The 228,831-nt window shown below is 63.4% G+C and carries 202 protein-coding genes and 4 pseudogenes (2 of these 206 running past the window's edge); 94 read left to right on the plus strand and 112 right to left on the minus strand.

Annotated elements, in window-relative coordinates:
- Positions 1–1,147 carry the 3' portion of an ATP-binding protein gene (locus KI243_RS14290; protein WP_212811037.1) on the plus strand. It extends 173 nt beyond the left edge of the window, so the window shows 1,147 of its 1,320 coding nt (coding positions 174–1,320); its start codon lies off the left edge, out of view; it ends in the stop codon at positions 1,145–1,147.
- A 15-nt stretch (positions 1,148–1,162) separates the two neighbouring features.
- Here KI243_RS14290 and KI243_RS14295 read toward each other — a convergent pair whose 3' ends face one another.
- The 16 genes from KI243_RS14295 to KI243_RS14370 form a co-directional block, all read right to left on the minus strand.
- Positions 1,163–3,910, minus strand: coding sequence for a conjugative transfer ATPase (locus tag KI243_RS14295; protein WP_212811038.1), 2,748 nt, complete (start codon positions 3,908–3,910; stop codon positions 1,163–1,165).
- The gene (locus KI243_RS14300; RefSeq protein ID WP_017127506.1) at positions 3,910–4,329 is read right to left on the minus strand and encodes a TIGR03751 family conjugal transfer lipoprotein; all 420 of its coding nucleotides are present in this window, start codon (positions 4,327–4,329) and stop codon (positions 3,910–3,912) included. The genes KI243_RS14295 and KI243_RS14300 overlap by 1 nt, the downstream gene beginning before the upstream one ends.
- Positions 4,310–5,767 (minus strand): TIGR03752 family integrating conjugative element protein, encoded by a 1,458-nt coding sequence (locus KI243_RS14305; RefSeq protein ID WP_212811039.1) that lies wholly within the window; start codon positions 5,765–5,767, stop codon positions 4,310–4,312. Before KI243_RS14305 ends, KI243_RS14300 begins: the two co-directional genes overlap by 20 nt.
- Entirely contained in the window at positions 5,757–6,644 is an 888-nt protein-coding gene (locus KI243_RS14310; RefSeq protein WP_212811202.1) for a TIGR03749 family integrating conjugative element protein, read from the minus strand. The genes KI243_RS14305 and KI243_RS14310 overlap by 11 nt, the downstream gene beginning before the upstream one ends.
- Positions 6,645–6,661: 17 nt before the next feature.
- The gene (locus KI243_RS14315; protein ID WP_212811040.1) at positions 6,662–7,336 is read right to left on the minus strand and encodes a PFL_4703 family integrating conjugative element protein; all 675 of its coding nucleotides are present in this window, start codon (positions 7,334–7,336) and stop codon (positions 6,662–6,664) included.
- On the minus strand, positions 7,333–7,737 hold the full coding sequence (locus KI243_RS14320; protein ID WP_177130934.1) for a TIGR03750 family conjugal transfer protein: 405 nt from the start codon (positions 7,735–7,737) through the stop codon (positions 7,333–7,335). The genes KI243_RS14315 and KI243_RS14320 overlap by 4 nt, the downstream gene beginning before the upstream one ends.
- Before the next feature lie 13 nt (positions 7,738–7,750).
- The gene (locus KI243_RS14325) at positions 7,751–8,113 is read right to left on the minus strand and encodes a TIGR03745 family integrating conjugative element membrane protein (RefSeq protein ID WP_212811041.1); all 363 of its coding nucleotides are present in this window, start codon (positions 8,111–8,113) and stop codon (positions 7,751–7,753) included.
- 38 nt (positions 8,114–8,151) lie between these two features.
- Complete coding sequence (locus tag KI243_RS14330) at positions 8,152–8,391, minus strand: TIGR03758 family integrating conjugative element protein (RefSeq protein ID WP_212811042.1); 240 nt, start codon at positions 8,389–8,391, stop codon at positions 8,152–8,154.
- On the minus strand, positions 8,388–8,681 hold the full coding sequence (locus KI243_RS14335; RefSeq protein ID WP_244861861.1) for an RAQPRD family integrative conjugative element protein: 294 nt from the start codon (positions 8,679–8,681) through the stop codon (positions 8,388–8,390). The genes KI243_RS14330 and KI243_RS14335 overlap by 4 nt, the downstream gene beginning before the upstream one ends.
- A gap of 139 nt (positions 8,682–8,820) precedes the next feature.
- Positions 8,821–9,570, minus strand: coding sequence for a TIGR03747 family integrating conjugative element membrane protein (locus KI243_RS14340; RefSeq protein ID WP_177082140.1), 750 nt, complete (start codon positions 9,568–9,570; stop codon positions 8,821–8,823).
- Between the two features lie 13 nt (positions 9,571–9,583).
- Positions 9,584–11,731 (minus strand): type IV conjugative transfer system coupling protein TraD, encoded by a 2,148-nt coding sequence (gene traD, locus KI243_RS14345; RefSeq protein ID WP_212811044.1) that lies wholly within the window; start codon positions 11,729–11,731, stop codon positions 9,584–9,586.
- 2 nt (positions 11,732–11,733) lie between these two features.
- Positions 11,734–12,303 (minus strand): integrating conjugative element protein, encoded by a 570-nt coding sequence (locus KI243_RS14350; protein WP_244861862.1) that lies wholly within the window; start codon positions 12,301–12,303, stop codon positions 11,734–11,736.
- Positions 12,245–12,808, minus strand: a complete 564-nt coding sequence (locus KI243_RS14355; RefSeq protein WP_244861863.1) for a lytic transglycosylase domain-containing protein — start codon at positions 12,806–12,808, stop codon at positions 12,245–12,247. Before KI243_RS14355 ends, KI243_RS14350 begins: the two co-directional genes overlap by 59 nt.
- Positions 12,805–13,533 carry a TIGR03759 family integrating conjugative element protein gene (locus tag KI243_RS14360; protein WP_212811045.1) on the minus strand — a complete coding sequence of 243 codons (729 nt, stop codon included), beginning with the start codon at positions 13,531–13,533 and terminating at the stop codon, positions 12,805–12,807. Before KI243_RS14360 ends, KI243_RS14355 begins: the two co-directional genes overlap by 4 nt.
- A 10-nt stretch (positions 13,534–13,543) precedes the next feature.
- On the minus strand, positions 13,544–14,236 hold the full coding sequence (locus KI243_RS14365; protein ID WP_212811046.1) for a hypothetical protein: 693 nt from the start codon (positions 14,234–14,236) through the stop codon (positions 13,544–13,546).
- On the minus strand, positions 14,236–14,787 hold the full coding sequence (locus KI243_RS14370) for a PilL N-terminal domain-containing protein (protein WP_212811047.1): 552 nt from the start codon (positions 14,785–14,787) through the stop codon (positions 14,236–14,238). The genes KI243_RS14365 and KI243_RS14370 overlap by 1 nt, the downstream gene beginning before the upstream one ends.
- 201 nt (positions 14,788–14,988) lie before the next feature.
- Here KI243_RS14370 and KI243_RS14375 point away from each other — a divergent pair, with 201 nt between their 5' ends.
- Positions 14,989–16,944 carry a PAS domain-containing sensor histidine kinase gene (locus KI243_RS14375; protein ID WP_212811048.1) on the plus strand — a complete coding sequence of 652 codons (1,956 nt, stop codon included), beginning with the start codon at positions 14,989–14,991 and terminating at the stop codon, positions 16,942–16,944.
- A 135-nt stretch (positions 16,945–17,079) separates the two neighbouring features.
- Complete coding sequence (gene mobH, locus KI243_RS14380; protein WP_212811049.1) at positions 17,080–18,360, plus strand: MobH family relaxase; 1,281 nt, start codon at positions 17,080–17,082, stop codon at positions 18,358–18,360.
- Positions 18,361–18,387: 27 nt separating this feature from the next.
- Here mobH and KI243_RS14385 read toward each other — a convergent pair.
- The 6 genes and pseudogenes from KI243_RS14385 to KI243_RS14410 all read right to left on the minus strand — a co-directional run bounded on the left by KI243_RS14385 (position 18,388) and on the right by KI243_RS14410 (position 24,520).
- Positions 18,388–19,454 (minus strand): annotated as a pseudogene (locus tag KI243_RS14385) (alpha/beta hydrolase).
- Positions 19,455–19,684: 230 nt separating this feature from the next.
- On the minus strand, positions 19,685–20,230 hold the full coding sequence (locus KI243_RS14390; protein ID WP_212811050.1) for an NADAR family protein: 546 nt from the start codon (positions 20,228–20,230) through the stop codon (positions 19,685–19,687).
- A 151-nt stretch (positions 20,231–20,381) separates the two neighbouring features.
- Positions 20,382–20,861: a VOC family protein gene (locus KI243_RS14395; protein WP_212811051.1), complete on the minus strand. Its 480-nt coding sequence runs from the start codon at positions 20,859–20,861 to the stop codon at positions 20,382–20,384.
- A gap of 104 nt (positions 20,862–20,965) precedes the next feature.
- Complete coding sequence (locus KI243_RS14400; protein WP_177107630.1) at positions 20,966–22,144, minus strand: cystathionine gamma-synthase; 1,179 nt, start codon at positions 22,142–22,144, stop codon at positions 20,966–20,968.
- On the minus strand, positions 22,141–23,517 hold the full coding sequence (locus KI243_RS14405) for a pyridoxal-phosphate dependent enzyme (protein WP_017127485.1): 1,377 nt from the start codon (positions 23,515–23,517) through the stop codon (positions 22,141–22,143). The genes KI243_RS14400 and KI243_RS14405 overlap by 4 nt, the downstream gene beginning before the upstream one ends.
- A 166-nt stretch (positions 23,518–23,683) precedes the next feature.
- Complete coding sequence (locus KI243_RS14410) at positions 23,684–24,520, minus strand: helix-turn-helix transcriptional regulator (protein ID WP_212811052.1); 837 nt, start codon at positions 24,518–24,520, stop codon at positions 23,684–23,686.
- A 98-nt stretch (positions 24,521–24,618) separates the two neighbouring features.
- On the opposite strand from KI243_RS14410, the gene KI243_RS14415 reads away from it, so the two are divergent.
- Positions 24,619–25,506 carry an SDR family oxidoreductase gene (locus tag KI243_RS14415; protein ID WP_212811053.1) on the plus strand — a complete coding sequence of 296 codons (888 nt, stop codon included), beginning with the start codon at positions 24,619–24,621 and terminating at the stop codon, positions 25,504–25,506.
- A 51-nt stretch (positions 25,507–25,557) separates the two neighbouring features.
- On the opposite strand, the gene KI243_RS14420 is transcribed toward KI243_RS14415, so the two are convergent.
- Together KI243_RS14420 and KI243_RS14425 are read right to left on the minus strand one after the other, a co-directional pair.
- Complete coding sequence (locus KI243_RS14420) at positions 25,558–26,736, minus strand: GGDEF domain-containing protein (protein WP_212811054.1); 1,179 nt, start codon at positions 26,734–26,736, stop codon at positions 25,558–25,560.
- Between the two features lie 78 nt (positions 26,737–26,814).
- Positions 26,815–27,780 carry a helix-turn-helix domain-containing GNAT family N-acetyltransferase gene (locus tag KI243_RS14425; protein WP_177082153.1) on the minus strand — a complete coding sequence of 322 codons (966 nt, stop codon included), beginning with the start codon at positions 27,778–27,780 and terminating at the stop codon, positions 26,815–26,817.
- 160 nt (positions 27,781–27,940) lie between these two features.
- On the opposite strand from KI243_RS14425, the gene KI243_RS14430 reads away from it, so the two are divergent.
- Complete coding sequence (locus tag KI243_RS14430) at positions 27,941–28,675, plus strand: CPBP family intramembrane glutamic endopeptidase (RefSeq protein ID WP_212811055.1); 735 nt, start codon at positions 27,941–27,943, stop codon at positions 28,673–28,675.
- Positions 28,676–28,869: 194 nt separating this feature from the next.
- Here KI243_RS14430 and KI243_RS14435 read toward each other — a convergent pair whose 3' ends face one another.
- Complete coding sequence (locus tag KI243_RS14435) at positions 28,870–29,712, minus strand: fumarylacetoacetate hydrolase family protein (RefSeq protein WP_017127478.1); 843 nt, start codon at positions 29,710–29,712, stop codon at positions 28,870–28,872.
- Positions 29,713–29,833: 121 nt separating this feature from the next.
- On the opposite strand from KI243_RS14435, the gene KI243_RS14440 reads away from it, so the two are divergent.
- From KI243_RS14440 to KI243_RS14450, 3 genes are all read left to right on the plus strand, one after another.
- Positions 29,834–30,532, plus strand: a complete 699-nt coding sequence (locus tag KI243_RS14440) for an FCD domain-containing protein (RefSeq protein WP_212811056.1) — start codon at positions 29,834–29,836, stop codon at positions 30,530–30,532.
- Entirely contained in the window at positions 30,532–31,395 is an 864-nt protein-coding gene (locus KI243_RS14445; RefSeq protein ID WP_177130975.1) for an NAD(P)-dependent oxidoreductase, read from the plus strand. Before KI243_RS14440 ends, KI243_RS14445 begins: the two co-directional genes overlap by 1 nt.
- A 135-nt stretch (positions 31,396–31,530) precedes the next feature.
- Positions 31,531–32,304, plus strand: coding sequence for an SDR family NAD(P)-dependent oxidoreductase (locus KI243_RS14450; RefSeq protein ID WP_177118942.1), 774 nt, complete (start codon positions 31,531–31,533; stop codon positions 32,302–32,304).
- Between the two features lie 140 nt (positions 32,305–32,444).
- On the opposite strand, the gene KI243_RS14455 is transcribed toward KI243_RS14450, so the two are convergent.
- A complete protein-coding gene (locus KI243_RS14455; protein ID WP_177118943.1) occupies positions 32,445–33,392 on the minus strand; it encodes a LysR family transcriptional regulator in 948 nt (315 codons plus the stop codon).
- A gap of 174 nt (positions 33,393–33,566) precedes the next feature.
- On the opposite strand from KI243_RS14455, the gene KI243_RS14460 reads away from it, so the two are divergent.
- The 8 genes from KI243_RS14460 to KI243_RS14495 all read left to right on the plus strand — a co-directional run bounded on the left by KI243_RS14460 (position 33,567) and on the right by KI243_RS14495 (position 44,455).
- Positions 33,567–35,240: a DUF1302 domain-containing protein gene (locus KI243_RS14460; protein WP_244861864.1), complete on the plus strand. Its 1,674-nt coding sequence runs from the start codon at positions 33,567–33,569 to the stop codon at positions 35,238–35,240.
- Between the two features lie 39 nt (positions 35,241–35,279).
- On the plus strand, positions 35,280–36,638 hold the full coding sequence (locus tag KI243_RS14465) for a DUF1329 domain-containing protein (protein ID WP_177118944.1): 1,359 nt from the start codon (positions 35,280–35,282) through the stop codon (positions 36,636–36,638).
- On the plus strand, positions 36,638–37,705 hold the full coding sequence (locus KI243_RS14470) for a YCF48-related protein (protein WP_212811057.1): 1,068 nt from the start codon (positions 36,638–36,640) through the stop codon (positions 37,703–37,705). Before KI243_RS14465 ends, KI243_RS14470 begins: the two co-directional genes overlap by 1 nt.
- Positions 37,702–40,122, plus strand: coding sequence for an MMPL family transporter (locus KI243_RS14475; protein WP_212811058.1), 2,421 nt, complete (start codon positions 37,702–37,704; stop codon positions 40,120–40,122). The genes KI243_RS14470 and KI243_RS14475 overlap by 4 nt, the downstream gene beginning before the upstream one ends.
- On the plus strand, positions 40,119–41,354 hold the full coding sequence (locus tag KI243_RS14480) for an MFS transporter (protein WP_212811059.1): 1,236 nt from the start codon (positions 40,119–40,121) through the stop codon (positions 41,352–41,354). The genes KI243_RS14475 and KI243_RS14480 overlap by 4 nt, the downstream gene beginning before the upstream one ends.
- Before the next feature lie 76 nt (positions 41,355–41,430).
- The gene (locus tag KI243_RS14485) at positions 41,431–42,429 is read left to right on the plus strand and encodes a fumarylacetoacetate hydrolase family protein (protein ID WP_212811060.1); all 999 of its coding nucleotides are present in this window, start codon (positions 41,431–41,433) and stop codon (positions 42,427–42,429) included.
- Positions 42,426–43,211 (plus strand): cyclase family protein, encoded by a 786-nt coding sequence (locus KI243_RS14490; protein WP_177107732.1) that lies wholly within the window; start codon positions 42,426–42,428, stop codon positions 43,209–43,211. The genes KI243_RS14485 and KI243_RS14490 overlap by 4 nt, the downstream gene beginning before the upstream one ends.
- Positions 43,212–43,387: 176 nt before the next feature.
- The gene (locus tag KI243_RS14495; protein WP_017127465.1) at positions 43,388–44,455 is read left to right on the plus strand and encodes an NAD(P)-dependent alcohol dehydrogenase; all 1,068 of its coding nucleotides are present in this window, start codon (positions 43,388–43,390) and stop codon (positions 44,453–44,455) included.
- A 58-nt stretch (positions 44,456–44,513) separates the two neighbouring features.
- Here the strand turns inward: KI243_RS14495 and KI243_RS14500 are convergent, their stop codons facing one another.
- The 3 genes from KI243_RS14500 to KI243_RS14510 all read right to left on the minus strand — a co-directional run bounded on the left by KI243_RS14500 (position 44,514) and on the right by KI243_RS14510 (position 46,953).
- Entirely contained in the window at positions 44,514–45,512 is a 999-nt protein-coding gene (locus tag KI243_RS14500) for a bile acid:sodium symporter family protein (protein WP_017127464.1), read from the minus strand.
- A 283-nt stretch (positions 45,513–45,795) separates the two neighbouring features.
- Positions 45,796–46,137, minus strand: coding sequence for a carboxymuconolactone decarboxylase family protein (locus tag KI243_RS14505; protein WP_017127463.1), 342 nt, complete (start codon positions 46,135–46,137; stop codon positions 45,796–45,798).
- 42 nt (positions 46,138–46,179) lie between these two features.
- Positions 46,180–46,953, minus strand: a complete 774-nt coding sequence (locus tag KI243_RS14510; protein ID WP_103032551.1) for an SDR family NAD(P)-dependent oxidoreductase — start codon at positions 46,951–46,953, stop codon at positions 46,180–46,182.
- A 155-nt stretch (positions 46,954–47,108) separates the two neighbouring features.
- Here KI243_RS14510 and gcvA point away from each other — a divergent pair, with 155 nt between their 5' ends.
- The gene (gene gcvA, locus KI243_RS14515; RefSeq protein ID WP_017127461.1) at positions 47,109–48,032 is read left to right on the plus strand and encodes a transcriptional regulator GcvA; all 924 of its coding nucleotides are present in this window, start codon (positions 47,109–47,111) and stop codon (positions 48,030–48,032) included.
- A 19-nt stretch (positions 48,033–48,051) separates the two neighbouring features.
- Here gcvA and KI243_RS14520 read toward each other — a convergent pair whose 3' ends face one another.
- Complete coding sequence (locus KI243_RS14520; RefSeq protein WP_017127460.1) at positions 48,052–48,795, minus strand: SDR family oxidoreductase; 744 nt, start codon at positions 48,793–48,795, stop codon at positions 48,052–48,054.
- 245 nt (positions 48,796–49,040) lie between these two features.
- Between KI243_RS14520 and KI243_RS14525 the strand changes: the two genes are divergently transcribed.
- The gene (locus KI243_RS14525) at positions 49,041–49,949 is read left to right on the plus strand and encodes a hypothetical protein (RefSeq protein ID WP_146049122.1); all 909 of its coding nucleotides are present in this window, start codon (positions 49,041–49,043) and stop codon (positions 49,947–49,949) included.
- Positions 49,950–49,985: 36 nt separating this feature from the next.
- Here KI243_RS14525 and KI243_RS14530 read toward each other — a convergent pair whose 3' ends face one another.
- From KI243_RS14530 to KI243_RS14545, 4 genes are all read right to left on the minus strand, one after another.
- Entirely contained in the window at positions 49,986–51,014 is a 1,029-nt protein-coding gene (locus KI243_RS14530; protein WP_103032553.1) for an amino acid ABC transporter substrate-binding protein, read from the minus strand.
- A 97-nt stretch (positions 51,015–51,111) separates the two neighbouring features.
- Positions 51,112–52,287, minus strand: coding sequence for a cystathionine beta-lyase (locus tag KI243_RS14535; protein WP_177131002.1), 1,176 nt, complete (start codon positions 52,285–52,287; stop codon positions 51,112–51,114).
- 135 nt (positions 52,288–52,422) lie between these two features.
- Entirely contained in the window at positions 52,423–53,244 is an 822-nt protein-coding gene (locus KI243_RS14540) for an AraC family transcriptional regulator (protein WP_017127457.1), read from the minus strand.
- Positions 53,245–53,301: 57 nt separating this feature from the next.
- The gene (locus KI243_RS14545) at positions 53,302–54,204 is read right to left on the minus strand and encodes an arginase family protein (protein ID WP_017127456.1); all 903 of its coding nucleotides are present in this window, start codon (positions 54,202–54,204) and stop codon (positions 53,302–53,304) included.
- 619 nt (positions 54,205–54,823) lie between these two features.
- On the opposite strand from KI243_RS14545, the pseudogene KI243_RS14550 reads away from it, so the two are divergent.
- From KI243_RS14550 to KI243_RS14565, 4 genes and pseudogenes are all read left to right on the plus strand, one after another.
- Positions 54,824–56,232, plus strand: a pseudogene (locus KI243_RS14550) (NAD(P)/FAD-dependent oxidoreductase).
- Entirely contained in the window at positions 56,222–57,460 is a 1,239-nt protein-coding gene (locus tag KI243_RS14555) for an FAD-dependent oxidoreductase (RefSeq protein ID WP_212811061.1), read from the plus strand. The pseudogene KI243_RS14550 and the gene KI243_RS14555 overlap by 11 nt, the downstream one beginning before the upstream one ends.
- Positions 57,461–57,485: 25 nt before the next feature.
- Positions 57,486–58,901: a glycerol kinase gene (locus KI243_RS14560; RefSeq protein WP_212811205.1), complete on the plus strand. Its 1,416-nt coding sequence runs from the start codon at positions 57,486–57,488 to the stop codon at positions 58,899–58,901.
- Positions 58,902–59,151: 250 nt separating this feature from the next.
- The gene (locus KI243_RS14565) at positions 59,152–60,627 is read left to right on the plus strand and encodes an amino acid permease (protein ID WP_042935913.1); all 1,476 of its coding nucleotides are present in this window, start codon (positions 59,152–59,154) and stop codon (positions 60,625–60,627) included.
- Positions 60,628–60,806: 179 nt separating this feature from the next.
- On the opposite strand, the gene KI243_RS14570 is transcribed toward KI243_RS14565, so the two are convergent.
- The gene (locus KI243_RS14570; RefSeq protein WP_017127451.1) at positions 60,807–61,589 is read right to left on the minus strand and encodes a DeoR/GlpR family DNA-binding transcription regulator; all 783 of its coding nucleotides are present in this window, start codon (positions 61,587–61,589) and stop codon (positions 60,807–60,809) included.
- Between the two features lie 327 nt (positions 61,590–61,916).
- On the opposite strand from KI243_RS14570, the gene KI243_RS14575 reads away from it, so the two are divergent.
- Entirely contained in the window at positions 61,917–62,273 is a 357-nt protein-coding gene (locus KI243_RS14575; protein WP_017127450.1) for a DUF1937 family protein, read from the plus strand.
- A gap of 38 nt (positions 62,274–62,311) precedes the next feature.
- Here the strand turns inward: KI243_RS14575 and KI243_RS14580 are convergent, their stop codons facing one another.
- Entirely contained in the window at positions 62,312–63,019 is a 708-nt protein-coding gene (locus KI243_RS14580) for a CerR family C-terminal domain-containing protein (protein ID WP_017127449.1), read from the minus strand.
- Positions 63,020–63,118: 99 nt separating this feature from the next.
- Here KI243_RS14580 and KI243_RS14585 point away from each other — a divergent pair, with 99 nt between their 5' ends.
- From KI243_RS14585 to KI243_RS14595, 3 genes are read left to right on the plus strand one after another with little or no spacing between them, the layout of a single operon-like run.
- The gene (locus tag KI243_RS14585; protein WP_103032554.1) at positions 63,119–64,225 is read left to right on the plus strand and encodes an HlyD family secretion protein; all 1,107 of its coding nucleotides are present in this window, start codon (positions 63,119–63,121) and stop codon (positions 64,223–64,225) included.
- Positions 64,218–65,804 (plus strand): MDR family MFS transporter, encoded by a 1,587-nt coding sequence (locus KI243_RS14590; protein ID WP_177107744.1) that lies wholly within the window; start codon positions 64,218–64,220, stop codon positions 65,802–65,804. The genes KI243_RS14585 and KI243_RS14590 overlap by 8 nt, the downstream gene beginning before the upstream one ends.
- Entirely contained in the window at positions 65,801–67,225 is a 1,425-nt protein-coding gene (locus KI243_RS14595; RefSeq protein ID WP_212811062.1) for an efflux transporter outer membrane subunit, read from the plus strand. The genes KI243_RS14590 and KI243_RS14595 overlap by 4 nt, the downstream gene beginning before the upstream one ends.
- A 110-nt stretch (positions 67,226–67,335) precedes the next feature.
- Here KI243_RS14595 and KI243_RS14600 read toward each other — a convergent pair whose 3' ends face one another.
- Entirely contained in the window at positions 67,336–67,770 is a 435-nt protein-coding gene (locus tag KI243_RS14600) for a GFA family protein (RefSeq protein ID WP_212811063.1), read from the minus strand.
- 141 nt (positions 67,771–67,911) lie between these two features.
- Between KI243_RS14600 and KI243_RS14605 the strand changes: the two genes are divergently transcribed.
- Entirely contained in the window at positions 67,912–68,859 is a 948-nt protein-coding gene (locus KI243_RS14605) for a LysR family transcriptional regulator (protein WP_017127445.1), read from the plus strand.
- 24 nt (positions 68,860–68,883) lie between these two features.
- The gene (locus KI243_RS14610) at positions 68,884–69,105 is read left to right on the plus strand and encodes a hypothetical protein (RefSeq protein ID WP_017127444.1); all 222 of its coding nucleotides are present in this window, start codon (positions 68,884–68,886) and stop codon (positions 69,103–69,105) included.
- Positions 69,106–69,138: 33 nt separating this feature from the next.
- Here KI243_RS14610 and KI243_RS14615 read toward each other — a convergent pair whose 3' ends face one another.
- The 3 genes from KI243_RS14615 to KI243_RS14625 all read right to left on the minus strand — a co-directional run bounded on the left by KI243_RS14615 (position 69,139) and on the right by KI243_RS14625 (position 71,443).
- The gene (locus KI243_RS14615; protein WP_017127443.1) at positions 69,139–69,825 is read right to left on the minus strand and encodes an amino acid ABC transporter permease; all 687 of its coding nucleotides are present in this window, start codon (positions 69,823–69,825) and stop codon (positions 69,139–69,141) included.
- 3 nt (positions 69,826–69,828) lie between these two features.
- Positions 69,829–70,557 carry an amino acid ABC transporter permease gene (locus KI243_RS14620; protein ID WP_017127442.1) on the minus strand — a complete coding sequence of 243 codons (729 nt, stop codon included), beginning with the start codon at positions 70,555–70,557 and terminating at the stop codon, positions 69,829–69,831.
- A 79-nt stretch (positions 70,558–70,636) separates the two neighbouring features.
- Positions 70,637–71,443 (minus strand): ABC transporter substrate-binding protein, encoded by an 807-nt coding sequence (locus KI243_RS14625; protein ID WP_017127441.1) that lies wholly within the window; start codon positions 71,441–71,443, stop codon positions 70,637–70,639.
- 357 nt (positions 71,444–71,800) lie between these two features.
- Between KI243_RS14625 and KI243_RS14630 the strand changes: the two genes are divergently transcribed.
- The 5 genes from KI243_RS14630 to KI243_RS14650 all read left to right on the plus strand — a co-directional run bounded on the left by KI243_RS14630 (position 71,801) and on the right by KI243_RS14650 (position 75,933).
- On the plus strand, positions 71,801–72,853 hold the full coding sequence (locus KI243_RS14630; RefSeq protein ID WP_212811064.1) for an isopenicillin N synthase family oxygenase: 1,053 nt from the start codon (positions 71,801–71,803) through the stop codon (positions 72,851–72,853).
- A 28-nt stretch (positions 72,854–72,881) separates the two neighbouring features.
- Positions 72,882–73,697, plus strand: a complete 816-nt coding sequence (locus tag KI243_RS14635; RefSeq protein ID WP_017127439.1) for a MetQ/NlpA family ABC transporter substrate-binding protein — start codon at positions 72,882–72,884, stop codon at positions 73,695–73,697.
- Positions 73,694–74,473 (plus strand): ATP-binding cassette domain-containing protein, encoded by a 780-nt coding sequence (locus KI243_RS14640; protein ID WP_017127438.1) that lies wholly within the window; start codon positions 73,694–73,696, stop codon positions 74,471–74,473. Before KI243_RS14635 ends, KI243_RS14640 begins: the two co-directional genes overlap by 4 nt.
- Entirely contained in the window at positions 74,470–75,141 is a 672-nt protein-coding gene (locus tag KI243_RS14645; protein ID WP_212811065.1) for a methionine ABC transporter permease, read from the plus strand. The genes KI243_RS14640 and KI243_RS14645 overlap by 4 nt, the downstream gene beginning before the upstream one ends.
- A 285-nt stretch (positions 75,142–75,426) precedes the next feature.
- A complete protein-coding gene (locus KI243_RS14650; RefSeq protein ID WP_083875397.1) occupies positions 75,427–75,933 on the plus strand; it encodes a hypothetical protein in 507 nt (168 codons plus the stop codon).
- 69 nt (positions 75,934–76,002) lie between these two features.
- On the opposite strand, the gene KI243_RS14655 is transcribed toward KI243_RS14650, so the two are convergent.
- From KI243_RS14655 to KI243_RS14665, 3 genes are all read right to left on the minus strand, one after another.
- A complete protein-coding gene (locus KI243_RS14655) occupies positions 76,003–76,593 on the minus strand; it encodes an XRE family transcriptional regulator (RefSeq protein ID WP_167331648.1) in 591 nt (196 codons plus the stop codon).
- Between the two features lie 53 nt (positions 76,594–76,646).
- Entirely contained in the window at positions 76,647–76,808 is a 162-nt protein-coding gene (locus tag KI243_RS14660; RefSeq protein WP_177082183.1) for a hypothetical protein, read from the minus strand.
- 157 nt (positions 76,809–76,965) lie between these two features.
- Complete coding sequence (locus KI243_RS14665) at positions 76,966–77,709, minus strand: GntR family transcriptional regulator (protein WP_017127435.1); 744 nt, start codon at positions 77,707–77,709, stop codon at positions 76,966–76,968.
- 135 nt (positions 77,710–77,844) lie between these two features.
- Here KI243_RS14665 and KI243_RS14670 point away from each other — a divergent pair, with 135 nt between their 5' ends.
- From KI243_RS14670 to KI243_RS14685, 4 genes are read left to right on the plus strand one after another with little or no spacing between them, the layout of a single operon-like run.
- On the plus strand, positions 77,845–78,696 hold the full coding sequence (locus tag KI243_RS14670; RefSeq protein ID WP_017127434.1) for an ABC transporter ATP-binding protein: 852 nt from the start codon (positions 77,845–77,847) through the stop codon (positions 78,694–78,696).
- Positions 78,693–79,694: an ABC transporter substrate-binding protein gene (locus tag KI243_RS14675; protein ID WP_017127433.1), complete on the plus strand. Its 1,002-nt coding sequence runs from the start codon at positions 78,693–78,695 to the stop codon at positions 79,692–79,694. Before KI243_RS14670 ends, KI243_RS14675 begins: the two co-directional genes overlap by 4 nt.
- Positions 79,695–79,701: 7 nt before the next feature.
- Entirely contained in the window at positions 79,702–80,451 is a 750-nt protein-coding gene (locus KI243_RS14680) for an ABC transporter permease (protein ID WP_212811066.1), read from the plus strand.
- Positions 80,452–80,502: 51 nt separating this feature from the next.
- Positions 80,503–82,872, plus strand: a complete 2,370-nt coding sequence (locus tag KI243_RS14685; RefSeq protein ID WP_212811067.1) for a hypothetical protein — start codon at positions 80,503–80,505, stop codon at positions 82,870–82,872.
- A 6-nt stretch (positions 82,873–82,878) separates the two neighbouring features.
- Here the strand turns inward: KI243_RS14685 and KI243_RS14690 are convergent, their stop codons facing one another.
- Positions 82,879–83,847: a LysR family transcriptional regulator gene (locus tag KI243_RS14690; RefSeq protein ID WP_177118959.1), complete on the minus strand. Its 969-nt coding sequence runs from the start codon at positions 83,845–83,847 to the stop codon at positions 82,879–82,881.
- Positions 83,848–83,945: 98 nt separating this feature from the next.
- On the opposite strand from KI243_RS14690, the gene KI243_RS14695 reads away from it, so the two are divergent.
- Entirely contained in the window at positions 83,946–85,295 is a 1,350-nt protein-coding gene (locus KI243_RS14695) for a cation:dicarboxylase symporter family transporter (RefSeq protein ID WP_244861866.1), read from the plus strand.
- Here the strand turns inward: KI243_RS14695 and KI243_RS14700 are convergent.
- The 5 genes from KI243_RS14700 to KI243_RS14720 all read right to left on the minus strand — a co-directional run bounded on the left by KI243_RS14700 (position 85,255) and on the right by KI243_RS14720 (position 96,942).
- Positions 85,255–87,102 (minus strand): peptide transporter, encoded by a 1,848-nt coding sequence (locus KI243_RS14700; RefSeq protein WP_177082188.1) that lies wholly within the window; start codon positions 87,100–87,102, stop codon positions 85,255–85,257. The two genes, KI243_RS14695 and KI243_RS14700, sit on opposite strands and share 41 nt — an antisense overlap.
- 258 nt (positions 87,103–87,360) lie before the next feature.
- Positions 87,361–88,884 carry an argininosuccinate lyase gene (locus tag KI243_RS14705; RefSeq protein ID WP_017127429.1) on the minus strand — a complete coding sequence of 508 codons (1,524 nt, stop codon included), beginning with the start codon at positions 88,882–88,884 and terminating at the stop codon, positions 87,361–87,363.
- On the minus strand, positions 88,871–92,764 hold the full coding sequence (locus KI243_RS14710; protein ID WP_244861867.1) for a filamentous hemagglutinin N-terminal domain-containing protein: 3,894 nt from the start codon (positions 92,762–92,764) through the stop codon (positions 88,871–88,873). The genes KI243_RS14705 and KI243_RS14710 overlap by 14 nt, the downstream gene beginning before the upstream one ends.
- A 10-nt stretch (positions 92,765–92,774) precedes the next feature.
- On the minus strand, positions 92,775–95,807 hold the full coding sequence (locus KI243_RS14715) for a ShlB/FhaC/HecB family hemolysin secretion/activation protein (RefSeq protein WP_212811068.1): 3,033 nt from the start codon (positions 95,805–95,807) through the stop codon (positions 92,775–92,777).
- Between the two features lie 85 nt (positions 95,808–95,892).
- Positions 95,893–96,942, minus strand: a complete 1,050-nt coding sequence (locus tag KI243_RS14720; protein WP_177118963.1) for a hypothetical protein — start codon at positions 96,940–96,942, stop codon at positions 95,893–95,895.
- Positions 96,943–97,177: 235 nt separating this feature from the next.
- On the opposite strand from KI243_RS14720, the gene KI243_RS14725 reads away from it, so the two are divergent.
- On the plus strand, positions 97,178–97,858 hold the full coding sequence (locus KI243_RS14725; RefSeq protein ID WP_017127425.1) for a GNAT family N-acetyltransferase: 681 nt from the start codon (positions 97,178–97,180) through the stop codon (positions 97,856–97,858).
- Between the two features lie 9 nt (positions 97,859–97,867).
- On the opposite strand, the gene KI243_RS14730 is transcribed toward KI243_RS14725, so the two are convergent.
- Complete coding sequence (locus KI243_RS14730; protein WP_177118964.1) at positions 97,868–98,743, minus strand: CAP domain-containing protein; 876 nt, start codon at positions 98,741–98,743, stop codon at positions 97,868–97,870.
- A 193-nt stretch (positions 98,744–98,936) separates the two neighbouring features.
- Between KI243_RS14730 and KI243_RS14735 the strand changes: the two genes are divergently transcribed.
- Positions 98,937–99,557, plus strand: coding sequence for a cell wall hydrolase (locus tag KI243_RS14735; protein ID WP_177118965.1), 621 nt, complete (start codon positions 98,937–98,939; stop codon positions 99,555–99,557).
- 131 nt (positions 99,558–99,688) lie between these two features.
- Positions 99,689–101,302 carry a methyl-accepting chemotaxis protein gene (locus tag KI243_RS14740; protein ID WP_177118966.1) on the plus strand — a complete coding sequence of 538 codons (1,614 nt, stop codon included), beginning with the start codon at positions 99,689–99,691 and terminating at the stop codon, positions 101,300–101,302.
- A gap of 31 nt (positions 101,303–101,333) precedes the next feature.
- Here the strand turns inward: KI243_RS14740 and yghX are convergent, their stop codons facing one another.
- A complete protein-coding gene (yghX, locus tag KI243_RS14745; protein ID WP_177082196.1) occupies positions 101,334–102,221 on the minus strand; it encodes a YghX family hydrolase in 888 nt (295 codons plus the stop codon).
- 229 nt (positions 102,222–102,450) lie between these two features.
- Between yghX and KI243_RS14750 the strand changes: the two genes are divergently transcribed.
- Positions 102,451–102,819, plus strand: coding sequence for a hypothetical protein (locus KI243_RS14750; protein WP_177118967.1), 369 nt, complete (start codon positions 102,451–102,453; stop codon positions 102,817–102,819).
- Between the two features lie 127 nt (positions 102,820–102,946).
- On the opposite strand, the gene pstB is transcribed toward KI243_RS14750, so the two are convergent.
- The 4 genes from pstB to pstS all read right to left on the minus strand — a co-directional run bounded on the left by pstB (position 102,947) and on the right by pstS (position 106,680).
- The gene (pstB, locus tag KI243_RS14755) at positions 102,947–103,726 is read right to left on the minus strand and encodes a phosphate ABC transporter ATP-binding protein PstB (RefSeq protein ID WP_017127421.1); all 780 of its coding nucleotides are present in this window, start codon (positions 103,724–103,726) and stop codon (positions 102,947–102,949) included.
- Positions 103,726–104,598, minus strand: a complete 873-nt coding sequence (pstA, locus tag KI243_RS14760; protein WP_017127420.1) for a phosphate ABC transporter permease PstA — start codon at positions 104,596–104,598, stop codon at positions 103,726–103,728. The genes pstB and pstA overlap by 1 nt, the downstream gene beginning before the upstream one ends.
- A complete protein-coding gene (pstC, locus tag KI243_RS14765) occupies positions 104,595–105,590 on the minus strand; it encodes a phosphate ABC transporter permease subunit PstC (protein WP_177082198.1) in 996 nt (331 codons plus the stop codon). The genes pstA and pstC overlap by 4 nt, the downstream gene beginning before the upstream one ends.
- 70 nt (positions 105,591–105,660) lie before the next feature.
- Positions 105,661–106,680 carry a phosphate ABC transporter substrate-binding protein PstS gene (pstS, locus tag KI243_RS14770; RefSeq protein ID WP_103032562.1) on the minus strand — a complete coding sequence of 340 codons (1,020 nt, stop codon included), beginning with the start codon at positions 106,678–106,680 and terminating at the stop codon, positions 105,661–105,663.
- 247 nt (positions 106,681–106,927) lie between these two features.
- Here pstS and KI243_RS33075 point away from each other — a divergent pair, with 247 nt between their 5' ends.
- A complete protein-coding gene (locus KI243_RS33075; protein WP_256351544.1) occupies positions 106,928–107,059 on the plus strand; it encodes a hypothetical protein in 132 nt (43 codons plus the stop codon).
- A gap of 3 nt (positions 107,060–107,062) precedes the next feature.
- Positions 107,063–107,245, plus strand: coding sequence for a DUF1289 domain-containing protein (locus tag KI243_RS14775; protein ID WP_017127416.1), 183 nt, complete (start codon positions 107,063–107,065; stop codon positions 107,243–107,245).
- Between the two features lie 54 nt (positions 107,246–107,299).
- On the opposite strand, the gene KI243_RS14780 is transcribed toward KI243_RS14775, so the two are convergent.
- Positions 107,300–107,854 carry a UPF0149 family protein gene (locus KI243_RS14780; RefSeq protein ID WP_017127415.1) on the minus strand — a complete coding sequence of 185 codons (555 nt, stop codon included), beginning with the start codon at positions 107,852–107,854 and terminating at the stop codon, positions 107,300–107,302.
- A gap of 131 nt (positions 107,855–107,985) precedes the next feature.
- Positions 107,986–109,014: a D-cysteine desulfhydrase family protein gene (locus tag KI243_RS14785; protein WP_212811069.1), complete on the minus strand. Its 1,029-nt coding sequence runs from the start codon at positions 109,012–109,014 to the stop codon at positions 107,986–107,988.
- Positions 109,015–109,226: 212 nt separating this feature from the next.
- On the opposite strand from KI243_RS14785, the gene KI243_RS14790 reads away from it, so the two are divergent.
- The 4 genes and pseudogenes from KI243_RS14790 (at position 109,227) to KI243_RS14805 (ending at position 112,916) form a co-directional block, all read left to right on the plus strand.
- Positions 109,227–109,637, plus strand: a complete 411-nt coding sequence (locus KI243_RS14790) for a DUF485 domain-containing protein (protein ID WP_218643284.1) — start codon at positions 109,227–109,229, stop codon at positions 109,635–109,637.
- Positions 109,638–109,663: 26 nt separating this feature from the next.
- Positions 109,664–111,304, plus strand: coding sequence for a cation/acetate symporter ActP (gene actP, locus KI243_RS14795; protein WP_244861895.1), 1,641 nt, complete (start codon positions 109,664–109,666; stop codon positions 111,302–111,304).
- 77 nt (positions 111,305–111,381) lie between these two features.
- Positions 111,382–111,936 (plus strand): cytochrome b/b6 domain-containing protein, encoded by a 555-nt coding sequence (locus KI243_RS14800; RefSeq protein WP_177082201.1) that lies wholly within the window; start codon positions 111,382–111,384, stop codon positions 111,934–111,936.
- An 84-nt stretch (positions 111,937–112,020) separates the two neighbouring features.
- Positions 112,021–112,916 (plus strand): annotated as a pseudogene (locus KI243_RS14805) (nitronate monooxygenase).
- Here KI243_RS14805 and KI243_RS14810 read toward each other — a convergent pair.
- On the minus strand, positions 112,894–113,781 hold the full coding sequence (locus tag KI243_RS14810; RefSeq protein ID WP_042935891.1) for a LysR family transcriptional regulator: 888 nt from the start codon (positions 113,779–113,781) through the stop codon (positions 112,894–112,896). The pseudogene KI243_RS14805 and the gene KI243_RS14810 sit on opposite strands and share 23 nt — an antisense overlap.
- Positions 113,782–113,895: 114 nt before the next feature.
- Here KI243_RS14810 and KI243_RS14815 point away from each other — a divergent pair, with 114 nt between their 5' ends.
- Positions 113,896–114,570 carry an MOSC domain-containing protein gene (locus tag KI243_RS14815; RefSeq protein WP_212811071.1) on the plus strand — a complete coding sequence of 225 codons (675 nt, stop codon included), beginning with the start codon at positions 113,896–113,898 and terminating at the stop codon, positions 114,568–114,570.
- Positions 114,571–114,729: 159 nt separating this feature from the next.
- A complete protein-coding gene (locus KI243_RS14820) occupies positions 114,730–116,247 on the plus strand; it encodes a CoA-acylating methylmalonate-semialdehyde dehydrogenase (protein ID WP_212811072.1) in 1,518 nt (505 codons plus the stop codon).
- 18 nt (positions 116,248–116,265) lie between these two features.
- Here KI243_RS14820 and KI243_RS14825 read toward each other — a convergent pair whose 3' ends face one another.
- Both KI243_RS14825 and KI243_RS14830 read right to left on the minus strand, forming a co-directional pair.
- On the minus strand, positions 116,266–117,279 hold the full coding sequence (locus KI243_RS14825) for an aldo/keto reductase (RefSeq protein WP_212811073.1): 1,014 nt from the start codon (positions 117,277–117,279) through the stop codon (positions 116,266–116,268).
- Between the two features lie 152 nt (positions 117,280–117,431).
- The gene (locus tag KI243_RS14830) at positions 117,432–118,745 is read right to left on the minus strand and encodes an MFS transporter (RefSeq protein ID WP_177118974.1); all 1,314 of its coding nucleotides are present in this window, start codon (positions 118,743–118,745) and stop codon (positions 117,432–117,434) included.
- 158 nt (positions 118,746–118,903) lie between these two features.
- Here KI243_RS14830 and KI243_RS14835 point away from each other — a divergent pair, with 158 nt between their 5' ends.
- The 3 genes from KI243_RS14835 (at position 118,904) to KI243_RS14845 (ending at position 123,101) form a co-directional block, all read left to right on the plus strand.
- The gene (locus KI243_RS14835; RefSeq protein ID WP_017127405.1) at positions 118,904–120,013 is read left to right on the plus strand and encodes a sugar diacid recognition domain-containing protein; all 1,110 of its coding nucleotides are present in this window, start codon (positions 118,904–118,906) and stop codon (positions 120,011–120,013) included.
- Between the two features lie 99 nt (positions 120,014–120,112).
- Positions 120,113–121,252 carry a glycerate kinase gene (locus tag KI243_RS14840; protein ID WP_177131059.1) on the plus strand — a complete coding sequence of 380 codons (1,140 nt, stop codon included), beginning with the start codon at positions 120,113–120,115 and terminating at the stop codon, positions 121,250–121,252.
- Positions 121,253–121,391: 139 nt separating this feature from the next.
- Positions 121,392–123,101, plus strand: a complete 1,710-nt coding sequence (locus KI243_RS14845; RefSeq protein ID WP_212811074.1) for a SulP family inorganic anion transporter — start codon at positions 121,392–121,394, stop codon at positions 123,099–123,101.
- On the opposite strand, the gene pncA is transcribed toward KI243_RS14845, so the two are convergent.
- The 8 genes from pncA to KI243_RS14885 form a co-directional block, all read right to left on the minus strand.
- Positions 123,058–123,726: a bifunctional nicotinamidase/pyrazinamidase gene (gene pncA, locus KI243_RS14850; protein WP_017127401.1), complete on the minus strand. Its 669-nt coding sequence runs from the start codon at positions 123,724–123,726 to the stop codon at positions 123,058–123,060. The two genes, KI243_RS14845 and pncA, sit on opposite strands and share 44 nt — an antisense overlap.
- 189 nt (positions 123,727–123,915) lie before the next feature.
- Positions 123,916–124,701, minus strand: coding sequence for a transcriptional regulator (locus KI243_RS14855; protein WP_212811075.1), 786 nt, complete (start codon positions 124,699–124,701; stop codon positions 123,916–123,918).
- The gene (locus tag KI243_RS14860; protein WP_017127399.1) at positions 124,698–125,195 is read right to left on the minus strand and encodes an RNA polymerase sigma factor; all 498 of its coding nucleotides are present in this window, start codon (positions 125,193–125,195) and stop codon (positions 124,698–124,700) included. Before KI243_RS14860 ends, KI243_RS14855 begins: the two co-directional genes overlap by 4 nt.
- Positions 125,196–125,249: 54 nt before the next feature.
- Positions 125,250–125,792 carry a tetratricopeptide repeat protein gene (locus KI243_RS14865; RefSeq protein ID WP_177117923.1) on the minus strand — a complete coding sequence of 181 codons (543 nt, stop codon included), beginning with the start codon at positions 125,790–125,792 and terminating at the stop codon, positions 125,250–125,252.
- Positions 125,793–125,861: 69 nt separating this feature from the next.
- A complete protein-coding gene (locus tag KI243_RS14870) occupies positions 125,862–126,434 on the minus strand; it encodes a cytochrome b (RefSeq protein ID WP_177131066.1) in 573 nt (190 codons plus the stop codon).
- A 195-nt stretch (positions 126,435–126,629) separates the two neighbouring features.
- The gene (locus tag KI243_RS14875) at positions 126,630–127,109 is read right to left on the minus strand and encodes a nuclear transport factor 2 family protein (RefSeq protein ID WP_042935887.1); all 480 of its coding nucleotides are present in this window, start codon (positions 127,107–127,109) and stop codon (positions 126,630–126,632) included.
- Positions 127,110–127,227: 118 nt separating this feature from the next.
- Positions 127,228–127,791, minus strand: coding sequence for a TetR family transcriptional regulator (locus KI243_RS14880; RefSeq protein WP_017127395.1), 564 nt, complete (start codon positions 127,789–127,791; stop codon positions 127,228–127,230).
- Between the two features lie 103 nt (positions 127,792–127,894).
- Positions 127,895–129,532 carry a methyl-accepting chemotaxis protein gene (locus KI243_RS14885; RefSeq protein ID WP_212811076.1) on the minus strand — a complete coding sequence of 546 codons (1,638 nt, stop codon included), beginning with the start codon at positions 129,530–129,532 and terminating at the stop codon, positions 127,895–127,897.
- A gap of 221 nt (positions 129,533–129,753) precedes the next feature.
- Between KI243_RS14885 and pssA the strand changes: the two genes are divergently transcribed.
- Positions 129,754–131,097: a CDP-diacylglycerol--serine O-phosphatidyltransferase gene (gene pssA, locus KI243_RS14890; RefSeq protein ID WP_017127393.1), complete on the plus strand. Its 1,344-nt coding sequence runs from the start codon at positions 129,754–129,756 to the stop codon at positions 131,095–131,097.
- Between the two features lie 124 nt (positions 131,098–131,221).
- Here the strand turns inward: pssA and efeO (KI243_RS14895) are convergent, their stop codons facing one another.
- The 5 genes from efeO (KI243_RS14895) to KI243_RS14915 all read right to left on the minus strand — a co-directional run bounded on the left by efeO (KI243_RS14895) (position 131,222) and on the right by KI243_RS14915 (position 136,489).
- On the minus strand, positions 131,222–132,046 hold the full coding sequence (gene efeO / locus KI243_RS14895; RefSeq protein ID WP_017127392.1) for an iron uptake system protein EfeO: 825 nt from the start codon (positions 132,044–132,046) through the stop codon (positions 131,222–131,224).
- A gap of 23 nt (positions 132,047–132,069) precedes the next feature.
- Positions 132,070–133,410 (minus strand): iron uptake transporter deferrochelatase/peroxidase subunit, encoded by a 1,341-nt coding sequence (gene efeB / locus KI243_RS14900; RefSeq protein WP_212811077.1) that lies wholly within the window; start codon positions 133,408–133,410, stop codon positions 132,070–132,072.
- A gap of 18 nt (positions 133,411–133,428) precedes the next feature.
- Positions 133,429–134,622 carry an iron uptake system protein EfeO gene (efeO, locus tag KI243_RS14905; RefSeq protein ID WP_177131072.1) on the minus strand — a complete coding sequence of 398 codons (1,194 nt, stop codon included), beginning with the start codon at positions 134,620–134,622 and terminating at the stop codon, positions 133,429–133,431.
- An 8-nt stretch (positions 134,623–134,630) separates the two neighbouring features.
- Positions 134,631–135,473, minus strand: a complete 843-nt coding sequence (gene efeU, locus KI243_RS14910; protein ID WP_212811078.1) for an iron uptake transporter permease EfeU — start codon at positions 135,471–135,473, stop codon at positions 134,631–134,633.
- A gap of 323 nt (positions 135,474–135,796) precedes the next feature.
- A complete protein-coding gene (locus tag KI243_RS14915; RefSeq protein WP_212811079.1) occupies positions 135,797–136,489 on the minus strand; it encodes an aspartate/glutamate racemase family protein in 693 nt (230 codons plus the stop codon).
- A gap of 90 nt (positions 136,490–136,579) precedes the next feature.
- On the opposite strand from KI243_RS14915, the gene KI243_RS14920 reads away from it, so the two are divergent.
- Together KI243_RS14920 and KI243_RS14925 are read left to right on the plus strand one after the other, a co-directional pair.
- Complete coding sequence (locus KI243_RS14920) at positions 136,580–137,380, plus strand: AraC family transcriptional regulator (RefSeq protein ID WP_212811080.1); 801 nt, start codon at positions 136,580–136,582, stop codon at positions 137,378–137,380.
- A 73-nt stretch (positions 137,381–137,453) separates the two neighbouring features.
- Complete coding sequence (locus tag KI243_RS14925) at positions 137,454–137,948, plus strand: hypothetical protein (RefSeq protein ID WP_177082216.1); 495 nt, start codon at positions 137,454–137,456, stop codon at positions 137,946–137,948.
- A gap of 50 nt (positions 137,949–137,998) precedes the next feature.
- On the opposite strand, the gene ccoN is transcribed toward KI243_RS14925, so the two are convergent.
- Both ccoN and KI243_RS14935 read right to left on the minus strand, forming a co-directional pair.
- Positions 137,999–139,426: a cytochrome-c oxidase, cbb3-type subunit I gene (ccoN, locus tag KI243_RS14930; RefSeq protein WP_212811081.1), complete on the minus strand. Its 1,428-nt coding sequence runs from the start codon at positions 139,424–139,426 to the stop codon at positions 137,999–138,001.
- 102 nt (positions 139,427–139,528) lie between these two features.
- Positions 139,529–139,804 carry a hypothetical protein gene (locus KI243_RS14935; protein WP_212811082.1) on the minus strand — a complete coding sequence of 92 codons (276 nt, stop codon included), beginning with the start codon at positions 139,802–139,804 and terminating at the stop codon, positions 139,529–139,531.
- Between KI243_RS14935 and tpx (KI243_RS14940) the strand changes: the two genes are divergently transcribed.
- The 6 genes from tpx (KI243_RS14940) (at position 139,796) to KI243_RS14965 (ending at position 150,159) form a co-directional block, all read left to right on the plus strand.
- Complete coding sequence (gene tpx, locus KI243_RS14940) at positions 139,796–140,296, plus strand: thiol peroxidase (RefSeq protein WP_177082219.1); 501 nt, start codon at positions 139,796–139,798, stop codon at positions 140,294–140,296. The genes KI243_RS14935 and tpx (KI243_RS14940) overlap by 9 nt on opposite strands.
- A 189-nt stretch (positions 140,297–140,485) precedes the next feature.
- Positions 140,486–140,986: a thiol peroxidase gene (gene tpx, locus KI243_RS14945; protein ID WP_212811083.1), complete on the plus strand. Its 501-nt coding sequence runs from the start codon at positions 140,486–140,488 to the stop codon at positions 140,984–140,986.
- A 176-nt stretch (positions 140,987–141,162) separates the two neighbouring features.
- Positions 141,163–142,467, plus strand: coding sequence for an MdtA/MuxA family multidrug efflux RND transporter periplasmic adaptor subunit (locus KI243_RS14950; RefSeq protein ID WP_212811084.1), 1,305 nt, complete (start codon positions 141,163–141,165; stop codon positions 142,465–142,467).
- The gene (locus KI243_RS14955; protein WP_177082222.1) at positions 142,464–145,565 is read left to right on the plus strand and encodes an MdtB/MuxB family multidrug efflux RND transporter permease subunit; all 3,102 of its coding nucleotides are present in this window, start codon (positions 142,464–142,466) and stop codon (positions 145,563–145,565) included. The genes KI243_RS14950 and KI243_RS14955 overlap by 4 nt, the downstream gene beginning before the upstream one ends.
- On the plus strand, positions 145,562–148,669 hold the full coding sequence (locus KI243_RS14960) for an efflux RND transporter permease subunit (protein ID WP_212811085.1): 3,108 nt from the start codon (positions 145,562–145,564) through the stop codon (positions 148,667–148,669). The genes KI243_RS14955 and KI243_RS14960 overlap by 4 nt, the downstream gene beginning before the upstream one ends.
- Positions 148,666–150,159, plus strand: coding sequence for an efflux transporter outer membrane subunit (locus KI243_RS14965; RefSeq protein WP_177108076.1), 1,494 nt, complete (start codon positions 148,666–148,668; stop codon positions 150,157–150,159). The genes KI243_RS14960 and KI243_RS14965 overlap by 4 nt, the downstream gene beginning before the upstream one ends.
- Before the next feature lie 65 nt (positions 150,160–150,224).
- Here the strand turns inward: KI243_RS14965 and KI243_RS14970 are convergent, their stop codons facing one another.
- Positions 150,225–150,488, minus strand: a complete 264-nt coding sequence (locus tag KI243_RS14970; protein WP_017127380.1) for a hypothetical protein — start codon at positions 150,486–150,488, stop codon at positions 150,225–150,227.
- 335 nt (positions 150,489–150,823) lie between these two features.
- Here KI243_RS14970 and KI243_RS14975 point away from each other — a divergent pair, with 335 nt between their 5' ends.
- Positions 150,824–152,149 (plus strand): sigma-54 dependent transcriptional regulator, encoded by a 1,326-nt coding sequence (locus tag KI243_RS14975; protein ID WP_017127379.1) that lies wholly within the window; start codon positions 150,824–150,826, stop codon positions 152,147–152,149.
- A gap of 81 nt (positions 152,150–152,230) precedes the next feature.
- Here KI243_RS14975 and KI243_RS14980 read toward each other — a convergent pair whose 3' ends face one another.
- The 9 genes from KI243_RS14980 to KI243_RS15020 all read right to left on the minus strand — a co-directional run bounded on the left by KI243_RS14980 (position 152,231) and on the right by KI243_RS15020 (position 160,404).
- The gene (locus tag KI243_RS14980) at positions 152,231–153,529 is read right to left on the minus strand and encodes an autotransporter domain-containing protein (RefSeq protein WP_212811086.1); all 1,299 of its coding nucleotides are present in this window, start codon (positions 153,527–153,529) and stop codon (positions 152,231–152,233) included.
- Between the two features lie 49 nt (positions 153,530–153,578).
- Complete coding sequence (locus tag KI243_RS14985) at positions 153,579–154,328, minus strand: hypothetical protein (RefSeq protein WP_212811087.1); 750 nt, start codon at positions 154,326–154,328, stop codon at positions 153,579–153,581.
- Between the two features lie 42 nt (positions 154,329–154,370).
- Positions 154,371–155,051, minus strand: a complete 681-nt coding sequence (locus tag KI243_RS14990; protein ID WP_042935873.1) for a C39 family peptidase — start codon at positions 155,049–155,051, stop codon at positions 154,371–154,373.
- A gap of 64 nt (positions 155,052–155,115) precedes the next feature.
- Positions 155,116–156,108 carry a heme utilization protein gene (locus tag KI243_RS14995; RefSeq protein WP_177117915.1) on the minus strand — a complete coding sequence of 331 codons (993 nt, stop codon included), beginning with the start codon at positions 156,106–156,108 and terminating at the stop codon, positions 155,116–155,118.
- 61 nt (positions 156,109–156,169) lie between these two features.
- Positions 156,170–156,745 carry an adhesin gene (locus tag KI243_RS15000; protein WP_212811088.1) on the minus strand — a complete coding sequence of 192 codons (576 nt, stop codon included), beginning with the start codon at positions 156,743–156,745 and terminating at the stop codon, positions 156,170–156,172.
- A 1-nt stretch (position 156,746) separates the two neighbouring features.
- Entirely contained in the window at positions 156,747–157,193 is a 447-nt protein-coding gene (locus tag KI243_RS15005; RefSeq protein ID WP_177117913.1) for a hypothetical protein, read from the minus strand.
- Between the two features lie 327 nt (positions 157,194–157,520).
- The gene (locus KI243_RS15010) at positions 157,521–158,069 is read right to left on the minus strand and encodes an AAA family ATPase (RefSeq protein ID WP_177083177.1); all 549 of its coding nucleotides are present in this window, start codon (positions 158,067–158,069) and stop codon (positions 157,521–157,523) included.
- Positions 158,066–158,629: a nicotinamide riboside transporter PnuC gene (pnuC, locus tag KI243_RS15015; protein ID WP_177146553.1), complete on the minus strand. Its 564-nt coding sequence runs from the start codon at positions 158,627–158,629 to the stop codon at positions 158,066–158,068. Before pnuC ends, KI243_RS15010 begins: the two co-directional genes overlap by 4 nt.
- Positions 158,630–158,769: 140 nt before the next feature.
- A complete protein-coding gene (locus KI243_RS15020) occupies positions 158,770–160,404 on the minus strand; it encodes a methyl-accepting chemotaxis protein (RefSeq protein ID WP_017127370.1) in 1,635 nt (544 codons plus the stop codon).
- A 292-nt stretch (positions 160,405–160,696) separates the two neighbouring features.
- Between KI243_RS15020 and KI243_RS15025 the strand changes: the two genes are divergently transcribed.
- Both KI243_RS15025 and KI243_RS15030 read left to right on the plus strand, forming a co-directional pair.
- Positions 160,697–161,524 (plus strand): undecaprenyl-diphosphate phosphatase, encoded by an 828-nt coding sequence (locus KI243_RS15025; protein WP_042935980.1) that lies wholly within the window; start codon positions 160,697–160,699, stop codon positions 161,522–161,524.
- Positions 161,521–161,955 carry a DUF1294 domain-containing protein gene (locus tag KI243_RS15030; RefSeq protein ID WP_177107196.1) on the plus strand — a complete coding sequence of 145 codons (435 nt, stop codon included), beginning with the start codon at positions 161,521–161,523 and terminating at the stop codon, positions 161,953–161,955. Before KI243_RS15025 ends, KI243_RS15030 begins: the two co-directional genes overlap by 4 nt.
- Positions 161,956–161,963: 8 nt before the next feature.
- Here the strand turns inward: KI243_RS15030 and KI243_RS15035 are convergent, their stop codons facing one another.
- Together KI243_RS15035 and KI243_RS15040 are read right to left on the minus strand one after the other, a co-directional pair.
- Positions 161,964–162,308: an MmcQ/YjbR family DNA-binding protein gene (locus tag KI243_RS15035; RefSeq protein WP_177131087.1), complete on the minus strand. Its 345-nt coding sequence runs from the start codon at positions 162,306–162,308 to the stop codon at positions 161,964–161,966.
- 11 nt (positions 162,309–162,319) lie between these two features.
- Positions 162,320–163,228, minus strand: coding sequence for a LysR substrate-binding domain-containing protein (locus KI243_RS15040; protein WP_017127366.1), 909 nt, complete (start codon positions 163,226–163,228; stop codon positions 162,320–162,322).
- A 129-nt stretch (positions 163,229–163,357) separates the two neighbouring features.
- On the opposite strand from KI243_RS15040, the gene KI243_RS15045 reads away from it, so the two are divergent.
- Together KI243_RS15045 and KI243_RS15050 are read left to right on the plus strand one after the other, a co-directional pair.
- The gene (locus tag KI243_RS15045) at positions 163,358–163,969 is read left to right on the plus strand and encodes an FMN-dependent NADH-azoreductase (RefSeq protein WP_017127365.1); all 612 of its coding nucleotides are present in this window, start codon (positions 163,358–163,360) and stop codon (positions 163,967–163,969) included.
- Between the two features lie 256 nt (positions 163,970–164,225).
- The gene (locus tag KI243_RS15050) at positions 164,226–165,257 is read left to right on the plus strand and encodes a dienelactone hydrolase (RefSeq protein WP_103032569.1); all 1,032 of its coding nucleotides are present in this window, start codon (positions 164,226–164,228) and stop codon (positions 165,255–165,257) included.
- 1 nt (position 165,258) lies between these two features.
- Here the strand turns inward: KI243_RS15050 and KI243_RS15055 are convergent, their stop codons facing one another.
- A complete protein-coding gene (locus KI243_RS15055) occupies positions 165,259–166,452 on the minus strand; it encodes an MFS transporter (protein WP_212811089.1) in 1,194 nt (397 codons plus the stop codon).
- Positions 166,453–166,665: 213 nt separating this feature from the next.
- On the minus strand, positions 166,666–168,255 hold the full coding sequence (locus KI243_RS15060) for an ABC-F family ATPase (RefSeq protein WP_083875394.1): 1,590 nt from the start codon (positions 168,253–168,255) through the stop codon (positions 166,666–166,668).
- A 401-nt stretch (positions 168,256–168,656) separates the two neighbouring features.
- Between KI243_RS15060 and KI243_RS15065 the strand changes: the two genes are divergently transcribed.
- Entirely contained in the window at positions 168,657–168,842 is a 186-nt protein-coding gene (locus tag KI243_RS15065) for a hypothetical protein (RefSeq protein WP_017127361.1), read from the plus strand.
- 84 nt (positions 168,843–168,926) lie between these two features.
- Here the strand turns inward: KI243_RS15065 and KI243_RS15070 are convergent, their stop codons facing one another.
- Positions 168,927–171,347, minus strand: a complete 2,421-nt coding sequence (locus KI243_RS15070) for an autotransporter outer membrane beta-barrel domain-containing protein (protein WP_177117909.1) — start codon at positions 171,345–171,347, stop codon at positions 168,927–168,929.
- 354 nt (positions 171,348–171,701) lie between these two features.
- Between KI243_RS15070 and KI243_RS15075 the strand changes: the two genes are divergently transcribed.
- A complete protein-coding gene (locus KI243_RS15075) occupies positions 171,702–172,058 on the plus strand; it encodes a hypothetical protein (RefSeq protein ID WP_017127359.1) in 357 nt (118 codons plus the stop codon).
- A 47-nt stretch (positions 172,059–172,105) separates the two neighbouring features.
- The gene (locus tag KI243_RS15080) at positions 172,106–173,257 is read left to right on the plus strand and encodes a PQQ-dependent sugar dehydrogenase (RefSeq protein WP_212811090.1); all 1,152 of its coding nucleotides are present in this window, start codon (positions 172,106–172,108) and stop codon (positions 173,255–173,257) included.
- Here KI243_RS15080 and KI243_RS15085 read toward each other — a convergent pair.
- Positions 173,236–174,342, minus strand: a complete 1,107-nt coding sequence (locus tag KI243_RS15085; RefSeq protein ID WP_212811091.1) for a GNAT family N-acetyltransferase/peptidase C39 family protein — start codon at positions 174,340–174,342, stop codon at positions 173,236–173,238. The two genes, KI243_RS15080 and KI243_RS15085, sit on opposite strands and share 22 nt — an antisense overlap.
- Before the next feature lie 89 nt (positions 174,343–174,431).
- On the opposite strand from KI243_RS15085, the gene KI243_RS15090 reads away from it, so the two are divergent.
- Both KI243_RS15090 and KI243_RS15095 read left to right on the plus strand, forming a co-directional pair.
- Positions 174,432–176,018 (plus strand): RimK family protein, encoded by a 1,587-nt coding sequence (locus KI243_RS15090; protein WP_244861868.1) that lies wholly within the window; start codon positions 174,432–174,434, stop codon positions 176,016–176,018.
- A gap of 10 nt (positions 176,019–176,028) precedes the next feature.
- On the plus strand, positions 176,029–176,970 hold the full coding sequence (locus tag KI243_RS15095; protein WP_017127356.1) for a magnesium transporter CorA family protein: 942 nt from the start codon (positions 176,029–176,031) through the stop codon (positions 176,968–176,970).
- Positions 176,971–177,077: 107 nt separating this feature from the next.
- On the opposite strand, the gene map is transcribed toward KI243_RS15095, so the two are convergent.
- Together map and KI243_RS15105 are read right to left on the minus strand one after the other, a co-directional pair.
- A complete protein-coding gene (map, locus tag KI243_RS15100) occupies positions 177,078–177,857 on the minus strand; it encodes a type I methionyl aminopeptidase (protein WP_212811092.1) in 780 nt (259 codons plus the stop codon).
- Positions 177,857–178,057 carry a ParD-like family protein gene (locus KI243_RS15105; protein ID WP_017127354.1) on the minus strand — a complete coding sequence of 67 codons (201 nt, stop codon included), beginning with the start codon at positions 178,055–178,057 and terminating at the stop codon, positions 177,857–177,859. The genes map and KI243_RS15105 overlap by 1 nt, the downstream gene beginning before the upstream one ends.
- 260 nt (positions 178,058–178,317) lie before the next feature.
- Here KI243_RS15105 and ilvA point away from each other — a divergent pair, with 260 nt between their 5' ends.
- Entirely contained in the window at positions 178,318–179,373 is a 1,056-nt protein-coding gene (gene ilvA / locus KI243_RS15110) for a threonine ammonia-lyase, biosynthetic (protein ID WP_083875392.1), read from the plus strand.
- Between the two features lie 10 nt (positions 179,374–179,383).
- On the opposite strand, the gene KI243_RS15115 is transcribed toward ilvA, so the two are convergent.
- Both KI243_RS15115 and eco read right to left on the minus strand, forming a co-directional pair.
- Positions 179,384–179,689: an NIPSNAP family protein gene (locus KI243_RS15115; protein ID WP_177131093.1), complete on the minus strand. Its 306-nt coding sequence runs from the start codon at positions 179,687–179,689 to the stop codon at positions 179,384–179,386.
- A gap of 18 nt (positions 179,690–179,707) precedes the next feature.
- Positions 179,708–180,190: a serine protease inhibitor ecotin gene (gene eco / locus KI243_RS15120; RefSeq protein ID WP_017127351.1), complete on the minus strand. Its 483-nt coding sequence runs from the start codon at positions 180,188–180,190 to the stop codon at positions 179,708–179,710.
- A 432-nt stretch (positions 180,191–180,622) separates the two neighbouring features.
- On the opposite strand from eco, the gene KI243_RS15125 reads away from it, so the two are divergent.
- Together KI243_RS15125 and pgm are read left to right on the plus strand one after the other, a co-directional pair.
- On the plus strand, positions 180,623–180,892 hold the full coding sequence (locus KI243_RS15125) for a DUF1652 domain-containing protein (protein ID WP_017127350.1): 270 nt from the start codon (positions 180,623–180,625) through the stop codon (positions 180,890–180,892).
- Between the two features lie 168 nt (positions 180,893–181,060).
- Positions 181,061–182,707 (plus strand): phosphoglucomutase (alpha-D-glucose-1,6-bisphosphate-dependent), encoded by a 1,647-nt coding sequence (gene pgm, locus KI243_RS15130; RefSeq protein ID WP_103032694.1) that lies wholly within the window; start codon positions 181,061–181,063, stop codon positions 182,705–182,707.
- Between the two features lie 174 nt (positions 182,708–182,881).
- Here pgm and KI243_RS15135 read toward each other — a convergent pair whose 3' ends face one another.
- The gene (locus KI243_RS15135; RefSeq protein WP_177057055.1) at positions 182,882–183,580 is read right to left on the minus strand and encodes a pirin family protein; all 699 of its coding nucleotides are present in this window, start codon (positions 183,578–183,580) and stop codon (positions 182,882–182,884) included.
- A 280-nt stretch (positions 183,581–183,860) separates the two neighbouring features.
- On the opposite strand from KI243_RS15135, the gene KI243_RS15140 reads away from it, so the two are divergent.
- Positions 183,861–186,326: a UvrD-helicase domain-containing protein gene (locus KI243_RS15140; RefSeq protein WP_212811093.1), complete on the plus strand. Its 2,466-nt coding sequence runs from the start codon at positions 183,861–183,863 to the stop codon at positions 186,324–186,326.
- 62 nt (positions 186,327–186,388) lie between these two features.
- Here the strand turns inward: KI243_RS15140 and KI243_RS15145 are convergent, their stop codons facing one another.
- Positions 186,389–186,661 carry a DUF1652 domain-containing protein gene (locus KI243_RS15145; protein WP_177082267.1) on the minus strand — a complete coding sequence of 91 codons (273 nt, stop codon included), beginning with the start codon at positions 186,659–186,661 and terminating at the stop codon, positions 186,389–186,391.
- Between the two features lie 190 nt (positions 186,662–186,851).
- Between KI243_RS15145 and KI243_RS15150 the strand changes: the two genes are divergently transcribed.
- The 5 genes from KI243_RS15150 to KI243_RS15170 all read left to right on the plus strand — a co-directional run bounded on the left by KI243_RS15150 (position 186,852) and on the right by KI243_RS15170 (position 192,640).
- Positions 186,852–187,667 (plus strand): helix-turn-helix domain-containing protein, encoded by an 816-nt coding sequence (locus tag KI243_RS15150; RefSeq protein ID WP_017127344.1) that lies wholly within the window; start codon positions 186,852–186,854, stop codon positions 187,665–187,667.
- 49 nt (positions 187,668–187,716) lie between these two features.
- Positions 187,717–189,123, plus strand: a complete 1,407-nt coding sequence (locus KI243_RS15155; protein ID WP_177117906.1) for an FAD-binding oxidoreductase — start codon at positions 187,717–187,719, stop codon at positions 189,121–189,123.
- 43 nt (positions 189,124–189,166) lie between these two features.
- Positions 189,167–189,508, plus strand: coding sequence for a cupin domain-containing protein (locus KI243_RS15160; RefSeq protein ID WP_017127342.1), 342 nt, complete (start codon positions 189,167–189,169; stop codon positions 189,506–189,508).
- A gap of 52 nt (positions 189,509–189,560) precedes the next feature.
- Complete coding sequence (locus KI243_RS15165; RefSeq protein WP_017127341.1) at positions 189,561–190,640, plus strand: polyamine ABC transporter substrate-binding protein; 1,080 nt, start codon at positions 189,561–189,563, stop codon at positions 190,638–190,640.
- Between the two features lie 374 nt (positions 190,641–191,014).
- Positions 191,015–192,640, plus strand: a complete 1,626-nt coding sequence (locus tag KI243_RS15170) for a methyl-accepting chemotaxis protein (RefSeq protein ID WP_177117905.1) — start codon at positions 191,015–191,017, stop codon at positions 192,638–192,640.
- Between the two features lie 108 nt (positions 192,641–192,748).
- On the opposite strand, the gene KI243_RS15175 is transcribed toward KI243_RS15170, so the two are convergent.
- From KI243_RS15175 to KI243_RS15190, 4 genes are all read right to left on the minus strand, one after another.
- Positions 192,749–193,678, minus strand: coding sequence for an alpha/beta hydrolase (locus KI243_RS15175; protein ID WP_017127339.1), 930 nt, complete (start codon positions 193,676–193,678; stop codon positions 192,749–192,751).
- A 641-nt stretch (positions 193,679–194,319) separates the two neighbouring features.
- Positions 194,320–195,261 (minus strand): choline ABC transporter substrate-binding protein, encoded by a 942-nt coding sequence (locus KI243_RS15180; protein WP_017127338.1) that lies wholly within the window; start codon positions 195,259–195,261, stop codon positions 194,320–194,322.
- 148 nt (positions 195,262–195,409) lie between these two features.
- Positions 195,410–196,021 (minus strand): LysE family translocator, encoded by a 612-nt coding sequence (locus KI243_RS15185; RefSeq protein WP_017127337.1) that lies wholly within the window; start codon positions 196,019–196,021, stop codon positions 195,410–195,412.
- Positions 196,022–196,072: 51 nt separating this feature from the next.
- Positions 196,073–196,921: an AraC family transcriptional regulator gene (locus KI243_RS15190; RefSeq protein WP_177082279.1), complete on the minus strand. Its 849-nt coding sequence runs from the start codon at positions 196,919–196,921 to the stop codon at positions 196,073–196,075.
- A 308-nt stretch (positions 196,922–197,229) separates the two neighbouring features.
- On the opposite strand from KI243_RS15190, the pseudogene KI243_RS15195 reads away from it, so the two are divergent.
- From KI243_RS15195 to KI243_RS15235, 9 genes and pseudogenes are all read left to right on the plus strand, one after another.
- Positions 197,230–198,591 (plus strand): annotated as a pseudogene (locus KI243_RS15195) (serralysin family metalloprotease); the annotation flags it as partial.
- 96 nt (positions 198,592–198,687) lie between these two features.
- Positions 198,688–199,782: a P1 family peptidase gene (locus tag KI243_RS15200; protein WP_017127335.1), complete on the plus strand. Its 1,095-nt coding sequence runs from the start codon at positions 198,688–198,690 to the stop codon at positions 199,780–199,782.
- 319 nt (positions 199,783–200,101) lie between these two features.
- Complete coding sequence (locus KI243_RS15205; protein WP_017127334.1) at positions 200,102–201,550, plus strand: serralysin family metalloprotease; 1,449 nt, start codon at positions 200,102–200,104, stop codon at positions 201,548–201,550.
- Positions 201,551–201,684: 134 nt separating this feature from the next.
- Positions 201,685–201,996, plus strand: coding sequence for a protease inhibitor Inh/omp19 family protein (locus tag KI243_RS15210; RefSeq protein ID WP_103032697.1), 312 nt, complete (start codon positions 201,685–201,687; stop codon positions 201,994–201,996).
- A 359-nt stretch (positions 201,997–202,355) separates the two neighbouring features.
- Positions 202,356–204,164, plus strand: coding sequence for a type I secretion system permease/ATPase (locus KI243_RS15215; RefSeq protein ID WP_017127332.1), 1,809 nt, complete (start codon positions 202,356–202,358; stop codon positions 204,162–204,164).
- Complete coding sequence (locus KI243_RS15220) at positions 204,161–205,489, plus strand: HlyD family type I secretion periplasmic adaptor subunit (RefSeq protein WP_212811095.1); 1,329 nt, start codon at positions 204,161–204,163, stop codon at positions 205,487–205,489. The genes KI243_RS15215 and KI243_RS15220 overlap by 4 nt, the downstream gene beginning before the upstream one ends.
- 13 nt (positions 205,490–205,502) lie before the next feature.
- Entirely contained in the window at positions 205,503–206,846 is a 1,344-nt protein-coding gene (locus KI243_RS15225; RefSeq protein ID WP_244861869.1) for a TolC family outer membrane protein, read from the plus strand.
- Between the two features lie 188 nt (positions 206,847–207,034).
- Positions 207,035–208,495 (plus strand): M10 family metallopeptidase C-terminal domain-containing protein, encoded by a 1,461-nt coding sequence (locus tag KI243_RS15230; RefSeq protein ID WP_244861896.1) that lies wholly within the window; start codon positions 207,035–207,037, stop codon positions 208,493–208,495.
- A gap of 101 nt (positions 208,496–208,596) precedes the next feature.
- Complete coding sequence (locus KI243_RS15235; RefSeq protein WP_017127328.1) at positions 208,597–210,435, plus strand: polyurethanase A; 1,839 nt, start codon at positions 208,597–208,599, stop codon at positions 210,433–210,435.
- 190 nt (positions 210,436–210,625) lie between these two features.
- Here the strand turns inward: KI243_RS15235 and KI243_RS15240 are convergent, their stop codons facing one another.
- The 8 genes from KI243_RS15240 to arnC all read right to left on the minus strand — a co-directional run bounded on the left by KI243_RS15240 (position 210,626) and on the right by arnC (position 220,056).
- Positions 210,626–212,227: a glycosyltransferase family 39 protein gene (locus tag KI243_RS15240; protein WP_212811096.1), complete on the minus strand. Its 1,602-nt coding sequence runs from the start codon at positions 212,225–212,227 to the stop codon at positions 210,626–210,628.
- Positions 212,228–212,421: 194 nt separating this feature from the next.
- Entirely contained in the window at positions 212,422–213,783 is a 1,362-nt protein-coding gene (locus KI243_RS15245; protein WP_103032698.1) for a UDP-glucose/GDP-mannose dehydrogenase family protein, read from the minus strand.
- Positions 213,780–214,187: a 4-amino-4-deoxy-L-arabinose-phosphoundecaprenol flippase subunit ArnF gene (gene arnF / locus KI243_RS15250; RefSeq protein ID WP_017127326.1), complete on the minus strand. Its 408-nt coding sequence runs from the start codon at positions 214,185–214,187 to the stop codon at positions 213,780–213,782. The genes KI243_RS15245 and arnF overlap by 4 nt, the downstream gene beginning before the upstream one ends.
- A complete protein-coding gene (gene arnE, locus KI243_RS15255; RefSeq protein ID WP_177082294.1) occupies positions 214,184–214,528 on the minus strand; it encodes a 4-amino-4-deoxy-L-arabinose-phosphoundecaprenol flippase subunit ArnE in 345 nt (114 codons plus the stop codon). The genes arnF and arnE overlap by 4 nt, the downstream gene beginning before the upstream one ends.
- A complete protein-coding gene (arnT, locus tag KI243_RS15260; protein ID WP_212811097.1) occupies positions 214,525–216,174 on the minus strand; it encodes a lipid IV(A) 4-amino-4-deoxy-L-arabinosyltransferase in 1,650 nt (549 codons plus the stop codon). The genes arnE and arnT overlap by 4 nt, the downstream gene beginning before the upstream one ends.
- Positions 216,171–217,055: a 4-deoxy-4-formamido-L-arabinose-phosphoundecaprenol deformylase gene (gene arnD, locus KI243_RS15265; RefSeq protein WP_017127322.1), complete on the minus strand. Its 885-nt coding sequence runs from the start codon at positions 217,053–217,055 to the stop codon at positions 216,171–216,173. The genes arnT and arnD overlap by 4 nt, the downstream gene beginning before the upstream one ends.
- On the minus strand, positions 217,055–219,046 hold the full coding sequence (gene arnA, locus KI243_RS15270; protein WP_017127321.1) for a bifunctional UDP-4-amino-4-deoxy-L-arabinose formyltransferase/UDP-glucuronic acid oxidase ArnA: 1,992 nt from the start codon (positions 219,044–219,046) through the stop codon (positions 217,055–217,057). Before arnA ends, arnD begins: the two co-directional genes overlap by 1 nt.
- Positions 219,043–220,056: an undecaprenyl-phosphate 4-deoxy-4-formamido-L-arabinose transferase gene (gene arnC / locus KI243_RS15275; RefSeq protein ID WP_103032700.1), complete on the minus strand. Its 1,014-nt coding sequence runs from the start codon at positions 220,054–220,056 to the stop codon at positions 219,043–219,045. Before arnC ends, arnA begins: the two co-directional genes overlap by 4 nt.
- Positions 220,057–220,400: 344 nt before the next feature.
- Here arnC and KI243_RS15280 point away from each other — a divergent pair, with 344 nt between their 5' ends.
- Both KI243_RS15280 and KI243_RS15285 read left to right on the plus strand, forming a co-directional pair.
- On the plus strand, positions 220,401–222,065 hold the full coding sequence (locus tag KI243_RS15280) for an MFS transporter (RefSeq protein WP_042935970.1): 1,665 nt from the start codon (positions 220,401–220,403) through the stop codon (positions 222,063–222,065).
- Entirely contained in the window at positions 222,062–223,213 is a 1,152-nt protein-coding gene (locus KI243_RS15285; protein ID WP_177107285.1) for an HlyD family secretion protein, read from the plus strand. The genes KI243_RS15280 and KI243_RS15285 overlap by 4 nt, the downstream gene beginning before the upstream one ends.
- 22 nt (positions 223,214–223,235) lie before the next feature.
- Here the strand turns inward: KI243_RS15285 and KI243_RS15290 are convergent, their stop codons facing one another.
- The 3 genes from KI243_RS15290 to KI243_RS15300 are packed head-to-tail and all read right to left on the minus strand — an operon-like array spanning position 223,236 to position 226,480.
- Positions 223,236–224,066, minus strand: coding sequence for a metal-dependent hydrolase (locus KI243_RS15290; RefSeq protein ID WP_017127319.1), 831 nt, complete (start codon positions 224,064–224,066; stop codon positions 223,236–223,238).
- Positions 224,067–224,099: 33 nt separating this feature from the next.
- On the minus strand, positions 224,100–225,002 hold the full coding sequence (locus tag KI243_RS15295; protein ID WP_177107284.1) for an SDR family oxidoreductase: 903 nt from the start codon (positions 225,000–225,002) through the stop codon (positions 224,100–224,102).
- Positions 224,999–226,480 carry an NAD(P)/FAD-dependent oxidoreductase gene (locus KI243_RS15300; RefSeq protein WP_244861897.1) on the minus strand — a complete coding sequence of 494 codons (1,482 nt, stop codon included), beginning with the start codon at positions 226,478–226,480 and terminating at the stop codon, positions 224,999–225,001. Before KI243_RS15300 ends, KI243_RS15295 begins: the two co-directional genes overlap by 4 nt.
- Before the next feature lie 338 nt (positions 226,481–226,818).
- Between KI243_RS15300 and KI243_RS15305 the strand changes: the two genes are divergently transcribed.
- Complete coding sequence (locus KI243_RS15305) at positions 226,819–227,811, plus strand: alpha/beta hydrolase (RefSeq protein WP_212811099.1); 993 nt, start codon at positions 226,819–226,821, stop codon at positions 227,809–227,811.
- Positions 227,812–228,100: 289 nt separating this feature from the next.
- Positions 228,101–228,831, plus strand: the 5' portion of a protein-coding gene (locus KI243_RS15310; protein ID WP_017127314.1) for an alkane 1-monooxygenase. The gene runs 547 nt beyond the window's last position; the window shows 731 of its 1,278 coding nt (coding positions 1–731); the start codon lies at positions 228,101–228,103; the stop codon falls past the right edge of the window.

A 228,831-nucleotide genomic window follows, 5' to 3' on the forward strand; every position in this document is an offset into this window, starting at 1 on the left:
GGTGACCGAGGCGACCGCCGCGGACCAGCGGCTGCGCCTGACCCAGGCGGTGGACGATGCCGACTTCAAGGTCGTCTGGTTGCCTGATCGCAAGACGATTGATGTGCCGGTGCTCGCCGATGCCGGCTTCAGTTCCGAGAAGATTTTCAAACGTACGCTCAAGGGGCCGCCACGGCACATGGAGGCCTACGAGCCCTCCGACTGGTCGGGCCCTGGTGGGCACTATGCGCTGTTGGTGGAACTGGTCGATCACTCCTGGCTGCTGTTCACCGCACCGTCGCGCAGCTGGGGCATGGCGGAGGGGCCGCGCAGCCTGGTCATCCTGCTCCTGGTGCTGGTGTCCACCGCCCTGGTCACCCTGATCGCCACGCGGCGCCTGGCCCGGCCCCTGGAAGATTTTGCCCAGGGTGTCCGGCGTTTTGGCGCGGATTTCCGGGCCCCGGCCATCGAGCCGGTCGGCCCCCATGAAATCCGCCAGGCGATCCTGGCCTTCAATGGCATGCAGGCGCAACTGCGACACTTCATCCAGGATCGCACCCAGATGCTCGCGGCGATTTCCCATGACCTGCGCGCACCCTTGACCCGCCTGCGCCTGCGGGGGGAATTCATCGAGGATGTCGAGCAGCAGCAGCGTCTGTTCCGCGATGTCGACGAGATGCAGGCGATGATCAACACGGCCCTGGCGTTCTTCCGCGATGATGCGCGCCTGGAGCAGGGAACCCAGCTGGACCTGGCGGAACTGCTGCAGACGCTGGTGGATGACTACCGCGACCAGTCCATCGACATCCACTTCAACGGCCCGCCGCGACTGGTGTACTTCGGTCGTCCGCTGGGGCTCAAGCGGGTGATGACCAACCTGATGGACAACGCCATTCACTACGGCCACGAGCCGCTGATCGAGTTGCAGCAACACCCGCACGACGTGATCATCCGCGTGCTCGACCGCGGCCCGGGGATTCCCGTCGACTTGCATGAGCAGGTGTTCCTGCCGTTCTTCCGCCTGGAAGGCTCGCGCAACAAAAGCACCGGAGGGGTTGGCCTGGGACTCTCGACCGCGCGGGCGATCGTGCTGGAGCATGGCGGCACGCTGACGCTGACCAATCGCCAGGGCGGTGGGTTGGCGGCCGTGGTGGTGTTGCCGGTCTAGCACGGATCGCGGTCGTCATTCGCGGGTACTGTCGAGCGTGGCGGTGGAAATCCCGCGTTTGCCATCGATCCGCCGCGCCACCTCCATCGCCGCCTCCAGTTCACTGATGCCCCGGGCCTTCATCAATTCGAACCGCTCGGCCTTTTCCTCCGGCTCGGTCATGGCCATGGTCAGGTAGAGACTGGGCGGTACCGCGCGAAACAGCACCTCCATGGACTTGGACAGAATCACCCCCTCGGTGAATTTCCCGGACTCCTTCCGGGCGGACAGCATCAGCGTCTTCTGGGCATCGGTGAGCGCGCGGAACCGCGCGATCTTGTTGACTTCGTCCGGCGGCATGTTCAGGCAGATCCACCATTCGATCATGTTCAGCATCGGCTCCGCGGCCCTGGGCAGGTCGTCGACGTTCTGGGTGGCGAGCCAGAACCAGGCACCGAGCTTGCGCCACATCTTGGTGATCTTCACCACGTAGGGCGACAGCAACGGATTCTTGGTGATGATGTGCCCCTCGTCGGTGACGTTGATGATCGGCCGACCGAGCATCTGGTCCCGCTCGGCGATGTTGTTCACGGTATTGATCAGCGAGATGTAGGCGATGGAGAGCTGTGCGTTGTAGCCCTCGCGGGCGTAGGTCGCCAGGTCCACCAGGGTGATATCGGCCTCCGGCCAGGGCGTGCCGTCGCTGTTGAACAGGTCGCCGTCGGCGCCCTGGCAGAACATGTCCATGGCGTCGGCCATTTCCAGCAGGCGCAGGCGTCGTTGCTCCGGCAGGTCGGTGTCATGGCCCATGGCACGAAGGGCGTCGCGAACGTCCTGGGTGAGGACGGTCCTGTCCCGGTTCACGCAGTCGTGCGCGGCGTTGATGATGCTTTGGCGGATCAGGCTGCGGTCGGCGCGGGTCAGGCGCTGTTCTTCCTTTTCCTCGCCACCGGTGATCATCAGGCGCGCGGTGATCTCCAGCTCTCCCAGTACATCGCGTTCGTCCTCTTGCGGGCTGTCGTTGTCATCGAGGTCGTCTGCATCCAGGGTCAGGACCTGCGCGGGGCTGTTCACCAGTCGACAGGCATCGGCGAAGGGCGCCAGGCTGACACCGGAGCCGGGCGCGAGCTTGACCCGGTTGACTGTCAGGCCCAGGCGCCGGGCAAAGTCGGCAAACAGGCCGAAGCTGTTGCCGGCCTCGGCGATGAACAGCCGGGGGCGATACATCGCCACGACCTGGTTGAGCAGGTTGTTGAGGGTGGCCGACTTGCCGGCACCGGTCGGCCCGAAGAGAAACAGGTGGGCGTTCATCTGGCGGTCCAGGCGGTTGAGGGGATCGAAGGTCAACGGGCCGCCACCGCGATTGAAGAAGGTAAAGCCGGGATGCCCGGTGCCTTCGCTGCGCCCCCAGATCGGCGCCAGGTTGGCCACGTGCTGGGCGAACATCAGCTGGGTGTACCACTCGCTCTGGCGCATGCCCGGGTTGAACACGCAGGGCAGCCAGCGCAGGTAGCTGTTGAGCGGGGCGACTTCATGCTCGTCGCGCACCGGCTGCAATCCGGCATTGAGCATCACGTTGTTGAGCTGCAAGGTACGGCTGTCGAGCTCCCTGATGTCGCGACCGCGCAGGTAGAAGGCCACCGCGCCCCGGTACAGCTTGTGCGCGCTGCCAAGATGCGCGCGGGCCTGCTGCACATCGTCGCGGGTCTGCTCGGACGCCAGGGTGTCGCCGACGGATTTTTTCGCCAGGTGGTTGAGGTGCGCCTCCAGGGTGTCCTGCGGGGTGATCACCAGGGTGATGCAGAGCACCGTGTCTTCGGGCATCTGGTCGAAGAGGGCATTGATGGCATCGCCGCCCTTGGTGGTTTCGCCGGTCAGGTGACCGGTCATGGGCGGGGAGCGCAGGCGATCGAGCACCACCACGCGATGGGGCATGTCGTCGAGGTACCAGAGTCCCTGTTGCACATCCGAGCGCGGCTGCTCGAAGAACAGGCGCTGGGCGAAGTCGCTGCCGCTGGCCAGTGGCAGTTCCTCGTCGGCGGCGTCCGGCGGATAGTCCGCCAGCCGGTAGAAGTCCTGGCGCTGCTGCGGGCTATTGCCCAGCAGTTTCGGGGCGGGGTTGAACCAGCGCAGCAGCCAGCGGTGGATCTGCGCACCGTCCAGGCGCCGTGTCTTCACGCCGGCGTTGCCCAACCCACCGCTCAGGCGCTCACAGAGGCTGTTGAGGGCCTCTTCGCTGGTCTGGCCACGCTGGGGCGGCGTGCCTTTGCCGCGGCGGTACACCACCAGCCGCACCTTGCGGCTTTGCCCGCGCCAGGGCAGCTGGGTCACCACGGTGTCTTCAAAGAGCCCGCCGGGTTGCGACAGGGCCTCGAGGTGCTGTTGAAACATCCGCAGGTAGCACTCGGTGAACGCCGAACCCCGGGCGCGGGGTTGCACATAGTCGCCGAGGCTGTGCAGATAGCCGCCCCAGTCGGTCTCGTCCTGGGCATAGAGCTGCAGCACCCAGGGTTGTTCCTCCAGCTCGTCGAAACTGTCCTGCAAGGCATTTTCCAGGGCGTCGCGGACCGTGCGCAGCCAGCTCGCTTCGCGACCCTCGGTGCCGATGGGCGTCAGCTCGAAGAACGCCGCCACCGACTCGCCGTCCTCCAGCAACAGGCATTGCGAGTCGGGCAGGAACTCCACCCATGGCAGCAAATCGACGAAGCTGGGTGTCGCTGCATAGAGCGCCTGTTCATCGGCCACGGTGGCGGGACGCTTGCGTGGGTTCTCGTGGGGTTTCATCAGTAATCCTCCGTCCGCTCGCCGGGCAGGGCGTACTGCACCCGCTGGTAGAACGGAAAGACCGTGCTGTAGCCGGGCACCGGTACCGGATCGGAGCCTGCCAGGTGGGGAAAGACGTACATCACCAGGTCCGGGTTGGGCAGGCGCCTGAACTGACTGTGTATCTCGTTGCGGGCGGTGCGGGTGTAGGCCGGTTGCTCGGAGGCGCCGTCGGCGAGAGGCCGGCGCAGGGCCAGACGCACCTCTTGCAGCGGATTATTGCCGGGGCCGCGGGCGCCCTGGGCGGATTGCCGGTTCCAGATATCCGCCATGGTCTGCGGGCCATGGGGCAGCAGGTGGTCCTTGTCGGTACTGCAGCCGGCGATCAGCAGGGCGCCCGACAGCAGGCAGGGCAGTGGGTCAATCGAGGGTAGACGCATGGGTTCCTCCAGCGACATGCCGCACCTGGCGGCCGAGGGTTTCGTAATCGATCTCCAGTTGCCGGTCCAGATGCACGGCCACCTGGGCGCCGGGTTGCACGTAGACGGCGGCAAAGGCCTGTCCATAGAGCTTGTTGACCCAGTCACCGATATCTTTCACGCCTCCCGAGAGGATGCTGTTGAGCGCCGAGGGCCCGGCGCCCACGGTCGCTCCGCCGGGCGTGAGCACGGTACTGGCGTCGGCCTTGTCGGCCTCGAGCAGCTTGGCCACGCCGGCCCCCGCGGCGGTGATCAGGCTTTTGGTGCCCAGGTATTGCTGGGTGTTCGAGCGCCGCTCGCCGGCGATGCAGGGCACGCCGTACGGGTCGCTGAGCCAGCCGATGCCGCCCTGGATCCTGCCGGTCGAGGTGCTGGCTGTCTGACTGTTGCCCTGGCGACCGGTGAGTTTCTTCGGCGCGGGCAGTGTACGGATGCGTCCGTCGTTGAAGACAAAGGTCAGGCTGACGATCTGCCCGCGCACACAGGAGAGGGTCCAGTCTCCGGCGGCAGTGCCGCTGATCACCGCTCCCGCGACATCCGGCAGGTCGATGCCATTGGCGGTGAGGTTGTCCGGGCCGATCAGCACCTTGAACGGGTAGGGATCGTTGACCACGCCGTCCACCGGCACCCGACCGATCAGCGCGGTCATGGCGATGGAACCGGTCAGGGTGCTGTTCTCCGGCAGGGTATAGACGGGCCTGGCGGGGGCCTTGTCTTCAGTCTTCGGTCGACTGTCCACCGCGCTGGCGTCGAGCTTGCGCTGGGCTGCCCCTTCACTGAAATCCGTAGGGAAGCTCAGGCCCTGTGCCGGTTTGCCGGAACCGGCGGGCAGGGGTTTGCCCCGGGCATCGACGGCGGTCGCGTCCTGGGGTTCGGTCCAGACCAGCTCATCGTCGCCGCCGGCGAACTGCCCCTCGTCGCCGGGCTCGAGTCCCAGGCCAATGGGCAGGTCCGCCCCGCGGCTGGCGGTGAATTGCATCGACAGTTTCTGCTGGAGATCGTCCAGCAGGCTTTGCGTCTCCTGGGCGCTCAGCCCGGTTGGGGCCTTGTGCTGCGCCTTCTCCAGTTCGGCGCCGATAATTTGCTGGATACGCTGGTCGATCTCGCTGTCACGACGTCGCAGGCGGGTGTTTTCCTGCTGTTGATCCTTGTTTTCAGAGAGCAGGGCTTTCAATTCCTCGCGCATGGCCTTGGTCTGGGCCACCAGCGTGGCAACCGTGTCATGGGGGGTATCACCGTCGATGCCCAGTTGCTTCATTTCCTCCGCGGTCAGGCGATGGCCGCCGTGCTCGGGGTTCGCGCCGGAGGCGTCCTTGCTGGAGCAGGCCTTGATCACTGCGAAGAACACCAACAGCACCAACGGCAGGATCAGCCATTTGAGCAGGCCGCTACTGTGCATGGTCACCCCCATCCGCGAGGGAAAGAGGACGACCGGCATCCACCGGGCTCAGGTTGGGCAACAGTGACTGCGCCAGGCCGCGACCGCGGGTGACCAGGTAAGCCACGGTGGTATCGCTGGCCTGGTGTGCCGGGCCCAGGTAAGGGTGCTGGAAGGCGGCGCTGGTGAAGTCGCCCTGCAACTCGCGTGGGTCGAGGTTGAGTATCCGCTGCGAGAGGTTCTGCAAGCTGACCGCACTGACGATGTAGTCGTCCAGTTGCCAGGCACCCAGCAGACGGGCCGTCAGCGGCTGGCCGGGCATCAGGTCCGAGAGATCCAGGTCACGCGTTGCCTTCAGCGCGATCACGTCGGGCAAAGGCTCGATGGTGCGCAGCGGGGCATAAAGGCTTTGTGCGGCGTAGCGGGTCAGGACCACCGGTATCGGTGTTTCCCTTGAGCCGCCTGGCTGTGCGACTGGGGCGCCCGGCGCTGTCGGCACATTGTTGTTCGATGAAGTCGTTGCCACAGTGTCGGCGTAGCGTCTGGGCCTGCCGGGACCCTTGACGATCCGGATGGGTTCGAGGGCGGTAGCGGCCTGGGCAGCCCGTGCCGCGACGTCGATCAGTATGATTTCACCGGTCTGCACGTCCTGCAGTTGCAGGCGGGTGGGTTCGATCGGCGCATTGGCGCGCAGGTAGAGGGTACCGCCGGTACTCTGGATACGCAGCTTGTCGCCCAGTGAGCGCGGGACACCGACCCTGACATTCTGGTCGATGAACAGGATCCGTTCCTGGCCGACCTGCAGCGGGACAGCCAGTGGCAGGCGTTCCCAGGTCATCAATTCGACGGCCTGGACCGCGCCGCAGCCCAGCCAGAAGGCCGGCATGAGGGCGAGCATGGTTTTCAACCGGGGCATCAGTCATCTCCTTGCGCGGGAGAAGCGGGGTCGCCGGCGGGCCGCGAGGAGGTGGCAATGCGTTGCGGCACACCGTCGTAGCAGTCCAGGGCCATGCCGAAGGGGTTCTTCTCCGGGTCGACGTCCCGGCGCACCACCTTGAGGGGATAACGCACGAAGGCCTGCTTGACCCGCTCCGATCCGTAGAACTCCTCAGTGGCGAGGTCGAGGTTCAGCAGCCATTGGTCCCGGCCCTGGACCTTGACCCGCAGCTCTGGCGCCTGGGTGTAGTCCCTTTCGGGGATCTCGAAGACGCCCCGGGTGCGACTGCGCAGTTCGCCGGCGATCTGGCGTTGCTGGAAGTCGCTTTCCAGTTGGGACTTGCAGGCGGGTGTCAGGTACGCGGAGAGTTTGTGGATGGCCCGGGGGTAGTCCTTTTCGCCATCGACGGGCCAGCGGTTGAGCTGTTGAAAGATGTAGAAACCGAAGGTATAGACCGACTCCGGCGGGACCTCCCACCACTTGCGGGTGCTGCCCGAGCGCAGGTCGGGCGGAATATTGATGGTCAGGTTCCGTGGCGCCTCCCACCATCCCAGCCCCATGAGCAGCGCGGTGCCGAACAGCAGCCCGCAGCCGGCGCGCAGCGTCTTGACATGGGACTCCAGCCGGGCGATTTCATTCTTGAAGCGGCTCATGGGCGCGGGCTCCGGCGTGTGCTCCAGAGACCGTCGCGCGTCACCAGGCCGGCCGCGCCGATCCAGGAGCCCAGCAGCGGCCAGTGGGTCGCCAGTTGCCATTGCAGGTGCCGATACAACCAGGTCTGGGGCTTGCCGCGCTTGTGACGACGCAGCAGGTTGCCGCCAACGAACAGGCCCAGGCCGATGCAGAGTACGATCCCCGAGGGGACCAGGGCAATGCTCTGCGACAGCGCCGCTGCCGCGCTGCCCAGGCAGGTGCCCGCCAGCGCCGCCACGGTGACGGTGAGCCACATTTCATCGGCGGTGAGGCCCAGCACGATGACCGGCTGGTGATTGAGACGCGACGGCAGGAAGCGGATGGTGCCGTCGGCCAGGAAGTGATCCGGGTCGTGATTCATCGCTGGATCATCCTCACAGTACTTCCGTGCCCTTGGTCAACAACCAGATGATGATCACCAGCAACAGGGCACCCACGCCGCAGGTCAGGCCGAACTGCCCCCAGGTCTTCTTGCCGTTCTGCACCTCGGAGTAACAGCAGTAGGCGTGATAGGCGACGCCGCAGAACGCGGCGGCGGCGATGGCCAGGGCGATCAGGGCGACGATGTCGTAGCCGTGATTCTGCAGGGTCTGGATGATGCCGTTGCCTTCGCCGCGGCTGGGCGCCTCCATCTCGGGCAGGGCGGCGGACACCGGCGTTGCCGACCATGCGCCGGCGGCGGGCGCCACTCGCGAAAGCGGGCGGACGAGCTGTTTGAAGAGGGAAAGGATGTTCATCGGGTGCCTCCAATGGCGGTGTGTGAAACGGGAAATAATCAGTGCAGCAAGAGCAGGGTGAGCAGGATGTAGATCAGCGCCACCTTGGTCGCCAGGCTGGCGAACTTGCCCTGGGACAGTTGTCCGCCGGCCCAGCCGCGGTAGCCGCTGACCAGGGCCCAGGCGGCGAAGATCAGCGCGATGGCCAGCACCAGGCCAGTCAGCAATCCGGTGCTCTGCTGGGGGGTAAAGCCGCCCATGGCCTGAAAAGCCGAGAGCTGCGATGCACTCATGCTCATGGCGCAACCCCGCTGGAACGGGTGTAGTGACCGGTCAGCTCGGGCAGGGCGCGGGGCTGGGCCCGGGACGGGCTGAGATAGCCTTCGATGCCTTGGCGTACCAGTTCCAGGTCGGCAGAGAGACGGCGGTAGTCGAAGCTGAAGCGCGCCTGTTCATCCCTCGGCAGAGCAGCGCTGGCGTTCGCCTGCCGGCTGGCGGCGTCGAGCTGGCGCAGCAGTCCGGCCAGGTGCGTGCGTTCATGGGCCGTTGGCTCGGCCAGTGCCAGGGGAATGCCGAGGCTCGCTGCCAACGCGGTATATCGAAGGGGTCTCAAGGCAATAGGCATAAAGGCGATCCGCTCGAAGAAAGTTCAACGAGCGTGCCGCAGGAAGAGGGCGATGGCAGCCGGAAAACAGGATTGGACGCGGTGGGTTTTACGCTCAGGCCCATCACAGGTATTTCTTGAAGCTGCCGACCGAAATGCTCACTACCAGGCCCAGGGCGGCCGCAGCGGGCAACAGGATCAATAACGGGTTTACGCTCATGGGCAGCGCCGGATAGAGGATCCAGGGCGCGACCGCCAGGGGGGTGATCAACATCTTCGCCCGGTGGTAGATGAACCCCGATTCCCGGCCGGCACCGAACCGGCGCAGATCCCTGCGCACCAGGCCATCCACCACGCCAGTGAAGATCGCCATCAGCATCAGCGGAAGGGTCAGCAGCAGGATCAGTATCCGCGCGAGAAAGGTCAGCACGGCATAGACCGCCGCCAATCCATAGTCCTGCGTGCGTACCCGGGCCTGTCCCAGGTAGTACTGCAATCCCGTACCGCGGTGTTCGTTCATCCGCGGGGACTCTGCCGGCAGGTTGATGCCGTTGATCAGTCCGGTCTTCTCGAAGCCCCACTCGTAAGCCAGGGCGATGATCCGGCGGGCGTTCTGTTCCGGCTGATCGAGCAGCCAGCTCTGGTTGAAGCCGGTCGAGATCCAGGCCAGCTCACTGTTCAACATGTCCCGCGAGTGGTGCCAGCCCTCGTCCGGCCAGAAAAAGAACAGGCCGAGCCACTCGCTCGCCACGCTGAAAAACAGCGCCGCCAGCAGGATGCCGAGCAGGCTGAAGGGGAGCCCGAGGAGTGTGCCGAACAGGCCTTTTTCTCGATAGACCTGCTGGTTTCTTGCGGTTTCGCCGGTGGTCGCCATGTTGTCGTTCCCTTCAATGGGCAGTGAGGAAATCGTCCGGCAGATCCACCGGCAATGGCGCTCCCACGTCCTGTGTGCCGGTGGTGGCCCACCATTCGCCACCGCCATCGACATAACGCTGGCGCATGTTCGCAGCGAGGGCTTGCAGATCTCCGGGCATGTGTTCATCGGGGTCCGGGGCCGGCAGGGGCATGCGAATCTTCCACAGGTTGCCACCTTCGATCAGGGCGAAGGCTTGTCCCTTGGGCAGGCTGACAATGTGGGCGGGCTCGATCAGCGGGACACTGGTGGAACTGACCCGGTCCTGGGTATTGCTGGTGAAGTCGGTGCCGCCCGCCGGGTCGGAGCTGTCAGTGGCGCCGCTGACCAGCGTGGTCGAGTACACGTCGACCTTGGGCAACTGGCGGGTCAGCAACTCGGCGGTGGCGGTTTCCCGCACCCGCAACATGAAGAGGTTGTTGAAGTTGCCCACCACCTGGCCGGCCTTGGCCCGGTTGCCGATCCTGGCCTCGATGTCGCTGATGGTCTGGGTGTAGGCGGTGACCTGGATGCCCGCGCCACCGCCCTTGTTGATCATCGGGATGAACTCGTCGCCCATCAGTTCGTTGAATTCGTCGGCATGCAGGTTGATCGGGGTTTTCTGTTCCCGGGCGCTGTCCGGCAGGCCATCGTCGAGGCCGAACTTGTAGAGATGGCCGGCCACGGACACCAGGTCGGAAAACATCGAATTGCCCACTGCCGCCGCCACTTCCGGGTCGGACAGGGCATCGAGCCCGACATAGACGATCGCCCGCTTCCGAATGACCTGCATCCAGTCGAAAATCGGCCTGGGATCGTCAAGGTCGCTGTAGTCGGGCGAGATCAGTTCCGCCATGCGCCCGGTGGTGAGTTTTTCCAGCAGGGGCAGGAGCGAGGCGACGATCTTGTCGAAGTAGGTCTTGTCGTAGCGCACGGCCGAACGCAGCCCGTCCAGCACCGGATCGGCCACCCGTATGCGGGAAAGGTACTGGTCAATCGCCGTCACCCGTTTCTGTCGGCCGCGCATGTTGTGGGGCGTGTTCTTGTCGTTGAGGCTGGCTTCGAGGGTCGCGATGATGTCCCAGGCCCCGGGATCACGCTGGGCAAAGTAGTGCCCGCTGTACTCGATGAACAGGGCGTCGATATTGATCACGTGTCGCTGGATCTTCAGGTAGTCCGGGCGCACCCCCAGGGCCACCAGCGCCCGCGCGATGATGTTGACGAAGCGCCAGGCGAACTCGCGAAAGGCGGCGCTGCTGCCTTCACCCGAGAGCTGCCCGGAGATCCGGCTGGCGACTTCGGAGATACGCCCGAAACGCCCAACGGCGTTGTAGCGTGCGGAAAAGTCCGGCCACCCCAGGTGGAACACATAAAACTCGTCGCCACGCCCGGCCCGCTGGGCTTCGACATACATGCGCTTGAGCAGGTCGGCGTCGCCCTTGGGGTCGAAGACGATCACCGGTTCGAAGTGACAGCGATCGCCGGCGTCCCTCCTACGACGGATATCCTGGGTGATGAACAGCTCCGCCAGCCGGGTTTTGCCGACCCGGGTCGTGCCGAGCACAAGGCTGTGACCGACGCGCTCGCCGAGCGGCAGCGAGACCTCGACTTCATTGGGCTCGACCCCATGCAGCCGGGGCGAACCGCCTACCGGCGGCAATGGGCGGAACGGGTTGAGCGGGCTGTCCCAGGCGCTGACGGCGGGGATCAGGCTCAGCGGGAAGGGGGCTTTTTCCAGGCGTTCTTCCAGCCTGCGGACCTGCTGGAACAAGGCAGGCGGTTCCACGTAGCGACGGAACTCCGGCCGGTAGGTCTGCAGCAGACGCTGGGTGTGCCGCTGTTCCCACTTGAAACCGCTGCCGATAAACAGTCGCCGATTGCTGACGGGCACCTTCCTGCTGGTCATCACATAGCGTGGCAGCCGGCGGATATTGCGGCGATAGCGCAACACCAGCAATGCCTGGCGCAGGCGAATCCAGCCGAACAGGAGAAAGAACAGGGAGGCCACCGCCCCGAACAGGGGTGTCAACGCCAGCGACCAGGGCGCGAGCAGGCCCAGGCCGGCGCCGGCCACGCAGACTGCCACGGTGTACAGCTCCACGGCCGGACGCAGCAACGCTTCGATGGTATGGGAGTGGGTCATGGCTATTGCTCGATACCGGTGGCGGTCACCAGCACGGGGTAGTGTTCGAGCCCCAGCCGGCGTGCCAGGTCATCCGCCGCGGCCGGCACCATCGTCAGGCCCGCGCCCAACTGGCGCAGCTCGGCGAGTGCCTGTAGCCGCTGCACGCTGACGACCAGGCCGACGGCGCCGAGATCACGCAGTACCGCTGCCCGCTGCTGCAACCAGCGTCGTGACAGCTCGTCATCGCCCACCAGGAAAACCGGCTGCAATCCGGGTACGTGGTGCACGCGAGGATCGATGTGCCCGGGGACCAGGGATTCGGACTGCACCGGCAGCATGTCCGCCTCGCCATAGGCCGCCAGGCGAACGGGCGGTAGCGCCATCGCCTTTGCCGACAGAGCGGACGGCGACGGATTGAGCGAGCGGTAATAGGGCAGGGCAGAGTCTGCGCCCAGGTCTTCGACAACCTTCAGCCCGGCCTGTGTGCCATGGGCCAGCAGCAGCGCCATGGCGCTCACCAGATGGGGGATTTCATGGTGTATATCTTCCTTGAACGGCGCCGAGGGTGACTCGGGCCAGATGACGGGCAAAGGTTTTGCGATAGCGTTCGGCGGGTGCGCCGCCAGCAGGACGGTGATAACGGCCGGCCGCCGTTACCCAGTCGATCTCCGCGGTCTTGTGCTCAAGCAGCAGTGCGGTGGCGACGCTCAGGTTGCGGTAGGGGTCCAGTGCCTCGCAGGGATGAGCGAAATGCTCGCCATTCCAGCCCAGGTTGATCTGCCCCAGGCCGGCATCGACCCGCTTCGCCCCGACCTGGTCGATGGCCCGGAGCAGGGCGTGGCAGGCCGATTGCCGGTCGGCATAGCGATAGGGCAGGCCGGCCACATTCAGGGTCCAGGGCCAGGGTCGCAAGCGACCCCGCAGCGAGGCGCCGCTTTCCTGCAGGGCCAATGCGTACAGCACTTGCGGTGGTACCGGCGTGCCCTGGGTGGCCCACCGGTAGGCCAGGGGGGGCAACGACGCGGCGGTCACCGGCAACGCCAGCAGGCAGCCGCCCGCCAGGGCGCCGAGCAAGACCAGGCGACCAGGGTTCATCGCCGCTGCCATCGGCCATTGACGGCCTGCATGACGGCCGGAAATGTCCCGTTGTCGCCCTGGCGCTGCCAGTGTCCGGCATCGTGGTTGAGGGTGATCTCCCGCAGGCGCACCTTGTGTGGTTCAATCCCGGCCGTTCTCGCCCATTCGCGGATGAGCGCGTCATTGCCTCGACTGTCGACCAGGTACAGATCGAAAGCCTGCCGGTCGTGCTGAAGCTGGCGGACGCGCTCGACACAGCCCCAACAGTCCGTGGTGACGAACACCGCCAGTCGTCCCGCCGGCACGACGGGCGACATCAGTGGCGGCGGGTTGGCAGCGATCAGGTTGACCGGCAACTGGTCGGGGTAAAGACGCTTGTAGGCCTGATCGTAGGCGTTCTGGTAGGCCATCAGCTTTTGCAGTCGCGTCACCTCGGCCTGTACCTGCAACTCGGCATAGCGCTGCTGTTCGGTGCTGTCCCGCGCTTCGATGCCCAGCGCGGTCAGCGGGTCGAGGTTGGGCGAGTAGATGCCCAGGGGGCCCTCCATCACGCGGCGGAAACGCTGCCATTCCTCCTGCTTGAGTCCCCAGTCGGCAGCCCGTTCCAGTTCCAGCTGGCGTACCTCGCTTGCCTGGTGACGGTCGCTTTCGACGGCCTGCCGTTCCCGTGTCTCGGCCTGTGCCACGGGCAGTAGCAATAGATAGGCTGCGCTCAATACAACCACGAAAGTGTTCACGTTCATGCTGTGGCCCTCATTGGATCGAGACGCTCAGGGAACTGCCGTCAGGCCGGCGCCATTGGGCTTTGCCCGACTCCAGAGCATTCAGGCGCCAGCCCGAAAACGCCATGCCCGGCCGCAGCAGCTCGATGGCGGCAAGCTGCGGCTGCCCGCTGGGCGCCACCGCCAGGAAGGATTCGCCCCCACGCGACTCGAGGCCCACGATGGTGAAGGGTGGTTGTACGGCAGCGGTGGTTTTCCTTGCGCGTGGCCTGGCCTTCGAGCGGGCTACGGGTTCGCCACCGTCCGATGTCACTGACGCTGTGGCGAGGGCGGGAGCGGAAGCCACCGGGCGGCTTTCCAGGCGGGCCTTGAGCGTCAGCAGGGTGCCTTCGCTGTTTTCCATCCGGGCGCCCAGCGCGGCCAGGCCCGAGGCCAGGGTATCGACGGAGCGGTTGCCCGTCTCCAGTGCGCCGAGGCGCTTGAGGAGGGCCTGTTCAGCGCGTCGGGACTCTGCCTGGAGCGCACCGCTCGATTGCCGCAAGGCCTCCAGTTCGGCGTCGACCGTTTGCAACTGCTGCTGCAGGCTTTCCAGATGATCGGCCGAGGGGCGCGAATGCACCTCTGTCGACAGTGTCGAGAGCTTGCCGCCCAGATACAGCGCGATGCCCGCCAGCAGGGCCAGGGTCGCGCCTTGAACAAGTGCGTTTCGGCAAGGGCGCGCCATTATCGATCTCCCGCCGGTAACGCCGCGGACAAGGGCATCGCGCTTGTCGGCAAGCGTGTCAGGCGTACAAAGCAGATCCGGCGGGCGTACTCGTCCACCTCCAGTCGCCAGGCCGGGCCCGCCAATGTCAGCAGGGCATTGCGCACCGTGACCGGCCCCAGCCGGTAATGCGCGGCGGGCAGCGGATGGGCATACAACACCCGGATATCGCCGGCGCCCCCCGCGGGTGCCGGGCACAACCCATATCCCGACTGGCGCAGCACATGGCCCATGGCTTCCTGGACCGTCGGCTTCGCCCCCTCGGGGATGCGGATATCGATGACCTGGCTCAGCAGATCCAGCTGATCGCTGCGTGGCCTCGTGTCGGCCAGGGTATAGCGGTCGATACGCAACAAGCCCGCACTCTCGGCGCGCAACACCCGCTCCTCGGACACCTCCGGTGCGGGCCGGGCATCCGGGATCTCGGGCGATGCGCAGCCCGACAGCACGGCGGTCAACGGAAAAGCGAGTGTTACAGCGACGACCAATGGCCGGGTAGGAAAGCAAAACATCCAGGTGTCCTCACGCAGTGATAAGGACACGGTGGCAAATCGGGGCGGTGGGTGCCGCAAGGAAACTGGATCGCAGAGGGCGGCATTTTCAGGAGCAGGCCGGCGCGGTGGCATCTTGTCCGGCTGTGAGGCCGATGCGGTTTTTTAGGCCAGGTCGGCGGGGCCGGTGTAATGTATCGGAAAATAACGGCGGAGCCCCCCATGTCCGATCAACCTGCGTTTCGAAACGAGTTCGATGATAATCGTTTCCGTCTGCTGGTCGATGCGGTGATCGACTATGCGATCTACATGATCGATCCCCAGGGCATTATCGTCAGTTGGAACAGTGGGGCCAGGCGCTTCAAGGGGTATCAGGAGACGGAAATCCTCGGTGCGCATTTCTCCTGCTTCTACACCCCTGAAGACCGCCGCGACGGACTTCCCGCGCGGGCCCTGGACACTGCCCTGCGTGAGGGTCGATTCGAAGGCGAGGGCTGGCGGGTCCGCAAGGACGGCACACGCTTCTGGTGCCATGTGGTGATCGATCCGATTCGCGATCCACGGGGCGGCCTGCTGGGCTTCGCGAAAATCACCCGCGACCTGACCGACCACAAGCTCGCCGAGCAAAGCCTGAAACAGAGCGAGCAGCAATTTCGCCTGCTGGTGCAAAGCGTTACCGACTACGCCATCTACATGCTTGACCGCGAAGGGCGGGTCAGCAGTTGGAATCTCGGCGCGCAGCGCATCAAGGGGTATACGCCGCAGGAAGTCATCGGCCAGAATTTCTCGCTGTTCTACACCGAGCAGGATCGCGCCAACGGCGAGCCCCGGCGGGCCCTGGATATCGCCGCGAGCGAAGGGCGGTTCGAGAAGCAGGGCTGGCGGGTCCGCAAGGACGGTTCGCGGTTCCTGGCCCATGTGATACTCGACCCGATCCGCGCCGATACCGGCGAGATCATCGGCTTTGCCAAAATCACCCGCGATATCAGTGAGTCGGTCGAGGCGCAGAAAAAGCTGGAACTGGCGCGCGAGGCGCTGTTCCAGTCGCAAAAGCTCCAGGCCATCGGCCAACTCAGCGGCGGTATCGCCCATGACTTCAACAACTTGCTGACCGTCATCCAGGGCAACCTCGAACTGTTGCACAAGCGTGTCGATGGCGATCCGAAACTCTCGCGGCTGGTGGACAACGCGTTGCTCGGCACTGCCCGTGGCGTCTCGTTGACCCAGCGCATGCTGGCCTTCGCCCGGCGTCAGGAACTCAAGACCGAGGCCGTGCACCTGCCGCAACTGGTGGCCAATCTCCTCGAACTGTTATGCAGTTCGGTGGGGCCGCAGGTGGTGGTTCAGGCCCGACTGCCCGAGCAACTGCCGGCGGTGGATGTCGATGTCAACCAGCTGGAGCTGGCATTGCTCAACCTGGTGAGCAATTCCCGCGATGCGATGCCGGCGGGCGGCACTATCCGGATCAACGCCGAGGTACGCGGCAGGACCGGTACGCTGCCCCACGATGACTACGTGTGCCTGTCGGTGATCGATGATGGCGAAGGCATGGATGAGCAGACCCTGGCCTACGCGGCCGATCCGTTCTTCACCACCAAGGGGGTGGGCAAGGGGACCGGCCTGGGACTGTCGATGGTCCACGGCCTGGCGGAGCAACTGGGCGGGCGGCTGGTGCTCAAGAGCAGCAAGGGCCAGGGCACCACTGCCGAACTCTGGTTGCCGATGGCGACCGATGGCATCACGCGGCTGCCATTGCTGCCCGAGAAACCGCACGGCCCTGTGTTCAAGTCCCTGACGGTCCTGGTGGTCGACGATGACAGTCTGGTCCTCAACAGCACCATGCTGCTACTGGAGGATCTGGGGCACCGGGTGATCTGTGCAGTTTCCGGTGTCCAGGCGCTGCAGTGCTTCGGGCAACACCCGGATATCGACCTGATGATCACCGACGTGGCCATGCCGCAGATGGATGGGGCGCAGTTGGCCGAGGCGGTGCGCCAGTTGTATCCCGCGCTGCCGATCATCCTGGTCACCGGATATGCCCAGCACCTGGAGGGCATGGCGCTGCAACTGCCACGGATCCTCAAGCCCTATAACCAGTTGCAATTGCGCGAGGCCCTGGCGCAGGTCATGCCCAAGGACACGCCGCCAGTTGCCGATCTATCGACCCCGGAGGCTTGAGGCAGACCCTGGCGTGGTGCCGTTCGCTTGCCCAGCGCTGATAAACCACGCCGGCGGAGATCTGTTTTACCCTGGAATCCGGCCCTGCTTAGGGGCAAAAGACGGGTTGGTTCTCCAACAGGGATAACGCGCCGAATGTTCTGGCGATCGAAGTCGAAAAAGGCGGCCACTTCCGGGGCCATCTCCACGCCTGGCCATCTTGTGCCGAAGCCGGCCGCCGATTTGTTGTCAACGCCTCGCCGACGCCAGTTGCTGGAGCACATCTGGCAGCGCACCTCGTTGTCGCGCAATCAGTTTGCCGATCTCTACCTGCGCCCCATCGAGCGCTATGCCGAGCTGGTCCAGCAATTACCGGCCTCGCAAAGCCGCCACCATGCCTACCTGGGCGGGATGCTCGATCACGGCCTGGAAACCATGGCCTATGCCCTGAAGATCCGCCAGTCGCATCTGTTGCCGGTGGGGGCCGATCCGCAAACCCAGGCGCTGCAAGCCGAAGCCTGGAGCGCCAGCATCGCGTATGTGGCGCTGCTGCACGACATCGGCAGGATCGTCGTCGACATGGAAGTGCATCTGGCGGATGGGGCGGTGTGGCATCCCTGGAATGGTCCCATCCGGCGTGAGTATCGTTTCAGGTATTCGAAGGCGCACTCACAGATGCTCCACGGTGCGGCGACGGCGCTGCTGTATGCGCAGGTGCTGCCCGTCACGATCCTCGACTGGTTGAGCGCCTACCCCGAACCCCTGGCCGCGCTGATCCATGCCCTGAGCGGGCATTGCGAAGAGGCGGGCGTTCTCTCGGAGATACTCGTCCAGGCCGACCAGGCCTCGCGCGCCCTGGAGCAGACCGTGACGCCTGCCCGGGAGCCGGCGGTGCCGAGGCCGCCGGCGCCTCCCGAGCGTTTGCCTCGCCTGGAATCGACCGATGAGGGAGTGAGCGACGAGGACCTGGGGCAGGTCTTCATGACGTGGCTTCGCCAAGGCGTGCAGAGCGGGGCGATTGCCGTCAACGAGGCCAACGCCAAGGTCCACGGCGTGGCCGGCACGGCCTTGCTGGTGACACCGAAGATCTTTCAGCGCTATGCCCGGGAGCATCCGGACGTCGGGCGAATAGCCAAGGAGCAGGGCGTGGGGGACTGGCAGTGGATCCAGCGTTGTTTCGAAAGGCTGGAGCTGCACCGCAAGCGAGCGGATGGCCTGAATATCTGGGCTTGCGAGATGCAGGAGCCGCGCAGGACCAGGCGTCTCAACGGCTATCTGCTGATCGATCCCTCATGGCTGTTCAGCGAGTTGCCGCAGGACAATCCCTGTCTGCGGCTCAAAGAGGTCCGGCCATCCACCTGTGACCCGGCAACCCCGCAAGCTGCAACGAAACCGGACGGCGGGTGTGCCGTCCGGTCTGGCGGTGCCGCAAGCTGAGGGATCACGGAGCGGATCACATGGGCGTCAGAGATGATCCGCGTCGATCACGGCCTTGGCAAACGCCTGCGGTGCTTCCTGCGGCAGGTTGTGGCCGATGCCGCCGCTGATCAGGCGGAACTCGTATTTGCCGGTGAAACGCTTGGCGTAGTCCTCGGGGGCGGGTGCGGTGCGCCGTTGGCATCGCCTTCGAGGGTGATGGTTGGCACGCCGATGGACGGTGCCGTCGCCAGTTTCTGCTCCAGGACATCGTAGCGGCTCTCGCCCTGGACCAGGCCCAGGCGCCAGCGGTAGTTGAAGACCGTGATATCGACGTGGTCGGGGTTGTCCAGGGCCTTGGCGCTGCGGTCGTAGGTCGCGTCATCGAACGCCCATTTCGGCGAAGCCAGTTGCCAGATCAGCTTGGCGAAGTCGTGGGTGTTCTTTTCGTACCCGGCACGGCCGCGGTCGGTGGCGAAGTAGAACTGATACCACCATTGCAACTCGGCCTTGGGCGGCAGCGGGTTCTTGCCGGCCGCCTGGTTGCCGATCAGGTAGCCGCTGACCGAGACCAGCGCCTTGACCCGTTCAGGCCACAGTGCCGAGACGATGTCGGCCGAGCGTGCGCCCCAGTCATAACCACCGAGCACGGCCTGCTTGATTTTCAAGGCGTCCATGAAATCGATGACGTCACTGGCCAGCGCGGCCGGCTGGCCGTTGCGCAGGGTCTTGTCGGAGAGGAAGTGGGTATCGCCATAACCACGGGCATACGGCATCAGCACCCGATAACCCTTTGCCGCCAGCAGGGGCGCGACTTCGTCATAGCTGTGGATGTCATAGGGCCAGCCGTGCAGGAGGATCACCACCGGGCCGTTGGCCGGACCCGTCTCGGCGTAGGCCACGTCCAGCAGCCCGGCGTTGACGTGTTTCAGCGGGCCGAATGGAGAGGGGGCGGCATGGGTGGTGCCAGCACGGGGGGCGGTTGGCTGGACGGCGTCGCTCGTTTGTGCGTGGGCCACGCCGAACGTGCCGAGCAGGGCGAGGGCAAGGATCGACGAACCGGCCAGACGGCGGCGGGATTTATCGGTCGGGTGGTTGTGCAGTGCCATCTTCATGGTGACGTCTCCGTTGCAAGTCTCGGCCAGGGGTTCGGATCGACCCCTTCAAACCTTGCCTGCATTTGAACGCCGTGAAGTATCTGGCCTGTGTCCAATCCGGGGCCGGATGAAAGCCCCGGTATCGCAAGGTGGTTCAGACACACTGTGATACAGAGCCGGTGACTCGTCTGGTGCCGATGCTCGGGGTATGGCCGGGCTTTGTCGTCTCCGACTGCCCATGGACAGCGTCAGCGTGCGTCGCGCACCTGCATCAACGCGAACCCCAGCAGATTCAGGCCTTGCCACAGATTGGGGTTGTTCACGTTTTCGTCGTCCTGGGCGAGCCCGATCCCCCAGATGCGATCGACCGGACTGGCCTCGACAATGATCGCGGAGCCGGTCTGCTCGAGAAACGCCCCCAGCTCCGGGTTCTGGGTGAACTTGGCCTGGTTGGCGCGGACGACGATTGCATAGCGCTGTTGCAGCCAGACTTCCTCGTTGAAGCCGCGAACGTTGCGGCCCAGCGCCTTGGCGGCATTGGGGGTGGGCGCCAGGAGGACCTGGGCACGGATCTCCTCATCGCCGAACAGGGCCGCCTTTTCGGCCATCATGAAATGTTCGGCCGTCAGGTAGCGTTGCCCGTCGACGATGAACTCGGCTGGATACCACTGGCTGAAGCAGGAAGCGGTGATGCCACTCTTGCTTTGTTGGTGTCCCCAGAAAAAGACATAGTCGAGTTTCTCTGCGCAATTGAAGCGGGCGCGCAGAGTTTCCAGATAGCTTGAGTCGTGCAATTGAGCTTCCTTGGCGGCGGGCTTTTGAGGTAAGGGGACCTGGTCCCGGCATAGTATGGGTACGGATCGGGTTGTTGTCATATGCAGGTGAGAACCCGGCGTCCGGATGCTGCCGTTATTGCCCAGGCGCCCCGGCCCCAGACCACGACGGTCACCCCTTGAGCGCCGCTTCGATCTTCGCGATATCGATCTTGCCCATGCCCATCATGGCGTCGAAGGCACGCTTGGCGGTCGCCGGGTCGGGGTGGGTGACCGCCGCCGTCAGCACGCGAGGGGTGATCTGCCATGACAGACCCCACTTGTCCTTGCACCAGCCACAGGCGCTTTCCTGGCCACCGTTGCCGACAATGGCGTTCCACAAGCGGTCCGTTTCGGCCTGGTCGTCGGTGGCCACCTGGAACGAGAACGCTTCGCTGTGCTTGAACGCCGGCCCGCCGTTCAGGCCGAGGCACGGGATACCCAGCACCGTGAACTCGACGGTCAGGACATCGCCCTGTTTGCCGGCGGGGTAGTCGCCGGGGGCTCGGTGGACGGCTTTCACCGCGCTGTCCGGGAAGGTCCCGGCGTAGAAAGTCGCGGCCTCCAGGGCAGCGCCGTCGTACCAGAGACAAATCGTGTTTTTGCTGATCATCCGGGTTCTCCACGAGAGGGGGGGACACGTGGAGTCTAGCCGACGACGCCTGGCCGTCCCGTTTTTGCGACGGCCGCCCTGCCGGCAGGGCGGCCTGGCGGGGCTCAGATCCGGGCCAGCGCCTGTGCCAGGTCGGCCCGCAGGTCCTCGACATCCTCGACACCCACCGACAGGCGCACCAGGGCATCGCCGATACCGAGTTGCGCGCGGGTCTGCGCCGGAATGGTGGCGTGGGTCATGATCGCCGGGTGTTCGATCAGGCTTTCCACGCCGCCCAGGCTCTCGGCCAGGGCGAAGATCTGCACGCTTTCGAGGAAGCGCCTGGCGCCGGCCAGATCGCTCTTCAGGTCGACGGAAATCATCCCGCCGAAGCCACGCATCTGCCGGCGTGCCAGTTCATGCTGCGGGTGCGACGCCAGGCCGGGGTAATAGACCCGCGCCACCTGTGGCTGGCGCTCCAGCCAGGTCGCCAGCTCCAGGGCGTTGCTGCAATGGCGTTCCATGCGCAACGACAGGGTCTTCACGCCGCGCAGGGTAAGGAAGGCATCGAATGGCCCGGCAATGGCGCCTACCGAGTTCTGCAGGAACCCCAGGCGCTCGGCGAGTTCGGCATTGTGCCCGACTACCGCGATGCCGCCGATCACGTCCGAGTGGCCGTTCAGGTACTTGGTCGTCGAATGCACCACGATATCGAAACCCAACTCCAGCGGGCGCTGGATCCAGGGGCTGGCAAAGGTATTGTCGGCGACACAGATGATGCCGCGGTCGCGACAGAGGCGGGCGATGGCGGCCAGGTCGGTGAGGCTCAGCAGGGGGTTGCTCGGCGTTTCGACCCAGACCATCCGCGTATCGTCCCGCAGCGCCGCCTCGAAGGCAGCCAGGTCGGTCAGGTCGACGAAGCTGAAACGATGCCCGGCGCTACGCTGGCGCACCTTGTCGAACAGGCGGAAGGTGCCGCCGTAGAGGTCGTTGCCGGAGACCACATGGGCACCCGCGTCGAGCAGTTCGAGCACCGTGGAAATCGCTGCGAGGCCGGAGGCGAAGGCGAAGGCCTGGCTGCCGCCTTCGAGGTCGGCCACGCAGCGCTCCAGGGCGAAGCGCGTCGGGTTGTGGGAGCGCCCGTAGTCGAAGCCCTTGTGCACGCCAGGGCTGTCTTGCAGATAGGTGGAGTTGGCATAGATCGGCGGCATCAGCGCCCCGGTGGTCGGGTCCGGCGACTGCCCGGCGTGGATGACCCGGGTAGCGAAGGCGCGGGGTGCGGCGGACTTGTCGTGCTGACTCATGCAAGGGATCTCCGTAAGTGATTGAGCAGGTCGACGCGGGTGATCAGGCCATGGAAGCCCGACGCGTCGGCAATGATCGCCACCAGCCCGCGGGCCAGCTCGGCCTGCAGTTCGGCGAGGCTGGCGGCGGGGGCCAGGGTTTGCAGTTTGTTGGTCATGACGCTGGACACGCTCAGACGAAAGTGTGTCGCATCGTCATGCATGCCCAGCAGGATATCCGATTCGTCGATCACGCCCACCAGTTGTTGGCCGTCCACCAGTACCGGCAATTGCGAGACATCCGCCAGGCGCATGCGCTGGAAGGCGGTGAGCAGGGTATCGTCCGGTCCCACGCTGATCACCCGGCCGTCCTCGAAGCGTCGGGCGATCAGGTCGCGCAGGTCGCCGTAGCGTTTGTACTGCAGCAGTCCCTGATCGTTCATCCACTGGTCGTTGTAGACCTTGGACAGATAACGGGTGCCGGTGTCGCAGACAAAGGTCACGACGCGCTTGGGCTCGGTCTGCTCGCGACAGTAGCGCAGTGCCGCGGCCAGCAGGGTGCCGGTGGACGAGCCGCCGAGGATGCCTTCGGCGCGCAGCAACTGGCGGGCATGGTCGAAGCTTTCTTCATCGCTGATCGAGTAGGCCTGGCGCACGCTGGACAGGTCGGCGATCGATGGAATGAAGTCCTCGCCGATGCCTTCCACGGCCCAGGAACCCGCGCTACCGATGACGCCGCTGCGGCTGTATTCGGCCATCACCGAACCGAGCGGATCGGCCAGGACCATGGCCAGGTCGGGCTGTACGCGCTTGAAGAAGCGGGTCAACCCGGTCAGGGTGCCGGCCGAGCCGACCCCGACGACGATGGCGTCGACATCGTGCTGGGTCTGTGCCCAGATTTCGGGGCCTGTACTGGTTTCGTGGGCCAGGGGATTGGCCGGGTTGTTGAACTGGTCGGCGAAGAACGCATCGGGAATCTCCCTGGCCAGGCGGGCGGCGACATCCTGGTAGTACTCGGGATGGCCCTTGCCGACATCGGAGCGGGTGATATGCACCTCGGCGCCCATGGCCTTGAGGTGCAGGACTTTCTCGGTGGACATCTTGTCCGGGACCACCAGCACCACCCGGTAGCCCTTGGCCCGGCCGACCAGCGCCAGGCCCAGGCCGGTGTTGCCGGCGGTGGCTTCGACAATGGTCGCGCCGGGGCGCAGGCGGCCATCGCGTTCGGCGGCGTCGATCATCGCCAGGCCGATACGATCCTTGATCGAGCCGCCGGGATTCTGGGATTCGAGCTTGAGGAACAACGTGCACGGACCGGTATCGAAACGGCTGACGCGTACCAGCGGCGTATTGCCGATCAGTTCGAGGACGGCGGGGCGGGAGTTGTTCGGCATGGGGTCACCTCATTACGGGAAGTTCGTAGTGGATGGACAGCGGATGAGGGGAGCAGGTTGCAGAAAACCTGTCGCTTGGAACATAGGTCGGTATCGCCCCGGCCGCAACCGGATGCGGGCAATGAGTGCCTGCAACACTCAAGGTCACGGTCGTGACGATGCTGTTTCAGTTTGTCCGGGCCCGGTCGATCAGCCCCATGATCTTTTCGGCCGTCGTGCGATCGACTGGGGTGTAGACGATCATTCCCAGGTCCGGCCGGCCATCGATGGAAAACGCCGAGTACTCCAGCTCGATCGGTCCCAACTCAGGGTGCAGCAGGCGCTTGACGGTTTCTGCGTCGCCGTGACCATGCACCTCGTGGTGATGCCACAGGTCGGCGAACTCCGCACTGATACTGCAAAGCTCGTCCACCAGTTCACCGGCCTCGGAGGCCAGCCCGGCTCGCGCCACATCCGCCCTGAACGCACCCACTACGAAACGGGCGACGCTCGCCCAGTCATGCTGTTTGGCGCGCACTGCCGGATTGCAAAACAGGAACCGCAGGATATTGCGCTGGCCGACGGGTAGCGTGCCGTAGTCGGTCAGCACGACGGCGGCGGCACGGTTCCAGGCGATCACATCCCAGGTGGCGCTCTTTATGATCGCCGGGCTGGCGGGAAATGCATCGAGCAGGCGCTGAAGCCTGGGATTGATACCCTCGACGGGTGTATAGCGAACTTCGGGCAGTCGTCCCAGCGCCAGCATGAACAGGTGCTCGCGTTCCGAATCCGTCAGCATCAGGGCCCCGGATATCCGGTTCAGCACGGCGGCGGATGGTGCGCCACCACGGCCTTGCTCCAGCCAGGTGTACCAGGTCGGGCTGATGTTGGCGCGCTGGGCAACTTCTTCCCTTCGCAGTCCGGGAGTGCGCCTGCGTCCGGAGTATCCCAGGCTTGCCGGATCGAGGCGGGTTCGCCGGTTTCTCAGGAATTCGCCGAGAGAACTGCTTGCACTGACGGGCATCGGGGAACCTGTTAGTCATTTTAATAGGATAACGTCACTACTTTAACGGGATAAAGAATGCTCCGATAGTGAATGGGAAACCACCCAGGAGAGCTGTCATGCGAATATTTCTCACCGGTGCGACCGGCTTTATCGGTTCGGCCCTTGTCCCCGAATTGATCCGGGCCGGGCACGAGGTCACGGGCATGGCCCGTTCGGAGGCCGGGGCACAAGCGCTTATCGAGGCGGGGGCCCAGGTGCACCGTGGTGATCTGGAGGACCCCGAGAGCCTACGTGCCGGTGCCGCTGAAGCCGATGGCGTGATTCATGCGGCGTTCGATCACGATTTTTCGAGGTTTGCCGCCAATTGCGCCAAGGACCGGCGAGCGATCGAGGCCCTGGGCTCGGCCCTGTCCGGTTCCGACCGTCCCCTGATCATCACCTCCGTGGCATCGCTGGGCAGTGCTGCGCCCGGTCAACTGGCGACCGAGGACGTCTGCAATACCCGCCACGCCAATCCGCGCACCGGGTCCGAACTGACTGTAAATGTGCTGTTGGACGCCGGTCTCAATATCTCGGTGGTGCGCTTGCCGCAGGTCCACAATCCATTCCGGCAGGGGTTGATCACCCCCCTTGTTGCCGTCGCTCGCGAAAAGGGCGTCTCGGCCTATGTGGAAGCGGGGCGCAACCGCTGGGCGGCCTGTCATCTCCTGGATGTGGCGCGCCTTTACCGGCTGGCCCTGGAGAAAGGCGAGCCGGGCGCGCGTTATCACGCTGTCGGCGAAGAAGGGGTCAGCAGCCGCGAAATAGCCGAGTCGATTGGCCGGGGTCTGAAGGTGCCGGTGGTGTCGATCACGGCCCTGGAGGCGGTGACGCATTTTGGCTGGCTGGAGATGTTCGTCGGCCTGGATATGCCAGCGTCCAGCGTCCTGACACAAAGCCGCCTGGACTGGCATCCGACGGGCCCGGGGCTGATCGCGGACCTTGACCAGGCGCGTTTTGCCTGACGCGCATTCGCAGGACGCAGAGCCGGCGCAGCCCTTCCCGCTGGCAGCGAGTCAGAGCGTGCGCAGCAATCCGCTGCTCGCCAGCGTCTGGTCGACCAGGCGAATGCGGTCACGGCCGCCACGCTTGGATTCATAGAGCGCAGCGTCGCTTTGCTCGATCAGGGCCGTCAGGCTGGCGGGCGGCTGGTCGAACAGGTTGGCGCCGATGCTCAGGGTGACCGCCGCGGGCGTGGCGAAGGTCTGTGAGGCTGTCTGGTGGAACTGCTCCCGCAGCCTGCTGCCCAGTTCGACGATGCGTTCATTCGAGGCGTTGCCCAGCAGGATGACGAATTCGTCACCGCCCAGGCGCGCCGCCAGCGCACCGTCGGGCAACGCCGAAAGAATCATCTCGCTCAGCGTGACCAGCAGTCGGTCGCCCGCGGTATGGCCATACAGGTCGTTGACCAGCTTGAAGTTGTCGATATCGATCAGCAGCAAGGCGCCCGGCCGAGCCCCGGATACCTCATTCAGCAGGCGCGGTGCGCGCACTTCGAGGGCGCGGCGGTTGTACAGCGCGGTCAACGGGTCACGGGCCGCCAGTCGCGCGATGCGCTTCTCCCGCCGGTAACGCTCGGTGCCGGTCATCGACAGCGCAATCAGCATGATCGCCATCGCCCCCTCGACCAGCGAAATCTGGATGATCTCGCCCCGGAAGGCGGCCAGATCGATCAGGGTGCCCGGAATGACCGCCGAGATCGCCTTGGCGAGATAGAACAGCCCATGAACCAGCAGGACATAACGCAGTTGGACCGCCCCCACGCTCAGGGATCGGCCATGGGGGCGCAGCAGGAAGCTGGCCCTGAGCGTCAACAGCGCGACCAGCAGCGAGTTGACCAGCAACATGACTTTCGACCAGGACGGCTCTTCCGGCAACAACAGCAGGGCCAGCCAGACAGCGAAGACCAGGTACCAGGCACGGGACAGGCGTGCTTGCGTAAAGCGTGCGACCCCCATCAGGAAGAGCCCGTGGGCGATCACCAGCAGGCCGTTGGCGAACCAGATGCCGATCAGCAGGAGGCCGCTGCCGCGCAGCAGGGCGAGGGTCGATCCCACGGTGATCGTTGCAAACCCGGCACTCCAGAACAACAGCGAGGGTTCACGAATGCTGCGCCATTCGATGGCCAGGTACAGCGCGGCGGCGGCGGCCAGGGCGATCGAGAGGGTCAACAACGTGGGAGGGTCGAGCGCCATATACGGACTAGCCTGTCTGGTGTGCGGTGAAGTCCCTCGATTGTAAGCCCTGGAGCGGAATTTTCGCAGGGCCGGGCGCTATCGGGATGCTACTGGGATCGGGTAGCGGGTGAACTGCTGTTCGGTGACCGTGCTTCCCCACTGGCTGCCCGGTTCTTCCTGGGTCAGTTGGAAGCCATGGGCTTCGTAGAGCCGTCGTGCGGCATCGAGGCCCTTGAACGTCCAGAGGCGGGTGGCGGCGAAACCGAAGCGGTCGCAGAAGGCCAGGGCTTCACCGAGCAACTGCCGGCCGATCCCGCTGCCCCGGCAGCCGTCGTCCAGGATAAACCAGCGCAGGTGGGCTTCGTTGTTGCCGAGGTCCTGCCCGTCAATGGCGATCGAGCCGACGATACGTTCGTTGTGCAGGGCCACCCACACTTCGTTGCAGGGCTGCTCCAGGCGCCCGGCAAACTCGGCAACGCCCTGGGCGACCTGGCTTTCGAAGAACTGCCCGAAGCCGGAATGTCGGGAGTAGAAGGCCGCATGCATTTCAGCCACGCGTCCCAGCAGGCCCGGCCTGTAGCCCGAGCTGAGGGTGATTGGACGGGGCGCGGCCCCGCCGTTGTCCAGGCGGAATGCGCCGAGCGCCCGGGCGTAGGCCGCCAGGCCCTGGGCGACGGCTTGCTGCTCTGACGGGTTCAGGTGCTCCAGTGCCGACATGACCTGCTGGCGACCATGGCGGTGGATATGGGCGACGGTCTGCCGGCCTTGCCCGGTCAGCAACAGTTGCTTGGCGCGGGCATCTTCGTCACTGACGGCTTCCCGCAGTTCGCCGGCGTCGATGAGCTTGCCCATCATCCGACTGACACTGGATTTCTCCAGGCCCAGCACCTGGACCAGCCGGGCCGCGGTCATCGCGCCGGCAGCCTCGATCTCCAGCAGCGCATGGACCGCCGATGCCGAATAGTCGGTGCCGGCCAAGGTGGCCCGCATGAAGCCCAACTCGCGGACCATGGTCCGCGAGGCGGAGCGAATCGCTTCGACCAGGGATGGATCGCTGCTCATCTGACGGCCTCCTCTTAAATGGTTGTGCAATACAACCATTTCGGAGAAAAGCTGTCCAGCGTTACCGGGGCAGGCGGGGGGAGTGGCGGCAGCGTCGCGCATCGAGGCAATCGTTTACACTGGCGGGCTCTCGCCCAACACCGACGCCAGGGATAGCCGAATGTTCTACGAGGGTCTTGCCGTACTGCTCGACTATGGGATCTACCTGATTCCGGGCCTGGTTCTCTGTGGCCTCTGGTTCGGCCTGATACCCGGGAGCCTGCCGGGCCTGCGTATCGTGGTCCTGCTGCTGGCCTTCGTGTTGATGCGCGATGCGATGACGCCGCTGGGCCTGTGGTCGCTCAGCGCCGGCTTGCAGATCGGATTTATCGCCAATCCGTGGGTACTGGTGGTGCTGGGGGCCTTGTCGCTGGGGCTGGTTGGCCTGCTCGCGCGTCTGGCGCCCGAGCTGTGGCGACTGCTGGTGGTCTTCAAGGGCAATCGAGCCGCAGGCCTGGCTGTGGGGATCGCGGCCGGCTGCCTGATCGGCTTGCCGCTGCGCTTCTACCAGGAGATCGAAGCCGTGGCGATCCCGGGTTACTGGCACTGGCTGATCGGCATGGCGGTGCTGGCCTATGGGGCCAACGCCCTGGAAGAAGTGCTGTTTCGCGGTTTTCTGCAGGGCTATCTCGAACAGCATGTGACGGCGTTGCGAGCGGCGCTGATCAGTGCCGTGGCGTTCTCGGCCTGCCATTCGTTCCTCGCCCTGACCGTCACCCGGCTCGGCTGGCCGGTACTGCTCTTTACCCTGCTCGAAGGGCTGGCCTGCGCGCTGGTGCGCATGCGTTACGGGGTCGTGGCCTCGACGGCGACCCACGGCAGCGCGATCCTGCTCATTGCGGTGCCGATGGTGTAGGTGCCGGTGTCACGGACTGGAAATATCGCGTGGCCACTTCCTGGAGCAGGTAGCGCATCCAGCGGTGGGCCGGATCGTTGTGACCAGGGATGGATCGCTGCTCATCTGACGGTCTCCTCTGAAATGGTTGTGCAATACAGCCATTTCAGAGGAAAACTGTCCAGCGTTTGCGGGGCCGGCGGGCGACTGCCGGATCAGGCGCGAACCACGCGCTGACGTTGCTCGCCCAGCCCTTCGATCCAGAGGTGCAGTTCATCACCGGGTTGCAGCCAGCGGGGCTCGGGTTTCATGCCCATGGCCACGCCGGGCGGTGTGCCGGTGCAGATCACGTCGCCGGGCTGCAAGGTCATGTAGCGGCTGCAGTAGGAGACGATCTGCGCGACGCTGAAGATCATGGTTTTCGAATGACCGGTCTGGCGCCGCTCGCCGTTGAGCTCAAGCCCCATGCGCAGATCCTGGGGATCGGCAATTTCATCGCGGGTCACCAGCCAGGGACCGACCGGACCGAAGGTATCGCAACCCTTGCCCTTGTCCCACTGCGTGGATTGCAGCTGGAAGGCCCGCTCGGAAACGTCATTGACCACGCAGTAGCCGGCCACATGGTCCAGCGCCTCGGTCTCGGATACATAGCGGGCTTCGCTGCCGATGACCACGCCCAATTCGAGTTCCCAGTCCAGTTGGGTGGAGTGGGGCGGCTGGACGATGTCGTCATTCGGCCCGCTGAGGCAACTGATGGCCTTGTGAAAGATGATCGGTTCGGCGGGGATCGCCATGCCCGCTTCCTCGGCGTGATCGCGGTAGTTCAGCCCGATGGCGATGAATTTGCGCACCTGGGCCACGGGGGTTGCATAACGGACACCCGGCTCCACCAGTGGCAATGCGCTGATATCCAGCCTGGCGAGGGCCTCCAGTGATTGCGGGGAAAGTACCGCGGGGTCGATATCGACGACATGCGCCGAGAGATCGCGGATGCGTCCCTCGGCGTCTATCAGGCCGGGACGCTCCTGGCCGGGCAGGCCAAAACGGCAAAGCTTCATGAATTACCTCGACTGTCAGTTGCAGGGTGGGGTGACGGGTGCTTGCTAAAATCCAGTTTATGGATAAAAATATATTTTATGCAATAAAGAAGATTGCCCACTCGTCGAGAGCCCAGGTTCCATGTCTGTAGAAAGCCCAGCGAAAAGCCTGACCCAGGCGACTTACGAACAGCTGCGCAAGGACGTCTTGTCCTGCGTGCTGCAGCCGGGCAACCGGGTGAACGTCAAGGAACTGGCCGAGCACTACCAGGCCAGCGGTGGCGCGGTGCGCGAGGCGCTGTCGCGGTTGACCGCCGAGGAACTGGTGATCGCGGAGCCACAAAAGGGCTTTCGCATTGCGCCGGTCTCCCTTGACGATCTGGCCGACCTGACACAGGCGCGCATCGAGATGGAGGGCAGCTGCCTGCGCCACTCCATCGAAAACGGCGATGTCGCCTGGGAGACACGGTTGGTGTCGGCTTACCACGGACTCTCCAGGGCGGCCGGTCCCGACTCCGGCAGTCACTACGACGCCAGGGCCTGGCACGACGTCCACAAGACGTTTCATGAGGCCCTGGTCAGCGCCTGTCCCAACATCTGGCTGCTGCGCATGCGCACCATGCTGTTCGAGCAATATTCGCGTTATCGGGCGTTGTCGGTGGCCATGACGGCCGCCTCCAGGAACCTCGACGGTGAACACCAGGCGCTGCGCGATGCCGCGTTGGCCAAGGATGCGAACGCCGCCGTCGAGTTGATCACCCACCATATCCGGGAAACTTCAACCGTACTGATGCAGAGGCTCCAGGGAACTGGCGTCCAGCAAACATCGGAGATCAGGTAATGACCACTATCGCTGTATTGGGCCTTGGGGCCATGGGCTCGCGCATGGCGTTGAACCTCCTGCGGGCCGGGCACACCGTCACCGTCTGGAACCGCACCGAGAAGGCGGCCGAAGAACTGGTCGCGGCCGGCGCATCTTTTGCCGCGACGCCGAAAGAGGCCGCGACGGGCGCCGCCATCGTCCTGAGCATGGTGCGCGATGACGCGGCATCGGGTGATGTCTGGCTGCACCCGCAACACGGGGCGTTTGCCGGGATGAACGCTTCGAGCATCGCCATTGAAAGCTCCACGGTTTCCCACGAGTGGGTGCTGGACCTGGGGCAGGCGGCACGGGCCAGGGGATTGTCGCTGATCGATGCGCCGGTCTCCGGTTCGCGTCCCCAGGCCGAGGCCGGGCAATTGGTGTTTCTGGTCGGTGGCGAAGCCGCCGCGGTTGAGGCTGCCCGGGAAGTCCTGCAGGCCATGGGTTCTTCGATTCATCATGTCGGTGCACTGGGTGCCGGCGCGCTGGTCAAGCTGGCGACCAATGCGCTGCTCGGCGTGCAAGTGACCACCCTGGCCGAGCTCTTCGGCATCCTTGGCGCCCATGGCGTGGACCTGGGCAAGGCGTTCGAGGCGGTCGGCGCCACGTCTGTCTCCAGCATCGCGTCCCAACGCAGCGCGGCGTCGATGACGGCCGGCAATTTCGCGCCGCAGTTCCCGGTGGCCCTGATCGAAAAGGACTTTGGCTACGCGGTGAGCGCGGCGGGCGGCGCGGCGGCTGCGCCGACCATCGAGGCGGCGCGCCAGGTGTTCAGCTCGGCCAGTCAACAAGGCCTGGGTGAGCTCAACATGACCAGCGTGGTCAAGCTGTTTGCCCGGTAATCATTGGTGACTCGCCAGCATCAGTAATATGTCTTTCATGCTATCGCAAGTCCATGACCGGAACTCCAGAATTGCTCCTGTACCGCTGCCCCGCACCGGAACACTGCTGAATTCGTACACAGAGGAGTAATGAACATGGCACGCATCCTGATCACCGGTTCTTCCGACGGACTCGGCCAGATGGCCGCACGATTGCTTGTGGAGCAGGGCCACAGGGTCGTGCTGCACGCTCGCAACGAGGCGCGTGGGACACATGCCCTGGCACAGGTGCCGGGTGCCGAAACGGTACTCTGCGCCGACCTGTCGAGCATCGCCGAAACCAAGGCATTGGCCGGGCGTATCAATGCACTCGGAGACTTCGACGCCATCATCCATAACGCCGCGGTCGGCTACCAGGAGCCCAGGCGCCTTGCCACCGTCGACGGTCTGCCGCATGTCTTCGCGATCAACGCACTGGCCCCCTACATCCTGACGGCACTGGTGAATCGCCCGGAGCGACTGGTCTATGTCAGTTCGCGGCTGCATTGCTGTGGCGACCCGTCGCTGAAGGACCTGACCTGGAAGAAGCGCCCGTGGAACGGCACCCAGGCGTATTCCGACTCCAAGCTGCACAACGTGTTGCTGGCCCTCGCGGTGGCCCGCCGCTGGCCCGATGTGCTGTCCAACAGCCTCGAGCCTGGCTGGGTCCCGACGAAGATGGGCGGGCCCGATGCCCCGGATGACCTCGACCTGGCGCCGCGCACGCAAGCCTGGCTGGCCGCCGGCATTGAACCCGAGACCCAGGTGACCGGTGGCTATTTCTACCACCAGCGACCCGCCACGGCGATGAAAGCGGCCCAGGATTTCAAGGTGCAGGAGCGCTTTCTCTCGGCCTGCGCTGAATTGTCAGGTGTCGCGCTGCCGCAGTAGCAGGTCCACCTCGGCACCACGGCGCCACGGTGCTGATCGTGACCGGCAACTTCCTTTCGCGAGCCGTTTGCCGCAGGGTTGCCTTCTCGTGCGTCAGGTGAGTCTGCGCTGAGTCATCGCCCGGGATATCGAGGCAATCTTTACACTGGCCGGCTCTCGCCTAGCCCCGGCGTCACGGACTGGAAATATTGCGCGGCCACTTCCTGGAGCAGGTAGCGCATCCAGCGGTGGGCCGGATCGTTGTCGAGGATCTTGTTCCACAAGGTGAATTCGCGCAGGGACGGGAATTCGAAGGGCAGCGGCAGTATTTTCAGGGGCAGGAAACCGGCGTACAGGGTCGCCAGGCTCCGGTGCATCACCGCAATGCGGTGGGTCCCCACCAACAGGTGCGGCACGGTATTGAAACTGCTGGTGGTCAGTTCCACCCGGCGGGCCTTGCCGTAGCGCAGCAGGGTCCGTTCTCCCAGGCTCGGCTCGCGGTTGTTGCCGAAGTTGACGGCGACATGGCCCAGCTGCAGGTACTGCTCCAGGCTCAATGTCTCGCCCACCAGCGGGTTGTCGCGCCAGACCACGCACTGGTAGTCATCTTCGAACAGCAGTTCCTTGGCGTGCAGGTCCGACAGATAGAGGTCCGGCATGATCACGAAGTCGACTTCGCCCTGGGTCAGCATCTGGTTGTAGTTGTCGGCGGCCGGCTGGATGTCGATGGAGATGTGCGGCGCGCGCTGTTGCAGACGCTGCGCCAGCGGGCTGAGGATCACCGTGGTGACAAAGTCGGTGGCGATGAGCTTGAAATGCCGCTTGCAGGTCAACGGATCGAATTCGGGTTTGTTGACGATGCTCGACTGGATATCCAGCAGCACCCGCCGCACCGGTTCGGCCAGTCCCTGGGCCAGGGGCGTCGGCAGCATCTTGCGTCCCACCTGGACCAGCAACTCATCGTCGAAATACTCCCGCAGCCGTGCCAGCAGGCCGCTGGCGGCCGACTGGCTGACATTCAGGCGCGAGGCCGCGCGGGTGATGTTCTGTTCGGTGAGCAGGGTATCGAGAACCACCAGCAGGTTCAGGTCCAGGTGATGAAAGCGCATCGGTATTCCTCCGCTTGAACACGCCGCTTTGTATCACTTTTTTTAGATGGATGGCATCCCGATAATCGATTGTTCGGATTCCTCCGCGCTCCCTATCATCGCCTCGAGAACTGCAGGGAATGCAGGTTCGCAAAGACCTTTCACGACAAAAATAACAAGTCAGAGGTTGGCATGATGAACCGCAAGAGTTTGACGGGCGCTCGGCCGCCCCGGCAGCTGGCTGCCATGGCTGCGGCGTTCGCCGCCATCAGTGTCGCGCCCCATGCGACGGCGTTTGAGATCGATACCGGTGATTCCGACCTGCATCTGCGCTGGGACAACACCCTCAAGTACAACGCCGCCTGGCGCCTGAAGGAGCGTGACAGCAAGCTGGTCGGGTCGGTCAACCAGGACGACAGCGACCGCAACTTCAACAAGGGCCTGATTTCCAATCGCCTTAACGTGCTGTCCGAATTCGATGCGCGCTACAACAATTTCGGTGCGCGCATCAGCGGTGCCGGTTGGTATGACAGCGTCTACGAAGGGCGCAACGACAACGATTCGCCGGCCACCGCCAACCAGCGCTCGGTCGCCTACGACCGTTTTACCGATGACACCCGCACCTTGCATGGCAGCGACGCCGAGATTCTCGATGCCTTTGTCTTCGGCAAGGGCAACCTGGGCGAACTGCCCGGCAGCTTCCGGCTCGGACGGCACACGGTGCTGTGGGGCGAGAGCCTGTTCTTCGGCGCCAATGGCATCGCCGGCGGGCAGGCACCGGTGGACATCATCAAGGCCACCTCGGTGCCCAATACCCCCTTCAAGGAACTGATCCGCCCGGTCAACCAGTTCTCCGGGCAGATCCAGTTGCGGCCCAATGTTTCCGTGGCGGCCTACTACCAGTTCGAATGGGAAGAGAACCGTATCCCCGCCGTGGGCAGTTACTTCTCGACCTCGGACGTGGTCGGCGAAGGTGGCGAGCGGCTGATCGTCGGCGGGCCCATCGGTCCCAACCGGCAGCCCCTGGCGTTCTTCCACGGCAAGGACATCAAGGCCAGCGATCGCGGCCAGTACGGGCTGTCACTGCGTTTTTCGCCCGAAGACTGGAACACCGATTTTGGCCTGTACGCGATCCGCTATCACGCCAAGGACCCGATGCTCTATACCCGCGCCAACAGTGGCGGACCGAACGTGCTGACCGGCCAATTGGGTGAGTACCAGCTGGTATACGCCGAAGGGATCAGTGCCTTTGGCGCCAGCTTCAGCACCTCGGTCGGCGATGCCAACGTCGCCGGCGAAGTCTCGGTGCGTCGCAATACACCGCTGGTCAGCCTGTCGCAGGCCAACCCGGGCGGCCTTGGCGACAACGACAGCCACGCCCTGTATGCCGTGGGCAACTCGCTGCATGCGCAACTCTCGAGCCTCTACTCGTTCAACAGCAACGGCTTCTGGGACTCGGCCAGCCTGGCCGGCGAAGTGGCCTGGCATCGGCGCACCAGCATCACCAGGAATGCCGCCGCGCTGGACCCCAACAGCGAGCGCGATGCCTGGGGCCTGCGCATGAGCTTCACGCCGAACTTCTTCCAGGTCTATCCCGGTGTCGACCTGAGTGTGCCGCTGGGGCTGGGCTACAACCCCAAGGGGCGTTCGTCGGTGATCAGCAAGTTCAACAATGGCGTGGGCGACAAGGGCGGCGACCTGAGCATCGGTCTGCAACTGGAATACCTGCAGACCTGGAAGGCCGGCCTCAACTACACGCACTACATCGGCGGCAGCGACAACTTTCTCGACGCGAACAACGCCAACACCTATGGACAGCCGCTCAAGGACCGGGACTTTCTCGCGTTCACCGTCCAGCGTTCGTTTTGAACGACTGCTCCAGAACAACAATAACCAGAGGTGCGTTTCATGAAACTCGATTCCTTGCATCCGTGGCTGCTGTCGGGCCTGCTGCTGGCCGTCGCGCCCGCGTCCTGGGCGGCCAGCGATACTGAGGCCCAGTTGCTCAGGTCCAGCCTGACGCCCCTGGGCGGTGAGCGTGCCGGCAATGCCGATGGCAGCATTCCGGCCTGGGACCACGGCTTCAACCAGGTCCCGGCCGGTATCAGCCCGGGGCCGCGGATCCCGGACTATTTCGCCAGCGACAAGCGCATGTATTCGGTGACCGCGCAGAACCTGGCACAGTACGCCGACAAGCTCAGCGATGGGCAGAAAGCCCTGTTCGCCAAGTACCCCAACTACCGGATCGACGTCTATCCTTCCCGGCGCACGGCGGCGGCGCCGCAGTGGGTCTACGACAATACCCTGAAGAATGCCACCAGCGCCCATCTGACCCATGAAGGCAATACCCTGGAAGGTGCCAGCGGCGGGATCCCGTTCCCGATTCCCAAGTCCGGCGCCGAGGTGATCTGGAACCATCACCTGAGCTGGCGCGGAGTCGCCTGGAAGAACGACTACAACGTCTACGTCATCACCGCCAGCGGCCAGCGCATCCTGTCCAGCACCGTCCAGGCGCAACGGGAAATGCCGTATTACTTCGAGAACGGCAAATCCGAATACAAGGGCGTCTACTGGATGACCCGGCTGGTCAACCTCGGGCCACCGCAGCGGGCGGGCGAGGCGTTGCTGGGGCGCGAACCGCTGGATTATGCCAGTGGCGGACCGCAATCCTGGGTCTACCTGGCGGGCCAGCGGCGGGTGCGTAAACTGCCGGTGTCGTCCTATGACACGCCGACCCCGACCAGTTCCGGCGTGGCCAACTTCGACGAGGTCTCGGTGTTCACCGGACCGCTGGATCGCTACGACTGGAAGATCGTCGGCAAGCAGGAAATGCTGATTCCCTACAACAGCAACATGATCCTGCAACCGACGCGGGACGAGGCGATTCTCGGCGAGCGTTTTCTCAATCCCGACTACATGCGCTGGGAGCTGCACCGCGTCTGGGTGGTGGAGGGCAACCTGGTGGCCGGCAAGCGTCACAGCATGCCCAAGCGGCGTTTCTATGTGGACGAAGACACCTGGATGGCAGTGCTGGGCGACAGCTGGGATGCCAACCAGAAGCTCTGGCGCACCTACTTTCAACTGCCTTACCTGATGCCGGAATTGCCGGGGCTGGTGCGCGGTCTCTACGGTCAGTACGACCTGCAGACCGGAGCCTGGATGGCGCACAACGTGGTCACGGAAAAGCGCGTGCATGACGAAGTGGTCAAGCCGTTTCCCGACAGCGACTTCAGCCCGGACGGCCTGGCGGCCGACGGTGTGCGCTGATGACCGGGCCTTTCCATTGGCTGGCGCTGGGGATGTTGGGCATCAGCCTGGCCGCCCGGGCCGGCGAAGCACCGGTCAGCGATGTGCTGTTGCGCCCGGCCCTGTCGGTGAGTGCACCGACCCGGGCGGTGCTGATCGATATCGCCCGGGCCGGACAGCGCCTGGTGGCCGTGGGCGAGCACGGTCTGATCCTGCTCTCCGATGACAGCGGCCAGCACTGGCGCCAGGCGGCCGTCCCGACGAGCGTCAGCCTGACCGCGGTGAGTTTTCCGACGGCAGAGCAGGGCTGGGCGGTGGGGCATGCGGGGATGGTGCTGCATAGCGCCGATGGCGGCGAAAGCTGGAGCGTGCAACTGGACGGCAATGCGGCTGCGCAACGGGTGCTCGATGCCGTGGCGGACCCGTCGGGCGACACCCCGCAGTACCAGCGGCAACTCAAGGTGGCCCGGGGTCTTGTCGCCGAGGGTGCCGACAAACCGTTGCTGGCGGTGCATTTCAGTGATGAACGGCAGGGCACTGTGGTCGGTGCCTTCGGGTTGATCCTGCATACCGTGGATGGCGGCGTCACGTGGCAGTCCTGGGTCGATCGCCTGGATAACCCGGCGGGCAATCATCTGTATGCGATTGCCGGCCAGGGCCGGCGTATCTATCTCGCCGGTGAGCAAGGCCTGGTGCTGATGTCGGAAGACGCCGGGGCGCATTTCGTGCGCTTGCCCAGCCCCTATGAGGGCAGCTTTTTCACCTTGAACCTGGCCGCCGACGGCGATGTGCTGGCGGCCGGCCTGCGCGGCAACGCCTGGCGCAGCAGCGACCAGGGACAGCACTGGACGCCGTTGGATAACCCTTTCGGCAGCAGCCTGGTGGCGGCGCGGTCGCTGGAGAGCGGCGGCGTGGTGCTGGCCGATCAGTCCGGACGCCTGCTGTCCGCTACAGGAGGCGGGCCGCTGCATGAGCAGTCGCCGTCGGCGGGCATGGCTGTCGCGTCCTTGACCCGTGCGCCGGACGGCCGTTGGGTCGTGGTCGGGGCCCGGGGTATCAAACGACTGGAACAGGTGAAATTGCAATGACGTGTCTTTCCAAACCCGTCGCAGGCCTCAGCGCCGCCGAGCATGATCTGGCGACCTTCGACAGCCGCTCCGGCTCGCTGATCGAGCGTGCGCTGTTCAATCACCGTGGCCTGGTGCTGTGGCTGTGCCTGCTGCTGACCCTGGGGCTGGGGGCCGCCAGCAGCCGCCTCGGGCTCAACGCCAGTTTCGACAAGATGATTCCCACGGGTCACCCCTATATTGCCAATTACCTCGCCAATCAGCAGGAGCTCACCGGACTGGGCAACGCCGTGCGCATCGCCGTCGAAGCCCCGGGCGATTCCATCTACGACGCGCATTACCTGGATCTGCTGGCACGCCTCAACGACAAGGTGTTCCTGTTGCCCGGCGTCGACCGGCCCTTCATGAAGTCCTTGTGGACCCCCAATATGCGCTGGATGGCCGTGACCGAGGAGGGCGTGGAAGGCGGACGAGTGATTCCCGACGACTACGACGGTTCGGCGGCCAGCCTGGAAAACGTACGCCGCAATGCCGCGCGCTCCGGGGAGATCGGCCAGACCATCGCCCTGGATGCACGCTCCAGCCTGATCTTCGTGCCGCTGATGGAGAGCGATCCGAACACCGGCAAGGCCCTGGACTATGCCGCGCTCTCCCGGCAGCTGGAGCAATTGCGCGGCGAGTTCCAGGCCCAGGGCCTGCAGATCCATATCACCGGTTTCGTCAAGGTGGTGGGCGACCTTATGGAGGGGTTGCAACAGGTCCTGTTGTACTTCGCCATTGCTATCCTGATCGCCACGGCGATGCTCTACGGGTTTACCCGCTGCCTGCGCAGCACGTTGCTGGTGATGAGCTGTTCGCTGGTGGCGGTGGCCTGGCAACTGGGATTGGTGGCCTTGCTGGGATTCGAGCTTGATCCCTACTCGGTGCTGGTGCCGTTCCTGGTCCTGGCCATCGGCATGAGCCACGGCGCGCAGAAGATGAACGGCATCATGCAGGATATCGGACGCGGCATGCATCGGCAGGTGGCGGCGCGGTTCACCTTTCGCCGGCTGTTCCTGGCCGGACTCACGGCGCTGCTGTGCGATGCCGTGGGCTTCGCGGTGTTGATGCTGATCGATATCAAGGTCATCCAGGACCTGGCGCTGATCGCCAGCATCGGTGTCGCGGTGCTGGTGTTCACCAACCTGATCCTGTTGCCGATCCTGCTCAGCTACTGCGGTGTCAGTCCCCGCGCCGCGGCCCGCAGCCTGCGCAGTGAAGCGCTGGCGGAGCAGGGGCGCAAGCAGCCGCTGTGGGCGTTCCTCGATCGCTTTACCCGGCGTCGCTGGGCGACGGCGACACTGCTGGTCAGCGGGCTGCTGGCCGTTGGCGGCTACTGGGTCAGCCTGCAACTGCAGGTCGGCGACCTCGATGCCGGGGCCCCCGAACTGCGAGCGGATTCGCGCTATAACCGCGACAACGGCTTCATGGTCGCCCATTACGGCGCCAGCAGCGATGTGTTCGCGGTGATCGTGCGCACGCCCGACGGCACCTGTTCCGACTACGCGGCCCTGATGCGCCTCGACGCCCTGGAGTGGCGTCTGCGCCAGTTGCCTGGCGTGGAGTCGACGGCTTCGCTGGCCAGTCTCAATCGCAGCCTGCTGGTGGGCATGAGCGAGGGCAATCCGAAATGGTATGACCTGACCCGCAACCAGGCGCTGCTCAACTCCATCACCGGGCGGGCGCCGCGGGAACTGTTCAACCAGAGCTGCAATACCCTCACGCTGTACACCTACCTGAGCGATCACAAGGCCGTGACGCTGACCCGGCTGGTGAACGAGGTAGAGGCCTTCGCCCAGGCCAACAACGACGCGCAGGTCCGCTTCCTGCTGGCCGCCGGCAACGCCGGTATCGAGGCGGCCACCAATATCGTCGTCAGGCAGGCCAACCACGACATGCTGTTGTGGGTCTATGGCGCGGTGATCCTGCTCTGCCTGCTGACCTTCCGTTCGCTGCGGGCGGTGGTCTGCGTGATCCTGCCACTGGCCCTCACGTCGATTCTCTGCGAGGCCCTGATGGTCTGGCTGGGCATCGGTGTCAAGGTCGCCACCTTGCCGGTGATCGCCCTCGGCGTGGGCATCGGCGTGGATTACGCGTTGTATGTCATGAGCATCCTGCTGGCGCGCCAGCGGGCCGGCGAGAGCCTGTCCCTGGCCTACTACCACGCGCTGCTGTTCACCGGCAAAGTGGTGATGCTGACGGGCGTGACCCTGGCGGTCGGCGTGGCGACCTGGGCCTTTTCCCCGATCAAGTTCCAGGCGGACATGGGCATTCTGCTGGCCTTCATGTTCCTGCTGAACATGATTGGCGCGCTGGTGCTGCTGCCGGCGCTGGCGCACTTTCTGTTACCACGGCCTTTGTCCGATTCATCGATAACAACAACAGGAAAAAACCTATGAGTCTGCTCTCGTCGCAAGCCGTTCCACGCCGGACCGGATCGGGCGTGTTGCTGCTGCTCGGCAGTTGCCTGCCGGTGCTGGGTGGCGTGCTGATCGCGCCGGTGCTGCCGCGTATCGCCGGGCATTTTGCCGGTAACGTCAATGTCGGCGTGCTGGTGCCGATCGTGCTGACCTTGCCGGCCCTGATGATCGCGCTGTTTTCACCGTTCGCCGGGTGGGTTTCCGACCGCCTCGGACGCAAGCGCCTGCTGGTACTGGCGATGCTGCTGTATGGCATCTGCGGTCCGTTGCCCATGCTGCTCGACGACCTTGATGCGATCCTGCTCAGCCGGGCGGGACTGGGACTGGCGGAGGCAGCGATCATGACCTGCTGCACGGCGCTGATCGGCGACTACTACGACGGCCGTGAGCGGGTGCAACTGCTCTCCTGGCAGACCATTGTCACGTCCTTGTCGGCCACCGCCTTTTTCATGCTCGGCGGCCTTATCGGCGAGCACGGCTGGCGCGTACCCTTTGCGGTGTACATCGTCGGCCTGTTGCTGGCGCCCCTGATGCACCTGGCGTTGAGGGCGCCTCTGCAGGCTCGGACCGAGGCCGCACAGGTCCGGCCCGGGCCACAAGGCGAGGGTTTCCCGTGGCGTTCGCTGTCGGTGATCTGCCTGATGACCCTGCTGGCCTCGCTGGGCTTCTTCATCGTACCGGTCCAGACCGGGTTTCTCCTGGAGCATATCGGGATCGACTCGCCGCAACGCATCGGCATGGCGATCGGCCTTGGCCATTCGGCGGTGTTTGTCGGTGCCCTGTGCTTTCGCCGTCTGAGCCGTTTCGGACCGGGCATGCTGTTGGCCCTGGCCTTCCTGATTTCCGCGGTCGGCCTGTTGCTGCTGGTCAATGCCGTGGACTACCGCACCGTGGTGATTGCCGTACTGATCAACGGCCTGGGCGGTGGCCTGGCGCTGCCCACGGTACTCAGCTGGGCGCTGTCGACCTTGAGTTTCGAACACCGGGGCAAGGGCACCGGCCTGTTCAATGCGGGGTTTTTCGGCGGGCAGTTTGTCAGTCCCTTGCTGGTCATGTCCCTGACCGGCCTGGCCGATGGGCGGGTGGGTGCGGTGGCGATGATCGGCTGGGGGCTGTTGCTGGCGGCGGCCTTTGCCTTGATCGCGCCCTTCCTGGCCGGCCTGCGGCTGCTGGACCCGATCCAGGTGCCGGACGACATGGCCCTGCACTGAGTTTTTGTCGCCCGCGTCCGGCGGACCGGAGGCGGGCTGTTGCATCCAGCCTTTTCACTCCATCGAGGATTGCTCCATGAAACTCGCTACCTTGAACAATGGTAGTCGGGACGGCCAGTTGCTGGTCGTCTCCAGGGATCTGCGCCAGGCGGTGCTTGCCCAAGGCTTCGGCACCTTGCAGCAGGCGCTGGAAAACTGGGACGAGGCAGCGCCGGTCCTGGGCCGGCAATATCAGGCGCTGAACCGGGGCGAGGCGCCCGAGTGCCTTGCGTTCGACCCCAGGCAGGTCAGCGCGCCCTTGCCTCGTGCCTATCAGTGGTGTGATGGCTCGGCGTTTCTCAATCATGCCCATCTGCTGCAGAAGGCTTTCAACCTGCCACCGTTGGCCGACGAACGCATTCCCCTGATGTACCAGGGCGCCAGTGACGATTTTCTCGGCCCTTGCGACGATGTCCCGCTGCCGGACATGGCCCACGGCATCGATTTCGAGGGAGAGTTCGCGGTCATTGTCGACGAGGTCCCCATGGGCTGCCCGGTCGATGAGGCCTTGCAACATGTACGACTGATTATGCTGGTCAACGATGTCAGTCTGCGCGGCTTTCTCCAGCACGAAGTCAGCACCGGTTTCGGCTTTTTCCAGGCCAAGCCTTCCTCGAGTTTTTCGCCGGTGGCCGTGACCCCGCAGGAACTGGGCAGTGCCTGGCGCGACGGGCGGGTGTGCCTGCCGCTGACGGTGACCTGGAACCAGAAATGGTTCGGCCAGCCGGACGGTGCCGAGATGAGTTTCAGCTTCGCCGATCTGATCGCCCATGCGGCGCGGACCCGGCGTCTGCGAGCCGGCACCATCATCGGTTCCGGTACGGTATCCAACGTCGACCGGGCGGTCGGTTCGGCCTGTATCTCGGAGCGCCGCGCCATCGAGATGATCGAACAGGGGCAGGCGCAGACAGGTTTCATGCGCTTTGGCGAGCGTATCCGCATCGAGGCTTACGACCGTGCCGGCGACTCGGTGTTCGGTGCCATCGACCAGCGTATCGTCGACGCCACCTTGCCGGCCGGGGAGGTGCGGCCATGACACCGCGTAAACGACGTCTGGTCGACCTCTCGGTGACCCTGGAAAACAATCCCTATACGGATCCGCCGCCGTTGTTGCCGAAGATCGAATACACCGATCACCAGGCCGGCGCCCCGGAACTGCTGGCGATGTTTCCCGGCCTGCGTCTCGAAGAGCTACCGGGACAGGAAGCCTGGGCCGCCGAGCGCCTGACCATCACCACCCACAGTGGCACGCATATGGACGCGCCCTGGCACTACGCCTCGACCACCGATGGCGGCAAACCCGCGTACGGTATCGATGAGCTGCCACTGGAATGGTGCCTGCGTCCCGGGGTGAAACTGGACTTCCGGCACCTGCCGGACGGCGATGTGGTCAGCGCCGCGCAGATAGAGGCGGAACTGGCGCGTATCGATTACGTCCTGCAGCCGCTGGATATCGTCCTGGTGAATACCCGGGCCGGGGCGTTGTTCGGCCAGCCCGGTTACCTGGAGGCGGGCGTCGGCATCGGGCGCGAGGGGACCTTGTACCTGCTCGAACGCGGTGTCCGCGTGGTGGGCACCGATGCCTGGAGCTGGGATGCACCTTTCAGCCATACCCGTGCACGCTTTGCCGCCAGCGGCGACAGTTCGATCATCTGGGAAGGGCACAAGGCCGGGCGCGAGATCGGCTACGGGCAGATGGAGAAACTGGCCAACCTGGAGTCCCTGCCGGCCCATGGCTTCGAAGTGTCCTGCTTCCCGTACAAGATCAGGCATGCCTCGGCCGGCTTCGTGCGGGCGGTGGCGATCTTCGAGGAATAGGCCGGTATGTCCCGGGAGAGCTGCTGGAAAGCGGCCATCGCGGGCTTACCTGCCGCGCGCCAGGGCGACCGACGGTCCGATTGGTCGTGGCCTTGGCGCGCGGCAAATTCACCTGAACGGTCCAGCGTCTATGCTGGTCAACTCCTGTTCAACGTCTGAATCAAGAGGTGATCGCGATGGTCAAGACTTACAGCTACGCCGCTCAGGACCCGAAGGATTCGCTCAAGCCATTCACCTTCGAACGTCGCGCGCCGGGCGCGGATGACGTACAGATCGATATCCTCTATTGCGGCGTTTGCCATTCCGACCTGCACACGGTGCGCAACGAGTGGAACAACACCCTGTACCCCTCGGTGCCGGGGCATGAAATCGTCGGCCGCGTAACGGCCGTGGGCGCCAACGTGCGCGGGTTCAAGGTCGGCGACCTGGCGGGTGTCGGCTGCATGGTCGACAGTTGCCAGCACTGTGCGTCCTGCGCGGAAGGCGAGGAGCAATATTGCGAGAACGGCTTTACCGGCACCTACAACGGCCCGGTGTTCGGTGGGGAAAACACCTTTGGTGGTTACTCGGACAACATCGTGGTGAAGGAGAAGTTCGTCCTGCGCATCTCCCATGGCGATGCCAGTCTGGCCGCTGTCGCACCGCTGCTGTGTGCCGGTATCACCACCTATTCGCCGCTGCACCACTGGAAAGTCGGCCCCGGCAAGAGGGTTGGGGTGGTAGGGCTGGGCGGCCTGGGACATATGGCGGTGAAGATCGCCCACGCCATGGGCGCCTACGTGGTGCTGTTCACCACATCGCCGAACAAGCGCGAAGACGGCCTGCGCCTGGGCGCCGATGAAGTGGTGGTATCGAAGAACCCGGACGAGATGGCCAAGGTCGCCAATTCCCTGGACTTCATCCTTAATACCGTGGCCGCGCCGCACAACCTGGACGCCTTTCTCGCGCTGCTCAAGCGTGACGGCACCATGACCCTGGTCGGCGCCCCGGACAGCCCGCATCCGTCACCGACGGTCTTCAACCTGATCTTCAAGCGCCGCAGCCTGGCCGGCTCGCTGATCGGCGGGGTCCGTGAAACCCAGGACATGCTGGACTTCTGTGCCCGCCACGGGATTGTCTCGGATATCGAGATGATCGCTATCCAGGACATCAACCAGGCCTACGAGCGCATGCTCAAGGGCGATGTGAAATACCGCTTCGTGATCGACATGAACAGCCTCAGGCAAGAGGCCGGGGCGGCCTGATCGCGCCGTTCCACCCGGGCCCGGCCATTCGGTCGGGCTTTATGGCGGTTGCCAGGCGTCAGGGATCGACCTGGCCCATCAGTTCGCTGACCGACTCCGGACGCTTGGCATAGCGCTGCGCCAGCACCGCACAGACCATCAGTTGGATCTGGTGGAACAGCATCAGTGGCAGGATCAGCACGCCGATGGTGCTGCCGGCGAACAGCACCTGGGCCATCGGCACGCCGGTGGCCAGGCTTTTCTTCGAACCGCAGAAGAGGATGGTGATACGGTCTTCCTGGTCGAAGCCGAAGGCCTTGCCCAGCACGGTGGACGCCAGCAGCACCAGGGCCAGTATCACACCGCAGACCACCACCAGACCGCCCAGGTCCCAGAGCGGGATCTGATGCCAGATGCCTTCGTTCACCGCCTCGCTGAAGGCGCTGTAGACCACCAGCAGGATCGAACCCTGGTCAACGAATTTCAGCCAGCTCTTGTTGCGTCCCACCCAGGCGCCGATCCAGCGCCGGGCGATCTGTCCGGCAATGAACGGCAGCAGCAGTTGCACGCTGATCTTCAGGATCGCATCGAGGGTCGAGCCGCCGTCGCCATGGACATTCAGCAGCAGGGTCACCAGCAACGGCGTGAGGAAGATGCCGAACAGGCTCGACGCCGCCGCGCTGCAGATCGCCGCCGGTACGTTGCCCCGGGCCAGGGAGGTAAAGGCGATTGCCGACTGCACCGTGGCCGGCAGGGCGCAGAGGTAGAGCATGCCCATGTACAGCTTGTCGCCGATCAGCGGCGACAGCAGCGGCTTGAGCGCCAGGCCCAGCAGCGGGAACAGGACAAAGGTCAGGCCGAACACCAGCAGGTGCAGGCGCCAGTGGCCGGCACCGGCGATGATCGATTCGCGCGACAGCTTGGCACCGTGCAGGAAGAACAGCAGGGCGATGGCGATATTGGTCAGCCAGCCGAAACCGACGGCGACCTGGCCGCTGGCGGGCAGGAGGCTGGCGAGAATCACCACGCTGACCAGGGTCAGGGTGAAGTTGTCGGGGAGGAAACGAGGGCGGGTCATCGGCTGGGTTGTCCGGGAGCAAGAAACATGACACGGACTTTAACCTGTCTGACGATTGCCGACTAACGCCAATAAGTCCATGAGTATCGCCTAAAGGACATGGCGCAATGCCGAGTCGTCCCCTTCATTCGCGCTAATCGATAAGCCGTATACAGGCCGCCCAGGCCACCGCCGATAATCGCCACCTTGCCGCTGTTCATTGCGCTGCTCCGGGTCAAGAACCAGAAAGCCCGCATGGCCCCATGATGCCGGGGCGATACGGGCGGGTGTCGGCAGGCTGCCGTCAGCTGTTTTCCAGGGCCGCGTAGGCGTCGAGCACCCGGGCGGAGTAGGTCACCGCCGCACCGGCATTGAGCGCGATGGCTACGCCCAGGGCCTCGGCGATCTCCTCGCGGGAAGCGCCATGCTTGACCGCCGCCCTGGTATGCACGGCGATGCAGCCGTCGCAGCGGGTGGTCACGGCCACGGCCAGGGCGATCAGTTCGTGGGTCTTGGCGTCCAGGTGACCGGTCTTCGCGCCGGCGCCATCCAGCACCTGCAGGCCGCGCACAGTATCGGGGGACAGTTTCGCCAGGTCGCCCACGCGGCCCAGCAGGGTTTCGCGGTATTCATTCCAGTCGAGCATGGTGTTCTCCCGTTGTTCTGGTCGTTGGTTCAGGTGCCTGGCTCAGATACGGCCGGCAGTGACGCCGCCATCGACTGGCAGCACGGTGCCGGTAATCCACGACGCCTGCTCGGAGGCCATGAACAGGATCGCCTCGGCGACATCCCCTGGCTGGCCGTTGCGGCCCAGCGGGTGGAAGGCGTTGAAGGTCGGGAGCACGGCCTTGACCTGCTCGTTGTCCATGAAGGTGTTGTACACCGGCGTCTCTACCACGGCAGGGGCCACGGTGTTGATACGGATGTTCGACGACGCCAGCTCGATGGCCAGGTTGCGGGTCAGGGCATGGACACCGGCATTGGCTGCCGAATAGGCGGCCGAGGGGGTTGCGCCGATGGCTTGCAGGGCCCACAGCGAACCGGTCTGCACGATGGCGCCACCGCCACGCTGCTGCATCGCCTTGGCCGCGGCCTGGGCCATGAAGAATTTGCCCTTGAGGATGATGTCGACGAAACCGTCGTATTCCTGCTCGTCCAGTTCCAGGAAGGGCTTGGGATTGAACACGCCGGCGTTGTTGATCAGGATATCGACGCCGCCGAACTCGGCGCTCGCCAGCTCGACCAGGTCCCTGGCGGTGGCGGGCCTGGCGATATCGCCGGCGAGGTAGCGTACTTGTTTGCCGGTAGGATCGATCTGTGCCGCGGCCTGTTCCAGTTTCGCCGCGTCACGGCCGCCGATCACCACGCTGGCGCCTTCGGCCACCAGGCGTCGGGCGACTTCTTTCCCGATGCCTGAACCGCCACCGGTGATAATGGCTACTTTGGAAGAAAATCTTTTCATGTTGTTGCCCCGTGCTGGGTTGGTGGAATAGCCTTGACCGTTCTACTCTTGCACCTGGTTGCCGAGATGCCTTGGCCTGGTGGCTATTCTTCGCTTTGCCGACAGCACTCACAAACCAGAAGTTTTTTTCAGCCATTAAAGAAAATCTTTATCCTATGAGCGCTCCTGCCTACCTCAACGCACTCCGGGCCTTTGAAGCGGCGGCCCGGCACCAGAGCTTTTCGGCGGCCGCCGCCGAACTGCATGTCACCTCCGCCGCGGTGGGACAGCAGGTACGAACCCTGGAGTCCTGGCTGGGCGTGGCGCTGTTCAATCGCGCCTCGAGCGGTTCGGCACGCCTGGTGCTGACCGATGTCGCGCGCAAGGCGTTGCCGGATATTCGCGAGGGCTTCGAGCGCCTGGGCGTCGGCCTGGCGCGTTTGAAAGAGGGCTCCCTCAGCGCCTGCCTTACGGTGACGGTGAGCCCGGCGTTTGCCGCCAAGTGGCTGTTGCCGCGTATCGAGGGTTTCCAGCTGGCCTACCCGCAGACCGATGTGCTGCTGGACACCAACCTGCGCCCCGTGGACTTCATCGCCGAAGGCATGGATATCGGCGTTCGTTATGGCACCGGGCGCTGGCCCGGGCTGACCGCGATCAAACTGATGGACGAAGAGATGTACCCGGTGTGCGCGCCCGGCTATCCGTTGCTGGAAGCCGGACTGTTACCGCCGCGACGCCTGGCCGAGGCGACGCTGATCCACGACCTGTCGATGGCCGGCGACCCGGCCTATCCGACATGGCGCACCTGGCTCGATGCGTCGGGATACGGCGATATCAATGCCGAGCACGGGCTGCGCATCAACAATTCGGCGGCGGTCCTGCAGGCCGCCATCGACGGACAGGGACTGGCCCTGGGGCGCAGCGTGATGTTGCGCGAGGACCTGGCGGCGGGGCGGCTGATCCGTCCCTTTGGCGAGGCCAGCCATCCGCTGGCGTTCGCCTATTACATCGTCTATCGCCCGGAAGTGGAGGGGTTGGCGAAGATCCAGGCGTTTCGCGACTGGCTACTCGGGCAGGTATCCCCAGGTATCGACGCTTGAGCCTGGCTTGCCCCATGGACTACAACTCCGCCCGGCCGCCGTCGACGACGATCTCTGCGCCGAGCATATAGCGCGAACGGTCGCTGGCGAGGAAACAGACCGCCTCGGCGATTTCCTCCGGCAGTCCCATGCGGCCGACGGGCACCTGGCCGCCGACCTTTGTCGCATAGGCCTCGAACTCCTGTTCCGTCTGCCCGGCCTGGCGATGCAGCGGGGTCGCTATGGAACCGGGGCTGACGGCATTGACGCGGATCTGCCGGTCCAGCAGTTCGGCGGACAGGGTGCGGGCAAAAGAGCGGACCGCGGCCTTGGAAGCTGACAGCAGCGAGCGTCCGGGGGCGCCGATCTGGTTGAGCCAGGAGGTGTTGAGAATGATCGAGCTGCCCTTGGGCATCAGCGGTACCAGGGACTGCACGGTGAAATAGACCCCCTTCACATTGACCGCCAGCAACTGGTCGATCATTGCCTCGTCGGTGCTCGCCAGCGGTGTGCCATAGGCAACGCCGGCATTGGCGAACAGGATGTCGAGGCTGCCGAACGCCTGCTCGATCTGTGTACCCACCGACTGCATGTCGGCCTTGCGCCGAACATCGGCGCGGATCGCCAGGGCGTCTGGGCCCAGCGACCCGAGCGCTGCCTGCAAGTGTTCGGGGTCCTGGCCGGTGATGGCGACGCGGGCGCCATGGGCGAGCATCAGGCGTGCGGTCGCCAGGCCGATGCCTGACGAGCCGCCGGTGATCAATGCGGTTTTACCGTTGAGCATGCCGATAACCTCTGGAGTAAGTGGGCTTGCGGCACAAAGGGTGACGCCGACGCGGGCGGCTGGCGAGGCAGATATTCCTTTCTTTCCCCAAAGAAAATATTGCCCGTGACGGGCTGGACCACGTTCACGAAAAGTCACTTGCCTGTGCGGGAAACGGGCCAGGCCATTGGCGCTTTCTGCAAGAGGGATATCGGACTTTGTATTTTCATGGCGCCGATACAACCTCTTTCAATTGTGAGTACTGCATGTTCAGCGATATCAAGAAAATAATCGGCTATGCAACTTCTCTGCAAAACGCTGCGGAAAAACAAAAGGAAAACCATGGTCCGCGGAAGGGTTTCGCCAATGTATCAAGAGTGAAAAATGATCCACACCCTTGCAAGCTGCACAGGACAGGCCTTGCTCTGCGCAAGAAAGCCGATTCACACCCTGTCGGCGCTACAGGTATTCCGGTTTCGCCGATCCCCCTCAGCGAGCGCAAGACCGGCCAGAAGCAGATGCTCCAGCACGGCCAGCGGCATGTGCTGGAGCGACAGGCGCCAGGAACAACTTCTTTGGATAGGCACGACAACAACAAGCCTCAACTGATAGGGCAGGGATCAAGAGGGCGGGTGTACCGTAGCGGCGACATGATCATCAAGGAAGTGACACCGTTCAATCCGGGGGCGGCGCGGCATGAAGTCGATATGTGCAACAGCTACTGGCAGACAGCAGGTGAGTCCGCGGTAGCCACGCGTGCTGGCAACTGTATACGAATGCCATTTGTGCAAGGAAAGTCTCCCAACTCATCGGAAACGCGCCAAGTGGTGAAAGGCCTGTACGACAAAGGCTTCATGATGGGCGATGCCCACCCTTCGAACTTTATCAAGACCGAGAAGGGGGACATCGTTCCTGTGGACTTCGGACTTGTTTTTCCGAAGGACGGTGTCGAGCAACTACACAAAGACGTCGGCAAAGAAATACTTCGCGACTATGCCAAAGGTGGCTTCCATTACGTCCCCGATGAAATCAAGCCGGCCTATACTGCTCGCCTCCAGGCGTTGGATCGTTTGCTCGGTAAAGAAAGCCCGACGTACAGCATGACAACGGAGCAGCTTTCCAAGCTCGGTATCGTGCTCGACTTCCCATCAGAAGCAGAGCTCCAGGCCGATTAACGGCAAGAAGTATAGGCTCGCCAGGCGCTGATTCGATCAGCGCACTGGCGGGGCGTATTGGATGCCGCCGTTGTTCCACAGGGCGTTCAAGCCGCGGTCGATGGCCAGCGGCGTAGCCTTGCCGAAATTGCGTTCGAAGACCTCGCCGTAGTTGCCCACCTGCTTGACGATCTGTACCACCCAGTCCTTGCGTAGCTTGAGGTCCTTGCCGTACTCGCCATCGGCACCGAGCAGGCGGGCCACATCCGGATTTTTAGTGGACCTGGCTTCCTGTTCGACATTCTTCGAGGTGACACCGGCTTCCTCGGCATTGAGCATGGCGAACAGGGTCCAGCGCACGATGCTGAACCAGTCTTCATCGCCCTTGCGCACCGAGGGGCCGAGGGGCTCCTTGGAGATGGTTTCCGGCAGGATCACGTAGTCGGCCGGCGTGGTCAGTTGGCTGCGCTGGGCGTTGAGCTGGGATTTGTCGGCGGTGATCACATCGCAGCGCCCGGCCTCCAGGGCCTTGGCGGTTTCGTCGGAGGTGTCGAAGGTGATCGGGGTGTATTTCAGGCCATGGCTGCGAAAGAAGTCCGAGGCGTTCAGCTCGGTGGTGGTCCCGGCCTGGATGCACAGGGCCGCACCGTCGAGCTGGCTGGCGCTGGTGACGCCGAGCTTCTTGTTCACCATGAAGCCCGCGCCGTCGTAATAGGACACGCCGGTAAACACCAGGCCCATGGCGCTGTCACGGGAACTGGTCCAGGTGGTGCTGCGCGACAGCACGTCGATCTCGCCCGATTGCAGGGCGGCCAGGCGTTCCTTGCCGTTGAGCTGGGTGAACTTCACTTTCGCCGCGTCGCCGAACACGGCGGCGGCGAGAGCATGGCAGAAGTCGACATCGAGGCCGGTCTGCTTGCCGTTCTTGTCGGGCACCGAGAATCCGGGAATGCCGTCGGAGACGCCGCATTGCAGGAAACCTTTCTTCTGGATCGCATCGAGGGTCGCCCCCGCCTGGGCCAGTCCGCAGGTGCCGAGTATCGAGGCGGCGACCAGGGCGCCGAGGGTGGATTTCAACGTGTTCATTCAAACCTCCTGAGGTGTTTTTCTTGTACGGGCGCCGTGGGTCCGGCCAGCGAATGCGGGCCGGAAAGCGCCTTGGGGTCGGGTCAAATGGCAGCTATCAGAGGTGCAGCGTCGCGAATGCCTGTTCCAGGTCTGCGATCAGGTCGTCAATGGCTTCCAGGCCGATGTTGAAACGGACGAGTCGTTCGCCGTAGGTGCGGTGTTCGCGTCGCAGGTTGAAGTGCGGTGCCACCAGGCTGGTCACGCCACCCCAGCTGTAGCCGATGTGGAACAGGCGCAATTGATCGATGAAATCCAGCAGACGTTCGCCGCTGAAGGCTTCGTTGAATACCACCGAGAACACGCTGCTGGAGCCGCTGAAGTCGCGTTTCCAGAGTTCATGTCCGGGGCAGTCGGGAAGGGCCGGGTGCAGGACCCGCTCGACTTCCGGGCGGGTGCCCAGCCAACGGGCGACGGCGAGGGTGGCCTGCTCCAGATGGCTCAGGCGCACGGCCAGGGTTTGCAGGCCACGCAGGGCCAGGCTGCAGTCGTCGGGGGAGGCGGCGAGGCCGAGCAGCGAACGGGCATTGCCGAGGGCCTGGTAGTGCTCGGGGCTGCAAGTGCTGACGGAGCCCAGCAACAGGTCGCTGTGACCGCCGATGTATTTGGTCAGGGCCTGGGTGGAGACATCCACGCCGTGCCCGAATGCGTCGAACAGCACCCCGGCCGAGTAGGTGTTGTCCAGCGCGACCACGGCCCCCACTTGCCGGGCCGCGGCGACGATGGCCGGGATGTCCTGGACTTCCATGGTTGCCGAGCCCGGGCTTTCGCACCACACCAGCGCGGTATTGGCGCGCAGCAGGCCGGCGATATCGGCGCCGATCAGCGGATCGTAGGGCTGTACTTCGATGCCGAGGCGGGCGAGCAGGTCGCGGGCCAGGTCGTTGTTCGGGCCATAGGCGCTTTCCGGCACCAGGACATGATCGCCGCTCTTGCAGAAGGCGAAGTAGATCAGGGCCAGCGCGGCCTGGCCGCCAGGCGTGATGAAGCAGTGGTTGGCACCTTCGAGTGCGGCAATGCGTCTGGCCAGTTCCAGTGTGGTCGGGGTGCCGTGCAAGCCGTAGGCATAGGGCACGCGTTCGGGGCACCAGTCGTCGCGGACATCGCGGGCGCGGTCAAAGAGCGTGGTCGAGCCGCGGTACGTCGGTGTGCTCAGGGACTTGAAGCCGCTCGGGGCCTGGGGGGCCGGGTCCAGCAAGGTGGTTTGCCAATGGGCTGTTCGGGGGCTGTTCACGCCGCGTTCTCCAAGCTTTCGTGTGAGGGATCGAGGTCATGCACGAAGGCTGTGCGTGATGGCCTGTCTTGACGAAATGCTAGGGAGCGGGCGAGCCGTGGGATTGAACGTTCTTGCGATTATGAAAAAAATACTTCAGCGCCAGCGCCCGGGCGGCACACCAAAGGCTTTCTTGAAATGCCGGGTGAAATGGCTCAGGTCGGCAAAGCCGCTGTCGGTCGCCACGTCGGTGGCGGCGATGCCCTTGCGCAAGCCTTCCAGCGCCCGGTTGAGGCGGATCTGATTGCGCCAGGCATGGGGTGCCAGGCCGGTTGCCCGGGTGAACAGGCGGGCGGCATGAAAGGTCGACAAGCCGACTTCCCGGGCCAGCTCGCTCAAGGACACCGGTTCGGTCAGGTCTTGCAGCAGACGCTGCTGCATGGCGGCCACACGCTGCCCGTCGCGCGGCAGGTGCGGTAGCACCGGGCGTTGTCCGGCATGCCGCAGCAGCAGGGTGGAGATCGCCTGGAGCAACTGGTGCTCGGCCTGCAGCGGATCGACGTTGGCCTGCAGGGCGCGGTGTGCCGCGCCCATCAGCAGGGTGAGGTCGGGATCGCGAATGATGTCTTCGCGAAACCAGGGGAGAGGCGTCGTACGCCCGGCCACGGCGTCCATGACCGATTGCACGAAGGGGACGGGCAGGTAGAACACCCGATAACGCCAGCCGGATTCGGTGGCGGCGGAACCGGTGTGCACCTCGCCAGGATTGAGTACCGGCACGGCGCCGGCCTCGGCCACGCATCGACAGCCGCGATAGTCATAGCGCTGGGCGCCGTCTTCGATCACCGACAGGGTATAGGCATCGTGCCAATGGCGGGCGAAGCGCTGGTCATGGTACTGGGCCGTGAGCATGTCGGCGCCCGGCAGGATCGGCGAGCGCCAGTAGTGCACGGTATTGCTGCGGTCGGCGGTGGTCATGGTGTTGTCCTGTGATCTGCGACCCGGCCCATGCCACCGCCTCTGCCGTACAGGGCGTCAGCGGTTGGCGAACTGGCCGAGGGCCTTGCCAATGGTCGCGGCCAGCCCGCGACCGCTCAAGCCACCCGGGTCCATCTCGGGGTTGTAGATGGTGAACTGGATGCCGATGGCCCTGGGTGAACTCATGGCCGTGCGCAGGGTGGTGCCCAGGTCCTCCCAGGAGAAACCGTCCGGTTGCGGATGGTCCACGGCCCACATGATGCCCTGGTCCAGCACATCGACGTCGACGTGAATCCAGAAGCCTTCCGGTCCGTCTTCGCGGGTCAGGTGGGCCACGGCTTCCTCGGCGGCGTTCTCGGTGCCGAGAATGCGTACTTCCTGGCGGTTCAGCGCCATCAGGTCCCTGGGCAACTGCTGGCCGCGATTGCGCGCCTGGATCGCTCCGTCACGATAACCGAACAGTACGACATCCTCGTCGCGCAGCAAAGGCCGCTGGCCTTCGATATCGGCAACCACCGCCGGGCCGCGACCGGTGGCATAACCCAGGTCGCTGGCCGAGGCCGCCCCGGCGATCGGGTTGTTGTCCGCTTCATAGAAGTCGGCATGGCCGTCCAGGTACAGCACGCCATAACGACCGCGACGCTTGAGTGCGAGCATGGTGCCGAGCAGGATCGAACAGTCGCCACCGATCACCACCGGGAACTCGCCATTGTCCATCACCTTGCCAACCGCATCGGCCAGGGTGATCGAATACTCGTTGATGGCATGGGGGTTCATGATCTGGGTTTGCGGATCACGCTCGATCCGCCACGGCGGCGACTCGACCCGGCCGGCGAGGCGGGCATTCAGGCGCTTGGCCAGACCGGCATTGAGCAGTGCCTCGGGCATATGGGCGACGCCCAGGTGGGTCGAGATATGCCCCAGGACCGAGGGGGCTTCGATGATTGCAAAGTTGCGCATGGTGGTTCCTCCTGTTTGTTGTTCGCGGAGGGGGAAATCGCAGGGACTGTGCCAGTGTTTTTTTACGGCGTTGAATTGCCGCTATCTTTTGCCTGATTCGGTCATTGATTGGCTGTGATATGACCGATCAACCGAACAGGCCATGCTCGAAGGTGTGTGGATGCCGCCGTCCTGAAACCGCAGCTTGGATACCGACAAACCTTTGCCGTTCGAGGGTATGCAGACGAAATCGCACTGGATGGGTGCGCTCGTAACAACGCTGTGCATTTTTGGGTAACAACGTAGCAGGTGACTGATAAGTGACTGGGTTGTTGAAATGATTGACCATAAAAAGAACTGCCCGAATAGCTTTCATCGAGCGAAACAGCCACAGAAAGGGCGTTCGATGAGTTCAGGTCATCCTGCCTATAAAGGAAGAAACAGCCGAAACAAGTGGTTTTGACCGATTGTTATCGCCCCCGATTTTTTCAATGCATGAAGAACTGATCTCTCCAGCGGCACAGGGATGCCCGAATAAAACCGCCTGCTTTCCACAAAACCACAAGAAAACGGAGGGTGGCATAGTCACTGCACCTGTTTTGCTCATTGAAGATGCCGCATTACGAGACAGGTCAAGACAATGATTGATGCATTCCCGAGCAAGGCAGATACCTACGACGTCGCGGTGATCGGTGGCGGCGTGGTGGGGTGTGCCATGGCTCGCCGATTCGCCCTGGAGGGGCCCGGGTACTGTTGCTGGAAAAGGCCAGCGATATTCTGTCGGGGGCCAGCAAAGGTAACAGCGCGATCCTGCACACCGGGTTCGACGCGCCCCGCGACAGCCTCGAACTGGCCTGCATGCAGGCCGGTTACCGCGAGTACCTCGATATCCACCAGCAGATGAACCTGCCTGTGCTCAGGACCGGCGCCATGGTCGTGGCCTGGACCGCGGATGACCTGGGCAAGCTCGACGGCATTGCCCGGCAGGCGCGGGACAATGGCGTCGATGATGTGGAGTTGCTGGAGCCGGCACGGATCCGCCAACTGGAGCCCGAGCTGTCGCACAAGGCGCTCGGTGCCGTGCAGGTGCCGGGGGAGTTCCTCATCGATCCCTGGTCGGCCCCCCTGGGTTACCTGCAACAGGCCCTGTTGCACGGCGCCAAGGTGGTTCTGGGGACCGAGGTCCAAGGTGGCGACTTCGACGGCCTGGCCTGGCAACTGCAGACCAGTCGCGGGCCTGTGCGGGCAACGTCTGTCATCAATTGCGCGGGCCTGTTCGGCGACTGCCTGGAAGAGCGCCTGCTGGGGGAGAGTCATTTCAGCATCCATCCGCGCAAGGGCCAGTTCGTGGTCTTCGACAAGGCCGCCGCGCGATTGCTGCAGACCATCGTCCTGCCGGTCCCCAACGAACGGACCAAGGGCATCGTGCTGACCCGCACGGTCTTCGGCAACCTGCTGGTGGGGCCGACCGCCGAGGAGCAGGACGACCGTATCCATGCCGGCCTCGACGGGCTGATGCTGGCGGAACTGGTCGCGGCGGCGGTCGAGCGGATTCCGGCGCTGGCCGGCATGCCGGTGACCGCCACTTATGCCGGCCTGCGCCCGGCCAGCGACAAGAAGGAATACCGCATTCGCCAGGTGGCCGAACGCAACTGGATTACCGTCGGCGGGATCCGTTCCACCGGCCTGACCGCCGCGCTGGGTATAGCCCGGCATGTCTTCGAACTGTATGGCAGCACACATTCCCATCGCCCACCCGCGACCATGCTCTGGCCGCGGCTGCCGAACCTGGCGGAACACCTGCCGCGGGACTACCAGAGCCCCGGCTATGGCGAGATGGTCTGTCATTGCGAACTGGTCACCGCCCGGGAAATCACCACGGCCCTGAACAGCCTCCTGCCGCCTGGCGACCTGGGCGGGTTGAAGCGCCGCACACGAGCCTGCATGGGGCGTTGCCAGGGATTCTATTGTTCGGCACGGGTGGCGCAATTGAGCGAGGGTCGACTCGCCGTGCCACTGTCCACGGGGAGTTGCATTCATGTTCAGTGAGACTGAAACGGTCGATGTCGCGATCATCGGCAGCGGGCCGTCGGGGCTTGCGGCGGCGGTGGCCTTGAAGCGCCGTGGCGTCCAGCGCGTGGTGATCATCGAGCGCGAAGCCGAGGCCGGGGGCATTCCGCGACACTGCGGGCATCCGCCCTTCGGTCTGCGGGAGTACGGCCGGATCCTGTCCGGACCGGATTACGCCCGGCGCAATATCCGCGAGGCACTGGCGGCCGGTGTCGAGATCCGTCTCAAGCACACGGTGACGCGGTTGGGACACGGTGGTTTGCTGGAGATCGTCAGCCCGCAGGGTTCCCTGCGCCTCCAGGCCCGCCGCGTGCTGCTGGCCACCGGCGCCCGGGAGACGCCGCGCTCGGCCCGTCTGCTTGGTGGTGACCGGCCGTTGGGGGTGATCAACACCGGCGCCCTGCAGTCCTACCTCTACCTGGAGCAGCTCAAGCCGTTCGAACGTCCGCTGATCATCGGTACCGAACTGGTCAGCCTGTCGGCGGTGCTCAGTTGTCGCCGTGCCGGGATCCGGCCAGTGGCGATGATCGAGGCCAATAGCCGGGCAACGGCACGCTGGCCGCTGTCGTTGTTCCCTCTGCTGTGCGCTGTACCGATGCATTTCGGCGCGCGGCTGCTGGATATCCAGGGCACCGGACGCGTGGAGTCGGCGCGGGTGGAACTGGCCGACGGCAGCGTTCGGACCTTTGCCTGTGACGGTGTCCTGCTGACCGGTGCCTTTGTGCCGGAAGCGAGCCTGGTGCGCCTGAGTCATCTCAAGCTCGATCGCAGCAGCGGCGGGCCGGTGATCGACCAGTTTGCCCGCTGTTCCGACCCGGCCTATTTCGCCGCCGGCAACCTGCTGCGTCCGATTGAAACCGCCGGTTGGTCATACCGGGAAGGCCGACGGGTTGCCGAACTGCTGGCCAGGGATTTGCGGGGCGAGCTACCGGTTCCCGGAGGTTCGGTGGCGATTGTCGTGCACGGCCCGCTCAAGCTCTGCGTGCCGCAACGCCTGGCGACCGGCACCACCCGCGGGCTCAAGTATTTGCAGTTGCGGGTCAGCCAGGCGGCGCAGGGGCGCTTGCGGGTGCTGGCCGATGGCAAGGAAATCTGGGCCCGTTCATTGACCAGTTTGCCCGAGCGTCGGGTACTGATTCCGATTGCTCACTTGAAGTGGCCGACGGGCGTCCAGCACCTGGACGTCGATGTCGTCGATCATGATTGAACGCATTACCGAGGAAAGCATGACAATGCGAATTGCCGCCCTGGACCAGGGAACCACCAGCACCCGCGTGCTGGTGGTCAACCAGAATGGTGCCGCCGACATCCTCCTGTCGCTGCGCCACCAGCAACATCATCCGCAACCGGGCTGGGTCGAACATGACCCGCTGGAGTTGCTGGCCAATATCGAACGCTGCCTGGAGGCCACCGGTCCGGTGGACGCCATCGGCCTGGCGAACCAGGGCGAAAGCTGCCTGGCCTGGGATGCCCTCAGTGGACAGCCGCTGTCACCGGTGATCGTCTGGCAGGACAACCGCACCTCGGCGCAGATCGAACGGTTGCGCCGCGAGGGGGGCGAGGCGTTGACCCTGGAGCGTGCCGGGTTGCCGCTGGATCCGTATTTTTCCGCGAGCAAGCTGGGCTGGATCCTCACGCACCTGCCGGCCGCCCAGCAGGCGCTGGCGGCCGGGCGTTTGCGCCTGGGCACCACGGACGCCTATTTTCTCGACCGTCTGACCGGGGTCTTCGCCACGGATGTCACCACCGCGTCGCGCACCTCGTTGATGAACCTGGCGAGCGGGCAATGGGACCCGCAGCTCTGTGCCTTGTTCGGCGTGCCGATGGAAACCCTGCCGCCGATCCGCGACACGGTCGGCTCGTTCGGCGAGATCGGCAACACGCCGGTGACTGCTTCGGTGGTGGACCAGCAGGCCTCGTTGTACGGGCACGGCTGCCGGCAATCGGGCGACGCGAAAATCACCTTCGGCACCGGGGCGTTCGCCCTGACCGTGACCGGTGAACAGATCATTCGCGCGCCGGAAAAAGGCCTGCTGGCGACCATTGCCTGGCAGATCGACGGCAAGCCGGTGTATGCCATGGACGGTGGCGTCTATGACGCCAGCGCGGCGGTCGAGTGGGCAGGGCGCCTGGGTCTGTTCGAGGACTTTTCCGAGCTGGCGGGCTTTGACCGGCCGCCGGCGATTTCCCGGCAACTGGCGTTTGTTCCGGCATTGTCCGGCCTGGCCTGCCCGCATTGGGATCGCAGTGCCGCGGCGCAATGGATCGGCATGAACGCCGGGACGTCACGCCAGGATATGTGCCAGGCGCTGCTGGAAGGCGTGGCCTTGCGCAGTGTCGAGGTGATCAGTGCGATGGACGGCTTCCTCAATGTCACCGATCGCCTGTCCATCGACGGCGGCCTGGCCCGCAGCCCCTATTTTGCCCAGTTCCTCGCCGATGCCCTGCAGCGGTGCATCGTCACCCAGCGCTTCGATGAGCTGACCGCGTTCGGCTGCGCGGCATTGGCGGCCCGTGGCCTCGGCCGCGAACTGGTTGCGCCGCGCAACACCTGTACCGAGTTTCACCCCAGGGTTGGCGTCGACACCGCGCTGGCCTGGCGCGAGACCTTTGCCGACGCGGTCAGTCGCTGTCGTAACTGGCGCTGAGTGAACCACAAGCCCCCTGGCGACCTGCGCAGGCAGGTTGCCCAGGAAAGTGCTGCCCGTACTCATGGAGATCTCCCACAAGTAAGTGACCACATCGTTGTTTTGAAAGAGGCAAAACCACAACAAAAAAGATAATGGCATGCGAAGTGCGTCGTCTGTTTCAGCTCCTGTCGAGCAACTGCCGCGTTATACGAACGGCCTGTCGAACAGGGCGGAGTACATCAATAAGACACTTTGAGGAGACACTCCAATGTCTGACTTTATATCAAGGTCACAGGAAGCTGTGGCCGCTGGGGCGACCCATTCACTGGAATCAGGCGCCGGCTATCAGGCGCAGTTCGAACGTTCGCTGGGCAAGTTTGAATCCTTTGCCGTGGCGTTCTCGTTTATCTCGATCACCACCGGGTTGTTTTCAACCTATGGCTCGGTCCTGGTTTCCAGCGGGCCCATCGGCATCTGGACCTGGCCCATCGTGACCCTGGGCACCTTGCTGGTGGCGCTGGTATTCGGCCTGCTGGCGAGCAAGATCCCGTTGTCGGGGTTCAGTTACCAGTGGGCCAGTCGCCTGGTCAATCCGGTGGTGGGCTGGTGGTTCGGTTGGGCCAGTTTTGCGTTCACCATGATGGTGGCCGTGGCGGTGGACTATGGGCTGGCGCAGGTGGCGCTGTTCCCCTTGCTGGGGCTCGATTACACGCCACAGGCCGGAGCCTTGACGGCGGCGGTGGTGTTCCTGATCCAGGGCGCGCTGATCATCTGGTCGACACCGCTGCTGACCAGGATCAACAACATGGCGGTGGCCGCCGAGGTGATCGCGGTGATCGGCCTGATCGTCGGCATCGGCGTGGCGGTGAGCTTTTTCGGCAAGGGCAACCTGTCGAATCTGTTCTCCACCGGTATCGTCCATAGCGACCACTATTACGGCTGGCTGGGTCCGTTCATGCTTTCCGGGCTGCTCGGTGCCTTTACCCTGGTGGGTTGGGAAGCGGCGGCGAACATGGCCGAGGAGACCCACAATCCCAAGCAGGTGGTGCCGCGGGCCATGGCCAACGCGGTGCTGATCAGTGGCGTGATGGGCACCTTCTTCCTGATCGTGATCAGCATGGGCCTGGGTGACCAGGTCGCCGAGCTGACCAAGAGCTCGGCACCGGTGGCGGACGTGATCCGTGTCACCCTTGGCGAGACCATGAGCAAGCTGATCCTGGTGGTGGTCTGCGTGGCCATCTTCGCCTGCGGCCTGGTGATCATGACCAGCAACAGCCGTCTGGTGCACTCCATGGCCCGCGATGGCCGCCTGCCGTTTTCCGAGCAGTTGAGCCGGGTGCCGCGCGCCACGGGCGGGCCGTCGTGGGCGACGGTGTTTGTCACGCTGGTCAGCGTGCTGGTGGTCCTGAGCTTCTACAACAGCCCCGATGCCCTGACCGAGATGCTGGGCGCCGCCACCCTGTTCCCGGCCTTGCTCTACAGCGGGACAGTGATCCTGTATATCGCCACACGGCACAAGCATGTCCATCACGCCGATGATTTCACCCTGGGCAAGTGGGAATGGCCGGTGGTGATCGGGGCCTGCGTCTGGCTCGCTGTGGAGTTGTGCGTGTTCATCATTCCGAGCGACTTCCGCGTGGCACAGATGTATGTGCTGGCGTCGATGGCGGTGGGCGCGGTGATCTTTGCGATTGTATGGATGACCCGTCGCAGACAGTTGGAGCGGATGCCGCCCCTGCATTGAACGAGACCAGTCGGACTTGCTGTTTCTCGCCCCAGGTTAGTTGAAACCGTCAATACGTGAAGTTGTCATTCCGGGACTGGCATTGTCAGACCCACGGATTCGGCTGACCGCGATAAAGCTGCCCGATCCCTCTTGTGCCCATATACAGGACAGGGGACAAGAGGGATCGATGCAGACTTTCAGATCCATTCCGTGCGCTGCAACAGCGGTGCTTCGTGAACTTCCACCTGGGCCCTGGCCAGGGCTTCGCCCAATTCGCCGACCGGCTTGCGGTCAATGATCAACCGGTCGATGCGCTCCAGCGGGAACACCTGGAACAGGGCGCGACGGCCCAGTTTCGACGAGTCGGCAATCACCGTGAGGTAGCGCGCCCGGGCAATCATGGCGCGGGCGATCTCGGCTTCCTCGATGGAAAAGTCAAAGGCACCGTCGGCACTCAGGGCGCCGATGGTCACTACCGCATGTTCGGCGTTGAAGCGGGCGATCTGTTCCAGCGCCAGGGAGCCGCTGTTCTGGTTGGATTCGGGACGGAATTCGCCGCCGATCATGAATACCCGATTGCCACTGACGCCCATGGCCTCGGCGATCAGCAACGAGTTGGTGATCACGGTGATGCGGTTCAGGCGGGCCAGCTCCCTGGCGAAGAACAGCGTGGTGGTGCCGGTATCGATCAGGATGCTGTCGCCCGGGGCATAGAGCCCGGCGGCGTAGCGGGCTACCGCGCGCTTCTCCTGGGAGAACTCGTTCATGCGGGTCTGGAAGGCGTTTTCGTGTTCACCGCTGGGGGGCAGGGAAGCGCCGCCATGGAACTTGGTGACCTGGCCATTTTCCGCCAGTTCGGTGAGGTCACGGCGAATGGTTTCCTGGGAGGTGTGCAGCGTCCTGGCCAGCTCATCCACGGAAATCCGTTCGCGCTGGCGCAGCAGTTCGAGGATGTGTTGTCGTCTTTCGTTGGGGCGCATGGCGGGCTCCGGTTGCTACCTGAATGGGCGCGGGTTGTTACCGCTGCACACGTTGCCGGCCAGCCTCCGGAAAGGCCTGTGGCAAGGGGCGCCGAGCGGCGGCACGGGAACGGGGAAATGCACAATCGTCTCCACGCTACGCTGGCTCCGGCCTGCGGGTTCGCGTCGACAGGTGTGTCGATGAAAGTGACCAATTTAAGTGGGAGTGTCTTTCAAATCAACATGAAAACCAAGAAATGGCATGGGATGTGATGGCTATCCGGTCGCTGAAGCCTGTTCTACCGACACCTTGCTTCAGCCATTCATCCATCAGACGAGAGATTTTTCATGCGCAAGATTTTCCTGGCCTGTCCGTACAGCCATGCCGAGGCCACCGTGGTTCATGAGCGTTTTATCCAGTGCAACCGGGTCGCCGCCCAGATCATCGAAGCCGGGCACGCGGTATTCAGCCAGGTGTCCATGTCCCATCCGATCAACCTGGCGTTTGTCGGCAAGGACAGCCAGGCGATCGGCAAGCTGTGGGCTCCGGTGGATGCGCTGTTCATGGAGATGATGGGGGAGTTGATCGTCCTCGACCTGCCAGGCTGGGAACTCAGTTCGGGGATTCAGCGCGAGATCGAGTTCTTCAGGCAGCGTGGGCGCCTGGTCAGCCTCTGGTCGGAGGTGTCTGTCGAGTTCGCTTGAACACCACCAGCAATGGGCCACGGTGGGTGAAGTGAAGATCACTCCAGCGCGTCGCGCTCGTGGACCAGTGCCAGCAGCGTCAGGCGATTCTGTGAAAGCATCACCTCGCGCACGGTTTCCATGCGTTGCTGGTCGATGGTGTCCCAACCCAGGGCCCGCAGAATGGGCGCCCGCTTCACGCGAAAGACGATGCTCTGGCTGTTGAAGGCCATCGTCCGGATTATCGTGATTTCGTCATCGACGGGTCGCCCGGTCAGGCGGGCGACGATGGAGCGGGTAACGTGCGAGAGGCGCTGGTTGAGGCCTTGCTCCATCAGCGTGGCGGCCGACGGCGGGCCCATGCCGGCCTGCTCGCAGGCCATGAAGCGACGCCAGTCGGCGGATTCCGGGGTCTCGAGAATGAACGACAGGAAGACGCCGAGAACATCCAGGTAACGCTCGATCAAGGTACGGTCGTCGGCGTGGGGATCTTCCAGCGCTTCCTCGGCGGCCGAAACCTCGTCCGTCAGTTGTGCCCAGAGCTGCGCGAGGATGTGCTCGACGCACGCCAGGTAAACCCCTTCCTTGTTGTCGAAATAGTATTGCAACGCCGGCGCATTGACCCCCGCGGCCGCTGCGATCTGGCGCGTCGATGCGCTTTCGAAGCCGTGGGTGGCGAACTGGTCCACGGCGGCCTCGATAATCCGCAGGCGGGTGTCTTCCCCGCGCTGGTAGCCGCCTTCCTTTGCTGGTCGATGTCGTGCCATGGGTACGCCTGAAAAAAGAGTGCCCGGACAAATTATATCACTTGACATAAATTCGCCATCGCCGCATTTTTTACCAACTGGAATATTTTGGAGCGCGGCATGTCCGTCGATCAACCTATCGGTCAGCTTGACCGCCTCGAACCCGTGTCTGAAAACAATCCTCCCGGGCGCCGGGCCAAGCCACCACGGGCCTTGATCGGACTCGCTGTGCTCGCGGTGGCGGCGCTGCTCGGCTGGGGCGCGCACTGGTGGTTCAGCGGGCGTTTTGTCGAAACCACCGATGACGCTTACCTGCAGGCCGACAGCATGACCGTGGCGCCCAAGGTCGGCGGTTATGTCGCCCAGGTACTGGTCAGCGACAACGAAACCGTCAGCGTCGGCCAGCCGCTGGTACGCCTGGACAACCGCAAGTATCAGGCGGCGCTGGACGAGGCCCAGGCCACCGTGGCCTCGCGTCAGGCCGATGTGGCCAGGGCCGAGGCCGAACTGGTGGAGCAGGCGGCGAGCATTGCCCAGGTCCGTGCCCAGCTCGAGGGTGCCAACGCCGACCTGCGACACGCCCAGACCCAGGTCAAGCGCTATGCGCCATTGGCCCGCTCCGGGGCCGAGACCGAAGAGCACCTGGCCGATCTCAACAATCAACTGGCCCAGGCCAGCACCGGCCTGGTCGCGCACCAGGCCTCGTTGCAGGCGGCCGAAACCCGCATCGGAACACTCAAGGCGCAGTTGCAGCAGACCCGCGCCCAACTGGCGGTGGCCCAGGCCAGTGCCCGGCAATCGCAGCTGGACCTGGATGACACCACCGTCGTCAGCACCCTGTCCGGCCGGGTGGCCGATCGCAGTGTACGGGTCGGTCAGTTCACCCAGCCCGGTACGCGCCTGCTGACCGTGGTGCCGGTGCAGGCGCTGTACCTGACGGCCAATTTCAAGGAAACCCAGATTCACCATATGCAACCCGGCCAGGCGGTCACGGTTCACGTTGACGCCCTGGGTGGCGAAGACCTGAGCGGTCATATCGACAGTCTTTCGCCCGGCACCGGTTCGCAGTTCGCGCTGTTGCCGGCACAGAACGCCACGGGCAACTTCACCAAGATCGTGCAGCGGGTCCCGGTGCGGATCCAGATGGATGTCCCGGATTCGGCGCGTGCCGTGCTGATGCCGGGCCTGTCGGTGACCGTCGACGTGGACACCCGCCACCATGGCTGACAGCGCGACGGTCGCGGCCACGCCCGAGCCGGCCCTGGAGGCCAATGCCTCGGTGACCGACTGGATCGCGGTCGCAGCCGGTGCCCTGGGCGCCTTGCTGGCCACGCTGGATATTTCCATCACCAACTCGGCCCTGCCGCAGATCCAGGGCCAGATCGGTGCCTCGGGCACGGAGGGCACCTGGATCTCCACCGGCTACCTGATGTCGGAGATCGTCATGATCCCGCTGGCGGCCTGGTTGACCCGGGTCTTTGGCCTGCGCCGGTTCCTCATGGGCACGGCGATGACCTTCACGCTGTTTTCATTTTTCTGCGGCATGTCCACCAGCCTCACGGGCATGATTCTCGCGCGCGTCGGCCAGGGCTTTGCCGGGGGCGCGATGATTCCCACGGCGCAGACCATCATCGGTACGCGCCTGCCCAGGCACCAGATGGCGATCGGCATGTCCATGTTCGGCCTGATCGTACTGCTGGGACCGTTGCTGGGGCCGGTGCTCGGTGGCTGGCTGACCGAGAACGCCAGCTGGCGCTGGTGCTTTTTTCTCAACCTGCCCATCAGCCTGGCCCTGGTCACCTTGCTGTGGACCGGCATCCGCCCGGAAAAAGCCGACTTCCAGCAGTTCATCAAGGCCGACTGGCTGGGTATTCTCGGCCTGGCCCTGGGCTTGAGCGCGCTGACGGTGATCCTCGAGGAGGGCCAGCGTGAACACTGGTTCGAGTCCTCGTTGATCGTCGGCCTGAGCCTGCTGATGCTGCTGGGCTTTGTCCTGGTCGCCTTCGGCCAGTTCAGTGCGGCCAAGCCGATCGTCAAGCTCGAACTGATGCGCAACCCGCGTTATGCCAGCGTGATCCTGATCGTGTCGACGGTGGGGGCGGCGGTCTATGGCGTTTCCTACCTGTTGCCGCAGTTTCTCGGCAGCATCTCCGGCTACAACGCCCAGCAGTCCGGCTCGATCATGCTGCTGTCCGGCATACCGGCCTTTCTGCTGATGCCGTTCCTGCCCCGGCTGATGCAGCGGTATGACAGTCGCTGGCTGGTCGGCACCGGCCTGGTGCTGTTCGTGATCAGTTGCATGATGAGCCTGAACCTGACGGCCGACAGCGTCGGTCATGATTTCGATGCGTCGCAACTGGTACGCGGTTTCGCCCAGATACTGGCGATGATGCCGCTCAACCAGCTCAGCATGGCGGCGGTGCAGGTCCACGAAAAGGGCGAGGCGGCCGGGCTCTACAACATGTCGCGCAATATCGGTGGCTCCATCGGCCTGGCCCTGACCGGTGTGCTGATCGATCGGCGCAACAGCTATCACGACGCGATGATCCGCGAATCGCTGACGGCCAACAGCACCCTGGGCCAGGACCATATGGCGGCACAGGCCGCGGCGTTCATGGGCCAGACCGGTGACCAGGCCCTGGCGCAAGTGCAGACGGTCGGCCAGTTGAGTCGCGATATTGCCCTGCAAGCCTCGGTGATCACCTTCAGCGACTGTTTCTACCTGCTGGGTATCGCCTTGGCGCTGTGTATTCCCCTGGCCCTTTTCCTCAAGAAACCACCTCTTCCGGTGAGCCCCGCACGATGATCGACAAAACCCTGATTTCGGCCCTGGTCATGGGCCTGCTTGCCGGTTGCACCGTCGGCCCCGATTACCACGGTGCGCCCGCGGTGGCGGAAAAGACCCAGGCGGCCGGGCGTTTCGCCCATGCGGATCCAGGTGCCGCCACGGCTCCGGCTGTCGCCCACTGGTGGCGTACCCTCGGGGATGCGCAGTTGGACAGCCTGGTGGAAACCGCGCTCAACGACAGTTCGGATATCCACGTCGCCCAGGCACGTCTGCGCCAGGCTCGGGCCGGGTTGCACGGCCAGCAGGCGGCCGGGCAACCGAAGCTGAGTGCCAATGCCACCGCGGTCCGCTTGCGTTCCCCCGATCTGTCCGGCCTGACGGGGCAGGAGAGTGGGGGCGGGCGTGGGCCGCTGTCGTTGTACCTGACGGACTTCGATGCCAGCTGGGAAGTGGACATGTTCGGCGGTACGCGTCGCGCCATCGAGGCGGCCTCGGCCAGCGCCGACGCGTCGGCCGAGTCCCTGGCCGATGCCCAGGTGCAACTGGCTGCGGAAGTCGTGCAGGCCTATGTCGGCCTGCGCGACCAGCAAACCCGCCTGGCCCTGGTCGACGCCTCGGCCAGCCTGGAGGCGCAAGTGGTCGACTTGACCCAGCAGCGCCGCAGCCGTGGCGTGGCTTCGCAGTTGCAACTGGAACAGGTCACCACCCAGTGGCAGACCACCCGTGCCCAGCGCCTGCCGTTGCAGGCGCAGATCATCGAGTCGCTGGATCAACTGGCGGTGCTCTGTGACCTCGAGCCGGGCGAGCTGGACAGCCGCCTCGGCCAGCCGCGCGGGCTTCCCAGTATCCCCGCGAGCGTGCCGGTGGCCGATCCGGCGGCGCTGATCAAGTCCCGCCCGGACATCCGCGTCGCCGAGCGGCAACTGGCGTCCAGCAGCGCCCAGGTCGGCGAGAAAAAGGCCGACTGGTTTCCCAAGCTGTCGCTGACCGGCGATCTGAGCTTCAGCGCCGCCGAGCCTTCGCACCTGATGCGCAAGGACAGCGCCACCTGGCTGCTGGTCCCGCGATTGACCTGGAATGCCCTGGACTTCGGTCGCGTGGCGGCCAATGTGGACAGTGCCGAAGGTGGCCTCGACGAAGCCCGCGCGCATTACCGTGGCGTGGTCCTCGGTGCGCTGCGGGACGCCGATGTGGCTTTGGCCCGTTACGGTCATCAGCGTGAAAACGTGGTGCTGCTCCGGGACATCGAAGCATCCTCCGCCCGTGCGGCCAGCCTGACCCGCGAACGCTACGACGCCGGCACCGCCAGTACCCTGGACTGGCTGAATGCCGAGCGCACGCGCTTCGATGCCGAGCAGAACCGCGTCAGTGGCGACAGCGAACTGCTCAAGGACTTTGCCTCGTTGCACAAGGCGCTGGGATTGGGCTGGCAGGGCTGAAAGGGCGGCGTGCTGCCTGGACAAGGAAATACGCGGCCCAGCCCATTTATTCCCGCTCGATCACCCTTTCCCGTTGCGGATCGTTCAACCACACAAGGCGGGCATGCCCGTTACTGGCTCAGCGCTGCTGCAAATGCCTCTGGCGTGGGGCTGTCGGGCCAACTCGGAATGCCCTCGGGCAGCGTCAGCCAGGCTTGCTTGTGCTGCACCCAGATATGCGCCACGGGCTGCAGGGCGGGGCTGTTGTCCAGTGTGCCGGCGCGCAATACGTGCAGGCCCGGTGCAGCGCTGGTGGTGTTGTAGAGGCGGGTATGGCACACGCCGCAGAGGTAGTGGCGCGAGTGCACGTCGTTGCTGTCATAGGCATATTCGTCGAGCGGGCCGCTGAAGTGCAGGGCATCTCCCGGCAGCAGCGCGTGCAGGGCAAAGGCACTGCCGCTCCAGGTCTGGCAATCACGGCAATGACAGGCGTAGACCGCCAGTGGAGTATCGGCAGCCAGGGTATAGCTCACGGCGCGACAGCGGCAATGGCCAGCGAGGGACATGGGGAAACTCCTTCAGTATTCAGGTTGCAGACGAGGCATCAGCGCCGGGGTATAAGCCCCGTGGGATATGCTTGACCAGCATGAGGCCGCGCCTCACGAAAGAAAATCAGCCAAAATTGCCCAGCGGCTCACAGGAAATGTATGAACACGCCTCAACTACAGTGGGAAACCCAGCGGGCCTTTCTGGCGGTATTGCGAACCGGCAGTCTGTCAGGAGCGGCTCGTTTGCTGGGGATCGCGCAGGCCACCGCCCGGCGGCGGATCGAGGCGCTGGAGCAGAGCGTCGGTGTCAGCCTGTTTATCCGCTCGCCGGCCGGGCTGTTGCCGACGGACATGGCCAAGGACCTGATCGGCCATGTCGAGGCGATGGCCATGGCGGCCAACGCCTTCAACCGCGCGGCGTCGGCGGATGCCGACGTGACGGGTGGCACGGTGCGCCTGACCAGCAGCAAGCTGCTGGGCGTCGAGGTCCTGCCGCCGATGTTGCGCACGCTGCGGCAGGCCCATCCGCAACTGGCCGTTGAGCTCAGCGTGTCGAACCGCTTGCAGGCCCTGTCCCGGCAGGAGGCCGATGTGGCGGTGCGTATCCGCCGTCCGACCGAGGCCGCCGTGGTCACGCGCAAGGTCGGCGACCTGCGGGTCGGCCTGTATGCCACCGCCGAACTGCTGGCCGAGCAGGGCACTCCGCAGAGCATCGCGCAGCTGGATCACTACCCGCTGATCGGACCGGATCGCAATCTGGTGGAGCTGCAGTTTCTGCGTGAACGTGGTTTCGACTGCATGCCGGCGCGCACGCTGATTCGCACCGACGACCACCTTGCGCAACTGGCGGCATTGCGTGCGGGACTGGGGATCGGCGTCTGTTCCAGCCAGCTGGCGCGGCGTCATGGCCTGGTGCGTGTACTGCCCGCACAGGTGGATTTTTTGGTGGATGTGTGGATCGCCATGCACCAGGACATGCGGCGGGTCCAGCGCATCGCACGGGTGTTCGACGAGCTGGGAGCGTCGCTGACGCAGTTCCTGAATACCCAGGACGCGCCCGATATCGGACAAAAAACTAATGAACCCTCGCCAGCGCCTCCTACCTAACGCAGGACATACGGGAGGAAAACCATGCAAATCGAATATGTCTGGATCGCCCTGGCGGTGGTGTTGCTGCTGGTCGAGTTGTGGGCCATCAGGAGTGTCTGGAGAAGTGGGCAGGGGGCAGGCACCAAGGGACTCTGGATCGTCGTGATCATCTATGTGCCGCTGCTGGGCCTGTTGCTCTGGTGCTTGATCGGTCCCAAGGAGCCGGCCCGGGAGTCGCCGGCTACACAACAGGGCAAGGGGTGATCGTTCCCGGGCTGCGCTCCGGGAACACTCGAGTCAGCTGCGTTTCACCTGCTGTTTGCGGGTGGCGAAACCGGCCAGCAGATCGAGACTGGAGCAGATCAGGAAGTAGACCAGCGCCACGAACAGGAAAATCTCCGTGGGATGGACCATCACCCGGTTGCTGACCTGGGTGGCCACGAAGGACAGTTCCCCCACGCCGATCACATAAGCCAGCGAGGTGTCCTTGATCAGTGAGATCCACTGGTTGAGGAACGATGGCAGCATGATCGGCAGGGCCTGGGGCAGGATGATCAGCCGCATGACCTGGACGGGACGCATGCCCAGGGCACGGGCTGCCGCCCACTGGCCGACCGGCAGGCTCTGGATACCGGCGTGGACCGAGTACGCCAGGTACGCACCGCCGATCAGCGACAGGGCGCAGACCACGGTGAACAGCGCCGGTATGTCCACATGGAAGACGATCGGCAGCAGGAAGTAACTCCAGAAGATCAGCATCAGTACCGGGATCGCCCGCAGGAAACCCAGCACGGTGATCAGTATCCCCCGCGGCCAGCCCTTGAGGGTGCTCAGGGCGATGCCCAGCACCAGGCCGAAGATCGCGGCGGCGGTGCCGGACAGCACGCTCAGCAGCAGGGTCAGCGCCGCGCCGCCGAGGGGGCCTTCCGGGTAGGCGCCGATCAGGAAGTAGTCGAGGTTGTCGCTGATAACGGAAAAGTCCATGGCTCATGCCGCTCCCTGACGATAGCGCCTGGTCTGGCGGATCCATTGTCCGGCCGTTTCGATCAGCGCGATGCCGAGGATGTACAACAGGGTGGCGAAACCAAAGGCCTGGAAGGTCTTGAAGGTCTCGGTCTCCACCTGGCGCGAGGCATAGGACAGCTCGGCGAGGCCGATGGCCATGGTCAGCGAGGAGTTCTTCAGTGCGTTCATGTACTGCCCCAGCAAGGGACCGAGCGCCGTGCGCAAGGCTTGCGGCAGTACCACATAACGCCACACCTGGGCCGGCCGCAGGCCCAGGGCAATACCCGCTTCGCGCTGCTGCGGGCGTACCGAAGCGACGCCGGCCCGAAACTCTTCGGCGATGAATGCCGAGGTATACAGGGTCAGTCCCCAGAAACCGGCGATGAATTCAAACGACGGCCAGCTGATGTCCACGCCGGCCACGGTCGCTTCGTGGGGCAGGTTCAGCCAGCTCATCAGGTCTTCGGGCAACAGGGCGCTGACGCCGAAATACCAGAAGAACAATTGCACCAGCAGCGGCGTATTGCGAAACAACGCCAGGTAGGCGCGCGCCGGCCAGGCGATCAGCCGCGAGCGGCCGAGACGCGCCAGACAGACCAGGAAACCCAGCCCGGTGGCGACCAGGCAGACCACGGCCGACAACGCCACGGTCAGGACAAATCCATCGAACAGCCATTTCAGGTATTGCGGGCCGAGCAATTCACCAAACATCGATCACGGTGTCCATCCAGAATACAAAGAGCCCGCGCGGAGAACCGCGCGGGCTGTGGGTGTACGGCGGGGAGGGCGATCAGCTCTTGTCGCCGATCTTGTACAGGCGGGCCAGCGGGGTCTTGGTATCCGGGCCGAACCAGGCGTCGTAGATCTTCTGGGCCTGGCCCTTGCTTTCCAGCTCCACCAGCGTCTGGTTGACCAGCTCGGTCAAGGCGGTCTCGCCCTTGGGCAGGCCGACGCCGATCAGGTCATTGGAGATGGTGAAGGGTGGAACTTCGTACTTGTCCTTGTCCGGTACGTTGGCCAGCAGGCCGATCAGCTTCGGACCGTCCTGGGTGATCGCCTGGACGTTACCGTTGCGCAGGGCGGTGAAAGCGAAAGGGGTGTCGTCATAAGCGACCACCTTGGCTCCCGGGAATTTCTCGCGCAGCACGCCTTCGTTGACGGTGCCCTTGTCCACGCCCACGCGCCATTTGTTCAGCTCGTCCTGGGACTTGAGGGTGCCTTTCTTGATGAGGAACTGCTGGCCGGAGCTGAAGTAGGGAATGCTGAAGTTGACCTGCTGGGCGCGCTCCGGAGTGATGGTGAAGTTGGCCAGGACCAGGTCGACCTTGTTGGCCACCAGCAGTGGCACCCGGTTGGCCGGGTTGGTCGGTTGCAACTGGAGCTTGACCCCGAGCTTGTCGGCAATGGCCTTGGCGTAGTCGACATCCAGGCCTTCGATCTGTTTGCTCTTGGCATCGATGAAGCCGAAAGGCGGGTTGCTGTCGAACGAGGCGACGCGCAGGACGCCGGATTTCTTGATGTCTTCCAGGCGGTCGGCATGGGCCAGGCCCGAGAGAACGGCGAGAGTGAGGGCAGTGAGGGCAGTCAATTTTTTCATGGTGATCTCAACACTTGATGGATGATTCTGGCGCCGAGTCTTGCAGCACGATGAATAAACGACAAAAGAATATAAAAGAATGATTTTATTCTTTTTGTGAATAAGTGGTTTTTTCGGGCGCTCTCTACAACCGGCATTCCAGAGCCTTTGGACGCGGTGGGGGCGGTAGCGGCAGGCCGTTTCCGTGCCGGCAACGGGCAAGTCGGGTGAACCTAAGCTAATGCGAAAAAGATATTTATTGCGGTTTTTTAAGATCGGATAGTTTTGTCGGCAACGGGATTTCAACGCCTTGCCCAAGTCTTCGCGGCGGGGTGTCGGATATCAGGACGAATGTTTGCAGACCACAGGGAGTGAACCATGCCGCAGCCGCTGGATATCACCGCGTTGCCGCTCCTGGACCTTTCAGCGCTCGATGGCAGCGCCGGGCAGCGCCAGGACTTTCTCGACGCACTGCGTCACGCCGCACGCGATGTCGGATTTTTCTACCTGACCGGACACGGCATCGACAGCGATCTGCTCAAGCAGGTCCAGGAGCATGCCCGGCAGTTCTTTGCCTTGCCCGACGCGGACAAACAGGCCGTCGGCATGATCCATTCACCGCACTTTCGCGGCTACAACCGCGCGGCCTCGGAGATCACCCGCGGTCAACCGGATCTGCGCGAACAGTTCGATATCGGCGCCGAACGCGAAGCCCTGGCATTGGATGAACACACGCCGACCTGGGCCCGCCTGCAAGGGCCGAACCTGTGGCCGGCGGCGCTGCCCCAGCTCAAGCCGCTGTTGCTCGACTGGCAGCAGGCCATGACCCGGATGTCGCTGCGCCTGTTGCGGGCCTTTGCCCAGGCGCTGTCATTGTCGGAAGGGGCGTTCGATCCGCTTTACGGCGACAAGCCCAATGAACATATCAAGCTGATCCGCTACCCCGGTCGTACCGCGCACGAAAGCAACCAGGGCGTCGGTGCCCACAAGGATTCCGGGTTCCTCAGTTTCCTCCTGCAGGACCGGCAGGCTGGCCTGCAAGTGGAGATCGAGGAGGGCCGCTGGATCGATGCGCTGCCCCGGGAAAACACGCTGGTGGTGAATATCGGCGAATTGCTCGAACTGGCCACCAACGGTTATCTGCGGGCCACGGTGCATCGCGTGCAGTCACCGCCGGCCGGAAGCGAGCGCCTGTCGATTGCCTTCTTCCTCGGTGCGCAACTGGATGCGGTGGTGCCGCTGTATCCCTTGCCGACCGCGCTGCTGCGCGAGGCACGGGGCCCGGCCAGCGATCCCGACAACCCGTTGTTGCGTGATGTCGGCTGGAACTACCTCAAGGGTCGCCTGCGTTCGCACCCCGATGTCGCCCGGCGTTTCTACGCCGATGCCCCCACGCCCAAGGTGTTGGCCCCCAGGGCCGTCAGCGCCTGACCCTGTCATCAGCTCAAGGATTACCAGCATGTCGAAAAAAACCGGATTGACCCTGGCGGTCGTGGCGGGCCTGTTCGCTTCCTTCGGCGCCCTGGCCACGGAACCGTTGCGAGTGGCGGCGGACCCGGTCCCCCACGCGCAGATCCTCGCTTATGTACAGAAAATCGATCCGCAACTGAACCTCAAGGTCATCGAGATTCCCAACGGCGTGAACTCCAACGAACTGCTGGCCCATGGCGACGTCGACGCCAACTACTTCCAGCACCTGCCGTACCTCAATTCCCAGGAACAGGCCCTCGGCCAGAAGTTCGCGGTGGCGGCGACCGTGCATATCGAGCCGCTGGGAATCTACTCGCACCGACATAAAAGCTTCGACCAGGTGCCGCAAAAGGGCACCGTCGCGCTGCCGAACAATGTCACCAATCTCAGTCGTGCCCTGTACCTGCTGCAGGATAACGGCCTGATCAAGCTCAAGCCCGGCTTCAACAACCCGGCCACCGACCAGGCAACGCCCAGGGACATTGCCGAGAACCCGAAACAGCTGAAGATTCTCGAGATTGAATCGCCGCAATTGCCCCGCGCCCTGGACGATGTCGACCTGGCGGTGATCAACGGCAACTACGCGCTGGAGGCAGGCCTGTCGCCAGCCAGGGACGCCCTTGGCCTGGAAAAGGCCGTCGACAATCCCTACGCGAATATCCTGGTGACGACGCCGAAGTTGCAGGATGACCCACGGATCAGGCAACTGGCCAAGGACCTCAACTCACCCCAGGTGGCGAAATTCATCACCGATACCTATTCGGGCTCGGTGATTCCGGTGACCGTCGCGGACCGCAAGCCATGATCCGCGTCGAGCAGTTGAGCAAGCGCTATGGCGAAGGGGCGCCGGTACTGGACCGGGTGTCCCTGGACATCCCCGACGGGGCGATCTACGGCATCGTCGGTCGCAGCGGTGCCGGCAAGTCGACCTTGCTGCGTTGCCTCAATCTGCTCGAACGCCCCAGCGCCGGGCGCGTGGTGGTCGACGGCCAGGACCTGACGACCCTGTCCGATCGGGACCTGCGCAGCCAGCGCCAACGTATCGGCATGATTTTCCAGGGCTTCAACCTGCTGCACTCGCGCAATGTCTTCGACAATATCGCCGTGCCGCTGGAAATCGCCGGCACCGGCAAGGCTGAACGGCAGGCTCGGGTTTGCGAGCTGCTGGAACTGGTGGGCCTGGCGGACAAGGCCGAGGCCTTTCCCTCGCAACTGTCCGGCGGGCAGAAACAGCGGGTCGGCATTGCCCGGGCCCTGGCGGCACGCCCGGCCTATCTGCTTTCGGATGAGGCCACCAGTGCCCTCGATCCGGAAACCACGGCGTCGATTCTCGAATTGCTGCGCGATATCAATCGCCGGTTGGGGCTGACCATCGTGCTGATCACCCATGAGCTGGATGTCATCCGATCGATCTGCGACCACGCCGCTTCCCTGGCCCAGGGACGGCTGCTGGAGTCCGGTACGCTGGCGCGTTTGCTGGCCGATCCGGACTCGGCCCTGGGGCGCTCGCTGCTACCGGCCCCGCAGCCGCGCTTCGACGATGAGGTGCGCATCCCACGCTTGAGGTTGGCCCAGTTATGACCCGGACCATCGATTGGAACGAGATTTTCCAGCTGTTGCTCAACGCCACCGGCGAGACCCTGTACATGGTGCTGCTGGCGGGGCTCTTCACCTTGTTGATCGGCCTGCCCCTCGGGGTCCTGCTGTTCATCAGCCGTCGCCATGGCCTGTACCCGCTGCCGCGCCTGCATGGCGGCCTGAGCGCGCTGGTCAACCTCGGGCGGTCGTTGCCATTCGTGGTGATGCTGATCGCCCTGATCCCGCTGACCCGACTGATTGTCGGCACCACCCTGGGTAGCACCGCCGCCGTGGTGCCGATCACCATCGGCGCCTTTCCATTCTTCGCCCGTATCGTGGAAAACGCCCTGGATGAGGTCGACAAGGGGCGGATCGAGGCCATCCTGTCCATGGGCGGCGATATCCGCCATGTGATTTTCAAGGTCCTGTTGCCCGAGTCGCTGCCGGCCTTGCTGGCGGGCGTTACCCTGACCCTGGTGATGCTGATCGGCTTCTCCTCCATGGCCGGAGTGATCGGCGGGGGCGGCCTGGGGGACCTGGCCATCCGCTATGGCTATCAGCGTTTCAACAACGAGGTGATGGTCGCCACGGTGATCGTCCTGGTGATTCTGGTGCAGGGTGTGCAAAGCCTCGGGGATCGACTGGTGCGTTCCCTGGCCGATCGGCGCTGAGGAAACCGGAAAAGTTCGAGCTGTTTAGATTGATTATTTCCTTCGGCTATTTGAATAGCTCGTACGGGCATATCCAAAGCGGGTAATCCGCCGTTGAAACTGCCTGTCTGTCTGCTTTGAAAGCGATATGACCGCCAGGACGGATATCGGCCCGCAAAGGGCAGCATAAAACTCGCTCCGACATCCGTTCCGGCTGCTGGATCGCCGTCTTGCCGTGCGCCTGGCATTCCCTAGAATCCGCCCCATCAGCTTCGTCCAACTATCGAACTATCAGGGAGTTTCACCATGATGAATGCCATGCAGATGCAAATGCCGATGAACACCATGCCGATGATGCCGGCCATGGGGATGCCGATGATGATGGCGACCATGAGCTGCGAAATGATGGGCGACGGCATGCTGTGCAAGATGATGCCGGCGGCGGGCATGGACATGGCCATGTTCAAGAACAGCGCGCAAATGATGCAGATGATGATGGACTGCGGCATGCCGATGATGATGCATTGCGCCAACATGAGCATGATGTGCATGTCCCAGGCGGCCATGGCCATGCCGATGATGGGCAGCATGATGCCGATGCCGATGATGGGCATGCCGATGCCGTCGATGAAATGCGTGATGGAATGCTCGATGCTGGCCGACGGCATGCAGTGCAAGATCATGCCGATGGCCGGCATGAACATGGACATGATGAAAAGCTGCTGCGCCCTGATGATGAAGCTGATGAACGACTGCAGCATGCCGATGATGATGAGCTGCAACGGCATGCCGATGATGTGCTGCACCTGCTGATCGATCGCGGCAGTAAAAAAAGCCCGGCTGGAGTGATCCTCGCCGGGCTTTTTCGTGGCTGCCGGTGGGTCAGTCGAGGCGTTCGGGGTAGGTCACCACCAGGTACGCCACGGCTTCGCTGTCGGCGGGGTTGCGATAGCGGTGCGGCTGGTCGGCGTAGAACAGAATCGAGTCGCCGGTGGACAGCAGGTAGCGTTGGTCATTGACACTGATCTCCAGTACACCCTGGGCCACCACCAGGTTTTCCTGGACTCCGGGGCCATGTCCCTCGGACTCGTCCTCGCCCAGCGGGCTCAGGCGCAGTTCGTAGAATTCCGATTGGCGGGCGACATCGAACGGGAACAGGGCGCGGCTGACAAAGGCGCCGTTGGCACTGACCAGGCGCTTGCTCTTGTTCGCCGACAGGACCGCCACGCCCTCGAAGGCACGATGTTCGAGAAAGGCCGCGACGGATACCTTCAGGCCCTTGGCAATCTTGCACAGTACCTTGATCGACGGCACGCTGCGGCCGGACTCGATCTGCGCCAGCATCGCCCGGCTGACCCCGCATTGACGGGCGAGGGCATCGAGGGACAGATGATGCTTGCCGCGCAGGCGTTGCAGGTTCTGGGCGACCCGTGCGCAGATCGGATCTTCTTCAAGCGCCTGCAGGTTGTTCAGGTCCAGCGGCGGTTCGTCGGCGCTCGCCAGAAACCGCGAGGGCTCCTGCGCATTCACGCGTGACGGGGCTCGGTGGCACGGGCGCTCTGCACCCACTGGAACGCCTGGTAGCCGGCATTGCGTGCATACATTTCCCACAGGGTCCGGGCCAGTTGCTGCGCCTGCTTGCGTTTGCGATAGCGGGCGAGGTCGATAACGGTATCGGTCGGATGCATGGGGACTCTCCAGTGTCGGTATGAGGGGAGAGTACGTGGTTGTTTTAATAACGATAAATACTGATTTTTTATTTATTAATTCTTTTTGGGTCTTAGTGCGCGGCTCCGTCGAAAGCCTGTCGCCAGGCCCGGGAGCGGACCTGGCGGGTTGTCGTGATCAGGCGCCCGGGCTGGACTTGAACACGCCGCTGAGGACAAACGCGTAGCGCTCCGGGCGAATGAAAAAGGTCGTGCGGTCACAGCAGCGACCATCGGCGAAATACGAGGTGCGCTCCATCACCAGCAGTGCCGCGCCGCGTTTGACGTGCAGCGCATTGGCCAGGTGCCTGTCGGCCTCCTGGGCGCGGATCGCCATGTCGGCACGGCTCACCGGCGAGCCGGTGATCGACTCGAGGATCGAGTAGATCGGCCGGTGCTCGACCTCGCTCCAGACCACGCTTGCCAGTTCGGCGGGCAGGTGGCTGCGACCCAGGGCAATGGGTTCGTCGTCGACAAAGTGCAGGCGTTCCAGCAGCAGGCAATCCTGTGCCGCGCCGAACAGCCCGCGCAACGCCTCGGGAACCGCCTGCAGGTGATGGTCGAGAACCCGCATGCTCGGCTTCAGTCCTTGCAGCAGCAGGGCTTCATGAAAGCTGCGCAGGGCATCGAGGCCATGTCGCACCTGCTTGGCCGCGACGAAAGTGCCCTTGCCCTGTTTGCGTTCCACCACGCCATCGTCGCTGAGTTTGCCCACGGCCAGGCGGATGGTCACGCGACTCACCGCGAAGCGCTGGCCCAGTTCGGCCTCCGAGGGCAGCTTGCCGCTGGGTTCGTAGTCGCCGCGCTGGATCTCCCCGAGTAGCTGGTGGGCGATCTGTTCGTAGAGCGAGGTCGTGCTGTCGCGAAGAATGGACGTAGACACTGAGTGATTCCATGGCCGGAGAAGCGAGGACCGAGACTTCGCTTCTAAGGTTATAAAAACAGGTTATTGGGATGACTTGTATTAATACGTATTATGTCAGGCATTCCCATTGTAAACGACCTGACGACACTTGCCATGCCAGAACTCTTTCCTTGTGCCCCGCGGTCGGCCGCGGCGCTGATGGTCGATGACATCAGTTTCAGCTATCCCAACGGTCATCGGGTGTTTTCCTCCTTCAGCCTGAGTGCCGCCCCTGGCGAGTTCGTCGCGATCCTCGGGCCTTCCGGCTGCGGCAAGACCACCTTGCTCAACCTGTTGTCGGGTTTTGTCCGGCCGCAGGCGGGGCAGATCAGCCTGAACCAGACCACGGTGCACCCGGAGCGTTCGGAACTCGGCTATGTGTTCCAGGCGCCGCAACTGTTTCCCTGGCTGACCGCCCTGGAGAATGTCCGCTTCGGCTTGCGCATGGCCGGTGATACCAGCGAGGCGCGGCAGCGCGAACAGGCCATGCAGTACCTGCGCCTGGTCGGCCTGGAGCAGGCCGCCCAGCGCTTGCCCCATCAGTTGTCCGGCGGCATGCAGCAGCGCGTTTCGCTGGCCCGCACCCTGGCGCTGGAGCCGGAGGTCCTGCTGATGGACGAACCCTTCGCCGCGCTGGATGCGATCAGTCGCAACAGCATGAACGAGGAAACCCTGCGGATCTGGGCCGAACTGGGCCAGACGGTGTTGTTCATTACCCATGATATCGACGAGGCGGTGTTCCTCGCGGACCGGGTGATTGTCCTGAATATCGCCCCCGGCGGCATCCACAGCGAACTGCGGATCGACCTGCCGCGCCCGCGCTCCAATCGCAACACTCGTCGGCTGCCGGCTTTCCTCGATTACCGCAATGAGCTGATGGAGCGTATTTCCCAGGTCATGGCGCTGTCCGAGGCCCGTGTTTGCCCCGCTGTTTCCCTCTCCCCTGAAATCGAGTCGATCCAATGATCAAACGTACCCTGCTTGCCCTTTCATTGTCCGTGGTCGCCGTGGCCGGCAGTCTGTCGGCCGTTGCCGATGAGAGCCGGCCGTTGCGGGTGGGCTATGTGTTTGCCATGGCCAATGCGCCGGCGCTGATCGCGGACAGGCAGGGTTACTACCGCGAGGAAGGCCTGACGGTGGACCTCAGGGCCCTCGGTGACGGGCCGGTGATCCAGCAGGCCCTGGCGGCCGGTGAGCTGGATGTCGCCTACGTCGGCACGCCCCCGGTGTACCAGTGGTTCTCCCGCGGCTTGCAGAGCCGCATCCTGGCCAAGGTCAACTACGGCCAGGCGGCGGTGATCGTCGACAGCAAGAGCCCGATCACCTCCCTGGCCGGACTCAAGGGCAAGAAGCTCGCCGGGGTCAAGAAGGGCAGCGGCATGGACGTGCTGCTCAGGGGCTATGTGCTCAAGGAAAAGGCCGGCCTGAATCCCGATGCCGACCTGAACATCATCGACATGCCGCCGGGCAACATGAATGCCGCCCTTGAGCGTGGCATCGTCGACGCGGCCTTTTCCTGGGAGCCCTTCGTCAGCCAGTCGCTGCTGCGCGGTTCGAGCCGGGTGCTGTTCGATGTCAACCAGGCCTTGCCCGAATACCCCTGGTACGTGGTGATCGCCTTGCCGAAAACCCTGCAGGAACGCCCTGACGATGTGGTCAGGCTGCTACGGGCCCATCGCAAGGCAATTGCCTTTCTCAACGAGCATCCGGCCGAGTCGAACCGGATCATCGCCGAGGCGTTCAAGCTCGAAGCGGTGCAGGGCCCGGACGGCAGCACCATCGCCCCGGAAACCATCGTTGCCCAGGCCCGCAGCCGGCTCGGCTGGTCGGCGGATCTGCAGGACGCCGATATCCGCTTTATCCAGCGCCTGATGAACTACTCCCTTGACCTGGGCTTTATCGATGCACCGCTCAAGACCGAGCAGATCGTCGACACCACCTACCTGGAAAAAGCCTCGCGCTGAGTCTGTCATGTCCTTGCCAAAACCGAATTGGGGCTGGGCTTCGCTGCCCGTCCTGCTGTTGATCTGGGTGGCCCTGGCCAGCCGTTTTCCCACCTACATCCTGCCGCAGCCCTGGGACGTGGCCCGCGAAACGTTGCGCTGGCTGGGCGACGGTTCGTTGTGGCAGCACCTGCGGGCCAGTGTGCTCGAAGAGTTGGGCGGGTTCTGTGCCGCGGTGCTGGTCGCGGTCCTGCTGGGTACGGCGGGCGGTCTGTCTTCGCGTTTTCGCGACTTCATATCGCCGCTCAACAGCCTGTTCATGGCGATCCCGCCCATCGCCTGGGCACCGCTGATCATGATCATTTTCGGCCTGGGCTATGTGTCCATCGTCCTGGTGATCTTTATCGCCGCGGTGTTTCCCATGGCCGTGACCATCCAGGAGGGCGTGCAGAGCATTCGCGGCGGCGAAGTCCGCGCGGCACGCACCCTGGGGGCCAATCCCTGGCAACTGCTCGCCCATGTCTACCTGCCGGCGTCGCTGCCGTTTGTCACGGCCGCCCTGCGTATCGGTTTCAGCCAGGGCTGGCGGGCGCTGGTGGCGGCGGAAATGATCGGCACCTCCCAGGGGATCGGCTGGATGGTTGCCACCGGCGGGCAGATCGGCAACAGCAGCCAGGTGCTGCTGGGCATCGTGCTGATCGGCCTGATCGCCTGGCTGATGGAGAGTTTCGTGTTCCGGCGCATCGAGCGTCACTACCAGAAATGGCGCGTGCAATAGAGCGTGCCAGTCCCTATTGAAGATTCCGCGAAGACCCGTACGAGGTGTCATGTGAACAACGTTTTCGATCCCCGCGAAGCCGGGCATTACATTGCCCCGCAAGGCCTGTATGAACGCAATAAGCAGCGCCCGTTCCTGGGTCATGTCAGCTGTGACCGCAACACCCTGATGGCCGGCCAGTGGGACGAGATCACCCTGGTCTACGAGGTCGGCGGCAGCGGCCTGGCCGACGGCGCCTGGCTGAAGCTGGCCTTCAAGTTCTACTCCGACTGGGCCTTGTTCCAGACCTCGAATCCGGCCGGCCCCAACTACGTCAGCGCCGAGTACCAGGCCGGCGAGCTGGTGCCGGGCCAGAGCCGGGCCACGGTGCAGCACCTGAAGGTGCGCTTCGACCAGAAGGGCCACGAGCGGCCGTTCCAGAAGGCGATCATCATCGATATCGTCGACGGCTACCTGAACCCCGGCGACCGGGTCATCATCCGCCTCGGCGATCGCCGCCAGGGCGGGGCCGGCACGCGGGTGCAGAGCTTCGTCGAGAAGGACTTCCGTTTTCGCCTGTTCATCGACCCGCTGGGCAGTTCGAAGTTTGCCGAGGTGCCGGGCGACCCGTTGCTGGATATCGTCCCGGGGCCGGCCCATGGCGTACAACTGATCGTGCCGCGGCTGGTCGGCGCCGGTGAGGCGTTCGACGTGTTGCTGCGGGTCGACGATGCCTGGGGCAATACCTGCCGTGGCTTGCCGCTCGATGGCCTGCTGACCCTGAGCGGTCCGGACGGCGAGCAGCGCCAGCAAGCGTTCCGCCTGGCGAGCGAAGGCTGGGCGATTGCCCGGTTGCAGGGCGTGGCGTTCGAGGCGGTGGGTGAGTGGCGATTGTCGGCCGCGGTGCATGCCCCTTTTGTTCGTGGGGCCCAGGCCTTTGTCACGGTCGATCCGGCCGGCAGCGCATTGCGTCCGCTGTATGCCGACCTGCATGTGCATTCCGATGACACCGTGGGCACCAATGACACGCTCTACAACCTCAGCTACGGCCGCGATGTCGCCGGGCTCGACGTGCTCGGCTACACCGCCAATGACTTCAATATCACCGAGCAGCGCTGGGACCAGGCAGTGAGGCTGATTCACGAACTCAACGAAACGGGTCGCTTTGTCTGCTATCCGGGGACCGAATGGTGCGGCAACTCCTGCGCCGGAGGCGACCGCAACGTGGTGTTCCTGCACGACCGCAAGCCTGAATTCCCCTTCGACAACCAGGGGCGGCTGGTGCGCTCCTTCGAATGGAACGAGTTCACCGCCGGCACCATCAAGCCGGGCGCCTGGCCGGTGGACGAACTCTACGCCGCCTATGCCAAGGACCCCGAAGGCCACCTGATGATGCCCCATGTCGGGGGGCGCCGCTGCAACCTCGACTGGCACCATCCGGAGCTGGAGCGGCTGATCGAAGTCGGCTCGGCCTGGGGGCAATTCCACTGGGTATATGCCGAGGCGTTGCAGCGGGGTTATCGGGTCGGTGCGGCGGCCAACAGCGACGAGCATCAGGGGCGCTGCGGTGGCGGGGTCCCGGCCACCGCGGTGTTCGGTTCCCGCGGTGGCCTGACCGGCGTGCTCGCCGAGCGTTTCGACCGTGCCAGTGTCGGCAAGGCGCTGCGCGCCCGGCGGACCTTTGCCACCACCGGCGAGCGCTCGTTTGCCAGCCTGCGCCAGGGCGAGAACTTCATGGGCGAGGTGTTCAAGGCTCCGGCCGATGCGCTGCTCGACTACCGCCTGCTGGGTGAGGCGGGCTGGGAGCAGGTCGACCTGTTCGATGGCGAGCAGTTGATCTGGTCACGCAACCTGCACCAGGAACTGGGCTTTTCCGACCAGCGCATTCGCCTGCGCCTGGGCGGCGCGCGGATCAAGGATCGCTACCGGGGTGCCTACTGGAGCGGCGAAATCCGCATCACCGGGGCGGTCATCAACGGCTTTCGCGCCCTGGGGCTCGATCATCCGGAGCAGACGGTGTGGCGCAAGGACGCGACGGTCCTGGCCTTTCGCACCGATACCAACGGCGATACCGACAGCCTGGAAATCGACTTGTCGCAACTGGCCGGTGCGACACTGGAGATCCGCAGTCGCATCGACAACTACATCAAGGTCGGCGACCCGTCCGAGCCGCAGCCTTATGTGCACGCGCCTTCGGTACTGATCCAGGTGTCCGGGGAAACGCTGCTGGCCCAGTCGCAGGTGATCGAGGAGTTGCCGGGGGCCGAACTGAAGGTTTCCCTGGAGCGGACCACCGCCGCGCCGCTGCCCCGCGAATTGCAAGGGCGTATCGATCTGGCGGGGCTGCAACTGGAACCGGGCCGCGAGCATCCCTTGTTCATCTGTGCGCGGCAGCGCGATCAGTCGCGGGTCTGGACGTCGGCGTTGTTCCTGACGCTGTAGGGCGACTCAGGGGCGGGGGAGCTGTTCGCGGCGGAACTGTCGCCCCAGGTCCTGGGCCAGCTCGATGAAGTTCTGCCGGGTCGGGTCCTGGTCCTCCGTCCGCACGATCAGGGTGATCGGTGCCACCAGCCGTGGACTGGCTTCGCCGATCCGGCAGTAGACGACGCTGTGGCGATGAAAACTGCGCATGGACGCCGGTACCACCGAGATTCCGGCACCGGCGGCCACCAGGTTGATGTTGGTCAGCATGCGCTCGATTTCGAAGGCGATCTTCGGGGTGAAGCCGGCGCGCTCGCAAGCCTCCACCAGTTTGGCGTACATGCCCGGCGCGCCGTGGCGACGCACCAGGATAAACGACTCGTCGGCCAGGTCGCCGATGGCAATCACCGGCATGGCGTCGATTTCGTCCGGGCTCAGGCCGTTGACCAGGACGTCCGCCGGCAGCAGGCGGTGTCCCACCGGCAGTACCAGCAGCATTTCTTCGTTGAGCAACCGGTACAGGGTCACGCCCCGGGGGCGGCTCACCGGTGCGCGCAGGATGCCCAGGTCCATGCGCCCCAGGTTCACTTCGTCGGTCAGTTCCCCGGCATTGCCCTCGCTGAGCAGCAGCTCGACGTTGGGGTAGAGCCCGCGATAGGCGCGGATCATCCCGGGAATCAGCGGGTGGGCGGCCGCCGAGCTGGTGAAGCCGATCGACAGCTTGCCCTCCAGGCCCTGGGCTGCCCGTGCCGCGCGTTTCGAACCCTCGTCGACCCGATTGAGAATGGCCCGGGCTTCTTGCAGGAAGACCTGCCCGCCGGCGGTCAGGTCGACGCCCTTGGGATGCCGCTTGAACAGGTCGAAGCCCAGTTCCTTTTCCAGCAGGCGGATCTGGTTGCTCAGGGGCGGCTGCTGCATGTTCAGGCGTGCGGCGGCACGGGTGAAATGCAGTTCTTCGGCGACCATCAGGAAGTAACGCAGGTGTCGGAGTTCCATGGGGCTTCTTTTAGTGTGAGGGGCTGTTGTTGCCAGTACCTTCGAACCGCCTCGATTGTAGCGGCAGGCCTGTCGTGCGGCCATGTGCTAAATCGGGCGTGAGTGCTGGCCCGTATGCCAGTACCATGGGCGAGGATCGACAGGCGACGGTGCGGCGGATGGGGTTGGGGTTCTTCAAGCGGGGCGTGGTACAGATTCTGATCGCGGTCGCCTGCGGCATCGCCCTCGGGCGTTGGCATCCGGCGCTGGCGGTGGAAATGAAACCCCTCAGCGACGGTTTCGTCCGATTGATCGGCATGCCCATCAGCCTGCTGGTGTTCGCCCTGGTGGTCTCGGGTATCGCCGGCATGCGCAGCCAGGCCGAAGCGGCCAAGATCGGCGGCAAGGCCTTGCTGTTTTTTGCCCTGATGACCCTGTTGTCGCTGCTGATCGGCGTCGCGGCGGCGTTGTTGCTGCATCCGGGCAACGATCTGGGGCCGGGATTTCCCCTGGACGAACTGTCGAGCCTGACCTCGTCGAGCGAGTATTTCCTCGCCCAGTGGCGGCAGTGGCAGTTCTCCGAGGCCACGCTGGCAACCATCCCGGGCAGTTTTTTCGGCGCCTTCGCCCAGGGCAATATCCAGCAGGTGCTGTTGCTCGCCCTGATGTTCGGCATCGCCCTGGCCTGGAGCGGCGAGCGCGGGGCACCGGTACGGCAGATGATCGAGCTGTTGCTCGAACTGTTGTTCGGCCTGATGAACCTGATTCTCAAGCTGGCGCCCCTGGCGGCCTTCGGCGCCATCGCTTTCACCATCGGCCGGTACGGGGTCGGCTCGATGGTGCCGTTGCTCAAGTTCGTCGCCACCCTGTACCTGGCCAGCGTGGTCTTTATCGTGCTGGTCCTGGGACTGGTCAGCCAGCTCGCGGGCGTCAGTCTCTGGCGTCTGCTGCTGTATGTGAAGGACGAGCTGGCACTGGTGCTGTTCACCACCTCGTCGATTGCCGCGCTGCCGGGCCTGATCGCCAGGATGGAGCGTCTGGGCTGTTCGCCGGCGGTGGTGCGACTGGTCATGCCGGCGGGGTATTCGTTCAACCTCAACGGCACCAACCTGTACCTGGCGGTGGCGGTGATCTTCCTGGCCCAGGTCCAGGAGATTCCCTTGAGCCTGGCCCAACTGGTGATGCTGGTGCTGGTGGCCTCGCTGACTTCCAAGGGCGCCACCAGCGTGACCGGTTCGGCCTTTGTCGCCCTGACCGCCACCCTCGGTGCGCTGCCGTTCCTGCCCACCGAAGGCGTGGTCCTGCTGCTGGGCGTCGAGCGGCTGATGAAATGCCGCTCGCTGACCAACGCCATCGGCAACTGCGTGGCCTGCGTGGCCATTGCCCGCTGGGATAACGCCCTTGATCGCGAGGTGCTGCGGCGTGAACTCAAGGCGCCGTTTTCAGCAGGGCCGACAGCGCCTGACTGAGCGCCTGCGGGCGGCCGCTGAACAGCCTCTGCAGCGCTTCGGGGCGCTCCAGCTGGCGATAGAGCGCCTCGCGCTCGGCAAAGTTGCCGGCCAGGCGGCAGGCGGCGCGGATGTACTCTTCCAGGGTATGGGTGATGGTCCAGTCCGGCAGGCCGACCCGGCGGAACAAGCCCTCGTCGATATGCTCGAACACTTCCGGCCCGGTCTTGCAGATCCCGGGCAGACCCACGGTCAGGGCGTCGATGATGCCGTTGGTATTGCCGAAGGGCAGGGGGCTGAGGAACAGGTCGCACTGGTTGAAGATCGCCAGGTAGTCCTGGTACGGCTGGTGGGCATACACCACCGCCTGCGGCACGTAGCGCTGGATCAGCCGGAGCACCTGCGGATAGAGCAGGCCCTGGGCCTGGCCGATCAGGAAGTGCAGGCGCACTTCGCGACCATGGAGTCGCGGCGTCAGCTCGACGATCTTCTGGCAGGCCAGGAGAAAGCGCGGGTTGAGCTTCATCGTAGTCGCCGCGATGGCGATATGCACCAGCGGCGAGTCCTGGCGTTGACGCTTGGGCAGCGGCACCGCATGGGCCGATGGGCGATACGGCTGGCCGTCGGCGGGCAGGCGCAACAGCCGTTCGCTGAAGCAGGCCGGGTCGCCGATGAAATCTTCTTCGACACTGATGTAGTCGATATGCCGCGAGCGGGTGGTCGCCGGATGCCCGAGGGCGGCGACCTGCAACGGCGCCAGGCGCAGGTTGCTGGCGAACAGGGTGATCGGGAACATGCCGACGCTGGGCATGTAGAACACCTGCGGCGCCCATGCCTGCGCGACGTTCCTGAGCTGGCGCAGGCAGGCATAGAGGTCGTCAGGCTCGTCGAAGGCGACAAAGTGCTCGAAGACCTCGCGGCCGGCATCGTCGACATTGGCCTGGTAGCCGATGGCGACCAGCTGGAAATCCGCGCGGGCGGCTTCCAGGGTCCTGGAGTGGGTGCGATAGATCGAGTGTCCGGCGGAAAACCATTCGAGCAGGACCAGCATCACCGGTTTGCCGGAGGTGGCGGGACGTGGCGCCGCGGTCGGCAGGTCGAGGATATCCGCGGCGGCGAGCTTGCGTTCCACCAGGCGGTTGATCGAGGCCTTGATGTCATGGCGCTGGGGCAGGTCGGCGTAGCTGCAGTGCATGTAGGCATCGTGCAGGATGCCCACGGGCAGGGTGTCCAGGCTGTCGATTTCCTCCAGCCGGCGGGGCAGCCAGGCCAGCAGGGCCTCGCGCTTGGAGTGGGCGGCCTGGGTGCCGATCAGTCGGGGGGAGAGCAAGGCCATGAACAACGCCGCGGCGATATCGCGGTTCTGCCGCCAGAGCAGTTCGACATCCAGCGGCACTTCCGATTCCGCCGAGTAGAGCACGCAGAACTTCACCAGGTCGGTGCTGCTGACCTGGAAGTCCTCGGCCGTCGGCCCCAGGGTATTCAACGATTGCAGCAGGTGGTCGGCGTTGACGAAGGCGCTGGCGGCGAACAGTGACGACAGCCAGCGCTGGAAATGGATCAACTGGCCGAAGCCATCCGGGCTGATGCGAAAGCCGGGGTCGGAGAACAGCGCGGAGATGGCGCTGGTCAGTCGGGTCAGGGCGTGGGCCTCCAGTTCCGCGGCGGGCAGGGCCGGCGATACCGCCAGGGAAAAGGTATTGGAAAGTTTGCCGTAGTGGCGGTCGATCAACAGCAGCAGGCGCACCAGCTCGCGCGCCGCGGCTTCATGGTTGCGGGAGTAGCAGAGGAACTCGAAGTGCTCCAGCGAATAGTTGTCTTCGGGCATCGAATGGGCCTTTGGTGAAAGAGCGTGTATTTGCCGGTGCTGTGGTGGCTGCGGGGGCCTCTTCGCGGGCAAGCCCGCTCCTACGGGATTTATGTGGAGGCACCTGTTGCATGGTCCAGGACTCCTTGGGGGCCCTTCGCGGGCAAGCCCGCTCCCACGGGATTTATGTGGAGGCACCTGTTGCATGGTCCAGGACCCCCAAGGGCGCCGGCAAGTTCGAGGATCATCCCCCGAACCTGCCCGCGCCGCGATCCACTCTTAACGGCCCAGCGCAAAAAACGCCTTGTCCAGATTAGCCGAAGCCGTCGCCAGTTTCTGCTTCTGCTCCTTGACCCAGTTTTCGTCGACGCCGAGGCTGGCCTGTTCCGCCGCCAGCATCCGATCCACTTCGGCACGCTGCGGGCCGCCGAGTCCCTTGCTCGACTCGATCATGTTCTGCGCGGTCAGGGATTTGCGGAATTGCGCCTGGGTCAGCGGGAACTGCACATTCTGCATATCGAAGGCCTTCAGCGCTTCGCCGTAGATCTTCTGGACCTCGGCGAAGGGGATGTCCGCCGGTTTCATCTTGTTGGTGCGCCCGTAGGTCACCAGGTCCGAGGCGAAGTGATGGCCGACGCGGAACGGCACATTGGAGTCGCGCTGCAGGACGTCTGCCAGTTCCGTGGTGGTGGAGTAGTCGGCGTCGATTTCCTGGAGGGCCCGATCCTTGTCGATCTGCAGGTTGCTCATCAGGTCGGCGAGCATCTGGAACGAGCTGGCGGTGAGGTCCAGGGTCTTTTCCACCTGGTCGCGCTTGTAGTCCGGCATGCCCGGGGTCACGTTGTGCGCTTCGAACTGGTAGGTCATGGCGCCGCCGACCACATCGCTGGCCTGCAGGCGCAGCAGGTTCAGGCCGTAGGGGTTGCGCTTCTGCGGCATGATGCTGCTGGTACCGGTCAGGCGGCCTTCGGTGATCATGATCCACGGGTAGGGCTGGTGGTACTGGGTGTGCATGTCCTGCACCAGGCTGCCGATGGTGGTCGCGGCATTGCTGCAGATGCCGGTCAGCTCCATGCCGGTGTCCAGGGCGCCCAGTTGCGCGGCGTCATAGGAGTTTTCCACGGGACCGTCGAAGCCCAGCAGTTCGGCCAGTTGCTTGCGGTCGACCGGGAAGCTCGACGTGCCCAGGGCTCCCGAGCCCAGTGGGCTGAGGTTGAGACGGGCATAGGCCTGGCGCAGGCGCTCGGCATCGCGGTCGAACACGGCGCTGAAGGCCAGCAGGTAGTGGGCGTAGGTGGTCGGCTGGGCCTGGACGCCGTTGGTGTAGGCCGGGACCAGGGTATCGCGGTTCTCCGCGGCCAGCTTGAGGAACACGGCCTTGGACTTGTTCATCGAGTCCAGCAGGCTCAACACACGCTCGCGCTGCATCAGGCGCCGGGTGGTGGACAGGATGTCCTGGCGGCTGCGTCCGGAGTGCATGCGCGAACCGTCGGGACCGGCGATGGCGAGGATCAGCGGCTCGTACTTCAGGTAGTCGGCCGGCCGCTCGGCCCCCGGCCGGTTGCCTTCATTGATGACCTGCTCGACGGCCGAGACGATCTTCTTGCCCAGGTCGGGCGGGACGATCTTGTTGTCGATCACCATCACGGTCGAAGCCTTGTTCATTTCCCCCAGGAAATAGAAATAGTCATGGGGCTCCTTGGCGTCGGCGGCATTCGCCGCGCCCATGGCCAGCATCAGCAACGGTCCGAGGGCCAGCCGGCTGAGACGAAACGGAGGGCAGGTCGGCTTAAGGTTCTTCATGGTCGTGGGGTCTCTCTACACGGTTGTCGAATGGATTGGAAACAGAGGTCTGGTCGAAGCTGGCCAGGTCGATGCCGGGGCGGTCACGCAGGCCATCGAGGGGCGTCAGGCGGCTGTTGTCCTGTAGCGGACGGGCCCAGAAGCCATCGTTCATGGTTCTTTGCATGGCATCGCTGGCGGAGGCGGTCGTCGGGTCGGTCAGGCGGTTGCTGATCGTGCCGCCCTGGCGGAACACCACGGCGCCGCTGCCGCTGGCGGCAAAGGTGGTGACGTCGGTGGTATGGCTGATAAAGCGTCCGGCGGGTGATTCGGTGCTGACCAGCACGCCGCCGTCGGCGGCCAGCAGGCTGTTGTTGCCGCCATCGAAGCTCAGGGCGTAGCCGCCGGCGCTGTAGCCGTCGAGGCTCAGTTGGCCGCTGCCGCCGGTCTGCATCAGGGTGTAGGCACTGTTGCTATTGCCGACGATGGCAATGCCCGAGTTGCTGCCGTCGGTACGCCCGTTGAGGCGCAGGTTGCCGCTGCCCGAGAGCAGGCTCACGCCGTTGGCCGGACCCGCCGATGCGGCGCGGATGAGGATCCCGGCCTTGCCCGCGGCGCCGCTGGTGCCGGTCAGGGTCAGGTCGCCGCTGACGGTCGACAGGGTCGCCGAGCTGGCGTTGCCGGAGGGATAGAGGCTGATGCCGTTGCCGTAGGTGGAACTGCCGGTCAGCGCCACCGAGCCGCTGCCGGTGGCCTGGATCCGGTTGATGCCGGTGGCCATGCCGATGCCGTCGGCGTAGCCGCTGCTGCCGCGCAGGGTCAGTTGGCCGTCGTCGACGCTGACCAGCGCCCGGCCGTTGCCGTAGAAATCGATGCCGTTGCCCTGGTCGGCGGCACGGCCGTCGAGGGTGATATTACCGTTGCCGTGGGTCTGGATGATGTTGGTCACGCTGAGGATGGCGATGCCGTGATCCAGCTCGCCGCTGTTGGGTGAGTGGAAGTTGCCGAGCAGGCTGATGTTGCCGCTCTGCGAGGTGATGCTGTTGGTCGAGGCGATCCCGCTGCCGCCCAGCGCGATGGCGTCCGAGGTGCCCACCGAGTCGCCGCGCAGGGTGATATTGCCCGTGGTGGTGGAGACGTTGACGCCCTGGGAAGCGCCCGTGGAGTTGAAGAAGATCCCGTAGCCGCCAAAGCTGTTGGTGCTGTTGCCGCTGAGCAGCAGATCGCCAGTGGTGGTCGAGAGGTTGACGCTGGCGTTACTGCCTGAGGGGGCGAGATCGATGCCGCGTCCCGAGGCGCTGGTGCCGTCCAGGGTCAACCGGCCGCTTTGCGTGCTGACGTTGATCGCCCCATAGGCACCGCTGGCATCGAAGAAGATCGCCCGGAACGAGCCACTGGTGTTGTTGATCACCGTGCTGTTGGCCGACAGCGTGACGTTGCCGGCGCTGCTGCCGATATTGATCCGCGAGCCCGGCGTGGCGGCACTGCCGCTGCCGGAGCTGACCAGGGCCAATGCCGGCGTGGTGCCGCCGGAAGTGTTGCCCGACAGGCTGATATCGCCGTCGCTCAGCAGGTTGATCGAAGAGCCGATCCCCGTGGCGTTGAGGATCGTGCCATAGGAGCCGCCGCTGTCACCGCTGACCAGCAGCTTGCCGCCGGCCGTGGCCTGGAGGTTCACCACGCCATTGCCGGAGGCCGACAGGTTGACCCCGCGCCCGCTGGTGCTGCTGCCATTGACCGTCAGGGTGCCGCTGCCGACCCGGACGTTCTGGGTGGAGCCAGCGGCTGTCGAGCAGATCAGCACGCCCTGGCCGGATGTCGCGCTGCCGTTGAGGGTGATATTGCCCGAGCCGGTGGCGGCGATGGTGTTGCTGGTGCTGAAGATCCGTGTGCCGTTGCCGCTGCCCAGGTTGCTGCTGTCGATACGGATCGAGCCGGCGCCGCTGGTGACGATCTGGCTGCCGCCGGTGAGCACGAAGGCATCGCCGGTGCCGCTGGTGCTGGCCTGGTTGGCGACGATGGCGATGCTGCCGCCGCCCGCGTCCAGCAGGCTGGCGCCGCCGATCTGTACCGCACCGGCGGTGGAACCGCTGGCCAGGGTCGAGGAGGTGGCGCCGCGGATCAGGATGTCGCCGCCGCTGGTGAGCAGTTGGCTGTTGTTCAGCGACACACCGAAGCCGTTGCTGACGTTGGTGCTGGCAAAGGACCCGGTGGGCGAGGCCGCGCCGCTGATGGTCAGGTTGCCACCGTTGGTGCGGATGCTGGCGTTGCTCAGTTGCACCGAGCCGTTGCCGCTGTTGTTGAAGTTCGACAGCAGCGAGACGTTCAGCGTCTTGCCGCTGGCGTTGCTGATGCTGGTGTTGGTCATCACGATATTGCGATGGGCCTGCAGGGTCAGGCTCGCGTTGCCGACCGCCTTGACGTTGTCCAGCACGTTGATATCGCCGGACGTGCCGCCCACCGACGTGGTGTAGACGAGGATGTTCGCGCCTTCCGAGAGCGATGCATTGAGAGTGGCCGAGCTCAGGTTGGAGCTGGCCGAGCCGCTGGAGGTGAACGGGTTGCTGCTGGTGGCTCCGGAGCTGGCGCCGCTGGTGATATTGATATTGAACGGATCGATCAGCCAGGTGCCGCCGATGCCGGATGCGGCGCTGAGGTTGACCACGCCAAAGGCGTCCAGGGCATGCCCCGAGGTTTCCGCCAGGCCACCTTTGCCGGCCTGGCCGGCGCCGGTGACACTGATATTGCCGTAGAAGCGGGTGCTGTCCTTCGACCAGAGGATCACCTTGCCGCCGTCGCCGCTGTTCAAGGCATCGGCATGAATGCTGGCATTGCCATCCATGTAGGTGGCGTCGGCCTGGTGCAGCGGGCCGGTGCCCTGGAAATCACCACCGACCAGCACCTGGCCGCCGCCGGCAGCCCCCGAGGCGTCGATACGGGCGCCGTCGTACAGGCCGACATACTGGCCGGTCAGGGTCACGTTGCCGCCGGTTTGCCCCGGGTTGCGCCCGGACACGTCGAGGCTGCCGCTGTTGGCCACGACGCCACTGTCGCCGCCGTCGAGGATGATCGTGCCATTGCGCTGCTGCAGGCTGGTGGCTTCGATGACGCCGCTGTTGTTCACCACCTCGTTGAGCATCGAGTTGCTGGCCCTGGCCGAGAGCATCACCCGGCCGCCGTTGGCTTGCAGTGCGCCGCTGTTGATCACGCTGGCGTTGAGCGCCGGGTTGTCCACGGCCATGTTGATCAGGCCGTCGCCGTTGAAGTCCAGGGTGACTTTTTCCCCGGCGCCGAGCATCACCGAACCGAGCCTGGCGACCACCGTGCCTTCGTTGCGTACCTGGGCCCCGAGCAGGGCGACGTAGCCACCGTCGGCGGCCTTGATCTGGCCCTGGTTGATCACCGTGCCACTGCCGGCGTTACCTTCGAAGAGGTTCTTGCCGGCCATGAAGTTGGCGTCGGACAGGTTCAGGGTACTGGCCACCAGGCCCCCGACATTCACCGCCGAGCCGGCGCCGAACAACACGCCGGAGGGGTTGATCAGGAACACCTGGCCATTGGCGTTGAGCTTGCCGAAGATCTGCGAGGCGTCGCTGGACAGCACGCGGTTCAACGCCACCGACGACGCGCCGGGCTGGTAGAAATTGACCTGGGCGGCGCTGCCGATATTGAAGGTGTCCCAGGTGGTGGACAGGCGATCGCTGCTCTGGTTGACGTTGAGCACATTGCCGCTGCTGCTGATACTGCCACTGCCGGCGGTGATATGACCGTTGCTCGGCAGCGCGTTGGGGTCCAGCGCCCAGGCCGACAGGGGCACCAGGCTGTAGACGGCGGCAAAGATCGCCCAGCTCAGTGGGTTGAGCACCGGGCGGGTCATTCCTGGGGTCTTGTGCGTCTTCATGGTCGCCTCCTCAGAATGAATAGTTGATGCCGGTGCCCAGGGCACTGATCGTGGTCCCGGTACCCGGGGAATAACCGCTGGCCGCATAGACTCCGGAAATCGCGAAGTTGTAGTTGGCCAGCGAGTTGTTCTGCAGCAGCACGTACTGGCTGAACAGCTCGGTCTGCTTGTTCAGCTTGTAGGAGAAACCGACGGCGTACTGGGTGGCGCCCATGCCGGCGGTGGAGCATTCGCGGTTATTCCCGGAAATCATCGTGCACTCGCCCGGCAGGGCCTTGGCGTAGCTGGCGCGCAACTGCAGTTGCCGGGTCACGTCATGGGTCAGGCCCACCATCCAGGCCTGGCGGCGATAGCGCGACACATCGCTGGAGGTGTTGCTGGTATTGACCACGCCATCCTCGGAGTAGGACAGGTCGTCGGCGATCAGCGAGACCTTGGTCGCCCCGAAGTCGTAGGCCAGGCCATAGCGCAGGCTGAAGTCGTCGGACGAGGTGTTGGCGGTCACATGGGTATTGCTGCCCACGCCCCGGGCATTGCGTCCGATGCTGGCGATACCGAAGTAGTTGACGTGTTTTTCATAGGCGGCGATGGCCGTGAAACCGGCGTTCTCGTAGGTCAGGCTGCCGCCGTAGATGTAGCCTTCGTCCACGTCCGGCGCGGCTTTTTCACCGTTGTTGGAATACGCCAGTTTCATCTGCAGGCCATGCCACTGGGGTGTCCAGTAGGCGAATACGCCGGACTGGCGACGGTTGAACGCGGCGTCGTCGTTGTTCGATTCCGAGGCGGTGCCCACCGGGCCGCTGTTGCGGGTGATGCTGGTGCTGAAGCCGGGCGAACCGATGATGTTGTAGTGAGCGGCACTGGTCCGGCCGTGAAAAGGGTCGAGGCCGGTCATGCTTTCCTTCATCGGCATGTCCCAGATGCCGTAGAGGAAGGTGCCGCTGTCCGGGTTGGCCAGGGCCACGCCGGTATTGCGCAACTGGTTGTGGGAAGAACTGTCGTCCGGCACGGACACGTCGCTGTGGTCGGCATAGTTCAGCGACAGGCCATATTCCAGCTGCCAGAGGAAGTCCCAGTCGTAGGCCAGGGGAATCCCGCTGTGGGCGCCGATATAGGAGACGTTGTCGCGCACGCGGGTGAAGCTCGCCATGTTGCGACCGTTGGCGGTGGCCAGTTTGTTCTGGTCAGCCGCAGCCGCCGGGGCGGCGCCATGGCGGTCGACGTATTCGGGCACGAGGCCGACGGAGCCGTAGAGGATGAAGTCGGTCGAGGGTTCTTCGAAATCCTCGCCCTTGCCGCCGATATCGCTGGCCAGGCCGACAAAGGCCTGGGGCGAACCGGAAATCGACAGCCAGAAACGTCGTGCCTCATGCGGGTCGGCGGTGGGCGTGGCACCGGGGGAAAACGCCAGACTGGCGTTCATCACCAGGTCCTTGTGGTAGACGTTCAGGCCGACACCGTAGCCATAGCGGCTGAGCTGGTTTTCGCTGTTGTCCCAGGGCTGCTTGTTCACCGTGACCCGGCCGGCGTCGGCGAACAGCGCGGCTTCGACCTGCGAATCGGCGAAGCGGCCCAGGTACTTGCGCAGTTCCAGGCGGCCGAGCACGCCTTCGTCACCGGCGGCTTCGCCCACCGGGTAGGCGCGTACGCCGTCGGGACCGCCGAGGCTGAGCTTTTCCGACGCGTCGAGGTTCTTGTCGGCGTATTGCCCGGTGATCGAGCCGAGCAGGGAGAAGCCGTTGCCCAGTTGCTGCAGGCGGCTGAAGGACACATTGGCCTTGGTGTAGTCGCCGGCGGCACGGGCCGTGACCCGGTCGAGGGCAGCGTCGGCGGCGGTGTCCTTGTCCAGGGTGCCGCGGCCGTAGCGCAGGCTCCACAGGTTGCTGCCCAGCCAGCCGTCGCGCCAGTCGCCGTAGAGGGTGATGCTGCGGAAATTGGCTGATTTGCTGACCTGGGTCGCCGCCGTGCGGTCTTCGAAGCGCCGCCATTCGTCCGCCAGGGACAGGTTGATATTGCTGTTGCGGCTACGCAGCAACGAGCTGGTCAGGTAGATCGTGTCGATATCCGCCGAGCCGCTGGCCTGGGCGTCCTTGAGTTCCTTGCCGATCTGGTAGTCCAGGGTGGCATGGTTGAGCCCGAGGGAGACGCCACTGGCCCCCAGCGGTTGCAGATAGCCGATGCTGCGGATGCTCAGGCCTTCCAGGGAGTTCTGGGTATTGAGGGACAGGCTTTCGCCCAGGCCGAGGGCATCGTTGAGGCTGACGCTGGTCGAGATCCGGTTCGCGCCGGTGTAGTAGTTGCCGTAGTTGTCGATGCTGGCACGGGTGGTCCAGGCGGTCATCTCGGTGATCTTCAGCACGATGTCGGCGGCCCCCGGTTGGGCCGATGGGGCGAGGACCGCCCGCACCGAGACCCCGGCGATATCCGACAGGCGCAACAGCACCCGTTCCAGATCGGCTTCACGGATCACGGTGCCGGGTACCAGGTCGTCGACAAAGCGTTGCTGCATACCGGCGCTCAGGCGGACATCGGGCGCCGGTTCGGCGCGGACCCGGCCGATCACGCCTTCGCGCACGGCGAGGGCTACGCTGCCGGCCTGGATATTCTGTGGCGGCAGGTAGGCGCGGGCCACCAGGTAACCGTTTTCGCGGTATAGGGCAGTGATGCTGGCGGCAGCGTCGCGCAGGCCGTCGAGGTCCAGTTCCCGGTTCAGGAAGGGTTTCAGTTGCGCCTGCAACTGCGCATCGCTGAATGCCTGGTTGCCGCTCAGGGTGAAATGGCTGACCTTGACCTTCAGGCTGGAGGCCGCCGCGGCGGGGCGATTCGGCTCCGTGGCCGGCGCCTCGATCTGCGCACGCTGCCGGGCCGGCGCGGGAACGCGCTCGGAAGGGCTGAGCTGCGAGCGGTTGGCATCGAACAGGGTGCCGGACGAGGGCAGCGTCTCGGCCTGGGCATGGAGCGTGAGCAGGGTGGCGGCCAGCAGCGTCAGATGACGACCACGGCAGATCGGCTGCGCAGGGGCAGAAGCACGTATCCGTTTCATGATGAGGGTGGTTCCCGGATTTTTTAATTGTTTTGGGAGATAACGGGATGTTCAGGGGAACGGGGGCGGCCCTGCCGCCCGCTCCCTAGCGCGCCGGAAACAGTCGCTCGGCGGTCAGGGGCGAGGTGTACAGGCCGTTGGCGCTGTGACCGATGCCCGGCACCTGGAATTGCGGATGCTGCACGGCGATGTTCCAGTGCTGGCCGAGAAAGCGCTCGTAGGCCAGGTAGTTGAGTTGCCGCTCGACCCGGGTCGCGCCCTGCATGCCGGCGCCGCAGGATTTGTCCATGATCCGGTTGGCCGGGTCATTGTCCTTCGAGCCCACCAGGTAGGTGACGTCGCGACCGGCGTAGCGGCGGAACAGCTGCTCGGCGCTCAGGTGCTGGACCTGCAGGTAGGCGGGGGCGGCGTCGATCCCGTAGCGATAGCGGTTGTAGCTGGGGCACATGATCGACACGACCGGGGCGAAGCCCTGGGTCTGGGGCCGGTTGGCGTCGAAATAGACATAGGTGGACGGGCTGGAAATCACGTAACGGATAGCAATGCCGGATTGGCGCAGGCCTTCGTCCTGGGGATTGAGCACGGCATAGCGCTGCATCAACTGGGCACCGGCGGAGTGGCCGATCAGGGTGATGCGCTTGAGCGCCGGGAAACGTTGGCGATCGGCCAGGTAGCGCACCACATCGTCCAGCGCCTGGAACGAGCTGACACCGCCGAGGCCGAAGCCCGAGGGTTCCCCCTGCATCCAGTTGTCCTTGCGCCACAGGGGCAGGTCATTGCTGGCGCGGCGATCGGCTTCGGTGAGGAAGTTGGGGGCCAGCAGCAAGGTCTGCCGGTTCGGCAGTTGCGCCAGCTTGAGCAGCTTGCGGCCGGTGGCGAAGTAGGTATCGGCGTTGCGCTTGACCCCGTGAAGGATCACCACCGCCTGTTCGATCTGCGCTTCGGATGCCTGCAGGTCGTGATTGGCAAAGACCACGAACGGATAACGGGCGCCCTGGGGGCCGATCTGGATCGTTTGCTGGGAGCGGTTGCTCTGCCCGGTCTCCGGGGAGGCGCAACCACCGGTCAACAAGGTGCCGGCAATGGCGACAGCGGGCACGAGGACGCGTAGCAGGGGCGTGAGGCGAGTGGGCATAAGTCTGGCAAACCTTCGCAATGCAGCGGTTCTTTGTTGTTGTGGAACCGATGCTAGCAGGCGGGTTTCCATAATAAAAATATCCTGAAAAGCCAATCCTGATACTTTCTGGATATGCTGTTTTCCAGGCGGTTTGCCGCCGCGTCAATGCCCTGGCTCAGGACGCGCTACAATGCCCGCGTCCGGGCCTCGACCCTTCCGCCCGGACACGCCTTTGCCCGGAGCCCGATTGTCGATGTACACGCTTACCCGCCTGCAAACCCCGCCGCCCGAATCGATCAAGAGCCAGATCCTGCAGATGGTGGTGGATTACTTCACCGATATCAGCATGGTCGCCCTGACGCCGAGCAACCCGCTGTACAACCTGTATCAATACGGGGTCGGCTACGAAGTGCATCTCTATCTGGAGGCGATGGACGGGTCGAAGGGGATTCCGGCGGAGTTGATCGTGGCGCTGGATGACGAGGACCCGTCGCGGGTGCTCGGTTTCCTGCTGTACCTGCCGGTCAGGGACGATGCCGAGGCCTGTGCCGTGGCCTACATGGCAGTGCAGGCCGACCGGCGTCGACGCGGTATCGCCCGGGCGATGTTGCGGCGGATGGTCGGCCATTATCCCCATGCCGAACTGGCCTGCGCCGCGGGCAAGGTGCCGTATTTCGAGGCGATGGGTTTCCAGGTCCTGGCCGCGCGCGGACCGCAGGTGGTGATGAACACCCGCGACCACGGCACCGACGGGCTGGTGGCGGTGCTTGATGTGGCACCGATCTACAACACCCTGGAGGTGCGGCAGATCCATGCCTACCTGTTGCAGCAGCACGGCCGGAAAGCGATGGCGGAGGCGGAGAAAAAGCGCGACCGCCACCTCGACCAGATGACACGCCAGGCCAGCGCCCTGGTGCTGGAGCGTCTTGGCTAGGCCGCGGGTCTACTGGCTGCCGAACAGGCTGGTCCAGTAGATCCCCGAGTCACTCTTCGGGTCGACCGCGTAGGCGGCGCCCAGGTCGTGGAATTGCGGATTCATCAGGTTGGCGCAGTGGCCGGGACTGGCGAGCCAGCCGTCGACCACCTTGCGCCCGCTGTCCTGTCCGGCGGCGATGTTCTCGCCGATCCGCTGGGCGATATAGCCCGCCAGTTCGGCCCGGTCGCCCGGGGTATGGCCGTCGCGATCCTGGTGATCGAAGAAGTTGTTGTTGGCCATGTTGCGGCTATGGCTTTCGGCGGCCGTTGCCAGCAGTGCATTCCACACCAGCGGCGTGGTCGCGGCGAAGGCCTGGGCGCCACATTGGCGCGGCTGGGCGCGGGCACTGTTGATCAGCTCCAGCAGCTTCTGGCCTTCGGCCTGGGTATCGCCGAGGCGGGCGGTCAGCAGCGGGCGGGCGAGGACGATCCGCCACTCGTTGCCCTGGCGACTGACACCGATATCGACGAATTGCGGGTCCAGTACCACCCGGCAGAAGCTTTCCTGCACCGCCTTCATGGCCGCGCTGGCATCGCGGGGCCCGGACAGGCTGATTGCCTGCACATTGACCATCGGGTACGCGGCCCGCGCCAGCGCCTGTTGCAGGTCGCCGGCGTTGTCGGGCGGCAGGACCAGGCGCGGGTCGGCGGCCAGCGGGGGCAACTCCAGGGAGGCCTGGTTGCCGCAGCGTTGCACCTGGCCACGGTAGCTGTTGATCGACTGCAGCAGTTGCGTTTCTTCGCTGGCCAGGGCGCTGTTGCTCAGCGTCAGGCCCAGGGTCAGGCCAAGCACGAGGCCGGCAAGCGGTACGGCAGAACGCAGGGTGGAAAACAGGACGCGCATGGATATTTCCCTCGAACGGACTGCGCACATGATGCGCGATAGTGCCCCATGGCAGGCAAGGCCTTTTATCTCGGGCGGAGCGGGGAATGATTTGTCCGCGCCGAGGTCAAATCGGCCAGCCAGCCTCGGATAATCTGCCCGGCCGCGGCGCGGTGACACTCCCTGGGCAGGGTTCATTCAACAGGATCGGACCATGCGCCCTATCTGGATTGCCGGCTGTCTCGCGACGGCTCTTGCCACGGGATCGGCCATCGCGGCCGAGCCGGAACCGAAACCGGAAGTCGCCATCGACAAGGCGCAGGTCCTGGAGCAGAAAGCTGCCGACAAGGAGAGCCCGGCGGCAGAGCCCAAGGCGCCGACCCTGACCAAGGTCGAGGCGCAAGTCGTGGACCCGGCGGGCGACGCGGCGGTGGCCGACACCATTACCTGCCTGTCGCGGACCATCTACTGGGAAGCCAAGGGCGGTCAGCCGGCCGATATGGAAGCGGTCGCCAGCGTGGTGTTGAACCGCCTGGGCCATGAAGGCTTTCCCGCGACGATCTGCGAGGTGGTCAAGCAGGGTTCCGAGAAGAAAGCCTGCCAGTTTTCCTGGTGGTGCGACGGGCGTTCGGACGAGGTGCAGGAGGAGGACCGCTACACGGTCGCCAAGGAAATCGCGCGCAAGGCCCTCAACCAGCAACTCAAGGATCGCACCCACGGCGCCATGTACTTTCATGACCGCAGCGTGACCCCGGACTGGGTCAAGCAGTACATCAAGACCGCCGAGACCGACAAGTTCCTGTTCTACAAACCCCGGGACGACAAGGCGAAATGACTTCCGCCGCCTCGATAACGGCGGCCAATCCGTGGAAATAGGCTTAAATAAGCGACAGGCGGGGCCGATAACCTTTTCACGCAGGTAGTCGGCGCCCGTCGCTGGTGGGTTGCCTCACGGAGAGTTTTACCATGTCCATAAAATTGCGCTTGTTCCTGCTGATCGGCACCAGCCTGCTCACCGTGCTGGTCATGAGCCTGGCCAGCTACCTGGGCAATGTGCGGATGGCGAGCGCGACGGATGACAGCCAGGTCAGCATGACGGCCCTGCGCAATCACCTCGAAGGCGACATGATGCATGACGCCCTGCGTGCCGATGTCCTGTCGGCGATGCTCGTCGGATTGGAAAAAAGCACCAGTAGCAAGGCCGAGGTGCGCAGTTCCATCGCCGAGCACGCCACGCATTTTCGCGAAGTGCTCGACGAAAACCTCAAGCTGCCGGTCAACGACAGCCTAAAGGCGGCTCTGAACAAGATCAAGCCGAGCCTTGAAACCTATATCAATGCCGCCGAGCATATCGTCGGGCTGGCGCTCGACAACCCGCAGAGCGCCCAGCAGCAACTGGCTTCGTTCAACGCGGCGTTCAGCCAGCTGGAGGACGAGATGTCCAGCCTCAGCGGCCTGATCGAGTCGAATGCGCAATCGACCGGGGAGGGCACCCAGCGGACGATCAGCCACGCCAACCTCACCCTCGCCGGTGTCCTGGTCGCTGGTTTGCTGTTGCTGCTTGTCCAGGGTTACTGGGTCATTCGCAGCATCATGGGGCCGTTGCAGTCCGCCAGCCGGATTGCCGAGCGGATTGCCCATGGCGACCTCAGCGAAGCCATTGTCGAACCCCGGCAACGGGACGAAGCCAGCCTGCTGATTCGCAGCCTGGCGACCATGCAGCGGGACCTGCGCAGCATGATCGAGGTGGTCCGCGGCAACGCCCATGGCGTCAGCGGCATGAGCCAGCAACTGAGTAATGGCTGCCACCAGGTGGCGGGCAGCAGCCAGCAGCAAAGCGATGCGGCCAGCACCATGGCGGCGGCGGCCAGTGAGATGACCGCGAGTATCGAAGAGATTACCCGCCATGCCGAGCGGGCCCTGGGCATGGCCAACCAGGCCGAGGCGCTGGCCAAGGACGGTGGCCGGGTGATTCACCAGGTGGTCAGCGACATGGACGAGATTGCCCGTTCGGCGCAGCAGTCGGCCCAGGTGATCCGTACGTTGGACAAGGAGTCCGAGGGGATTTTCAGCATTATCCAGGTGATCAAGGGCATTGCCGACCAGACCAACCTGCTGGCGCTCAACGCCGCCATCGAGGCCGCCCGGGCCGGTGAACAGGGTCGCGGCTTCGCCGTGGTCGCCGACGAGGTGCGCAGCCTGGCCGGGCGCACCAGCGCTTCAACCCAGGAAATCGCCAGCATGGTCGCACGCATCCAGCAAAGCACGCGCGAGGCGGTCACCAGCATGGAGGCGGGTGTTGCCCAGGTCGACCGGGGCATGGCCGTGACCGCCGATGTCGAACGCGCCATCCGCGAGATCCTCGACGCCACGCTCAATACCAGCCAACTGGTCAACGATATCTCCCGCACGATTGGCGAGCAGAGCCTGGCCAGCAATGAAATTGCCCATCAGGTGGAAATGATTGCCGATATGTCGGTGGGCAACAGCCGGGTGATCGGCGAGACCGCCGCGACCACCGATCAGCTGTCCGCCCTGGCCGGGCAGCTTTCGCAATCGGTGGATCGCTTTCGTCTTTGATCAGGCGCGCGCCGGCTGAGCGGCCGGCGCCTCAAGCCAGGTAGCGACGGAACCACGCCACTGTCCTGTCCCACGCGAGCTTGGCCGCCGCTTCGTCGTAGCGGGGGGTCGAGTCGTTGTGGAAACCGTGATTGACTCCCTGGTAGATATGCACTTCATAGGTCTTGCCGGCGGCCTTCAGGGCCTGTTCGTAGGCCGGCCAGCCGTCGGTGATGCCCTTGTCCAATTCGGCGTAGTGCAGCAACAGCGGCGCCTTGATCCTGGGCACGTCCTCGGCCTTGGGCTGACGGCCATAGAAGGGCACCGCCGCACTCAGCTCGGGATAGGCCACGGCCGCCGCATTGGCAACCCCGCCGCCGTAGCAGAACCCGGTGATCCCGACTTTGCCGGTGGTCGCGCCATGGCTCATCAACCACTCGATGGCGGCGAAGAAGTCGTTCATGAGTTTCTCGGGGTCGACGCTCTTTTGCAGGGCCACGCCTTTCTCGTCGTTGCCGGGATAGCCACCGACCGATGACAGGCCATCGGGCGCCAGGGCGACGAAGCCGGCCTTGGCGACACGCCGGGCGACGTCCTCGATATAGGGGTTGAGTCCGCGATTCTCATGCACCACCACCACCGCCGGTACCTTGCCCGTGGCCTTGGCCGGCCGGACCATATAGGCGCGGACCTGCTGGTGGCCCTTGGGCGACGGGTAGGTGATGTATTCGGCGACGATATCCGGATCGGTAAACGGCACCTGCTCGGCCAGCGCATAGTCCGGGCTCAGCGCCGCCAGCACACTGGCGGCCGCCATGCCGCCAAGGGTGAATTTTGCCGCGCGGTCGAGAAACTCCCGGCGATTGATCCTGCCGTGGACGTAGTAATCGTAGAGTTCGAGCAGTTCAGGGGCAAAGTCCTTCGCGGTGAGACGTGCCATCGGTGCGCTACCTTTCGAGTGGATCGAGGAACCGATCCGCGCCGCCTCGCGGCGCGAATCGACTGGGCCTGGAATGGACTCATTAAAGCAGCCTTTGGCCGTTGCGAACATGCGAGTGTTGAGCAACTTTTAAAGTTTCCACTTATACAGACCTGTCATTTCTGACAGTAGTCACCCTGGTATTTATAGCATAGCCTCAATACAGGTGCCCCTCTCAAGATACTTGGAAATGCGAAAGTGGATTGATATCTGGCCAGTTGCTATGAACTGGATCGGTGGCATCGTGCTGAGCAACAGAAAGTCGAATTTAAAAAAATCAATGGAGATTCATGTCATGAGTAAATCAGAACAAATCGCTCCAACACTAACCTTTGATCCACCAAGACCTGCCGCCGGCAGTCGAGCCAAAGTCAGCAGTCCGCATCTTCGCGGCCTCACTGGGTTGAGGTTTCAAGCGAACGACAAGTATGAAACTGTACCCGTTGTCCCTCTAGGCAACGGCGAATATGAGTTTACAGCGCCTCAGTACGCCGGAGGCTTTCTGATCCTGGCTGTGTTCGAGTCAACAACCCCAATTGCCAATCTGATGGTTACATAGATTATTCATATGTTTGATTTTACTCAGATGCAACCATTGCCCTCAGAGGGCAATGGTCTGGAGTTGTCGGTGGCCGAATTATTCTTTATCCATGTGCCATTTTTATTTCGAATGTGAGAACGACCGATTATCCAAACCGTCCGGTGATGTAGTCTTCGGTCTGTTTCATTTTCGGGTGGGTGAAGATCGAATCGGTCTCGTCATGCTCGATCAGTTCGCCCATGAACATGAACGCCGTGTAGTCCGATACCCGGGCTGCCTGCTGCATGTTGTGGGTGACGATGATCACCGTGTACTGCTCTTTCAACTCGGTGATCAGTTGCTCGATGCGCCCGGTGGAAATCGGGTCGAGGGCCGAGGTCGGTTCGTCCAGCAGCAGCACCTGCGGGCGCAGGGCGATGGTGCGGGCGATGCACAGGCGCTGTTGCTGGCCGCCGGAGAGACCTTGCGCGCTCTGCTTGAGCTTGTCCTTGACCTCGTTCCACAGCGCCGCGCCGTGCAGGGCCTGTTCGACCCGCTCATCCATTTCGTGGCGCGACAGCTTTTCGTGGTGGCGCACGGCGTAGGCGATGTTTTCGTAGATCGACATCGGAAACGGCACCGGCTTCTGGAACACCATGCCGACATGGCTGCGCAGGCGGTTCATCGAATAGCCGGGGGCGAGGATGTTCTCGCCGTTGAGCAGCACTTCGCCGCGCGCTTCCTGCTTCGGGTACATCGCGTAGATACGGTTGAACACCCGCAGCAGGGTCGATTTGCCACAACCGGAAGGCCCGATGATCGCCGTGATGCGTTTCTCCGGGATATCCATGTCGATGGACTTCAGCGACCGCTGGTTGTTGTAGAAAAACTCCAGGCCACGAACACGGATCTTGGTGTTCTCGCTGGCAAGGTCACGGGTCTTCATCAGGTCAGCCTATTGCGCAAAAGGATCAATCGGGAAAGCAAACTGAGCAGCAGTACGAACAGGGTCAGCACCAGGGCGCCGGCCCAGGCGAGGGAGTGCCAGTCTTCGAACGGGCTCATGGCGTACTGGAAGATCACCACCGGCACGCTGGCGATCGGCTTGAGCAGGTTGCTGCTCCAGAACTGGTTGCCGAAGGCGGTGAACAGCAGCGGGGCGGTTTCGCCGGTGATGCGCGCCAGGGCCAGCAGCACCCCGGTGACGACGCCGGCCTTGGCCGCGCGCAGGACGATCTGCAGGGTCAGTTTCCACTGCGGTACGCCCAGGGCCAGGGCCGCCTCGCGCATGGTCGAGGGTTGCAGCTGGAGCATTTCGTCGGTGGTCCGCACCACGACCGGAATCACCAGCAGGGCGAGGGTCAGGGCCCCGGCAATGGCGGAGAAACCGACCTGGTGGTTGGTCAGCAGGTTCAACGGCAGGATCACCGCGGTGTAGACGAACAGGCCGAGTACGATCGACGGCGCCGAGAGCAGGATGTCGTTGATGAAACGCACGATGCTGCCCAGGCGCGAGTGCCGGGCGAACTCGGCCAGCCAGACCCCGGCCATCAGGCCGATCGGGGTGCCGATCAGCAGGGCGATCGCCGACATCAGGGCACTGCCGTAGAAGGCATTCGCCAGGCCGCCTTCGCTGCCCGGTGGTGGTGTCATATCGGTGAACAGACGCAGGTTGAGGGCCTGGAAGCCATTGATGATGGTGGTCAGCAGGATCCACACCAGCCAGGTCAGGCCGAACAGCGTGGCGCCGCAGCTCAGGACCATCGCCAGACGGTTCTTGAAGGCGCGGGCCCGGTAAAGACGCTCATTGCCCGTCATAGACCTTCCTTGCGTGAGAGTCGCATGAGCATCAGTCGCGCTAATGCCAGGACGATAAAAGTGACGATGAACAGCAGGAAGCCCAGGGCGATCAGCGCCGAGCGATGCAGGTCGGTATAGGCTTCGCTGAATTCGTTGGCGATGATCGAGGCGATGGAACTGCTCGGCATCAGCAGCGAGGCCGAGAACTGTTGGGCATTGCCCAGTACGAAGGTCACCGCCATGGTTTCGCCCAGGGCCCGGCCGAGGCCGAGGAACACCCCGCCGACCACCGCCGAGCGGGTGTACGGCAGGACGATGTCCCAGACCACTTCCCAGGTGGTGCCGCCCAGGGCATAAGCGGACTCCTTGAGGGTGGTGGGAACGCTGCGAAACACCTCATGCATCACCGAGGTGATGAAGGGCATGATCATGATCGCCAGGACGATGCCGGCGGTCAGCATGCCGATGCCCAGGGGCGGGCCCTGGAACAGCGGGCCGATGCCCGGCAAGGCGCCGAGGTAGTCATTGATCCACGGCGACAGGTGATCGGCCATGAACGGGCCGAACACGAACAGACCCCACATGCCGTAGATGATCGAGGGAATCCCGGCCAGCAGCTCGACGGCGGAGGCCACGGGCATGCGCAGCCAGGGCGGCGCAACTTCGGTGAGGAATATCGCGATGCCGAAGCTGACGGGCACCGCGATCAGCAAGGCCAGGAAAGAGGTCACGAGGGTGCCGTAGATCGGCACCAGCGCGCCAAAGTGATTATTGACCGCATCCCATTCGGTGCTGGTCAGGAAGTCGAGACCAAAGGTCTTGAAGGCGAGGCTGCCGCCCCACAGGGTCGAAGCCGCGATGCTTGCCAGGAGTACCAGCACCAGCATGGCGGCGCCGAACATGGTTCGCTTGAACCACAGGTCATGACGCTGGTCGCGGGCGGCCCGGCCATCACTGGCCGTATCGCTGCTGTAGGTGGACAGGGCCAGGGGCTGGACGGTGTCGTTCATTATTACTCTGCTCAAGTCCCGTCATCCGACCGCTGGCGGCCGGACGACGAGAGGTTTCAGGCGGGCTGGATCAATGGGTGAAGTCGGATTTCCAGTAGCCTTCGATGCGCTTGACCAGCGAATCGGGCAGGGCTACGTAGTCCAGCGAGGCCGCTTGTTGCTGGCCGTTTTCGAGGGACCACTTGAAGAAGTTGAAGGCGGCCGCGCTCTGCTCGGCATTCTTCGGCTGCTTGTACATGATGATCCAGGTGGTCGCGGTGATCGGCCATGCGGCGTCGCCCGGAGCGTTGGTCATGATCAGGTTGAAGTCCTTGGCGCTGGACCAGTCGGCGGTATCGGCGGCGGCCTGGAAGGCCTTGGCGTTAGGCTGGACGAACTTGCCGGAGGCGTTCTTCAACTGCGCGTGGGTCATCTTGTTCTGCAGGGCGTAGGCGTATTCGACGTAGCCGATCGAGTTCTTGATCTGCTTCACGTAGGCCGAGACACCCTCGTTGCCCTTGCCACCCACACCGACCGGCCAAGGCACGGTGGTGCCGAAGCCGATCTTGGCTTTCCAGTCGGCGCTGGCTTTGTCCAGGTAGTTGGTGAAGTTGAACGAAGTGCCCGAGCCATCGGAGCGGTGCACGACGGTGATCTTCGCGTCAGGCAGTTTCAGGCCCGGGTTGAGGGCGACGATGGCCGGGTCGTTCCAGGAACTGATGGTGCCCAGGAAGATCTTCGCCAGGGTTTCGCCGTCGAGCTTGAGTTGGCCGGCAGCGACGCCTTCGATGTTCATCACCGGCACGATGCCGCCGATCACGCTGGGGAACTGGCCCAGGCCACCGGCCTTGAGTTCGTCAGCCGACAGGGGGGCGTCGGAAGCGCCGAAGTCCACGGTCGCGGCCTTGATCTGGGCGATACCGCCACCGGAGCCGATGGACTGGTAGTTGATGCGGTTGCTGGAGGTCTTGCTGTAGTCCTGGGACCATTTGGACAGCACCGGAAAGACGAAGCTGGAGCCGGCACCGGTCACGTCGGTGGCATGAGCAACGCCGCTCAGGCAGAGAGAAGCCAGCAGGACCGACAGGCGTTTTTTTGTCAGCAAAATCACGGCAATACCTCGATGCACAGGGTTGGGTGAAAGGGTTCATAAGTCAGACTGATAGCGATTTAATGCCTGAAATATTTCTTTCTGATGACATGAAGAAATATTTAGTAATGGTGGGATTGTTGCGATCTACGTGGTTTTGATATTTGGAAATGGCGTAGCAAGGCATTCCACAGGTGGCGTGGCGCCATGACGATTGTCGGTAGCGTATGATGGGCGTTTTGATGTCGTTCGCCACAAGGATTCATCGATGTTGCCGAGTAAACGCGACCAGGCCCGTACCGAGGGGCTGATGGTCGCCACCCTGACTGCAGCCTGCCCGCGCGACAATCCCGGAAACTGGCGGCCGCGCCTGGCGCGCAAGCGTCCCGGGCGAGGCTAAGGCATGGCCAAGGAGATCGATAATCCCTGTATTTCAGTGTGCCAGCTCAGCGGCGAGCTGTGCGTCAGCTGTGGCCGCACCAAGGACGACATCCGCAAATGGAAGCGCATGAAGCGGCCAGAGAAGATGGCCGCCGTTCAGAGGGCGAAACTGCAAATGAGAAGCCTGCAGAAAAAGAATGCCTGAGGGCACCTGCAGGCTGTCCGCTGGCCGGCGGCCAGTATGGGTGAAGAAATCTGCTCAGCGCCGCCCGGCCCAGTAGTCATGCAGTCCGCGTGCTGCCGGTTCGATCGCGGCAACGCGCTGGCGGTGCAGCGGCACATCGAAGTTGGCCGGCAGTTCGAAATTATCCTGTTCCGCGCAGAAACTGATCGCGTCCAGCCACTGTGCCTGGGCGGCCGGCAATTCGGGCCATTGGCTGACCCCGATGCCGCGCAGGTAGCCGAAGCACCACTCTTCGGCCAGGACCAGCGGTTGCCCCTGGTGTTCGGTTTCTTCGAAGCGGGCCTTGAAGGCTGCGGCATCTGTCGCCAGTTGGGTGGCCCGGGCATTCATGTGGCGCACGCTCAGGTCGATGAACTGCTTGCACTCCTGTGGACTCTCCCAGGCCGGGTTCTGCCCACCCCAGATGGCCGGGAACCATTCGGCGATATCCACCCGGGTCGGGCCGGAGACCAGCGCGGTGAGGTAGCCGTCGAGCTCGGAAGGATTGAGTACGCTGTGATCGTCGCCGTACTTGAGCAGGGTGTCCTCGATAAATTCGAAGTCGGCGTCGTTCAGTGGCAGGTCGTGCATGGGGCGTGTCCTTGGCGTGTCGGGCGCGGTAAAGCCGGCGCCGCGCTGGAAAAAGGCGCGCAGGATGGCGCTTTCGGCAGAATTTATCCAGCACCGCAGACCGGGACTTTACCGCCGAGGAACGCCGTGGGTCAGCCGTAGGCTGTGCGGTAGGCGAAAATGCCCGGTATGCCGCCGGTCATGATGAACAGGATATTGCTGCCCGGCGAATGCTCGCCGTCGGCGACCGATTGCAGCAGTCCGGCGAATGCCTTGCCGCCATAAACCGGATCGACCAGCAAGCCTTCCCGGGTCGCCAGGGTCCGGGTTGCCGCCTGCATCGCCTGGGTCGGGGCGCCGTATGAGGCGCCTCTTTGCGAGTCATCGATATGAATCGCGTCGTGGGGCAGATCGGCATCGCTGTCGAGCAGTTCGAGCACCTGGCGGGTTTTCTCCAGGGTCGTCTCGCGCGATTGTTCCGCGGTACCCAGCACCGAGTATCCCTTCACGCGGATCGGCGAGGCGGCGACGACAAGACCCGCCAGCAGACCGGCATGGGTGCCGCTGCTGCCGTTGGGGACAACGATCTGGTCAAACTCGACCCCGAATGCATGGCTCTGCGCGAGCAGTTCGGCCGCGCCTGCGGCGTAGCCGAGACAGCCCACGGGACTGGAGCCGCCGAGGGGCATGAGGAAGGGTTTTCTGCCTTGGCGCCGGAGTTGTTCGGCGAGTTCCCGGGCATGGGTTGCAGGTGTCGCGCCTGCGGGCAGAGGCTGGACAGTCGCGCCAAAGAGATCGTTCAGCAGCACGTTTCCATTGAGTTGGTAATCGTCATCCCCGCGAACCTGGGAGGGGCTCAGGATCAATACGCAATGCAGTCCATGGCGGGCGGCGACCGCCGCGGTGAGCCTGGCGTTATTGGATTGCGGCCCGCCCCAGGTGATCAGCGTGTCGGCGTCTTGCGCAAGCGCCTGTCCCAGCAGGAATTCGAGTTTGCGCAGCTTGTTGCCGCCACCGCCGAGGCCCATCAGGTCATCGCGTTTTACATAGAGATTGCAGCCCTTGAGCGCCGGCATCGCACTCAGCCGTGAAAGCTTCTGAATCGGGGTGGGGCCATCGAGCAGCGTCACGCGGGGGAAGGCGGACAAGGCCGATTGCAGAATATCGAGGGTACGCGCCATGCAGATCTACCTCATGAATAAAACGGTCACCGCAACAGCGCAGGCGTTTTCATGGGCAAATTATATTGATGGCTGGAATCTGGATAAATGTTGGCGCGGAAACATGAGTTGATACTTGGTGTAAGCAATCACGGAACTTTCAAGTTCTGTTTCACTGAAAACGATCAAAGCCATCATGAATAATCATTTTACATGATTTGCCGCCGGGTCCTATGTTGAGCGGGCAGATAAACCGTAGCCAGTGGCGGATCGAGCCATCGAGTCCGAGGCTGCGGAACAATAACTTCCCACAGCACCCCGGAGTCAACGTGAATATCCAGACTGAATCAATAAGAATTCGGAACCACCCTCGTTACAAGGATTTGGTATCACGGCGGCGAAAGTTCCTGGTTTCTCTCACGACGGCCACGCTCGTCCCCTTTTGTCTGTTCATCCTCGTGGCGGCTTTTATGCCACAACTTCTCGCAAGGAAGATTTCCGCTACCAGCATCATCAACATTGGTTGGCCGCTCGGATTGGCGTTTATCGTGGGGGCCTGGTTGCTGACGGGCCTCTATATCCTGCGGGCCAATGGCGAGTTCGACGAGCTGACCGCCGAGATTCGCCAGGGAGCCGAGCAATGAGCCGCCTCTTGCAGTCTCTCGGCCTGATGAGCTTTCTGTGCGCGGCGGGCAATGCCCATGCGGCGGACGCGTTGCAGGGCGTCGACAGGCAGCCGGTCAACCTCACCGCCATTGCGATGTTCCTGGTCTTCGTCGTCGCGACGCTGGGGATCACCTACTGGGCGTCAACCAAGACCCGGTCCATGGATGACTTCTATAACGCCGGTGGCGGCATCACCGGGTTCCAGAACGGCCTGGCGCTGGCCGGTGACTACATGTCGGCGGCGGCGTTGCTGGGGGTCACCAGCATGATCTACTTCAACGGCTTTGATGGTCTGATCTACTCCATCAGTTTCTTCGTGGCCTGGCCGCTGCTGCTGTTTCTGTTTGCCGAGCGCATCAGGAACCTGGGGCGCATCACCATTGCCGACATTGCCTCCTTCCGGCTGGATCAGCGACGCATCCGCACGTTGACGGCCTTTGGTTCGCTGACCGTGGTGTGCTTTTACCTGGTGGTGCAGATGGTCGGGGCCGGGCAACTGATCCAGTTGCTCTTCGGTCTTCCCTATAACTATGCGGTCATCGCCGTCGGCTTGCTGATGGCGGTGTACGTCACCTTTGGCGGCATGGTCGCCACCACCTGGGTGCAGATCGTCAAGGCCGGGCTGCTGCTGTTGGGCGGGGTCGTGCTGGCGGGCCTGGCGTTGAGCCGGTTCGGATTTTCCCTGGAAACGCTGTTCCAGCAAGCTGTTGCCGCTCATCGCGAGGGGGAGCACATCCTGTTGCCCAGCAAACTGGTCGCGGATCCCCTCGCGCTCGTTTCCCTGGCGGTCGGACTGGTCTTCGGCACAGCCGGCCTGCCGCATATCCTCATGCGTTTCTTCACCGTTCCGGATGCCAAGGAGGCGCGCAAGTCGGTGTTTGTCGCCACGGGTTTCATCGGTTTCTTCTACGTGATCGTGGCGTTGCTGGGGTTGTCTGCCATCGTGATCGTCGGCCAGGATCCGGCTTTCTTCGAGAACGGCAACCTGGCCGGGAAACTCATCGGCGGCGGAAACATGCCGGTGATGCACCTGGCCAGGGCGGTGGGGGGCGACCTGCTGCTCGGTTTCATCTCTGCCGTGGCCTTCGCCACGATCCTGGCGGTGGTGTCCGGGCTCACGATGGCCGGCACTTCGGCGATCTCCCACGACCTGTATGTCATGGTGTTCAAGAACAACCGCGCGGATGCCGTCGATGAACGACGCGTTTCGCGGATCGCCTCCGTGTGCATCGGCATCGTTGCGGTGGTGCTGGGCATCGTTTTCAAGGACCAGAATATCGCCTTCCTGGTCGCCCTGACCTTTGGGGTGGCGGCGTCGGTCAACTTCCCGATCCTGGTGCTTTCGATGTATTGGCGGGGCCTGACGACGCGTGGTGCGCTGATGGGCGGATTGGCCGGCCTGGTGAGCGCGGTCGGGCTGGTGATCCTGTCTCCGGCGGTCTGGGTCAAGGTGCTGGGCAATCCCACGGCGATCTTCCCCTTCGACTATCCCGCGATCATTTCCATGAACGTCGCGTTCTTCTTCACCTGGTTCGGCTCGGTCACCGATCGCAGTGCCGGGGCCGTCATCGAGCGGGGGCTGTTCGACGATCAGGTGGTTCGCGCCCAGACCGGCATCGGCGCAACCAGGGCAGTCAGCCACTAAGGCACGGACCAGGCGGTTTGGGCCGTTATCCGGACCGCCTGTGGGTTATCCATACAACTGACAATAAGGAGTCGGTCATGCAATTGCGCGACAATGGCTTGAGGTTTTCGCCCATTACAATCGTTCTGCACTGGGTGGTGGCGGTAGCGCTGCTGTTGATCCTGTGCCTGGGCCTGACCATTTCCCGGGTATCCGACAGTGCGCTGCAAGTGGAACTTGTCCGGGTTCAGAACCTGCTGGGCCTGGTTCTTTTCCTGGTATCGCTCTATCGCTTCTGGGCCAGAATCACTTCCTATCATCCTCTGCCCACGGGTACACCCAATCCCATCGAGTTGATCATCAGTCGATCGGTGGCCGTCGCGCTGGCCCTGGCGATGGTGTTGTTGCCGATCGCCGTCTGGGCAAGTCGATCAGCGGCGGGAGAAGTTGTCGGTTTGCCTGGAGGCTTCTCGATTCCCGCACTTATTCCCGTCAATGAAGAAGTCAGGCATGTCATCGATGTGCTCTTCAATATCGGCGCGTCGGCGTTTCTTGCGGGCCTGGCATTGCATGTCTTCGGCGCGGTCAAGAATCACATCCAGCTGAAAAACAATACGCTGAAGCGGATGCTTGGAAAAAAGGTGGAGTTGTGAATCATGAATAAAGTCGACTTTGATTTTTCCGGCAATGCAATCACCCAACTCTGCGGCGTTCGTTATCCGATCTTTCTCGGTGGCATGGCGGCCATTTCCGGCCCCGAACTGGTTGCCTCGGTGGCGAACGCCGGCGGGATGGGGGTTCTTGGCGGGCTCAGGCTGGCGCCATCGGTCCTGCGTCGCTGGATCCACGAGACACGCGCACTGACCGACCGGCCTTTTGGCGTCAATCTCGTCCCGCAGTTTGGTGGCCCCGACGTATTCGAAGCGCAGTTCCAGGTGCTCCTGCAGGAAAGGCCCCGGCTGCTGTCGCTGTTTTATGCCGAGGATTACGCCGCCGATATGATCCCCCGGGCGAAGGCCGCCGGGATGCGGGTGATGGTGCAGGTGGGCTCGATAGCGCTGGCCAGGCAGGCCATCGAGCAAGGGGCTGACATCATCGTGGCACAGGGCAGCGAAAGCGGCGGGCACCTGAATCGGGGCACGATCGGGATCATGTCGCTGTTGCCGGCGCTGGTTGCCGTCGCGCAGGGGCGGCCGGTACTGGCCGCCGGGGGATCGTCACCGGCGAGGATGTCCGCGCCATGCTCTCGCTGGGCGCGGCGGGGGTTGTCGTCGGCACGGCTTTTGTCGCCTGTAACGAGTCCAATGCCCATGAGCTCTACAAGCAGAAGATTGTCGAGGCGACCGCGGATGATACCGAGTACCGCACCGGCTATTCCTTTGGCTGGACGTACGGGACACCGCACCGGGTCATTGCCAATCGTGACAAATGGAATCCGTTGCGCCTGATGGGCGGGGGCGCCCGCAAGATCGATCCGCCACGCATGGCCAGGAAGCTATCGCTGTATGCCGGCCAGGGGGTGGGGAAAATCCATCGTGTCGGGCCCGCGGCGGATCGCATGGCCGTGCTGGTCGAGGGGCTGGCGCCCGCTGATCAGGCGCCGGTCAGGCTTACTGAATCGTTGGCCGGTTGATGTGCTCCTGCGCCAGTTCGATAAAGGCGCTCAGGGCAGAGGTGAGCATGGTATCGCTGCGACGGATGAAGACCGTCGAGACGTTGGCGAATTCGGCCGGCAGCGTGTGGCAGTGAATGGCATGCCGCACGCTGCAGCTCTCGGCGATGGCCCTGGGCAGGAGGGTCACGCCCATGCCCGCCGCCACGCATGAGAGGATGCCGTCGAGTGTGCCCAGCTCCATGATCTGGTTGGGCACCAGGCCGACCTGATAGAACCAGTTCTCCAGGGTCGAGCGATAGAAACAGCCGGTGCGGAAAACCAGCACGGTTTGCTGGGGCATCTGTTCGATCAGCGTTGCCAGCGAGTCGAAGTGGCTGCTACTGACCAGCACCAGTTCCTCTTCGAATGCGACGTCCTGTGCCAGGGCCGAATTCTGGTGGAACCCGCCAACGAAAGCGCCGTCGAGCCGATGGGTCTCGATGGCCTTGATCAGCTCGGCGGTTGTGCCGGTCAGCAGGGAAAGCCGTACCTCGGGAAAACGCTCGCGGTAGCGGGTCAGGACTTGCGGCAGGCGGATCGCCGCGGTGGTCTCCATCGATCCCAGTCGCAGCATTCCGCTCGGCACGCCGGTATCCATCAGGGCGCTGCGACTTTCATCCGTGAGTTGCAATATGCGTCGGGCATAACCGAGGAATGTTTCACCGGCTGAAGTCAGGACTACACCACTTTTCTTGCGAATGAACAGATCCCGATTAAGTTCGGTTTCAAGTTCTTTCACCCGCATGGTGACATTGGACTGGACGGTATTCACGTTGATTGCCGCCGCGGTAAAACTGCCAAGCTCCGCAACCGCACAGAAAATCTTCAGCTGGCGCATTTCCATAAGTAATGTCACCTATTATTAGAAGTGATGGATGTCATCACTATCCATCAATTTACTAGATTGATGGTGATTAGTAAAGTGCCGGAAAACAGGGGCGAGGCGGGCAGTTAAAAGATGAAACTGACTTCGAAAATCGAAAGTATCTTTGCCGGCGGAACAGGGACTTTACAGCCCGAAGGGCAGCGCAGCGGAATCTTCAAACGAAGAGTGACGGGCCCGGTCCGCGTGGATATCCAGGGCATCGTGGGTGACGAGCACGCGGATACCCGGGTGCATGGCGGGCCGGAAAAGGCCGTTCATCAATATGCGATGGAAAACTATGCACGATTGGCACTGGCTTATCCGCAAAGTGTGGAGGAGTTGAATCCCGGCAGTCTGGGAGAAAACATCTGTGCGGTGGAACTGAGCGAAAGAAATGTGCATATCGGCGATGTTTTCCAGATGGGCGGTGCAGTCTTGCAGGTGTCGCAACCGCGCAGTCCGTGCTGGAAGATCAATCATCGTTTTGGCGTCGAACAGATGTCGATGTTTGTGGCCCATGAGCGAATTACCGGCTGGTATTACCGGGTGCTCGAACCCGGGATTATCCGCGAAGGCGACGTGATCGAACTTGTGCAGCGGCAAACGGATCGGTTTTCCATCGACAGGTTCTGGGAAGTGCAACTGTCTCATCGGCCGCTGATAGAGGAGTTGCTGGCGTTGGCCGCGATTCCCGGGCTGGCCGGGGACTGGCAGCGACGGTTGGCCGAAAGGGCGAAATGGCTGGGCCAGAAACTTCATGATAAGTGATCGAATGAATCATTAATCATCATTTTACATGATCTGGCGTGGCTCCTATGTTGTCTTCGCGGGGCACTCCGACGAACCGGGTCGCCATTGACCGGGCGTTTCGCCGGAAGACCGCCTCGCTGTTTCCAACAAGAAACCACCACACAGGGGACTCCCGTCATGAGCAATCAGCCAGCCGATATCGCCCATTACATTCATGGTCGCGTGATGCCAGGTACTTCCGGGCGCACGCAAAACGTCACCAACCCCGCCACCGGATCGGTGACCGGCAGGGTGGCCCTGGCCTCGTCGCAAGAGGTCGATGCCGCGGTGCGGTCCGCGGCCGCTGCGTTTGCGGCCTGGTCGAACCTGCCGGCCCTGCGTCGTTCGCGGATCATGTTCAAGTTTCTCGACCTGCTCAACAAGAACCGCGACACGCTGGCCCGGATGATCACCGCCGAACACGGCAAGGTTTTCACCGATGCCCAGGGTGAAGTCACCCGCGGTATCGAAGTGGTCGAGTTCGCCTGTGGCATCCCTCAACTGCTCAAGGGCGATTACTCCGAGCAGGTCTCCACCAACATCGATAACTGGACCGTGCGCCAGCCCCTGGGCGTGGTTGCAGGCATAACGCCCTTCAACTTCCCGGTGATGGTGCCCATGTGGATGTTCCCGGTGGCCATTGCCTGCGGCAATACCTTTGTCCTCAAGCCCAGCCCCATCGATCCCACACCGGCCTTGCTGATCGCCGAACTGTTCAAGGAGGCCGGGCTGCCGGACGGCGTGTTCAACGTGGTGCAGGGCGACAAGGAAGCGGTGGACGCGCTGCTGGAGCATCCGGAAGTCAGGGCCGTGAGCTTCGTCGGCTCGACGCCGATCGCCAACCATATCTACGAGACCGGCGCGCGCCACGGCAAGCGTGTCCAGGCCCTGGGCGGCGCGAAAAACCACATGGTGGTCATGCCCGACGCCGATATCGACCAGGTCATCGATGCGCTCATGGGCGCGGCGTTCGGTTCGGCAGGGGAGCGCTGCATGGCCATCTCGGTCGCCGTGCTGGTGGGAGATGTTGCCGACAGGCTGATGCCGCGACTGGTCGAGCGCACGGAGACGCTGAAGATCCTCGATGGCATGAACCTGGCCGCCGAAATGGGGCCGATCGTCTCGCAGGTGGCGCGCGAGCGTATCACCGGCTACATCGAGCAGGGCATCCGGGAAGGTGCGCAGTTGCTGGTCGACGGTCGTGGCTTTGATGGCCGGCAAGCCGGAGACAACTGTGAAAACGGTTTCTGGCTCGGCGGCACCGTGTTCGATCACGTCACACCCGAGATGAAGATCTACCGGGAGGAAATCTTCGGCCCGGTGCTCGCCTGTGTACGGGTGAAGGACTTTGCCGACGCGGTGGAACTGATCAATGCCCACGAGTTTGGCAACGGCACGGCCTGCTATACCCGCGACGGTCATGTCGCCCGCGAGTTCGCCCGGCGGATCCAGGTCGGCATGGTCGGCATCAACGTGCCGATTCCCGTGCCCATGGCCTGGCACGGGTTCGGTGGCTGGAAGCGTTCGCTGTTCGGTGACATGCATGCCTATGGTGAAGAAGGCGTGCGCTTCTACACCAGGCAGAAATCGATCATGCAGCGCTGGCCGAACAGCATCGCCAAGGGGGCCGAATTCGCGATGCCGACTTCCCAGTAGCCGGCTCGCCCGGACAGGTTACTGATTCAGCGGCTTGCGTCCGGAAACGAAGTGGCTGACATCGTTGAAGCCCGGCGTCGAGGCATGCCCCGGCGTCACCAGCGAATCGATAAAGGCTTCATCCTCGGCGCTGATCTGTACCGCCAGCGCCTTGGTGTAGCTGTCCCACTGTGCTTCGGTGCGCGGACCGACAATCGCCGAGCTGACCGCCGCGTTGTTCAGGACCCAGGCGATGGCGAATTCGACAATGCCCACGCCGCGGCCCTGGGTGTATTGCTGGATCTGCTGGGCGATGCGCAGGGACTCCGGTCGCCATTCGGTTTCCAGGATCCGTTTGTCCTGGCGGCCGGCGCGGCTGTTGGCGTCCGGCGCGACATCCGGCGCGTACTTGCCGCTGAGCACGCCACGGGCCAGCGGGCTGTAGGGCACCACGCCGAGACCGTAGGCCGCGGCGGCGGTGATCTGCTCGGTCTCGGCCTGGCGGTTGACGATGTTGTACAGCGGCTGGCTGATCACCGGCCGGTCGACCCCGAGCCGTTCGGCCACGCGGATCACTTCGGCGATGCGCCAACCGCGATAGTTCGACAGGCCCCAATGGCGGATCTTGCCCTGGCGCAGCAGGTCGCCGATGGCCGATACGGTGACCTCCAGCGGGGTATTGTGGTCCTCGCGGTGCAGGTAGTAGATATCCAGGTAATCGGTGCCGAGGCGGGTGAGGCTGGCCTCGATGGCATTGAAGATGTGTTTGCGGCTCAGGCCGCTGCGGTTCGGTACGCCATCCGCCGGGCCGATGGCGACCTTGGAGGCGATGATCCAGTCGTGCCGGTGGCGGGCCACCCCTTCACCGACGATTTCCTCCGAACGCCCGGCGTTGTAGACGTCCGCGGTGTCGATGAAATTGACGCCCTGGTCCCAGGCCTTGTCGATGATCCGCAGGGAGGTTTCGGTATCGGTCTGTTCGCCGAACATCATGCTGCCCAGGGTCAGCGTGGAAACCTTGAGCCCGGACTGGCCGAGGGTGCGATAACTCATGATTGTCGTCCTTTTGCGCTGACGGAAAAGTCTCAATCAGATACCAGAAGCCCGTCGCCGGGCAATCCCTCAATTATCTTGCCAATATCTGACGGTGCGTGGACCTGATAACGGGCGATGCCGGTTACCAGGTCCTTTTCATGGCGTGGGGATTACTGGGCGCGCAGGCCGCGGGTCATGCGCAGGGCCAGCAGGCTGCCGCCGACGATCACGGCCGCCAAGACATACAGCGCGGCGTCGGTGGAGCCGCTGGCATCCTTGACCCAGCCGACCAGGTACGGGCTGAGGAAACCGGCCATCTGGCCCATCGAGTTGATCAAGGCCAGCCCGCCGGCGGCGGCACCGGCACTGAGCAGGGCGGTCGGCACCGGCCAGAACATCGGCAGGCCGGTGAGGGCGCCCATGGTGGCGATGGTCAGGCCGAGAATGGCGATGGCCGGGTGGGTGGCGAAGTTGACCGCGATCAGCAGGCCGATGGCGCCCATCAGCATCGGCACCACCAGGTGCCAGCGACGCTCCTTGCGCAGGTCGGCGGAGCGTCCCACCAGCAGCATGAACACCGCCGCCAAAAGGTAAGGAATCGCGCTGAGCCAGCCGATCACCAGGTTGTCGCTGAAACCGAGGTTCTTGATGATCGACGGCAGCCAGAAGTTGATGGCGTAGACGCCGCTCTGGATGCAGAAATAGATCAGGCCGAACGCCCAGATGGCCGGGTTCTTGAACACCTCGCCGAGGGAGTCGCTGACGGTTTTCGGCTTGTTGGCGGCATCGATCGCCTGGTCGGCTTCGAGCACCGCGCGCTCTTCGGCGGTCAGCCACCTGGCGTTGGCGAACTTGTCCGCCAGCAGGAAGAACGCCGCGACACCCAGCAGTACGGTGGGGATGCCCTGCAGCAGGAACATCCACTGCCAGCCGGCGAGGCCGCCCTGGCCGGCGGCGAAGTGGTTGAGGATCCAGCCGGAAAACGGGCTGCCGAGCAGGCCGGAAACCGGGATCGCCGACATGAACAGGGCCATGATGCGACCGCGCCGGAAGCTCGGGAACCACTGCGAGAGGTACAGCACCACGCCCGGGAAGAACCCGGCTTCCGCGGCACCGGTGAACAGTCGCAGGGTGTAGAACTGGGTTGGCGTGGTGACGAACAGCAGGCAGGTCGACAACAGGCCCCAGGTGATCATCATCAGTGCGATCCAGCGCCGTGGACCGAAGCGGTTCAGGGCCAGGTTGCTCGGTACGCCGCACAGCACGTAGCCGATAAAGAAGATCCCGGCCCCGAGGCCGTAGACGGTTTCACTGAATTTGAGGGCGTCGAGCATCTGCAGCTTGGCGAATCCAACGTTGACCCGGTCGAGGTAGTTGAACAGGTAGCAGATGAAGATGAAGGGGATCAGGCGCAGGGTGATGCGCTTGTATACGGCATTTTTCAAGTCAGCGGTGGCCTGGGGCAACGCGGCGCTCTGTGACATGGCGGTCTCTCTTTATTATGATTTTTTGCGATGCAAGGGTAACGTTGATCGCCCTGTGAGTCTCGGCCACCCCGGGGCCTGCTGTCTTTGTGCCGGTGCACAGGGTTTGCCGGTGTACCCTGTGCCACTGAACAATCTAGACCAAGGACCCGCTCCCCATGTTCGAACTGGACCATGACCTCGCGCAGGATATCGTCGACCGCACGATGGCGATCCTGCCCTACAACGTGAATGTCATGGACAGCCAGGGCCTGATTCTCGGCAGTGGCGAGAAGGAGCGGGTCAACACCCGGCACGAAGGGGCACAGCTGGTACTGGCCAATGGGCGGGTGGTGGAGATCGATGTACAGACGGCCAAGCACCTCAAGGGCGTGCAACCGGGGATCAATCTGCCGCTGCTGCACGATCAGCGGCTGATCGGCGTGCTGGGTATCACCGGCGACCCGGATCAGTTGCGCACCTATGCCGAGCTGGTACGCATGACCGCCGAAATGCTGGTGGGCCAGCGCCATCAGCAGGCCGAGCAGCAATGGCGGCGCCAGCGCAGCGATGACCTGCTGGCCCTGCTCCTGGGCGATGCCGGGGATTCGCCGCGGCTGGTCGACGAAGCCCGGCAGATGGGGCTCAAGCCGCAGTTGCCGCGCATTCCGTGCCTGTTCGAACTGGAGCCGGGGCAGAACGTCGACGCGTTGATTACCTGGCTGCAGTCGCGATACCCCGACAGTTGGTGTGTCAGTGCCTCGGAGTCGTCATTGCTCTGGTGCCGTCCGGCGACGGTGGCACTGGATGAGCTGCGGTTGCTGGAGAAGCTCGACGGCCAGGGCTGGAAAGTCCTGCGACTCGCCCAGGGCGGACAGGCCGATGGCCTGGCGGGATTGCGCCGTTGTTATCGGCGGGTCAGCGACCTGCTGGCCTACGGTCGCGATGTGGTGCCGCTGACCCGCGTGTTGCAGCTCAACCGCTATCGTCTGCCGGTGATGCTCTGGCGGCATCGTGACGACGATGCCCTGGAGGAACTGCTCAAGCCCTTGCGCAGGGTGATCGCCAAAGATGGCAACGGCCAGTTGCTCTCGACCTTGCGCAGTTGGTGCGAGCACGATGGCCAGAGTCATGCCTGCGCCGAAGCCCTGGGCATCCATCGCAACAGCCTGCGCTATCGCATGGAGCGTATCGCCGAACTCAGCGGCGTCGATCCGTTACGCCTGGACGGGATGCTGGCGTTGTACCTGGGCGTGCAGTTGCTGCCGCACGACGAGCCGGGTTTGTAGAAATGAACAATAAAGCCCGCCAATGCTTGTGCAGCAGACAGGCGTCATTCCCTGTTTCAACTGGCAGCATGGACGCCATAAGAACCGGAGAACGCCCCCATGAAAATCATCATCGCCCCTGACTCCTTCAAGGACAGCCTGAGTGCCGACGCCGTGGCCAAGGCCATTGCCGAAGGGCTGGCCGAAGTCCTGCCGCAGGCACAACTGATCCAGTGCCCGATGGCCGATGGTGGCGAGGGGACGGTGGCGTCGGTGCTGGCGGCCTGCAATGGCGAGCGGCATGACGCGACGGTCCAGGGGCCCCTGGGCACGCCGGTGCAGGCCCATTGGGGCTGGTTGCCGGACAGCCACACCGCGATTATCGAGATGGCCGAGGCCAGCGGCCTGCAACTGGTGCCGCCCGGCCAACGGGATGCCTGCATCAGCAGTACCTTCGGCACCGGCCAGCTGATTGGCGCGGCCCTCGATGCCGGGGCCCGGCGGATTATCCTGGCCATCGGCGGCAGCGCCACCAACGACGCCGGTGCCGGTGCCTTGCAGGCATTGGGCCTGGGCTTGTTCGACGCCCGGGGACAGGCGCTGGCGCGAGGCGGCCGGGCCCTGGCGCAACTGCAGCGTATCGAGCAGGCCGGGCTGGACCCGCGCCTGGCCGAAGTGCGTTTCGAAATCGCCGCCGACGTGAATAACCCGCTGTGCGGCGAGCACGGGGCTTCGGCGATCTTCGGCCCGCAGAAAGGCGCGACACCGGCCCAGGTCCGCGAGCTGGATGCCGCCCTCGGGCATTTTGCCGACCTGTGCGCCGAGGTACTGCCCGATGATGTCCGCGACGAGCCCGGCAGCGGTGCGGCAGGGGGCCTGGGCTTCGCCGCCAAGGCCTTCCTCGCCGCGCAGTTCCGCCCGGGGGTGGAAGTGGTCGCCGAACTGGTGGGCCTGGCGCAGGCGGTGCAAGGTGCTGATCTGGTGATCACCGGCGAAGGGCGCTTCGATGCCCAGACGCTGCGTGGCAAGACGCCCTTTGGCGTGGCGCGGATTGCCCGGCAGCATGGCGTGCCGGTGATCGTGCTGGCCGGCACCTTGGGCGAAGGCTATGAGCAGATGTACCAGCACGGTGTCGATGCGGCGTTTGCCCTGGCGTCCGGACCGATGAGCCTGGAACAGGCGTGTGCCGAGGCCGCGTCCCTGCTGTCGGCGCGGGCGCGGGATATCGCCCGGGTGTGGAAGCTGGCGGCAGCGCGCTGAGCGACACCCTCTTCCTTGTGGCGAGATAGTGTCTGCCGGACGATTCAGCGCTAAGCTTGCGCACAAGGAGCGTGAGACCGCCCTGCAACTGGCGCGAAGCCAGGATGCCCGCTACCTGCCAGGACGGACCGGCCCATCGATGCGTGAACCTTCACCCGGCAATACCGCTGCACCTTCCGCCCAGCCTCGTCGTAGCGGGGCTGACCTGATCGCCGGCCTGTCGATCGCCGGCCTGCTGCTGCCCGAGGCGGTGGCCTATTCGACCATCGCCAATCTGCCGCCCCAGGCCGGGGTGATCGCGCTCTTCGCCGGGCTGCTCTGCTACGGGCTGTTCGGTACCAGTCGCTTTGCGATCGTCTCGGCCACCTCGTCGTCCGCCGCGGTACTGGCCGCGGCGACGCTGTCGGTGGCCGGAACGGACATCGCCCTGCGCCTGACCATGGCCATCGGCCTGGTGCTGATCACCGGCCTGATGTTCCTGCTTGCCGGGCTGTTCAAGCTGGGCAGCGTGACCTCGTTTATCGCCAAGCCGGTGTTGCGCGGCTTTGCCTTCGGCCTTGCGGTGACCATCATCCTCAAGCAGGTGGCAAGCATCGTCGACGTCCATCCGGAGCACGGTGACCTGATCCGCTTCATTCCCGAACTGCTCGGGCAATTGCCCCGATGGAACTGGGCCGGCGCGGCAGTAGCCGGCGTGGCGTTGGTGCTGCTGTGGATTTTCGGGCGTTTCCGACGCCTGCCGGGGGGCCTGCTGGTGGTGATGCTGGGTGTCGCCGCGGGCGAATGGCTGGACCTGCCGAGCCATGGGGTCGGCCTGATCGGTGTCATCGACCTGCAATTGGCAGTGCCGTCGCTGCCACGCCTGGGCTTCTCCGACTGGTTGAAGCTGGTGGAGCTGGGCTTTGCCCTGGTAATGATCCTGTATGCCGAATCCTATGGCTCCATCAGCGCCTTCGCCCTCAAGCATGGCGACCGGGTGAGTTCCAATCGCGACCTGCTGGTGCTGGGCGGTGCCAACCTGTTGTCCGGGCTGTTTCATGGCATGCCGGCCGGTGCCGGGTATTCGGCGACTTCGGCCAATGAGGCCGCGGGGGCGACGTCACGCTGTGCCGGAGTGGTCGCCGCGCTGGTGGTGCTGCTTATTGTCTCGACGCTGCTGCCGTTGATCGCGTTGACCCCGGAGCCGGTGCTGGCGGCGATTGTCATTCATGCTTTGACCCGGGCGGTCAGCCTGGAACCCTTGCAGCGTTACTTCGCCTGGCGCCGCGATCGATTCCTGGCGATCTGCGCGGTAGGCGCGGTCCTGTTGCTCGGGGTACTGGACGGCTTGCTGGCGGCGGTGGCGATCAGCCTGCTGCTGATGCTGCGGCAGATGTCCTCGGCGGCGGTCCAGGTACTGGGGCACCTGGCTGACGGCCATGACTTTGTCGATTGCCAGCTGCACCCGCAGGCCCGCGAGGTGCCGGGGCTGCTGATCCTGCGGCCGGGGGAGCCGTTGTTCTTCGCCAATGCCGAGCGCATTCTCGGCAGTGTCCAGCGCCTGGCCCGACAGCAGGGGCCGGGGGTAAGGGCGGTGATCCTCAGCCTGGAAGAGTCCCCTGACCTGGATGGCACCAGCCTCGAGGCGCTGCAGGACTTTATCCGGCGTTTCCGGGCCGGGGACCAGGACCTGCTGTTTGCCCGCCTGAAGCACGAGGCCCATCAGGCCTTGCTGGCGTTACCGCAGGAGGTCCTGTCCAAGGTCACTCTCAGTGAGTTGAGCGTCTATGCCGTGGTGCAGCAGGCGCAGGCAGTCGACAGTGGGCTCAGCACTGCTGATTCAGTGCCTCCAGGCTCAATGAGTCGATGAACCGGACGCCAGCCACTTCCATCTCTTCCATGGCCCGTTGCAATGAGCCGTCCATGTCGATGGCACGGCAGGCGTCGGGAATCAGGAAGGTGGTGAAGCCTGCCGCCCTGGCGTCCAGCGCGGACCAGGCGACGCAGTAGTCCAGGGCCAGGCCGGTCAGGTACACCGTCTCGATCCCGCATTCCTTGAGGTATCCGGCCAGGCCGGTAGGGGTCTTGCGGTCGGCCTCGACAAACGCCGAGTAGCTGTCGATGCCCGGGTTGCAGCCCTTGCGTATCACCAGGCGGGCATGGGGCAGGTGCAGGTCGGCATGCAGTTCGGCGCCACGGCTGCCTTGCAGGCAATGGTCGGGCCACAGCACCTGGGTGCCATAGGCCAGTTGCACGGTGTCGAACGGCACGCGCCCCGGATGGCTGCTGGCGAACGAGGCATGACCGGCGGGGTGCCAGTCCTGGGCGATGATGACATTGCGAAAACGGCTCGCCAGGCGGCTGATCAGCGGCACGATTTCGTCGCCACCGGCAACGGCCAGCTGGCCGCCGGGAATAAAGTCGTTCTGCACGTCGATCACGATCAGCGCGCAACGTGGGTCGTTCAGGGGCAACAGGCTGTCAGTGTGGGGCATTCAAATGTCCTCGGATGCTGGATTTCACGGGGTAAAGCATACAAGGATGACTCTAGTTCTTCCGGCTTGCGCAGGAGGTGCGCCGTGTTGTCAGCACTCGGCGCCGGGCAGGGTAGGTGATTGGCCGGTCGCCGTTTCCCCCGGGTAGCTGTTCCCGGGTGAAACGGCTGCTGCCCGACCTGGCGCAGGTTAGGTAGCGAAACGCTCGCGCAGCACATTCGCCATGGCTTGCAGCTCGACGGCGGAGTTGCGTCCGATCAGCATGTAGGCATGGGTCTTTCCAGCCCAGAACACTACGTTCATCCCGTGCCGGACTTCCTCGGTCACCGGCTTCACGCCGTTCTTCGAACGGGTGATGCACAGCGCCAGGGGGCCGTGCTGCGGATCGAGGTAGGCCATCTGGGCAATCGGCACATGCTCGTATTCCAGCATCTGCACGCGCTTGAGCTGCGGTCCGGGCAAGGCTACCTGGCTGGGCTCCAGGGCCAGTCCCAGGCCTTTGTCGAGGTTCTGCAACTGCGCCCGCTGCGAGGCTTCGTCGCCCGGCAGGTTGTCCAGGGTCTGCGTGGTATAGAGCGTCATATAGTCGGCCACCACGCTGCGCCAGCTGACTTCGCTCTGTGGTGCCGGCGCCTGCCAGACCTGGAACAGCCGGTCGGCGGCGATCCCGGCCACCATGAAGCTGGCGGCGACCGCGAGGAAGCTGCGTCGGCTCATGGGCGGCCTGGCGCGTTCCGACGGCAGTGAGTCGAGCATGGCTTCGAGCCTGGCCAGGGGAGCCTGTTCGAGCAGTTCGCCATAGGCGTCCTGGAACGGCAGGTCACTGCGGATCAGCCATTCGATGCGCTCGGCGACGGCCTCGTTTTCGGCGATGGCGATTTCCACGCGCGTGCGTTCCTCGATATCCAGTTCGTCATCGAGAAAGGCCACCAGAAGTTCATCGGAAGGCGTGTAGTGAGAAAGCTGATCAGTCATCGCCGTTCTCCGCTGGTTGAGGTGGGCACGGCACGCAGGGGCGGGTGCTCCGCCAGTTTCATGCGCGCGGCGGCGAGCCGGCTCATGACCGTGCCGATCGGCACCTCAAGAACATGGGCCACTTCCTTGTATGACAGGCCTTCGACATAGGCCAGGAACACGGTTTCGCGTTGCGCTTCGGGCAGGGCATCGACGCGCTTGATGACCTGCGAGGCGAGCACATGGGTCTGCACCACCTGCTCGCCGTCGAAGGACAGCACCTCGTCGGCATCGACCTGTCCCTGGCCCCGGCGCACGCGCTGGGAGCGGACCTCGTTGAGCCAGATCGAATGCAGGATGCTCAACAGCCAGCGATCCATGCGGGTGCCCGCGACGAACTGGTCGCCACGCTCCAGCGCCCGGACACAGGTGGCCTGCACCAGGTCCTCGGCGATATGTCGTTGTCGGGACAACACCAGGGCATAACGCCACAAGCGTGCCAGGTGCTGGCCCAACTCGGCTCGTATTTCCTTGTCGCTGGCGATGGCAACCTCCGCGTCTATCGATTATCAGCTCTGGGTAGGATGGGCGATGGCGTCTGCCAGGTCTTCATATTCTTCGCACTGGGTGCCGCAGAGCGACTTGATGGTCTGCAACTGCTCCTGGGCGAGGTCCAGGCGGCCCTTGATCACGTAGGCTTCGCCCAGGTATTCACGGACCTGGGCATAGTTTGGATCGAGTTCCACGGCTTGCAAGTAATAGCCGATGCCCTCGTCGGTGCGACCCAGCTTGCGGGTGGCGTAGCCACGATAGTTCAGGGCCTTGGCGGTATTCTGGTCCTTCAGGGTGTCGAGTACGTCCAGCGCTGCCTGGTACTGCTTGTCCTTGGCCAGGACGTAGGCGTAGTCGGCGCGTTCGTCGTCGGTGGCGGTGCTGCTCACCTTGGGCTCGCACTTGTTTTCTCTCGGGTTCCAGATTTGCTGCTCGGTGCACTTTTTCGGCGGCGTTGCCGGTTCTTCGCCGGAGGCGAACGCCAGGCTGCTCGACAGCGAAGCCGCCAGGCAACTGGCAATCAGGAAGGGAACGGCGAAAGTGCTTTTACGAAGGCTCATGGGTACTGCTCCGGGGTCTGCAACAAGGAGAACGCCTGGGCGTCGGGTTTTATTCGGTGGATCTGAAAATTATTTCAGGCGGCCACCCGGCAGCATGCGCCGCAGGGTGTCGTCGCCCAGGCCGTAGTGATGCACCAGGGCCATGATCGCGTGCAGGCCGGCCAGGATCACGATAACCCAGGCCACCTGTTCGTGCAGGCCGGCCAGTACCGGGCGCAGCGAACGGTCGAGGCTGACCAGCGTCGGAATGTCCACCAGGCCGAAGAAACTGAAGGGCTCGCCCTGGGCCCAGCGAAAGGCGAAACCCAGGCCGATCTGTGCCAGCAGCAATCCATAAAGCGCCAGATGGGCGAGTTTGGCCAGGGTATTCATGGCGCCGCGATGCAATGCCGGCAGGCGGCGTGCGGCGAACAGACGCCAGAGGATCCGGGCGATGACGATCAGCGCCAGCAGGATCCCGCAGGAGATATGCAACGACTGCAGGCCTTTGCGCCATGGCGTGCCGCGCTCCAGCTGGGCCCAGATCTGCGAGCTGGCGAAGAGATAGATCACCAGTACCGCGGTCAGCCAGTGCAGGCCGATGGTCAGGCGGTCATGGCGGTGCGTGGGCGTGTTGCCCGGGGGCAGGGAGACGGTGTGCATGGACAATCCTCGGTGGCGTTGTGGATTGAACACGCGATATCTGGAGTTTATTCATTCGTGGGCGAAATAATTTCAAGCCCTGAGGTCCTTACCCCGTTCGGCGACGCTCTGCGTCACAAAGCGGACGCAGAGCGTCCACGGAGACATTCCCACGCGGAGCGTGGGAACGATCGGTGATAGCCGTGGGAAAGGCGGTTACAGGCCCAGGTCCGACAGGCTCGGATGATCATCGGGACGACGTCCCAGCGGCCAGTGGAACTTGCGCTCCTCGGCCTTGATCGGCAGGTCGTTGACGCAGGCAAAACGATGGGCCATCAGGCCGTTCTCATCGAATTCCCAGTTTTCGTTGCCATAGGAACGGAACCAGTTGCCCGAATCGTCATGCCATTCATAGGCGTAACGCACCGCGATACGGTTGTCGGTAAAGGCCCAGAGCTCCTTGATCAGCCGGTAATCGAGCTCCTTGGCCCATTTGCGGCTGAGGAAGGCCTTGGCTTCTTCGCGGTTGTTGGCGAACTCGGCGCGGTTGCGCCATTTGGTGTCCAGGGTATAGGCCAGGGACACCCGTTCCGGGTCGCGGGAGTTCCAGCCGTCTTCGGCGAGGCGAACTTTCTGAATCGCCGATTCACGGGTGAAAGGCGGAAGTGGCGGGCGAGCGTCTGCGTTAGATGACATTTCAATGTCTCCAATGAGGTTGAGTTCAGACCAGTTGTCGCGCTGTGTTCAAGCGAAAGGTGTCACGCCCGGGAAGTCGTCATCCAGATTGAGCGGTTATTCCCGGGGCATGACGCCGTCAGAGCGCCAATAACTTCCGCGCCATGCATTGCGCATTATCGGCTGCACCGTGGTCGCCCATGACCAGTGCAACGGTAATGGCTCCGTCGATCAATATCAGCAATTGCCGGGCAACTGCTTCTTTGTCGTCGATGCCATGTGCTTCACAGAGCTCGACGAGATAGTCGAGCAGTTTCTGTTTATGTTCCTTGGCCAGCAGACGCACCGGATCCTGTGGATCGCCGGTCTCGCCCGCAGTATTGATGAAGGCGCAGCCACGGAAGCCTTCGGAGGTGAACCAGCCCGTCAGGACACTGAACAGGTTGAGCAGACGTTCACCGCTGGTGGCGGCCTTGTCGACTTCGCGGCGGTACCACTGCATCCAGCGCACGTCCCGCCGGCGCAAGGCCTCGACGGTCAGGTGATCCTTGGTGCCGAAGTACTTGTAGATACTTTTGCGCGCCACGCCGGAAGTCTTCACCAACAGGTCGATCCCGGTGGCATGGATGCCACTTTGGTAGATCAACCGCTCGGCGGTATCCAGAAGGGTGTCGCGGGTTTGATTCGGAATATTTTCGTTCATGGGAGAGATGGTAGAACGATCGTTCTCCATGGTCAATCCCTGTTCTCGAAATAAACCGTCGGGAGCTGCGTTGCCGTCCCTGGCAACCGTGATGGCGGGGAGATCAGACTTTGAAGAAGCTGACTTTCTGCGTCAGGCTGTCGGCCAGTACCGAGAGTTCGCGGCTGGAGAGGGCCACCTGGTTGGAGCCGACCGAAGTCTCCATGGCCGCATCGTGGATGCGGTTGATGTTCTGGTTCACTTCCTGGGCCGCGACGCCTTGCTGGGTGGAGGCGCTGGCGATCTGTGCGTTCATGTCGTTGATCGCGCCGACTTCCTCGCGGATCCGGATCAACGCGCCTTCGGCGACACGGGTGCGTTCGACGGTCTGCTGGGCCATTTCGCGGCTGTTGCGCATGATCTCGGCGGTCTTGCCGGCACCGGACTGCAACTGGGCGACCATTTCGCGGATTTCCCGGGTCGAATCCTGGGTACGGGTCGCCAGGGAACGCACTTCGTCCGCCACCACGGCAAAGCCGCGTCCTGCCTCGCCGGCGCGGGCGGCCTCGATGGCGGCGTTGAGGGCCAGCAGGTTGGTGCGTTCGGCAATCGAATTGATCACCGCCACCACGTTTTCGATGGCCTGGCTGTCGTGGGACACCTGGTCCACCGACTCGGCTGCGCCGTCGAGCACCAGGGACAGGCGCTGCATCTCGCTGGAGGTGGTCTGCACCATCTGCTTGCCGCTTTCCACCGCCTGGTCGGCGGCGTTGCTGGCCAGCGCGGCTTTCTGCGCGTAGCCGGCGATTTCGTGGACCGTGGCCGCCATCTGGTTGATGGCGGTGGCCATGCGCTGGGTTTCCCCGGCCTGTACGCGCATCTGCTCGCTGTTGCTGTCGGAACTGGCCAGCAGTTGCGTGGACGAGCCCATCAGGTCGTGGGCCACCGCTCGTACCTGGGTGATGGTTTCGGCCAGGTGGCGGTTGCTGGTCTTCAGGGCGCCCATGACGCTGTCCGGGTAGCGGGTATCGATCACCCCGTCGAGTTGGCCGTTGGCCAGCTGGCGGATCGAGTCGGCGACCGCTTCCGGTTCCGCGCCGAGGGTCGACTTGAGGTTGCGGATGATCAGCACCGAGACCAGTACGCTGAGCAGCACGGCGATGGAGGTGGCCAGCAGCATCAGGGTGGCGAAGTGGCTGGCGGTGGCGCGCACGTCGGCCAGTTGCGTGCCGATCGAGGCTTCCTCCCAGTCGATCAGTGCATTGATGCGTTTGAGCCATTCCTTGTAGGCCGGGGAAATGTCGGACAGCAGGAAAGCCTGGGCCTTGTCCATGTCGCCCTGCTTGCGCAGCTCGATCAGGCGGGCGGTCAGGGCCTGGCTAGCGCGCTCGCTGCTCTTGATGTCATCGAGCAGGCGCCGTTCGGCATCGGAGGCCCCCATGTGGGAGAAGATCGCATCCATCGGCTGGGCCGAGGCCTGGTAATCGGCGTTCAGCCGTTCGATGTTGCGCAGGTGGGTGTCCAGGCCAGCGCCGTCGCGGACCAGCACCGCATCGCGAATGGCGATGGCGCGATCATGCACACTGCCGCGGAAGTTGATGGCGTAGCGTTGCTTGACCGCGCTGTCGTCGCTGACGTTGGTCAGGGTCGAGTCGATCAACCCCACGCGATTGACCCCGATCAGGGTTACCAGAATCAACAGCGAAAGTACCAGCCCAAACCCCAATCCAAGGCGTTTGGCGATTGTCAGAGAGCGGGTCATTTCAGGTTTCCTTAGCGTAAACGCAGGATTGATATCAGAGAGCCATTAGATGGGCCAACTTGTAGCCTGTTACAAGGGCCAGTCGGAATTTGTTTTTGCCTATCAGGGCAATGGGCTGAATATCTCGAGGTTGGCAGCAACGCCCTCCTGGAAGGCGAGCGCAAAAAGCGATGCATGGTGTAAGCTCTCGAGTCCTTCGCATTCGACCCTTAGCGAGCCCTATGCCGTCGCTCTTCAAACGCTCCCTGTTGCCCAAACTGCGCAGTTTCCCGTTGACTGCCGATGCCTTGACCATCCTGCCGTCGGCCGCCGAGTTCCGTCGCTGCCTGCTGGAGAAGATCGCCGGGGCACGGCAACGCATCACCCTGGTAGCGTTGTACCTGCAGGAAGACGAGGCGGGGCAGGAGATTCTCGATGCGCTGCATGCGGCCAAATCGGCCCATCCGGCGCTGGAGATCGTCGTCGTGGTCGACTGGCTGCGCGCCCAGCGTGGCCTGATCGGCGCGGGCAAGCAGCCGGGCAACAGCGCCTGGTACCAGGCGCAGACCCGCGACCACACCACCGAAGTACCGATCTACGGCGTGCCGGTGCAGACCCGCGAGTTGTTCGGCGTGCTCCACCTCAAGGGTTTCGTGATCGATGATTGCGTGATCTACAGCGGCGCGAGCCTGAACAACGTCTACCTGCACAAGTTCGACAAGTACCGCTTCGACCGCTATCACCTGCTGCAAAACCGCGCCCTGGCCGATTCGATGCAGGGGCTGATTCGCAAGGAGTTGCTGGCTTCCCATGCGGTCTGCCGCCTGGACCTGCCGAGCCTGCCGAGCACCCGCAGCCTGCGCGGCGGTATCGGCGATCTGCGCAGTCGCCTGAAAAAGGCCCAGTACGACACTCAGGCCGGCGCCGAACCGAGTTTCAGCCTGTCGGTCAGCCCGCTGCTGGGCCTGGGCAAGAACAACCCGCTGAGCCGGGTGATCTGCGAACTGATCGCCGCCAGCCAGCAGCAACTGACCATCTGCACGCCGTACTTCAACCTGCCGCTGGCGGTGACCCGGGAGATCAACCGGGCCCTGGAACGAGGGGTGAAGATCGATATCATCGTCGGCGACAAGACCGCCAACGACTTCTATATCCCGCCGAGCCAGCCGTTCAAGGTCATCGCCGCTCTGCCGTACCTGTACGAGATCAGCCTGCGGCGCTTCGCCAAGCGTCATCAGGCGGCCATCGACAGTGGCCTGCTGAACCTGCACCTGTGGCGTGACGGTGACAATACCTACCACCTCAAGGGCATGTGGATCGACCAGCGCTATACCTTGCTGACCGGCAACAATCTCAATCCACGGGCCTTCCGCCTGGACCTGGAAAACGCCTTGCTGATCGACGATCCGCGCAGCGAACTGCTGGAGCCAAGGGCCCGGGAGCTGGAGCTGATTTTCGAGAACACGCGGCGTATCGACAGCTTCAAGGAGCTGGATACCCTGGTGGAATACCCGGAGGCGGTGAGCAAGTTCCTGCGGCGGGTCAGTCGGGTGAAGATCGAGCGACTGCTGTATCGGATGCTTTGAGGCGGCTCCTTGTAGGAGCTGGCTTGCCGGCGATGCAAGGCTCGAGGCCGTTGTCGCTGGAAGCCAGTTCCTGCACAGCGTGGCCTTCCAGGCGACATTGCATCGCCTGGAGGTCACATGAGCCTTAGTTCAGGCCCAGCTTGCCGCGCAGGGTCGACAGGTCTTCGGCCAGGGTGTTGACCGGACCCACCAGGGCCTTGCGGTCAGCGTCCTTGACCTTGTCATAGGTCTCGAAACCGCCGTCCTTGGTCTTGTACTTGGCCAGGATCTTGTTCACAGCGGCAAAGTTCTTGTCGACTTTGGCGGCGAAGGCCTTGTCCTGCTTCTCGATCTGCGGACGGAACAGGTCGACGATTTTCTTCGCGCCGTCGATGTTGCCCTGGAAGTCGTACAGGTCGGTGTGGCTGTAGCGGTCTTCTTCACCGGAAATCTTGGTCGCGGCCACTTCTTCGAGCAGGGCGGCGGCGCCACCGACGACTTTCTCCGGCGGGAAGGTCAGGCCGGCGACGCGGGCCTGCAGGTCCTTGACGTTCTTGTCCAGGCCATCGGCCAGGTCACCCAGGCCCTGGGTGGAGTTTTCGGAGAACAGGCTGTACTCCAGGCGGTGGAAACCGGTGAAGTCTTCGGCCTTGACACCTTTCTCGTGGTCGTCGACACGGGAGTCGATGGCGGCGTCGAGGTCGCTGAACAGCTCGGCGATCGGCTCGATCGACTCGTAGTGGACGCGGGTCGGTGCGTAGAGCTTCCTGGCGGTGGCCAGGTCGCCTTTCTTCACGGCGTCGGTGAACTGCTGGGTCTTGCTGGCCAGCTCGTCGAGCTGTTCAGTCACGTAAATCTTGTAGTCCGAAACCGGCCCCACCAGGTCCAGGGGCGCAGTGGCCGCAAAAGCCGAGAGCGGAGTGTGCAGCAGGCCGACGGCCAACAACAAAGCAAGAGGCGACTTCTTCATGGGACGTTTCCGTGAGTTAAGGGTTAAGCAGTGGTTTTTTGTGGTGTTGCAGATAGCAGCGAGCGACCGATGAAATCCTGATCGCCGGTGACTCCCGGCAAGGTGAAGAAATAACCGCCGCCGATCGGCTTGAGATATTCCTCCAGGGGCTCACCGTTGAGTCGTGTCTGGACCGCGATGAAACCTTGCTCCAGGTCGGCCTGGTAGCAGATGAACAGCAAGCCCATTTCCAGCTGGCCGTTCTTGCTCACGCCGTTGGAGTAGTTGAACGGCCGGCGCAGGATCAGGTTGCGCTGGGTTTCGGCAGTACGCGGGTTGGCCAGGCGGATATGGGCATCGAGCTTGGTCAGCTTGCCTTCGGGATCCTTGGCGTAGTCCGGTACCTGGGTTTCTTTCTGGCCGTCCATGGGCGCGCCCGAGCTCTTGACCCGGCCGATGATGCTTTCCTGCTCCTGCAGCGGAGTGCGGTCCCAGCGTTCCACCAGGTTGCGGATGATCCGTACCGCCTGGTAACTGCCGTGGGCGGCCCAGGCCGGTTCGTCGCTGCCGGGCTGGACCCAGACGATACGGTCCATGGCGCTGCCGTCGTTGGAGTCCGGGTTGGCCGAACCATCACGGAAACCGAGGAAGTTGCGTGCGCTCTGGGCCGGTTCGCCGGGCTTGGCCGGGGCCTGGGGCGGTACCGAGCCTTCCTGCTTCCAGCGCACCAGCAGCAGGTCCGGGGTGTTCTTGACGATATCGCGCAGGGCGTGGATGTTGGTGTCCGGGGTGTTGGAGCAGAACTGGATGCTCAGGTCGCCGTGGCACAGGTCCGGCTGCAGGGCGTCGTTGGAGAAACCGACCATCCGGCTCAGGCGCTTGGGCTTGGCGGCCTCCAGGCCGAAACGCTCATCGAACAGCGAGTCGCCGACGGAGACGGTGATGGTCAGGTTGTCCGGGGTGACGACCGGGCCGAGGATCCCGGAGTCCACCGGTGGCAGCTTCGGGTCGACCTGCTTCACCGCGCCGCCGGTCATCAGGAAGGCGATGCGCTGGTTGAGGGTGCGGAACAGGCGCTCGAGGTCCTTGCGGTCGCTGGCGAGGACGTCGAAGGCGACGATCATGCCGGCTGCCGGACGCGGCGTGACGATGCCGGTCTGGTGCTGACCATGGAAATCGTGGCGGTCCTGGGTCTTGTCGCTGCTCGGAGCCTGGGTTACCTGGGCTTGAGCTACTTGGGCTTGACCGGCCTGGCCCTGTGACGCCGCCATGGCCGGACAACTCAGGGCGCTGCCGGCAATGGCCGCGCCGGCTACGCCCATGCCCAGCAGAACGCGGCGGCGGTCGGCGGAAAACTCGTTGTTACGCTGTGATGAATCGCTCATGTTCGGGTCGTCTGCTGATTACAGGCCGGAAAGGCCAAGGGCGGGATCGATTCCATCGAGTGCATCGGCCAGGACCTTGGCCTTGTCGGCAAGCTGCTTGCGCTGTTCGGCGCTGACGGTGTCATAGGCGACATAGCCGTCGGCGGTGCGCAGGCCGTTGAATTCGGCATCCAGGGCAACGGCGGCGTTGTCGAGCTTGGGCAGCAGGTCGGCGGCCGACTTCGCCAGCAACGGCCGCAGCAGGTCGATGACCTTGCGCGTGGCTTGCAGGTTGGCGGCGAAACCATTCAGGTCGACATGGCTGTAGCGTTCTTCCTCGCCGCTGCTGCCGCGGGTCTCGGCGATGCTGTGCATGCTGCGGGCGACGATACTGACCAACTGTTCCGGGGGCAGCGACTGGGCCAGCAACTGTTGCTTGAGGCTGATCACATCGGCCTGCAGACGCTGCACGGTGGGCATCAGACCATCGAGGTTGCGTTGCTGGAACAGGCCGTATTCGATGCGGTGGAAGCCGCCGAAGCCAGGGTCCTGCTCGCGCTTTTCGTAGTAGTCGGCGCGGGCGTTGATACCGTTGTCCAGTTCGGAAAAGCGCTGGGCGGCCGGTGCCAGGCGCTGATAGGCGGCGCGGGCCGGCACATACAGCGCCTGGGCCTGGCTCAGGTCGCCGGCGGCGATGGCCTGTTGCAGGGCGTCGACCGCCTTGATCAGGGCGCTGCCCTGGGTGCTCAGGTAGACGCGGAACTCCGACAGCGGTCCGATAAAAGCGGTCATCGACGGACGCGCCTGGGCGGCCGCGTCAGAGGCAGCGGTCGGGGTCACGTGCAGCGTGCCACGGGGATTGCTCAGCAGGCCGCAGGTAATCGCGTAGTCGCCGGGGGCGAGATTGGCGTTGATCACCTGGCTCAGGCCGGGGGCGATGTTCTCGCGTTCTTCGACCACCAGCACGCCGTCGAGGATTTCCCACTCCACTGCGCGATCCGACTTGTTGAGGATACGGAAGCTGTTCAGCCCGGCTGGAACGGTCAGTGCATTCGGTTCACAGCTATGGGCCAGGATGCTGACGGTGATTTCGTTGTGATGACCCTGGCGTTTGCTCGCTGCCAGTTGCGAGGCGTAGTAGAACAGTCCACCGGCCGCGATCATCACGATCACCGAGCCGGCTACCGCCCAGCGCAAGGCCTGGGGCGGTTTGCCAGTTGCAGGGTTGGACATGGGTAACCTTACTGGTTGGGAACGGAAGAGGTTTGCTTGGTTGCCGGTGGCGCGGCCGGGATGAAAAACATCACCAGCGCGATCACCAGGTATAGCAGGTAGGCGCCTACGACACTGACGGTCGGGGCATCCTGGTAGCCGAACATGCCGGCCAGCACCGAACCGGTCGGGCCGTCCATTGGCAGCGTGGCACTGATATCGAAGACCACGGCTTGCAGGTGGTTCCACATCCCGGCTTCATGCAGTGCCTGTACCGAATTGGCCAGGATGCCGGCGGCGACCACGAGGATGAACAGGCCGGTCCAGCGGAAGAACAGGCTCAGGTTCAGGCGCATGCTGCCGGTGTAGATGGCGAAGCCGACGAAAATCGCCAGGATCAGGCCGAGCAGGGCACCGATCGGCGCGCCCGGGCCTTCGCTCTGCTGGAACACCGCCAGCAGGAAAAACACGGTTTCCAGGCCTTCCCGGGCCACGGCGAAGAACACCATGGCAATCAGCGCCCAGACCTGGTGCCTGGAGCCGGCCAGGGCGTGATCGAGGGATACATGCAGGGAATGCTTGATGGACCGGGCGACCTTGCGCATCCAGAACACCATCGAGCTGAGGATGCCGACGGCGATCAGGCCGACGATGCCTTCGAAGAGTTCCTGTTGTTTCTGCGGGAACTCGGCGCTCATCAGTTCCAGGCCGCCACCGACCAGCAGGGCGAGGGCGGCGGCGAGAAAGACCCCGATCCAGACGGCGGGCATCCACTGGCCGCGGCCGGTCTGCTTGAGGTAGCTGGCAATGATGCCAACGATGAGCGCGGCTTCGATGCCTTCGCGCAACATGATCAGAAAGGGAACCAGCATTCGGCAATCGCGTCCGTTACAAAGTGGATGGTAATTTGTAACATAATGATACTCATTACTAAACAGCTTTCATTGACAATAGCTGAACCTGGGCTGAACGGCAGGGGGCTGCCCGGACGCAGAGCGTCCAGAAGGGCGTTCCCACGCAGAGCGGGGGAACGATCAGCGGGATTCCGGTCTGCGCAAGACAGGCGTCTGGCGGGGTCCCCGTGGGAGCCGGCTTGCTGGCGATAGCGATCTGCCGGTCGACATCCGTGCTGACGGATGCGTCGCGATCGCCAGCAAGCCGGCTCTGGCAAGGTGCATCCGCCATGGGGGCGATATCAGGTGCTCAGGGCGAAATCGACCGCCGCGAGTGCATGCAACTCGGTGGTGTCGAGCAACGGCAGGTCGCTGTGCTCCGGCTTGATCAGCAGGCTGATTTCCGTGCACCCGAGAATCACCGCCTGGGCGCCGCGGGCGGCCAGTCCGGCGATCACTTGCCGGTACACCTGGCGCGAATGTTCGCTGATGATGCCGACGCAGAGTTCATCGTAGATGATCCGGTGCACGGCCTGGCGCTCGTCGGCTTCAGGCACCAGCACCTCCAGGCCCTGGGCGATCAGGCGCTGCTTGAGAAAGTCCTGCTCCATGGTGAACGCGGTGCCGAGCAGCCCCACGGTCCGTGCCCCGGCCGCGAGGGCGGCGTGTCCGGCCGGCTCGGCGATATGCAGGAAGGGGATGTCTACCGCGGCCTGGATCTGCTCCGCGACCCGATGCATGGTGTTGGTGCAGAGCACCACGCACTCGGCGCCACCGGCCTGCAGGCGCCGCGCGGCGTCCTGCAGGATCAGCCCGGCATCGTCCCAGCGCCCGGCGTGCTGGGCCTGTTCGACAGGTCCGAAGTCGACGCTGTACATTAGCAGCGACGCCGAGCGCAACGGGCCGAGCCGCGCGCGGACCTGCTGGTTGATGATCCGGTAGTACTCGGCGCTGGATTCCCAGCTCATGCCGCCGATAAGGCCGATGGTACGCATGTGGTGCTCCTGTCGATAAAAGGTGTCGATAAAGGGTGCCTTGCGCAGTCTGCGCGGCTGCATCAGTTCCCATCTATCAGGAAATTTCATATGCCGGGGCAACGGCCTGCAGTGCTTCCAGTTCCTCCCCGGCATCTGCTGGACGGGCGGCTGTGCCTGCAGTTGCTGCCGCGCTCGGCCTACAGCGGCCGCGACCCGGTGCAATGGCAGACCCTGGGCATTGCCCTGGAACACCAGCAGGGCGTGCACGCGATCAATTCCGACCGGCGTATGGATTTCGACACCTGGCCCGGCACCCTGGCACTGACGCCGCCCGGCGTCGAGGTGTTTTCCGAATCGGCCAGGGGCGGCGAATACCTGCTGGCGCGCTGGCGGCTCGAGGATGAACAGGCCCCGACGCAGCGCCGCCTGGAGATTCCCGGTCATGCCCGGGGCCTGTCCTGCGGACGGCAACTGCGCCGCTTGCTGCTGGATCCGCACACCGATCCGCTGGCCCTGGAAGCCGCTGCACTGGACTTTGTCGGGCTGTGTGACACGGCTCCGGTTTCGATCCGTCGATCAGGTGATTTCGGGCCGATCCTGCAACGCTTTGCCGAAGCCTTTGCGCAGCCCTTGAGCCTGGCGCGGCTGGCGGCCGAACAAGGGCAGTCGGAACTGCGTTTCCTGCGGGATTTCACCCGTGCCATCGGCATGACTCCCCATGCCTACCTGCTTGAGGTCCGGGTTCAGGCTGCGCGACAACTGATCGAGAACTCCGACCTGGCACTGGCGGAGATCGCCCTGGACTGCGGCTTCGCCCATCAGTCGCACCTGGGTAGCGCCTTTCGCAAGGTGATGGGCGTGACACCCGGCGAGTACCGCAGGCGACTCTCTTGCAAAAGCTCTGCATGAGTTAGTCGTACGCCCCCGGATGCGATCTGCCATGATCGTGGCTTCGATTCAGGTTCACCCGAGGAGCAGTTCAATGGACGATGTACGGCAACTGGGGGAAATGCTTCGGCACTACGCCGAGAGCGAAGCGCACAAGCAGCAACTGTTCGACAGCCAGTCGGCCCACTGGACGGCGCGGATCGTCGAGCTGTTCGATCATATCGAGCGCTGGCTGGAGCCGGTCAAGGCACCGGGCCTGCTGGAAGTGCGGCGCGAGGATTACGTGGCCTTCGGCCCTGGCGTCGCGGTGGAAACCTCGACCTTCAAGACGCAGAAACTGAGCATTCATATCGCCGGCAAACCGGTGGAGTTCGTCCCGGAAGTGATGGGCGCCGGTGGTGCGATTTCCCTGGCGGTGGTGGGCTTGACAGCGGCACGCCATGGCAGCGTTTCACTGGTGGGCGTGCCGGGTACCGGGGACTGGCAGTGGCGCAAGACCAATGGCCTGAAAGACCCGGACATCTTCGCATTCGATGCCGATTTCCTCGCCGTGCAATTGCAGAGCCTGATCCCCCGCGAACGCGTGTGAGCAGGCGGGTGGCCGGCTACAGGCCACCCTGCGTTCCATGGCCGGTGCGTTCAGGCGATCTGCGCTGCTTGCCGGGCCACGGCGGCATCCGCCACCCGCACGGTGCGCCAGGTGTTGTAGGCCATCAGCAGCATGCCGCTGAGAAAGAATACCCCTCCGGCAAATCGCACGATAAAGCCGGGATGGCTGGCCTGCAGCGCCTCGACGAAGGAGTAGGTGAGGGTGCCGTCCTCGTTGACCGCGCGCCACATCAGTCCCTGGGTGATGCCGTTGACCCACATCGAGGCGATATAGAGGACGGTGCCGATGGTCGCCAGCCAGAAATGCAGGTTCATCAGGCCGACGCTGTACATCTGCTCGCGCCCGAAGACCTTGGGGATCATGTGATACAGCGAGCCGAAGGTAATCATCGCCACCCAGCCGAGGGCGCCGGCGTGCACATGGCCGATGGTCCAGTCGGTGTAGTGGGACAGGGCGTTGACGGTCTTGATCGCCATCATCGGTCCTTCGAAGGTCGACATGCCGTAGAACGCCAGGGACAGCACCAGGAAACGCAGGATCGGATCGGTGCGCAGCTTATGCCAGGCGCCCGAGAGGGTCATCATGCCGTTGATCATGCCGCCCCAGCTCGGCGCCAGCAGGATCAGCGACATGGCCATGCCCAGCGACTGCGCCCAGTCCGGCAGGGCGGTGTAGTGCAGGTGGTGGGGGCCGGCCCAGATATACAGGGTGATCAGCGCCCAGAAGTGGACGATGGACAGCCGATAGGAATACACCGGACGCCCGACCTGCTTGGGCACGAAGTAGTACATCATCCCGAGGAAACCGGTGGTCAGGAAGAAACCCACCGCGTTGTGCCCGTACCACCACTGCACCATGGCATCCGTCGCGCCGGAGTAGACCGGATAGGACTTGAGCCAGCTCACCGGGATCGACAGGTGATTGACCACGTGCAGCATGGCGATCACCAGGATAAAGGCTCCGAAGAACCAGTTGCCGACATAGATATGCCGGGTCTTGCGTCGTACCACGGTGGTGAAGAACACGATGGCGTAGGCGATCCAGACCACGGTCATCCACACCGCGCCGCTGAATTCGATTTCGGCATATTCCTTGGTAGTGGTATAGCCCAGCGGCAGGCTGATGAACATCACCACGATCACCGATTGCCAGCCCCAGAACGTGAACGCCGCCAGGGCGTCGCTGTACAGCCGCACCTGACAGGTACGTTGCACGGTGTAGTAGCTGGCGGCGAACTGGGCGCTGCCGGCGAAACCGAAGATCACCAGGCTGGTGTGCAACGGTCGCAGGCGGCCGAAGGTGGTCCAGGGCAGGTCCAGGTTCATTTCCGGCCAGACCAGTTGCGAGGCGATCAGCACGCCCATTGCCATGCCGATCACGCCCCAGAATACCGTTGCCACGACGAATTGCCGGACCACCTTGTAGTTGTAGGCCTGTCCGTTTGGTGCTGTGCTCATGGTCAAGTCTTCCACGGTTGCAAAATCGCGCCAGGCCACCCTGGCCTGGCATGCCGTGAACTGTAGGAATGGAGGACGGGACAAAACAGACTCAGAAAAAGCTCATTCATACGGATCAGATATTTCGCCGATTGGCATTGAATGAGCTGGATTCTGATAGGTTTTTTCAGAGCAGAGGTCGATCTGTATCGAGTTTTGCCGGCGCAGAGAAGGGTGGCGGTGTTTCGCGCCCGTTCCTACACTGAAAAGCTGTTTTTCAGGTTTGCCGAACAAGGCATCGTATGACAATTTGTGCGTCCCCATAGGTCGCCCGGCACTTTCGTGTTTAACTTCGGCCTCTTCAAAAAAACGTCTGGAAGGATTTCGTTCATGGCTCAAGTCACCCTCAAAGGCAATCCGGTTCAAGTCAACGGTCAACTGCCACAAGTCGGCTCCAAGGCGCCAGCCTTTTCCCTGGTCAGCGGCGGCCTGGCCGACGTCACCCTGAGCAGCTTTGCCGGCAAGCGCAAAGTGCTGAACATTTTCCCGAGCGTCGATACCCCGACCTGCGCCACTTCCGTGCGCAAGTTCAACGCCCAGGCCAACGACCTGGCCAACACCGTGGTGCTGTGCATCTCGGCTGACCTGCCGTTCGCCCAGGCACGTTTCTGCGGCGCCGAAGGCCTGGAAAACGTACAGAACCTGTCGACCCTGCGTGGTCGCGAGTTCATCGAGAACTACGGCGTGGCTATCGCTGAAGGTCCGCTGGCCGGCCTGACCGCTCGTGCTGTCGTGGTCCTGGATGAAAACGACAACGTCCTGCACAGCGAACTGGTCAAGGAAATCGCCGAAGAGCCCAACTACGAAGCAGCCCTGGCTGTTCTGAAGTAACGGCGGCGGTGATGCCCGACGGCCTGGCTTTGTCCAGGCCGTTTTTCGTTGTGCGGCGCTCTGTCTCGGGCTTTTCGGGCAAGTCCGCCCGGCTGCTGGTGTGACAAATTGTGTTTGCACATAGGTCGCCGCACCGTATCGTGGTTAACTTCGACTTTATTTCATACACCGTTCAGGGGGATTCAGTTCATGGCACAAGTGACGCGCAGGGGCGTGGTGGTCCGGGTCGACGGTGAACTGCCACTTCCCGGGACCCGGGCGCCGGCATTTTCCCTGGTGGACAAGGACCTGGCGGATGTCACCCTGGGCAACTTCGCCGGCAAGCGCAAAGTGCTGAATATCTTCCCGAGCGTCGATACCCCCACCTGTGCCAGATCGGTGCGGGCCTTCAATGCCCGGGCCAATGAACTGGCCAATACCGTGGTGCTGTGCATCTCCGCCGATCTGCCGTTTGCCCAGGCGCGTTTCTGCGGCGCGGAAGGCCTGGACCAGGTGCTCAACCTGTCGACCCTGCGTGGCGGTGAATTCAGGGAAAATTACGGCGTGGCCATCGCCGATGGTCCGCTCGCCGGCCTGACCGCCAGGGCAGTGCTGGTCCTCGACGAACAGGACCAGGTGCTGCACAGCGAACTGGTCGCCGATATCGGCCAGGAACCCGACTACGCCGCGGCTCTCGCGGCATTGCGGTAAGCGCCTTTACAATTATTGACGGCCTGCCTCTGTCCAGGCCGTTTTTATTTGTGCTTCAGTGCCTTAGTCGAAGGCTGAAGAACGTCATGCGAAGGTAAATTGCCGGTAAAGGCGCTTTGCTTGAAACACTTGAGTGCTTATCTTTCAGCCTCCTAGGGAAGAAGCTCTCGCACATAATGGTTGATCATTCCATGCAATCCTCTGCTCCTCGCAAATCCCGTCGCTGGCTGTTCGGCCTGCTGACCCTGCTGATCATCGCAGCGCTGTGCTGGCATTTCTGGCCGACCGGTGACCACAAGACCGAACACAAGCCCGCCGGGCGTACCGGCAAGAGCGGCATGATGCGCCCCGGTTTCGGCGCCGCGACCGGGCCGGTACCCGTGCGCGTGGCCCCGGCCACCGTCGGCGACTTCCCGCTCTACTACAAGGCGCTGGGCACGGTGACCGCGCTCAATACGGTCAATGTGCGCACGCAGGTGGCAGGGCAACTGGTCAAGATCAACTTCCAGGAAGGGCAGATGGTCAAGGCCGGCGATGTATTGGCCGAGATCGACCCGCGCAACTACGAAAGCGCCTTGCTGCAGGCCCAGGGCACCTTGTTGCAGAGCCAGGCGCAACTGAAGAATGCCCAGGTCGACCTGCAACGCTATCGCGGCCTGTATGCCGAGGACAGCATCGCCAAGCAGACCCTGGACACCGCCGAGGCGACGGTGCTGCAGTACCAGGGCACGGTCAAGAACAACCAGGGGGCGGTCGACGCGGCCAAGCTGAACCTGGAGTTCACCAAGATCCGCGCCCCGATCGCCGGGCGCCTGGGCCTGCGCCAACTGGATGTCGGCAACCTGCTGGCGGCCAATGACAGCCAGGCGCTGGCGGTGATCACCCAGACCCAGCCGATCAGCGTGGCGTTCACCCTGCCGGAAAACAACCTGGCAGTCGTCTTGCCGCGTTTTCGCAGCGGCGCGCACCTGCCCGCCGAAGCCTGGGATCGCGGCGACGTGAAGCTGCAGGCCACCGGCGTGTTGCAGAGCCTGGACAACCAGATCGACATCACCACCGGCACCCTGAAGTTCAAGGCGCTCTACGAGAACAAGGAGCAGACGCTGTTCCCCAACCAGTTCGTCAATGTGCGCCTGCTCGCCGACACCCTGAAGAACGTGGTGCTGGCGCCGAGCGCGGCAATCCAGTTCGGCAACGACGGTACCTTCGTCTACGCCATGGACGGTGACAAGAAGGTCAAGATCCGGCCGCTGAAAGTCGGCGCCAGCGACGGCAACGTCACGGTGGTCACCGAAGGCCTGGCTGCCGGCGACCGCGTGGTCCTCGAAGGCACCGATCGCCTCAAGGACGGCGGCGAAGTGGAGGTGGTCAACGACAGCCAGGAGGTGCCGGGCACGCCTGCCGAACACCTGCACGGCTCGAAATCCAAGGGCGATGACGCTTCGGCTGGCGCCGGCAAGGCGAAAAAGGTCGGCGCATGAATCTCTCGCGGCTGTTTATCCTCCGCCCGGTAGCGACCACCCTGAGCATGCTGGCGATCGTCCTGGCCGGGGTGATCGCCTACCGCCTGTTGCCGGTCTCGGCGCTGCCGCAGGTCGACTACCCGACGATTCGCGTCATGACCCTGTACCCGGGCGCCAGCCCGGATGTGATGACCAGTGCGGTGACCGCGCCGCTGGAGCGCCAGTTCGGGCAGATGCCGGGGCTGACGCAGATGGCGTCCACCAGCTCCGGCGGCGCGTCCGTGCTGACCCTGCGCTTCAATCTCGACATCAACATGGATGTCGCCGAGCAGCAGGTCCAGGCGGCGATCAATGCCGCGACCAACCTGCTGCCCAAGGACTTGCCGGCACCGCCGGTGTACAACAAGGTCAACCCGGCGGACACCCCGGTGCTGACCCTGGCGATCACCTCCAAGACCATGTTGCTGCCCAAGCTCAATGACCTGGTCGACACCCGCATGGCGCAGAAGATCGCCCAGATCAGCGGTGTCGGCATGGTCAGCATCGCCGGCGGCCAGCGCCAGGCGGTGCGGATCAAGGTCAACCCCGAGGCCCTGGCGGCCAACAGCCTGAACCTGTCCGATGTGCGTACCCTGATCGGCGCCTCCAACGTCAACCAGCCCAAGGGCAACTTCGACGGCCCGACCCGGGTGTCGATGCTCGATGCCAACGACCAGTTGCGTTCGCCCAAGGAATACGCCGAGCTGATCCTCGCCTACAAGAATGGCGCGCCACTGCGCCTGAAGGATGTGGCGCAGATCGTCGACGGTGCGGAAAACGAACGCCTGGCGGCCTGGGCCAATGAAAACCAGGCGGTGCTGCTGAATATCCAGCGCCAGCCGGGGGCCAACGTGATCGAGGTGGTCGACCGCATCAAGGCGCTGCTGCCGAGCATCACCGACAACCTGCCGGCCGGTATCGATGTCACCGTGCTCACCGACCGTACCCAGACCATCCGGGCCTCGGTCACCGATGTGCAGCACGAACTGCTGATCGCCATCGCCCTGGTGGTAATGGTGACATTCCTGTTCCTGCGCCGGGCCAGCGCCACCATCATTCCTTCGGTGGCCGTGCCGTTGTCGCTGATCGGGACCTTCGGCGTGATGTACCTGGCGGGCTTCTCGGTCAATAACCTGACCCTGATGGCCCTGACCATCGCCACCGGTTTCGTGGTCGACGATGCCATCGTCATGCTGGAAAACATCTCGCGCTTCATCGAGGAAGGCGACAGTCCGATGCAGGCGGCGCTCAAGGGCGCCAGACAGATCGGCTTCACCCTGGTGTCGCTGACCCTGTCGCTGATCGCGGTGCTGATCCCGCTGCTGTTCATGGCCGATGTGGTGGGGCGGCTGTTCCGCGAATTCGCCATTACCCTGGCGGTGGCGATCCTGATTTCCCTGGTGGTGTCCCTGACCCTGACCCCGATGATGTGCGCGCGCTTGCTCAAGCGCGAACCCAAGGAAGCGGAGCAGGGGCGGTTCTACCGTGCCAGCGGCGCCTGGATCGACTGGCTGATCGAGTCCTACGGGCGCAAGTTGCAATGGGTACTCAAGCACCAGCCGCTGACCCTGCTGGTGGCCGTCGGCACCCTGGCGCTGACCGTGTTCCTCTACCTGGCGGTGCCCAAGGGCTTTTTCCCGGTGCAGGACACCGGGGTGATCCAGGGCATTTCCGAGGCGCCGCAGTCGGTGTCGTTCGCGGCCATGAGCCAGCGCCAGCAGGAACTGGCCAAGGTGATCCTCGCCGATCCGGCGGTGGAAAGCCTGTCGTCCTATATCGGTGTCGACGGCGACAACGCCACGCTGAACAGCGGACGCCTGCTGATCAACCTCAAGCCCCATCGCGAGCGCGACCTGAGTGCCACGCAGGTGATCGCCCGCCTGCAGCCTGACCTGGACAAGCTGGTGGGCATCCGCCTGTACATGCAGCCGGTGCAGGACCTGACCATCGAGGACCGGGTCAGTCGCACCCAGTACCAGTTCAGCATGTCGTCCCCGGATGCCGAGTTGCTGGCCGAATGGAGCGGCAAGCTGGTCGAGGCCCTGGCCCAGCGTCCCGAGCTGACCGATGTCGCCAGCGACCTGCAGGACAAGGGGCTGCAGGTGTACCTGGTGATCGACCGGGACGCCGCTTCGCGACTCGGGGTATCGGTCGCCGATATCACCGATGCACTGTATGACGGGTTCGGCCAGCGGCAGATTTCCACCATCTACACCCAGGCCAGCCAGTACCGCGTCGTGCTGCAGGCCCAGGCCGGGGAAAAGATCGGCCCGGCGGCCCTGGACCAGATCCACGTGAAGACCACCAGTGGCGGCCAGGTACGCCTGTCGAGCCTGGCCCGTGTCGAGGAACGCCAGGCACAGTTGGCAATCACCCATATCGGCCAGTTCCCGGCGGTGATGATGTCGTTCAACCTGGCGCCGGGCATCGCCCTGGGCAAGGGGGTCGAGATCATCGACCAGGTGAAGCAGGAAATCGGCATGCCGGTGGGCGTGCAGACCCAGTTCCAGGGCGCCGCCGAGGCTTTCCAGGCGTCGCTGTCGAGTACCTTGCTGCTGATCCTGGCGGCGGTGGTGACCATGTACATCGTGCTCGGGGTGCTCTACGAGAGCTATATCCATCCGGTCACCATCCTCTCGACCTTGCCATCGGCCGCGGTCGGTGCCTTGCTGGCGCTGATCCTGACGGGCAATGACCTGGGCATGATCGCGATCATCGGGATCATCCTGCTGATCGGCATCGTCAAGAAGAACGCGATCATGATGATCGACTTCGCCCTCGACGCCGAACGCAACCAGGGCATGCCGCCCGAGCAGGCGATCTACCAGGCGGCGCTGCTGCGCTTCCGGCCGATCCTGATGACCACCCTGGCAGCGCTGTTCGGCGCCGTGCCGCTGATGCTGGCGACCGGTTCCGGCGCCGAGCTGCGCCAGCCCCTGGGCCTGGTGATGGTCGGCGGCCTGCTGGTCAGCCAGGTACTGACCTTGTTCACCACGCCAGTGATCTACCTGTTCTTCGACCGTCTCGGACGGCGTTGGGGCCGGCACCCCAGCCGCCTGGAGCAGGCGGACACATGAACCTCTCCGGCCCCTTTATCCGCCGGCCGGTAGCGACCATGCTGCTGAGCCTGGCGATTGTCCTGCTCGGTGGCGTGAGCTTCGGCCTGTTGCCGGTGTCGCCGCTGCCGCAGATGGACTTCCCGGTGATCGTGGTCCAGGCCAGCCTGCCCGGGGCGAGTCCGGAAGTCATGGCCTCGACCGTCGCCACGCCGCTGGAGCGCTCGTTCGGGGTGATCCCCGGGGTCAACACCATGAGCAGCCGGTCCAGCCAGGGTTCGACCCGGGTGATCCTGCAGTTCGATCTCGATCGCGATATCAACGGCGCGGCACGGGAGGTGCAGGCGGCCATCAACGCCTCGCGCAACCTGTTGCCCAGCGGCATGCGCAGCATGCCGACCTACAAGAAGGTCAACCCGTCCCAGGCGCCGATCATGGTGCTGTCGCTGACCTCCGATGTGTTGCAGAAGGGCCAGCTCTACGACCTGGCCTCGACCATCCTGTCCCAGAGCCTGTCCCAGGTGCCGGGTGTGGGCGAAGTGCAGATCGGCGGCAGCTCGCTGCCGGCGGTGCGCATCGAGCTCGAACCCCAGGCCCTGAACCAGTACGGCGTGGCCCTGGACGATGTGCGTACCACCATCGCCAACGCCAACGTGCGCCGGCCCAAGGGCTCGCTGGAGGACGACCAGCGCAACTGGCAGGTGCAGGCCAACGACCAGTTGGAGAAGGCCAAGGACTACGAACCGCTGATCATCCACTACCAGAACGGCGCGGCACTGCGCCTGGGCGACGTGGCGAAGATCAACGACAGTGTCGAGGACCGCTACAACAGCGGTTTCTTCAACAATGACGCGGCCGTGCTGCTGGTGATCAACCGCCAGGCGGGGGCCAACATCATCCAGACGGTCAACGAGATCAAGGCCCAGTTGCCGGCCCTGCAGGCGGTGTTGCCGGCCAGCGTCAAGCTGAACCTGGCCATGGACCGCTCGCCGGTGATCAAGGCGACCCTGCATGAAGCCGAGATGACCCTGCTGATCGCCGTGGCCCTGGTGGTACTGGTGGTCTATCTGTTCCTCGGCAACTTCCGCGCCTCGCTGATCCCGACCCTGGCGGTGCCGGTGTCGTTGGTGGGCACGTTCGCCGTCATGTACCTCTACGGGTTCTCCCTGAACAATCTGTCGTTGATGGCGCTGATCCTCGCCACCGGGTTGGTGGTGGACGATGCGATCGTGGTGCTGGAGAACATCTCCCGGCATATCGACGAGGGTGTCGCGCCGATGAAGGCGGCGTACCTGGGGGCCAGGGAAGTCGGTTTCACCCTGCTGTCGATGAACGTGTCGCTGGTGGCGGTGTTCCTGTCGATCCTGTTCATGGGCGGGATCATCGAGAGCCTGTTCCGCGAGTTTTCCATCACCCTGGCGGCGTCCATCGTGGTGTCGCTGGTGGTTTCCCTGACCCTGACCCCGATGCTCTGTGCCCGCTGGCTCAAGTCCCATGCCCAGGGCCGGCAGACCCGCCTGCAGCGCTGGAGCGAGAAGGTCAACGAACGGATGGTCGCCGGCTATGCCGTCAGCCTCGACTGGGTGCTGCGTCACCGGCGCCTGACCCTGCTCAGCCTGTTCGTCACCATCGGGGTCAATGTCGCCCTGTACGTGGTGGTGCCGAAAACCTTCATGCCGCAGCAGGACACCGGACAACTGATCGGTTTCGTGCGTGGCGACGACGGGCTGTCGTTCGGCATCATGCAGCCGAAGATGGAAATCTTCCGCAAGGCGGTCCTGGCCGATCCGGCGGTGGAGAGCGTGGCCGGCTTCATCGGCGGCAACAACGGCACCAACAACGCCTTCATGCTGGTGCGGCTCAAGCCGATCAAGGAACGCGATGTCTCGGCGCAGAAGGTCATCGAGCGCCTGCGCACCGAAATGCCCAAGGTCCCCGGTGCGCGGCTGATGCTGATGGCCGACCAGGACCTGCAGTTCGGCGGTGGTCGTGAACAGACCACCTCGCAGTATTCCTACATCCTGCAGAGCGACGACCTGGCGGCCTTGCGCGAGTGGTATCCGAAGGTGGTCGCCGCGTTCAAGGCCCTGCCGGAACTCACCGCCATCGATGCCCGGGAGGGCCGTGGCGCCCAGCAGACCACCCTGGTGGTCGACCGCGACACCGCCAAGCGCCTGGGGGTGGATATGGACATGGTCACGGCGGTGCTGAACAACGCCTATAGCCAGCGGCAGATCTCCACCATCTATGACAGCCTGAACCAGTACCAGGTGGTGATGGAGGTCAACCCGAAATATGCCCAGGACCCGGAAACCCTGAACCAGGTCAAGGTGATCGGCAGCGACGGGCAGCGCATACCGCTCTCGGCCATCGCCCATTACGAGAACAGCCTGCAGGACGACCGGGTCGACCATGAAGGCCAGTTCGCCTCGGAAAGCCTGTCGTTCGACATGGCGCCCGGGGTGACGGTGGAGCAGGGCACCGCCGCGATCGAGCGGGCGGTCGCCAAGGTCGGCCTGCCGGAATCGGTGATCGCCAAGATGGCCGGGACCAGCGACGCCTTCGCCGCGACCCAGAAAAGCCAGCCGTTCATGATTCTCGGGGCGCTGGTGGCGGTCTACCTGGTGCTGGGGATTCTCTACGAGAGCTACATCCATCCCCTGACCATTCTCTCGACCTTGCCTTCGGCAGGTGTCGGCGCCTTGCTCAGCATCTACCTGCTGGGGGGCGAGTTCAGCCTGATTTCCCTGCTCGGGCTGTTCCTGCTGATCGGGGTGGTGAAGAAAAACGCGATCCTGATGATCGACCTGGCCCTGCAACTGGAGCGCCATTCCGGCCTGGAACCGCTGGCTTCGATCCGCGCTGCCTGCCTGTTGCGCCTGCGGCCGATCCTGATGACCACCCTGGCGGCGATCCTCGGTGCGCTGCCGTTGCTGCTCAGCAGCGCCGAAGGCGCGGAAATGCGCCAGCCGCTGGGCCTGACCATCATCGGCGGGTTGATCTTCAGCCAGATCCTGACGCTTTACACCACTCCGGTGGTTTACCTTTATCTCGACCGCCTGCGCCATCGCTTCAACGCCTGGCGCGGCGTACGTACCGATGGTGCTCTGGAAACTCCGCTATGACAGACCGTTCACACTGCAATGCGCCCGTACTGGCTGCCCAACGTCTGGAGACGGCGCGTGGCTCGCGCCTGCTGAGCCTGGCCTTGTGCGGGCTGCTGCTCAGCGCCTGCGCCGTCGGCCCGGACTACAAACGCCCGGACGCCGAGACCCCGGCGCAGTACAAGGAAGCCGCCGGCTGGCGCCAGGCCCAGCCCAGCGATTCGCTGGCCCGTGGTGCCTGGTGGGAGTTGTATGGCGACCGCACCCTCAACGAACTGGTGGAGAAGCTCAACAGCAGCAACCAGACCGTGGCCCAGTCCGAGGCGCAATTTCGTCAGGCCCAGGCCCTGGTGCGCAGTTCGCGCGGGGCGTTCTTTCCGAGTGTCGACCTGAGCGCCGGCAAGACCCGCTCCAGCCAGGGCACCGGCAGCAGCAACTCGAGCCTGAGCAGTTCGGCGAGCGGGATTCGCGATACCTACAACGCCCAGCTCGGAGTCAGTTGGGAGGCGGATGTCTGGGGCAAGCTGCGCCGCGGCCTGGAAGCTGACCAGGCCAGCGCCCAGGCGAGTTTCGCCGACCTCGCGGCCATGCGCTTGAGCCAGCAGTCGGAGCTGGTGCAGAACTACCTGCAATTGCGGGTGATCGATGAGCAGAAACGCTTGCTCGAAGCCACGGTCCAGGCCTACGAGCGCTCGCTGAAAAACACGGAGAGCCAGTACCGTTTCGGGGTTTCCGGCAAGGCGGCGATCGCCCAGGCGCAGACCCAGCTGAAAAGTACCCAGGGCGACCTGATCGATCTGATCTGGCAGCGCGCCCAGTTCGAAAATGCGATTGCCGTCCTGACGGGCCAGCCGCCGGCCGAGTTCAAGCTGGCGGCCACCAACGACATACCGGGGTTGCCACGGATTCCGTTGAGCCTGCCTTCGCAACTGCTGGAGCGACGCCCCGATATCGCCTCGGCGGAACGCTCGGTGATTGCCGCCAACGCCAAGATCGGCGTGGCAAAGGCAGCGTACTACCCGGATCTGAGCCTGAGCCTGTCCGGTGGCTACAGCAGCAGTACCTATGCCGACTGGATCAGCCTGCCGAACCGTTTCTGGTCGGTGGGGCCGAAACTGGCGATGACCCTGTTCGATGGCGGGCAGCGCTCGGCGGAAGTCGAGCGCACCGAGGCGGTGTATGACCAGACCGTCGCCAAGTATCGCCAGACCGTGCTCGATGGTTTCCGCGAGGTGGAAAACTACCTGGTACAGCTCAAGGTCATGGAGGACGAGGCGGCGGTCCGCCAGCAGGCTCTGGATGCGGCCCGCGAATCGTTGCGCCTGACCGACAACCAGTACAAGGCCGGGCTGATTGCCTACCTGGATGTGGTCACGGTGCAGACCACCGCCCTGAGCAACGAGCGCAGCGTACTGAGCCTGTTGCAAAGCCGCCTGATCGCCAGCGTGCAGCTGATTGCCGCGCTGGGTGGTGGCTGGGACGGCAATACCGATCTGAGCGCCAGCAAATAATCCGGATCAGGTGCTGATCGTTCCCGGCGCGAGTGCGGGAACGATCACCCTGAACGACGGGTTGCTCAGGCGGACATGGTCCACGGCTGCAGGTCGTAGCCTTTTTCGCTCAGTTCGGCACGGGCCTGCTCCAGCAGGGATTTCAGCTGCGCCGGGTCCGAATAGTCGCTGCAGGAGATCTGCTGGCGACCGATGCTGTTGTTGGTGCGATCGATCACCGTCAGGCTCAGGTCGCCTTTGTCTTGTGCCGTCCAGGCCACGCACTGGAAAGGTTTGAATGCGTTGCCGGCCATCAGGAGTGCTTCGTTGAAACGGAGCGGGGCGTTCATGGGGTCTTCTCTCAAGGTTGCCCGATAATGATGTTGTAAGCCGTCGGTTGGGCGCACCGTCGCGGCTGGTTACTTGTACTGATGTCCGCTGAGGGGCATCAGGTCACACAAGAAATAAAGTTTTTTTCATTTTTGTTCATATAATTCGATAACGCTCTATTGCGCGGCCGGGGATACAAAACCGCTGTCCCGGTTATGTACGCCATGGGCAGTTGGTTATCGACCTTATAATCAAACGGTACAAGTCTGCGTCAAGTTCTTGCTAGTGTTACAGCCAGGTTTGCCAAATTACTGTTTCTAATAAAATTTTATAATTCCGGCGCCAGGGAACAGTCATGCAAGAAGCCGCACCGCTCAGACGTCTCCTTGTCGTCGATCCCTGTGACGACTGTCACCAGTTGCTTCCCGGCCTGCGCAGCGTCGGTTGGGACGTCGACAGCTGCAATCTCGAGGCTGCCGCCGATCGTTCCTGCGATGTCGGCCTGTTGCGCCTGCAACCGTTTCACCTGGAGCGCCCCGAGGCGGTCAAGGAGCTGATCAGTCGCAGCGGCACCGAATGGATCGCGGTACTCAGCCAGGAAGTGCTGCGTTTGCAGAATGTCGGTGACTTTGTCTGCGAGTGGTTCTTCGACTTTCATACTTTGCCCTTCGATGTTTCCCGCGTACAGGTGACATTGGGTCGCGCCTTCGGCATGGCGCGCCTGCGTGGACAAGGCTCCATTCATGTCGACCAGCCGGAACACGAATTGCTGGGTGACAGCCGTTCGATCCGCGAACTGCGAAAGTTGCTCGGCAAACTGGCGCCGACCGAGTCGCCAGTATTGATCCGCGGCGAAAGCGGCACCGGCAAGGAACTGGTCGCCCGCACCTTGCACCGCCAGTCCCAGCGCCATGCCAAGCCCTTCGTGGCGATCAATTGCGGGGCGATTCCCGAGCATCTGATCCAGTCCGAGCTGTTCGGGCATGAGAAGGGCGCGTTTACCGGCGCGCACCAGCGCAAGGTCGGGCGGATCGAGCAGGCCCATGGCGGCACCCTGTTTCTTGATGAGATCGGCGACCTGCCGCTGGAGTTGCAGGCCAATCTGCTGCGTTTCCTCCAGGAGAAACATATCGAGCGGGTCGGTGGCAGCCAGGTGATCCCGGTGGATGTGCGGGTTTTGGCGGCCACCCACGTCGACCTCGAGGCCGCGATCTGCACCGGGCGTTTTCGCGAAGACCTCTACTATCGACTGAACGTGCTGCAGGTGGTCACGGCACCGTTGCGTGACCGGCACGGCGATGTGGGGATGCTGGCCAACCATTTTTCCCATTTCTACAGCCAGGAAACCGGACGGCGCCCACGCAGTTTCAGCGAAGAGGCCCTGGTTGCCATGGGCAGTCACGGCTGGCCGGGCAATGTCCGCGAACTGGCCAACCGGGTCCGGCGTGGGCTGGTACTGGCCGAAGGGCGGCAGATCGAGGCCCGTGATCTCGGGCTGGTCAGCGAGCCTTGCGCGAACGCACCGATGGGGACCCTGGAGGATTATGTCTATCAGGCCGAGCGCCAGGCCCTGTGCGATGTGCTCAATCGCCACAGCGACAATATGAGCGTGGCTGCGCGGGTGCTGGGGGTTTCCCGGCCGACTTTCTACCGTTTGCTGCACAAGCACCAGATCCGCTAGGACTCCGGGCGCTTCCGGGGCAAGCCGCTCCCACAGGCCCGCAGCGCTTGCACGCTGCGGGCCTTTTCCATGGACAGGGGGTCAGAAGTAGTAGGGGAATTTCAGGCTGAAGGTGAAATCCGGGGCATCGGGCGTCATCCCCAGGGACAGTTGCGGCACGATGGTCAGGTTCGGCGTGGCGGCGATGGTCATGCCGACGTTGAAGTAACCGGCGTTGGCGTCGCTGCCGACAACACTCTGCCAATCCTGGCCATCAGGCTTGAGCCGGCTCTTGCGCTGGACCAGATCCGAAACGGAGAACGACATACTCATTTTTTCGTTCAGCGCAAAGGCCACGCCGGCGCCGATCTGGAAGCTGTCGCCGATACTGACCTTGCCCGGCTGCGTGGCCCCTTGCTGGGCACTGATATCGCTGAAGGAATCCTCGAAGTTGTGGGTATAGGCCAGGGTCCCGAACAGCACGGCCGGGTCGAACGTCTTGACCAGCGAAAGCCCCGTGGTGAGGGCCCACACACCGTTACCGGTCGGCAGGTCTTCAGGTACGACCAGACTGCTGCTTTTGGGTGACTGGACAAACTTGATACCGAAGGGGTCCTTGCCGGTAGGTGCCTTGAGCCTGACGCTGACAACCGCATCCGGCAGGCTTTCGGTTTCATCGAGGAACTTGTAGGCCACCCCGAAGTTGACATCACCCAGGATCGGATCGCGGGTGACGGTGTCTTCCACGGTCGATGCTGCGCTGCCACCGTTGCCACCCCCGGATTGATAAGTCGATTCGCGATAGACGACCGGCGCGTTAATGTCGAACTGCCAACGGTTTTCATAGTTGTAGCGAGCGGTCAGATCGAGGGTCCAGGTGTCGGCCTTGATCCGATCGAGGTTGATAGTGCCGAGAAAGATCGAATCCAGGGCGAGGAAACCGTTAAGCGTCAGTTGTCTGGTGTCGTAGCGCGAGTAAGTGATACCCGTCTCGAAACTGAACTTGCCGTTGCCGAAGAAGCCGCTGGCTTCGTTATAGAGGTCGGAGACACTCTGCGCCGGTGCCGAATCATCCTTGAGCGACTGGCCATAAGAGGCCCCGGAGGTTCCTGCCGCCGCCCCGGAAGCATTTGCGCTGGCCCCCGCCACCGCCTGACCCTTTCTCAAGTCCGCCGGGGACTTGACCAGGCGCTTGGGTTGCGGTGCCGGCGGTTGGTCTTCAACCTGTCGAACCCGCTGCTCCAGCACCGAGAGGGCCTGTTGCTGTTGAACGTAACGTTGTTTCAGCTCCAGAAGTTCTTGTTTTAAGGCCTCTACTTCGGCATCGGGCGCTGCTTGCAACATCGCTGCCGGAAATAAGGTGCCCACACATATTGCTGCGCGCAGAGAAAACGATCGCATGAAATAAGCCGTCCCTTACTAACTTCCAATGGTCGAGGGTGAGCGTAGTTCAGAATCCCATATTGCGTAGTCCTTTAAGCTGAGTCAGGTTGCAGTCGAGTGCACCTACGGTCGCCAGGTTGTTTTGCAGCACCACATTGAGCTGGGTCATGCTGTTGACCAGGTTGCCGCCACCCAATAGCGCGGTGGATTGCAGCACACCGCCCTGGGCGATCTGCTGCAATGAGTTACCCTGGTTGTTGCTGGCCGCGATGGCCATCTGAATACCGCCGGAGACGGCGGAAACCGTGACGTTGCCAGCGGCGCTGGAGCCGGTGATGCTGCCGCCGCTGTTGAGGATCTGTCCGACCTGCTGGCCGCTGATGGGGGCTTGGTTGGCTTCGCTGACATTGATCGCGACGTTGTTATAGGCGCTGTTGCCATCGCCGGCGGCGCGCACTACCTGGGTGACGCCCGCGGAGGTATTGAAACCTGCTCCACCGATGACCGTGCCCGAACCTTGAGTGGGGCTGGTACCGTTGCCCTGGACGCTGTAGGTGGTGACATAGAACTGCGGTTTGACCGTTGATTGCTGGATCTGCAGTGAAGTGGTTGCGCCAATGACATCGCCGCTGGCGTTCTTCCAACTGCTTTCCATCACGATACCGAAGCTGATGATGCGTCCGGGCATGACATAACGGCCACGCAGTTCGGACAGTTCCTGATCTTTTATTTCGACAGGCTTGAAGGGTAACGCCGCGTGCGCGGGTAAACAGGCGACTGCCAGACAACTCACTACCAGCCATTGTGGAGTTTTCATCTGTTGCTCCCGGAGCTTCCTGCTCCTTATCGTTATTGCACCTCAGAAGAAATCGCTCTGGATAAAGCCGAAGTCCATCAACTCCGCATCTTTGACCGGGTTGAAGGTGTCCAGCTTGTTTTTCGCCGTGAGCGGGGCCGGCGGGTCCAACAAGGCGTTGGTCTTGTCATAACCCGGGCCGACGATGGCGAAGACAATGCCATTCCAGCCCTTTTCGAAGTCTGCCGCGGCGTAGCGCTTGTGGCCGAGTACCGGGTCACCGATGTACACCCAGTCCTTGTCCGCGCGTTGCATCACGACGAAATGCTTGTAGCCACGAATATCCATCAGCACCACCACCGGAATGGTCACGCTCGGCAGGCTGTCAGCCGGAATCCGGTAGCCGCGGGCGCGCATGCCGATGCTTTCGACGTAGCGCTTCATGTCCAGCATGGAGAACCCTTGCTTCTTGACCAGTTCCTGGTCGGAGGTGGTCAGCATGCCTTTGATGATCTGTTCTTCGTTGACGTCCATCCAGTAGGCCTGACGCAGGATCGTTGCCAGTGCGGCGGCGCCGCAGCTGAAATCGGTTTTCTGCTCGACCAGGTCGGCAAAGCGCCGTTCGCGAATGCTTTGCACATGCTTGTAGAAAACGCCTGCGCCGGGAAGGCCGGGGACCGCCATGGTGGCGGCTTCGGTCAGGCCGCAGAGGCACAACATCAGAGCAAGAGTAAGAATACGCATGGTCGATAGGCCTTCTGATGCGGAAAAAAGAGCCCCGTTTCCGGGGCTCTCAGTTCTGTCGCGATTACATGCAGGCTTTGCAACCGGCAGCAATGGACAGGGAGTTGCTTTGTTGGTTGCCCACACCAGCCGAGATGTTCACGCCGCCGTTGCCGGAGAAGTGGTTCATCGAGTTGTTCATGCTGGCATTGTTGACCACTGGGTTTTTCCAGCCATCTGGAGTCAGCACTTGCTGGGTGGTGACGCCGGCCAGACCGAAGACACCCACGGCTTCGAATTTGGACTTGTCACCTTTGTCGCCTTTGCCACCTTTGTTGTCATGGCCATAGCCACCGCCGTTGCCACCGTGGTGGTCGTCGTCTTTGGTGGTTGCGGTACCCGAGGCAACGAAGACACCAGCTGCGGTAAAGGTGCCGGTAAGGGTGTCTTTTTTGTAGGTCACGAAGCCGTTGTTGTCGACGTTCAGGTTGTTGGAGGTCTGGTTGGCCGCGGCGGCGGCGGTGGCTACGCGCCCGCCGGATACGGCAATGGCCAGGTTGTTTTTCTGTTGGTTGAAGTTGCCGGCGGCGACGTTGACCCCGATGTTGCCGGAGCCGTCGTTGCCGGAGCCGTTCATCGACGCATTGTTTTGCGTGGAGTAGTTGTGAACAGTGTTGTACTGGTTGGTCTGAGTCGCGCTGGTGGCGGATACGGCGGTGCCGAAGATGAAGCTTTCGTCGGCGGTGGCCAGTGCGGCGGCGTTGTCTTGTTGGTTGCCGTCGCCGGCTGCAACGTTGGCGCCCATGTTGCCGCTGTCATTGTTCAGCGAGCCGTTCACGCTGCCGTTGTTGACGGTACCCTGGTTGCTCACGGTGTTGTTGTGGCTGTACTGGGTATCGATCACTGCGGCGCCGGCGCCGGCGGTGATTTGCAGCAGGGTGCCGAGGTCAGGACCTTTAGGCCCATGGCCATTGCCATGACCATGGCCGTGGTTGTCGTTTCCGCCTGCCTGTGCAGCCATTGCCATGACGGCGGCCAGTGCAAACACCAGTGGTTTAAGAGCCATTGTAGGTTTCATGGTGTATCTCCGTGCTTATTAGTTGGTTAAGTGTTGGTACTTTCTAATTGCACTGCTCGGGTCAGTCAGCGACCCGGATACTCAGGGTGTTAGCCATGCGGTTCCCCACCCCTGCGCTCTGGTTCACCTGAATCACACCCCGGCTGCCGGTGAAGGCCTGGTCGCTGGTAACGACCTGGCGACTGCCTTGGGTGGAGGGTGAGCCCGAGTTTGGTAACAGCGCCACGTTCTGTTGCGACAGAGCGCTGTCATCGACGCTTTGCGGCGCAGCACTGATGCTGAGGCGCACGGCGTTGATCATCTGGTTGTTGGCCCCGGCGGACTGGTTGACGCCCACCATGCCGGTGCCATTGCTGAAAGAGTTGCCCTGGATGGCCGCCTTGGCGTTGATCGCCGTGCTGGCCCCGGTGTTGATCTTCTGGGTCAGGGAGGTCGAGGCACTGGCGTTGGTGCCAATGGCGATGGCGCGGCTGTTGATCTGCTGCTGCTGGTCGCCGGCGGCCTGGTTGACCATGATGCTGCCCTTGTACTGCTGGCCGGAGTTGTCGATCACGGCGTTGTCGCTGGTGGCCACGCTGGTGTCGGCGAAGGCTGCGAAGCTGCTGAACATGGCGAGGAAAAGTACTGAACGATTCATGTCATTGCCCCTTGCCGATGGCGTTGAGTGCGCCCATGCCGGCTGACAGGCCGCGATTGACGGTGTTGGCGATGCTGGCGCCGCTGCCGCCGCCATGTCCGGCGGCCATGCCGGGCAGACCGTTGGGGTTGTTCAGGCCTGGCATGTTGTTGGTATGAACGGTGATCACCCGGGTGACCGTGGAGCCGGTGCTGATGCCGGCGATATCGCCGTCGCTCAGTTCCATGTTGTTGGTCAGTGAGTTGATGCGCCCGGAAGGATTGGCGTTGACGGTGGTCGGGTTGGGATCAGGCTGAAGAGCGGGGCGGCCATAGCTTTGAGGCTGAACGGTACGGTTGAGTACGATCACGCCATTACCATCGGCCTGGGCTGTGAGGCTGAGCAGCGAACCGAGAGCGCAGCCGATCAGCAAGGTGCGGGTAAAACCTGTTGTTGTAAGAGTCCCCACGGTGGCTTTCCTTCTTCAGTGCGCTGGCCCTGTTCAGCGTTGTGAAGGAAAGAGCAGAAGCTGTGCCGCTTTTTGTTTTTATTTATAAAACAACGGGTTGGGCAGTTTCTTGAACGAGGCATGGCTTGACCTGTTTCAAGGGTGAGACAGGTCGAGGGCCGGGTGAGCGAGGAAGGTGGGCGCGGCCCCGTATTCCGGGGCCGGGGGAGAGCTGTATCAGCCGCTTTACAGTTCATCCGGTACCGGCCCGCAAGTGTTGATTCTGGTCGCTTGCGGCGCGGCCAGGTGTTTCATGAGCGGACACCCGGCTACCTGAACAGGGGCTTTTCAGCTTTCCGGCGTGGTTTTTCCGTGGCTTCCCAGGAGCTGTTCGACCGCGGCCATTGCCTGCTGGCGTCGCTGTTGCCAATCGCCGTCGATCACCCGGACCGCCTGCTGGTGTTCTGTCAGCCACGCCAGGCTGGCGGCGAAGAAGTCGCGACGTTCGTCCAGCCGCGGTTGGCAGCGCTGGCCGTCGTCGGTCCAGGCCACGCCATCGGGGCTGAGCAGCAGATGAAGGTCATACTGCCGGGCCAGCAGGGCCGGTTCCAGCCACGCCGGGCAATCGCCGAACAAGGCCCGGCTCCAGAGGATATTGCTCAGCAGGTGGGTGTCGAGAATCAGCAGCGCTGGCTGCCGGGCACGCGCTGCATCTTCCCAGTCCAGTTGTCCGCGAGCGATCTCGGGGATATCGGCCAGGCAGGTGTCGCGCTGGTGCAGGTCGATGAAGTGACGCACGTACTCGCCCACCAGCAGGCCGCCAAAGCGTGCCTGCAACTCGCCCGACAGCCAGCTTTTGCCGCTGGACTCGGGGCCGGCCAGGACCACCACCTTCATGCCCGCAGCGCCGGGTCGGTCCGCCATTCACGCCAGCCCTGCACGGCCAGCAGGGTGAACAGGGCATAGAGCGCGGCGGTCAGGTACAGGTCCTTATAGATGAACAGGCCGACGAAGATCACGTCGACCGCGATCCACAGCGGCCAGCACTGGATACGCTTCTGCGCCATCCAGAGCTGTGCCACCAGGCTGAAGGCGGTCAGCGCGGCATCCAGCCAGGGTTGCGCGGCGTCGGTCCAGTGGGCCATGGCGGCGCCCAGCAGCAGGCTGCCCAGGGCACCGGCGGCGAGCCCCGCGAGCAGGGGCTGCACGCCCAGAGTGGTGACCTGGCGGCCATGGCGGACCGCGCCACCACGGGTCCATTGCCACCAGCCGTAGAGCTGCAGCACCGCGTAGACCACTTGCAGCAGCATGTCCGAATACAGCTTCACGTCGAAGAAGATCCAGCTGTAGAGCAACACCATGACCAGGCCGATCGGCCAGCACCAGGGGTTCTGCTTGACCGTCAGCCAGACGGCGATCACGCCGAGCGCGGCGGCAAACAGTTCAAGCCCGGACATGGGGATTCCTTTGAATCGAAAAAGAGGGGGCGGATTGTAACCAGACTGTCGTGGGGAAGGGAGTGGGAAGTGGAGTGGGGAGTGGGTTGATGGCTTCCGTACAGGTGCATGGAAGCCATCAGGGACTTGCCCGAGAGGAATCAGATCCGGAACTGCCTCAGCAGGCCGTTGAGCTGTTCGCTCAGGGCCTTGAGCTGGCTGCTGTCGACACTCGACTGCTCGGCGGCCAGCGCTGTGCTGTGGGACAGTCCCGCGGCCTCGGTGACGTTCTGGTTGATGTCCTCGACCACATGGGCCTGCTGCAGGGTGGCACTGGCAATCGAGGCATTGAGGCCGTTGAGGTTGCGCAGGGCCTGGCCGATGGCGTTCAGGCTTTCTCCCGCCAGCCCGGCTTGCTCGATGGTCAGTTGCGAGGCGCGACTGCTGTCGCCGATCACCTTGACCGCCGCTTCGGAATGGTTCTGCAGGCGCTCGATCATCGACTGGATCTCCGCCGTGGACTTCTGTGTCCGCTGGGCCAGCAGGCGTACTTCGTCGGCCACCACGGCGAAGCCGCGACCCTGTTCACCGGCGCGGGCCGCCTCGATGGCGGCGTTCAGCGCCAGCAGATTGGTCTGCTCGGCGATGGAGCGGATCACTTCCAGGACGCTGCCGATCTGCGTGCTCTCGGCGGCGAGGGTCCGGATCACCTCGACCGCCTGGTCGATGGTGACGGACAGGTGATCGATCTGTTGCAGGCTGTTATCGATATTCAACTGGCCCTGGCGGGCCTGGGCCTCGGCGTCACGCATTTCGCTGGCGGCCTGTTCGGCGTTCTTGGCGACATCCTGGACGCCATAGGTGACTTCGTTGATCGCTGTCGCGACCATCTCCATCTGCTGCGATTGCTGCTGGCTGCGCGCCTGGGCCTGGACCGCATTGTTGCCCAGGTCGCTGGAGGACTGCCCGAGGGCGCCGGCCGAGTCCTGCAACTGGCTGACGACGCCGCGCAACTTGCTGGTAAAGGCATTGAAGTGTCGGGCCAGCTGGGTCACTTCGTCCTGGCCGTGGGTATCGAGGCTGCGGGTCAGGTCGCTTTCGCCGCTGGCGATATTGGCCATGGCATCCACGGTTTCCTGCAACGGGCGCACGATACTGCGACCGATCAACAGCACCAGCAGGGCCATGAGCGCGGCAATGGCGATGCCGATCAGCGAGGCGTTGCGGACCTGGCCGTAGAATTCGGCCTGCATGTCATCGATATAGACGCCGGAGCCGATGATCCAGCCCCAGGGCTGGAACAGCTGCACGTAGGAGGTCTTCTCCACCGGGGCACTGGCCCCCGGTTTCGGCCAGCGATAGTCGATCATGCCGGCGCCCTTGGCCTTGGCGAGGATGACCATCTCGTTGAACAGCGCATAACCGTCGGGGTCCTTGATCCCGGACAGGTCCTGGCCTTCGAGCTTGGGATTGGCCGGGTGCATGACCATCACCGGCCGCAGGTCATTGATCCAGAAATAGTCATTCTGGTCATAACGCAGCCCCCGTACCGCGCTCAACGCCTGTTTCTGCGCCGCCTCGCGGGTCAGGGTGCCGGCCGTTTCCAGGCCGTGGAAATAATCGAGGATCCCGCTGGCGGTCTGGACCACATGCTGGGTCTTCTGCGCCTTGGCGTGATAAAGGTCGTCGTGGATCTGCTTGAGCATCAACAGGCCCAGGGTCAGCAGCATCACCACCGCCACAATCAGGATGAGCCACAAGCGTCGACTGATCGACACACTGCGCAAGCTTTTCATAAGACCACCATTCCCTTTTCTTGTTGTTGTGTCATCGCGGGGTCCATACCAGCAGGTTTTCCCCGCGGTGCCCAGCCTGCTTATGGCTACTATCGGGGCAGCGACAAACAGGCATGTCTGATAGGATTTCGGCCCGAAACCGGCAAACCTGAGTTCATGTCTGATTTTTCAGGCATTTTTCACGGTTTGGCGACAGGTGGTGAGACAGGCTCGACGCGGAATGACGCCAGTGGCCGATCCGCGGCTTTCGATTTTTGTAAGGACCCGCAGGGGCGGGCCTTGAGGGGGAATGATGGATCTTTGGACCGCCGCACAGGCGTTGATACTGGGTATTGTCGAGGGCTTGACCGAATTCCTGCCGATTTCCAGCACCGGACACCAGATCATCGTGGCGGATCTGCTCGGTTTTGGCGGTGAGCGGGCGATTGCCTTCAATATCATTATTCAGCTCGCGGCGATCCTGGCGGTGGTCTGGGAGTTTCGCCAGAAGATTTTCACCGTGGTGCGCGATCTGCCGAGCCAGCGCACGGCACAACGCTTCACCGTCAACCTGCTGGTGGCATTCATGCCGGCGGTGGTTCTCGGGGTGCTGTTCAAGGAGGTCATCGCCACCTATCTGTTCAACCCGATTACCGTCGCCACGGCGCTGGTGGTCGGCGGCCTGGTCATTCTCTGGGCCGAGCGCCGGGAGCATGTGGTGCGTGCCGAGACCGTCGATGAAATCACCTGGAAAGATGCCTTGAAAGTCGGTTTCGCCCAGTGCCTGGCGATGATTCCCGGTACTTCGCGCTCGGGTGCGACGATTATCGGCGGCCTGTTGTTCGGCCTGTCGCGCAAGACCGCCACCGAGTTCTCGTTCTTCCTGGCGATGCCGACCATGGTCGCCGCCGCGGTGTATTCCGGCTATGGCTTCCGCCACCAGTTCCAGATGGCCGACCTGCCGGTATTCGCCGTGGGCTTCGTGACGTCCTTCGTGTTCGCGATGATCGCCGTGCGTGGCCTGCTGAAATTCATCGCCAGCCACAGCTACGCGGCGTTCGCCTGGTATCGGATCGTGTTCGGCCTGGTGATCCTGGCCACCTGGCAGTTCGGCTGGGTCGACTGGTCGACCAAAGGATGAAGGGCCCGCAAACTCCGGAACGCAACCGTCCGGCGTCCGCTGGCCGCCTGCAGCACCTCAGGCTCAAATGGGCGATCTGGCTGGTGCTCTGCGTGCTGCCGGGCTTCGGCGCGCTGAAGATGTGGCTGTCCGGTGGTGTTTCCTGGCCACTGTGGGGCTATGGCGTCGCGAGCCTGCTGGCGTTCTTCCTCTACTGGAGCGACAAGCGCAAGGCGCGCAACGACACTTGGCGCACGCCGGAGAAGGTCCTGCACGGCGTCGAGTTGCTGGGTGGTTGGCCGGGAGCGCTGATCGCCCAGCAGGCCTTCCGGCACAAGACCCGCAAGCTGTCCTTCCAACTGGTGTTCTGGGCCATCGTGCTGCTGCACCAGGTGTTCTGGATCGACCAGCTGTTTCTTGGCGCCAGCCTGGCCCACTTGTCCTTTCTATAGCGCCAGGCCTAGAGCAGCAGGCCGACCTGGGTGCGTTTGGGCAGCTTGCCGACCACCAGTTGATGGGAGCGCTTGAGCAGTTCCTGCAGTTCCCCGGTGCCCAGGGGGTAGGGCGCCGTCATGGTGATCCAGTAGGCACGGGCCAGATAAGGTGCGGGGCGGATGCCCGGACGGTCGATATGGCCGAGGAACAGGTCCTTGTCGACCTTGAATGACAGGGTGTCGCCGCTCAGGTTGAGCAGCGCGAACATCTTGGTCCCGGCAATGGAAAACACCCGTACGCCGCCCCATTTGTAGTCCTCCCGGGCTCCGGGCAGCTCAAGGCAGAAACGCGCCACTGCCTCCGCGTTCATCGTTGCTTCTTTCACAGGGTCTTGTCTCCGCATCCTTTGAATACTTCGGCCAGGTGATCGATCCAGGCCCGCACGGCCGGCAATACCCCGCGTCGATGGGGGTAGACCGCCTGCAACCAGCCGCCGGGCAACGACCACTGGGGCAGGATCCGCACAAACGTACCATTGGCCAGCTCTTCCTCGCAGTACAACATGGGCAGTACGGTAAAGCCCAGGCCGGCGAGTGCGCAGGCCTTGCGCACGACAAAGTCGTCCACCCCCAGACGGGCTTCGAGGCTCAACTCGCGTTTGTGCCCATCCTCGTCCAGCAGGCTCAGGTGGACCAGCCGGTCCGCCTCGAGGGCGCCGAGAATCGGCGCGTCCTTGAGATCCTCCAGGCTGTTGACCGGGTGTTCCTGGAGGAAGGCCGGCGTCGCCAGCATGAAGGTCTGTGCCTGGCGCAGCCGCCGGGTCACCAGCAACGGGTCTTCGTCGCCGTGTTCGCGAACCCGCAGGGCCACATCGATACCTTCGGTGACCAGGTCGACGCGGCGGTTGACCATCAACACTTCCAGCTGGACCAGCGGGTGCGCCGCCAGGAAGCTGGAAATCACCCACGGCATGAATTCCTGGGCCAGTCCCACCGGGCACGATACCCGCAGCCGCCCGCGGGGTTCGCTGGACATGCTGGCCACGGCCTCGTCAGCCATTTCCGCCTCCAGCAGCATCGCCTGGCAATGGCGCAGGTAGCGTTCGCCGACGGCGGTCAGTTTCAATTGCCGCGTGGTGCGTTGCAGCAGGCGTGCGCCGAGACGGTCCTCGAGTTCGGCGATGCGTCGCGACAGGCGCGACTTGGGAATCCCCAGCAAACGCCCGGCGGCGGCGAAGCCACCGGCTTCCACCACCTTGGCGAAGTAGTAGAGATCGTTGAGGTCCTGCATGATCGTTACTCGGTTGTTCTATGAGTGGGACAAACTATCGCATTTTAGCCGACTAATCAGCCATTGGTTTCACAAGTAGGATTATCTCAACTTGATCGCCGGGTGGCGATCCTCACTTGGAGATCCCACATGAAACTCTTGCATATCGATTCCAGCATCCTCGGTGACAACTCGGCCTCGCGCCAGCTGAGCCGTCGCGTGGTTGAAGCGTGGCAGGCCGCCGAGCCTTCGAGCGTGGTGACTTACCGTGACCTGGCCAACGACGCCATCAGCCACTTTTCCAGCCTGACCCTGGTCGCTGGTGGCACCGCCGCCGAGCTGCGTGACGCGGCCCAGCGCCATGAAGCCGAGCTCAGCGTTTCGACCATCGAGGAATTCCTCGCCGCCGACGCCATCGTGATCGCCGCGCCGATGTACAACTTCACCATCCCGACCCAGCTCAAGGCCTGGATCGATCGCATCGCCGTCGCCGGCAAGACCTTCCGCTACACCGAAAACGGCCCTGAAGGCCTGGCCGGTGGCAAGAAGCTGGTGATCGTGTCGACTTCCGGTGGCCTGCACGTCGGCCAGCCGACCGGTGTGGCTCACGAAGACTACCTGAAGGTGCTGTTCGGTTTCCTCGGCATCACCGACATCGAATTCGTCCGCGCCCACGGCCTGGGCTACGGTGAAGAGGTTCGCGCCAAGGCCATGAGCGACGCCCAGGCACTGATCAACGACACGTTGTTCGCCGCCGCGTAAAGCTTTTGTAAACGGGCAAGAAACTTCCGGTAACAAACACTAAACTCTGTACTCTGATCATGTGAATGATCAGGTACGGAGTTTTTTGCGTCTGGTGATCATGGTTTGGCGCGACTTATGCAATCTGATGATTGCTCTTCGGCATAGGCGCTCTGAAAAACCTCGAACAGTCAGTCGAAGTCTCAAGTGGAGCTTCAGTTTCAGGGAATGGCAGAGAAATTGGTGTGCTAATTACGCAGCAAAGGTGGGCATCCCCATGATGCGTCTTTGTGCAGTGTTACTGATCTGTTTGTCCGGCAGCCTCATGACGGTGCAGGCAGCCCCCCCGGCTCATTGGAGCGTGGGTTTCCATCGCCTGACGTTTCTTGATCCGCTGGATCTGCAGCCGATGAAGGCGATTGCCTTCTATCCGTCCACCGGGCGCGAACAGCCGAGCAAGATCGGCGGCTACACCATCCAGGCCAGCGAAGACTCGCGCATCGCCATCGGCCGCTATCCGCTGCTGATGCTGTCCCATGGCAATACCGGTACGCCGCTGGCCCTGCATGACCTGGCGACCTCGCTGGCGCGCAAGGGCTTTATCGTCGTGGCAGTGCTGCATCCGGGCGACAACTACAAGGATCACAGCCGCCTGGGGACCTTGAGCAACCTCTATGGTCGGCCGATGCAGATTTCCGAAGCCATCACCGCCACCCTCGGCGACCCGATGCTGTCGCCTTACGTCGAGGCGGAGCAGGTCGGGGTGATCGGTTATTCCGCCGGCGGCGAGACCGCGCTGATTCTTTCCGGTGCGCAACCGAACCTGGATCGCCTGCGGCGCTATTGCCAGGAGCGTCCGGAGGACAAGGACGCCTGCAACACCAAGGGTGAGCTGATCGTCGATCGCGACGACCTGCAGCCGGTTTCCGATCCGCGCGTCCATGCATTGATGCTGATGGCGCCCCTGGGGCTGATGTTCGGGCGCCACACCCTGGCCGATGTGCATGTGCCGGTGCTGATGTACAGCGGCGACGGCGACAAGCTGGTGTTCCCCGACAAGAATGCCGCGGCCCTGGCGCGCAAGCTGCCGGTGGCACCGCAGTTCAAGATGATCGCCGGGGCCGGGCACTTCGTGTTCATGGCACCCTGCAGCGAAGAGCAGCTCAAGGCCACGCCGGGCCTGTGCACCGATCCGGAAGGGGTCAACCGCGTGGATATCCATCGCGACCTGATCTCCGAGGCCGGACGCTTCTTCAGCAAGACCCTCAGCGTGCCGAACCGCGGCGGTATGCAGACCGCCGACCAGTGACTCAGCGTGCTGTCGGGCGACGCGCCAGCAGCACGGTGACGGACAGGCCGGTGATCGACAGCAGCGCCGCGGTGAAGAAAATCCACGCATAGCCCAGGTTCAGCGCCACCGCCCCCATCACCGGGCCGGCGATGGCCAGCGCCAGGTCGAAAAACACCGCATAGGCGCTCAATCCCGCACCACGACTGGAGTTCGGCACCTGGCGGATGGCTTCCACGCCAATGGCCGGGTAGACCAGCGACAGGCCGAATCCGGCCAGCCCGGCCCCGGTCAGGGCCACCGCGGTGGACGGCGACAGCCAGAGCAGGGCCAGGCCCAGGGTTTCGATGCTCATGCAGGCGATCGCCACCTTGAAGCCGCCGAAGCGGTTGATGCTGCCGATGAAGAACAACCGCGCGAGGATGAAGCAGGTGCCGAAGACCGTCAGGCAATAGGCCGCGCCGGTCCAGCCGCGACTGATGTAGAACAGGGTGATAAAGGTGGTCAGGGTGCCGTAGCCGATGGACGCCAGGGTCAGGCTCGCGCCATAGGGCGCAATGCGTCCGAACACCGCCCAGAAGGGCAGGCGCTCGCCGCGCACCACCGGCACCGAGGGTTTGTTGCGGATCAGCAGCAGGGCGCCGGCGGCCAGCGTCGACAGGGCGATGCCAAGGCTGGCGAAGCCATGTTCGGCGACCATCAGCACACCCAGTGGCGCACCGATGGCGATGGCGCCATAGGAGGCGATACCGTTCCAGGAAATCACCCGGGCGGTCTGGTCGGCGCCGACCTGGCCAATCCCCCAGCTGATGGTGCCCACGCCGATCAGGCCCTGGGCGACCCCCAGCAGCAGGCGTCCGGCAATCAGGATACCCAGGCTCAGCAGGGGCAGGTGTTGCACCAGGGTCGACAGCAGGGTCAGTCCGCCGCTGAGGAAAATCCCCGACAGGCCATAGATGATCGAACGCTTGGTGCCGATGCTGTCGGCCATGCGCCCGGCCATGGGGCGGCTGAGGAGTGTGGCCAGGTACTGCGAGCCGATGGTCAGTCCGGCGATCACCGCGCTGAAGCCCAGTTGTTCATGCACATAGCCGGGCAAGACCGCGATCGGCAGGCCGATGCAGAGAAAGGCGATAAACGTGTAGAAGACGATGGAAACGATTTGCAGGGTGACAGTCAGGTTGCCGGGCTGGCGGGGAGGTTGCTGGGCGGACATGAGGGCTCGTTCGCGGGCGGGCGGTTGGAGAGCTTCATCATGGCGGGGTGGCGAGATAAAAGAAAGCAGGCTAACTAATTTTTCTGGATCTGCGAAGCTGGAGGTTCAGCACGATCCCTGTAGGAGCTGGCTGGCCAGCGATGAGGCCTCAATGCCTTGCATCGTCCGTCCGGACGCCATCGCCAGCAAGCCGGCTCCTACAGGGAGGCGGGGTTAGAAGACCACGCCCTGGCTACGCAGGTAGTCGTCATAGGTGCCGCTGAAGTCGATCACGCCGCTCGGGCTCAGCTCGATGATGCGGGTGGCCAGGGACGAGACGAACTCGCGGTCGTGGCTGACGAAGATCAGCGTGCCCGGGTAGTTTTCCAGCGCCAGGTTGAGCGCCTCGATGGATTCCATGTCCAGGTGGTTGGTCGGTTCGTCCATCACCAGCACGTTGGGTTTTTGCAGGATCAGCTTGCCGAACAGCATGCGGCCTTGCTCGCCACCGGAAATCACCTTGACCGACTTGAGGATCTCGTCGTTGGAGAACAGCATGCGGCCGAGGGTGCCGCGTACCAGTTGCTCGCCACCCTGGGTCCACTGGCCCATCCAGTCGAACAGGTTGACGTCGTCTTCGAAGTCATGGGCGTGGTCCTGGGCGTAGTAGCCCAGCTCGGCGGCGTCGGTCCATTTCACCGTGCCGGCATCCGGGGTCAGTTCGTTGACCAGGGTGCGCAGCAGAGTGGTCTTGCCGATGCCGTTCGGGCCGATGATCGCCACGCGCTCGCCGGCTTCGACGGTGAAGCTGAAGTCCTTGAACAGCGTGACGCCGTCAAAGCCCTTGGCCATATGCTCGACGATGACCGCCTGGCGGTGCAGCTTCTTGGTCTGTTCGAAGCGGATGAACGGGCTGACGCGGCTCGATGGCTTGACCTCGGCCAGCTGGATCTTGTCGATCTGCTTGGCGCGGGAAGTGGCCTGCTTGGCTTTCGAGGCGTTGGCCGAGAAGCGGCTGACGAACGATTGCAGCTCGGAAATCTGCGCCTTCTTCTTGGCGTTGTCCGACAGCAGTTGCTCGCGCGACTGGGTCGCCACGGTCATGTACTCGTCGTAGTTGCCCGGGAACAGGCGCAGCTCGCCGTAATCCAGGTCAGCCATGTGGGTGCACACGCTGTTCAGGAAGTGACGGTCGTGAGAGATGATGATCATCAGGCTGGAGCGCTGGGTCAGGATGTTTTCCAGCCAGCGGATGGTGTTGATGTCCAGGTGGTTGGTCGGCTCGTCGAGGAGCAGCACTTCCGGATCAGAGAACAGCGCCTGGGCCAGCAGTACCCGCAGCTTCCAGCCCGGGGACACTTCGCTCATCGGGCCGAAGTGCTGCTCGATGCCGATGCCCAGGCCCAGCAGCAGTTCGCCGGCACGGGATTCGGCGGTGTAGCCGTCCATCTCGGCGAACTCGGTTTCCAGCTCGGCCACGGCCATGCCGTCTTCTTCGGTCATTTCCGGCAGCGAGTAGATGCGGTCGCGCTCGGCCTTGACCTTCCACAGCTCTTCGTGACCCATGATCACGGTGTCGATCACGCTGAATTCTTCGTAGGCGAACTGATCCTGGCGCAGTTTACCCAGGCGCACGTTCGGCTCCAGCATGACCTGGCCGCCGGACGGCTCGAGGTCGCCGCCGAGGATTTTCATGAACGTGGACTTGCCGCACCCGTTGGCGCCGATCAGGCCGTAGCGGTTACCACTGCCGAATTTGACCGAAACGTTCTCGAAGAGCGGCTTGGCGCCGAACTGCATGGTGATGTTAGCTGTGGAGATCAAGGAGCTTACCTATCAATAACTGAACTGTGGCCGGAGGCTGCAGATACCCGTTCGATACCCGTTTGCAACGTTTCCAGCTCGCTCCAACCGGAGCGTGAGGTTATCCAGCGGGCATAAGTCGACAGCAAGCTACGCACGTGAGGGCCGAGTTGCCGTGATGTGAATGCGGGGTGGGTGCCAGACATTTCGCCTATTGTCGCATACGCGAGACGACAGTTATATGGCGGCTGATCGTTGATTCGGCGCTTTTGTGCGCGATGGCGCGGCTGGGCACGCGGTTTTCGGGTCTGGTGGTGGGTAGCCGGCGGGGCGTCCGGCGACGTACGGCCGGTCAATCGGCCTCGACCGGGTGTATGGTGGGGCGGCAATCCTCGGATATCTCTACGTGAAGGGAGGTGGCTATGAGCGTTTCTCTGCTCTCGAAGATGCATGTCAACGGCTATGAAGTAATCCACGCCAGCGGCGGCCCCTGGAAGGTGCGCACCCAGGCGGATCGGTTGAGTTCGTTCGGCACCCGGGAAGAAGCCATGGCCTATGTGGTGTCGCTGCCGATGCACAAGGTGCGGCCGGCGAAAAACAGCCGATAACCGATGCGTTGACGCGCTTGAACCCCGGCACCGCCGGGGTTTTCTGCGTTGGTGACAGCGCCTGCGTGCGGTGAGGCACGCGGGTTACCAGCTCATGCGCACACCGATAGTCGCGGAGACGGCTTCCTGCTGGCGGGCATCGATATTGCTGCCGTAGTCGAGGCTGGCGTAGAGGCGGACATCGCGGCTCAGTTTCGCCACCACGCCGGCACCGAAGTCCAGGGTGCTGCCGGTATGGTCGGTCTTGATCGGGTAACCGTCGAAGGTGGCGGTATCGCGTCCCTTGAAGTCGTGCCAGAGATTGCCGCGTACATAGGGTTCGAGGGGTACCTCGCCGGCGACGTACGAACCTTTGGCGCGCACGCCAACGCGGCCCTTCAGGTATTCCTGGGTGTCGAAGCCGACCCGCGAGATGCCGTCGTCATCGTTGTCCATCGAGACCTTCTGGCCGATCAACTGGACCTGGGGCTCGATGACCCAGCGCTCGGACATCGGCAGCGGATAGCCACTTTCCACGGAGAGCGTCACGGCATGCCCCTTGAGGTCGAGTTTGACGCCACGGTCGGAGCGGGCCTTGCCGTTGTAGCGCGTGCCCATGGCGACGGTGTCGACATACCAGTCGGTGGGGCCGATCAAGGTCCAGTAGGCGCCCAGGCTGTCGCCGTTGAGGCGCAGGTCGCCGGCTTCGTGATCCTGGAATCCCCCGGTGAAACCCCGTACGTCACCGTCCAGGCGGGCATGGCTGACGAACAGCCCGGCATGTTGCCGGTAGCCGTCCGCGCTGGTCGACCCGAAGAGGTCGTGACCGGCCTGGAAGCCCCAGATGGTGCTGTCGAGGCTCGGGTTTACATCCCCCGACCAGCTCTGCCGCGAACGGCTGGCGAAGGTGCGCGCCCAGCCGGCCGGCAGGTCGCCGGTTTCGCGCAACAGGTCCTGCTCGCCCTGGCGCTCATGGAAAGTGCCCAGCGTGGTCTGCGCGAGCAGCGCGGCGGCCGGGGTGACGACTGCGTCGATCGGCACCTCGGGACGGTAGAAGGGAATGGTTTCTCCGGGTTCGGGCGTCGGCAGGCCGGGGAAGACCGGGGTCGGCAGCGGCGTGACCGGCCCTTCCGGGCTCGGCCCGGTCACGGCGGAGCGCAGGTACCAGTTGTTTTCCGTGCCGGCGGTGACCCCGCCCTTGAACAGGTAGTAGTCGAAGGCACCGGCGGATGCCGGGCTTGCCATGCTGAAGGCATTGGCGCTGCTGGTGGCGCCCTGGTTGGCCTCGACCACCTGGATACCGTTCTGCAGGGTCTCGGCACCGCCGCCGCCGAGGTTGCTGACCTCGATGGCGGTCGTGCCGGACAGCGTACCCTGGGACACCACCAGCCGGTCGGAGGGTGAGTCATCGCCAGCGAGGATACTGTGCAGCTTCAGGTGGCCGCTGTTGCCGACATAGTTGCCGACCACCGTGAAACGGTCGTCGGCCTGCGCGCCGCCGCTGGTGAGGTTGATCGTACCGGCGTTGGTCAGGGTGACATTCTGCCCGGCGGTGAAGGCCCTGAGCACGCCGCTGTGGGAACTGAGGCTGCTGCTGGCATCGATATCCAGAGTGCCCGTACCGGTGCCGGTGTCTCCCAGGACCAGGCTGTCATTGAGGGTCATCTGGCTGCCCTGGGTAAGGCTCACCGTTTCCCAGTTGACGTAGCGCGCGCCATTGATCGGCGTACTGGCCTGGAACGTCAACTGGTCGGTGCCTTCTCCGCCATCCACCGAGGGGGTGGAGGAGAGGGTCGCATCCGAGAGACCGTCGAGCAGCGCCCGGTCATTGTCGAGCCCCATCAGGATGGCCCCGCGGATGATGCCGGCGTTGCGCCAGTTGAAGAAGTCCGCGCCGGCGCTCATGCGGATTTCACCGTTTATTGTCCCGTCGCTGACCAGGATCTGATCGTCGCCACCGCTGACACTGATGTTGCCGCCGATGGTTCCGCCCTTGACGAGGATGGTGTCCTTGCCGAAGCCGGTCACCAGGTTGCCGACGATAGTGCCGCCTTCCATGTCGAACAGGTTGTCGTCCAGTTTCATGTCGACGCGCCCGATGGACCCGCCCGTCATGTGAGCCCTGTCGCCATCCTCGAACTCATCGACGATGACCCCGCCGCTCATCTCGAAGGTGTCCAGGCCGTCCCCCTGGTGCAGCGACTGGATCTGTCCGCCGGTCATGGTGAAATTGTCGGTTCCACTGCCTTCATCGACATCACCGTGGATCGTGCCACCACCGATGACGACCCGATCGTCGCCCGTGCCGAAGACCACGGGGCCGGTGATGCTGCCGGTGCCGCCGGTGGGCATCGTCAGGCTGTTGTTGCCGGCGTTGTCGACGAGTGTCGTGGCTGTTCCGCTGTCGCAGGTGTAGTCATCGTTGCCGGCGGTGGGAGGAGCGAAGGTGCAGGCGGCGCGAGCGCCTTGCAGGGTCAGGAGGAAGAGAAATACAACGCAGAGAGGGCGAAACAGGAAATAAGGCATCGCATTTATCCTTTTTTCAAGGATAGGGCGTAGCCACCACGGCGCATGTTGAGGGCCCTACGCGCTCAACATGGGTGTTTGTGGGGGGTTATAACGTAAAAAAGACCTGCGCATAACTGTCAAAGTTGACAGGTTATGCCCGTGGCAAAACAGGCGTAATGTGAGAGGTTTGGTCCAGTGCTTTTTTCGTCGGGACACCGCCAGGCCTGCTTTTTCGCGATGTTGCCGCCGATTTGTTGAAGCATTCTGTCATATGAAATTTTTCCGTGGCGCGAACCTCGGGCGTAGGGTGTTATCCAATTCTTGATGGGCTGTTTGCAGCCAATAATGAATTCATCCTTCGAGAGAGGCGTCATGAACAGACTTGTCTTCGGTCTGACCCCCTTGCTGGTCATCGGCCTGCTGGTCGTCGCCATCCCCGCCGACGGCGCGGTGGCGGATCCGGCACCGCCTGCCACCTTGCTGCTGGCGCAGAACCTGCCCAACAGCGACAACCCCTATAACAGCCCGATTCGCCGCGCCAATCCCAACAGCCGGCAAGGCTCCGAGTCAGCCACGCCGCCTGTACGCGGCCCCGGTACCCAACCGACGCCGCGCCCTTCGACGATCGAGAACGGGGCGATCCGCAATGGTTACCCGCGTGACCAGCAGGCGCCGATGGCGGTGCCGATCCAGCCCGGGACCCGTGCCGATCCGAACCAGCGTCGCTGAGGCGGGTGGGCGGCAGTGTTTTTTTCTCCCTCCATAAGGAAATGCCCATGTTGCTGAAAACACTCCTGGCGACTTTGTGCACCGGCTCATTGATGAGCCTCCCCGCGCTGGCGGCCAATACGGCTGTGCAGACCTTCCAATCCGAATCGGGGCCGGTGGCCGTCAGCGAAATCGTCGACGGGCTCAAGCACCCCTGGGCCCTGGCGTTCCTGCCCGACAGGCAGGGCATGCTGGTGACCGAGCGTCCGGGCAACCTGCGGGTGGTGAGCCCCGACGGCAAGCTGTCGGCACCGCTGGGCGGTGTGCCCCAGGTCTGGGCCAAGGGCCAGGGCGGCTTGCTCGATGTGGTGCTGTCGCCATCGTTCAAGGAAGATCGCCTGGTCTACCTCTCCTATGCGGAAGGCGGGGGCGAGGGCGGCAAGGCCGGTACGGCGGTGGGGCGCGGACAGCTGTCGGCCGACCTCGGGCAATTGACCGATTTCAAGGTGATCTTCCGCCAGGAGCCGAAGCTGTCGGTGGGCAATCACTTCGGCTCGCGCCTGGTGTTCGACCGCGACGGCTACCTGTTCATCGCCCTGGGCGAGAACAACGAACGGCCGACCGCCCAGGATCTCGACAAGCTGCAAGGCAAGGTGGTGCGGATCTTTCCTGACGGCCGGGTGCCCGACGACAATCCCTTTGTCGGCCAGCAGGGCGTGCGCCCGGAGATCTGGTCCTACGGCCATCGCAACCAGCAGGGAGCGGCGCTCAATCCCTGGACCGGGACCTTGTGGACCCACGAGCATGGGCCGCGGGGCGGTGACGAGATCAATATCATCGAGCGCGGCAAGAACTACGGTTGGCCGCTGGCAACCCATGGCATCAACTATTCGCTGCAACCGATCCCCGAGGCCCAGGGCAAGACGGTGAAAGGCACCGTGTCGCCCCATCATGTCTGGGAAAAATCCCCCGGCCTCAGCGGCATGGCGTTCTATGATGCCGATCGCTTCCCGAAATGGCGGCACAACCTGTTTATCGGTGCACTGGTCGCCCAGGAGCTGATCCGCCTGCAATTCGATGGCGACAAGGTCATCCATGAAGAGCGCCTGCTGGGCGAACTGAAGTCGCGGATTCGCGATGTCCGCCAGGGGCCGGACGGCTACCTGTATGTGCTGACCGATGCCGAGAACGGCGCGCTCTACAAGGTGGGCCTGGAGTAGAGGATCACCGCCGCCCGCAGCTTGCTGTTGCCGAAGGCGCTCATCTTGTCGAATTCGCCGTGGCTGACCGGCAGATGCTGGCAGTCCAGCGGCTGCCGGTGCTGGCTGTGGTCGACATCCGGGTCGTGCAGGTAGACGAATTCCTCGTCGCAATCGGTCACGATCACCCAGTGCGGCGCCTTGGAGCGAGTCAGGCGGTAGCTGCTGATCAGCACCAGCGGCTGGCCGCCGGCCGCCAGCAGGCGCGGCAGATCCAGGGCGCCTCCGAGCACCTGCTCGACATCGGTCTGGCGCAACTCTTCTTCGAAGCCGTCATGCACCAGGCGCATGACGGCTTTTTTATGCTCGTTACGGACACCATTGAGCAGCAGCGGACCGCTGATACTCACTTGCAGGCGCACCCCGAAGCCCCGTCGCCAGGCGGCCAGCGCCAGGCCCTGGGGGCTGCAGCCACCGTGCCCGGAGGTCATGAACACGGTGGTTGCTTCGCGCCAGATCTGTACTTCTTCCCGTCGCGAGGCCTGGCGTTTCGCCTGCAACGCGCCCATGGCCATCAGCAGGCAGGCCGGGCCGCAGGTGAACTCGGTGGTCTGGGCGTAGTAGGGCACCTGCGCCTCACGATTGGCGTGATGCTGCAGGATGCGTTTTTCCAGGCGCAGGGCATCGGCATGGTCTTCGTAGTAGTCGTTGATCAGGCCGAAGCGGCGATAGCCGTTGTGTTCGTAGAGGGCGATGGCCGCGTGGTTGTCGGTGCGTACCTCCAGGCGCAGGTACGCGCAGTCATGTTCCAGGGCACAGGCTTCGCTGCGTTGCAGCAGCTGTTTACCGAGGCCGATGCCACGTGCGTGGGGCGCGATGGCAATCGAATACAGGCGTGCCAGCGAAGTGCCGCGGTGAAACAGCACCAGGGCATAGCCGGCCAGTTGCCCGTCGGCCTGCTGGGCGACGATCAGCCGGGCGTGGGCCCGACTGACCATCCAGTGGAAGCTGCGGGCGGTCAGGCGGTCGGTGGTGAAACAATGCTCTTCCAGCTGCAGCAGTGCAGCCAGGTCATCGGTTGTCGCAAGGCGAAAGACGAGATCCATATAACCACCGTAAAAGTTGCGTAACGGAACGGGACTTTCTGAAAACTTCGTGCTTAATAGAAAGCATCTTGTTCAACGGATCGATCTCTATGTCAGCGGTACAAGGTCATTGGCGCGAAGTATCCGGGCAAAGTTTGCCGACAGCAATATCCACGGCAACTTATTTATCTCCGACGAGCAATCCAGGCAGTCAGTTGGTTATTATTGTCGAGCGCAAGGAAGACTGGGCGTCGTACTTTCCCAGCGAGGATATCGTCACCGCGCAGGAGTACCTGGAGCAGTCCCGTGTCAATGAGCCGGGCAAGCGCGTGCAGGTGATCAACCTGTGCCGCAGCTACAAGTACCTGGGGCATGGCTACTACTGTTCACTGCTGGCCGAGGCCCGTGGGCACAAGGTCATTCCCTCGGTCCGGACCATCAGCGAACTGACGCGCAAGGCGCTGTACGGGCTGGCCCTGGATGACCTCGACAAGACCCTGGGCAAGGCTCTTGGCGATCATCTTTATCGGGACACCGAGGGGTTTACCCTGACCCTTTACTTTGGCACTACTGTTATCGAGCCATTGCAGGAACTTGCCCGGCAGCTGTTTGAAGTGTTTCCCTGCCCGATATTGCTGGTGGAGTTCAAGAAGAGTAACAGTTGGCATATCGAAGGCGTCAAGGCTGGAACTTTGCACAAGTTGCGCGAAGACCAGGAAGATCACTTCGCCCAGTCCCTCGACAGTTTCAGTCGCAAGATCTGGCGGGTGCCACGTTCGCGTCGCCTGGCCCGTTATGACCTGGCGATCCTGCACGACCCCCAGGAAGCGCTGCCCCCTTCGAATGCCAAGGCGCTGGAGAGTTTTATCCGGGTCGGCAAGGGCTTGGGCATTGACGTCGAGCTGATCGAGAAGAAGGACTATGGACGGATCGCCGAATACGATGCGCTGCTGATCCGCGAGACCACCAGCGTCGACAACCACACCTACCGTTTCGCCAAGAAGGCCGAGAGCGAGGGGCTGGTGGTGATGGACGATCCGGCGTCGATCCTGCGCTGCACCAACAAGGTCTACCTGACCGACCTGCTCAAGAGTCACAAGCTGGGCATGCCGGCCACCGAGATTCTCTACAAGGAACGACCGGAAGACTTCGAGCGGGTCGGCGACCGCCTGGGCTTCCCGCTGGTGCTGAAGATCCCCGACGGCTGTTTTTCCCGTGGCGTGATCAAGGTCGAAAGCCAGCAGGCGCTGCTGGAAGCCACCGCCGAACTGTTCGAGCACTCGGTACTGTTGCTGGCCCAGGAGTTCTTCTACACCGAATACGACTGGCGCATCGGGGTGCTCAACCGCAAGCCGATCTTCGCCTGCCAGTACTTCATGTCCAAGGGCCACTGGCAGATCTACAACCACAAGGCCAAGGGCCAGGATGTCAACGGTGAATGCCGGACCCTGGCGGTTCACGAAGCACCGCGCGCGGTGGTCGAACTGGCCGTGAAGACCGCCAACCTGATCGGCGACGGGCTGTATGGGGTGGATCTCAAGCAGTCCGGCGACAAGGTGGTGGTGATTGAAGTCAACGACAACCCGAACATGGATGCCGGGATCGAGGACGCCTACCTGCAGGACGACCTGTATGGGCTGGTGCTCGAGGAGTTTGTCCGGCGCCTGGAGCTCAAGCGTCGCGGCCAGGCCTGGTAGAGGGGGGGCGATGATCAAGAGTTTCGAGTTGCAGCATGGCGCGCTACGCGCGGTCGAGCGCCTGGATGCCGGGGTGATGCTGTTCAGCAATCCCGACGCGGCGGAACGGGATCTGTTGCACAGCCATTTCAAGCTCGACGAACACGCCCTGGCCTCGGCCCTCGACCCGGACGAGGTGTCGCGCATCGAGTTCCACCCCGACAACCTGTTTCTGATCTGGAAGCGGCCGCTGAATTACTCGGGGGCCGGCAGCCTGTCCTTCGAGGTGTCGTCCTGCGGCCTGCTGTTCTGCGCCGACCGCCTGCTGGTGATCGCCACCGACGATGCCCAACTCGACAGCCTCGGTACCCGCAAGGCCCTGCACACACCGCTCGATGTGCTGCTGGAGATGCTCTTCAACAATATCCATCACTACCTCGGGCACCTGAAGGTGATCAAGATGGTCGCCCGCGAGCTGCAGCAGAAATTCTATGCGTCGATGGAAAACCGTCATCTGATCCAGATGTTCAACCTCAGCGAAAGCCTGATCTATTACATCAACGCCCTGCACAGCAATGGCGCGGTGTTGACGCGGCTGCGCAACCACGCCCAGAAGGAAGCCTTCAGCGAGCAGGCGATCGGCCTGATCGACGACCTGATCATCGAGAACAACCAGTGCTACAAGCAGGCGGAGATCTATTCCAACGTGTTCTCCGCTCTGATCGATGCCCGTGGCAACCTCATGAACAACAGCACCAACGGCCTGTTGCGCAAGCTGACGCTGATCAACGTGGTGTTCCTGCCGCTCAACCTGATTGCCAGCATCGGCGGCATGTCCGAATACAGCATGATGACCGCCGGTACGCCGTGGTGGGTGTCCTATCCGTTGTTCCTGGCGGCGATGCTTGCCGGAGCCGGGCTGATGGTGCTCGGGCTCAAGCGGATGGCCGGGAACACCGACCGGGCCACCTGAGCCGCCGATCCCTGCAGGAGCCGCGCTTGCTCGCGAATACGGCTGCGCGCGCGCCGCAAGATGGAAGTGAGTGGCCGTCTTCGCCGGTTCGCGAGCAAGCTCGGCTCCTACAAGGGTGGGGTGGGAGCGGGTTGCAGGGTCAGGACTTCGAAGCCATCAGCGGTGACGGCCACGGTGTGTTCCCATTGCGCGGAAAGGCTGCCGTCCCGGGTCACCACGGTCCAGCCGTCCTTCAGGTCGCGCACCCGGGCACTGCCCTGGTTGAGCATCGGCTCGATGGTGAAGACCATGCCTTCGCGCAACACCAGCCCGGTGCCCGGCCGGCCGAAATGCAGGACCTGCGGTTCCTCGTGCATCTGCCGGCCGATACCATGCCCGCAATACTCGCGGACCACGCTGTAGCCATTGGCTTCGGCGTGTTTCTGGATCGCGTGGCCGATATCCCCCAGCCGGGCCCCTGGCCTGACCACGCCGATACCTGCCCAGAGCGCTTCGAACGTCTTGTCCACCAGGCGCCGGGCCTTGGCGCTGACTTCACCGATCAGGTACATCTTGCTGGAGTCGGCGATAAAACCGTTCTTTTCCAGGGTGATGTCGATATTGACGATATCGCCTTGCGCCAGGATTGCCCGGGCATCGGGCATGCCGTGGCAGACCACCTCGTTGATCGACGTATTGATGGAGTAGGGGTAGTCGTACTGGCCCTTGCTGGCCGGACGGGCCAGCAGTTCCTGGCGGATAAAGGCCTCGACCCGGCGATCCAGCTCCAGGGTCGACAGGCCCGGAGCCACCAGACCGTCGAGCATGTTGAACACCTGGGCCAGCAGGCGCCCGGCCTCACGCATCAGCGCCAGTTCGGCGGGTGTCTTGATCAGGCCGACCGCCATCAACTGCGCCCTCGGATCAGGTCGTCCCGGTTCAGCAGCAGGCGGTTGACCAGATCGTTGTAGCCCAGCTGTGGATTGAGCTCGGCCAGCAGGCCCAGCTTGATCCAGAACTCGGCCTGGGCGTTGATCGAGCGATCCATGGCGGCACTGGCCATGCGCAGTTGTTCGTGCAGTTCATCGGAGATCTTGACGATACCCATGGGCTTCTCTCGGATTGGTAATATATGAATCGTATATGTTTCATATATTCCAGGCAAGCAGGCGTCGGCGCTCCCCATTGACTTGCCCGGCGCTCCCGGCTAATTTCGACCCATGACCCGCACCCACGTTGTTCCTCAGCCAAGCATTATTACCGCCATTCCTTATCTGGCGGGCTGACCTGTATCTGTTACCCAAACCCGCCTCCGAGGCGGGTTTGTTGTTTCTGTCTCCGAGGCCAAGCGATCACCCGGAGAGTCCCATGAGCACCGACACCGCCAGTCAACTATCGAGTAGAGAATCACCGAGTAGCGAATCCCTGTTGCTGGGCAGCTATGTGCGCAAGATTCTTGCTGCCCCGGTCTACGACCTGGCGATCCGTACGCCGTTGCAGCCGGCCCCGGCGTTGTCCCTGGCGCTGGGCAATCAGATCCTGCTCAAGCGCGAAGACCTGCAACCGACCTTTTCCTTCAAGATCCGCGGTGCCTACAACAAACTGGTGCAGCTCGACGAAGCCCAGCGCCGTTGTGGCGTGATCACCGCCTCGGCGGGCAACCATGCCCAGGGTGTGGCGCTGGCGGCGCGGACACTGGGTATCCAGGCAACCATCGTCATGCCCACCAGTACCCCCGAACTCAAGGTGAAGGGTGTACGCAGCCGCGATGCCATCGCGGTCCTGCACGGCGAGAGCTTTCCTTTCGCCCTGGCCCATGCCTTGAACCTGGCACAGGAGCGCGGCTGCACCTTTGTCTCGCCGTTCGACGATCCCGAGGTGATTGCCGGCCAGGGTACGGTGGCGATGGAGTTGCTCAACCAGCACCAGGGGGCGCTGGATGCGATCTTCGTCCCGGTCGGCGGTGGCGGCCTGATCGCCGGGATCGCCGCCTACGTCAAATACCTGCGCCCGCAGGTGCGGATCATCGGCGTCGAGTCGGAGCACTCCAACTGCCTTCAACTGGCGTTGCAGGCAGGGGAGCGGGTGGTCCTGCCCCGGGTCGGGACTTTCGCCGATGGCGTGGCGGTCGCGCAGATCGGTGCGCATGGGTTCGAGGTCTGCCGCCGGCATGTCGATGAAGTCATCACCGTCAGCAACGACGAACTGTGCGGTGCCATCCGCGATATCTACGACGATACCCGGTCCATCACCGAGCCCTCGGGGGCATTGGCGGTGGCGGGTATCAGGAAGTATGTGACGCTCAATCGGCTCACGGGCCAGACGCTGGTGGCGATCAACTCCGGCGCCAATATCAACTTCGACAGCCTGCGTCATGTCGCGGAACGCGCGGCCCATTGCGAGCCGCGGGTAGCGCTGAGCTGAGCGGTGCCGGTCAGGGCAGCAACGGGCGCATGAAGCTGCGCTCGTAGCTGAGGATGAACTTCTTCTCCACCACCGAAGCCACCAGGGCGGCGCTTTCGGGGTCGGTCAGGGCGATATGGCGGTAGCTTTCGTAGTCGGCCAGGGAGGCGAAGCTGAACAGGCAGTAGGCGATATTGCTCGCGCCCTCCGAGGGCAGGAAGTAGCCGTGATGAGTACCGCCCAGGCGTTCGACGATACGGATCCAGGCCTTGGAATAGGCTTCGAAGTCGGCCAGTTGATATGGATCAATGACGTACTTGACGTGGCAGGTGATCATGCAGGCATTCCCCGGCGGTTATTCACTGACGGCTTTCTTGGTCAGCTTGGACGGGGTCCAGATGCGGTAGCGGATTTCCACGTCGTCCGGGGCGTAGATCACCAGCGGCAGCTTGCTGTTGTAGCGCAGCATGTAGCCGGTGCCGATCACCGGGACAAAGTCTTTCTTGGCCTTGGCGCCGGGCGGGCAGGCCATCAGCGTGGATACCGGTCCGCTGACGCTTTCCAGGCGGTAGTAGGAGTAGCTCCAGCCTTCCAGGTTCTTCTCGTCGAGATTGCCGCCCAGGCGTTTCTGGTTGCAGTCGACGGGCAGGGTCTTGCCGGCGATGATTTCCACCCGGTGATCGGAGTCCTTGGTCATCTTCGGTACCCGGATGACCGTGCGGGTGAAGCCGTCTTCCGCTTTCGGGAAGGGGGCCAGGTCCGATTTGTCGGCGGCGACCGCGCTGGCGGCAGTGGTCAAGGCCAGCAGGAATGTGGCGGCGATAGTCGTCGAATTCATGAGCTCTCTTGCCCTGTCAGGAGGGAGCTATCCCTCGTGTGAGTGGCGCAGTCCGGGCAGTATGCCGGAGGGCTGCGGTGGTTTCTGTCCGGGTGCCCCGATCAAGTTGCCAAGATAAGGGCAAATTGCACTATGCCAAAGCACTTTTCTTGCATTCTGCATAGCGTCACTTTGCTATTAGTGGGTCAAAGTCATTGTTTTTCCAGCAAACAATTATTCATCTCGACGGGCATGTTTCCTGCTGTATTGGAAAGAAACCCACCGGCCCGATTGTCGGACGAATAACCTTAACAGCCGGAAAAAAACGGCCTAGTCTTGAAGGTGGTTTCGTTGTCCAGGATAGGGCGGAGCGGGCCAATCGTGGGTTGTAAGACGGCCACTGGCCGTTGCCACAATAAAATCTGGCAGCCTCATAGAACGGAGAGAGTCGCCATGCTATCGCTATCAACGCTGGAGTTACGCAACATCATTGAAAGCAGTTTCCTGCCGATGCGCTGCCAATGCACCCTGGGGGCCGATGAGTCCCTGACCGTGAAAGTGTTCGACAAGAAATCCGAACGGGTGGACCTGGTGGTGACCGGGATCTGCGCCTCGAAGCTGGACAGCAATCGGGCCATTTCCGAACTGATCGCCGAACTGCGCTACGACCTTGAACATGGCCAGGACGGTCATTACGGCGAGGCACGGGCGCGGGCTCGTTGAAACACCCCGGCTGACTTCATCTTCTTCTTTGCCGACGCCCCCGGCAGACCGGGGGCGTCGCCTGCAGAAAATCTTTCCCGCCATGGGATAGATACCTTAACGCCAGTGTCGAACTGCCAGTAAACTGCGCGCTTTCCCCCTCGTACTCTTGATTTCCAGAGGTTTTGCATGACACTCAGTCCTTTTGCGGGCAAACCGGCACCGGCACAGCTGCTGGTAGATATCCCGCGACTGGTATCGGCCTATTACACCGGCCAGCCCGATGCAGCGATCTCCACCCAGCGTGTCGCCTTCGGCACCTCCGGGCATCGGGGCAGTTCGTTCGAGCTGAGTTTCAATGAATGGCACGTCCTGGCCATCAGCCAGGCCATCTGCCTGTACCGCCAGTCCCAGGGGATCGATGGTCCGTTGTTCGTCGGTATCGACACCCATGCGCTGTCCACCCCGGCCGGTGCCAGTGCCCTGGAAGTCTTTGCCGCCAACGGCGTGCACACCATGATTGCCCAGGGGGATGAATACACGCCGACGCCGGCGGTGTCCCATGCCATCATCTGCTACAACCGTGGCCGTACTTCCGGCCTGGCGGATGGCGTGGTGATCACCCCGTCCCACAACCCGCCGGAAAGCGGTGGCTTCAAGTACAACCCGCCCAATGGCGGTCCCGCCGATACCCACATCACCAAGTGGATCGAAGCCAAGGCCAACGAACTGCTGGGCAACCAGCTGGCCGGCGTGCAGCGCATCAGCTACGAGAAGGCGCTCAAGGCCGACACCACGCACCGTCATGACTACCTCAACAGCTATGTCGCCGACCTGGTCAATGTCATCGACATGGACGTCATCCGTGGCGCCAACCTGCGCCTGGGCGTCGATCCCCTGGGGGGTGCCGGCGTGCGCTACTGGTCGGCGATCGCCGATCACTACCGGTTGAACCTGGAGGTGGTGAATACCGAGGTCGACCCGACCTTCCGTTTCATGTGCGTAGACTGGGACGGCAAGATCCGCATGGACCCGTCCTCCAGCCATGCGATGCAGGGCCTGATCGGCCTGAAGGAGCGTTTCGACGTGGCCTTCGCCTGCGATCCGGACCATGACCGCCACGGTATCGTCACTCCGTCCGGTGGCCTGCTGGCGCCGAACAGCTACCTGGCGGTGTCCATCGACTACCTGTTCCAGAATCGTCCGCAGTGGCGCAGCGATGCCGCGGTCGGCAAGACCGTGGTCAGCAGCGGTCTGATCGACCGCGTGGCGGCACGCCTGGGGCGGCGCCTGTACGAAGTGCCGGTGGGCTTCAAGTGGTTTGCCGACGGCCTGTTCGACGGCTCCCTCGGCTTTGGTGGCGAGGAGAGTGCCGGGGCGTCGTTCCTGCGCAAGGATGGCAGCGTCTGGTCCACCGACAAGGACGGCCTGATTCCGGCGCTGCTGGCGGCGGAAATGACCTCGCGTACCGGGCGCGACCCGAGCCAGATCTACCGTGGCCTGACCGACGAACTGGGCGAACCGTTCTCCGTGCGCGTCGATGCCAAGGCGACGCCGGCGCAGAAGGCGCTGCTGAGCAAGCTGTCGCCGGAGCAGGTGACCTCGACGCAACTGGCCGGCGAAGCGATTCAACAGATTCTCAGCCATGCGCCGGGTAACGATCAGGCGATCGGCGGGCTGAAGGTCATGACCGAGAACGGCTGGTTCGCCGCGCGGCCTTCGGGTACCGAGGATATCTACAAGATCTACGCCGAGAGCTTTATCGGCGACGATCACCTCAAGCGCCTGGTGGCAGAGGCCCAGGTGCTGGTGGATGGAGCTATTTCCGCCAACTGATCCAGGCTTGATCGGCCATGCAAAAGGGGTGAGCGACCTGCGTCGTCCACCCCTTTTTTTGATCGTTCCCACGCTCTGCGTGGGCATGCAGCCCGTGACGCTCTGCGTCACAAAGCGGACACAGAGCCTCCGATGAGGCATTCCCACGCTGGAGCGTGGGAACGATCAGGGCTTCTACGCCAGGTCCACCAGAATGATCTCGCTGTCCTGCACGGCGGTGATCCGCAGCACCTCTTCCTCGGCCACGGCCACGCCGTCACGTGCTTCGGCGCGCAGGCCATTGACCTCGATCACCCCGGTGGCCGGCACCAGGTAGGCGCGGCGCTTGCCGTCCAGGCGGTATTCGGCGCTTTCACCGGCCTTCAGGTTGGCGGCGACCAGACGGGCATCGGCACGAATCCGCAGGCTCTGGTCATCGCCGGCCTTACCACTGGCGAGGGTGACGAAACCTTCGCCACGCTCGCCCTTGGGAAACGGCTTGGCACCCCAGGAGGGAGCCGAGCCGGCTTCGTTGGGGATGATCCAGATCTGGAAGATCCTGGTGGGCGTCGATTCCAGGTTGTACTCGCTGTGGGCGATCCCGGTGCCGGCGCTCATCACCTGGACATCGCCGGCTTCGGTGCGACCCTTGTTGCCAAGGTTGTCCTCGTGGCTGATGGCACCTTCGCGGACATAGGTGATGATTTCCATGTCCCGGTGCGGGTGTTGCGGAAAACCGGTGCCAGGGGCGATCACGTCGTCGTTCCAGACCCGCAGGTTGCCCCAGTTCATGCGCTGCGGATCATGGTATTCGGCGAACGAAAAGTGGTGGTGCGCATCTAGCCAGCCGTGGTGAGCGCCGCCCAGGGTGTTGAAGGGCCTGAGTTGCAGCATGAGTCTTCTCCTGTTCAGGTTCGTCGTGGGCTGGCACGGGCCAGGGCAGGACGGTGACCGGTTGATGATGGTCCTATGATCGATCAAACCAATATCGATAAAAAGCGTAAATAATGCTTCAAAACAATCGATATGGTTGATGTGTTTCCGTGCCTCCAATGATGTCTCCACTTTCAATTCGTCGCCTAAACAGCTGATAGACAAGCAATTGACTAGAACTCCAGGCGTAATGGAGCGACCATAGGCCTCCCGTCCGGACAGCCTCAGACCTGGAGTCAGCGTGTCGTCATACACCCCCGAACCGCCCGCCGAACTTTCCTCCCTGGCCCAGTTGCCGCTGCTCAAGCGCCTGATGGCCCGCCTGCTGGGCAGCGGCCTGAGCCGGCTGCGGGCGCAGCACGTGGCGTCCTGGTTGCAGGGGCAGGCGGATGGCTTCCGTAGCGGCCACAGTGCCGGCGTGGAATACGGTTACCAGGAAGGGCGCGCCGACGGCCTGGAAGAGGGGCGGCAGGTGCTGCTGATCCGCGATACGCGTCCTGCGGAACACCGCGCGCCCGGGGTCGACGGCAACCTGTTCGACGACTGGCGCCTGCCGCTGGGGGCTGAGCTGAAGAAGCTCATCAAGGCGGACGTTGCCCGCCTGTTGCCGGCCCATGCGCAGCCGAGCACGGCGCAATGGAAGATGATCTTCAGCGACACGCCGTCAACTTCGGTGATCGCCGGGGCCGGCGCGGGGAAATCGACGTCACTGGTCCTGCGTATTCTCTTGCTGACCCACTACCTGGGGTTCGAACTCGATTCGCTGACCGTGGTGACCTTTACCCGTGAGTCACGCAAGGACTTCATTGCCAAGCTGATCGAGGTCTTTGCGTTATGGGGGCGTTCCCTCAGCCTCAGGGAGGCCCGGGACGTGGTGCGCACCTTTCATTCGCGGATCCTGCCGATGGTCCGCAGCCTGCCGGGTTTTGCCCAGTTGCAGGCGTTCGAGAACCTCAGTGCGCGCACGCTGTTCGAGGACGAGGGTGCCGACAGCAATCCCTTCGACCTGCGGATCAATGACGCCCAGCGCCAGCAGCTCAATGCCTGCTACCACCGGTTGTATCGCGATGAACCCCGTTTTCGCGAAATCCTGGTGCCGCTGTATAAGCAAGCATTGCAACTCAAGGAACTGGAGCAGGATCACCCGGATGTACAGAAGCGCATGGCGGTGACCGAGCTCGCCTCCAGGCGCGACGAGGAGCTGTGCGATACCGTCGAGGACCTGTGGTTTCGCGCCGGTGCCTGGCCGATCGAAGGGATCGAGCCGAATCGCGAGACGGTCGATATCAACGGCTCGCCCTTTCATTGCCATGGCTATATCCCGGAGCTGGATGCCTGGGTGGTCCTGGGTTTCGATCCGCGGGAAAGTCCGCAGATCACGCGTCCGGGCTCACGCCTGACGGTGCGCGCGGAGTGGGCGGTGAAGCGCACCCTGTTTCAAGCTTTCTGTCGTAAGCCATTGATATGGCTTGATAGTTACGAGTCGGCCAAGCGGGTTTTGTCCTCCCTGGGTGGCGATGCCACGGCCGGTCCCGGTTTCGATTACAAGGTCAAGGGTGAGCTTGCCTCGGCGCCTTTGCTCGATTGTTTTGTCATGGCAGCCGGGTTTATCGAGAACCTTGGCCTGGACGTCAATGTTGCTGTGGGGCAGATGAGTTTTGCCCAGGATGACCCGGACCGGTTCTTCTTCGAAGCCCTGAGTCTGTTCTGGAAGGCCCTGGAGGCGCATCTGCTTGCGCAATCGCCGCCGATCATGACCTATAACCGGATGTTCTCGCTGTTCGGCGAGAACAGCCCGGAAAACCAGGCCTTGCTCAGCGACGAGCTGCTGCGACCGTTGTCGCACCTGATGATCGACGAGTTCCAGGATGTTTCACCGCAGATCGTCTCCTGGCTGCGGGCCAGCCTGCGGGAGATCCGTCGACGCGGCCCGGCCCTGCATGTCGGGCGTGGGGCGCAGCATTCATCCCTGCTGTGCGTGGGCGATGACTGGCAGTCGATCTATGGCTGGCGGGGCAGCTCGCCCAAGTACTTCATGGAGTTCGGCAAGGAGTTTCCGTCGCCGGCGACCACCCGGGTGATGCTCAGCGACAACTACCGCAGTCACCAGCACATCATCGACGCGGCCGAACATATCGTGCGGGCGGCCCCGGCCATCGCCGGGAAAAAGGCCAGGGCTGCGGGAGCGTCGAAGGACGTGTTGCCGGTGAATATCCTCGATCGGGACGATGCGGCGCTGGGCCGGCGCCTGGCAGAGCACTATCGGAATGGCGACAGTATCTTGATGCTATTTCGAAAAAGTAGCGATAAGTTATTGATTGAAGAGCATATTCAGTCAACAGTTAATGTTGATTCTAGCTTGCCTTTCGAGCAGCGCCGGCTCAAGCAGTTGACCTATCACAGCTCCAAGGGCCTGCAAGCCGATGCGGTGTTCCTGCTCGGCGATTGCCTGCACCTGACCCGCTCACCCTACAAGAACCAGGTTTACCGGATGGCGGGACTGGGCAGGGATGGCGATGCCGAGCCGTACGACAACGCGCAGAAAGACGAGATCCTGCGCCTGGCCTATGTCGGGATCACCCGGGCGGTGAAGCACTGCTATTGGTATCTGGATGGGCAGGATGCCCAGGCGGCGAACGCGCCCAAGGCATCCGATCGGATTGCCGGAGGCAAGGCGTTCTTTGCCGATTTGCGCGTCAGGTCATGAATGGGGAAGAGTTGTCACCAATTCCCACGCCAGTCCCCATGGTCCCTTTGCAGATCATGGCTTCAGGCCAGCGCCTTCAGGCTCTGCGGGGGCACAAAGGACTCGAGTTCGGCCTCGACCGCCTCGATGATGCGTTCCACATCGGCGGCATTCATCACCGTGGCGCAGGGGATCCCGGCAATGGCGATCAGGGTTTCGCCACTGGCCCGGTCGAACAGACGGGCGATCAGGCTGCCCGGTGCGTCCATGGTGGCTTCGAAACCCAAGGGGTGAAAATGCCAGCGCATCAATTGGCAGGCATTGGGGAAGGTGACCTTGCTGAAGATTTTGCTCATGGTGCCCACCTGTTTCATTGAGCGCTTCCTTTTGCTCGCGGGTAGGAACGGAAGGACCTCATGGTCCGACCTGGCCGAGTGCTAAAAATAGCACTCGTTCGCAACGGACAGGAGAGTTTTTTCAGGCCGTTCGGCGATTGTTTTCGTGTAATTTGATCTGTGTCATAACTCACCCTCATTTGAGCGCTCCATGTCCGAAGACGATGACGGCCCCGCCCAGACCCGGGCCACCGGCGAAACTGTCCTGCGTTACCACCTGTGCTGGAAACACCGTGACCTGGACGGGGTCATGGCCCTCTATCATCCGGACATCCAGTACCACGACTTCTTCCAGAACCGCCTGCTGGGCCTGGCGGACCTGCGTGAATACGTGCGGGTCAGCATGCCCCGGGAGTCCGACGAGGCACTGGAACACAGCGACCGTATCCGCCTGGACGGCAACACGGCCTTCATTCAATACAAGATCACCCTGCGCGGCGGCGAGGGACTGGTGTCGTTTCGCTCCAGCGAGGCGATCACCGTGCGTGACGGGCTGATCTGGCGGGTCAACGAATACGCTTCCCTGGTGCATGAGCAGCCTGCCCGTTCGGCGACCGGCGTGCTGCGGCCGGCGGTCAGCCGCCTGGGGCTGTCGCCACGGCAACTGAGCTTCATGGCCGACGATCTGCAGCAGTACTTCGAGCGCCAGCAAGCCTACCTCGATCCCGAACTGGACCTGCAACGGGTGGCGAAGGAGTGCGGCTACAGCCGCAACCAGATTTCCTACCTGCTCAACCAGGTGCTCGGCCAGAGTTTCTATCGCTATGTGAACCAGGCGCGACTGCAACATCTGCTGGCGGCGCTGGACAAGGCGGAGCAGCCGGCGCGTATCGACGAACTGGCCTTTGCCGCCGGGTTCAATTCTCTCTCGGCCTTCTACAAGTGCTTTCGCGAGCACACGGGCCTGTCGCCCAAGGCCTATGCCCGGCAAATTTCTCTGCGTGCACGCGCGCAAGACACCTTCTGAGCAGCGGTACTAGGATCACCACTATCTGTTACAGGTTGTGGAGTCTGGAATGCCGGTGTGGCGAAATATCAGTTTATGGATGGATCAGCTCGATGAGCCGCTGACGCCGCGGGCCAGCCTGGAACAGGACCTGGACGTCGACGTGGCGATTATCGGCGCCGGTTACACGGGGCTGTGGACCGCCTATTACCTCAAGCGCCAGGCGCCTGAGCTGAAGGTGGTGATCGTCGAGGCGCAGACCGCCGGCTTTGGTGCTTCCGGGCGCAACGGTGGCTGGGTGATGGGCAACCTGCTGGGCGAGGATCGACTGCTCGCCGGCCTGTCACCGGAACAGCGCCGGGCTTCCTTCGATCTGCTGCACGGCATTCCCGACGAGGTGAAGAGTGTCCTCGATCAGGAGGGCATCGACTGCGATTATCGCAAGGGCGGAGTGCTTTACTGCGCCGCGCGTTACCCCGAGCAGGAACACAGCCTGCGCGCCTATCTGGACAAGTTGTACAAGCAGGGCCTCAACGAGTCCGACTATGCCTGGCTGAGCCCCGAGCAACTGGCCCGGCAGATCCGTGTTGCCCGACCTTACGGCGGGATCTTCGCGCCGCATATCGCCACCGTGCAGCCGGCCAGGCTGGTGCGCGGGCTGGCCCGGGCGGTGGAGCGCCTTGGCGTGCCGATCTATGAAAACAGCCCGGTGACCGATTGGCGTTCCGGCGGCCTGCGCACAGCCAGGGCCCAGGTCCGCAGCCACTGGGTGGTGCCGGCGGTCGAAGGCTACTCGGTGACCTTGCCACCCCTGGGGCGCTACCAGTTGCCGGTACAGAGTCTGCTGGTGGCGACCGAGCCGCTGTCGGCGGCGACCTGGGACGAAATCGGCCTGAGCCAGGGCCAGGCGTTCAGCGAAAGCAGTCGCCAGGTCACCTACGGCCAGCGCTCCGCCGATAATCGCCTGGTGTTCGGTGCCCGTGGCGGGTATCGCTTCGCCGGCCAGCTACGGCATGACTTCAACCTGACCGAGCAGGAAATCGAACTGCGCCGCTATCTGTTCGGCGAACTGTTCCCGCAGTTGAAAAAAGTCCGTATCACCCACGCCTGGGGCGGCAACCTCGGTATGTCGCGGCGTTTCCAGCCGCACATGCTCTGCGACCGCGCCAGCGGTATCGCCCTGGCCGGCGGTTACGGCGGCGAGGGCGTCGGCGCCAGTCACCTGGGCGGGCGCACCCTGGCCGACCTGATCCTGCAGCGGGATACCCCGCGGGTCCACCAGCCCTGGGTGATCCCGCAGGGCGGCCTGGCGGCGCTGAAGGCCTGGGAACCCGAGCCCTGCCGCTGGCTGGGCTACAACGCGATCATTCGCAGCTTTGTCCATGAAGACCAGACCCTGGCCAACCCCAACACCCCGCCGTGGCGTCGCAAGCTGGCCAGCGGCGTGGCCGGGTTCATGGAAGGTTTCATGAAATAACCGGCGCGGCTGCGCCGGGTCATCCACCCGCAGGACTGATCCCATGAGCATTACGCAATTCAAGAACACCGCCACGGCCACCCTCGAAGTCTCCAACCCGGTCGCGGTGCCCCTCAGCGAGCAGGTTTCCGTGGCGTCGGTGACCTGTGTCGAACGCAACGACGGTGTCGAGACCGGCATCTGGGAGTGCACCCCGGGGCGCTGGCGGCGGCAGATCGTCGCCCAGGAGTTCTGTCACTTTATCCAGGGCCGCTGCACCTTCACCCCGGACAACGGCGAAACCCTGCACATAGAAGCCGGCGATGCACTGATGTTGCCGGCAAACAGCACCGGAATCTGGGATATCCAGGAAACCGTGCGCAAGACTTACGTCCTGATTTTCTGATCCCTGATCACTTGAGCCTGCCAACAAAAAAACCATACACAGGAATCCACTCATGATCCGCATGTCCATTGCTCCCTTGATGCTGGTGGCGTCCCTCGCCCAGGCGGGCGAAACCGTCAAGATCTACAACTGGTCGGACTATATCGCCCCGGACACCACCAAGAACTTCCAGACTGAAACCGGGATTGGTTTCAGCTATGACGTCTATGACAGCAACGAGACCCTGGACGGCAAGTTGATGACCGGCAAATCGGGTTACGACGTGGTGTTTCCTTCCAACCACTTCATGGCCCGGCAGATCCAGGGCGGTGCGCTGAAGAAGCTCGACAAGAGCCAGTTGCCGAACTGGAAGAATCTCAATCCGGCTTTGCTCAAGGCGCTGCAGGTCAACGACCCGGGCAACGAACATGGTTTCCCTTACCTGTGGGGCAGTACCGGCATCGGCTACAACATCGACAAGGTCAAGGCGGTGCTGGGGGACAATGCGCCGGTGGACTCCTGGGACCTGATCTTCAAGCCCGAGAACATGAAGAAGTTGCAGAAGTGTGGCGTGGCGATTCTCGACAATGGTCCCGAGTTGCTGCCGGCGGCGCTTAATTACCTGGGCCTGCCGCACCACAGCAAGAACGCGGCGGACTACAAGAAGGCCGAGGATCTGTTGATGAAAGTGCGGCCCTATGTGGCGTACTTCCATTCATCCAAATACACCTCGGACCTGGCCAATGGCGATATCTGCGTCGCCGTGGGTTTCTCCGGCGATATCCTGCAGGCCGCCAGTCGTGCCACGGAGGCCAGGAATGGCGTGAATATCGGTTATTCGATTCCCAGGGAAGGCGCGGCCATCTGGTTCGACATGGTGGCCATGCCCGCCGATGCACCGGATGAAAAGGCCGGTTATGCCTTCATGAACTACTTGCTGCGTCCGGAGGTCATGGCCGGTATCAGCAACTATGTGAAGTACGCCAACGGCAACTCGGCGGCCGACAGCCTGGTGGACCCGGCGCTCAAGGCGGATACCAAGGTGTATCCGAGCCCGGAGATGATGGGCAAGCTGTTTGCGCTGGAGGCCATGCCGCTGAATATCGACCGGATCCGTACCCGGTTGTGGAACAAGATCAAGACCGGCGAATAATTATCGCGGTATCGGGTCATTGCCTAAAAGGGCGGGAGCGGACTGGATCCGTTCCCGCTTTTTTATTGGCGGTGCATTTATTGGATCCATAACAGTGTTTGATGCGTTATAGAGTTGCGCTGCTGAAACGGTTGACTAATATTAAATAGCCATCTTTTTGGCGTCATAGAGATAACTTCTCAACTACTTGTAATTATTTGAATTATTTTTACCTCTCTGCCTGAATAAAACATAAAGTCCTGCCGATACTGGTATAAGCCCGCGCGCTTTTCACAGACGTGGCGTTAACCGCCGGGCGGAGCATCGTCGTGTTCCCACCTGGTGGACAGATGGCATGGACGCTAGCAGCCCCCAATGTTCAGAGAGAGCTTCCCATGTCCCTACGTAATATGAATATCGCCCCTCGGGCCTTTCTCGGTTTTGCCTTTATCGCATTGCTGGTGGTGGTGTTGGGGGTGTTTGCACAAACGCGCATGACGGTCATCCGTCAGGCCTCGGTCGATATGAACACCAACCAGTTGCCGAGCGTCGGCTATCTGAGCAATGTGATCGAAGGGGTCCTACGCTTGCGCATCCTGTCGTTTCGCGTGCTGATCAATCGCGAGCCCGCGGCCTTGCAGGAAGCCGACACCCGTATCGCCTTCCTCACGGACAAGATCCGCAAGGATCAGAAGAGTTATGCCGATTTGCCTTCCGCGGGTGAGGAGCTGGCCAAGTACAAGGAGTTCGCCGCCACGCTCGATACCTATCTCAGGGACCAGGGGCAGATGCTCGAACTGTCGCGGCAGAACAGGATCGATGACATGCGCAACCTGATCAACAACCAGATCAAGGCCGGCACCGATCTGATGGGCGCGCAGCTCAACCAGTTGATGGACATCAACAAGGCCGGGGCCAAGGCTGCCTCGGCAGAAGCCGGCCAGCAGTATGACAACGCAAGCCTGGGCATTATCAGTGTCTCGGTCGTCGCGGCATTGATGACCGTGCTGCTCGCCTGGCTGCTGACCCGCAGCATCGTCACTCCCTTGAACAGGGCGTTGGCCGCGGCCGAGAGCATTGCCGGCGGCAACCTGACCAAGCCGATCGAGGTGGACGGCAAGGACGAACCGGCGCGTTTGCTCACGGCGTTGGCGGCCATGCAGGGCAGCCTGCGCAAGACCATCGAACAGATTTCCGGCTCGGCCACCCAGCTTGCCTCCGCGGCGGAAGAACTCAGTGCGGTGACTGAAGAGGCCTCCAGGGGCTTGCAGCAGCAGAACAACGAAATCGAACAGGCGGCCACCGCGGTCAACGAAATGACCAGTGCCGTTGAAGAAGTGGCGCGCAATGCGGTCTCGACGTCCGAGGCGTCCCAGCAATCCAACCTGGCGGCGCGCGAAGGCCGCGACCGGGTGGTGGAAACCGTCGGCGCGATCCAGGCCATGACCCAGGACGTGCAGAACACTTCCGTGCTGATCGAAGGCCTGGCGACGCAGGGGCGGGATATCGGCCAGGTACTGGACGTGATTCGGGCGATTGCCGAGCAGACCAACCTGCTGGCGCTCAACGCCGCCATCGAAGCGGCCCGTGCCGGTGAGGCCGGTCGTGGCTTCGCCGTGGTTGCCGACGAAGTCCGGGCCCTGGCCCATCGTACCCAGCAGTCGACCCGGGAAATCGAACAGATGGTGGCGGGGATCCAGAACGGCACCGGCGAGGCGGTGCAATCGATGCAGCAGAGCAACCAGCGGACCCAGACCACTCTGGAAATGGCCCGCGCCGCCGGTGTCGCCCTGGAACAGATCACCCACTCGATCAACCTGATCAACGAGCGCAACCTGGTGATCGCCAGTGCTTCGGAAGAGCAGGCGCAAGTCTCCCGGGAAGTCGATCGCAACCTGGTGAATATCCGCGACCTGGCGACCCAGTCGGCTGCCGGGGCCAACCAGACCAGTGCGGCCAGCCATGAGCTGTCACGCCTGGCGGTGGACCTGAATGCGATGGTGGCGCGTTTCGTTATCTAAGCGCCGGATGATGGACCGTTCCCACGCTCTTGTGGGAGCGGGCTTGCCCGCGCAGCGTTGATCCGTGACGCAGAGCGTAGGAACGATCCCATCCTCGCCCTGCGTGCGCTAAAGGCTCAGATAGCGCCGCAGCTGCGCCAGCAGCTTCTCGTACAGCAGATCCACTTCCTGGGCCATTCCCCGTGCCCGCAGGCAGCCATGGACCAGTCCCAGGCCCAGATGCAGGCTGGCGGTGCCGCCGGCCTGCTTCAACCGCTCGAAATAACACACCCCGTCATCCCGCAGCGGATCGTATTGCGCCACGGCAATAAAGGCCGGGGCCAGGCCGTGGAAATCCGTGGCCTGCAAGGGCATGGCATAGGCCGAGGGTTTGCCCGGGCCCGGCAGGTACAGCGTGTGGTAGCAATGCACGTCGCTGGCGCTGAGCAACGGCGCATCTGCGCACTCGCTGCGTGAAGGCAGGCCGTCATCACCGCCCAGCCCCGGGTAGATCAGGGCCTGTACCAGCGGCTGGGGCTCCCCGGCATCGCGCAAGGCCAGGCACACGGCCGCGGCGAGGTTGCCGCCGGCGCTGTCGCCGGCAATCGCCAGGCGGTTGCGGTCCAGTTGCCAGTCTTCGGCGTCGTTGCGCAAGCTGCGCCAGACGGCCAGGCAATCGTCGAAGGCTGCCGGAAAGGGCTGTTCCGGTGCCAGCCGGTAGTCGACCGCGACCACCACGGCCTTGAGCAGCGATGCCAGTTCGGCGGTGATGAAATCATGGGAGTCGAGATCGCCCACCACCCAGCCACCACCGTGCAGATAGACCACGCAAGGCCAGCCGTCTGCTGGACGAGGGGAGGTGGGCCGGTACTGGCGCACGGGCACCCCGGCGATCCGCTGCTCGCTGACCGCGATGTCGGCCGGGCGTGGAGGGGTAAAGGCCTTGCACATCTCGCTGTAGCCGATGCGCAGGCCCTGGATGCTGCTGTCCGGGTAACCGAAGCCGAGGGTCTTGTCGACAAAGGCGCTCAGTTCGGGAGAAAGAGGGTAGTTGCTCATTGGGGTTCCATGGTTACAGGACGCGAAGCCTGTAGGCGTGCGGTTCATGCAGGAGCGGGCTGGCCCGCGAAGCTCCAGCAACCTCAAGGTCCTCTTCGCGGGCAAGCCCGCTCCCACAATGTCCGTGCCGGGCTGTAATCCTGTGCTCAGTCAACTGTCCTTGTGGGAGCTGGCTTGCCAGCGAAGAGGCATCATGGGCGCTGCAAGTCTCAAGGTCCTCTTCGCGGGCAAGCCCGCTCCCACAATGTCCGTGCCGGGTTGTAATCCTGTGCTCAGCCAACCGGCCCTGTGGGAGCTGGCTTGCCAGCGAAGAGGCCATCATGGGCGCTGCAAGTCTCAAGGTCCTCTTCGCGGGCGAGCCCGCTCCCACAATGTCCGTGCCGGCTTGTAATCCTGTGCTGAGCCAACGGCCCTGTGGGAGCTGGCTTGCCAGCGAAGAGGCCATCATGGGCCTTGCAAGTCTCAAGGTCCTCTTCGCGGGCAAGCCCGCTCCCACAATGTCCGTGCCGGGTTGTAATCCTTTGCTCAGCCAACCGGCCCTGTGGGAGCTGGCTTGCCCGCGAAGAGGCCCTCAGGGGCGCTGCAAGTCTCAAGGTCCTCATTCGCGGGCAAGCCCGCTCCCACAATGTCCGTGCCGATGGTTATTTCAAGCTGGCCTGCACGGTCGCCACGCCATCCTTGCCGTCGATGCTGGTGACACCGGCCAGCCAGCGCTGCAGATCCTCGGGGTGATCACGCAGCCATTTCTTCGCCACGTCCTGGGGTGTCTGGCGCTCCATGATCGGCACCATCAACTGGCTTTCCTGGGCGGCGGTGAAGGTCAGGTTTTCCAGCAACTTGTTCACGTTCGGGCAGCGCTCGGCGTAGTCCGGGGCGGTGACGGTGGAGACTGTCGCGGCGCCTTCGTTGGGACCGTAGACATCTTCGCTGCCGGTCAGGTAGGCGATCTTCATGTTGATGTTCATCGGGTGCGGCGTCCAGCCGACGAAGACCACGAACTCCTTGCGATTGACGGCCCGCTGTACCGCCGCGAGCATCCCGGCTTCACCGGACTCGACCAGCTTGAATCCCTTGAGGCCGAAGTGATCGGTGTCGATCATAGTCTTGATGGTGGTGTTGGCGCCGCTGCCCGGTTCGATCCCGTAGATGGTGCCCTTGAGCTGGTCCTTGAACTTGGCGATATCGGCAAAGGTCTTCAGTCCGGCGTCGGCGACATACTGCGGGACGGCCAGGGTCGCCTGGGCGTCGGCCAGACTCGGCTTGGCCATGACCTTGACCTGGTTGGCGGCCACGAACGGCTCGATATTCTTGTCCATCGCCGGCTTCCAGTAGCCGAGGAAGATATCCAGGCGCTTGTCGCGGATACCGGCAAAGATGATCTGCTGCACGGCACTGGTCTGCTTGCTTTCATAGCCCAGGCCGTTGAGCAGTACGTCCGCCATGCCGCTGGTGGCGATGACGTCGGTCCAGTTGACGACACCCATGCGCACGCTCTTGCAGGAGGCGTCGTCGCTGGCGAATGCCGGGTTGCTCAGGAGTGCGGTACCGCAGAGGAACAGACAGCTGGTGAACAGTCTTTTCATGTTGGAAGGTCTCGCGGCAGGTCGTTTATTGTCGAGGCCGGTGTCTTCATGCACCGTCCGGCCACGTTACGCAGCCGTTAGCTGGCAAAAGCGCACCAGGGCGACCGGCTTTTGCACTGCAGCGACTCCCTGCCGTTATATCAGCAAGTCATACCCACAGGCTCAGCCAGGCTGAAACCAGCAACAGCAACGCCATGCAGCGGTTGAAACGCCGCATCGCCAGGGGCGAGCGAAACAGCCGGGCCGAGCCGACCCCCAGCACGGCCCACAGGCCCATGCAGGGCAGCGACACCAGGAAGAACACCAGGGACAGCGACAGCACATGGGCCTGGCGTTCGGCGCCGCTGCCGGCGAACACCCCGACCACCGCCAGGGCCATCATCCACACCTTGGGGTTGATCAGTTGCAGGCTGGCCGCACCCAGCAGTCCGAGGCGCCTTGCCGGTTCCGCTCCACCGTCGATGACGCTCGCCGGGGCGCTGAAAATCTGCCAGGCGAGGTAGCTCAGCCAGGCGATGCCCAGCCATTGCATGGCGACCTGCACCAGGGGCATGCCGGTCAGCGACTGGCCGACGCCGCTGCCCACCAGCAGCACGATCAGCGCGGCTGCGGCGCAGGCACCGAGAATGATCGGCAGCGCCGCGACCAGGCCGTAGCGGGCACTGTTGCTCAGTACGAGGATATTGGTCGGTCCCGGGGTGATGGAGGCGACAAAGGCAAAGAGCAGGAAGGGCAGCAGGCTCGGAAAGGTGGACAACATGGGCAGGGGCTCCGCGTAGAGATCGATGGGACGATCTTCGCGGCTGCCGCTTCAGGCGTCTGGAAGATTTGAGCAACGCTTGCGGTAGGCTGCCGGGGTCAGGCCATAGGCCCGCAGGAACCAGCGCCCGAGGTGGCTCTGGTCGGCGAAACCGAGGGCCATGGCCACCGTTGCCGGTTGTTCGCCGCGAGCCAGCATCTGCCGCGCCTTGGCCAGGCGCAGTTGCACCAGGTAGGCGTGCGGCGGCAGGCCATAGGCCGATTTGAAGGCACGGGTCAGGCGAAAACGATCGACCCCGGTCACCGCCGCCAGGTCGTCGAGGCTCAGGTCATGCTGCAGGTGGGCATGCAGGTATTCCCGGGCGAGCTGCGCCACCCGCGGCAGGCGCGGGTCTTCGCGATAGCGGGTACGCCAGTGCAGATGGCGGGTGAGAGCGTCGAACATCTGGTCCAGGGCACTTTGCCGGACGATGCGCAGTTCCTGGCTGTGGATCGCCTCGAAGGCGGCGCTGGTGGCCTGGGCCAGGCGGCTGTCGCCGGTTGCCAGTGGCGTGGCAAAGGACAGTTGGCTGTTGGCCGGCGCTTCTTCGAACAGCGCGCTCAGCTCCCGTTCCAGCCAGTGGGGATCGAGGTAGAGCGTGCGGTAGGTGAAGCCGCCTTCGGTGGGGGCATCGCCGTCGTGGATCTCGCCCGGTTCGAGCAGGAACACATTGCCCGGCACGCTGTGGTAGCGGGTCCGTTGGCAGTTGAATTGCTGCACGCCCTGTTCGGTGACCCCCACCAGGTAGCTGTCATGCCAATGGGCGTCGTAGGCGTGCCCCTTGAAATGGGCGCGGAGGGTTTCGATACCGGTGTCCTGATCCTGAGTCAGGTCGATCCAGTTGTCGGCGTTGCTGGACATGCTGTACCTGGGGGTGTTGGGCATTAGTGCAGGGTGACAGTTAGCGCCGGTTTCCAGGACCAAGTCTAGAAGATCTGTGCAACGAAGGGGTAATCCGCTCGCGGGCCGGGAAGGAGGAGGGTGTCGGGCGGTATTTAAAAGCCCGCGGACCCGTGGCGGCGTTCAATGGGGTGTCTGAGGAAACGTTTCAAGTTCCCGGATTCCTCCATTGATAGGGTATGAAAGTGTCGAAAGTCATTGAAGTCGTCAATCCGCAGGTAGGTCATGTTGAAAGCAGCCATCAGCTTCTGCTTCCGCTCGTTCGTGAGTTCAGTGCAAAGTCCGAGCGCGCCGGGGGCGTGACAGCCAATGGAAAGCCGTCCTACTCGGTGGAACAGGCCGCGACAAATCTGTCGAACGGCTCGACGCCCTGGGCAGATACCGACGGGAACGGGAAGATAGAGCTGACCTACAGCTTCCCCAACGCATCGCAGCTGTTGTCCAATGATGATTACTATGCGCTGGGGCTCGCCGGGCTCCAGGCGTTCAGTCCCTTGCAGAAAGCCCAGGCGGTGCTGGCCATGCAATCCTGGGCGGACGCCGCCCATATCTCGTTTTCCGAAGCGCCGCACGGCGGCGATGGCCATATCACCTTTGGCGACTACAAGGTGGGAGGCGGAGCGGCCCAGACCATCCGGCCAGGAGACATATCGGGATTGGGCGGGCAGTCCTGGTACAGCATCGCCGACGGTTACGAGGACAACAAGAGTCCGGGGCTCAACAACAATGGCCGGCAGACCCTGACCCATGAAATCGGGCATGTCCTCGGCTTGCCACATCCCGGCAACTACAACGGTGCGGGGGCGAGCTACGCGAGCAATGCCACCTATGCGCAGGACACCCTGGGTTACAGCGTGATGAGCTACTGGAGCGAAACCGCCAGCGGCCAGGACTTCACCCGCAATGACGCGGCCTTCTACGCCTCCGCCCCGTTGATGGACGATATCGCGGCCATCCAGAAGCTCTATGGCGCCAACTGGAGCACCCGTTCCGACGATACGACCTATGGCTTCAACTCCAACACCGGGCGGGACTTCCTCAGTGCCTTTCAATCGTGGGATGCCCTGGTGTTCTGCGTCTGGGACGGTGGCGGCAATGACACCCTGGATTTTTCCGGCTTCACCCAGAACCAGAAGATCAACCTGCACACGGGCGCGTTCTCCGATGTGGGCGGCATGGTCGGTAACGTCTCGATTGCCCAGGGCGTCACGGTGGAGAATGCCATCGGCGGTTCGGGTAACGACCTGCTGATCGGCAACGCCGTGGCCAACGAACTGCGGGGCGGTGCCGGCAACGACGTCCTGTATGGCGCGGGCGGTGCGGACAGGCTGTGGGGCGATGCGGGCAACGACACCTTCGTATTCATGGTCGCTTCCGACTCGGCGCCGGAGGCTGCCGACCGGATCATGGATTTTGTCAGCGGCGAGGACAAGATCGATCTCTCCGGCATCACCCGTGGCGTCGGGCTGAACATCGTCGAGAGCTTCACGGGTGTCGCGGGCGAAGCGCTCCTGAATTATGCCCAAGCCACTGGCGACAGCCACCTTGCCATCGACATCAGCGGCAATGGTCGTGCCGATGTCCTGATCACGGCGGTAGGCCAGATCACCCTGGGCGACATCGTGGTCTGATAGCACTATAGGCAGATAGGGCGACGTTTCTGTGCCACTGTGGTCGACCTGGCGTCGAATCCTGTCTGTAACCGATTTTGCTTATCTGGAGTTGTTATGCGCGCACGTGAATGGGGTATCACTCTGGGCCTGGGTACCCCCGGCCCACTCAATGCCATTACCGATGTCCCCGGAGTCCGGGTCGGCCACAGTACCCTCAAGGCCGAAATCGATGGCAAGCAGGTGCGCACCGGGGTGACGGTGATCCAGCCACGCGCCGTTGCCGCGCGTCAGCAGCCCTGTTTCGCCGGCTGCCATGTGCTCAATGGCAATGGCGATGCCACGGGCCTGGAGTGGGTTCGCGAAGCCGGGTTGCTGACCACGCCGATCGCGATCACCAACACCCACAGCGTCGGGGTGGTTCGCGATGCCCTGGTGGCGCAGGAGCGCGACAGCCTCAAGGACCCCGCGGTGTACTGGTGCATGCCGGTGGTGATGGAAACCTATGACGGGGTGCTCAACGATATCTGGGGCCAGCACGTCGGTCCCGCCCAGGTCGAGGAAGCCCTGGCGGATGCCCGCTCCGGGGCGGTTCGCGAAGGCGCGGTGGGCGGCGGTACCGGGATGATCTGCCATGAGTTCAAGGGCGGTATCGGCACCTCGTCACGGCGCTTGCCGGCGGAACAGGGGGGCTGGACCGTCGGCGCGCTGGTCCAGGCCAATCATGGCAAACGCCAGGAACTGCGCATCGACGGTTATCCCGTGGGGCGCCAGTTGACCGGCATCCCTTCGCCTTTCGCCCGGCGTGGCACTCCGGGCATGGGCTCGATCGTGGTGGTCATCGCCACCGACGCACCGTTGCTGCCGCATCAATGCCAGCGTCTGGCGCAACGGGCGTCGATCGGGATCGCTCGCACTGGGGGCGGGACCGAGGATTCCAGCGGCGATATCTTCCTTGCCTTCGCCACCGGCAACGAGCAGATCGCGCCGGCGGACTACGGTCGCAAGGACCTGCCGTTCAGCAGCCCGCTGACGATGGTCAACAACGACCATATCTCGCCCTTGTTCCTCGCGGCGGCCGAAGCGGTGGAGGAGGCGATCATCAACGCCTTGCTCGCCGGCGAAGACATGACCACCGCGGACGGCGTGCGGGTTCCGGCTCTGACGGGCGAAGTTGCCCTGGATGCACTAAGAACGAGCGGGCGACAATAAAAACCAGGCAGTCATGGATGACTGGTCGGTCATTTATTGATGCACTTCGCTTATGCGTTTTTCCAGCTTGAATATTCCTGAAAGTCTGCTTGTTGGCGAGGAATAAAACTGTCAGAAAAAACTTTCAGGTGCATAAGCAATGTTTGCGGGATCTTTCCGAAAAACAGCACTTTGATATCAAAAAAAGCGCTGGACGATTGATTTCAAAATGTGTCAGTTTCTCGCTGCCTTCAAAAAGGGCGAGTGATAGGATGATCTCGCCAAGGGATTGTCGCTATCGGACAAAAACTGTTTCACTTGCAAACAAGGAAGTGTGTTTATGTCGAAAGTCAAAGCGAAAGCTATTGTTTCTTCGGAATCGGCACTGGCGGCCAACGGGACAAGTTCCGCCTTTAACCAGATCGATAGCTTCAGCCATCAATATGATCGTGGCGGCAACCTCACGGTCAATGGCAAACCCTCCTACTCCGTCGATCAGGCCGCCACGCAATTGCTGCGTGACGGTGCCGCCTGGCACGATCTGAACGGCAGCGGCAAGATCGAACTGACCTATACCTTCCTGACATCGCCGACCTCGAACTTCAGCGGTCTGGGGGTTACCGGTTTCAGCCAGTTCAGTGCGTTGCAGAAGTCACAGGCGGTCCTTGCCATGCAATCCTGGGCAGACGTCGCCAACGTGACCTTCACCGAGGCAGCGAGGGGCGGCGATGGTCACATGACCTTCGGTAACTACAGCGGCGGCCAGGAAGGCGCGGCAGCGTTCGCCTTCCTGCCGGGCACCGAGCCTGGCTACGACGGCCAGTCCTGGTACCTGACCGGTAGCGGCTACAACGTCAACAAGACACCGGGCCTGAACAACTACGGGCGCCAGACCCTGACCCACGAGATCGGCCATACCCTGGGCCTGTCCCATCCCGGCGACTACAACGCCGGCGAAGGCAACCCGACCTACAATGACGCCTCCTACGGGCAGGACACCCGCGGCTACAGCGTCATGAGCTACTGGAGCGAAAGCAACACCAGCCAGAACTTCAGCAAGGGCGGTGTCGAGGCCTACTCATCCGGCCCGTTGATGGACGATATCGCGGCGATCCAGAAGCTCTACGGCGCCAACTACAGCACCCGTGCCGGTGATACCACCTACGGTTTCAACGCCAATGCCGGTCGCGACTACCTGAGCGCCACTTCGTCCTCGGACAAGCTGGTGTTCTCGGTCTGGGACGGGGGCGGCAACGACACCCTGGACTTCTCCGGTTTCACTCAGAACCAGAAGATCAACCTGCATGCCGGTTCGTTCTCCGACGTGGGTGGCATGGTCGGCAACGTCTCCATTGCCCAGGGCGTCACGGTGGAGAATGCCATCGGCGGTTCGGGCAACGACCTGCTGATAGGCAACGACGGGGCGAACGAACTGCGTGGCGGTGCCGGCAACGACATCCTCTACGGCGCCGGTGGTGCGGACAAACTGTGGGGTGGTGCGGGCAACGACACCTTTGTGTTCGCGGCCGTTTCCGACTCGAAACCGCAGGCTGCCGACCGGATCATGGATTTTGTCAGCGGCCAGGACAAGATCGATCTGTCGGGGATCACCCACGGTTCGGCGCTGAACTTCGTCAATGCCTTCACCGGGCATGCCGGCGATGCGGTGCTGACCTATGCCTCGGGCACCAACCTGGGCACCCTGGCGATCGACTTCTCCGGGCATGGCGTGGCTGATTTCCTGGTCACCACGGTGGGGCAGGCGGCAGTCACGGATATCGTGGCCTGAGTCGATGTTCACGAGCAGCGCGCAAGCGCTGCTTCCCGGTCTTGTTGCGAGGGCCCATGATCGACAGACTTTTCCCCCGTGTATTCATGACGTGGCTGATGGCCGCATTGCTGATGGCATCTGGAGCACTTTGCATGGCACGAAGCTTGATTCTTCCCAGTCCCGAAACCCTGGCCGGGAGCTGGCGGTTGTATCGCGAGGACGATCGCGCCCAGGCCTGCGAGCTGGTGCTGGCGGTCCAGGCGCCGAGCCTGGGTGGTGACCTCGAGTGCGTGGCCGGCTGGCTTGGCGAGCGTCCCGCGCGCTGGGAACCGACCCCCGATGGTCTCTGGCTGTATGGCGTCGAGGGCAGCGGTATCGTGCACCTGAACCGGCAGGGGAACGACCTGTACCAGGCGCGCCTGGCGAGTGGCGTTGTCCTGGTGCTGGAGCGACTGCAACCCTGATCGGTCCGAGTGCCGACGATCTTGCGTACTGCGCCGGGATAGAGGGAAGTTGTCGGAAAACAAGGCGGGAACAAGGAACTGTTCTGCTGTGAAGTCATGTCAGTCAATATAAGAAAAGAATCATCGGATTATTCATCGGCGATGTTCAGGTGCAATGACCATGAACCCCTGTCGGACGGTCCGGAAGATGGGCGCAATCTTATAGTCGCTCTTCGGCGCGACCTGTTTAATTCGCGCCGCTATCCGTTGCTCTATTTCAAATTGTTTCGCCCTCATGGCTTCTGAAGATGCTCTTCGGAAATACCGTGGTGCACGGCCGATCAGGCCGTTGGTAACTGTAAATACATCAGGGAAGATAAATGAAAGTGTTGAAAATGACGCCCGGCACACCACTGGTCCGAGTGCTCGGTGACTACAAGGGCATTCTGGTCAGCGTCGGTTGTTTCACCGCCCTGATCAACCTGCTGATGCTGGTTCCTTCGATCTACATGCTCCAGGTCTATGACCGGGTGCTGACCTCGCAGAATGAAACCACCCTGGTGATGCTGACGCTGATGGTGGTCGGGTTCTTTGCCTTTATCGGGCTGCTGGAAACGATCCGCAGCTTTATCGTGATCCGCATCGGCAGCGCGCTGGAGCGCCGCTTCAACCTGCGGGTCTACCAGGCGGCGTTCGAGCGCAACCTGTTTCGTGGCGAAGGCCACGCCGGCCAGGCGCTGGGCGACCTGACCCATATCCGCCAGTTTCTCACGGGACCGGCGTTGTTCGCGTTCTTCGATGCCCCCTGGTTTCCGATCTACCTGCTGGTGATCTTCCTGTTCAACCCCTGGCTCGGGGTCTTCGCCAGCGTTGGCGCGCTGCTGTTGATCGCACTGGCCTGTCTCAACGAGTCGCTGACCAAAAAGCCATTGGGCGAAGCCAGCGGCTACTCGCAGAAATCCAGCCAGTTGGCCACCAGCCACCTGCACAACGCCGAGACCATCCAGGCCATGGGCATGCTCGGCGCCCTGCGCAAGCGCTGGTTCCAGATCCATTCGCGCTTTCTCGCCCGGCAGAACCAGGCCAGCGACACCGGGGCAATCGTCGCTTCGTTGAGCAAGTCCCTGCGCCTGTGCCTGCAATCGCTGGTGCTGGGTCTCGGGGCGCTGCTGGTGATCAAGGGCGATATGAGCGCCGGGATGATGATCGCCGGTTCGATCCTGATGGGCCGGGTACTGAGCCCGATCGATCAGTTGATCGCCGTATGGAAGCAGTGGAGTGCGGCCAAGCTGGCCTATCGGCGCCTGGACGATCTGCTGCGCGAGTTTCCCGAAGGTGCATCGCCCATGAGCCTGCCCGAGCCTCGGGGGCAGGTGGCGTTCGAGCAGGTCAGCGCCGGGCCGCCGGGCAGGCGCGGGGCGACCTTGCACCAGGTGAGTTTCCGTCTGGAGGCCGGCGAAGTGCTCGGCGTCCTCGGTTCCTCGGGCTCCGGCAAGTCGACTCTGGTACGGGTGCTGGTCGGCGTCTGGCCGACCCTGGGCGGAGTGGTGCGCCTGGACGGGGCGGATATCCATCGCTGGGACCGCAACGAACTCGGCCCGCATATCGGTTATCTGCCGCAGTCGATCGAACTGTTCAGTGGCACGGTCGCCGAGAATATCGCCCGCTTCAGCGATGCCGATCCGCAGAAGGTGGTCGCGGCGGCGGTCCAGGCCGGGGTGCACGACCTTATCCTGCGCCTGCCCCAGGGCTATGACACCGTGCTCGGCGACGATGGCAGCGGTCTGTCCGGCGGACAGAAACAGCGGGTGGCACTGGCCCGGGCACTGTATGGCGGCCCGCGGCTGGTGGTCCTCGATGAGCCGAACTCCAACCTCGATGCCGTGGGCGAGGCGGCCCTGACCGCCGCCATCGCGCAATTGAAGGCCCAGGGCAGCAGCGTGATCCTGGTGACCCACCGTTCCACTTCGCTGGTCCAGGCGGACAAGCTGCTGGTGCTCAACGAGGGGCGGATGCAGGCCTTCGGACCCGGTGCCGAGGTGCTCAAGGCGCTGTCCGCCACCGCGCAGGCCGCTACCCCTCAAGCTCCCCAAACAGCCCCGCAACCGGTTCGTGAAGTGTCCCCGGCACCGGCCGGGCTGACCCTGAGCCGACAATACAGCGCGCCGACACGGAGTAGCGGAGCATGAGCCCGGACAGCCTGATGCAGCACGACGACACCCTGGAGCGTCCCGAGCGGGACGCACGGTTTTTTGCCCGGGCCGGCTGGTGGCTGGCGCTGCTGGGCGCCGGCGGCTTTTTTGCCTGGGCGGCCCTCGCGCCGCTGGACCAGGGCATCGCGGTGCAGGGCACCGTGATGGTTTCCGGCAAGCGCAAGGCCGTGCAGTCGCTGGGCGGCGGCGTGGTCGAGCGGATCCTGGTGCGTGAAGGACAACGGGTGCACCAGGGGCAGCCGCTGTTTCGCCTCGACCAGACCCAGCGCTCGGCCGATGTCCAGTCCCTGCGGGCGCAGTACCGCATGGCCTGGGCCAGTCAGGCGCGCTGGCAGAGCGAACGGGACAATCTGGCGCAGGTGCATTTCCCGGTGGAACTGAGCGGCGATCCCGATCCGCAGCTGAGCCTGGTGCTCGAAGGCCAGCGGCAGTTGTTCAGTAGCCGTCGCGAAGCCTTTGCCCGCGAGCAGGCCGGCATCCGCGCGGGGATCGAGGGGGCCACCGCGCAACTGGCCGGCATGCGCCGGGCCCGTGCCGACATGACTGCCCGTGCCGATTCCCTGCGTCGTCAGTTGGAAAACCTCAAGCCCCTGGCGGACAAGGGCTATATCCCCAGCAACCGGTTGATGGAGTACGAGCGCCAGCTATCCCAGGTGCAACAGGACCTGGCGCAGAACACCGGCGAAAGCGGTCGGGTCGAGCAGGGGATCCTCGAGTCGCGACTCAAGCTGGCGCAGCACGCCGAGGAGTACCAGAAGGAGGTGCGCAGCCAGTTGGCCGATGCCCAGCTGAAAACCCTGACCCTGGAGCAGCAACTGACTTCAGCCCGCTTCGACCTGCAGCACAGTGAAATCAGCGCGCCGGCCGAGGGCATCGCGGTCAACCTCGGTGTGCACACCGAGGGCGCGGTGGTCCGGGCCGGCGAGACCCTGCTGGAAATCGTGCCGCAGGGCGAGCGCCTGGAAGTGGAAGGGCACCTGCCGGTGCACCTGGTGGACAAGGTGGGTAGCGCATTGCCGGTGGACATTCTCTTCACCGCCTTCAACCAGAACCGCACGCCACGGGTCGCCGGGGCCGTCAGCCTGATCTCCGCCGACCAGTTGCTCGACGAGAAGACCGGGGCGCCGTACTACGTGCTGCGCAGTTCGGTCAGCGACCAGGCCCTGGAGAAACTCAACGGGCTGGTGATCAAGCCGGGCATGCCCGCCGAAATGTTCGTGCGTACCGGTGAGCGCTCGCTGCTCAACTATCTGTTCAAACCCCTGCTGGACCGCGCGGGTTCTGCGTTGACCGAGGAATAGGATGTTCCGCCTGATGAAAAAACCGCTGTGCGTGGCCGTGGCCCTGCTGTTGTCCGTTTCCCTCGATTGTCAGGCCATGGGGCCGTTCCAGGTCTACGAGCAGGCGTTACGTAATGATCCGGTGTTTCTCGGCGCGCTGAAGGAGCGCGATGCCGGCCAGGAGAACCGCGATATCGGCCGCGCGGGCCTGCTGCCGCGGCTGTCCTACAACTACAATCAGGGCCGCAACGACTCCCGGGCGACCTACCTCAACGAGCGCGGCAACAGTCATGACGACCGGCGCTACACCAGCTCCGGTTCGACGCTGATGCTGCAACAGCCCCTGATCGACTACGAGGCCTACGCCAACTACCGCAAGGGTGTCGCCCAGGCCTTGTTTGCCGACGAGACCTTTCGCGGCAAGAGCCAGGAGTTGCTGGTACGCGTGCTGACCTATTACACCCAGGCGTTGTTTGCCGAGGACCAGATCGAGATCGCCCGGGCCAAGAAGAAAGCCTTCGAGCAGCAGTTCCAGCAGAACGAGCATCTGTTTCGCCAGGGCGAGGGCACCCGCACCGATATCCTTGAGGCCGAGTCGCGGTACGAGCTGGCCACCGCCGAGGAAATCGAGGCGCGCGACGTCCAGGATGCGGCCCTGCGTGAGCTGGGTGCGCTGATCGGCGTGCCGGCGGTCAATGTGACCGAACTGGCGCCCCTGAGCCCGGTATTCCAGTCTTTCCCCCTGGAACCGGCGAATTTCGACAGCTGGCACGAACTGGCGTTGAGCAACAATCCGACCCTGGCGTCCCAGCGCCAGGCCCTGGAGGTGGCGCGCTACGAAGTCGAGCGCAATCGCGCCGGGCACCTGCCCAAGGTCAACGCCTACGCCAGCGTGCGCAAGAGCGAGTCCGACAGCGGCAACACCTACAACCAGCGTTACGACACCAACACCATCGGCATCGAGGTGAACGTGCCGTTGTTTGCCGGCGGCGGGGTGTCGGCGTCGGTGCGCCAGGCCAGCGCCAACCTGGAGCAGGCCGAATACGAACTCGACGGCAAGACCCGCGAGACCCTGATCGAGCTGCGCCGGCAGTACAGCGCGTGCCTGTCGGGGGTGAGCAAGCTGCGCGCCTACCAGAAGGCGCTGGCCTCGGCCGAGGCCCTGGTGGTCTCGACCCGGCAGAGCATCCTCGGCGGCGAGCGGGTCAACCTCGACGCGCTGAATGCCGAACAGCAGCTCTACAGCACCCGGCGGGACCTGGCGCAGGCGCGTTACGACTACCTGATGGCGTGGACCAGGCTGCATTACTACGCCGGCACCTTGCGCGAAACCGACCTGGCCAGGGTCGATGAGGCTTTTGTGGGACGAGGGTCTTGATGAGCGCTTTCGACAGGACTTTTCACGGTGCAAATCATTGAATATGCGCGCCGCTTTTACGCGGCCCAAGTGCTCTATCGGTTTGCTTTGTGAAAAAGGATTTCATCATGCTGACAACTAACACGCCTGCTCAAACAAGCTTTGCCTACAAGTATGCCAACCATTTCAAGAAGGTGTCCGATCGTAATATGGAGCTGTTCCATCAGCAAAAGCCCTCCTATTCGAACGACCAGGCGGCAGCGGCGCTGACGGCTGGGGCAAAAGCCTTTCAGGATCTGGATGGCGATGGCAAGGTCAACATCACCTATGAATTCCTGGGGCCTGTATACGGACCGAGATTCGCCAGCCTGTTCGATCTTGACGGGTTTACCCCCTTCAATGCGCAACAGCAGGAGCAAACCAGGTCAGCCCTGCAATCCTGGTCGGACGTGGCGAATGTGAGCTTTCAGGAAGGTTATTCGGGCAGCTACGACGGTCTTCTGTATTTTGGCAACTATCGGGTCAACCATGACGACGACGGTGAAGCTGCCTTCAATCAGAACTTCTTTGGGTATGGCAATCAGTCGGCCTATGTCTGGACAAAAATCAACGCCACGTACGGTATCAACAAGGCACCCGATCTCAATAATTATGCCCGGCTGACATTGACTCACGAAACGGGGCATGCACTTGGGCTTGAACATCCCGGTGATTATCAGGCCAGCACCTCTGCATCGCCGACTTATCAGGACGATGCAGGCTATGTGCAGGATACCGCTGCTCATAGTGTCATGAGCTACTGGGGCGAAGATTACTCCGGACATGATTTCAGTGAGGATCATTCGGCGTACCTGCTGGAGAACTATTCACCGCTCGGCTTGCTGTTGGGCGCACCCATCGCGGCTGTCCGCGAGGCCTATCTGAACTATTTTTATCCCGAGGATCACCTGCGCACGCATTCGTCCGGGCCCCTGCTGGACGATATCACCGCTATCCAGATGCTCTACGGGGCCAATATGACTACCCGGGTCGATGACACGACCTATGGGTTCAATTCCAATACCGGTCGTGACTTCCTGAGTCTTGCCTCTGCCGCGGACAGGCCGTTGTTCGCGGTCTGGGATGCCGGCGGCAACGATACGCTGGATTTTTCCGGTTTCTACCAGGACCAGAAGATCAATCTCAACGAGCTGTCTTTCTCCGATGTCGCGGGCCTAGTGGGCAACGTTTCCATTGCCGGGGGCGTCACCGTGGAGAACGCCATTGGCGGTTCCGGCGATGACCTGCTGATCGGTAACGCGGTGGCCAACGACCTCAAGGGGGGCGCCGGCGACGACATCCTCCACGGTGGCGGGGGCGGCGATCGGTTCTGGGGCGGGGCCGGCGAGGACACCTTCATGTTTATCCAGGTGGCGGATTCCGCGCCTGATGCGAGCGCCCGGATCATGGATTTTACCAGTGGCGAGGACATGATCGACCTGTCCGCGATCACCGGGGGAAAGGCACTGAATTTCGTCGATGCGTTCACCGGCAAGGCGGGCGATGCACTGTTGGCTTTCGCCACGGACACCGGCCTGGGAAGCCTGGCGATCGATTTCGGCGGAACCGGAAAGGCGGATTTCCTGATCACGACGGTGGGCCGCGCCGCGGTCACGGATATCGTGGTCTGACCTGATGCACAGGAGCAGCACCCCGGGTGCTGCTCCCGCGGTTGCAGGATGCGCCGCCGACAACGCTTTCTCGACAATTTCAACAACAGAGAGGCAATACCATGGGTGTTTTTGACTATAAAAACGCGGGTTCCGAGGTCTCCAAAGCGCTGTATTCCGACGCGATGGCGATCACCTTGTACTCCTATCACAACCTCGACAACGGCTTTGCCGTGGGTTACCAGCAGAATGGCTTCGGCCTCGGACTGCCGGCGACCCTGGTCAAGGCGCTGATCGGCGGCACCGATGCGCAGGGGGTCATCCCCGGGGTTCCCTGGAACCCCGATTCGGAAAAGGCCGCGCTGGCGGCGGTGAAGGCGGCCGGCTGGACGCCGATCAGCGCCACGCAACTGGGCTACGACGGCAAGACCGATGGCCGGGGTACCTTCTTCGGTGAAAAAGCCGGCTACACCACCGGCCAGGCGGAAGTCCTCGGCAAATACGACGCCAGCGGCCACCTGACCTCCATCGGCATCTCCTTCCGCGGTACCAGCGGGCCGCGGGAGACGGTGATCAGCGACACCATCGGTGACGCGATCAATGACCTGCTGGCGGCCATCGGTCCCAAGGATTACGCCAGGAACTACAGCGCCAATGCCTTCGAGGGCCTGCTCAAGAGCGTCGCCGCCTTCGCCGTGGCCAACGGCCTGGCCGGCAAGGATGTACTGGTCAGCGGCCACAGCCTCGGCGGCCTGGCGGTCAACAGCATGGCGGACCTGAGCAAGGACCACTGGGGCGGTTTCTACAAGGAGGCCAACTACATCGCCTTCGCCTCGCCGACCCAGAGCGGCGCGGGCACCCAGGTGCTGAATATCGGCTATGAAAACGATCCGGTGTTCCGTGCCCTCAACGGCTCCAGCCTGACTCCGGCGACCCTCGGGGTACACGATGCCAACAAGGCGTCGGCCACCAACAATATCGTCAGTTTCAACGACCACTATGCCTCCGATGCCTGGAACGTCCTGCCGTTTTCCATCGGCAATGTCGCCACCTGGATATCCCATCTGCCGACCGCCTATGGCGACGGCATGAATCGCATCCTCCACTCGAAGTTCTATGACCTGACCAGCAAGGATTCGACCATCATCGTCGCCAACCTGTCCGATCCGGCGCGTGAGAAGACCTGGGTCCAGGACCTCAATCGCAATGCCGAAACCCACAGCGGGGCGACCTTTATCATCGGCAGCGAGGCCAGCGACCTGCTCAAGGGCGGACGGGGCAACGACTATCTGGAGGGCGGTGGCGGCAACGACACCTTCCGCGATGAAGGCGGCTACAACATCATTCTTGGCGGCCAGGGCAACAACACCCTCGATTTGCAAAAGTCGCTGGGCAGCGTCGATATCGCCAATGACGGCCAGGGGACCTTGTATATTCGTGATGCCCAGGGCGGGATCACCATCGCCAAGGATATCGGCACCCTGATCAGCAGTGAACCGCACCTGGTGTTCCTGACCCGGGACGTGGCCCACAAGGTCGGCAACCAGAGCCTGTCCGATGGCGCGTATGTCAGTTCGCAGGTCGGCGGCAGCGGGGCGGACACCCTGACGGCGAAGGCCCCGGGCGAATGGTTGCTGGGCAACGACGGCAACGATCACCTGATCGGCGCGGTGAAGGGCGGGAACCTGTTTATCGGTGGCGCCGGCAATGACCTGATGGATGCCAGGGGCGGCGGTAACACCTTCCTCTTCAACGGCGCCTTCGGCCAGGATCGCGTGACCGGCTTCCAGGCGTCCGACAAGCTGGTGTTCATGGGTTATGCCGACTCACAGGGGCACAACATCCTTGATCATGCCAGGGTGGTCGGGCAGGACACGGTGTTGAGCTTCGGCGCGGATTCGGTGACCCTGGTCGGGGTCGGTCTGGATACGCTCAAAGGCGCGAGCGTGGTGATCGCCTAGAGAAGCCCGGGTGCTCCCACGGTCCGTGGCGCCCATTGGGAGTTGGGTGTGAGCGATCACCCTGTGGGAGCGAGCTTGCTCGCGAAGGCGTCGGCCTGCGCGCCGCCAATGTCGGTGAATGGCCGCCGCTGGCGGTTCGCGGGCAAGCCCGGCTCCCACGGGGAGCGGGGAGGTCTTGGGAGCGGCCCACCTAGGGCCGTTTCAACAGCACGAAATCGTTCTTGTCGAAGCGCCCCCCGAGTACTGGCACCAGGGCGCCGATCGGCGAACCCTGCAGCTTCTGGAAATCCTGCTTGTCCATCACCAGCCATGCCGGGCCGGTCAAGGCCTGGAGCTGTTCGGCGGTGCCGGTGAACACTGGCTGGAGGTCTTCGTCGAGATTGACCATGAACTTGATCGCCTTCGCATCCTTGCCCATGGCGTGCAGGACCACGGGGGCCGGATCCTGATGGATCAACTGCTGGGCGGCACGGGTGAAGGTGCGGGTGTCGTAGGCGGTGCGTTGCACCGGCTCGACAATCAGAATGTAGCCGATCCACATGGCCAGTACCGCACAACCGGCCAGGCCCAGGGCGCGCCAGCGGGCCTTGAACAGCAAGGCCACGGCGACCGCCTGCAAGACGCCCAGCAGCCAGGGGGCGGCCCCCAGTGTCGGCAGCTCCTGGGGAAAACGTCGGTGCAGCATGATCATCCCGGCGATCAGCAGGCCCGGCAGGATCAGCCAGATTCCCTGGGTCAGGCCCCGCAACCAGGCGAACAGCCGGCCCTGGGTCACCTGGAAGGGGAACGCCGCGACAATGGCGATCATCGGCAGCATCGGCAGGATGTATCGGGCCTTCTTCGCCTGCGGCACGGACAGGCCGAGCATCACGATCAGCCCGGCGGCTAGGCAGTACAGCACCAGTTGCAGGGCCGCGCCGCGCGGCTGGCGACGGTTTGCCAGCAAGGCGGCGACCACCAGTACCGCCAGCGGATAGGCCAGCGCGTAATTGCCGAACGAGCTGCTGAAGTAATACAGGACATCGCTGGAACCTTCACTGCCGTCCATGCGTCCGGTGAACTGCATGCGGATCACTTCCGCGAGGAAGACGCTGCCGCCGTCGAGCCAGGCCAGCCAGAGCAGCAGGCCGATGCAGGCGACCAGCAGGGCCAGGGCTTGCAGGCCGAAGACCAGGAAACGCCGCCAGTGGCCGCCCAGCAGATAGAAGCTGCACAGCATGCCGGTGGGGATCACCAGGCCGATGGGGCCGCGAATGGCGAAGCCCAGCACCAGCAGCGCGAGGATCCAGGCAGTCCGTTTGGGCGCGGCGAAATGCTCGGCGGCGTAGCCCAGATAGAACACCGAGAAGCCGACCGCGGCCAGCATCAGGTCCAGCGAGACAGCACGGGTTTCGGTGATAAAGGTGTTGCTCAGCAACAGCAGGGCGATGCTCAGCAGCGCCCAGCGTGGTGAATAGGGTGCGACCAGCCGGTACATCAGCACCACGATCCAGGCCGCCGCCAAGGCACTGGGCAGCCAGGCCGCGAGGGCGTTGACCGTACCGAAGGGCAGGGCGAACAGCCAGACCAGGAAAGTCGAGAAGGCCGAGTAGTCGGGATAGGGTTCGCCGTAGGTGGTGGGAAAGAATCCCGGACCGTGACGGAGCATTTCCTGGGCGAACAGCACGAAGCGCGAATCGAAACCGATGGCGGCCTGCTGGTGGACTCCGGCGAGGAACAGCAGCAGGGCGATCAGGCCCAGGCCGAGGGAGTGGCGATTCAGGGTGTGGCGAGAGGCGGGGAGCAATGTCACAGTGAGGTCCTTGTCCAAGGATTGTTCCCACACCCTGCGTGGGCATGCAGTCCGTGACGCCTTGCGTCACAAAGCGGACGCAGAGCGTCCCGATAGGCATTCCCACGCGGAGCGTGGGAACGATCAACGCGGGGCGTCCCGAGGGGCATTCCCACGCGGAGCGTGGGAGCGATCAAATTGCCTTGATCAATGAATCAGCCCTGGCCGTGACGGGTCACCGGCAGATCGAGGGACGCGCCGCGACCGATGGCGAAGTAGGTAAAGCCCTTGCGCTGCATGCGATTGGCGTCGTACAGGTTGCGGCCGTCGAAGATCACCGGGGCCTTGAGGCGCTGCTGGATCCGTTCGAAGTCCGGGGCCTTGAACTGCTGCCATTCGGTGCAGACGATCAAGGCATCGGCGCCGACCAGGGCCGCTTCCGGCGTGCCCATCAGCGACAGGCCCGGCTCATCCGGGTACAGGCGCTGGGTTTCCTGCATGGCTTCCGGGTCGAAGGCCCGTACCTGGGCGCCGGCCGCCCACAGGGCTTCCATCAGCACACGGCTCGGCGCGTCGCGCATGTCGTCGGTGTTGGGCTTGAAGGCCAGGCCCCAGAGCGCGAAGGTCTTGCCCTTGAGGTCGCCCTTGTAGAACGCATTGATGCGGTCGAACAGCTTGTGTTTCTGCCGTTCGTTGATGGCTTCCACCGCCTGCAGCAGGTCGCTGGAGCAGTTGGCCGCCTGGGCACTGTGGATCAGGGCGCGCATGTCCTTGGGGAAGCACGAGCCACCGTAGCCGCAGCCCGGATAAATGAAGTGGTAGCCGATCCGCTGGTCGGCACCGATGCCCATGCGCACGGCTTCGATGTCCGCGCCCAGGTGTTCGGCCAGTTCGGCGATCTGGTTGATAAAGCTGATCTTGGTCGCCAGCATGCAGTTGGCGGCGTACTTGGTCAGTTCGGCGCTGCGCAGGTCCATGAACATGATGCGGTCATGGTTGCGGTTGAACGGCGCGTAGAGGTCGCGCATCACTTCACGGACTTCTTCACGCTCGCAGCCGATGATGATGCGGTCCGGACGCCGGCAGTCTTCCACCGCCGAACCTTCCTTGAGGAATTCCGGGTTGGAGACGATATCGAACTCCAGCGCGCGGCCGGCTTTGTGCAAGGCGGTTTCGATATGCGCGCGCAGGGTGTCGCCGGTGCCTACCGGCACGGTGGATTTTTCCACGAGAATCAGCGGTTCGAAGCGATGGCGGACCACGGCGTCACCCACCGACAGGACGTACTTGAGATCGGCCGAACCGTCCTCGTCCGAGGGCGTGCCGACGGCGATAAACAGTACCTGGCCGTGCTCGATGGCCAGTTTCTCATCGCTGGTGAAGTGCAGGCGGCCACTTTCCAGGTTGCTCTTGACCATGGTCTCCAGCCCTGGTTCGAAGATCGGAATATGGCCCTTGCGCAGCAAGTCGATCTTGTTCTGGTCAACGTCCATGCACACGACATCGTGACCGACTTCGGCCAGGACAGTCGCCTGTACCAGGCCTACATAACCGCTACCAATTACGCTGATTTTCATACGGAGTCCCTAGGACGGGGTATACGTGGAGAATTGATCGTGAGAACACCCAGGATGACCAGTGCCACCCCCAGTGTCTTGGAAAGGCTGAAGCTTTCGTGGAAGAACGGCAGGCTGGCCGCCAGCAGGTAGACCAGCGCATAGCTGACACTGAGCAGCGAGTAGGCGCGGCCCAGCGGCAGGTCGCGCAAGGCGGCGAGCCAGCAGAGCATCGACAGGGCGTAGGCGAGGATCGCCGCGCCGACCACGGCCAGCGCCACCAGGGAGACGTCGCCGGTGGTCAACGCATCCAGCCACTGGCTCGGCTCGGGCAGGCGGGTCATGCTCCAGCGCATGCCCAACTGGGCACTGCTGACCAGCAGGACGCTGGCGCCGGCGAAAGTGAAGCCACGGAACAGGTTCATAGATGCAGCCCCAGCAGTACCACGCCGGCAATGATCAGGACCACGCCGAGCCAATGACGGCGGTCGATCGATTCCTTGAACAGGTAGTGCGCCACCAGGGTGATCAGGACGAAATTCAGGCTGAGCATCGGATAGGCAATCCCGACCTCCAGCCGCTGCAGCACCAGCAACCACACCAGCAGGCCGAGGCCGAGGCTGGCCAGGGCCAGCCACAACCAGGGCGAACGCAGCTTTTCGAACATGCCCATGGAGGTCTCGCGCCAGCCTTCGACGGCGAACTTCTGGGCCACCTGGCCCAGGCACGTCAGCAGGCAGGCGCCGAGGAGAAGGATCAGGGTCATGGGGCGCTCTGCGGGAAAATCAGGATCACGATATTGCCTTCCTCGTAACGGGTGTAATCCTTGGGCAACATATCGATTTCACGCAGTTCTTCCTCGTCCTTGACGCGCATCACCACGCCGACCTGGCCTTCACGGCGGGCATCGTCCATCCAGGACTGGATCTGGGTCATGTCCCGGGTGCGTTCGGCGGCTTCCGGGTAACCGAGGCCGTACTTCAATTCGCCCTGGGTGTTGTAGAGGGTGATATCGCTACGCTTCAGGCGCCAGGCGAGGGCGGAAGCGGCCCCCAGGTCGTTGCTCAGCAGGCGCTTGCTCTTGCTCAGTTCCTGCACATGCTCGGCGATGAACTGGTCCGGCATCTTGTTGTGCACGACCACTTTGGGCATGGCCGCCGGGACCAGGGCCACCAGCAGTCCCATGCCCAGTGCCGGCAGGGCCCACCACCGCAGCGGCTTGATCAGCGACAGGGCGTTGAGCACGATCCAGCCGACGATCATCAGGCACAGCAGGCCCAGGTGGAAGGGCTCGTTGTCGTAGAACGGCTTCTTCAACTGGAAGAACACCAGCGCGGCGGCGGCGAGCAGGCCCAGGACCAGGTTGAGCAGGCTGTTGAAGCGTGGGACCGAGGTTTCGGCGCGGGTGATGCGCTCCATCAACGAGTGACCCATGAGCAGCGCCAGGGGCATCAGGCACGGCATGATGTAGGTCGGCAGCTTGCCGCGGCTCAGGCTGAAGAACGCCAGCGGCAGGAACAGCCACAGCAACAGGAACACGGTGATCCGCTGGCCGCGGGCTTTCCAGGCGTCCTTGAGGGCGACCGGGAAATAGGCCGCCCAAGGCAGGCTGGAGACCACGATCAGTGGCAGATAGAACCACCAGGGACGGTCGTGCTGGGCATCCTCGGCGGCAAAGCGACGGATATGCTCGTGCCAGAAGAAGAACCGCCAGTAGTCCGGTTCCTGCAGGTGCACGGCAATTACCCAGGGCAGGCTGACCACCGCCGCCACGAGCACCGCGACCAGGCCGTAGCCCACCAGCTCGCGAAAGCGCTTTTGCCAGATCATGTAGGGCAGGGCGATCAGCACCGGCAGCAGCAACGCCAGGAAACCCTTGGTCATGAAGCCCCAGCCACAGGCGAAGCCCAGCGCGGCCCAGGACAGCAGGCGGGCTTTTTTTGTAGTGCTGTCGATGGCGAACCACAGGGCGACGAAGCTCAGGTTGACCCAGAAGGTGAACTGCGGATCGAGGTTGGCGTAGCCGGCCTGTCCGGCGATCAGGCCGAAGCTCATGAACAGCGCGGCAGCGGCGAAGCTCTTGCGCGGATCGTTCCACAGCCGTCCGGCCAGCAGATAGACCAGCAGCACGCTCAGGCCGGTGCTCAACGCCGAGGCGAAGCGCACGCCGAAGAAGTTATGGCCGAAGATCGCCTGGCCGAGAGCGATCATCCAGTAGCCGGCGATCGGTTTCTCGAAGTAGCGCAGTTCCATGAAGTGCGGCGCGGCCCAGTGACCACGCAGGAGCATTTCCTGGCCGATCTGGGCGTAGCGGGTTTCATCCGGGATCCACATGCCGTTGGTGGCCAGCGGCGCCAGATAAAACAACAGGAAAGCGAGGAACAGCAGTGGCAAAGCCCAGCGTCTGGTCATCCCTGCTGTACCCCCAGCCAGCCTTCACGGCCACTGAGGGTGCCACGCACCAGTTGGCCCTCGGGCAATCTGTCCAGCTGTGCCGGCAGCAGGTTGACCAGGGGTTGGAACTCAATATTACGTGCGCTGGCTTGAGCCAGTAGCTGACGGAAATCGTTTGCCATCAGAATCCCTTCTACTTCTGCGTGAATGGTGTAGACGTTCAGTCGTGCCGGGCTGAACCGGTCGAGAATGAACGCGTTGAAATCTTTCGCGGCCAGGTCCGCGCCCACGACTTCGTCGAAGGTCGGCAGGTCCACGGGTATCTGTGGAGTGCCCGGGCTGCCATCCGCCAACCTTGGCAGAAACAGACCGTGCCCCCGGCAATCGCTGTTGTAGCGAAAGCCGAAATGCTCCTTGGCTTGCACGACGCGCTCGTCCGCCCGCCAACCGGCGGTGGCCGAACATTCGACGGCTTGCCCGGTGATATCGCTCAGGCAATCGACGCCGCGACGGATCTGTTCGATCAGTTCGGCCTCGCTCCAGCGTCCGGCATTGGCCTGCCAGCCATGGTGATCCCAGGCGTGCAGGCCGACTTCATGGCCGGCGGCCAGGGTCTGGCGCATCAGATGCCCCAGGTCCCGACCGATCGGCTTGCCCGGCCAGGCGGTGCCGGCCAGCAAGATGTCCCAGCCGTAGAGGCTGGCAGCCTTGGAGCGCATCATCTTCAGGAAGAACTGCGGCTTGATGAGGCGCCACAAGTGGCGCCCCATGTTGTCCGGTCCGACACTGAAGAAGAAGGTCGCCTTGACCTGGGCCTCGTCGAGCAGTTCCAGCAACCGCGGCACACCTTCACGGGTGCCGCGATAGGTGTCCACATCGATGCGAAGTCCAGCCTGCATCAGCGCTTGTCCGCGATTTCGAGCATGGCTTCACGCAGGAAGAAATCCAGGGTGTTGCCGATGGTTTCGCTCATCTCGACGGTCGGCACCCAGTTCAGCAGGCGCTTGGCGTTTTCGATGCTTGGCTTGCGGTGCTCGACGTCCTGATAGCCGGCGCCGTAGAACGCCTTGCTCTCCACGTCGCGGAAACCGGCGAACGGAGGGAAGTTGCCGCGCAGCGGGTGGGCTTCGAACTGGCGCAGCAGCTCTTCGCCCAGCTGGCGGATGCTGGCTTCGTTGTCCGGGTTACCGATGTTGATGACCTGGCCGTTGCAGCTGTCGTTCTCGTTGTCGACGATGCGGGCCAGGGCCTCGATGCCGTCGGCGATGTCGGTGAAGCAGCGTTTCTGCTCGCCGCCGTCGAACAGGCGGATCGGCGTGCCTTCCACCAGGTTCAGGATCAGCTGGGTGATGGCACGGGAGCTGCCGATACGCGCCGAGTCCAGGCGGTCCAGGCGCGGGCCCATCCAGTTGAACGGACGGAACAGGGTGAAGTTCAGGCCCTTGGCACCGTAGGCCCAGATCACGCGGTCCAGCAGTTGCTTGGAAACCGAGTAGATCCAGCGTTGCTTGTTGATCGGGCCAACGATCAGGTTCGAGGTGTCTTCGTCGAAGTTCTTGTCCTGGCACATGCCATAGACTTCGGAGGTCGACGGGAAGATCACGCGCTTGTTGTACTTGACGCAGTAGCGGACCAGCTTGAGGTTTTCCTCGAAGTCCAGTTCGAATACGCGCAGCGGGTTGCGGGTGTATTCGATCGGCGTGGCGATAGCCACCAGCGGCAGGACTACATCGCACTTCTTGATGTGATATTCGATCCACTCGGAGTGGATGCTGATATCGCCTTCGACGAAGTGGAAGTTCGGATGGCTGCGCAGGCGTTCGATGGCATCGGAACCGATGTCCAGGCCGTAGACATCGTACTTGTCGTCACGCAGCAGGCGCTCGGACAGGTGGTTGCCGATAAAGCCGTTGACGCCCAGGATCAGTACGCGGGTACGACGTGGCTTGCGGCCCGATTCGGCACCACGCAGCACGGAACCGTCGACCAGGCCCAGCTCGTTGGCCAGTTGCGGGCCGCTGAGGAACAGGCCGTTTTCGTTGCGCTGGCCGGCGTTGATCACCAGCGAGTCTTCACCACAGGCGATACGCAGCGGGTCGACGCTGATCACGCGACCTGGCGCCAGGCCTTCGTTGCCCTTGACGACATCGGCGCCCCAGACGATCAGCTTGTGCTCGCCCACGGCGCAGAACGCGCCCGGATACGGCTTGGTGACCGCGCGAACGAGGTTGAACAGCTCTTCGGCAGGTTTGCTCCAGACCAGTTTGCCGTCGGCCGGGGTACGACGACCGAAGTAGGTGGCCTTGGATTCGTCCTGGGCGGTTTCGCTCAGCTTGCCCTGGGCCAGTTGTGGCAGGGCATCGCGCAGCAGGTTGGCGGCGCTGTCACGCAGCTTGGCGTGCAGGCTCAGGGCGGTATCGGAACGCTCGATGGCGACACGGTTCTGCGCCAGGATGCCACCGGCATCGGCACGCTTGACCATGCGGTGCAGGGTCACGCCGGTTTCGGTTTCGCCGTTGACCAGCACCCAGTTGGCCGGAGCGCGGCCGCGATAACGTGGCAGCAACGAGCCGTGCAGGTTGAACGCACCGTTCCGGGCGGTGGCCAGCAGCTCTTCGCTGAGCAGGTTGCGATAGTAGAAGGAGAAGATGAAGTCCGGGCTCAGTTTGGCGATGCGCTCGATCCACAGTGGGTGGTTGGCGTCTTCCGGTGCATGGACCGGGATACCCTTGAGTGCGCACAGTTGGGCAACGGAACCGTAGAAGGCGTTTTCCTTCGGGTCGTCGGCATGGGTAAACACAGCGGCAATTTCATAACCTGCGTTCAGCAGGGCTTCGATGCCTGCGCAACCGATATCGTGATAGGCGAAGACGACAGCTTTCGGATTCATGATGCGACCTGATTGGAGGTAGTAGTAGAAGAGGTTTCAGTAGGGGCGCTGCTGGAAGAGGGCTGGCTGCGCACTACTTTTTCGATGAAGAAGCGTGGGCGGGCGCGGACATCGCTGTACATGCGGCCCAGGTACTCGCCCAGCAGGCCCATGCCGATGAACTGGCCACCGGTGAACACGAACAGCACGGCGAACAGGACGAAGGTACCGTCGCCGGCCCAGGCGGCGCCGAAGATCAGGCGCAGGACGATCAGCATCAGCGCGAACAGCGCACCGAGACCGGCCATGCTGAAGCCGATGATGCTCAACAGCCGCAGGGGCGTGGTGGTCATGCAGGTGACCAGGTCGAACATCAGGTTGATCAGGCGCATCGGGCTGTATTTCGAGTCGCCGTGCTCGCGCTCGGCGTGCTGCACCAGCACCTCGGTGGTGTGGCGGGCGAAACTGTTGGCCAGGATCGGGATAAAGGTGCTGCGCTCGCGGCAGGCGAGCATGGCGTCGACGATGCTGCGGCGGTAGGCGCGCAGCATGCAGCCGTAGTCGCTCATGGCCACGCCGGTGGAGCGCTGCACGGCCAGATTGATCAGGCGCGACGGCCAGCGGCGCAGGGCCGAGTCCTGGCGGTTGTTGCGCACGGTACCGACCACGTCGTAACCCAGCGCGGCCTGTTCCACCAGGCGCGGAATCTCTTCCGGCGGGTTCTGCAGGTCGGCGTCCAGGGTGATCACCACGTCGCCGGTGGATTGTTCGAAACCGGCCATGATCGCGGCATGCTGGCCATAGTTGCGATTCAGGATCACGGCAACCACCGGGCTGCCTTCGCGTTCGGCGGCTTCCTGGAGAATGTCGGCGGAACGATCGCGGCTGCCGTCGTCGACCAGGATGATTTCGACGTCCTGGCTCAGTTGTGCACACGCCGCTTCGGTACGACGCAACAGCTCGGGCAGGCTCTGCTCTTCGTTGTAGACCGGTATGACGATCGAGACGCGCTGGATTGGATAAGGTTTCAAAGGCTTCTTTCCAGAATGGTTTCAGTAGTGCAGACGATGATCTGTGTCATCGTGTGGCAGGTCGGATTTGTATACGCGCAAATCGACCTGTGCCAGTCACGGCGGCCGACACGGGACAAACCCGTGGGAGAATACCGAATACATGAACTGACATACGGCGATTAAAGCCTAAAATCGTCAAAGGTAAAGGTGTGTAGCAGCGTTATGTGCATGATTTTTCATCAAATCCCTGATGTAGGGGCGTGGACAGCGTCTACGTTAAACGTAGAAATGTGAAAAGCCTATGAAAGATGGATCAACAACGTGTCCTTTTTGACATATAGACAGGGTTTATTCAGGAAATGGTGAACCAGTACACGCCGCGTAACTGGCAGCCCCACGAGCGCCCCAGCCTGCCTGGCTCACCGTCGACCCCGTTGCATTCGACCCGCAAGCGCTGGGCCTATGCGCTGGTCGGGCTGCTGGTGGCGTTGACCGGTGGGCTGGGCAACTCCCTGGTGATTGCCAACCTGCCTTATCTGCAGGGGGCGCTGGGGGCCACCACCGCGGAAATGGCCTGGCTACCGGCGGCCTACGTGATGACCAATGTCTCGATGAACCTGCTGCTGGTGAAGTTTCGCCAGCAGTTCGGCCTGCGGGCGTTTACCGAGGTGTTCCTGGTGCTCTATGCCCTGGTGACCTTCGGCCACCTGTTCGTCAACGACCTCAGTTCGGCGATTGCCGTGCGGGCGGCCCACGGCATGGTCGGCGCGGCGCTCAGCTCGCTCGGCCTGTACTACATGATCCAGGCGTTTCCGGCGAAGTGGCGGCTCAAGGCCCTGGTGCTGGGCCTGGGCACCTCGCAACTGGCCTTGCCCCTGGCACGGCTGTTTTCCGAGGACCTGTTGCAGATCGCCGAGTGGCGCGGGCTCTATCTGTTCGAACTGGGCCTGGCGCTGGCGGCGCTGGGGTGCGTGTTTCTGCTCAAGCTGCCGCCGGGAGATCGCTTCAAGACCTTTGAAAAGCTGGATTTCCTCACCTTCGCGGTGCTCGCCAGCGGTGTGGCCCTGCTGTGTGCGGTGCTGTCCCTCGGACGCATCGACTGGTGGCTGGAGGCGCCCTGGATCGGCATCGCCTCGGCCGGTTCGATCATCCTGATCCTGGCCGGGCTGGCCATCGAGCATAACCGCAGCAACCCGATGCTGATGACCCGCTGGCTCGGCAGCGGGGCGATGATTCGCCTGGGGCTGGCGGTGATCCTGATCCGCATGGTGTTGTCGGAGCAGTCCACCGGCGCGGTGGGGTTCCTGCAGGCGTTGAACATGGGCAGCGAGCAGATGCGCAGCCTGTATCTGGTGATGCTGGTGGGGAGCATCGCCGGACTGGCGGTCAGCGCGCTGACCATCCATCCCGATCATCTGTTCATGCCGTTGATCATTTCCCTGGCGCTGATGGCGGTCGGTTCCTCCATGGACAGCTTCTCGAACAACCTGACCCGCCCGGCCAACATGTATTTCAGCCAGTTCCTGCTGGCGTTCGGCGGAACCTTCTTCCTCGGGCCGACCATGGCCCTGGGCACCCGCAACGTCATCACCAATCCACGCAACCTGGTGAGCTTCTCGGTGCTCTTCGGGATCTGCAACAATCTTGGCGGCCTGATCGGCTCGGCATTGCTCGGGACTTTCCAGGTGGTGCGCGAGAAAATCCATTCCAGCAACATCGTCGAGCACCTGACCCTGCTTGACCCGCTGGTGGCCGCGCGGGTGCAGGGCTCCGCCGCCGGCTATGCCTCGACTATCTTCGATCCGTCCCTGCGCACCACCCAGGGCATGCGCGCCCTGGCCACGGCGGCGACCCGTGAGGCCAACGTCCTGGCCTATAACGATGTGTTCATGTTGATTGCCGTGATCGCCGTGCTCACCATGTTGTGGATCTTTGCCCGCAGCCTGTGGTTGATGAGTACCACGCGGCGGATCGCCCGTAATAACGTCCCACCTTCCACCTCCAGCAGCGGTGCCACCTCACAATGACTGAACCTGCAACCACCACCAACGCCATTGCTGCCACTCCCGAAGGCGTCACGCCGCCAGGGGCTTCATCGACCGAACCGCGTTCGCTGCGGGTGCGGATCATCTCGTCACTGGGGTTTGCCGCGATTGCCATCGTCGGCGTGCTGATCGTGCTCTATGCCTGGCAGTTGCCGCCGTTCAGCAGCGCCATCGAAAGCACCGAGAACGCCCTGGTGCGCGGGCAGGTCACGCTGATCGGGCCACAATTGAGCGGTTATGTGTTCGAAGTGCCGGTGCAGGACTTCCAGTTCGTCAAGGCCGGTGATCTGCTGGTGCGCCTGGATGACCGGATCTACAAGCAGCACCTGGATCAGGCGCAGGCCCAGTTGGCGGTGCAGAAAGCCGCCCTGGCGAACAACCAGCAGCAGCGGCGCAGTGCCGAGGCGACCATCGCCCAGCGCCAGGCCGCGCTCGACAACAGCAAGGCCCAGGCCCGCAAGAGTGCCGCGGACCTGGAGCGCAACCAGGCGTTGATCGCCGATGGCTCGGTTTCCCGCCGCGAACTCGATGTGACCCGCGCCGACAATGCCCAGACCCAGGCGGCAATCGCCCAGGCCCAGGCCGCGCTGGAGATTTCCCGGCAGGACCTGCAGACGGTGATCGTCAATCGAGGTTCCCTGGAGGCGGCGGTGGCCAGTGCCGAGGCCGCGGTCGAGCTGGCGCGCATCGACCTGTCCAACACGCGCATTATTGCCCCGCGCGATGGGCAACTGGGGCAGATCGGCGTGCGGCTGGGGGCCTATGTCAACTCCGGTGCGCAACTGATGGCCCTGGTGCCGGACCGGCAGTGGATCATCGCCAATATGAAAGAGACGCAGATGGCCGATGTGCGCGAGGGGCAGGCCGCGAGCTTTACCGTCGATTCGCTCAATCACCGCCGCTTTACCGGGCGGGTCCAGCGCATCGCGCCGGCCACCGGATCCGAGTTCAGCCTGTTGCAGGCGGACAACGCCACCGGCAACTTCGTCAAGATCGCCCAGCGGGTGCCGGTACGGATCACCGTCGATCCCGGCCAGGAAGACGCCCGGCGGTTGAGGCCGGGCATGTCGGTGGTGGTGAGCATCGATACCCGCAGCGAGTTGAAGGCGGTCGAGGACGACGCGTTCTGAGCGCTCTGCCGTGGCGGGCGGGTTATTTCGCGGCCGTTCGGTTGATCGCCTCCATCAGGCCGTCGATCCGCTCCAGCTGGGCCCGGTTGTCATGGTCCCAGGGATGGAAGCCGGGCTTGAAGTAATCCAGCCACGGCAGGGCGATTCGTGGAAACACTCCGCGCCAGCCGAACAGGTACTTGACCATGCGCCACAACCCTTGCCAGTGATGACCGGCCTTGCGGTCGGCGATCAGCAGGCGCACATGGAAGTCGAACACCACCAGCCAGAACAGCAGCGTGGTCGAGAGCATGGCCCCGGTGCGCAACAGGTAGCGTTTCGGCCCTGGCTTGATCACGCTGTTCCAGACATCGAAGGCCACCGATTTGTGCTCGGTTTCCTCCAGGGCGTGCCAGGTCCACATCTGCCGATAACCCTCGACGGAATCGCCGAAGCGGCTGGGATCGCGTAACAGCAGGTCGGCCAGCATCGCCGTGTAGTGTTCCAGGGCAATGGTGATCGCCAGGTTGAAGGACGGCGCAAAGTGTTTTTTCTGGAAGTCGAGGATGAACCGCAGGCGCCGGTCCAGCTTGTGCGCGGGCAGGCCGGCGGCTTGCAGCAGGTCGTTGTAGCGCACATGTTCGCGGCTGTGCATGGCTTCCTGACCAATGAAACCCTGGATCGCCTGGCGTAATTCGGGGTCGTGCACCTGGTCACGGTAATGGCGCACGCTGTCCATGAAGAACAGTTCGCCAGAGGGAAACAGCAGGGACAGGGCATTGAAGAAATGGGTGACCCAGGGCCCCTCGGCATGCCAGTCCTTGATGCGTTCGGCAGGCAGTTCGGGGTGGATGTCGCGACGGATCGGCAGCATGGCTGGCACTCCTGGAATTGCGGTTGGGGGCGTTCAGATCCCGCCCGAGTCCTTGGCGTCGTAGGCCGCGGTCTTGTTCTTGTGCCTGCCCAGGGGCGACAGGCGCCGGGTGATCCACACCACCAGGGCTTGGTAGGCGCCGGGCAGCAGGCGCACGAACAGATCCAGCGCGTGGGCGTCACGTCCGACCAGCACGCGCCGGCGGTTCTTGCGCACCCCTTGCAGGATCACCCGGGCAGCCTGTTCGGGGCTGGTGATGAACAGCTTCTCGAAATCCGCCCGGGCCTGTTGCTCGTTGTCGATCAACAGACCCTTGACGTTGTCGCTGATCCGCGTCGAGCGGGCGATGTCCGTGCGGATACCGCCCGGATGGACGCTGGTGGCCGAGACCCCGTACCCCATCAGGTCGAGTTCCTGGCGCAACGCCTCGGTAAAGCCGCGAACCGCGAATTTGCTCGCGTTGTAGCCGCTCATGCCCGGTTGGGCGAACAGCCCGAACACGCTCGAGGTATTGATGATGTGCCCGTCGCCGGACTGCTTGAGGTAGGGCAGGAACGCCTGGGTGCCGTGGACCACGCCCCAGAAGTTGATGCCGATGATCCACTCCAGGTCTTCCAGGCTCATGCCTTCGATGGTGCTCGACAGCGCCACGCCGGCGTTGTTGAAGATCAGGTTGATGCCGCCGTGTTCGGCAGCGGTCGCGGCGGCCCAGTCGAACATGGCCACGCGATCGGCTACATCCAGGACCTGCGAGGTGATGCGCAGCGGCAATAGCGCGGCGGCCCGGGCGAGGGCCTGGGTCTGCTCCAGTCCCTGGGCGTTCTTGTCCGCCAGCGCCAGGTGACAGCCCTCGCGGGCCAGGGCAATGGCCAGGGCGCGGCCCATGCCGGAACCGGCGCCGGTGATGGCGGCGACCTTGGCGTCGAATGTCTTCATGAGTGACTGCCTCGTGCGGGTTCGATGGCGGTTGCGGTCGAGGTGGCCGCGGCGGCGGGCGGGTGGAGTGCTCCCGAGGTGAGGTAGTCCCTGAGTTCGAAACTCCGGGTGACTTGCCGGAAGCGCCAGGTGGAGCCCGGCCACAGCGTGGTGTTCTTGCCGGTGCGCGGGTCCAGGTACCAGCTGCGGCAGCCGCCGGTGGACCAGATCGCCCGCTTGAGCTGCTGCTGCAGTCGGCCGTTGTACTGGCTTTCAACCTGCGGCTTGACCTCCAGCGCGTCGATCCGCCGGTCGCGCATCTGTTTCAGGGCCTGGAGGATGTAGTCGACCTGGGCTTCGATCATCAGGATCATCGAGTTGTGGCCCAGGCCGGTGTTCGGGCCGATGATCATGAAGAAGTTCGGGTAGCCGGGCAGGCAGGTCCCCAGGTACGCATGGGCGCCATCGGCCCAGGTATCCAGGATATCGACGCCCTGGCGACCGATCAGCAGGCCACGGGGCAGGGGCTCGGTAGCCTGGAAGCCGGTACCGTAGATCAGGCAGTCCACGGGATGGCGCACGCCGTCGGCGGTCACCACGGCATCGGCTTCGACCCGCAGCACGTCCTGGCTCACCACTTTCACATGGCTGCGGGTCAGCGACGGGTAATAGTCATTGGAGATCAGGATGCGCTTGCAGCCGATGGTGTAGTCGGGGGTCAGGGTGGCGCGCAGGGTCGGCGCCGCGACTTGCTTGTGCAGATGCCGCAGGGCGATTTTCTGCACCACCTTCATCAGTTTCGGCTGGTGGGCAAAGGCGATGACCCGGCTTTCGAGCATCCAGTAGATGGCCGAGCGAGCCAGGCGCTGGGTGAAGGGCAGGTGCTTGAACAGCCAGCGCTCGGCGCGCGACAGCTCGCGGTCGGGCTTGGGCAGGATCCACGGCGGCGTGCGCTGGAACAGCGTGAGGTGCGCCACCCGCGGGGCGATCTGCGGCACGAACTGGATGGCGCTGGCGCCGGTGCCGATCACCGCGACACGCTTGCCTTCCAGGGGATACTGATGATCCCAGTGCTGGGAGTGAAAGCTTTTGCCGGCGAACTGCTCCAGTCCCGGGATGTCCGGAAGTGCCGGACGCGACAGCCCGCCCATGCCGGAGACGAGCACCCGGGCGCTGACTTCGCGGCCGTCGCAGAAGCGCAGGTGCCAGCGCTGCCGCGCCTCGTCGAACACGGCTTTGTCCAGCCCCATGTTATAGCGCAGGTGCGGTTCGAGCCCGAAATCCCGGGCGCAGCGCTCCAGATAGGCACGTATCTCCGCCTGGGGCGCGAATTGCCGACTCCAGTCCGGATTGGGCGCGAAGGAAAAGGAGTAGACGTGGGACTGCACGTCGCAGGCGCAGCCGGGGTAATGATTGTCGCGCCAGGTGCCGCCGAGCGAACCGGCCCGTTCGGCGATAAAGAAGTCGGCCATTCCGGCCTGCTTGAGCTTGATGGCCATGCAAAGCCCGGCGAAACCGGAGCCGATGATGGCGATATCCACGGATTCGCAGCCTGCGGGGGTGACGAGTACGCATTCATGGTGTGTACCTCGATTGTGGCGACGCCTGGCATTCAGTTTCGTCGCTGGATGAAACCTCAGCATTGCATAATTAAATTAATTGTTTTAAAAATTAATTTAAATAATCTACCTGAAAATATCGCCTACGCTAGTGGTCTGTACGGATTGGCTGACCCATCGGACCGATGGGAGGCGTTATCCGGCGTCGGGAGATATCGCCACGACAGGAGCCAATTCCGGCTTCATGCCGGGCCGCAGGGATGCAGAGGGCTGACGTGATGGGATGGGCCGTAGCGCTTGTTGCTTTTTTACTGGTCAGTGCCGGGCTCTGGGCCATCAGTGCCCGGATCAATCGCCGGATCGAGAGCGCGGTGCCGGCCAACGGTCGCTTTCTCGAAGTCGGCGGCGAACTCATTCATTACGTGGATGAGGGCAGGGGGCCGGTGCTGGTACTGATCCACGGTTTGTCCGGGTGCGGGCGAAACCTGACCCATTCACTGTCGCCGCGATTGCGCGAGCAGTTCCGGGTGATCACCCTGGATCGCCCCGGTTCCGGTTATTCGACCCGTTCGAAGGGCGCGGGAGTGGGCATCGCGGCGCAGGCCAGCCTGATCGCCGAACTGATTCGCACCCTGCACCTGGAACGGCCATTGATCGTCGGGCACTCCCTGGGGGGCGCACTGGCCCTGTCGCTGACCCTCGATCATCCGCAGCAGGTGTCCGGACTGGTCCTGGTGGCGCCCCTGACGCATCCACAGCGCATGTTGCCCCTGGTGTTCATGTCCCTGGGGGTCAGGCCCGACTTCATCCGACGCTGGGTCGCCCTGACCCTGGCCGCGCCGATGGCCATGCTGGGACGTGGCAGCCTGTTGAAGGCGGTATTCGCCCCTGATCCGCCGCCGGATGACTTCGCCGAGCGCGGCGGCGGGCTGCTCGGCATGCGCTCCGGCAACTTCTATTGCGCCTCCAGCGAAATCGCCACGGTCAATGACGATCTGCCGAAGATGCTCAAGCGCTATGGGCAACTCAGGCTACCGGTAGGCCTGATCTACGGCTCCCGGGATGAGGTGCTGGATTATCGCCGGCATGGTGAGTCGATGGCGGCGCTGGTGCCAGGCATCCAGCTGGAAATTCTCGAGGGGCGAGGGCACATGCTGCCGATCACGGCGGTCGAGCCGTTGGTCGCCATGATTCGCACCATCGCCGCCCGGGTAGGCGCGCAACCAGACAGCACCCCACAGCCCGCAATCGCGGCGGCAACGCCTTCCTGAAGGCAGTTCTGCAGTAGCGCCGGACGGCTTCACGAACGACATTCAAAATGGATCCAAAAAAATAGTTGACGAGCTATCGAATTCGGGCTATTTATTTAAAAAAATGTTTTGAATGTTTTTTTTAAAAATGCAATTGAGCGATTAGAATAATGAAAATAACGCCTTTTGAAGCATTTTATCTCTTTGCCCCTGCCCGCTGCTCCGGGCAGCGTTCGACTTCCGTAATGGCGCCGTTCTTCGCGGCCCTGTCCGTAGCTGCCCTGTCTGTAACGGCCCTGCGGAGGCTGCCATGAACTCCACGCTGGCGGCACCGGGTATCTGGACCGACGGCAAGCGCCATCTGTGGTGGCTGGGCACCTTGCCCATGGCCACGCCACTGCTGTCCGGGATCTTCGCCATCATCACCGGCGTGCAGTCCTTGTGGTGGAGCGGGGTGCTGGTGATCTTCGGGCTGATCCCGATGATCGACGGCCTGCTCGGCGAGGACCGCAGCAATCCACCGGAAACCATCGTTCCGGATCTTGAAAAGCAGACCTATTACCGCTGGATCATCTACGCCTGCGTCGCGCTGATGTGCCTGTCGGTGATCAGCACGGCCTGGATGGCGGTCGGCGGCATCGACTGGATCATCGGCGGCGGCCTGCTGCGACTGAGCGAGGCCTGGCACCTGCAAGGCGGTCTCGCCGGCCTGGCGGGCTTTATCACCGAGCGGGCCCAGGTGCATGGCAGTGTCGGCTGGTTCACCTACCTGGGCATGGCCATGTCCACCGGCGCGGCGACCGGCATCGCGATCAATATCGCCCATGAACTGGGACACAAGACCAAGCCCCTGGAGCAGTTCCTGGCGAAGCTGGCCCTGGCGCCGACTTTCTACGGGCACTTCTTCGTCGAACACAACCGTGGTCACCACGTGCGGGTGGCAACGCCGGAGGATCCTGCCAGCTCGCGCCTGGGCGAGAGCTTCTGGAGCTTCCTGCCGCGCTCTGTCTGGTTCAGCCTGCGTTCGGCCTGGCATCTGGA

It is taken from the genome of Pseudomonas sp. Ost2 (assembly GCF_018326065.1).
GTDB classification, from domain to species: Bacteria; Pseudomonadota; Gammaproteobacteria; order Pseudomonadales; family Pseudomonadaceae; genus Aquipseudomonas; species Aquipseudomonas gingeri.

Bases quoted from the DNA above. Each gene is read 5' to 3' on its own strand.
- KI243_RS14295 (WP_212811038.1), bottom strand. From the start codon at position 3,910: ATGAAACCCCACGAGAACCCACGCAAGCGTCCCGCCACCGTGGCCGAT.
- KI243_RS14300 (WP_017127506.1), bottom strand. From the start codon at position 4,329: ATGCGTCTACCCTCGATTGACCCACTGCCCTGCCTGCTGTCGGGCGCC.
- KI243_RS14305 (WP_212811039.1), bottom strand. From the start codon at position 5,767: ATGCACAGTAGCGGCCTGCTCAAATGGCTGATCCTGCCGTTGGTGCTG.
- KI243_RS14310 (WP_212811202.1), bottom strand. From the start codon at position 6,644: ATGCTCGCCCTCATGCCGGCCTTCTGGCTGGGCTGCGGCGCGGTCCAG.
- KI243_RS14315 (WP_212811040.1), bottom strand. From the start codon at position 7,336: ATGAGCCGCTTCAAGAATGAAATCGCCCGGCTGGAGTCCCATGTCAAG.
- KI243_RS14320 (WP_177130934.1), bottom strand. From the start codon at position 7,737: ATGAATCACGACCCGGATCACTTCCTGGCCGACGGCACCATCCGCTTC.
- KI243_RS14325 (WP_212811041.1), bottom strand. From the start codon at position 8,113: ATGAACATCCTTTCCCTCTTCAAACAGCTCGTCCGCCCGCTTTCGCGA.
- KI243_RS14330 (WP_212811042.1), bottom strand. From the start codon at position 8,391: ATGAGCATGAGTGCATCGCAGCTCTCGGCTTTTCAGGCCATGGGCGGC.
- KI243_RS14340 (WP_177082140.1), bottom strand. From the start codon at position 9,570: ATGGCGACCACCGGCGAAACCGCAAGAAACCAGCAGGTCTATCGAGAA.
- traD (WP_212811044.1), bottom strand. From the start codon at position 11,731: ATGACCCACTCCCATACCATCGAAGCGTTGCTGCGTCCGGCCGTGGAG.
- KI243_RS14355 (WP_244861863.1), bottom strand. From the start codon at position 12,808: ATGAACCCTGGTCGCCTGGTCTTGCTCGGCGCCCTGGCGGGCGGCTGC.
- KI243_RS14360 (WP_212811045.1), bottom strand. From the start codon at position 13,533: ATGAACGTGAACACTTTCGTGGTTGTATTGAGCGCAGCCTATCTATTG.
- KI243_RS14365 (WP_212811046.1), bottom strand. From the start codon at position 14,236: ATGGCGCGCCCTTGCCGAAACGCACTTGTTCAAGGCGCGACCCTGGCC.
- KI243_RS14370 (WP_212811047.1), bottom strand. From the start codon at position 14,787: ATGTTTTGCTTTCCTACCCGGCCATTGGTCGTCGCTGTAACACTCGCT.
- KI243_RS14375 (WP_212811048.1), top strand. From the start codon at position 14,989: ATGTCCGATCAACCTGCGTTTCGAAACGAGTTCGATGATAATCGTTTC.
- mobH (WP_212811049.1), top strand. From the start codon at position 17,080: ATGTTCTGGCGATCGAAGTCGAAAAAGGCGGCCACTTCCGGGGCCATC.
- KI243_RS14395 (WP_212811051.1), bottom strand. From the start codon at position 20,861: ATGATCAGCAAAAACACGATTTGTCTCTGGTACGACGGCGCTGCCCTG.
- KI243_RS14400 (WP_177107630.1), bottom strand. From the start codon at position 22,144: ATGAGTCAGCACGACAAGTCCGCCGCACCCCGCGCCTTCGCTACCCGG.
- KI243_RS14405 (WP_017127485.1), bottom strand. From the start codon at position 23,517: ATGCCGAACAACTCCCGCCCCGCCGTCCTCGAACTGATCGGCAATACG.
- KI243_RS14410 (WP_212811052.1), bottom strand. From the start codon at position 24,520: ATGCCCGTCAGTGCAAGCAGTTCTCTCGGCGAATTCCTGAGAAACCGG.
- KI243_RS14415 (WP_212811053.1), top strand. From the start codon at position 24,619: ATGCGAATATTTCTCACCGGTGCGACCGGCTTTATCGGTTCGGCCCTT.
- KI243_RS14420 (WP_212811054.1), bottom strand. From the start codon at position 26,736: ATGGCGCTCGACCCTCCCACGTTGTTGACCCTCTCGATCGCCCTGGCC.
- KI243_RS14425 (WP_177082153.1), bottom strand. From the start codon at position 27,780: ATGAGCAGCGATCCATCCCTGGTCGAAGCGATTCGCTCCGCCTCGCGG.
- KI243_RS14430 (WP_212811055.1), top strand. From the start codon at position 27,941: ATGTTCTACGAGGGTCTTGCCGTACTGCTCGACTATGGGATCTACCTG.
- KI243_RS14435 (WP_017127478.1), bottom strand. From the start codon at position 29,712: ATGAAGCTTTGCCGTTTTGGCCTGCCCGGCCAGGAGCGTCCCGGCCTG.
- KI243_RS14440 (WP_212811056.1), top strand. From the start codon at position 29,834: ATGTCTGTAGAAAGCCCAGCGAAAAGCCTGACCCAGGCGACTTACGAA.
- KI243_RS14445 (WP_177130975.1), top strand. From the start codon at position 30,532: ATGACCACTATCGCTGTATTGGGCCTTGGGGCCATGGGCTCGCGCATG.
- KI243_RS14450 (WP_177118942.1), top strand. From the start codon at position 31,531: ATGGCACGCATCCTGATCACCGGTTCTTCCGACGGACTCGGCCAGATG.
- KI243_RS14455 (WP_177118943.1), bottom strand. From the start codon at position 33,392: ATGCGCTTTCATCACCTGGACCTGAACCTGCTGGTGGTTCTCGATACC.
- KI243_RS14460 (WP_244861864.1), top strand. From the start codon at position 33,567: ATGAACCGCAAGAGTTTGACGGGCGCTCGGCCGCCCCGGCAGCTGGCT.
- KI243_RS14465 (WP_177118944.1), top strand. From the start codon at position 35,280: ATGAAACTCGATTCCTTGCATCCGTGGCTGCTGTCGGGCCTGCTGCTG.
- KI243_RS14470 (WP_212811057.1), top strand. From the start codon at position 36,638: ATGACCGGGCCTTTCCATTGGCTGGCGCTGGGGATGTTGGGCATCAGC.
- KI243_RS14475 (WP_212811058.1), top strand. From the start codon at position 37,702: ATGACGTGTCTTTCCAAACCCGTCGCAGGCCTCAGCGCCGCCGAGCAT.
- KI243_RS14480 (WP_212811059.1), top strand. From the start codon at position 40,119: ATGAGTCTGCTCTCGTCGCAAGCCGTTCCACGCCGGACCGGATCGGGC.
- KI243_RS14485 (WP_212811060.1), top strand. From the start codon at position 41,431: ATGAAACTCGCTACCTTGAACAATGGTAGTCGGGACGGCCAGTTGCTG.
- KI243_RS14490 (WP_177107732.1), top strand. From the start codon at position 42,426: ATGACACCGCGTAAACGACGTCTGGTCGACCTCTCGGTGACCCTGGAA.
- KI243_RS14495 (WP_017127465.1), top strand. From the start codon at position 43,388: ATGGTCAAGACTTACAGCTACGCCGCTCAGGACCCGAAGGATTCGCTC.
- KI243_RS14500 (WP_017127464.1), bottom strand. From the start codon at position 45,512: ATGACCCGCCCTCGTTTCCTCCCCGACAACTTCACCCTGACCCTGGTC.
- KI243_RS14505 (WP_017127463.1), bottom strand. From the start codon at position 46,137: ATGCTCGACTGGAATGAATACCGCGAAACCCTGCTGGGCCGCGTGGGC.
- KI243_RS14510 (WP_103032551.1), bottom strand. From the start codon at position 46,953: ATGAAAAGATTTTCTTCCAAAGTAGCCATTATCACCGGTGGCGGTTCA.
- gcvA (WP_017127461.1), top strand. From the start codon at position 47,109: ATGAGCGCTCCTGCCTACCTCAACGCACTCCGGGCCTTTGAAGCGGCG.
- KI243_RS14520 (WP_017127460.1), bottom strand. From the start codon at position 48,795: ATGCTCAACGGTAAAACCGCATTGATCACCGGCGGCTCGTCAGGCATC.
- KI243_RS14525 (WP_146049122.1), top strand. From the start codon at position 49,041: ATGTTCAGCGATATCAAGAAAATAATCGGCTATGCAACTTCTCTGCAA.
- KI243_RS14530 (WP_103032553.1), bottom strand. From the start codon at position 51,014: ATGAACACGTTGAAATCCACCCTCGGCGCCCTGGTCGCCGCCTCGATA.
- KI243_RS14540 (WP_017127457.1), bottom strand. From the start codon at position 53,244: ATGACCACCGCCGACCGCAGCAATACCGTGCACTACTGGCGCTCGCCG.
- KI243_RS14545 (WP_017127456.1), bottom strand. From the start codon at position 54,204: ATGCGCAACTTTGCAATCATCGAAGCCCCCTCGGTCCTGGGGCATATC.
- KI243_RS14555 (WP_212811061.1), top strand. From the start codon at position 56,222: ATGTTCAGTGAGACTGAAACGGTCGATGTCGCGATCATCGGCAGCGGG.
- KI243_RS14560 (WP_212811205.1), top strand. From the start codon at position 57,486: ATGCGAATTGCCGCCCTGGACCAGGGAACCACCAGCACCCGCGTGCTG.
- KI243_RS14565 (WP_042935913.1), top strand. From the start codon at position 59,152: ATGTCTGACTTTATATCAAGGTCACAGGAAGCTGTGGCCGCTGGGGCG.
- KI243_RS14570 (WP_017127451.1), bottom strand. From the start codon at position 61,589: ATGCGCCCCAACGAAAGACGACAACACATCCTCGAACTGCTGCGCCAG.
- KI243_RS14575 (WP_017127450.1), top strand. From the start codon at position 61,917: ATGCGCAAGATTTTCCTGGCCTGTCCGTACAGCCATGCCGAGGCCACC.
- KI243_RS14580 (WP_017127449.1), bottom strand. From the start codon at position 63,019: ATGGCACGACATCGACCAGCAAAGGAAGGCGGCTACCAGCGCGGGGAA.
- KI243_RS14585 (WP_103032554.1), top strand. From the start codon at position 63,119: ATGTCCGTCGATCAACCTATCGGTCAGCTTGACCGCCTCGAACCCGTG.
- KI243_RS14590 (WP_177107744.1), top strand. From the start codon at position 64,218: ATGGCTGACAGCGCGACGGTCGCGGCCACGCCCGAGCCGGCCCTGGAG.
- KI243_RS14595 (WP_212811062.1), top strand. From the start codon at position 65,801: ATGATCGACAAAACCCTGATTTCGGCCCTGGTCATGGGCCTGCTTGCC.
- KI243_RS14600 (WP_212811063.1), bottom strand. From the start codon at position 67,770: ATGTCCCTCGCTGGCCATTGCCGCTGTCGCGCCGTGAGCTATACCCTG.
- KI243_RS14605 (WP_017127445.1), top strand. From the start codon at position 67,912: ATGAACACGCCTCAACTACAGTGGGAAACCCAGCGGGCCTTTCTGGCG.
- KI243_RS14610 (WP_017127444.1), top strand. From the start codon at position 68,884: ATGCAAATCGAATATGTCTGGATCGCCCTGGCGGTGGTGTTGCTGCTG.
- KI243_RS14615 (WP_017127443.1), bottom strand. From the start codon at position 69,825: ATGGACTTTTCCGTTATCAGCGACAACCTCGACTACTTCCTGATCGGC.
- KI243_RS14620 (WP_017127442.1), bottom strand. From the start codon at position 70,557: ATGTTTGGTGAATTGCTCGGCCCGCAATACCTGAAATGGCTGTTCGAT.
- KI243_RS14625 (WP_017127441.1), bottom strand. From the start codon at position 71,443: ATGAAAAAATTGACTGCCCTCACTGCCCTCACTCTCGCCGTTCTCTCG.
- KI243_RS14630 (WP_212811064.1), top strand. From the start codon at position 71,801: ATGCCGCAGCCGCTGGATATCACCGCGTTGCCGCTCCTGGACCTTTCA.
- KI243_RS14635 (WP_017127439.1), top strand. From the start codon at position 72,882: ATGTCGAAAAAAACCGGATTGACCCTGGCGGTCGTGGCGGGCCTGTTC.
- KI243_RS14640 (WP_017127438.1), top strand. From the start codon at position 73,694: ATGATCCGCGTCGAGCAGTTGAGCAAGCGCTATGGCGAAGGGGCGCCG.
- KI243_RS14645 (WP_212811065.1), top strand. From the start codon at position 74,470: ATGACCCGGACCATCGATTGGAACGAGATTTTCCAGCTGTTGCTCAAC.
- KI243_RS14650 (WP_083875397.1), top strand. From the start codon at position 75,427: ATGATGAATGCCATGCAGATGCAAATGCCGATGAACACCATGCCGATG.
- KI243_RS14660 (WP_177082183.1), bottom strand. From the start codon at position 76,808: ATGCATCCGACCGATACCGTTATCGACCTCGCCCGCTATCGCAAACGC.
- KI243_RS14670 (WP_017127434.1), top strand. From the start codon at position 77,845: ATGCCAGAACTCTTTCCTTGTGCCCCGCGGTCGGCCGCGGCGCTGATG.
- KI243_RS14675 (WP_017127433.1), top strand. From the start codon at position 78,693: ATGATCAAACGTACCCTGCTTGCCCTTTCATTGTCCGTGGTCGCCGTG.
- KI243_RS14680 (WP_212811066.1), top strand. From the start codon at position 79,702: ATGTCCTTGCCAAAACCGAATTGGGGCTGGGCTTCGCTGCCCGTCCTG.
- KI243_RS14690 (WP_177118959.1), bottom strand. From the start codon at position 83,847: ATGGAACTCCGACACCTGCGTTACTTCCTGATGGTCGCCGAAGAACTG.
- KI243_RS14700 (WP_177082188.1), bottom strand. From the start codon at position 87,102: ATGCCCGAAGACAACTATTCGCTGGAGCACTTCGAGTTCCTCTGCTAC.
- KI243_RS14705 (WP_017127429.1), bottom strand. From the start codon at position 88,884: ATGAAGAACCTTAAGCCGACCTGCCCTCCGTTTCGTCTCAGCCGGCTG.
- KI243_RS14710 (WP_244861867.1), bottom strand. From the start codon at position 92,764: ATGAAGACGCACAAGACCCCAGGAATGACCCGCCCGGTGCTCAACCCA.
- KI243_RS14715 (WP_212811068.1), bottom strand. From the start codon at position 95,807: ATGAAACGGATACGTGCTTCTGCCCCTGCGCAGCCGATCTGCCGTGGT.
- KI243_RS14720 (WP_177118963.1), bottom strand. From the start codon at position 96,942: ATGCCCACTCGCCTCACGCCCCTGCTACGCGTCCTCGTGCCCGCTGTC.
- KI243_RS14725 (WP_017127425.1), top strand. From the start codon at position 97,178: ATGTACACGCTTACCCGCCTGCAAACCCCGCCGCCCGAATCGATCAAG.
- KI243_RS14730 (WP_177118964.1), bottom strand. From the start codon at position 98,743: ATGCGCGTCCTGTTTTCCACCCTGCGTTCTGCCGTACCGCTTGCCGGC.
- KI243_RS14735 (WP_177118965.1), top strand. From the start codon at position 98,937: ATGCGCCCTATCTGGATTGCCGGCTGTCTCGCGACGGCTCTTGCCACG.
- KI243_RS14740 (WP_177118966.1), top strand. From the start codon at position 99,689: ATGTCCATAAAATTGCGCTTGTTCCTGCTGATCGGCACCAGCCTGCTC.
- yghX (WP_177082196.1), bottom strand. From the start codon at position 102,221: ATGGCACGTCTCACCGCGAAGGACTTTGCCCCTGAACTGCTCGAACTC.
- KI243_RS14750 (WP_177118967.1), top strand. From the start codon at position 102,451: ATGCGAAAGTGGATTGATATCTGGCCAGTTGCTATGAACTGGATCGGT.
- pstB (WP_017127421.1), bottom strand. From the start codon at position 103,726: ATGAAGACCCGTGACCTTGCCAGCGAGAACACCAAGATCCGTGTTCGT.
- pstA (WP_017127420.1), bottom strand. From the start codon at position 104,598: ATGACGGGCAATGAGCGTCTTTACCGGGCCCGCGCCTTCAAGAACCGT.
- pstC (WP_177082198.1), bottom strand. From the start codon at position 105,590: ATGAACGACACCGTCCAGCCCCTGGCCCTGTCCACCTACAGCAGCGAT.
- KI243_RS33075 (WP_256351544.1), top strand. From the start codon at position 106,928: ATGTTGCCGAGTAAACGCGACCAGGCCCGTACCGAGGGGCTGATGGTC.
- KI243_RS14775 (WP_017127416.1), top strand. From the start codon at position 107,063: ATGGCCAAGGAGATCGATAATCCCTGTATTTCAGTGTGCCAGCTCAGC.
- KI243_RS14780 (WP_017127415.1), bottom strand. From the start codon at position 107,854: ATGCACGACCTGCCACTGAACGACGCCGACTTCGAATTTATCGAGGAC.
- KI243_RS14785 (WP_212811069.1), bottom strand. From the start codon at position 109,014: ATGGCGCGTACCCTCGATATTCTGCAATCGGCCTTGTCCGCCTTCCCC.
- KI243_RS14790 (WP_218643284.1), top strand. From the start codon at position 109,227: ATGTTGAGCGGGCAGATAAACCGTAGCCAGTGGCGGATCGAGCCATCG.
- actP (WP_244861895.1), top strand. From the start codon at position 109,664: ATGAGCTTTCTGTGCGCGGCGGGCAATGCCCATGCGGCGGACGCGTTG.
- KI243_RS14800 (WP_177082201.1), top strand. From the start codon at position 111,382: ATGCAATTGCGCGACAATGGCTTGAGGTTTTCGCCCATTACAATCGTT.
- KI243_RS14810 (WP_042935891.1), bottom strand. From the start codon at position 113,781: ATGGAAATGCGCCAGCTGAAGATTTTCTGTGCGGTTGCGGAGCTTGGC.
- KI243_RS14815 (WP_212811071.1), top strand. From the start codon at position 113,896: ATGAAACTGACTTCGAAAATCGAAAGTATCTTTGCCGGCGGAACAGGG.
- KI243_RS14820 (WP_212811072.1), top strand. From the start codon at position 114,730: ATGAGCAATCAGCCAGCCGATATCGCCCATTACATTCATGGTCGCGTG.
- KI243_RS14825 (WP_212811073.1), bottom strand. From the start codon at position 117,279: ATGAGTTATCGCACCCTCGGCCAGTCCGGGCTCAAGGTTTCCACGCTG.
- KI243_RS14830 (WP_177118974.1), bottom strand. From the start codon at position 118,745: ATGTCACAGAGCGCCGCGTTGCCCCAGGCCACCGCTGACTTGAAAAAT.
- KI243_RS14835 (WP_017127405.1), top strand. From the start codon at position 118,904: ATGTTCGAACTGGACCATGACCTCGCGCAGGATATCGTCGACCGCACG.
- KI243_RS14840 (WP_177131059.1), top strand. From the start codon at position 120,113: ATGAAAATCATCATCGCCCCTGACTCCTTCAAGGACAGCCTGAGTGCC.
- KI243_RS14845 (WP_212811074.1), top strand. From the start codon at position 121,392: ATGCGTGAACCTTCACCCGGCAATACCGCTGCACCTTCCGCCCAGCCT.
- pncA (WP_017127401.1), bottom strand. From the start codon at position 123,726: ATGCCCCACACTGACAGCCTGTTGCCCCTGAACGACCCACGTTGCGCG.
- KI243_RS14855 (WP_212811075.1), bottom strand. From the start codon at position 124,701: ATGACTGATCAGCTTTCTCACTACACGCCTTCCGATGAACTTCTGGTG.
- KI243_RS14865 (WP_177117923.1), bottom strand. From the start codon at position 125,792: ATGAGCCTTCGTAAAAGCACTTTCGCCGTTCCCTTCCTGATTGCCAGT.
- KI243_RS14870 (WP_177131066.1), bottom strand. From the start codon at position 126,434: ATGCACACCGTCTCCCTGCCCCCGGGCAACACGCCCACGCACCGCCAT.
- KI243_RS14875 (WP_042935887.1), bottom strand. From the start codon at position 127,109: ATGTCATCTAACGCAGACGCTCGCCCGCCACTTCCGCCTTTCACCCGT.
- KI243_RS14880 (WP_017127395.1), bottom strand. From the start codon at position 127,791: ATGAACGAAAATATTCCGAATCAAACCCGCGACACCCTTCTGGATACC.
- KI243_RS14885 (WP_212811076.1), bottom strand. From the start codon at position 129,532: ATGACCCGCTCTCTGACAATCGCCAAACGCCTTGGATTGGGGTTTGGG.
- pssA (WP_017127393.1), top strand. From the start codon at position 129,754: ATGCCGTCGCTCTTCAAACGCTCCCTGTTGCCCAAACTGCGCAGTTTC.
- efeO (WP_017127392.1), bottom strand. From the start codon at position 132,046: ATGAAGAAGTCGCCTCTTGCTTTGTTGTTGGCCGTCGGCCTGCTGCAC.
- efeB (WP_212811077.1), bottom strand. From the start codon at position 133,410: ATGAGCGATTCATCACAGCGTAACAACGAGTTTTCCGCCGACCGCCGC.
- efeO (WP_177131072.1), bottom strand. From the start codon at position 134,622: ATGTCCAACCCTGCAACTGGCAAACCGCCCCAGGCCTTGCGCTGGGCG.
- efeU (WP_212811078.1), bottom strand. From the start codon at position 135,473: ATGCTGGTTCCCTTTCTGATCATGTTGCGCGAAGGCATCGAAGCCGCG.
- KI243_RS14915 (WP_212811079.1), bottom strand. From the start codon at position 136,489: ATGCGTACCATCGGCCTTATCGGCGGCATGAGCTGGGAATCCAGCGCC.
- KI243_RS14920 (WP_212811080.1), top strand. From the start codon at position 136,580: ATGCCGGGGCAACGGCCTGCAGTGCTTCCAGTTCCTCCCCGGCATCTG.
- KI243_RS14925 (WP_177082216.1), top strand. From the start codon at position 137,454: ATGGACGATGTACGGCAACTGGGGGAAATGCTTCGGCACTACGCCGAG.
- ccoN (WP_212811081.1), bottom strand. From the start codon at position 139,426: ATGAGCACAGCACCAAACGGACAGGCCTACAACTACAAGGTGGTCCGG.
- tpx (WP_177082219.1), top strand. From the start codon at position 139,796: ATGGCTCAAGTCACCCTCAAAGGCAATCCGGTTCAAGTCAACGGTCAA.
- tpx (WP_212811083.1), top strand. From the start codon at position 140,486: ATGGCACAAGTGACGCGCAGGGGCGTGGTGGTCCGGGTCGACGGTGAA.
- KI243_RS14950 (WP_212811084.1), top strand. From the start codon at position 141,163: ATGGTTGATCATTCCATGCAATCCTCTGCTCCTCGCAAATCCCGTCGC.
- KI243_RS14955 (WP_177082222.1), top strand. From the start codon at position 142,464: ATGAATCTCTCGCGGCTGTTTATCCTCCGCCCGGTAGCGACCACCCTG.
- KI243_RS14960 (WP_212811085.1), top strand. From the start codon at position 145,562: ATGAACCTCTCCGGCCCCTTTATCCGCCGGCCGGTAGCGACCATGCTG.
- KI243_RS14965 (WP_177108076.1), top strand. From the start codon at position 148,666: ATGACAGACCGTTCACACTGCAATGCGCCCGTACTGGCTGCCCAACGT.
- KI243_RS14970 (WP_017127380.1), bottom strand. From the start codon at position 150,488: ATGAACGCCCCGCTCCGTTTCAACGAAGCACTCCTGATGGCCGGCAAC.
- KI243_RS14975 (WP_017127379.1), top strand. From the start codon at position 150,824: ATGCAAGAAGCCGCACCGCTCAGACGTCTCCTTGTCGTCGATCCCTGT.
- KI243_RS14980 (WP_212811086.1), bottom strand. From the start codon at position 153,529: ATGCGATCGTTTTCTCTGCGCGCAGCAATATGTGTGGGCACCTTATTT.
- KI243_RS14985 (WP_212811087.1), bottom strand. From the start codon at position 154,328: ATGAAAACTCCACAATGGCTGGTAGTGAGTTGTCTGGCAGTCGCCTGT.
- KI243_RS14990 (WP_042935873.1), bottom strand. From the start codon at position 155,051: ATGCGTATTCTTACTCTTGCTCTGATGTTGTGCCTCTGCGGCCTGACC.
- KI243_RS14995 (WP_177117915.1), bottom strand. From the start codon at position 156,108: ATGAAACCTACAATGGCTCTTAAACCACTGGTGTTTGCACTGGCCGCC.
- KI243_RS15000 (WP_212811088.1), bottom strand. From the start codon at position 156,745: ATGAATCGTTCAGTACTTTTCCTCGCCATGTTCAGCAGCTTCGCAGCC.
- KI243_RS15010 (WP_177083177.1), bottom strand. From the start codon at position 158,069: ATGAAGGTGGTGGTCCTGGCCGGCCCCGAGTCCAGCGGCAAAAGCTGG.
- pnuC (WP_177146553.1), bottom strand. From the start codon at position 158,629: ATGTCCGGGCTTGAACTGTTTGCCGCCGCGCTCGGCGTGATCGCCGTC.
- KI243_RS15020 (WP_017127370.1), bottom strand. From the start codon at position 160,404: ATGAAAAGCTTGCGCAGTGTGTCGATCAGTCGACGCTTGTGGCTCATC.
- KI243_RS15025 (WP_042935980.1), top strand. From the start codon at position 160,697: ATGGATCTTTGGACCGCCGCACAGGCGTTGATACTGGGTATTGTCGAG.
- KI243_RS15030 (WP_177107196.1), top strand. From the start codon at position 161,521: ATGAAGGGCCCGCAAACTCCGGAACGCAACCGTCCGGCGTCCGCTGGC.
- KI243_RS15035 (WP_177131087.1), bottom strand. From the start codon at position 162,308: ATGAACGCGGAGGCAGTGGCGCGTTTCTGCCTTGAGCTGCCCGGAGCC.
- KI243_RS15040 (WP_017127366.1), bottom strand. From the start codon at position 163,228: ATGCAGGACCTCAACGATCTCTACTACTTCGCCAAGGTGGTGGAAGCC.
- KI243_RS15045 (WP_017127365.1), top strand. From the start codon at position 163,358: ATGAAACTCTTGCATATCGATTCCAGCATCCTCGGTGACAACTCGGCC.
- KI243_RS15050 (WP_103032569.1), top strand. From the start codon at position 164,226: ATGATGCGTCTTTGTGCAGTGTTACTGATCTGTTTGTCCGGCAGCCTC.
- KI243_RS15055 (WP_212811089.1), bottom strand. From the start codon at position 166,452: ATGTCCGCCCAGCAACCTCCCCGCCAGCCCGGCAACCTGACTGTCACC.
- KI243_RS15065 (WP_017127361.1), top strand. From the start codon at position 168,657: ATGAGCGTTTCTCTGCTCTCGAAGATGCATGTCAACGGCTATGAAGTA.
- KI243_RS15070 (WP_177117909.1), bottom strand. From the start codon at position 171,347: ATGCCTTATTTCCTGTTTCGCCCTCTCTGCGTTGTATTTCTCTTCCTC.
- KI243_RS15075 (WP_017127359.1), top strand. From the start codon at position 171,702: ATGAACAGACTTGTCTTCGGTCTGACCCCCTTGCTGGTCATCGGCCTG.
- KI243_RS15080 (WP_212811090.1), top strand. From the start codon at position 172,106: ATGTTGCTGAAAACACTCCTGGCGACTTTGTGCACCGGCTCATTGATG.
- KI243_RS15085 (WP_212811091.1), bottom strand. From the start codon at position 174,342: ATGGATCTCGTCTTTCGCCTTGCGACAACCGATGACCTGGCTGCACTG.
- KI243_RS15090 (WP_244861868.1), top strand. From the start codon at position 174,432: ATGTCAGCGGTACAAGGTCATTGGCGCGAAGTATCCGGGCAAAGTTTG.
- KI243_RS15095 (WP_017127356.1), top strand. From the start codon at position 176,029: ATGATCAAGAGTTTCGAGTTGCAGCATGGCGCGCTACGCGCGGTCGAG.
- map (WP_212811092.1), bottom strand. From the start codon at position 177,857: ATGGCGGTCGGCCTGATCAAGACACCCGCCGAACTGGCGCTGATGCGT.
- KI243_RS15105 (WP_017127354.1), bottom strand. From the start codon at position 178,057: ATGGGTATCGTCAAGATCTCCGATGAACTGCACGAACAACTGCGCATG.
- ilvA (WP_083875392.1), top strand. From the start codon at position 178,318: ATGAGCACCGACACCGCCAGTCAACTATCGAGTAGAGAATCACCGAGT.
- KI243_RS15115 (WP_177131093.1), bottom strand. From the start codon at position 179,689: ATGATCACCTGCCACGTCAAGTACGTCATTGATCCATATCAACTGGCC.
- eco (WP_017127351.1), bottom strand. From the start codon at position 180,190: ATGAATTCGACGACTATCGCCGCCACATTCCTGCTGGCCTTGACCACT.
- KI243_RS15125 (WP_017127350.1), top strand. From the start codon at position 180,623: ATGCTATCGCTATCAACGCTGGAGTTACGCAACATCATTGAAAGCAGT.
- pgm (WP_103032694.1), top strand. From the start codon at position 181,061: ATGACACTCAGTCCTTTTGCGGGCAAACCGGCACCGGCACAGCTGCTG.
- KI243_RS15135 (WP_177057055.1), bottom strand. From the start codon at position 183,580: ATGCTGCAACTCAGGCCCTTCAACACCCTGGGCGGCGCTCACCACGGC.
- KI243_RS15145 (WP_177082267.1), bottom strand. From the start codon at position 186,661: ATGAGCAAAATCTTCAGCAAGGTCACCTTCCCCAATGCCTGCCAATTG.
- KI243_RS15150 (WP_017127344.1), top strand. From the start codon at position 186,852: ATGTCCGAAGACGATGACGGCCCCGCCCAGACCCGGGCCACCGGCGAA.
- KI243_RS15155 (WP_177117906.1), top strand. From the start codon at position 187,717: ATGCCGGTGTGGCGAAATATCAGTTTATGGATGGATCAGCTCGATGAG.
- KI243_RS15160 (WP_017127342.1), top strand. From the start codon at position 189,167: ATGAGCATTACGCAATTCAAGAACACCGCCACGGCCACCCTCGAAGTC.
- KI243_RS15165 (WP_017127341.1), top strand. From the start codon at position 189,561: ATGATCCGCATGTCCATTGCTCCCTTGATGCTGGTGGCGTCCCTCGCC.
- KI243_RS15170 (WP_177117905.1), top strand. From the start codon at position 191,015: ATGTCCCTACGTAATATGAATATCGCCCCTCGGGCCTTTCTCGGTTTT.
- KI243_RS15175 (WP_017127339.1), bottom strand. From the start codon at position 193,678: ATGAGCAACTACCCTCTTTCTCCCGAACTGAGCGCCTTTGTCGACAAG.
- KI243_RS15180 (WP_017127338.1), bottom strand. From the start codon at position 195,261: ATGAAAAGACTGTTCACCAGCTGTCTGTTCCTCTGCGGTACCGCACTC.
- KI243_RS15185 (WP_017127337.1), bottom strand. From the start codon at position 196,021: ATGTTGTCCACCTTTCCGAGCCTGCTGCCCTTCCTGCTCTTTGCCTTT.
- KI243_RS15190 (WP_177082279.1), bottom strand. From the start codon at position 196,921: ATGTCCAGCAACGCCGACAACTGGATCGACCTGACTCAGGATCAGGAC.
- KI243_RS15200 (WP_017127335.1), top strand. From the start codon at position 198,688: ATGCGCGCACGTGAATGGGGTATCACTCTGGGCCTGGGTACCCCCGGC.
- KI243_RS15205 (WP_017127334.1), top strand. From the start codon at position 200,102: ATGTCGAAAGTCAAAGCGAAAGCTATTGTTTCTTCGGAATCGGCACTG.
- KI243_RS15210 (WP_103032697.1), top strand. From the start codon at position 201,685: ATGGCACGAAGCTTGATTCTTCCCAGTCCCGAAACCCTGGCCGGGAGC.
- KI243_RS15215 (WP_017127332.1), top strand. From the start codon at position 202,356: ATGAAAGTGTTGAAAATGACGCCCGGCACACCACTGGTCCGAGTGCTC.
- KI243_RS15220 (WP_212811095.1), top strand. From the start codon at position 204,161: ATGAGCCCGGACAGCCTGATGCAGCACGACGACACCCTGGAGCGTCCC.
- KI243_RS15225 (WP_244861869.1), top strand. From the start codon at position 205,503: ATGAAAAAACCGCTGTGCGTGGCCGTGGCCCTGCTGTTGTCCGTTTCC.
- KI243_RS15230 (WP_244861896.1), top strand. From the start codon at position 207,035: ATGGAGCTGTTCCATCAGCAAAAGCCCTCCTATTCGAACGACCAGGCG.
- KI243_RS15235 (WP_017127328.1), top strand. From the start codon at position 208,597: ATGGGTGTTTTTGACTATAAAAACGCGGGTTCCGAGGTCTCCAAAGCG.
- KI243_RS15245 (WP_103032698.1), bottom strand. From the start codon at position 213,783: ATGAAAATCAGCGTAATTGGTAGCGGTTATGTAGGCCTGGTACAGGCG.
- arnF (WP_017127326.1), bottom strand. From the start codon at position 214,187: ATGAACCTGTTCCGTGGCTTCACTTTCGCCGGCGCCAGCGTCCTGCTG.
- arnE (WP_177082294.1), bottom strand. From the start codon at position 214,528: ATGACCCTGATCCTTCTCCTCGGCGCCTGCCTGCTGACGTGCCTGGGC.
- arnT (WP_212811097.1), bottom strand. From the start codon at position 216,174: ATGACCAGACGCTGGGCTTTGCCACTGCTGTTCCTCGCTTTCCTGTTG.
- arnD (WP_017127322.1), bottom strand. From the start codon at position 217,055: ATGCAGGCTGGACTTCGCATCGATGTGGACACCTATCGCGGCACCCGT.
- arnA (WP_017127321.1), bottom strand. From the start codon at position 219,046: ATGAATCCGAAAGCTGTCGTCTTCGCCTATCACGATATCGGTTGCGCA.
- KI243_RS15285 (WP_177107285.1), top strand. From the start codon at position 222,062: ATGACTGAACCTGCAACCACCACCAACGCCATTGCTGCCACTCCCGAA.
- KI243_RS15290 (WP_017127319.1), bottom strand. From the start codon at position 224,066: ATGCTGCCGATCCGTCGCGACATCCACCCCGAACTGCCTGCCGAACGC.
- KI243_RS15295 (WP_177107284.1), bottom strand. From the start codon at position 225,002: ATGAAGACATTCGACGCCAAGGTCGCCGCCATCACCGGCGCCGGTTCC.
- KI243_RS15300 (WP_244861897.1), bottom strand. From the start codon at position 226,480: ATGGCCATCAAGCTCAAGCAGGCCGGAATGGCCGACTTCTTTATCGCC.
- KI243_RS15305 (WP_212811099.1), top strand. From the start codon at position 226,819: ATGGGATGGGCCGTAGCGCTTGTTGCTTTTTTACTGGTCAGTGCCGGG.